Source organism: Bacillus sp. IBL03825, assembly GCF_024712505.1.
Classification (GTDB): domain Bacteria; phylum Bacillota; class Bacilli; order Bacillales; family Bacillaceae_G; genus Bacillus_A; species Bacillus_A wiedmannii.
Genome location: NZ_JAMXKE010000001.1, coordinates 2,627,990 through 2,858,675, shown reverse-complemented (window position 1 = coordinate 2,858,675; position 230,686 = coordinate 2,627,990). Strand labels below are relative to the sequence as shown.

Sequence of the window (230,686 nt, the reverse complement as noted above, 5' to 3'; positions counted from 1 at the left end):
AACATAAAAAACCGCTATAGTTCGTAATGAATATATAGCGGTTTTTATTTATTATCTTAAGCAAGATTTTTACGTTTTTTTGTCCATTTTTTAATGATGAAGTATAAAAGAACGAGTATGACACCGCCAATTGCGAATGATTTCACATATGGCCCAGCAATATCATTAATATTCTCCCAATTTTGACCTAGTTTTTCACCTAAATAAATGAAAATGATAGACCAAGGGATGATTGCAAGTGCTGTTAATGTAGTGAAACGTAATAATGGCATTTTTGTAATACCAGCAGGAATTGAAATCGCATGACGTACTACTGGAATAAAGCGTGCAGTGAAAATTACACCAGTCCCGTAACGGTTAAACCAATCTTCAGCTGCATCTATATGTTTTTTATGAATGAAAATATATTTTCCGTATCGTTCTAATATAGGTCGTCCACCGTATCGTCCAAGCCAATAAATAAAGATTTGAGCAATAACGCCGCCAATTGTACCGAATACAACGGCGCCTACAAATGAGATACTACCATTGAATACTAAGAATCCCGCATAAGCAAGGACGATTTCACTTGGAATAATCTCAATCATTAGACCAAGCATAATGCCCCAATAACCTAATCCTTCAAAAAATGTTAATACTGAATGAATAAAACTACTTACCATTGTTGCACCTTCTAGTTTATGTATTTTTGAATAAATGTCCCTTTATTTAACAATGTAAAAGGTTCACTATATGTAGATTATACCTTATTTATATAGGGGATTGCTATTTCAATTCTTTTATGTCTCTCATAAGTATTATAGTGAAGGATATAAGCCCAGTTTTCATGAAGAGATAATGAAAAAATTATTAAAAATTTCTCATAAAAAATAGAAGCATTGCTGCTCCTATTTTTTTACGGTTTCACTTCTAAATTTTGTAAAAATAAAGTTGCTGTTACGTAACGTTTCGCTAACATTTGTACATAAGCGGTATGTACAGAAAGTGTCGCAATAATAATAGCGTTACGAATTGCTTCACGTTGTTCGTTGTTAACCTGATCGAACTTGCTTGCGATTTTATCAGCTTTTTCTTTTACGATGTTTTCAATTGTATGAACTGTATCTGTTGCATTTAGTTGTAAGCAATTCCCTTGATTGAGTTCTTCAAATAGGGAAGAGTATGCTCCATATAAATGAACAGGATTGATTAAGTCATCACTTCGATCGGCTGGGTCATTTACGATAAGGCGTAATAGCTTACGAATGGATTCAAAATCAAGTGCTGTTTTTAAATCTTCGACAATGAATAGTAAGGCTGCTTGTTCAATTGAATATTTTTTCCCTTTTTGAGGGGAGCCAATCATTTCTTTAATATCTCGTTTTACCCAGTTTTGCATGGCCGTTACTGAGAAACTTGTATTTTCAATCTGATTTCCAAGCGCAACTATTTCATTTAATGAAAAACCGACGTCTGTATCATCAATTTTAATCAGTTTTTCAAAAATAGGTGAAAGTGCGGTAGTAATAAAAGCAGTTACGCTTTGTCCGCTTTCAATATCTTTTTTATGTGACTTTGCCCACGCTTCTTGTAAAATACCGAGAGGCTTTTTCGTATTCCATCCTCTTAAAGATAGAAGAAGGGTAGCCATTTCGTTTCGTGTGAGATGAAATGTTTCCATCTTTTCACCTCCAAAAATATTAAAAAGTTCTTATGAACCTATAATATGTTTTGTTTCATTTAAAGTCAATTCTGTTTTGCTTAATTTTTCCTTTGTCACCAAACTGTTGTAAGTAAATAAAGCTTGCATATTTCGACAAAAGTTCATATAATAAGTTCATAAGAACCTTTAAAATGTTTTTAAAAACAAATCTATCATTCTGAATTTACTAGAAAGGTAGATTTCACATATATCTATATAAAAGGAGAATGGATATAATATGTTGAAAAAACTTGTAGCAGTCATGACAGCATTCATGGTTATCTTTGGAGCTAGTAGCTTCATGTTTGTAGATCACGCAGCAGCGAAGAGTTACAAATCTGGTAAAAAATCATACACACCAAGTTCTGGTCAAAAGTCAAAAGTTGATTTGAACAAAAAAGATACTAACGTGAATTCACAAAAAACAACAACAGATTCAAAAAACAAAGCAACAAACACAGCACCAAAAAGTAATAAAGGAAGCTTTATGAAAGGTTTATTACTAGGTGGTCTTGGTGGTTTACTAATGGGTAGCTTATTTGCAAATATGGGAGCTCTTGGTTCTGTATTAGCGTTTATGGTAAATATGTTAGTAATGGCTGGTATCGTAATGTTAGCAGTTCGTGCATTTAAATACTTCAAAGATCAACGTAAGAAAAAGGCAGATGAAGTAGCATGGAAACAATAAAAATTTCTGAACAAGAATTAATAAATGCACTTTGCGTATATATCGCTGAAAAAAGACAAGTCGGTCCAGAAGAAGTTTTAGTTGAATTAATGTATGACGATGACTATGGTTTCTCTGCTGAAGTAGAGGTAAATGGTCGCAAACAAATTTTAATTCAAGCGAACTTAATCGAAGCACTACGCTTATTGCTTGATAGAGAATATAATGTCAATTCATTTGCAGCAAGGTTACAACTTGAATTAGACGATGAAGAAGGCATTTACGCATTAGCAAAGTTTTAATAACTCAAATGAGTAGAAAAAAGAGCTGTTGAGAGTAATCTCAGCAGCTCTTTTTAGTATGTGCATATGCTAGGGAATAATCACGCCAAATTTCATTCATTTTCCGTCTACCGACATCAATCATCGGGTTAAATTGAATGGCAGCTTGTTGTCGTACGGTATGTACATGTTGGATCGCCTGTTGCAAGTGTAGTTCAACCGAATGGGATTTTGTATTTGCTTGTTTTACGATTGAATATCCAGCAACAGTTCCTTGTGCCATAGCGATTTTTCCGCTTTCAATGCCAGCTATATTGCCGGCTACAAATAAACCGGTAAGAGGGGTTTCCATCGTTTCGGAATGGAGAGGAACGTGCCCGCCTAATTCCGGAATGTAACGGAAAGGACAACCAGCTACAGCGGCTAGCTCAGCAAGAGGGTATAAGCCACCGGCAATACAAACGAAGTCTGCCTCATATATTTGTTCCGATCCAGTTATGATGTTTCCTTTCGTATCAATAGTAGCAACGCGTACACCTTTAACTTGATCTGTACCGATAATTTCAAGAGCTGCTTTTCGAAGGTGAAGCGGTGTGCCATTTATTTTCATACCGTTATTTGGATAGAAGTTTAATCCAGCTTGTTTCGCCCAATTATATTTCATCAATCGACTACCTATACGTAATAAAGGCGAAGGGGCAAGGTGTGCAGCATGTAATAGAGAGTTTAAAACTTCTTCTGGTTCACCAGCCTTTTGACTTAATTCACTTTTTTCAGGAAGTACGATATGTTCCACTTTAATACCTGCTAATTGTAATTCATTTAAAATAGCGAAGGACAAAATGTTAGCACCAATGATTACTCCTTTTCGCCCAACTTGAACGCGATGTACATTTGTCATTACTTGGGCTGCCCCGATTGACATGACTCCTGGAAGTGTCCAACCAGGAAGGGGAATGGCGTATTCAGCAGCGCCAGTAGCAAGTAAAACGAACGGTGCTTCTAACGTACCGATATTCGTATGTACGAACCAAGAACTTTCATCATTATCTAAATTATAGACGGAAATGCCGCATCGAATATCAACTGAAAGTGATTTTGCTTCTTCGTGAAGGCGTTTTGATTCTTCTATTCCGTTCCACCATTCTCCAGTAGGTTCTTGATGTAATTGTCCGAGCAACCTTCCGCCAGGCTTCATAAATTCATCAATAACAAGTACATTTAGTCCAAAATGAGCACAAGAGATGGAGGCTGACAAACCTGCTGGTCCAGCTCCGATAATAATGACATCGTTCATCGCTTTTTCACCATCTCTCTCACGATATTTGGATGCTGTTTGCCGCTATCAACTACCATATCTTTTTCAACAACAGTTAAGCATGCTCGTACGTTCGTTTGATTGTTTACTGTCACGCGGCATTCAGAACAATGCCCGATATTACAGTAAATACCTCGCGGTGTTCCGCTATCTTCATGCACTCTTAAAGTTCTTATTCCGTTTGCAAGTAAAGCCGCCCCAATCGTTTCATGTTCATAGGCTTCATACTGTTGCCCGTTAAATTGGAAAGTGATGCGCTTCCTACTATTTAAACTTCCTAAAATAGGGTGATGTGTAATTCTATTCATTGATTTTCACCTACCGCTCCAAAGGTAACTGCGCGAACTGGTGGTTGATATTTTAATGGAATTTCATTAGTGTTTACGTCGGGATTTGCACTTTCAATCATTCGATCTATCATCATTCTACATGTGCGGCCACCGCAAAATCCCATGCCAGCACGTGTTCTTAGTTTTAATTCTCTTGCCGAGCATTTATATGCAGCAATTGTCGATTGAAGTTGTCCGTATGTAACTTCTTCACATCGACAAACAATTAAGTGATCTTTATTCGTCATATGTATTCCTCCTTTAGTTCGGTTTTCACAAATTATCATGCAAAAACTATGCCAAAATAGAGAAGGAAGGTTTATTGTAACCCGAGTTTTTTTAGGCGGTTATATAAAGTGGCCCTCGTAACACCGAGCTGTTTCGCGCATTCTAATTTATTCCCATTTAAAATGCGTAAAGCCCTCTCGATGACTTTTTTCTCATGTTCATCCATCTCTTCTTGTAAGGAGAGGATTGTATGATTGTTGCTGAGTAATACGGAATGAGCCGTATGATTGTCTAACGTTTCAGTTGTATGAAATGGTAAATATTCTTGTTTTATAATCCCGTCAGTCGCAAATACGACAAGTCTTTCAACGACGTTACGAAGCTCGCGAATATTACCTGGCCAATTGTAATGAAGCAGTTCATGCATAATGCTAGAAGGTAAGTCACGAATTGGTCTGTTGTAGTTGATTGAAAAATCGTTTAAGAAAGAATAAGTTAATTCAATAATATCCTCGCGTCTTTCTCGCAGCGGTGGAATATGCAAGCTAACTACATTTAGGCGATAGTATAAATCTTCTCGGAACGTACCTTTTCTCATTTCTTCTTGTAAATCACGATTTGTAGCCGCGATAATGCGGAAATTAATATGAATCTCTTTTTCTCCACCAACTCGGTAATATTTTCGTTCTTGTAGTACACGCAATAGTTTTACTTGCATATCGAGCGGCATTTCTCCTATTTCATCTAGAAATAAAGTACCGCCTTGCGCGAGCTCTATTTTACCCTTTTTGCCTTTACTACTTGCACCAGAAAACGCCCCGCGTTCATACCCAAATAATTCACTTTCAAATAACGCTTCTGGAATGGCGCCACAGTTAATTGAAATGAAAGGTGCCTTAGCTGATTCACTTGCTTCATGAATCGCTTTTGCAAATACTTCTTTTCCAACACCACTTTCGCCGAGTATTAAAACAGTTGATTTCACCGAACAAACTTTTCTAGCTAATTGTATCGTTCTTTGTATAACAGGGCTTTTTCCATTCATCGCAAGGAAAGGGTCGGATTCATCTTTGTACTTTGCAACCTCTTGTTCTAAACGGTGCATTTCATGTGACATATTAAATAGTTTTTCATTTAAAGCGACTTGATTTGTTACATCAGTTTCTGAAACGACAGCTCCGATAATTTCATCGTTACAATACACTGGATTTGAATTAATTAATACGAACAAATCTGGACGAGGCTGATGGAACTGAGCAATTATGCTTTTTCCGTCATGTAATGATTGCAAGATTTCCAAATCTTTATAGTCAAAAAAACGAGTGATAGGTTGTCCAATAATTTCAGTATAGTTGACTGAAAAAATCTTTTCGGCGCCATCTGTCCAAGTGCGAACACATTCTTTATCATCGATAACTGTAACAGAAGAATCCGTTGTTTGTATTACGGTGTTATAAAAAGATTGTAGTTCATTGTATGACTTAATAAGAAACGGAATGATTTGCTGAGACGTTATACAGCATATAGGCTCTTTATTTTTGTTCATTACGATAACGGCCATTTCATTAGAAAACGCGTCAATTAAAGCAGTGAATGAGTCATCTTCATATATAACTGCGCAGTTATATTCTTCTGTAGTAGAAGGGCGGTAATAAAATTTTTCGTTAACTTGCTGGGTAGGTTGCATGCTGTATGTATGATCGATGGATAAAATTTTTAGAAATTCTTTTATTGTGGGAAATGAGAATGCCATATTGTCCTCCTGTTATGTATAAAAATTTTGACAGTGATAAAAAAATAATACACCTATTTACGATAAATTTAAAATATTTTTACAAATAAAAATATTTTTTATAAAAAGTTTATATATGTATAGTTGGCACGTCAATTGCATGAAAGAAAGTGAGGGATTAAAAAGAAGGGAGGGGTGCTACGTGAGGCACTGTGACGTTTTAATAATAGGTGGTGGAATTATAGGCTGTTCTATCGCTTATTACACATCAAAATATGGAAGAGACGTAACAATCATTGAAAAAGGAGAATTTGTCAGTGGGACGTCTTCACGGTGTGACGGGAATATTTTGGCTATTGATAAAGACCCAGGATTTGATAGTCAAATGTCGTTAGTAAGTCAAAAATTAGTAAATGATTTAAGTGAAGAGTTAGAGCACTCATTTGAATATAGGGCGCCAGGAAGTATTCTCGTATGTGAATCAGATGAAGAAATGGCAGCAGCACAGCAATGGGTGAATCGTCAAAAAGAAGTTGGGTTACCGTTCCGAATGCTTGATAGGCAAGATATAAGAGCGGAATCGCCATTTTTTGCGGACGATTTATTGGGTGGTTTAGAATGCGCAACGGATTCTACTGTAAATCCATATCTCCTTGCATTTTCACTTTTAGCAGAGTCGAAAAAAATGGGTGCGAAAGCTTTTAATCATACGGAAGTAAAAGAAATGAAAAGAGATATAGACGGTTCCTTTATTGTAGAAACGACTAACGGGACGTTTACCGCGAAGCAAGTGGTGAACGCAGCTGGTGTGTGGGCTCCAAAAATCGGAGAAATGTTGGATGTAAATATCCCAATTGAACCGAGAAAAGGACATATTATTGTAGCTTCAAGGCAACAACACGTTGGTTGCCGTAAAGTAATGGAATTTGGTTATTTAATTTCTAAATTTGGCGGAAAACGAAAAGTGGATGCTTTAACTGAGAAATATGGGATAGCTCTTGTGTTTGAGCCGACAGAAAGCCAAAATTTTTTAATTGGTAGTAGTAGAGAGTTTGTAGGCTTTCATACGAAGATAAACAACGAGGTTATTAAATGTATTGCAAACAGAGCAATTCGTTTTTATCCGAAAATGGCGGATATGATGGTGATTCGTTCATATGCTGGATTACGCCCGTGGACAGAAGATCATTTGCCAATCATTTCACGCGTGGAACATATCCCGAACTACTTTATCGCCGCGGGGCATGAAGGGGATGGCATTAGCCTGGCAGCAGTTACAGGGAAAGTGATTGAAGAGTTGTTAAATGAAAAAGAAACAATCATTCCTATTGAACCACTTCGTTTGAGTCGTTTTACAGAAAGGGTGTTAAACGGATGAGGTCACAAAGAGTCTTTACGACGATTGATACACATACGGGCGGGAATCCGACGAGGACATTGATAAGCGGACTTCCAAAGTTAATTGGAGAGACGATGGCAGAGAAGATGTTACATATGAAAAAGGAGTATGACTGGATTCGCAAATTGTTAATGAATGAACCGCGTGGTCATGATGTAATGTCAGGAGCATTATTAACAGGTCCATGTCATCCTGAAGCAGATATTGGTGTTATATACATAGAGACAGGTGGATATTTACCAATGTGTGGTCACGATACAATTGGTGTATGTACAGCTTTAATTGAATCAGGTTTAATTCCGGTAGTTGAACCGATTACTTCGTTAAAGTTAGACACGCCAGCGGGCTTAGTTGAAGTTGATATCTTTGTTCAAGATGGAAAAGCGAAAGAAGTCTCTTTCTGTAACATACCAGCTTTTTTACTGAAACATATTACTGTACAAGTTGAAGGAATCGGAACTGTAGAAGCAGATATTGCGTATGGAGGGAATTTTTATGCCATTATCGATGCGAAGTCAGTAGGTTTAGAGTTAGTACCGGAAAATGCATCTACAATTATCGATAAGGCAATTCATATTAGAAATATCATTAATGAGGAATTTGAAATCATTCATCCGCAGTACTCGTTTATTAGAGGGTTAACCCATATTGAATTTTATACAGATCCTACTCATGAAAGTGCTCATGTGAAAAATACAGTTGTCGTTCCGCCAGGAGGAATTGATCGTTCTCCATGTGGTACAGGAACATCAGCGAAGTTAGCTGTATTATACGCAAATCAAAAAATTGAAGTGGATGAAGAGTTTATTCATGAGAGTATCGTTGGCTCTTTATTTAAAGGGTGCGTCATAAATACAACATCTGTAGAAAATATTGAAGCTGTCGTAACGAAAATTACAGGTTCAGCTTGGCTTATGGGGATGCATAGATTTTTTTATAATGAAAAGGACCCACTGAAAGAAGGCTTTTTGCTAATTCCGCCGATGGAACATGAAACGGAGGATGTAAAATGAACATTCAAAAAATGTATACAACAGTAGACGTACATGTAAATGGTGAAGCATTTCGTGTAATGAAAGATGTACCATGCAAATACTACTACAGTTTAGAGCAATTAAACGAACAATTTTCAGGTGAATTAGCAGAAGGAATGAAGCTTTTATTAAATGAGCCACGTGGTTTTATCGGATTAAATGGATGTATTGTCGTTCCTTCTATTCATATGGAAGTCGATGCCGCTGTATTATTTTTTAATCATGAAGGATCCATTCCGCTTCATTATGGAGGCATTGTCGCAGTAATAACGATGTTACTAGAAAGCGGGTATTTAAAAAAGAGAGAGACGAACCAATACAAAATCGAAACGCTATCTGGTATATTTTCAATCCATGCGTATGTAGAGAATGATGAAGTTGTATCAGTTTCGTTTGAAAGTAAACTATGTTATAGGATTGAGAAAAATTTACAAGTGGGTAATATAAGTTACTCTCTCATTCAAGCAGATAAAGTATATGCAGTTGTAGAAAAAGATACGTATTCACCAGACATTCGTATTGAAAACATTTCTGAATTGAAAAAATGGGGAGAAGCTACACTACAAGCTATACAAAAACAGTCGTTAATAAAAAGGCTTATTTTAGTAGATTCTTCGCAGAAAGATAAGAACTATATAAAATCGATTACATTTCATGAAGATAACTTTATCGTACGTTCGCCAGGTTTTGTTTCTACTATTGTATCTTATGTTGATGCGTTATTTAAAAATGATTATTTGGCGGATAAACCTTTTATAAATGAAAGTATATTTAATAGCTTTATAACAGTTGAAAAAGTGAAGAAGGAAGAAACGGGTTACATTTTCAGTTTTGAAAGTAGAGGATTTATTACAGGGATGCAGACGTTTCTATTAGACCCTACAGATCCATTTCCGACAGGATTTTTATTAAAATAAAATAGTAAAGGGAGAGATAAATATGAAAAAAATTAAAGGGGCATTTCCAGTATTGATCACACCGATGGATGAGTTTCAAGAAATTAATTGGAACGGTGTAAAACAAAACGTAAACTATTTTATCGATCAAAAGGTAGCTGGCATTATTATTAATGGAAGCACAGGTGAGTTTGTTAGTTTATCAAAAGAAGAACGATTTAAAATGGTAGAAACAGTATTAAAAGAAGTTGATGGCCGTATTCCAGTTATTGTAGGAACTGCAGCAGAAACGACGAAAGAAACGATTGAATATACGAAACATGCAGAAGCACACGGAGCGGATTGCGCATTAATTATTAACTCGTACTATTGTAAGCCGAAAGAAGAGGAAATTTATTTTCATTTTAAAGAAATCTCAAACGCTGTAAATATACCAATTATGTTATACAATAATCCGTTTACATCTGGTATCAATATGAGTACAGAGCTCATGCTACGTATTGGAAAAGAATGTGAAAATGTTACACATATTAAAGAATCTAGCGGAGATATTCGTAAAGCAAGAGATTTAGTAAGACAAGGCGAAGGTGCTTTTCAAGTATTCTGTGGATCTGAAGATTTAGTTATGGAATCTTATTTAGTAGGTGCAACGGGATGGGTTTCAGTAGCAGGAAATATTGTACCGGGACTTGTTACGAAAATGCATGAGCATTTCCAAAATGGTGAATTAGAAAAAGCCTGGGAAATAAACGATGCTATTTTACCTCTTTGCGAGTTTCTTGAAGGATCAGGAAAATATGTACAAATCGTTAAACGCTCAATGGAATTACACGGACAAGCGGGGGGGCCTTCTCGTTATCCGAGACTCGGATTAACTGAAGAAGAAGATCAAAAACTTCAAACGATTATTTCAAAAATTGCAGCTCATGCAGCTGTTTAAATAAGGAGGAGATCATATATGTTAGCGACAAACATTGAGCTGAGACCAAAAGTGAAAGCGTTTTTAAATGAAGAAATTAAAATGTTTATTAATGGTGAATTTGTTCCTTCCATTAGTCGGAAGACATTTGAGACATACAATCCAGCAACAGAAGATGTTCTGGCTGTCGTATGTGAAGCGCAAGAAGATGATATTGATGTCGCTGTAAAAGCGGCAAGATCTGCATTTGAATCAGGACCTTGGGCAGAAATGACTACCGCTGAAAGAGCACACCTTATTTATAAATTAGCAGACTTAATTGAAGAGCATGGAGAAGAATTAGCGCAGTTAGAAGCTTTAGATAATGGGAAACCATATCAAGTAGCACTGGATGATGATATTGCAGCGACTGTAGAAAATTATCGCTATTATGCAGGATGGGCTACAAAAATTATCGGGCAAACGATTCCGATTTCAAAAGATTACTTAAATTACACACGCCATGAACCTGTTGGCGTTGTAGGTCAAATTATTCCTTGGAATTTTCCACTCGTTATGTCTTCTTGGAAAATGGGAGCTGCACTAGCAACAGGTTGTACAATCGTATTAAAACCAGCAGAGCAAACGCCTTTATCGTTATTATATACAGCGAAGCTCTTTAAAGAAGCAGGTTTTCCAAACGGTGTTGTAAACTTTGTTCCAGGTTTTGGCCCAGAAGCAGGAGCTGCAATCGTAAACCATCATGATATTGATAAAGTAGCCTTCACAGGTTCAACAGTTACAGGAAAATATATTATGCGTCAATCTGCAGAAACAATTAAACATGTAACGTTAGAACTTGGTGGTAAATCACCAAATATCATTTTAGAAGATGCTGATTTAGAAGAAGCGATTAACGGTGCATTCCACGGCATTATGTATAATCACGGCCAAAATTGTAGTGCCGGATCTCGCGTATTCGTTCACCGAAAACATTACGAAACAGTCGTAAATGAACTAGTGAAAATGGCGAATAACGTGAAGCTTGGAGCAGGTATGGAGAAGGAAACGGAAATGGGTCCACTTGTATCTAAAAAGCAACAAGAGCGTGTGCTACATTACATTGAACAAGGAAAGGCAGAAGGTGCTACTGTTGCTGCTGGTGGTGAACGGGCATTTGAAAAAGGATATTTTGTACAGCCGACAGTATTCACAAATGTTACTGATGATATGACAATTGTGAAAGAAGAAATTTTTGGACCAGTTGTCGTTGTACTTCCATTTGATTCAACAGAAGAGGTAATCGAAAGAGCAAATCGCTCTTCATACGGACTCGCTGCGGGCGTATGGACACAAAATATTAAAACAGGACATCAAGTTGCTAATAAATTAAAAGCAGGAACAGTATGGATTAATGATTATAATTTAGAAAATGCAGCTGCACCATTTGGTGGCTTTAAACAATCTGGTATCGGTCGTGAGTTAGGTTCATATGCGCTTGATAACTATACAGAAGTGAAAAGCGTTTGGGTAAATATAAAGTAATAGAGAATCTAACTGTTAATAAATAGAGGGGTGCAATAATAAGAGCTGCGGACAACTGGAAGGTTTAATAATAGTTGTCCGTTTTCTTATATATAAAATAGTTTTCAAAAGAATGTTAAGGGGGATTTGGATGGAGCAATTAGTAGAGTGGTTAGTAGGGCAAGTATGGAGTATTGGGTTAGTTGTTTTTGCATTAGGGGCAGGTGTGTATTTTACAATTGCCACTCGTTTTCTGCAAATTCGTTATTTTAAAGAGATGATTAAACTATTATTTGAAGGGAAGAGCTCGGAGACGGGAATTTCATCCTTTCAAGCATTTTGTTTAGCCTTATCAGGTAGGGTTGGAATAGGTAATATCGCAGGGGTCGCGACAGCTATCGCTTTTGGCGGACCGGGAGCCGTGTTTTGGATGTGGGTAATGGCTCTTTTAGGAGCAGCGAGTGCATTTGTTGAATCAACATTATCTCAAGTATATAAAAGTAAAGTCGGAAATGAATACCGCGGTGGTACACCATATTTCATTGAAAAAGGCCTGAAAATGAAATGGTTTGCAGTCATTGTAGCGGTTGTTGTAACACTTTCATATGGCGTTTTATTACCAGGTATTCAGTCTAGTAGTATCGCAGTTGGATTTGAAAACTCTAATGGCATTAGCAAATATATAACTGGAATATTATTAGTTATTTTATTAGCATCAATCATTTTTGGTGGCGTAAGGAGAATTGCGGGCGTTTCGCAAATGCTTGTTCCATTTATGGCAATTGGTTATGTAATTGTTACATGTATCGTATTAATTGCGAATGTAACAGAAATTCCAAGTATGTTCGCTTTAATTTTCTCTAGTGCTTTTGGTGTAAATGAAATGTTTGGCGGAATCGTCGGTGCAGCAATTGCATGGGGCGTAAAGCGCGCTGTATTTTCAAATGTTGCAGGTGTTGGAGAAGCAACGTATAGCTCCGCTGCTGCTGAAGTATCCCATCCTGCAAAACAAGGATTAGTTCAAGCATTTTCTGTATATATCGATACTATTGTTGTATGTACAGCGACAGCTCTTATGATTTTAATAACAGGTATGTATAATGTTATACCGGAAGGGAAAAGCGCTATTGTAAAGAACATAGGGAATGTTGATGCAGGTCCGATCTATACACAACAAGCAGTTGAAACTGTTATGACAGGGTTTGGTCCATTATTTATTTCAATCGCAATTTTCTTCTTCGCATTTACAACATTACTCGCATACTACTATATTGCTGAAACGACGCTTACTTATTTAGATCGTGATCTTAAACATAGCTGGTTAAAACCAGTTTTAAAAATTGGATTTTTAATTATGGTTTACATCGGTAGCGTTGAATCAGCGTCGCTTTTATGGAATCTTGGAGATTTAGGAATCGGTAGTATGGCATGGTTAAACTTAATTGCGATTCTACTATTAAGTAAAATCGCATTAAAAGTGTTAAAAGATTATGAAGCACAGAAAAAAGAAGGGAAAGATCCAGTATTTAATCCTAAAAATGTTGGGATTGAAGGATTAGTTTTTTGGGAAGAGAGAAGTAAAGAGATTGAAAGGAAAAACTATAAGGAACAATCTGTAGTGGATGATAGTCTGAAATTGTAACCTTAATAAACTGAATATTCATTCTTTTAAATGAGGTATATTGCCTTCTTTTCATCACATACTACAATAGGTACACATAATTTGAATGGGGGTAATAATAAGATGGAACACGAACAACATAGTTCAGTAAATGATGTTCTACATCATTATAAAGAAGGTATCGGTAGTTTTACTAACCAAATCCCTGAAATTGCTGAAACATATAATGCATTCACGCAAGCTTGTTTTCAAGAGGGTTCTTTAACAAAAAGAGAAAAACAACTTATTGCATTAGGAATTAGTCTAGCAACGCAAGATGAGTACTGTACCATTTATCATACAAAAGGTTGTCTTGATCAAGGGTGTTCAGATAAAGAAATTCTGGAAGCATGCGGTGTTTCAGCAGCATTTGCTGGCGGAGCTGCAATGAGTCAAGCAGTAACATTAGTACAAGAGTGTTTAAGTGAACTGAAAAATCAAAAGCATTGAATATAAAAGAACGTTTTAAACTTTATGTTTAAAACGTTCTTTTACGTGAGATTAAATTTGAGTATAAAAATTATCTGGTATGTGATGTAATAAAGTAAGGTTTTTAAATTTGTGGGAATGTGAAAGCACAATTATTTATTTAGTTTTAAGATTTTCTAAAAAGTTTTAATTGTTTCATATAATCAATAGCTTTTGTTTTGTTCTTTTGTTTACATACAAATTCTATCGTTATTAAGTTGTATGTAATTTAATATTCCATATTTTTATAAATCGATTTCTCTACGTCAGGAAGAACTCTGTATATACTCTTACTGATTAAAGATTCTAATTCGTTTTTAATTGTGTAGAAACCTTTCCAATGTAAAGAGGAATGAGGGGTTGTTCCATGTCGTAAACCAACTGAAATCAATCTTTTTTCAAGAGTAGTAAAGCCTTCCGCATCAGCAAGTGCGTCACAAAGGGTAATGACCTTACTGTATAAGTCGTAGTCACTATTTTCATTTAATATTTCAATTAATTGGCTTTTCATATAATCAGGAACAAGGCTCCACTCCGCTGCGATATTTAAATGCTCATTTTTGCACGGGAAAGAGTGTGTCACGCAAATAATTGCGTTTCCTGTATACCCTAAATCATTCATATACATATAACCATCATAGGAATGAATAACAGATTTAGTAAAACCTTTATACCTTCCTATATCATGTAGCAGAGCAGCATTATATGCTATGTCAGCATTTAGGTCATACCCATTATTAATAAGTTCTACAACTATCTTTTCAGTTGCAAGGGCAACATTACATGAATGTTCGAACCACGGACCTGGGCTTTGTTTATATGCCCACTCGAGTAATTCTCTTGCATATGTCCTATCTAATATATACTTCATATAGGTATCCTTTCTCTAAAAAATTGTACTTTAAATAATTTCATCTTAGTAATTCATTTTTCCTTCCTTAAAACTTGGTACAATGACATAAAAGGGGGATTAGTAATGCAAAATGTAGTAATTGAAGAAATTAAGCAAATAAAAGATGATGTGGAAGAGCTTTCTAAACTTTTGAAAACGGTTGTAAATGATGGGGCGTCAATTGGTTTTTTACCTCCACTGGAACGGAAAGAATCAGCGAAGTATTGGGAAACTGTATTAGCACCAGAAGTAATCTTATATGTCGCTAAAATAAATAATGAAGTGGCCGGGAGTATTCAATTACATTTAGTTACAAAACTTAATGGGATTCATAGAGCTGAAATTTGTAAGTTAATGACTCATCCAAACTTTAGACGTAATGGCATTGGGCGTTTACTTATGCAAAAAGCAGAGGAGCGAGCAAAGCAAGAAAAAAGGTCTCTTATTGTACTAGATACGAGAGAAGGAGACCCTTCTAATAGATTGTATAAATCATTAGACTATAAAGAAGTTGGAAAAATACCAGAATACGCAATTTCTCCGAGTGGTGATTTAGATGCTACAGTTATTTATTATAAAGTTTTATAAGTTATGATTAAAAAGCTATTATGCTAAAAATAATAAACTCCGATTTTTAACACCGCCTATATTTCTCTAGCGGTGTTATTTGAATGTATCAATAAAATTAATTTAATGTACTAATTGAATTTGAGAAAGTTTTTAGAGGGTTATGTTTGTATAGTCTCTCATCTTATAATGAATGTAGAGGAGATGACTAGGCAACTATAGTTGTTTTCGCTTTATTATGCGAAAGGGGATGTCGGGATGAAAACGAAAGGTTTACAGAAGGTGAAGAAAGTTATGTTAAGTGGTAGCATATTACTTACGGGATTGTTAACTTTCGGTTTTTCAGAGAAAGCTTCAGCTCATGGATATGTTGAATCACCAGCAAGCCGTTCTTATTTATGTAAGCAAGGGGTAAATGTGAATTGCGGACCGATTCAATATGAGCCACAAAGTGTAGAAGGAATAGGTGGATTCCCGCAATTAGGACCTTCTGATGGACAAATTGCCGGAGCTGGCCATTTTCCTGCTTTAGACGTTCAAACAGTTGATAGGTGGAAGAAAGTTACGTTAAACGGCGGGACGAATACATTCAAGTGGAAACTAACGGCACCTCATAGTACGAAAGAATGGAAATACTATATTACGAAAAAAGATTGGAATCCAAATAAGCCGTTAACAAGGTCTGATTTAGATTTAGTGCCATTCTATGTGAAAAATGATGGAGGAACTAGACCAGGAACTTCAGTAACACATGAAGCAAATGTACCTACTGATAGAAATGGATATCACCTTATTTTAGCTGTTTGGGAAATTGCAGATACTGGGAATGCATTTTATCAAGTTATAGATGTTAACCTTGTAAATAACGGTTTAGCATCAAATTTCGCGCTAAATCATGTAGTGCAGGCTCCTACCTTATTTTAAATAAAATATACATTTCGATCATCTAATTCATTTTAGATGATCTTTTTTCCGAAAAACGATGAAAAATATAGAAGAAAGTGCAATTATTTATAAAAAAATGGGCTTTAAATATTGTCATATTTGCTTCTTTAAGATATCCTTTTCATGAAGAGGTGGAAAACATGGAAAAAGTACTAGTTTTCGGGCATAAAAACCCAGATACAGATGCAATTTGTTCTGCAATTGCTTATGCAGAATTGAAAAAAGAATTAGGAATGAATGCTGAGCCTGTACGTTTAGGTGAAATCAGCGGTGAAACTCAATTTGCGTTAGATCATTTTAAAGTAGAAGGACCGCGTTTTGTTGAGACAGTTGCAAGCGAAGTGGACAACGTTATTTTAGTTGATCATAACGAGCGTCAACAAAGTGCTAACGATATCGAATCTGTTCGTGTGTTAGAAGTTATTGACCATCACCGTATTGCTAACTTTGAAACAAGCGATCCTATTTACTACCGTTGTGAGCCAGTTGGTTGTACAGCTACAATCTTAAACAAAATGTACAAAGAAAATGGCGTTACAATTCGTAAAGAAGTTGCAGGCTTAATGTTATCTGCAATCATTTCAGATTCTTTACTATTCAAATCTCCAACTTGCACAGAGCAAGACGTAGCAGCAGCTCGTGAATTAGCGGAAATCGCTGGTGTAGATGCTGATAGCTACGGCTTAGAAATGTTAAAAGCTGGTGCTGACTTAAGCGGAAAAACAATGGAGCAATTAATCTCTCTTGACGCTAAAGAATTCCAAATGGGTAATGCGAAAGTTGAAATCGCACAAGTAAACGCTGTTGATACAAACGACGTTCTTGTACACCAAGCGGAACTTGAAAAAGTTATCTCTGCAGTAGTAGAAGAAAAAGGTTTAGACCTATTCTTATTCGTTGTAACTGATATCTTAACTAACGATTCTGTCGGTCTTGCGATCGGTAAAGCAGCAAACGTTGTTGAGAAAGCATACAACGTATCTCTAGAAAACAACACTGCTACATTAAAAGGTGTTGTATCTCGTAAAAAACAAATCGTACCAGTATTAACAGAAGCATTCCAAGCTTAATTTTATTAAGTACAGATAAACAGCAAGGACAAGTAGTCGGATTGGCTATTTGTCCTTTTCTATCTCTAAAAAACAGAAAATTAAAATTTTAAAACAGGAGGAGTGTGTATGCTTAATGATTTGGAGAGTAAATTACAGTCACTTTTAGAGCGAAATATTACTTCTGTTTCAGAATTAGAGAATTGGCTTTTGGATGAACAGAGTGTAACCGCTGAAATAGAAGAGGAGATAACAAGTAGTTTAATCGCCACGTATAGAGATACAAATGACAGAAATAAACGTAATTTACATATGTATAATCAAAATACAATTCAACCACTTTTAAAAAGATACAATGCAAAATTTGACCAGAAATTTATAGAGTCTCCGTTTTCCGACTTATTAGATGAGCAGAAATACGGTTTTATGACAAAAGCAAGATTGATAAAAAGTAAAATGTTTAATGACAAGAACATTGCTCTTACCATTAAAGAGCAAGAGCTTATTACGAAATATAGAGAAATAATGTCTAACATATCTATTAATTGGGAAGGCGAGCAAAAGACGTATGCATATGTAAAAGCAAAGCTAGATAACCCTAATAGAGCTATTCGTGAAAAAGCTTGGTACGCTTTATGTGAAGCAAGAAGTGTAGTGAAAATAGAAATAGATTGTATTATGAATGAACTCGTACAATTGCGGAATGAGACAGCTTTACATGCAGGATTTAATAATTATAGTGAATATGCTTTTAAACAAAAAAATAGAGATTATAGTATTGAAGAGTGTTATAAACTTCATGAATCTATAGAAAAGTATGTTGTACCAATTTGGAAACAGTTGGGAAGTCTTTCTAAAAAGAATCTCGGTGTAAAAACGTATCGCCCGTGGGATCTAACGCCTTGTAATTTACTAAAAGTCCCATTTCAAAATACCGTTGATTTATTGTATGGGGTGGAAGAAGTGTTTCGGAAGACTGATTTATATTTTTATGAGAAATTTATTCATATAAGGAAAGCTGGATTCATTGACGTAGAAGAACGTGAAAATAAAGCGCCAGGAGCCGCTTGTTTTACCTTGCCTCATAGTAAAGAGGTTTTTGTGTATTCTAATTTTAGTCCATCATTTTATGCAATTAATGCACTTATACATGAAGTAGGGCATGCCTTTCATTTTTATAAACAATTTAACAATGATAGTAGTATGCAAGAAAAATATCTTCGCGAAGAAGTGGCTGAGCTTTATTCTCTCAGTCTTGAGTTGCTAGTAATGGATAAGCTGGATATCTTTTATAAGCAAGAGGATGAATATAAAGAAGTACAGCGCGTACAATTATATCGTGCTTTCTCACTGTTAATGTCGTCAATTGCAGGAGATGTATTTCAGCACTGGCTGTATTCAAATCCAAACCATACTCCAGGAGAACGTGATAAGAAATATATGGAACTATGCGAAAGGTATCAATATTCATCAGTCGATATTGCTGGATTAGAAGATGAAATTAGTTCAAGTTGGTTAGAATCATTTCATTTTATTCAGTTTCCTTTTTATAAAATTGAATATGCAATTGCACAAATAGGAGCAATGCAATTGTTTCAAATTTATCGAGAAGACCCAGAAAAAGCGATTGCTTTCTTTAAAGAAGGTGCGAGTGCAGATTGGAATTTATCCATGCAAGAAATATATGAAAAAACAGGTATCACGTTTGACTTTTCGGAAGAAAGGATAGAAAGTACTGCAAGTGTAATTTTTGATCTAATTAATGAATTAAAATAAGGATAGCATTTGCTATCCTTATAACTGTTTGTTCGTAGATTTTTTCTTGTTTATATAAAATGTAATAATAGCCGCAATGATGAAAATAGGTATGGCATACGCTTGCCCAACAAACAACTTCCAGCCAATATGATTATAACCTTCAGATGCTGGAGCAATCATAGCGATTATGCAAACAATAATATAGAGTACTAGTGCAGGGATTATATTTTTCATTTGTTCACCTCCTTTTCATAAAATTATCACATGTATATTTGTATAATACATTATAGTTTGAGAAAAGATATATGTTTTTCTAACATTTATGTAAATAAAAGGGTTGTTATTAAGTGGAATAGAATAGGTGTATGTAGAATGATATAGGGGTGTTACATATAATGAACAATATATTAAATCGAATAAAGAAAGATGTAAGTATAGAATTATTGAATACACTATGGCCTGGTTTTAATAGGGCTGCATTTGCACTATATAATGATGAGCATGTGTATGTATTTCATCATCCATTATTTTTGAAAGATGATGGTGAGTATGCCATTTTAAAGCGGGATGAACAATTTAAGGCTGATACATTTATCCTATTAAAAGATTATCCGACTGCCATCGTGAATATGAATAGGCATAGAGATTATGAAAGTTTACTTGCAGTTGTGGTGCACGAACTTTTTCATTGCTATCAATATTTGAATAAAGAAAGTAGATTTCCAAATGAAACTTTAGGATTTCAATATCCTATAATAGAGGGAAATATAGAATTGCGAAATAAAGAACGAATGTGTTTATATGATGCTGTGCATTGTAAGTCACAAGCTGAGAAATATAATTATATTAAGCAATTTATTGAACTAAGAGAGCAAAGAACTAGTTTTATGAAAGAAGAGTTTATCACTTATGAGTGTATGGTTGAAAGTATAGAGGGGCCTGCTTGGTATGTTGAAATGAACGCCCACATTGCAGTATGTAAAAATGATGAAAGTGAAACATTACGAAAATATAGCGGACTTATTTTAGATATATATGATGCTAATTGTAACATTAGGAAGAGTTGCTATAGCTCAGGAATGCTTTTATGTTTATTATTAGATGAGATGCATTCTGAATGGAGAACGAGCTTCTTTAATAGTGATAAATCATTATATGCTTTTTTAAAACAAAACATTAATGTTGTTTTAAGTTTAAATAATGAATTTGCAATAAGTAAAGAAACGAAGCAAATCCTTCATTTTGTACAAAACGAAAGGGATAAGGATTTTATGCAATTTTATAAAGAAGAAGGGTATCATCTGTATATTGTAGGGAATATAAAATTAAATTCGTTTAATCCAATGAATGTAAAATTAAACAAAAATAAAGCGTTACATAAAACCTTTTTAAGTGTATGTATACATAATAAAACATATATGATAAATCAACCTGTTTTAGCATCTTTTGAAGAAAATTTTAAAAATATGACACAAGTTCATATTATAATGAATGAAAAGCCGATAGTAACAAATAATGGTTGGAACGTAGTGGGTGTTGGTGATATAGAAGCTGAGTATGAAGAAGAAGAGAATTCTATATTTTTATATTTAAAAAGTTAGAAGTGAGGTAAGAAATAAAGATGAAAAGGTTATGCATAATTCCATGCGGAAAAAAGAAGATTTGGGATAAGTATCCAGATTTCGGACCGATGGAGGCAAAAGATGTATATATTAGCCCGTTCGGAAAAGCATGTCAGGCGTATGCAACTCTGTTTTTCGAGAATTGGGTTATCTTATCGGCGAAGCATGGATTTTTAAGACCAAATGATATTGTTCTAGAAAACTATGACCTTGCATTTGATTCAAAAAGCGATGAGATTATTAGCGTGGAACAATTAAAACAACAGATGATTGAAAAAGACTTGCTTCAGTTTGATGAAATTGTTTTACTTGCAGGCAAGAAGCATAAGAAAGTAGTGACACAATTATATCCAGAAGAAAACATTACGTATCCGTTAGCAGGATGTAAAGGAATTGGATATATGTTACAGAGGTTGAAAGGGGCTGTGGGGGAAGGAAAGGAACTATAGCCAACTTGTTGTAAGAGCTTTTTAGTTATATATATTGTGAGCAAAAAAATAGAAAATACATATTAATTTAAAGCCCAAATATTGGGCTTTTTTCTTTGTAGTAATCTCTTTAAATATATTAGGTACAACTAATAGAAAAGTATAACATTTATAACTATACTTATAAATCTAGAATGTAGACTAGTAAACAAACCTCTTTCTACTTTTCATCATAGAATATGATGAATTCTATTTAGGAGGAGGAATATTTATGGGGAATCATTGTAATTGCAGGCGTTCATTTTGGGATGATTTAATGTTCGGAAGATGTGGATGTAAATGCAGGGATTGTCACGAATGTCGTTGCAAAGAGAAACCGAAATGTGATTGTGACGAGTGTCGCTGCAAGGAGAAATCGAAGTGTGATTGTGAAAAATGCAATTGTAAAGAGAAACCGAAATGTCATTGTAAACATGAAGGGTATTAATAATAAAAAAGAGTACGCTAAGTACTCTTTAATTTTTTAAGGTTATATTCCATCTTGAACAGATTTTTTTACAATTTCCCACGTGTCTTGTTTTTTAATCTTGATAGCTACATTAGTTCCGGTAGATTCCTTATAAAAGATATATCCATTGTTTTCGTCCACATATGTCAATGGTTCACTTATGCAATCTCGCGAACAAGATGTATTAATTAGCTCGATTAATGATAGTTCGCTCGGATCGGTTTTACTTGCATCTATAATAGTATCAACGTCTATTTTACGGTAACCTTGTAAATTCACATGGAAACTTTGTTCGATTTCACCTGTAATACTAGTATTCATTACTTCAACTGAAAGTTTCTTTTCTTGAAGAAATCCGTTTTCAAAAATTAATTTTGTATATCCAAGCCATGCGATTAAAACTAGCATGATAAACATAGTAAATATTTTAAGTGTTCGAAGCCGTTTACTAACAATTGTTTCTGAGTATTTCATCCAGTTTAATCCTCCAATGTTTTTAATTTAAAGTATGCCTAGATACATATTTTTAGAAGAAAGATAGAAGTTAACGAGTGCTTGATTCAAAAAAGAAAGCATCCGAAGTTAGATGCTTTCTTTTTTGCGTATATTTCGCTATCTGTTCGTTACTTGTTTCATAAGTGGTCTAATTTCTTTAACGGGTGGTTTTTTATCATAGGCATCAACGTAAGAGAAATAGTAATTTAAGTTTCTAAGAAGACCTTTTCCTATTTTAGCGCTCAAGAACGGAAATACTTGTCCAGTATAATCATCGAGAGATTTACAGTAATATTTTTCATCTAGATAAATACTGTATTTACATGTTAGTTCTACTAGTGAGTTCCCTTCTTCATCAATTACTTCTTTAGAATCAATAATGTCTATTAATGCGAATTTTTCATTTAGATAAACTTTCTTCTTTTTCTCGTGTTTATTTGTGAGGATAAATACGAGACCAATGGCGTTAATCAAACTATTTCCTCCTATAAAAAACGGATATTAATAAAATATATCGATATACGTTAAATGTAAAGAGGAGAGGTGAAATTTCATTGATAGAAAGTTTAATAAGCCGATTTGTGTTTTCAAATCGGCTTATTATTATTGAAACACTTGCGGGAATTGTTTTACGATTGCGTTTGTTATCATATCAGCCATTTCTAATGCTTCTTTTTCAATTTTATCATATAGTTTTACGCTTGCTTCAAAATCTTTATTTAGGAAGGCAAGCGCTTCTGCTTTCGTAAGTGCTAAATGTTCATAAAACATTTTTCTGAATTCTTCTTTTTCTATATAAGGGTTGATGCTAGCAAGAAACGCCACAATTTCATCACCATTAGCGTACCATTTTTTCTCTATAGCGGCAGCTGCATTTTGATCACCAGCTTTTGCGGCTTTAACTAGATCCGCAGCAATGACTAAGTGGTCTTTAATTAATGCACTATATTTTTTTACAGCATCCTCACCATAGAATGGTTCAAGTGATAATCCCATATGTGTTGCATTTTGAAGAAGACGTCCAACTGTAACGTTAACGTCTGGTAAATTAAAGACAATACTTATAATAGCTAATCTCGTCCAAGCGACATGTTGTTCCCATAAAGAACGCATATAACCTTTTAAAAAGTTTTCATTTTTACTAATTCGGTAATTACGTACAGATGTATCAAAGTGTACATAAGGGTTATGATAGGGGGAGTAATACGATTGCCAATAAGAATACATAAACGGTAACACTCCTTTGAACATGTATAACTCAAAGTATGATGGGAATTTATTTTTAGTTACGTGTCCTAGATTAATTTCAGAAATTGATGTGGAAAAAGATGAAGGATTTTATTGTGGTATATATAAATAAAATGAATATAAAAATAAACAAGGCTCTGCAAGGGAAGTTGCAGAGCCTCAAAAGGGTATTGCCGAGATGTCGGACTCGACTAAGTAATGTTATCATAAAATTCTATTAAAAAAACCTGGTAAATGTGTCCAAATAAAAGTGAATCTTTAATAAAGTCAAAGGGATCCGCTTCCCGCAGCAGATCCCTTTAACTAGATAATGTAGATGAGCAAAAACTCATCTAGAGTACTTTTATAGTAACAAGTAAAAATCGTTTTGTGTATTGAGAAAAAAAGAATTACTTCATTAAATGTTAAGAACTTATATTTTACTTCTGGTTAATATAATCATTTGTTGTAAGTGAAGTATGGTTATAAAATGGAGAAAAGACTTGCAAGCATCTAAAAGCGTAATGAAATATATAATAGTCAAAAAAGACCTGCTTATATAAGCAGGTCAAATTAAGGAGTTTTATCCAACAGAATATGTCATATGATATCAACTGTATTGTATTAAGTCTATAAGGTTTATATTGAGAAAAGTTTTGTGAATGGATATATTTCGCACACGTATTAACGTTTAAAAAGTTGAGAAAGAAAATGAAAAAGCTTTTTATAAGAAAATAATGGCTGGTATTTATAATATGATTCATATTTCCACGCATCATGATTCGAGAATTGGAGTTGATTCGGTACTGTTTTCTGCTTGGTGGAACTAATATTCTGCTGTTTCATATAGTAACCTCCTGAATTCATATGTATAAGATTAGTAGTATTCAAGGAAGATTAATAAAATGTATATTTATTTTGTAATTCATTTTATATGTGCTTTATTTATGTTTTAAAATTTATAAATAGCCATTAAAACACCGTTGCTAAACAACCTCTAAAACGTAGAGAAGCATAAAATAATGAAAAAGCAAGCTGTTAGTCTTGTATTCATCACTTTCATGACACATAAGTGATGATATAATAGTAATAGATGAAAGATAAAGAAAAGCAGGTGACTCTTTTTTGTTTACAAAAGCACAAGAACTTTTAGCGTCTTATTTCGGTTATTCGTCATTCCGAAGAGGGCAAGATGAAACAATTAAAAATGTATTAGATGGGAAAGATACAGTCTGTATCATGCCTACGGGCGGTGGTAAGTCAATTTGTTATCAAATTCCCGCATTAGTATTCGAAGGAACGACATTAGTTATTTCACCTTTGATTTCACTTATGAAAGACCAAGTAGATACATTAGTACAAAACGGTATTTCAGCTACTTATATTAATAGTTCTATTTCGATTGCGGAAGCGAATCAACGAATTCAATTAGCAAAACAAGGACATTATAAGTTACTTTATGTGGCGCCGGAGCGTCTTGATTCAATGGAATTTGTTGACCAACTTATCGATATGAAAATCCCGATGATTGCAATTGATGAGGCGCACTGTATTTCGCAGTGGGGACATGATTTCCGTCCGAGTTATTTACATATACATCGCATATTAGATTATCTTCCAGAAAAACCGCTTGTCCTAGCATTAACTGCGACGGCAACACCACAAGTTCGTGAAGATATTTGCAACACGCTTGGAATTAATCAAGAAAATACGATTATGACAACGTTTGAGCGCGAGAACTTATCATTTTCTGTTATTAAAGGACAAGATCGTAATGCATATTTAGCGGATTATATTCGTCAAAATCAAAAAGAATCTGGGATTATATATGCAGCTACTAGAAAAGTAGTTGATCAGTTGTATGAAGATTTAATGAAAGCAGGAGTTTCTGTATCAAAATACCATGCTGGTATGAGTGATACAGATCGAAATGAGCAGCAAGAACTCTTTTTACGTGATGAAGTGAGTGTAATGGTAGCGACATCTGCATTTGGGATGGGAATTGATAAATCGAATATTCGTTACGTTATCCATTATCAACTGCCAAAAAACATGGAAAGTTATTATCAAGAAGCAGGACGTGCTGGCCGTGATGGATTAGATAGTGCATGTATATTGTTATATTCTTCTCAAGATGTGCAAGTACAGCGCTTTTTAATTGACCAATCGACAGGAGAATCTCGTTTTTCAAATGAACTTGAAAAACTGCAAAATATGACTGATTACTGTCATACAGAACAATGTTTACAATCATTTATTTTGCAATACTTTGGAGAAGAACCGAAAGAAGATTGCGGCCGCTGCGGTAATTGTACGGACGACCGCGAAAGTATCGATGTGACGAGAGAATCACAAATGGTTCTATCTTGCATGATTAGGACGAACCAGCGATTTGGAAAACAAATGATTGCACAAGTACTAACTGGATCTAAAAATAAGAAAGTTATTGAATTTAATTTTCATACTTTACCAACATACGGATTACTATCAAATCGAAGCGTCAAAGAAGTCAGTGAATTTATTGAGTTTCTAATTTCAGATGAGTTAATTGCAGTTGAACATGGTACGTATCCAACATTAAAAGTAACAGAAAAAGGGAAAGAAGTATTATTAGGTAAAGAGAATGTTTTACGTAAAGAACGAGTAGAGACAAGACAAATTGTTCAAGATCATCCTTTATTTGAAGTGCTTCGCGAAGTACGTAAAGAAATTGCGCAAGGAGAAGGTGTACCTCCATTCGTTATTTTCTCTGATCAAACGTTGAAAGATATGTGTGCAAAAATGCCGCATAGTGACTCTGAACTTTTAACTGTGAAAGGGATCGGCGAACATAAACTTGTGAAGTATGGTTCTCATTTCTTACAAGCAGTTCAGCACTTTATTAAGGACAATCCAAACTATGCTGAAACAGTTAAAACAGAAGTGGTGACAGAGCGGAAAAAGTCAGGGAAAGCTTCAGCAAATTCTCATTTAGAAACGTATGAAATGTATAAACAAGGCATTGATCTAGATGAAATTGCGAAAGAACGTGGCTTATCAAGACAAACAATTGAAAATCATTTAATTCGCTCTTTTGAGGATGGAATGGAAATAGACTGGAACAGTTTTGTTCCTGCAGAATATGAATCACTGATTGAAACTGCCGTGCAAAATGCAGAGGGTGGTCTGAAATCAATTAAGGAACAACTTCCAAATGAAGTGAGTTACTTTATGATTCGTGCATATTTACAATTTAGAAAGTAGATATATAAAAAGGGGATAGGGATATATGCATCACGTTTTCGTGTATGGCACATTAAGAAAAGAGCAAACGAATGCTCATTTTATGCAAGGGGCAATATGCATCGCAGACGGAGCATGGACGTATGGTAAATTATTTGATACAAACGAAGGGTATCCGGCAATGATTTGTTCAAATGAGGACAAAGTATACGGAGAAGTTTATGAAGTAAATGAGGTTGTTCTGCAAAAATTAGATGAACTTGAAGAATATACAGGTAATGCAGAAAGTGATTTATATGACCGAATCACCGAAACGGTTTATTTAGGTGATAGAGAAATACGTGCATTTGTGTATGTTGCTCAAGATATAGGGATGTTAAAGAAAGTTATCATTTCTGGTGATTGGGTAGAGTATCAACAAGAAAAATAATAGCAGTCATAGAGCGGATAGTGGTATCATCCATTATCTGCTTTTTATATTGGTACTTTCAAAATTCTTATTATTTTGATAAATTGTAAATATAGGGAAATTTGAATGGTTTTTTTCATGGGTGTTAGAGATTTAGTTTTTCACCTGTAGAAGAAAAATCTATTGCAGGAGGAGAATAATAATGAACGAATTAAATGTGAGAGAATTTTACGAAAAACAATTTAAACTATCCAATTACGATATCAATACAGAAAGCTGGTTAGAGCAAGTTGCGAAAGAAGTTAAAGAACAAGTTGGATATCCATTCCATTCGATGTTGGAACTAGGAGCAGGAAATGGTGGATTCGCAAGGGCGATGTCTAAGTTACAAGTGAAAATGACTACAGTTGAGCTTATACCAGAGTTAGTTATGTTTGCAAAAGAGCATTCTACTAATGATATAGATATTCATTGCGCTGATTTTTATAAAATTAATTTTGAAGAAAAGTTTGATGTTGTTAGTTATTTAGATGGATTTGGTGTAGGAACAGATGATGAACAATTGATTCTATTAAAACGCATTAAAAACTGGATGAAGGATGATGGATGTGCACTTATTGATATGTATCAACCATTGTATTGGAAAAAAGCAAGTGGACAAGAAATGACCTTAAGTGCAGCTATGCGAAAATACGAATATGATCTTATAAATGAGAGAATGTTAGATCATTGGTGGCATCCTAATAATCCAAATGATATAGTTACACAGTCTTTACGTTGTTATACGGTAGATGAGATTAGCAATCTATGTGCTGAAGCTGGTTTAAGTATTGTAGGATTCTTCCCAGGAGGAGCATATGATTTTGAAAAACGAAAATATAAAGAATTAGCAACTTTAAATGAATGCTTGGCGTACCGGATTAAAATAAAGAAGAGTAGAGATTAATCTCTACTCTTTTTTGATTTAGAAAATTCTTACTAAAACTATTGACTTTATAAATGGATTTTTAATACAATTGTATTTCGACTAAAAAATTGAACGGACAGGAGGGAATCATCAAATGAACAACATTTTTGAAGAAGAGTTACAAAGGATGAAAGCTACATTAAGTACGATGGATGATCAATTAGAACAGCTCGAAAGCATTCCGGTTTATTATGGAGATGATTTTAAAGAACAAATTCTAGAAAGTATGAGAGAATCTAATAGACAAAACTTACGTATTGGAGTGCAAGAACCATACTTTGGAAGATTAGATTTTCAAGAGGACGGCAAGGAAGAAGTTATGCCGATCTACATCGGTAAAGTAGGTGTTTCACATAAAGACACAATGAAACCGATTGTAATTGATTGGCGGGCACCTGTCGCAAGTATGTTTTATTCATTTACCGGCGGTGATGAATTAGCGTTTTATCAATCGCCAGATGGATTAGTAGAAGGTGATGTTTATTTAAAGCGAAACATCTCAATCCGAAAAAGAGAACTAGAACGTGTTGTTGATACATATGTAAAAGGAAATGAAGATGTATCTCATGCCGATGATTTTCTTCTATATCGATTAGGTGAGAATAAAGATAATAAACTAAAGGATATTGTTTCAACGATACAATCGGAGCAAAACGATATTATTCGTGCGGAAAGAAACTTACCATTATTAATTCAAGGGGTTGCAGGAAGCGGAAAAACAACGATCGCTTTACATCGCCTTGCTTTTTTAATTTATGAATATCGTGAACAATTAGAAGCTGAGAGAATGATTGTATTCGCTCCGAATAGTCTGTTTTTAGACTATATTTCGAGTGTGCTTCCTGAATTAGGTGTAGGGAATATTAGTCAAACAACATTTCCAGATTGGGCATTACGTACGTTAGATGATTCGGTGAAACTGAAGCAGACAGAAGGAAAATTGAAAGAAGCATTTTCTATTAATCGTGATGAAGAAAAGGTTATGCTCGGTAAATTGAAAGGTACACTAGAATTTAAGTCCTTTATTGAAGAGAGAATGATTCAATTTGAAAATGAATTAGTACCAACAAGTGATTTTGAGGCATGGGACAAAGCTATTATTCCGGTAGAAGACATAAAAAAATGGATGCAAGTTGAATATAAACATTATCCATTAAAGAAAAGAAGAGAAAGATTAGTCGGCAGAATGAAGCGCTGGATTGAAATTGAACTGAAAAAGTATGGAGAAACAAACGAGAAGAAATTACTAAAAAAAGAAGCGACAAAGAGATTGAACACATATATGAAGTTTTGGCCGAAAATGAGTGCACTTTCACTATATAGTTCAATATTGAAAAGTAAAGAAATACTCGAAGTATTGCCTGAAGAACTTGTGAAAGAAACTGAAAAGAGTTGTCGTAAAAAAGAAGTGTATGTAGAAGATTTACCAGCTTTAATTTACATACATCACCGCATAACAGGTATTGAAATCGGACAGAAATTCCATCACGTCGTTATTGATGAAGCGCAAGATTTCTCGCCATTCCAAGTTTATGTAGTAAAAGAAATTACACTAGGTAATTCTTTTACTATATTAGGTGATTTATCTCAAGCAATTTATGATTATCAAGGGATTGAAGATTGGAGTGCTTTTAAAGAAGTATTCCAAGAAACAGGTTATTATGAACTGACGAGAAGTTATCGTTCTACAAAAGAAATTATAGAATTTGCGAACGAAATAATTAAAAATGCAGAGATTCCAGTTGGGCTCGCAACACCAGTTTTTCGCAGTGGTGAAGATGTTAAGGTAATCCATGCAGAAGATCAATTTAATGAAATTATGAAGACGTTAAAACATCTACAAAACGAAGATGTGAAAACCATTGCGGTAATAGGAAGAACAGACGATGAATGCCGCGATATATATGGAAAATTAACAAAAGCAGGATTGGCCGTAAACGTCATTGAAGCAGATCAAAGTAAATATGAAGGTGGTATTTCAGTAGTACCTGTATACTTGGCAAAAGGGCTAGAATTTGATGCTGTTCTATTAATCGATGTTGATGAAGAACATTATAAAAATACGAAACATGATGCAAAGTTACTATATGTCGGATGTACAAGGTCACTTCATGATTTATGGATTTTCCATAGCGGAGAAATATCGCCTTTAATTAATGGATTAAAATAAATATTACATACAAGAGGATTTTCTAGTAACAAAAAGAAGAACCTCTTGTTTTTCTATATAAAGACATGGAGAGAGGATAACTATGATAACAAAAGTAATAACAAAAAGAAATTGGGAAATCGCAAAGGTAGATGGAGAAGTTAATGAAGCTTCACTTAAAGAAGAGGGATTTATTCATTGTTCATTTTTACAGCAAGCTTTAAAAGTTGTTGAAAAATATTTTAGTCATGAAGAAAATGTTTTATTACTGACAATCGATCCATCCTTAATAAAAGCAGAAATAAAATATGAACTTGCTTCTAACGGTCAAGAATATCCGCATGTATATGGAGTAATTAATATTGAGGCAATTGTAGGTGTTACCCCATTTACTAAAGAAAAAGGAGAGTTTATATTACAAGAGGTACAAAATTAAGGTTGTAATAGCTGTTTAAATTAACAAGAAAAGCACAAATTATATAGTTTGTGCTTTTTTATTATCTATTTTTTGTAAATACGCATTGTTTTTATCACACTAATACTGTACGATACATAGTATAAAACATATACTGTATGACATATAGTAATGGAAATGAGGTGAGTGAATGGATGCTTTATTAAATTCGTTAATTACTGAACTAAGAAGAGGGACATTAACATTAGCGGTTTTAAGCCAGTTAAGAACACCGCAGTATGGGTATTCACTTGTCCAATTATTGGAGCAATCAGGGATCACAATCGATCAAAGTACTTTATATCCACTACTTCGCCGATTAGAAAAGCAAGAGCTAGTGACGAGTAGTTGGGATAAAACGGAGAGTAGGCCTCGTAAGTATTACGTTTTAAGTGAATACGGATTAGAGATATTTTTGCAGTTAAAAAAGGAATGGATAAAGGATTCGAAAGAACTTTATAACTTATTAAAGGAGGAGGACAAGAATGAATTTGATTGATATTTATGTCGAAGAAGTAGCGAAGAGATTACCTGAAAAAAATCGTGAAGATATTATTCTTGAACTACGGTCAACTATCGAGGATATGTTACCTGATGAGTATAATGAGGAAGATGTAAAGAGTGTCCTTGAAAAATTGGGAAGCCCAGTTTCATTGGCTAATGGCTATCTGGATAGACCGATGTATTTAATTGGACCACGTTATTTTGATGTATATACGACATTGTTAAAAATGATCATACCAATAGCAGCTGTAATCGCACTTATTGCAATGGTTGCAGAAAATTTTGTAGGATATAATGGTGAGCAAGCGGTATTAAATGTTATTTTAAATTTGATAGGTAAAGGAATTGGGGAAATTGTCGAAGTAGGCCTCCATGTATTTTTCTGGTTGACACTTGTATTTGCAATTTTAGAAAGAACAGATAAAGACAAAGGTACTCAACCGTTGACGACAAGTTTAAAAAAATGGACGCCTGATGATTTGAAAAATACTTCGTATGTTCCAAAGAAAAAGTCGATCTCAAAGTTCGAAGTGTTTGGAGGTCTAATGTGGACGGCAATATGGGCGACACTTTACTTTTATGCGAATCATCTCGTTGGCGTATACCACGGTACGGAAAATGGATTGAAGTTTATTGCGCCGACGTTTAATCAAGATGTATTAATTCAGTATTGGCCAATCGTTGCTATTATGATTGTATTTGAAATAGGTATATCTCTTTATAAGTTAGTACAGGGACAATGGACGCGAAGATTAGCAATCGGGAATGCTATACTTCAAATAGCTGGAACAATAGTATTCATTGTAATTGTAGTAAATCCGTATTTATTTAACGAAGGATTTATTACGTATGTGGCAAATGTGTTTACTACTTCTCCAGAGGAATTTAAAAAGTGGTTAATTGGTGGAGGTATTATCATTTATATTTTATCTGCGGTATTAAATATATTTGATGGTTTCCGAAAAGCTCGTATTCGTATGTAGTAGTGAAAGGAAAGAAGATATACTTTATGAAAGGAAGAAAGCAATGATAAGGGAAGCAAGGAAACAAGATGTAACATACATGTTAGATATTTATAATGATGCTATATTGAATACAACAGCCGTCTATACGTATAAACCTGTAACCCTTGAAAATAGAATAGATTGGTATGAACAAAAAAAGGCTAACGGCTATCCGATTTTAGTATGTGAATTAGATAATAAAATAGTAGGATTTGCGACATTTGGCCCGTTTAGAGCTTGGCCTGCCTATAAATATTCAATTGAGCATTCTGTGTACGTTCATAAGGAATATAGAAAAAATGGGATAGGAACTTCTTTAATGAAAGCATTGATTACAGTTGCAAAAGAAAGGGAATATATGACCTTAATTGCTGGAATTGATGCAGAAAATGAGAAAAGCATTGCCTTACATGAAAACTATGGATTTGTTCATGCGGGGACAATTAAGAAGGCTGGTTATAAGTTTAACAGGTGGTTAGATTTAGCTTTTTATCAATTGGAGCTTAATGGTCCTAAAAAGCCTACGGAAGAGTAAATGTTTGCGTTATGCGAATTATGTATTTTAGAAAGATAGTATGGGGAAATTTCATGCTATCTTTTTTATTGTATGGATAAATAACATGTAATAAAAAAAGTTTTTTATATTCTATATCGAATTGTGAGAAGATGATAAAACAATATAAAAAGAGGTATGGATATGCATTTACAAAAAGTATAGCAAAGGCATACTAGGGGTGAGTGATTGAAAAGAAACTTAAAAACTTCAACAATCATCATATTAATTTTAACGATTATCGCTATGGAAGTTGGAATCGCGATTTACGATCATAATCTGTCATTAGATACAATTTACTTTGCAGCAATCCTCATTTGTATTGTATTGCTTTTTGGCACACGTGTTTCTGAAGAGAAAGAAAGTACATCGAAACAGAGACGAAGAAAAACAGCTTGGCCATCTATTTTATTATCTATCGCTTGTTTTGCCGTTATAAGTTATATAAGAATAGGCTATGTCTCTGTGCCAGGGATAATTGGTTTTTCATGTTTTGTTACTTATGGTGGATTCGTGTTTATTAGTATTTTAAAAAGGAAAAGGAAAAATTAAAGGTAGCTAACTAAATTGAAAGGAAGAAATATATGAAACACTTAGAGAATGGGACTCGCGCTGAAGGAGAATACATAAAAAATAAAGTAATTCAATATAACATATCTATTTTAACAGATGAAGCAAAACAGCCGATGGAACAAGTAAGTTTCGTAGTGAAAGATGAGGGTGGAAAAATCTTTGGCGGGGTAACAGGAACGATGTATTTTTATCACCTTCATATAGATTTTTTGTGGGTTGATGAATCAGTTCGTCATGATGGTTATGGTAGTCAACTGTTACATAAAATTGAAGACATTGCGAAGGAAAAACGTTGTAGATTAATATTATTAGATTCATTTAGTTTTCAAGCACCAGAATTTTATAAAAAGCACGGATACCGAGAATATGGTGTAGTTGAAGATCATCCTAAAGGACATAGTCAACACTTTTTAGAGAAGCGGTTATAGTAATAGTATTCGTGTTCTAGAAGGAAAGTGGATTTTAAAAGCATCACCAAACAAGGTGATGCTATTTTTAATTTATAGCAACTACTCAAGCTGATGTAATTATGGGGACAAATAGTACGATTCGTATAGCTATGATTTTCTTTTTTACTGTAAATGAGTTACTGTCTTTGTAAAAGACACTTGTCGTATTTACTATATGTACTAATAAATACTATTGAATTTTTAGGAGAGGAAGAGCAATAAGACGAGCTCTGAATATAATAATGATAAAGGAGGTGTTAAGCAATGGGTTATATTGTAGATATTTCGAAATGGAACGGTAACATTAACTGGGATGTAGCAGCTCCACAACTAGATTTCGTAATCGCTAGGGTACAAGATGGTTCGAATTACGTAGACCCTTTATATAAAAATTACGCTCAAGCAATGAAAATAAGAAATATTCCTTTCGGTAATTATGCATTTTGCCGATTTATTTCAATTTCTGATGCGAAGAAGGAAGCGCAAGATTTTTGGAATCGCGGTGATAAGAGCGCTACTGTTTGGGCGGCTGATGTAGAAGTAAAAACAATGGATGATATGAGAGCCGGTACACAAGCTTTTATCGATGAATTACGCCGACTAGGAGCTAAGAAAGTTGGCTTATATGTTGGTCATCATGTATATGAACCATTCGGTATGGCGAACGTAAAAAGTGATTTTGTATGGATTCCTAGATATGGAGGTAATAAACCAGCATATCCTTGTGATATTTGGCAATACACCGAGACAGGTGATGTACCAGGTATTGGCAAATGTGATTTAAATCAATTAATAGGAAATAAGCCACTTTTCTGGTTTACTGAATCAGTACCAAAACAAGAAAATATACAGGCACAAGTTTCTAAACAAAATATTATCCAATCTGGAGCCTTTTCACCTTATGAAACTCCAGATGTTATGGGAGCATTAACTTCTTTAAAAATGACTGCTACCTTCATTTTACAATCGGATGGTTTAACGTATTTTGTTACTGAACCTACCAGTGATACGCAATTAAATGCTATGAAAGGCTGGCTTGATCAAAAAGGTTGGTGGTATGAAGTTAAATAGCTCCTATATGTGAAAAAAGAAGAGCCATCCAACAGGACGGCTCTTCTCAAATTATTATTGAATCTTGCTATTCAAATAATTTATCCATTAAATTCTGGATTTCACGTCTTCTTTTATCTGTTTCGTTCTTATCAATTGTATACGTATCATCCTCGATTATAAGAATATCACCTTCTTTTGCAGTAGAAGGGAGTTTTGATTTAGGTACATCAATTGTTACGTTATTTACTTCAATAACTGCTAGTTCGCCTTCAAAACGGTCAATAATACCTCTTTTCATAATTATCTCTCCGTTCTTACAGAAATTTTTGAACCATCACTATTAATAACTACAGTTCCATTTAAATCTGTTCTATATACATTAACAGACATTGCATTTAACTTTGCCAAAGTTTCCTGTGTAGGATGGCCATAGCGGTTACCTGCACCGGCACTGATCACAGCGATACTTGGTTTCACTGCATCTAAAAATGGCTGAGAAGAAGATGTCTTACTTCCATGATGACCAGGTTTTAATACATCAGATTTTAGGTTAGAACCATGTGCTAGAACCATATCTTTTTCGCTTTTAGATTCAGCATCACCAGTAAATAAGAAAGATTTGCTACCGTGTGTTACTTTTAATACCGCACTCCACTCATTTAGATCGTTACCGTATTCTTTCACGGGAGCTAAAAATTGTGAGTTTAAACCGTTGATTGGTAAAGTTACTCCAGATTTCGCTTCTTTAATTGTTAATCCTTTGTTAGCTACTGCAGTTAGGAAGTCTTTGAACGTTTGTGTCGTATGACTTACTTTAGGGGCATAAACGTTTTTTACATTCATAGCATAAAGCACTTCATCTAATCCGCCTACATGATCAGCATCAGGATGAGTGGCAATCATATAATCAATAGTTTGGAATCCTAATCCTTTTAAATAATTTGCTACTACTTTACCTTTGCCGTTGTTACCAGCGTCAATAAGGATCGTTTCTCCACTTGGAGATTTAATAAAAGTAGCATCACCTTGTCCGACATCAATATAATGTACCTCTAAGTTACCTTTTGGCTTAGGAAGAGCTGGACGGAAATTTGGTTCTAATACACGAGCCAAAAATGCAGCGAATTGCTCACGAGTTACTTTTACACCTGGACCAAATGTACCATCAGGCAATCCAGTAGTAATATTATTTTGTGCTAAAATTTTGACATAATTGTAACCCCAGTGATTAGATGGAACATCAGGGAAATTGACGTCTGCACCTGTAGGCTTCAAATTAAAAGTTTTAACTAAAACTACTGCCATTTCTGCACGAGTTAATGAGCGGTCAGGGAAATAGTTTGTTTCACGTTGTACAATGTTATTATGTGCTAACTTATGTACAGAATCATAGTAATAGATACCTTTGGCTACATCGGAAAAAATATGATTATAGCTAGATGGTTTTTCTAATTTTAATGATAAATCTAGCATTAAGGCCATTTGTCCACGAGTTACATCATCACTCGGTTTAAAAGTTCCTTCTGGCGTACCTTTAATGATACCTTTATCCGATAAATAGTTAATTTCTTTAATTGCCCAATGATTAGATTGGACATCAGGGAAAGATTTAGCACTTGTAAAATTAGGGATGAATAATGATAAGATTATGACAAATGCTGTTAATAATAAACTAAACTTTTTCAAAAGATCGCCTCACTTTATGTATTTTTTACCTAATTAACTTTACCATTTTTTTCAATAAATTCAAGTTTTAATAGGTAAATATTATAATAGAAATACTTTTGGTGTTATATTCATTGATTTTCTCTTATTTTGTATATTTGGTATAATTAATATGAAAGGATGAGAGTAACGATTGCAATTGTAAAATCGATATAATAAATTTATTTTATGAAGGTTTTTTGTAACAGGTTGGATTCTATAGTTTTATATGGAAAGAAGTAAAGTAAGACAAATTATATATAATGAGCAATTTGATGGGAGAAGGAAAATGTACACATATAAATTGCAAAATGAACAACCAATTTGCGTAGAAAAAATAAAAAAACTTTATGACTCTGTCGGTTGGTGGCCAGAAAGAAAAGAAATCGATATTCAAAAAATGTTAAAGCATAGTATAGCAATTGGGGTATGGGAAGAAAATGAATTAATTGGATTTGCTAGAGTTGTTTCTGATGGCGTTTTTCGAGCGTACATAGAAGATGTTGTCGTACATGAGAATGTAAGAAATAAAGGTATTGGAGAGAAGATGCTTACAATATTACTTCAAGAAATATCTCATGTTCATATTGTTAGTCTATTTTGTGGAGAGAAATTAATAAAGTTTTATGGTGAACAGAAATTTCAAGCGACAAAGCAAATTGTGATGCATCGTAATCAAATAGTGAAAGAATAAGAGGTGCCAATGAGAATGAATACAACAAGAACATATTGTTTATCAAAAAGAAAAGCAACAGAAGATTCTCCTGATGGTTGGAATGCAACATGTATGAGGCTTAATAATAAAATATTTGCGATAGTAAACCATGAAGAAGGAGAAAAAGCTGCGATTACTTTAAAATGTGATCCAGAACTTGCATTAAGATTAAGAGAAGAGTATCCAGAAGCAATCATTCCGGGGTATCATATGAATAAAAAGCATTGGAATACAGTGTATATACATAAAGATGTAGAGCAAGAGCAAATTAATAAGATGATTGATTGGTCATATGATTTAGTTCTACAATCATTTTCAAAGAAAAAGCAGCAAGAGTTATTAAATTAATATGTATAAGGGGTGGCAGTATTGAAAGACACGATTAAAGGTACATATGATAAATTAGCGAGTACATATAAAGAAAACCTAGATGTGGCAAATCCATATAATAGCTATTACGAAAGACCAGCGATGATGGAGATGATTCCAAAGAATTTAGAAGGGAAGAGTATACTAGATGCTGGATGTGCAGCTGGATGGTATACTTCTCAATTTTTAGAAAGAGGAGCAAATGTTACTGCAATTGACGTAAGTTCTGAAATGGTAAAAGCTGCAAAGGAAAGTACGGGTAATAAAGCAACGTTTCTTTGTCATGATTTGCAAGAAGTATTACCATTTGAAGATAATACTTTTGATGTTATTGTAAGTTCGTTAACGCTTCATTACTTAGAAAATTGGAATAAAGTATTTCAGGAGTTTCATCGCGTATTGAAGCCAGATGGCGAATTTATATACTCCATTCATCATCCTTTTATGGACTTTACAAAGTTTCCTTGTGAAAATTATTTCGAAAAACAATTATTAGTAGATACTTGGGTTAAACCAAATATTACAATAGAAGTTAGCTTTTTTAGAAGATCACTCCAAGATATAATTAATGAAACAACAAATTATTTTGTGTTAGATAAAATAGAGGAACCGAGGCCAGTTGAAAAAATGAGAGAAGTAAACGAAAAATCATATCATTATCTAAATACAAATCCACATTTTCTTATTATGAAAGCGATTAAAAAATAGCTAGTAAAATAATTATATTTTACTAGCTATTTACAGTTTTAAATTACATATTAGGAGATTTTGAGATGAATAAGAAACGAAGTAGATTATTATATGCGCTATTTACTATCGTTATAATTATTTTAGGTCTTAGCTCAAGAAAGTTAGCTTTTGCGTTACCTCATCTATTAAACGAGTACTTAGGTGATGCTTTATGGGCATGTATGATTTTTACTGGATGCGGATTTTTATTTCCTAAAATAAACACGATGAAATTGGCTTTTATAAGTTTGCTGTTTTGTTATGGGATTGAAGTGAGCCAATTGTATCATGCCGGATGGATAGATAGCATTCGTGCAATGACTTTAGGTGGACTCGTATTAGGTTACGGATTTTTGTGGAGTGATTTAGTTGCTTATACAATTGGTGTTGGGATTGGAATGTTTTGTGAGTTTATGTTACGGAAGAAATAAAAGATGTAAGAAGGGGTATTTATGAAAAAAATAATATTAATAGGTTCTGGTGGTTCAGGAAAATCTACATTAGCAAGACAATTAGGAAACAAACTAAATATTAAGGTGCATCATCTTGATGCACTATTTTGGAAACCAAATTGGGAGGGGGTTTCCAAAGAGGAGCAAAGAACGGTTCAAAATGAATTAGTTAAAGAAGATGAGTGGATTATTGATGGGAATTATGGCGGGACAATGGACATAAGAATTAACGCAGCTGATACAATCATCTTTCTTGATATTCATAGAACAATATGTGCTTATCGTGCTTTTAAAAGGGTTGTACAATATCGGAATAAAACAAGACCGGATATGGGCGCTGGATGTGAAGAAAGGTTTGATTTGCAATTTTTTAAATGGATATGGGAATATCCTAAAACGAAACGACCTTCAATTTTAAAGAGGTTAAATCAATTGAGTAAAGATAAAGATGTTATTATTTTAAAATCTTCAAATGAAGTAAGACTATTTTTAGAGAAGTACGATCACTTAAATTGTTAGATTATAAAAAGAAGTCAAATGGGGGAATAGCATTGAATAGATTCATTGGCTCCGTTGATTCTAATATGGTGAAAATTCCAGCAGGAAAAGTAGAATTAAGAGATGATCGAATAAAAAAACAATGGCAAGTACAAATAAAACCATTTCTTCTTGCAAAATATGTTGTAACGATGGAATTATATGATGCGATTGCGAATAACAAACCAAGTTTATTGAAAGATAAAAATAAACCAGTTGTAAATATTTCATGGAATGATGCCGTTATATTTTGTAATTTACTTTCCAAAAAAGCGGGATTAAAAGAATATTATTCTATTAGTGAAGATGGTCTAATTGTTAGTTGTAATTTAGATTCAAATGGCTACCGATTACCTTTTGAAGCAGAGTGGCAATATGCGTGTAAGGCAGGAACTACGGGATACATATATGGAGAACTGAAAGAGATTGCTTGGTACAATGAAAATTCAAGTGGATATATTCATGAGGTCGGAAAAAAAGAACCGAATGCATGGGGACTTTACGATATGTTAGGAAACGTTTGGGAATGGTGCTATGATTTATATGATGAACAAGTGTACGGATCATACCGAATTTTCCGCGGCGGTAGCTGGGCTGAAGCAGCTAGAGGTTGCGGTGCGACTTGTCGTCGCCGTAGTCATCCTACATTTCATATAGATGACCTTGGGTTTAGGCTTGCTAGGTCCATTTAGAAGAATAAGACAAAATACCTATAATACTAATGGCAACATAGACAAGATTTAAATTAAGGAGTGTTTAAAGTGGCACGTGTTTTATTCATTAATACTGGATCAGAAGGACATATAAATCCAACGTTGCAAGTTGTAGAAGAATTGGTTTCACGCGGGGAAGAGGTAGTTTATTTTTCAATTGAATCTTTTAGAGATCGTATTGAGAGAACGGGTGCTACTGTACGAACAATTGACGAGCAAAAGTTTTTAAAAGCTTTTCTTTCTGGTGGTCGAAATTATTTATCAGAGAGAATAAATGGTCTTTTACATACGGCAGATGTTATTATACCAAATGTTCTTGAACAAATTGAAGGGGAACATTTTGATTACATCATTCATGATTCAATGTTTGGTTGTGGACATATAATTGCTCAAATTTTAAAGCTTCCAGCAATAAATTCCTGCACATCGTTTGCACAGGATGAAAAATCATTTGAACAAATGTTAGACCACTTGTCTAAAAATATCCCAGTGGAAGTTCATAATAGGATACATAATGATTTTGAAAGATTAACAAAGGGAATCACGGAAAAATATGGTGTTGAAATAAACTCACCGTATGAAGTTTTTTGTAATCCAGCGCCACTTACTATTGTGTATACAATAAAGGAGTTCCAACCTTTTGGAGACATGTTTGATGAAACATTTACATTTGTAGGTCCATCTATCTCTACACAAGTAAAAAATGAAGAGTTTGATTTTACTACAATTGAAGGGAAAAGCCCGATTTACATTTCACTAGGTACTGTTTTTAATGAAGCACTTGATTTTTATAAACTTTGTTTTAAAGCGTTCGAGAATAGTAATCATACAATTGTGATGTCTATTGGTAATAAAACGAGAATAAGTGATTTAGGTGAAATTCCTAAAAACTTCATTGTAAAAAACTATGTACCACAAACGAAACTACTTACATATACAAAGTTATTTATTACACATGGCGGAATGAACAGTACACATGAAGGATTATATAACGGGATTCCGCTTATTGTAATTCCGCAAAGTGCAGATCAGCCAGTTATCGCGAAGCAAGTGGAGAATCTCCGAGCTGGGGTTAAGTTGCACATGAAAGAATTGACTGAGGAACAACTACGTGAAAGTGTAGAACTTGTATTAAATAATCCTTCATATAAAGAATCTGCTTTGAATTTGAAGGAGTCTTTCCGGAAGTCTGGTGGATATAAGCAAGCTGTTGATGAAATTACTACATTTGCTGGTCAGTAATAAATAGAAAATTAAACATGAGAAGAGTGTCTATATGAAAGGATATAGGCACTCTTCTGTTATATGGAGCGAAGAATCGATTGTTTTGAAAGGTTGAATATCCTGCATTATAAATTTAGGTGATAGTTTTACGTGTTACTAATGATTTCACAGTTTCTGCACAACTTTTGCACATGTTTTGGTAATTTCTATGTCATGATATATTCATTAAGTGAAATATTTCACAAGAAACGAAATATATTCTCGCTATGGTGTATGAATTACTAACACATACATCGATACAAGATTGTCTCTTGTTATTCTTTTACATCAAAGCCCACATTACACTACGAAGTATAACAAGAAGGGGACAGAAACATGAATAATCGATTTTTAAAACAACTACAAAACATGAAAATGAACAAAAAAAGTCTAGGAGCTGTTGCATTAACAGCCGGAATTATTGGCACGACACTTATTCCTCAAAACGCATACGCGCACGGTTTTGTTGAAAAGCCTGGCAGTCGATCTGCTTTATGTAGTCCAACTTATGGTGCACTAAATGTAAACTGCGGAAGTGTTATGTATGAACCGCAAAGCTTAGAAGCACCAAAAGGATTCCCGCAAGGTGGCCCACTTGATGGACAAATCGCTTCTGCAGGTGGTAAATTTGGTGGTATTTTAGATCAACAAACAGCAAATCGTTGGTTTAAAAATACAATCACTGGTGGAGAAAATACATTTACTTGGAAGTATACAGCGCCTCACTTAACGAGCAAATGGCATTACTATATTACAAAAAAAGGATGGAATCCAAATAAAGCGCTCACAAGAGCAGATTTTGAACCAATTGGAACTGTACAACATGATGGTTCTGCAGCCTCAAATCATTTAACTCACAAAATCAATGTACCTACTGATCGTAGTGGATATCATGTGATTTTAGCAGTATGGGATGTAGCTGATACAGCAAATGCATTCTATAATGTAATCGATGTTAATCTTATCAATGACGTAAAACTAGATACAGAAGCTCCAAGTATTCCAAATGGAATTCAGGCACAAAAAGTAACAGCGAATAGTATAGAACTAGCATGGAACGCTTCTACGGATAATGTAGGGGTAAAAGGGTATCAAATCTTCCGTAACGGAGAGATGATTGATACAGTACCAGGAACTCATTTTATTGATAAAAAATTACAACCAAGTACAGAATACTCTTATACTGTAAAAGCAATTGACGTAGCTGGAAATGTCTCGAAAGAAGGTGCAGCGCTTACAGTAAAAACAACAGTTGAGGCTCCTGATACAGAAGCACCAACACAGCCAAAAGGATTACATAGTATGGGAACGACAGCATCAAGTGTTGATTTAATGTGGAGTCCATCTGACGATAATATTAGTGTAGACCATTACGATATTTATAGAGAAACAGAAGGATCAATGAAAAAGATTGCAACATCTAATACGACTTCTTATATGGATAAAAATTTACTCTCTAATACTACTTATAAATATGTAGTGAAAGCTGTTGATGTAGCTGGAAATGAATCTGTACAGAGTGATATATTCACAATTACTACAAAAACTGAAAGCGCTTCATATGAAGGTTGGGATGCAAAGAAAGCATATGAAAAGGGAGATAGAGTTCTACACGAAGGAAAAGTATATGAAGCAGTCCAGAGCTATCAAGGAAATGGGGATCCAAACTGGATTTATGCCTTATCATTATGGAAAACAGTGTAAGCTTTACCTAGGTATGAACTAAGAGATGATGGGCTTTGACGTAAAAGGAAATCTTGAGAATTCACTTTTCTGTTTATAAAAAAGACGACGTTGAATACGTCGTCTTTTTTTCTAAATTTTACTTTCCTTCATTAAATGATGATAAGTCCCGTAATTAAACTAAAGTGTTATTTTTATAAAATAACGGGGAAGGAGAGATTTAAAGAAAAATCATAGTGTATGATTCTAAAATGTTTTTGAAAATGTATGGAGCGAAATAAAAAGAACCCTGTATAAAACGGTTTCTTTTGCTGCGTTAATCTATTAATTACAATCTTGATAATATTCATCACACGAATCCTTATTATCGTTACAGCAAATACAAAATGTTTTTTGCACAAATAAACTAACTATACTAGTAGGACCCTCCTGTTTGGTAAAAGTAAGACTTTGAAAATCTTCAACTTGAAATATTTTTGTTTGAACAGGTTGTAATGTTGCAGTAATTGGGCGGCTAGATTTTCTTGTTAGAATAGTTACTTGAACGGGTGCACTCATCCCGACAACGAATAACTGAATTAATGTTTTATTATGATTGTTTGTGAAATCCTCAAATACAGTTTGTGGCGCGGTGGTTTCAAGGAAAACAGATAAAGGTATATTTCCATTTGCATTTTCTGCAGAACCAGTTATCGTATGAGTTTCAATAAAACAGTTATTTTTTTGATCGTTCGAATGCGATTGATTTTTATAATATTTTTTACCATCTTTATAAAAATAATTAGCCATAAATATTTTGCTCTCCTTTCTTTGTAATATCAATATATATTATTAATTAAAAGGAAAGAGTGCTTGTACAAAAGAATAATATCCGCTTTTGTAAAAAAAGAAATATATTTGAGGATGTTGTAGTTTCTAACTAAAAATAAGCACACATTAAAGTGTGCTCTAGATAAGAAAGGTAAGAATCTTATGAATGGAGAATCTCCATTCAATAACATATGCTTGTCTAATTTTAAGGTGAAAACTTTTTAACAAAAAAGTTATTCGGAAAATTTTCCTGTGATGATACAATTATATTTTTTGATTTTAGATGTTTGGAATTATGAATATCGAGATGGATTTTTAAAAAAATCAGAAATTTAATTTCATTGCAAATAATGAAGCGGTTAGCCAACTTTAACTAATCAATACAGGGGTAGTAATCTAGATACATAGATATTATATTGAGTTATGTATTGTATTCGAGGGGGAATACAGAATGTGTACGTATTGGGAAACGTATTTAAAGAATTCTTCGAGAAGCAAGAACGAAATAAAAGAGCGATTAGCAAAAGCTAACTGCTCCAAACAGGGATGTCACACTTGATGTATTTATAGTATTAACGAAATATCGAGTTTTATTCAAATGGAGAGAAGTAGGCTATTAACATGGAGATGCATAAATTCATATCCTGTAAGTAGTAAATTAATGACGGGATAGATTGAAAATGGATGATCCGATTAAGGAGATAGTTGGTGCTTGGTTTGTTGCAGTAGGGACAATTATTGCTGCGGTTGGTAGTACACCTTTTAAAAAATTGAACGACGAATTAAGAAGAGATTTAAACATATGGGGGAATGTATTACAGGCAACAGGGAACGGTCTGGAAGCTGATGGACAAGGGGAAATATCTCTTGAAAAAATCGGTAATGAAATCCAATCAATTGGTAATGTAACGGTTTTAACAGGACTCATTATAGAATTTGAAGATAATACACAAAAAAAAGTAGTGATTGCAGGGAATTGGATACAAGCATTAGGTGGTATTACAGCAATAGGTGGAGAATTAGAGGATAGTTCCGATATAGATGAATCGTATAACATTGCCGGGAATGTGTTACAAGCGACCGGAAATTCATTACAGGCAATAGGTGGAATTGATGAATTGAAAGCTAGTCGGGATAAAGTGGAGGGGATTTCGGAAGGCAATGAGGAGGATGGACAGATTATAGTAATTACGGGGAGCTGGATTCAAGCAGTTGGTTCTGTAGTTTCATTAATCGGTCAAATAAGAGAAGAAAGACAAGAGATAGTAGATAACAATTCATAGTGAGTTTAATAAAATAATCTTTTTAAAGTGAAAGCAAACAGAATATAGTGCGAATAGAAAACTAGAGAACGCCAATTCATTAAGGTTCTTTTAAGACTATGTATGCTAGGTTCTTTGCTTTCAAGTGAATAAGATACAGAAAGGTGACTATATGAATAAACAATATAGCCATCTTTCTATTATGATAACACTTTCATCATAAGTATATGTGGAATACCATCTTCCATAAATATATCAGAAGAAGTTTCGTAGCCTAATTTCCTATAAAATCCTTCAGCTTGTGTTTGCCCGTGTAATTTCACTTTTGTAGCTTGTTCATTACGAGCAATTTCTTCTAACATTTGAATGATGACTTTACCTAATCCGTATTTACGATAGTCTTTTAAAATACAAATACGTTCTAATTTTCCTGCGCCCTCAACAAATCGTATACGACCTGTACCTACAGGAAGCTCGTTATAATAAACTAAAATATGTTTACATTCCTCACCGATTTCATCGAATGTATCGAATTCATCTTCAAGAGGTACATTTTGTTCCTTTACAAATACTTCTTTTCGAATATGAAAGGCAGTTTCTAAATCTGTAAGTTCTGTTATGAGTTTGGAGTGCAAATTGTTCAGCCCTTTCTAGTGTGATGTGCTTTTGTTTTCATAGTATATCATAATGATACACAATAAAGAGAAAATATAAAAAGCTGACTGTAAGAGTCAGCTTTCATTATAATTCCTTTATCCCATTTTTTGTTCCAATAATCGCCTTACTAGTCATATTAACAAACAACCCTGTTTCAACTACACCTGTAATCATTTTTAATTGAGTGTGTAAATTGGCAGGATTAGTTATGTTATGAGGGAATATACAATCAATAATCATGTTATTGTTATCGGTAAAAAACGTTTCATTATTTTTTAAACGTAACGTTGTTTGACAACCTAAAGATTGAATTTTCCTTTCGGTTTGTTTCCATGAAAAAGGTATAATTTCAACAGGTAATGGGAAAGTACCTAAATGTGTTACAAGTTTCGATTCATCAGCAATAATAATTAGTTCTTTGGAGGAAGTGGCAACAATTTTCTCGCGAAGTAATGCGCCACCACCACCTTTTATAAGCTGTAAATTAGCATCAATTTCATCCGCTCCATCAATTGTAAGATCAAGACTTTGTACGTCGTTTAACGAAATTAGAGAGATATTTAGTTGTTTAGCTAATAATTCCGTTTCTTTTGACGTTGGTACAGCTTGAAATGATAATCCTTCTTTTACACGCTCACCTAATTTTTGTATCGTCCAATATACAGTAGAACCTGTACCAAGTCCAACTTTCATCCCATCTTTTACAAAGTTAGCAGCATATTCACCAGCGAGCTGTTTGAAATTTAGCATATCATTCTGCTGGACGTGGGCCTGCATCAAGACCTGAATTTTCTACTGTAAGTATAGGACGAACGACTATATCTTTATGTACGTGCATTTGGCATGATAAACGTAAGTGATCTTCAATTCCTTTTTCTGTAATCGCATTTTTTTCATTAGAACTGGCTTCACAAAACTCACCTGCTATAATTTCTACTCTACAAGTTGTACAGCGGGCTTTCCCGCCGCAGCGATGGAGAATGTGTACACCGTTATCTTCGATCGCTAATACTAACTTTGTGCCTTCTTTCACATCGAAAGTTCCCGCACCTTCAATTGTTAATTTTGGCAAATTTATTCCTCCTCAAGTAAAATTGTACATAACATATTTATGACCGCGAATTATTGAACATAAACATAATTTTTTTATATGCCCCGTAACTTTTTTATTTGTTGAATCGTTAATTAAGTAAGCGCTGAAAAGGAGTGGTTATTTTGTGCACAAAAGTAACTCATATTTTAAAGAATCATATCGATATAAATCATTCAGATATAAACTTTTTAATTGAGCAATACGGAGAGTTGAAAAGGTATTGTACATTTTTAACGAAAAATAAATGGGACGGCGAAGATCTTGCCCAAGAAACGGTTTGTAAAGTTCTTCAAAAATATAGTAAGAAAGATATTTGTATGACGCTTGTATATAAAATAGCTAGAAATCGCTGGATAGACCAGATGAAATCAAAATCAGTTCATGAAAAAATAAAGAAACAAATTATTTTTGATGCCCCACAAGAGAACATTGCAGATTTGCATGAAATGGTAGGGAAAGTATTATCGTCATTAAATGTACAGCAATCCGCAATTTTACTATTAAAAGATGTGTTTCAATATAGTATAGCTGATATTGCTAAAGTATGTTCCGTATCAGAAGGTGCAGTGAAAGCTTCTTTATTTCGGAGTAGAAATAGGCTGAAAACTGTAAGTGAAGAAGGGATTGAGATAGTCGAATTCACAGATGATATTGAAGTTGTAGTAACGTCTATTCGGGAAGAAAGGCCGGAATTGTTAACTAAGCTTCTTCCGACAATAGATTTTACTAAGTTACCATCTAAACAGCCAGTCTTATTATTTAATGCGAAAAAACCTTCTTCTTACAGTTGTATGCTTTTAGCGGCATAACAATTATTGGAGGGATTTAAAATGAATGCAATTCCATATGTGGTAGAACAAACGAAATTAGGAGAACGTTCCTATGATATATATTCAAGGTTATTAAAAGACCGCATTATTATTATCGGTTCAGAAATTAATGATCAAGTAGCGAGTAGTGTCGTAGCTCAATTATTATTTTTAGAAGCGGAAGATGCAGAGAAAGATATTTATTTATACATCAACAGCCCAGGTGGTTCAACGACAGCAGGTTTTGCCATATTAGATACGATGAATCTAATCAAACCAGATGTGCAAACACTTTGTATGGGATTTGCAGCATCATTTGGTGCATTGTTATTATTATCAGGTGCAAAAGGAAAACGATTTGCACTCCCTAACAGTGAAATTATGATTCATCAGCCACTTGGTGGTGCGCAAGGACAGGCAACAGAAATTGAAATAACAGCGAAAAGAATACTAAAGTTAAAGCGTGATATTAATAAAATGATTGCAGAAAAAACGGGGCAATCGATTGAAAGAGTAGCACATGATACAGAAAGAGATTATTTTATGACTGCTGAAGAGGCAAAGGAGTATGGGATTGTAGATGATGTTGTTACAAAAAAATAAGATAAAAACAGGCTAGAGGATATGCTAATCCTCTAGCCTGTTTTATTAATCTTTTACCCATTCATCAACTAGTGCTTGATTTTTTTCAATCCATTTTCGTGCAGCTTCTTCGGGATCTTTCGTTTTATTTAACGTGACCATTAATGTGCCAAGCTGCTCATCATTCATTTTCCATTTGTCAAAGTATTTCACGATATCCGGATGATCTTTTTCGAAACCTTTACGAACAGAGTAATAAATGTCATCTTTTTCACCATATACTTTTTTAGGGTCTTTTAAATATTTTAAGTCAAATTCTGAAAAGCCCCAATGCGGATTCCAAAGCGTAACAGCGATTGGTTTCTTTTTCTTATATGCTTTCTTTAGTTCACTCATCATCGCAGCTTCAGAAGATTGGACAAGCTTTAGTTTTATATCATATTCCTTCATTGCTTTATTTGTTAAATTCATAAGACTACTACCGGGTTCGATACCGACAATTTTGTTATCTAGCTCATCTTTATGAGCATTTAAATCTTCGATACTGTTTATGTTTTTCACATAAGAAGGGACGACTAAGCCTAGCCCAGTACCCTCATACCATTTGGATTTTAAGACAATATCATCTTTATAACGAGCATTTAGCGGTTTATCCGTAACGGGTAGCCATACTTCTAAATTCGCATCCACATCACCACGAGCAACGCCAGTCCAAATCGCAGCTTTTTCTAAATACATGAGTTCAACTTTATAGCCTTTTTGTTCTAATAGAACTTTCCACATGTTTGCAGTTGCAATGTTTTCTTTCCAACTTGTTACACCAAGTTTAATTTTTCCTTTCGAATTTGCATTTGTTGCATTACATGAAGAGAAAATCATAGTAATAAATAATGCAAGGCATATAAGCCATATTTTCTTTTTCATCGAAACCCTCCTAAGAAACGTTTGCCTTTTTAAATAAATGTATAAGTAAGCATTCTTATTATGAACGGAAACGCGAATTTTAAAGAAATCTTATGAATGTCATTTTTATGTAATATTTCTTTGTAAAATCGCAACACTATATGAATAGATGGGTAGAAAAGGAGTAGTGACATGGATAATACAAAGGTGCGTGTTGAAAACGTAACAAAAGTATTTGGGAAACACCCGCAAAGAGCGCTGTCTTTATTAAAAGAAGGAAAAAGCAAATCGGAAATTTTAAAAGAGACAGGAATGAACGTTGGTGTGAAAAAGGCAACGTTTGAAGTATACACGGGAGAAATTTTTGTAATTATGGGTTTGTCTGGTAGCGGAAAATCTACGTTGGTCCGTATGTTAAACCAATTAATTAGACCAACGGCGGGGCATATATACATAGATGGTGAAGATATCGCAACGATGGGAAAAGAAGAGTTGCGAAGAGTGAGAAGAACGAAGATGAGCATGGTGTTTCAAAAATTCGCTTTATTCCCTCACCGTACAGTGATACAAAATGTTGCGTACGGGTTAGAAATTCAAGGAGTTCCAGTAGAGGAACGAGAAAATAAAGCATTAGAATCGCTACAGTTAGTAGGACTCGATCATCATAAAGATAATTATCCGAGTCAACTTAGTGGCGGTATGCAGCAGCGTGTTGGAATCGCAAGGGCATTAACAAATAATCCAGATGTATTGTTAATGGATGAGTCATTTAGTGCATTAGATCCACTGATTCGCAAAGAAATGCAAGATGAATTGTTAGAGCTACAAGATAAAATGGAGAAAACAATTATATTTATTACGCATGATTTAGATGAAGCGCTTCGAATTGGCGATCGGATTGCGTTAATGAAAGATGGAGAGATTGTTCAAATTGGAACGCCGGAAGAAATTATGATGAGTCCAGCGAATGAATTTGTTGAGAAGTTTGTTGCGGACGTAAATTTAGGAAAAGTAATTACGGCGGAATCTATATTAAAACGACCAGAGACTTTATTAATTGATCGTGGACCACGTGTAGCACTACAGATTATGAGAAATGCAGGTGTTTCAACTGTATATGTTGTTAACAAAAAGTATGAGTTTTTAGGTATATTAACTGCGGATGATGCGAGTAAAGCCGTTCAAAAACAATGGCCAATTGCTGATTTATTACTAAACGATATTCCGCACGTGTATTTAGATACTTTACTGGAAGAAACATATGCAAAAATGGCGGAGATGAAATATCCGTTACCCGTAATTGATGAGAAGAAAAGGCTAAGAGGAATTATTAAACGCGAAAGTGTCATTCAAGCTCTTGCAGGTAATATTGAGGAAGAGGTGAAAGACGATGAGTAGTATACCACGTATTCCATTAGGGGAATGGGTCGATTCATTTGTTGCAAGTTTATATGAGAATCTTGAAGGCTTATTCCGAGGATTCTCTTATATTATCGGTGGATTCGTTGATTTACTCACTAATTTTTTAACAATAATACCGGCCATATTGATGATTATTATCCTTTGTTTCCTCATTTGGTACACAACGAGAAAGGTATCTTTAATTATTTTTACACTCATCGGTTTATTATTTATTTTAAATATTAACTACTGGGCACAGACGATGCAAACATTAGCACTTGTACTTACGTCTGTTATTATTTCAATTATTTTAGGAATCCCAATCGGAATTTTAGCTTCTCAAAATGAACGCTTCTCAAAATTTTTAAAACCGACATTAGACTTTATGCAAACAATGCCGGCTTTCGTATATCTTATTCCTGCAATTACATTTTTCGGAGTAGGTGTAGTGCCTGGGATTATCGCATCCGTAATCTTTGCAATGCCACCGACAATTCGTTTTACTGACTTAGGAATTAGACAAGTTCCAGAAGATTTAATTGAAGCAGCGAATGCGTTTGGCTCTACGGCATCACAAAAATTATTTAAAGTACAATTACCACTCGCAACTGGAACAATCATGGCTGGTGTGAACCAAAGTATTATGCTTTCTTTATCGATGGTAGTAACAGCATCTCTTGTAGGAGCGCCAGGTCTTGGAGTTGATGTATACCGCTCTGTAACACAAGTTAATATCGGAATGGGATTTGAAGCCGGACTAGCTATTGTTGTCATTGCAATTATACTAGACCGTATTACACAAGGGTTTCATCAAAAAAGAAGATAAAAGGAAAACACACTTTATTATAACAAAGTGTGTTTTTTGTTCGGAAAAATTACATACGAACGATAACAGAACTACCAGCTGGTGCACAAACATGGTTTTGTTGTTGTTCCATTGATTTAATTAAATGATTATTCTCTTCGATTAATGAGATTAATTTCGCTAATTGACTTTCAAGACTTGCGATATGCTGCATCATATATTGTGAATCATGATGCAGTGTATTTCTTACGGGATGTGGGGAATACACATATTGTTGATTTATATTTGGATTCCAGTGAGGATGCATTTAAACCTTTCCTCCTTCAATAAATTACGAAGCTTTTTTATAGTAAATGCCTATGTATAATTAATGGTTACTTGAAATTTTATTATGATAAAAGGAGTATGTACAGAAAATGGAAAATATTATTATGTGAAGTTAAGGTGCATTTTTTGGAAATATTCAAGTGAGGTAGTGAATATATTAATACATTCAAGTAAATGTATGTTATTTAGGGAGAAATGATGGGAGGAGATGCAATTTTGGCTAAAAATAATAAAAGAAATGAAGCCTTGGCAATAGGTATCGGTATAGGGGTTGTAATCGGTGTGTTTCAAGGGTTTTTTACTAATAATTTGGTAATCGGAATTGTGATAGGAATCGTAATTGGAGTTGCATTTTTGAAGAAAAAGTGAGTATTAAAGTCATTTCAAAAATTACCCCGTTAAATGGATTTTTGGAATATAAATCCTGTTTTTCCTTTTTTATGATATTATAAATAAAAAGGATGGTGATGGATATGTCAACAAACAATCAAGTAGAACAAAACTGCTTTATTTGCGAAAAACATAGAGGAAACATAATAGTTCTAGGTGGAGCTATTTACGAAGATGAACTCGTTTACGTAGGACATGTCCACTGGGATAGTGAAGAAACATACCTTGGTTATGTAATGATAGATATAAAAAGACATGTACCTGGTCTTGCTGAACTAACAGATGAAGAAGCGAAAGTGTTCGGACTTATAACAAGTAGAGTAAGTAAAGCGCTAAAAGAAAGTGAAGGTGCAGAACATATTTACACTTTTGTTTCAGGGAATGGTGTACCACATACGCATATGCACATTATACCGCGTTATCTAAATACACCCAAAGAGTTTTGGTCACCGACTGAAGTAGCGAAATGGACTGGTGCACCATATGGTGACGCAGAAAAAATCAAAAAACTATGCGAAAGAATACGAAAGTATATGGTGAGTGAATATGCATACAACAAATAATAGACAATGTTCATGGGTTGGAAATAAGAAGATGTGTTTAGACGAAGTTTCAGTAAAACAATATGGTGATATCGTACTCGGTGCATATGGCGGGAATATAAGTGCTGGAGCAAAAAAGAATGAAGATGGTGCGTTAGTTTGGTCGAATGGTGATTGGGAATTTGCAGCTATTTTAGATGGACATAATAGTGCGGAAAGTGTTGATTTAGTAGTAAATACAATCCAAAAAGAATATGAACATATAAAAGCAATGTTGAATGAATCGATTGATACAGTATTTCGATCGGTTGAAAATCATCTACTTACAATCTTTAAATCCCCCTCATTTAAAGAAAAGTGCAAAAAATTAAAAGGTGAAACAGCGTGCTTAATATGTGTAAGAAAAGAAAACTACATATGGTGGTTATCTATTGGTGATTGTTTAGTTTATGTATTTCATGAAGAGTTACATAAGTTAGGACAATATGCATTAAATCAACGCCATTTTTACGAATGGATTGGAAATGTAAATACATTTCATTTACCAGTCCCTTGCTATTCAACAGGAATTCGTGAATTACGTGCTGGAAAGAATCGAATTGTAATGGTTACAGATGGGGTATTAGAATGTGGGGAACGTCATTATGAAACACCATTGAATCTGTATAATGATATGAATAGAAATAATATAGAACTTGAAGAAAGTGTTCATCATGTATTAGAGCAAGTTCATCATCAATTCGGACGAGATAGTGCGACAATTATTAGTTGGGACGTTGAAAACAAAGAGAATGCTACTTATCCGAGTGATCAACCGGATAAAAGGTAAAGGAGGAGACATCACTGCTTTTAGTTAAAGGGATTTTATTAGTATTATGGATCATATTATTAGTTATTTTGGAAAAAGTAGTGAGAAAAAAATTAAATATACCGAAACAAACTGACTGGAATAGTAAATATGTAAACAACGCTCATAAATGGGGCATTAGGGCTCTTATCATTTCTTATATAATAGTAACGATGATATGTGCCACTTTAAATCCTATTTATATTAGTAATTTACCCATATTATTTTTAATAACTTTATACTGCTTTCAATCATATATGGAGTGGAAATATGATAAAGAGTCGAGGGAATATGTCATTTCTTTAGGAACAGTTCCATTATTAATAATAACAGGAATTATGATTAATCTATTCTTTTATAACTATTGGATTTAATCATATGTGGAATGAATGGGGAGACAAATGAAAAATCCTAAATTATGTGCTGAAGTAATGATTTTAAATGAAGACCATTCTAAAGTGCTTGTTCAATGTGATTTAAGGGGAACATTTTATCGTTTTCCAGGCGGTTCTATTGAATTTGGTGAAACATCAAAAGAAGCAATAATACGAGAATTAATAGAAGAATACGATTTGAAGATTGATGTTCAAGAGTTAGCCGTTGTAAATGAGGATATTTTCAAGTGGAATAACGAAAAAGGACATCATTGCACATTGATGCATTGGGGATCTGTTAAAGAGAGAATAACAAATGAAATAAGACATAAAGAATATGAGGATATTATATTAACTTGGAAAAGTATAAATGAATTAAAGGAGAAGCCCACATATCCTGAAGGGATTGTAAGTTATTTAGAAGAGAATAACCGAAATATAGTCCACTTTATTTCTAAAAATAAATAAAGTAATAGGAGGGGAACAACAATGAGTACCTCTACAATCTTGATTATTATTATTATTATTATTGGACTGCCTATAGGTGGTTACTTTTTAGAACAGTTTTTAAGAAGAAAGTTGAATGCGGAAAAAAGAGGATTATTTGGATATAAGCATGTGAATAGTTTACATGTAAAATTGGAAATAGGGCTTATGATTATTTATATAATAGGTAGTTGTTATTATATGTTTAAATTTGAAAACTCTAAAATGGCTTATGTTATGTTCACTTATTTAGGGATATCATTGGCTTTAAGAGCATGGATGGAATGGAAGTATGATAGAGAATCAAAAGAATATATACTTTCGATAACGGGAATGGTTGCATTTATATTGATGCTCTCAATACTAGTTTATTTCGTTCCACCTGCTGCATAATAAGGTGATTATTAATGGTACAAATCAAGAGTTAACTAATAAATAAGAAACCATTTAGTAGTAAATGGTTTCTTGTTTAAATTTACCATTTATTTTAGCTAAAATGGATGTAACGAAATTTGTTTTATCCTCTGCATATTGATGTTTTTCATTAGGATTAGCTTGTGAAAGTTGAACCTTTAACTGTTCATACTGTATACGAGAAGTTTTATTGTCAATTAAGTAAGCTCTGAATTGTAATTGTTCTATTAAATATGTATTGCCTTGTTCATACATATGAATTTGATGAGTTCGTGGTTCTCCTTTATTAAAATAATATCGTTCAGGCAGTACATCTTTTCTGTATTTATAGTTTAGTAGTTCTAACTTTTTTATACATGTTAAACCGTCCGTATAATTTTCTAGTTCGATTGCAATATCAATAATTGGCTTTGCACTTAAATGTGGAATAGAGGTACTACCAATATGGTGTATCGCTAAAATATGTTTGCCAATTTGTTCTTCAATGAGTTGTTTTTCTTTCATAAACTCAATTTGCCATTCTTCAGTCCATGGAACTAAAAACATTTTTCCAAACGGTAAACCTAACATTTGATTAGCACCTCTTTCAAAATGTTATCAAAAAAGTAAACTACATTTTCTTAAAGCTTCTCAAAACAAGGTATTCCCACAATCTCCAAGGAAGAATCTTCTTCGCAAAGATCATAAATTTTACACCTTTTCCAATCGGATATCGTAATTTCGTACGCTTAGATTCAGCAATCTCTACAATTTTATTAGCAACATCTATCGGATTACCAAATGTATCACTGCCGCTATTAATATGTTTTTGTATTTTAACCATATATTCTTTGTAAGGAGAAGGTCTATCAGATTGGTTTGTAGCTAGTTGTTTACCAACTTCCCAAATATTTGTGTTATAAGAACCAGGTTCAATTAAAGCAACATCTATTCCGAACGGTTTTACTTCTAAACGAAGTGATTCACTCCAGCCTTCTAACGCATATTTTGAAGAAACGTAAGGGGATAGACCAGGGAATCCAACTTGACCACTAATGCTGCTTATATTAATGATTTTCCCACTTTTTTGTACTCTCATATAAGGTAATACAAGTTGAGTAATTGATACAGCTCCAAAAAGGTTCGTTTCAAATTGTTTACGGTATTCCTCTACTGGAATTTCTTCTACAAAGCCCCCATTTGCATATCCTGCATTATTAATCAGTAGGTCTACTCTGTTTATTTCTTTTAAATATAATTGAAAGTTATGTATAGAATTTTGATTGGTTACATCTAATTGTTGAACTGTTATGTTTTGTTGTAAGTTGAGTTGAGTAGCTTGAGATATTAAAACTTCTCGTTTATTAAGGTTTCGCATTGTAGCTATGACTAAATAGTCTTTTTTCGCAAGCTCAAGTGTTGTTAAAAGACCGAAACCACTTGAAGCCCCAGTTATAACTGCGATTTTTTTATCCATTTTCCGCCAGCTTTCTTTTTCTTTTATCATAACGAGTTATGGGGATAAAATCTATTTATTGTATAAAGATATTTGTTATAATTGAAAATGGTTATCAATTAAATTTAGTTTTCACATAAAAGGAGTGTGGATTTCATGGAGACTAACGGTTTTCATGATATTTTTCATAAATACTTTCATGGTTTACAAGTTGTAGAGGAAAGGCATATGAATATGCCCAAAACAATAGGTAAGGGTGAAATACGAAGATGGACTTCATTTTCAGGAATGGAAATTGTGTTATCAAATTATCAATTTCATAAAAATTATCGCATCCAGTTTGCATCTGATGCAGCAATGGTTGAGCTTAATTTTTGTTTACAAGGGTTCGGAGAAGTGCAAGTTGGTCATTCCGCGTATGAATTAATGACTGGAAATAGTTATTTATATTTTATGAATGATTTTGATGTGTTATTTGAATATGAAAAAGAAAGGCCTCTATATTCATTAGCAATTGGGATTCCTGTACAATTATTTAATCATTTCATGATGAATAATGCTATTGAAAAAAGTCTTGATTTTCATTCTATATTAGGAAATCAATCTTTTAAAAAGTTTCAAAATCCAATTGATTCTATAACATCTAATCTTATTAAGAAAATGATAGAGCCTCCCCAAAAGGATCGTATTAGTCAACTAGAATTAGAAAGTAAAGCGCTCGAATTGCTTTCTATACATTTTGGGAGAGTGTTGCTTAATGATTGTGACGCAAATAAAAGGAGTCAATTATCAAAAAAGGATTTGAATAAAATAAAACAGGCTGAAGAAATTTTACTTCAACGAATGGAATCACCCCCATCATTATTAGAATTGGCTAAAATAGTAGGATTAAATGATTATAAATTAAAAATTGGATTTAAAGAATTATTTGGGATGTCCACATTTGCATATTTACGAGAAAAACGTATGGAACATGCGATAGATTTACTACGTTCGGGAAATAGTAATGTGACCGAAACGGCATTTGCAGTTGGGTACAATAATGTCAGTCATTTTTCAGAGTTATTTCGTAAAAAGTATGGAATGAATCCATCAAAACTTTTACGTATTTATTAACGTAAAACAGGAATAATCCGCTATACCGTAAATTCTTCCGTTATTTGGTAGTTGCTTTTTGTAATGGTCATTATAATTACAAACAACATCCAATTGGAAATAATTTTTTATGGAGGAATTTAAATGAAAGAGCGGAATGAAAGTCATTTTTGGCTATTTGTATTAACTGGGATGTTTCTTATTATAACAACAACCGGTTTTGCACGTATGGCATATGGAATTATATTGCCATTTATGCAAGAGGGACTTCATTTATCTACAGCTCAATCAGGTATGTTAGGAACAATACTTTTTTTAGGATATTTATTAACTGTAGGAACATCTGGAATATTTACTATCCGTTTCGGCGCAAAATCCGTTTTATTAATAGGGAGTTGGCTTGTTGTTGTAAGCTTATTGGGATTAGCCTTTGTTTATTCATTTTGGCTAGTCGCTATTTGTATGCTATGTGCTGGAGCTGGTAGTGCTTTAGTATATACACCACTCATGTCAATAACGGTAGGATGGTTTCCGGACAAAAGAGGAACTGTAATGGGGCTGTTATTAAGCGGTGCTGGCATAGGTATGTTATTTAGTGGAATAATTGTTCCTTATGTAGTACGTACATTTCCTGCGTACAGTTGGCGTGGTGTATGGTTTTTGTTTGGGGTTATTACATGTATCGTAGTATGTATCGCTTCAATTATTTTGAAAAATCCTGATGTAACCGAAGATGAGGAAAAAGGGAATTATAAATCGTTTTTATGGAAAACAAAAGAACTATATGTTATTGCATGGATGTATTTTATTGTGGGCATTGTTTACTTAATTCCGAATTTATATCAAACTAGTTTTATGATTGATAGTGGTATTTCGGCAGCGATGTCAGGAACTATTTATGCAATTGCCGGTATGTTTTCAATAGTAGGAGCTCCTATCTGGGGATTGATTTCAGATCGGATTGGCATAAAGAAAACGTTATGTATTGCACTTATATTAGCTGTAATAGGTGATGTGGTGCCAATCCTTTTTGAAAACATAATGGGTTTTATCGTATCGGCAATAATTTGGGGTTCTAGCCTCGGTGGTATCCTTTTATTAATACAAGTTGCAGCATCAAAGCAAGTATCCCAAAAGTATGTATCGATGGCAATTAGTTTTATATCTGTTTTTTATGCAGTTGGTCAAATGATTGGACCAGGACTTGCAGGCTGGATTATTGAAACAAGTGGTTATACAGCTGCTTATGGATTAGGTGCGTTCGGTTTCTTTATATGTATATGTATGGGATTGCGTTTAAAAAGAGGAAATCTTACAAACTCAGCGTATTTAGAGAAGTGAGTATTGTCATGAAATGAATCTTTTTAAAGGGAGGACGTAAAGTGGTACATGTGAAAGATGTATTAGCAGATCAATTATTAGCGAATGCAAACGATCCTAGTTGGTATATTCCATTTTCAGATGCAGTGAAAGATCTACCTGAGAGAGAAGCTTTCTGGAAACCGAATGAAGAGAGTAATAGTATAGCTGAAATTGTACAACATTTACTGTATTGGAATTCAACGTGGCAAACTAGGTACAAAGAATCGAATGTGGATGCCGTGCCCGCTATTGGTGATAATAACAAAAGTTTTATGCTTTCAAATAATCAAACCTTCGATGAGTTGAGAGAAAAACTACTAGAGAAACTGTTACAATGGCAAAAGCTTATAAATGAAGAGAAGGTGGAAAGTGATGTAGTTGGATTTTCTGTTTCCGCAAAGTGGTGGGAAATATTGGCGAATGTAACAACTCATAATGCTTATCATATTGGTCAAATTATTTACATCCGGAAGTTACAGAAGAGTTTTGAGAATGAATAAGATAATAATTCTCAAATTAGGTGAACAAAAGTGGACAAAACGAGACATATGTCTCATTTTGTCCACTTTTTTATTATGAAAGAAATGAGAAAACCCATGAAATCAAGGATTAGAATTTGGCACAGTACTTGCAATATAAAAGATGAACAAGAAAATAGGAGGGCTGGACATGTTAAAAACAACTGAAAGTAAAGGGAATGAAATTACGAAAGAACAAGCTCGTTGGATGTATGAAAAAATGTTAGAGATTCGTAAGTTTGAAGACAAGGTGCATGAATTGTTCGCGCAAGGCGTTCTGCCAGGTTTCGTTCATTTATACGCTGGTGAAGAAGCAGTAGCAGTTGGTGTATGTGCCCACTTAACAGATAGTGACAGTATTACAAGTACGCATAGAGGACATGGACATTGTATCGCAAAAGGCTGTGATTTAAACGGGATGATGGCTGAACTTTTCGGGAAAGTGACAGGGTTATGTAAAGGTAAAGGCGGTTCCATGCATATTGCCGATTTAAATAAAGGAATGCTTGGTGCAAATGGGATTGTAGGCGGAGGTTTTCCACTTGCTTGCGGCTCAGCATTAACAGCTAAATATAAAGGAACGAAAGATGTAAGTGTTTGCTTCTTCGGTGACGGAGCAAATAATGAAGGAACATTCCATGAAGGGGTTAATTTAGCAGCGATTTGGAAGTTACCAGTTATTTTTATCGCAGAAAATAACGGTTACGGTGAAGCAACGACATTTGAATATGCTTCTAGTTGTAACTCTATTGCTGATCGTGCAAAAGCATATAACATTCCGGGTGTTCAAGTAGATGGAAAAGATCTATTAGCAGTATATAAAGCGGCGGAAGAGGCTGTTGAGCGTGCACGTAATGGCGGTGGCCCAACTTTAATTGAATGCATGACATATCGTAATTACGGTCATTTTGAAGGAGAAGCACAAACGTATAAAACAGCGGAAGAAAAAGAAGAACATTTAAATGAAAAAGATGCGATTGTGCATTTCCGCAAGCATTTAATTCATGAAGCTTTATTAACGGAATCCGAACTTGTGGATATGGAAAAGGCAGTAGATGAAGCAGTGCAAAGATCGATTGAATTTAGTGAAAATAGTCCATATCCAGAGGATGAAGAATTATTAAAAGATGTATACGTTTCTTACAAATAAGAGGAGGGTGAAAAATAATGACTAGAACAGTAAGTATGTCAACTGCAATTAATGAAGCGATGAAAATTTCAATGCGTCGTGATGAAAATGTAATTTTGATAGGAGAAGACGTTGCAGGAGGTGCACAAGTTGATCACTTGCAAGATGATGAAGCATGGGGCGGTGTTCTTGGTGTTACGAAAGGACTTGTACAAGAATTTGGCCGAAATCGTATTTTAGATACTCCAATTTCTGAAGCTGGTTATATGGGAGCAGCGATGGCAGCTGCGGCAACAGGATTACGTCCGATTGCTGAATTAATGTTTAATGACTTTATCGGTAGTTGTCTTGATCAAATATTAAACCAAGGTGCAAAATTCCGTTATATGTTCGGTGGTAAAGCGAAAGTACCAGTTACAGTACGTACGATGCATGGTGCTGGTTTTAGTGCAGCAGCGCAGCATTCACAAAGTTTATATGCTTTATTTACGAGCATTCCAGGTATAAAAGTCGTCGTTCCTTCTACTCCGTATGACGCAAAAGGCTTATTATTGGCGGCAATTGAAGATGATGATCCAGTAATCTTCTTTGAAGATAAAACACTTTACAATATGAAAGGTGAAGTGCCAGAAGGGTACTATACAATTCCTTTAGGAAAAGCAGATATTAAACGTGAAGGTTCTGATGTAACAATCGTCGCAATTGGAAAACAAGTTCATACAGCACTTGCAGCTGCAAAGCAATTATCGAAAAAGGGACTCGAAGTAGAAGTAATCGATCCACGTTCTTTATCACCGCTGGATGAAGATACGATTTTAGCATCTGTTGAAAAAACGAATCGCCTGATTGTTATTGACGAAGCAAATCCAAGATGTAGTATCGCAACAGATATTGCAGCAATTGTAGCGGATAAAGGATTCGATTTGTTAGATGCACCAATTAAACGAATTACAGCACCACATACACCAGTTCCGTTCTCACCACCACTTGAAAAGTTATATTTACCAACGCCGGAGAAAGTAATTGAAACTGTATCAGAAATGATCGGAGACCAATCTTTATTACATGTGTAATGAAACGATTAGAAGGGAGAGAGAACTATGGCTGTAGAAGTTGTAATGCCAAAGTTAGGTATGGCGATGAAAGAAGGTATTATTACGAGCTGGAATATTAAAGCAGGTGATAATGTAGAAAAAGGTGAACTAATTGCTAGTATTAACTCAGAAAAAATCGAAACGGAAATAGAAGCACCAGCTGATGGAACTGTTCTTGACATAGCTGTAAGTGAAGATGAGGGAGTTCCACCTGGCACTGTAATTTGCTATATCGGTAAACCGAGCGAAAAAGTAGATGTCTATGAAAGTACAAATGTTGAAGAAGAGAAAACACCGAATCCAGAACCTAAAATTTTACAACATGCAGAACAATATGCGATAGATGTGACGAAGCAAAGAGTCAAAATATCTCCTGTTGCGAAGAAAATTGCAAAAACTGAAAATCTTGATATTAGATCATTAATTGGTACAGGTCCTGGCGGAAGAATTACAAAGGTAGATGTTTTAAAGGCACTTGAGGAAAGAGTTACAATTCCAGAAATACTTGAACAAGAGGGAAGTAAAGTCATTCCTGTTACTGGTATGCGGAAAGCAATCGCAAACCGTATGCATACAAGCTTACAAAATAGTGCGCAATTAACATTAACGATGAAAGTAGATGTGACAGATTTAGTTGCTTTACATAAAGACATAGCGGAAGTTGTACAAAAACGATACGATAACAAACTAACCATTACGGATTTCGTTTCTCGCGCTGTTGTATTAGCACTTGCGGAGCATAAAGAAATGAACAGCGCTTATATAGATGATGCAATTCATCAATTTGAACATGTTCATTTAGGCATGGCAGTCGCGTTAGAAAAAGGATTAGTCGTTCCGGCTATTCGCTTTGCTAATCATTTATCTTTAGTAGAGTTATCTAAAGAAATTAAAAATGTGGCACAAAAGGCACGAGCAGGCAGTTTAAATAGTGATGATATGCAAGGAACAACCTTTACAATTAGTAATTTAGGTAGCTTCGGTATTGAATATTTTACGCCGGTATTAAATACACCTGAGACTGGTATTTTAGGTGTTGGTGCAATTGAACATGTCCCTGTATATAAAGGGAAAAAATTAAGAAAAGGAAGTATGTTACCTTTAAGTTTAACATTCGATCATCGTGTACTAGACGGTGCACCAGCAGCTGCATTTTTACGCACAATTAAACGTTATTTAGAAGAATCTGTAACAATTCTTTTATAAAGAGAAGGTGAGAGAATGAGTAAATTAGTCGTTATTGGAGGCGGACCTGCTGGCTATGTAGCAGCAATTACCGCGGCTCAAAATGGGAAAGATGTCACTCTTATTGATGAAGCGGATCTTGGCGGGACTTGTTTAAATGTTGGTTGTATGCCTACGAAATCATTGTTAGAAAGTGCAGAAGTGCATGACATTGTGAGAAAAGCGAATCATTATGGAATTGCACTTAACAATGGAAGTATATCAATTGATTGGAAGCAAATACAGGCGAGGAAATCACAAATCGTAACGCAGCTCGTCCAAGGAATTCAATATTTAATGAAGAAAAATAAAATAAAAGTTATACAAGGTAAAGCGAATTTTGAAACGGATCACCGAGTACGAGTTACAAACGATAATAAAGAGGATGTAGTAGATGGAGAACAGTTCATTATAGCGGCAGGATCAGAACCGACTGAATTACCTTTTGCTCCATTTGATGGGAAGTGGATTTTAAATAGTAGCCATGCAATGTCCCTAGAAAGTATACCAAAATCATTACTAATCGTTGGCGGTGGTGTAATAGGTTGCGAGTTTGCAAGTATTTATAGTCGTCTTGGAACAAAAGTTACGATTGTTGAAAGGGCATCGCAATTATTACCTGGTGAAGATGAAGATATCGCACATATTTTAAGAGATAAACTAGAAAATGATGGCGCAGAAATATTTACAGGAGCTGCTTTAAAAGGATTAAATAATTATAAGAAGCAAGCTTCATTTGAATATGAAGGAAGTATCCAAGAAGCCAATCCGGAATATGTTATCGTTTCTGTCGGCCGAAAACCACGTGTACAAGAATTAGGTTTAGAAAAAGCAGGTATTCAATTTTTAAATAAAGGAATTTCTGTGAATGAACATATGCAAACAAACAGATCACATATTTACGCAGCAGGTGATGTGATTGGTGGAATACAACTTGCTCACGTTGCCTTCCATGAAGGGATGACAGCAGCATTACATGCGAGCGGAGAAGATGTAAAAGTTAACTATCATGCAGTACCTCGATGTATATACACATCCCCAGAAATCGCAAGTGTTGGTTTAAGCGAAAAAGATGCAAGAGAACAATATGGTGATATTCTTATCGGAGAATTTCCTTTTACAGCGAACGGAAAAGCGCTTATTATTGGAGAACAAACGGGTAAAGTAAAAGTTATTGTGGAACCTAAATATCAAGAAATTGTTGGGATTTCTATTATCGGTCCTCGTGCAACGGAACTAATCGGACAAGGAACTGTAATGATTCATACAGAAGTTACCGCTGATATTATGAGAGATTATATTGCAGCACATCCAACTTTATCTGAAGCGATTCATGAAGCGTTATTACAAGCTATAGGACATGCTGTACATGCTTAAATGAAAATATAATAAACCACTATTCTCTAAATGAATGAGAGAATAGTGGTTTGGATTTTTATAGAAGAAATTAAATAACTTTTTACTTTTTAACGTCAATCGCTGAAGTAATATCGTTCCAATCAGCAGCTAAATTAGCAGTTTTACCGTACCAATCAGCATGTTTGAATACAACACCTTTTCCATATCCTTGTGTTGAAGTATGCTCCCAAAGTGTCGTTGAATAACTTGCTGAAGGCGATGCTGTACTTACAGAAGAAATTCTGTCATTCCAGCTAGAAGGCAAGTTTTTAAAACCGCTGCTCCAGTAAATATATTGGCCACCTTTATCTTTATGTTCATAAAAATCAGTACTACCAGCACCGCTACCTAAAGGATTAATTTTATTTTTAAGCGCTTTTTTATCCTTTTCAACATAAGCATCCAATGTTTCTCTACTAGTAAACCCGTAAGCTAACCAATCTCCATTTTCATTTTGCTCAGGTAGGACCATAGTAATTTGGATGTCTTTTTTCTCCTGCTCGCTTAATTTTGCAAAAGAAGTAACATTTTGTTCATCAACTTTTAAATAATCAAATGATTTAATTACATTACTTTTTTCTTCAGCACTTGCTACTCCTAGTCCTCCAGTGAATGCAAATCCCGCTACTAGTGTACCTGCTACTAATTTCTTCAACATATAACCATCCCTTTTTGTTTAGATTTTGTACAGGTGAAACTTTGTACTAGTAAAATGTATTCTAATTATTAACTATTGTAAATATTCTGAAGTTTTAGAAATAAAAGGCGGAATATTTACAGTTTTGCATTTTTTCTTTAGAAAAAATAGTTATTGGAATGATATAATAAATAGATGTATTGCTTTTGTTGGATGTTAAAATGTTTTAGGAGGGAAGCGATTGAAGTATTTCAATAAAGATTGGTATAAAGAAATGCAAGTATCTGGATTTTTAATTTTCCCAGAAACAGTAGAAGAATGGGAAGAGTTGTTGCGAGAGAGCAAAAAGATAGGAATGGATTACAAGCAAGGTTTAAGAGAAGACGTGGAAGAAAAGAAAGAAGATCTATTAAAGTGTCTACCTAAGTCATTACATCCATACATTCATGAAAATACAATTAATTCAGAATACCCATCGGAAAAATTAAAGAAACTTACGCTTGAGTGGACAGTAGATTATGAGAAAAGAATGAGTGATTTAGAACAAGCGTATTTAGATAATTATAATACTATAAAAGAAAAGCTTGCGCAGAATGTCGTTCAACTACATGAATACTCACTACATGACAGTGTAGTCAAATCAGTAGAAAGAAGGTCAGAAGATAAGCTAATAATAACTTTAGATTGCAGTGGTACTTTCAGTGAATTTGATAAACTGCAAGTAACTTTTATAGGGGTAACGAAATGTTCTATTCCGGAAGATTTTGAAGGTGCTTGGTGGTTATGTCATGAAATAGATCTTACTAATGAAGGGTTCGAATTGGGTGTTTTATTTGATTGCCCATTTGAAGAAGTGACAATTTGTGCAAAAGACGTATTGCTTGAGATAGGTAACTAGTAAACTTTATAACTTTACAAACAAAAAAACAGTCTTATAAGACTGTTTTTTATTTAGATGCTAAATTATCAAGTTTCCAATAAGTATCTGTTAACGGCGCAGCTTTGCTATCTATGTATAAATACATATTATTTAAATCTTTTGGAGAAGCTTTCATATTAAATACAATGTCGGTAGTTAAAGAAAACTCAGAAGGAACCTTTTTAGCATTTTCATTTTGTATAACTTCACCTTCGTGTTTTTCACCTGTTTTTTCATCTTTTATGAAATATTTTATTTCTGAAAGATCTATCGTTTGTCCGTCAGCACGAGCATTATTCATAGTAACACGAGCTGTGAGACGCCACTCTTTGTCTATTTTTTCGAATTTAGCATTTTCAACAGTTGCTCTATAGTATTCATTTTTATATATTTCCCCATAATGCATTGCATCCTTTTCAAGAGCGCTCTTTTCTTGTTTTGGTGTAGTACTACCATTACATCCTACCATTATTCCTGTAAATAATAATGCTGTACAAGTTACTTTAATTATAGATTTCATAATAATTCCTTTCTGTGTTAAAAAGTAAAACATAGGAATAATTTTACATCAATAGGAAGTTAAATGGAAGTATGTTTGTGAAATATACAAATATACATTTATTTCGTTATAAAGTTAATGGTATAGAAAGAGGGAAAAAGCTGAATAAAACGGAGTGAATAAGAATTGAAAATATTGTAAAACGGAAGAGACATGCATATAATTAAAATAAGGATGAGATTTCAGAATCTTCAATAACGGCGGTGGGTATATGTTTACTGAAGAGCGTAGAGAGAAAATTTTGGAGTTACTTAAGAAAGGTGGAAGGGTAATTGCTAAAGATCTTGCGGAAAGTTTCGATATGTCTATTGATTCTATAAGAAGAGATTTGTCTATTATGGAGAAGGATGGCTTGTTAAAAAGAACACATGGAGGTGCAATCGAACTTACGCGAGTGAGAAACTTAGCTGCCGAACCAACGAAACGTTATCGTGATAGTTCAATAGAGGAAGATGCGATTGCGAAAGTTGCTGTATCCTACATACAAGAAGGCGATTCCGTTTTTATTGGCGGGGCTTCTACTCATTATGCTATGTTAAAATACTTACCTGAAATGTCATTTACAGTGATTACGAATTCTTTAGAAATTGCTAGTACCTTACGGGAATATAAGAACATTGATACATACTTAATTGGTGGAAAGGTGAAACCATCAGGGAATATGACAGATACAATTGCCTCTGAAATGATAAGTAGATTATCTATTGATCTTTATTTCTCTACAGGTGGGGGCATTTCATTGAATGGTATAAGTACTGCAACGCCGGAAGTTGCTTATTTTGGAAAAACAGTAAGTAAAATTGCTAGAAGAAACATTTGTTTAGCTCCTCATAATAAACTCGGAATAGACTGCTTTATTAAAGGAGAGTCACTAATAGAAATTGACCTTATAATAACAGATGAAGAGGCTAGTAAAGAAACGATTCAACAATTTGAGAAACAAGGTAAAGAAATTATAATAGCGTCAATAACCCCCATTTAAAAGGAGTTTGAAATGATTATAAAAGGACAAGAGTTTCATATAAATGGATTAACTTTTACAATTCGTTCTACAGCTGAAACGGATGCTGAGCAGTTATCGGAAATTAGAGCTCAGATCGATGGCGAAACTGAAAATATGGATAGAGAAGCTGGAGAGGGATTTATAGATAAGATAGGTTTTCAAAAAATAATAAAAACAGATAGTGAAGAGACGAAAAATCTCTTTTTAGTTGCAGAAGTGGACAAGCGAATCGTGGGATTTTCAAGATGTGAAGGATCAAATTTGAAGAGATTAACTCATAAAGTAGAATTTGGTGTTTGTATTTTAAGAGAGTTTTGGGGATATAGAATTGGTAAGAGTCTCTTGCAACAATCTATTCAGTGGGCTGATGAAAATAAAGTGAAAAAGATATCATTACAAGTGCTAGAGACAAATGAAAAAGCTATTCAACTTTATAAAAAATTAGGTTTTGAAGTAGAAGGTATTTTGAAAAATGACAAAAAGCTGTCGGATGGGAAGTATTATAATACGGTTGTAATGGGAAGATTCATAAAAGAGGTGTAGTGGGATGTTTTACAGAAGAAAGTACTATATAGTAAAAAATGAATTTGTAGAAATATTTAATGAGCATTTTACTAACACAAACTTACCTAACCAGTTAAAGCATGGTTCCAGGCTAATAGGACGCTGGATGAAAGATAATAATGATGGTACAACTGAAATATTCGCCATATGGGAATATGATAGTTATAAACAGTATAAAGAAATTGAATCGAAAATTAGAAGCGACGAGATGCATATTAAAAGAATACATGATTGGTATGAAAAACATGGCGGAAGAGAATATGTTTTTCAGAAGTACATATTAGAGTTAAAAAATGAAGAGTTAGTATGTACTGTAAAGTGATAGAGGAGTGAGAGATTATGAGAATTAAAACAAAATTATATTTTAGTTTAGCTTCTACCATTTTATTTGCAATAACGGTCATAGTTTTCTTTATAAATGATACTCCACAAAAGTGGTTTTGGTTATGTATTTTCTTTGCGTCTATTATACAAAATATAGTTTTACTAAAAAAGAATAAAGAAGTGCATTAAGATATTCAAATTATTAACATATTTGTGTCGTCTTTCTAGTTTTATTGAAAACGCTTTTATTCAGTTTTATAATAAAAGTATGTTTTTACAAATCTCCAAAATAATGAATAGGGAGATGATACAATGTTAGCTTCACCGTTTTACTTACATACATGGAAAAAGTTTGTTGATGAAGGAATCCTTGATTCGAACCGTATGAACGAAAGAATTTCAGAGTCATGGCATCGATGTAAACAAGCAAATGTGAATCCTCATATGAATAAAGATCAGAAAATTTTGTCTTCTAATGTTTTTCAAGATCAAAAGAAAAAGAGTGAAATCTTCCTTGATATAGCAATACCTCAATTACAAAATATGAGGAAAACCATTGATGAGCTGCAAATGATGGCATTATTAATTGATCCAAACGGTTACGTTCTATCGTTAAGTGGAAATCAACAAACGTTAAAACGAGCGAAACATATTAATTTCATTGAAGGTGTGAAATGGACGGAAGCAGCTGTTGGTACAAATGCGATAGGAACCGCGTTACAGATTGAAGAGGCTATTATGATAAGTGGTACAGAGCATTATTCTATCGCATCTCATAGCTGGAGCTGTGCGGCCGCTCCCATTCATAATGATGATGGGAAATTAATTGGAGTTCTAGATTTCTCCTGTCCAATTGAATTTTCACATCCATATATGCTAGGGATGGTAACTTCGATTGCACATGCGATTGAACGTGAATGTAGTATTCGAGTGCATCAAAACGAACTACACTTAATCCATCGTTTTTTAGATGTAATTGACAGTGATGAACAGGTTGTTATATGTAATCATCGTGATGTTATCGTTTCTGCTAGTAAGAGGATTCGGGAACGTGTTTCTAATTGGTCACGAATGAAACTTGAAGTTTTAATGCAATATGGATTGAAATCTAAATTAGAAGTACCAGTATATAGTAATGAAAGAATGATCGGGAAATGTATTTATGTAAAGGAAAATAAACAAGGAAATGTATTTTCAACTTCTCCATTTATAAACGGAATTACTTTCCCTGGAGTTATTGGGACAAGCAATGCATTTCAACATACTTTAGAAGAAATTAAGCTTGTATCTCCAACTGACGCTAGTGTATATGTTTGTGGTGAAACAGGTGTAGGGAAAGAATATGTAGCGAGAGCGATTCATGAAAATAGTCCAAGAAAAAATGGTCCTTTTATAGCTGTTAACTGTGGTTCATTGCCGAAAGAATTAATGGAAAGTGAATTGTTCGGTTATGTTGAAGGAGCGTTTACAGGTGCACGGCGCCAAGGATATAAAGGGAAATTCGAACAAGCAGACGGAGGGACAATATTTTTAGACGAAATTGGTGAAGTACCGCCAGAGATGCAAGTCGCATTATTGCGTGTTTTACAAGAACGAACAGTAACCCCAATTGGTAGTTCAAAAGAGGTACCAGTAAATATTCGTATTATTACTGCGACACATAAAGATTTACTGAGATTAGTAGAAGAAGGGAAATTCCGTCAAGATTTATATTATCGTTTACATGTATATCCGCTATATGTTCCATCGTTAATGGAAAGAAAAGAGGATATTCCATACTTCATACAACATTTTTGTGAACAAAAAGATTGGAAGGTTGTATTTCCAAAAAGTATTTGTAATCAATTTTCTCAGCATACATGGCCCGGAAATATTCGAGAGTTATTAAATGTATTAGAACGTATTTACATTTTGTCGCAAGGTCAGGAAATATGCGAAAAACAAATTTCTTTTTTATTACAAACCATGATGGGAAATCAACATCAACTTGCATTGCAAGTAGAAAATAAAACGGAGCATACATTAAATTTCCGTGAAAAAATACAGCGTGATAGCATGATTGAAGCGCTAGAAAAGACGAACGGAAATGTTTCATTAGCTGCAAAATTGTTAGATGTACCTCGAAGTACATTTTATAAGCGAATGCAAAAATATAAGCTATAAAGTAGATTTTTGTAATCTACTTTTTCTTTGTGGGCTCATGTTCTGTCGGAATGTGCGCTTGCCGGGGAAATAATAGAATAGTTAGAAAATAATTTTCGGAAGGTGGAATATGTGAAGTATATTGAAATTGGCATCGGAAATAGGTGGTTCGTTCGAACGGAAACTGAAAATAAAGATGGAACTGAATTTGAGGAACAAGGAATTATAAAACCTATTTATTTTGAGTCTTTATATGTACGAATTTGGTTTCGGAAAACGTGTTTTATCTTTGATACGAAAGAAGGGTTTAAGAACGCAAGAAAAAGTAGAGCTGAATATAAGTTTATTGTTGGAATCGTAAGTAGGTTAAAACAATAGAATTAAATAGGGGTGTTTTTATGATTAGAATTACCACATTCATACTCGCTTTTATTGTAATGGGCTATTCTATTTACAGTTGGAATGATGATTCGAAGCAAAGCATGCTTATTTTGCAATTATTATTAGGTTTTATGCTTGCTAGTATGGGGATACAAAATGTTAAGAAGGATGAAAAAAAGAATAAGAATATGGGACTGTTGCTTTTACTTACATCGTTATTTTGTATCATTGTATCTTTAATAAAATATTTAAAATAAACTGTTACTCAACATATCGAGTAACAGTTTATTTTTTTAAGTTTTCTCATTAAAATTCTAGTAGCTGTTTTGCACATTTTTTTAACAATACAAAATCTTTCTGTTATCCAATAAGTAAGTTCAAAAGAGGTGAGAATACATTCTTTTTTCTTACCTTGGAAATATTGCTAAAACATTCCTGTTATTTAAAACAACACTTTTAGCATAACCATACCCACATATAGACCATATAATAGCACACTTATATAAATGAGTGTGCTATTTATATAGCCCAGTCGTATACATTTCCGTCAATGTATGTACTATCACTTCTAATTCTAATTTTTTATCATTTTTCACAATCGTCCAAAGAAACATCTCATTCATCGCGAACCAAGCACTAGCTACAATTTCTTTATTTAATTCAGGCTGTGCTAAGCCACCTTCTTGAGAGTATGTAATATCCTGCGCAATACTGTTTATAAAGCGTTCCCGTATCTCGTCCCATTTTTGACGTATCTCTTTTGATAATCCTATAGCTTCTTGAACAACTTGCAATATAGCTCGTTCTTTTTCTGCTAGTTGTAGGAATGCTCTAACTTGATTTTGAATCATTTTATGTGCTTCTTCTTTCGTTTGAGGCGAAAAGGAGCGCTCAGCAATATCATAAAATTGATTCATAACATCTTCCATTAAAACGATGAGGAGATCATCTTTGTTTTTAAAGTATACATATGCCGTTCCATAACCGGTTTCTGCATGTTTAATAATTTGTGTAATTGTCGTTTTTTGAAATCCGTTCTGTATAAAAATAGTGTAACCAGCATGTAATAGTTTCTTCTTTGTCTCTATGGAGCGTTGTTTTCTTGATGAAAGAGTATTGTTTTTCAAAGAATCACCTCTTTATACTGAAATATCTGAAAATATAACTGTATTGTAAAAGAAATTCATATATAAAGTCAACTGACATAATATCATTGACGTTATATCAACTATGGTGATATATTTCAATTAGTTAGAATAAAAAGAAAATTAAAAGAAGGTGACACCATGTATAAAGAACCATTTCAATCAACTTATGAATATGCGCTTGAATGTGATAAACATGATGAACTGAAAGATTTTCAAACTGAATTCTATAAAAAAGAAGGAACAATATATTTAGATGGAAACTCATTAGGACTACTTTCAAAAAGAGCAGAGAAATCGTTACTTACGTTGCTCGATTCATGGAAGGAGTATGGAATTGACGGCTGGACTGAAGGAGAGCATCCGTGGTTTTTCCTTTCGGAGAAATTAGGTGAATTGACAGCGCCTCTTATTGGAGCTTTACCGGAAGAAGTTATTGTAACCGGTTCTACAACGACTAATATACACCAAGTGATTGCGACATTTTATGAGCCGAAAGGAATACGTACAAAAATTCTTGCGGATGAATTAACATTCCCGTCAGATATATATGCACTTCAAAGTCAAATTCGTTTAAAAGGATTAGATCCAGATGAGCATTTAGTACGAGTGAAGAGCCGAGATGGTAGAACACTTTTTGAAGATGATATTATTCGGGAAATGACAGATGATATCGCGTTAATTTTATTACCTTCTGTACTATATAGAAGTGGCCAAATTCTTGATATGAAACGTTTAACAGCCGAAGCACATAAGCGTGGTATTCATATCGGATTCGATTCATGTCATTCAATCGGTTCTATTCCGCATCATTTCAAAGAATGGGATGTTGATTTCGCTATTTGGTGTAATTATAAATATTTAAATGCAGGACCAGGTGGAGTTGGGGGTCTTTATATAAATAAAAAGCATTTTAATAGAATTCCAGGATTATCAGGTTGGTTTAGTTCTAGAAAAGATAAGCAGTTCGATATGGAACATATATTAACAGCTGCTGATCATGCAGGTGCTTATCAAATTGGTACACCGCACGTATTAAGTACTGCACCTTTAATTGGTTCTCTTGAAATATTTAAAGATGCTGGTATAGAACGTTTACGTGAAAAATCGCTACATATTACAAGATACATGCTGGATTTAATTGATCATGAATTAAAAGATTTCGGATTTATAATTGGAAATCCATTAGAGGATGAAAAACGAGGCGGGCACATTTATTTAGAACATGCAGAAGCAGCACGCATATGTAAAGCGCTAAAAGCAAATGGAGTTATCCCTGATTTCCGTGCACCTAATGGAGTTAGACTTGCGCCTGTTGCTTTATACAATACGTATGAGGAAGTATGGAACTCTGTACAAATTTTAAAGAAAATTATGAAAAATGAAGAATATAAAAACTTTGAAAATAAGCGAGAGGTTGTGGCGTAAGCATGAAAACATCGCAGTGGATTGATATTTCACAACCGCTAAATAATGATATCGCGACATGGCCAGGGGATACACCGTTCTCGTATGAAGTTTCATGGTCAAAAGAAAACAGTGGTTCAGTAAATGTCGGAAAGTTAACGATGAGTATCCATACAGGTACTCATATTGATGCACCTTTTCATTTTGATAATGACGGTAAGAAGGTGTTGGATTTAGATATTCAAGTTTATGTTGGCCCAGCGCGAATCATTGACGTTTCTAATCTTGAAAGCATCGGGAAAAAGGAATTAGAAAACTTTCATTTAGAAGGTGTAGAACGATTGTTATTACGTACATCTTCACATGGTAAAGCAAATGAATTCCCAGATGTAATCCCGCATTTACGCGCAGATATTGCAGCCTTTCTTTCTGAAAAGGGAATTCGTTTAATTGGCGTGGATGTACCATCAGTTGATCCATTAGATGATAAAGAATTAGCGGCGCACCATCAATTGTTTAAACATGGCATACACATTTTAGAAAATGTCGTACTAGATCATGTAGCAGACGGTGATTATGAATTAATAGCATTACCACTTGCCTTAACAGATGCAGATGGAAGTCCAGTTCGAGCTGTTATTAGACTAATATAAGTAGAAATGAACACAAAGGGGCGTTTGGCTAATATGAAAGAAAATGAAAAGGTAATTATGGAAAAAGGGATTCATACGGATTTTAAGGAGAATATGACGTATGGAGAGTATTTACAGCTAGATAGCTTATTATCTAGTCAACAAAGATTATCAGATCATCATGATGAAATGTTATTTATCGTTATCCACCAAGCGAGTGAGCTTTGGATGAAACTAATTTTACATGAATTGAATGCTGCAATTGAATCTATTAAACAAGATAAATTACCACCAGCTTTTAAAATGTTAGCACGTGTATCAAAAATTCAGTCGCAAATTATTCAATCTTGGGATATTCTTGCGACATTAACACCATCAGAATATATTGAGTTTCGTGATTCACTTGGTCAGGCTTCAGGTTTTCAATCGTATCAATATCGAATGATTGAATATGCACTTGGTTATAAAACACCACATGCATTAAAGATTTATGAAAAGGACCCAGAATTACATGCTCGTCTTCATAAAGCACTTCATACACCAAGTTTATATGATGTGGCGATACAAGCGCTTGTTAAAGAAGGATTCCCAATTCATAAAGATGTGTTAAATCGTGATATTACGCAGCCTTACGAAGAGGATGCAACTGTAGAAGCGGCTTGGATAGAAGTATATGCGGACGTGCAGAAATATTGGGATTTATATCAGCTTGCAGAGAAATTAATCGATATTGAAGACTGGCTACAACAATGGCGTTTCCGTCATATGAAAACGGTAGAACGAATTATTGGTCATAAAATGGGAACAGGTGGATCTTCTGGCGTATCTTATTTGAAAAGGGTACTTGATCAATGTTTCTTCCCAGAGCTTTGGAATGTTCGCACGAAATTATAAAAAACAAACCTGTCAGTTCATTACTGGCAGGTTTGTTTTTTATTTGAACGCAATTATGTTTTAATGAAAGTTACAAGATATAATAAATTAGGTAATGAATTAATTGGAGGTAAAGTTTTGGATTTCAAGCCACTAGAAAATAAATTTGAAAAGAAAAAAGTAAATACATTTCTCGTTTATCAAAAAGGTGAGTTAACAAGTGAGTATTATAAAACGTTAGAGTGTGAAAATAATCTATTTAAAATAAATTCGATTACAAAAAGCATTGTATCTATATTAATTGGTATTGCAATCGATAAAGGCTATATAAATGATATACATACACCGATTACAAAATGGATTCCAAATATACCAGAAGAAAAAAACGAATTAACAATTTATCATCTATTAACGATGACTACAGGTGAAGATTGGAAAGAGTTCGGAAATGGAGTAGTGTTCCCAAATGATTTTGTAGAATCAGAAAACTGGGTGCAATACATATTAGAAAAACCAATAATTGAAGAACCCGTTACAAAAATGAATTATAACTCAGGGTCTTCGCATTTGCTTAGTTATATTATTCAAGAAGCTACTGGAATGTCGACAGAACAATTTGCAAAAAGATATTTATTTGATCCGTTAGAAATTACCGAATATGAGTGGCGGCAAGATCCTCAAAGCATATATGTTGGTGGATTTGGTATGAAAATGAAATCTAAAGATTTATTAAAACTCGGAATATTATGTTTGCAGAATGGATATTGGCAGGGTAATGAAATTGTATCCTCGAAATGGTTAGAAGAATCAAGTACACCTCTATTTGAAACGTATGAACATGTCGGGGCATATGGATATCACTGGTGGGTATTGAATAACGAAAGATTTCACATACCGTATTGTATGTATTTTGCTATGGGATACGGCGGACAATACATCGTTATCATTCCACAGTTAGAACTGGTAGCAGTTATTAGTAGCCATATGCCAAAACGCGGACTCGTTCCATTGAAATTATTTATTGAGCATGTACAAGAGAATGATAAGTTGATATAAGAAGAGGAGAGAATGTATGAGAGGTGTAAAAACATTAGCTTTATTTAGACTATGTTTAAGTCTTCTAGCATGTAGCGCCATTATTACGCAATTTATAATAAGGGCACAAGTGAAACCGTTCAATCCAGTTAACTTTTTTAGTTTCTTTACGATTGAAAGTAACATCTTAGTTGCATGTATTTTCCTTTTAAGTAGCATTGGAACAGCTACATTCGGTCGATCAGAGCAGTTTAGTATACTTCGTGGTGCCGCAACTGTATATATACTTACGACAGGACTCATTTATTTTTTGCTATTAAGAGGATTAGAAGAATCACTTCAAACCGCAATACCATGGGTGAATACGGTGCTACATTATATCATGCCAATTGCCATGCTTTTAGATTGGATTTTAAATCCACCTAGTAAGAAAATCACTTGGAAACAAGCTGCAAGTTGGCTCTTATTCCCGTTTTTTTACGTTGTGTACAGCTTAATTCGTGGTCCAATCGTAAATTGGTATCCATATCCGTTTTTAGATCCGAGAATAGGTGGATATGGTAGAGTACTTATATACAGTATAGGGATAGCAGTTGTAATTGGTGCTATTTGTATATTGGTAAGATTTTTAGGGAACCGAGATTTTAGGAAAGAATTTTAGAAATGAAAACCCCACTGTTAACATTTTAACAGTGGGGTTTTCATTTTATCTACTCGTCTTCTGAAACGACATTTTTATAAATTTATCTGTCTTCGTTTCAAATTCTACATCAACAAAAACACCATATTCTTTTCCATTTTCACGTAGCCACAATTTAAATTTTTCAACTGTTATTTGAACGGTTTTCGGTTTTCTACCTATATGAAGGTAATCAATAATTTCCGCTTTTGGGTATTGTTCTTTCGTCTTTTCTACAGCAAGTTTCCCCCATTTGGCATACGGTGGCTGCGCATGAACAATTGATGGGCCAGTATATACATTTGAACATGTTGTTATGAACAGAATGACGAGTGCGATACGCTTTAACAATTTCTTCATGATGAACTCCTTTTATCTTTTTTCATATTGTTTACATATTTTTTCAACGATATGAGTTTGGATTTTTTTGTCTTCTTTACATAAAAGCGAGGCTTTTACAAAACATAACCAAGAAATCATTTCCGTAATTAAGGAGGGAAAATTATGCGTCAAAAAGCTATTTTTAAAATAGCAGTTTTACTTGTGTTCATAGGACTATCTTTGATGGTCAGTAGTATACAACTAAAGAATGTAGAAGCTTTTTCTAATCAAGTCATTCAAAGAGGAGCATCTGGTGAAGATGTCATTGAACTACAATCTCGTTTGAAATATAACGGATTTTATACGGGAAAAGTGGATGGTGTTTTCGGATGGGGTACATACTGGGCACTTCGAAATTTTCAAGAGAAATTCGGACTACCTGTTGATGGTTTAGCGGGAGCTAAAACGAAGCAAATGCTCGTAAAGGCAACGAAGTATGACAAGTCAACTGCTAATAAAGGAAATAGTGGTGGTACTGCACAAGGAAATAAACCATCTCAAAATAAAGGGACAAATGTTCCAAACGGTTATTCTCAAAATGACATTCAGCTTATGGCAAACGCAGTATATGGAGAATCTCGTGGTGAACCGTACTTAGGGCAAGTTGCAGTAGCTGCAGTTATTTTAAATCGGGTTACAAGTGCATCGTTCCCAAATACCGTTTCGGGTGTCATCTTTGAGCCAAGAGCATTTACAGCGGTAGCAGACGGACAAATATATTTAACGCCAAATGAAACAGCGAAAAAAGCTGTATTAGATGCAATTAATGGATGGGATCCAACAGGAAATGCATTGTATTATTTCAATCCAGATACTGCAACGAGTAAATGGATTTGGACTCGTCCACAAATTAAAAAGATTGGGAAACATATTTTCTGTAAATAGAGCGGAGGTGGAACTATGTTACGAGGTATTATAATCGTATTATTAACAGTCGGTGTAGTTGGAACTGGATACTGGGGCTATAAAGAGCACCAAGAGAAGAATGCTGTATTAATTCGAGCGGAAAATAGTTATCAACGTGCGTTTCATGATTTAGCATACGAAGTTGATTTATTGCACGATAAAATTGGAACAACGCTGGCGATGAATTCACGTGCATCTTTATCACCAGCATTAGCAGATGTATGGCGATTAACATCAGAAGCGCGATCGGATGTAGGGCAATTACCATTAACGTTGATGCCATTTAATAAAACGGAAGAATTCTTAGCAAATATCGGTGATTTTAGTTACCGTGCGGCCATTCGTGATTTAGAAAAAGAGCCGCTAAATGATCAAGAATATAAAACATTGCAAACGTTATATTCAAACGCAGGTAACATTCAAGATGAACTACGAAAAGTACAACATCTTGTTTTGAAAAATAATTTACGCTGGATGGATGTTGAGATGGCACTTGCATCAAATCGTGATCCTGCAGACAATACAATTATTGACGGATTAAAAACAGTGGAGAAAAACGTAACATCGTATTCGTCTACAAACTTCGGACCGACCTTTACAAGTGCGCAAAAAAATAAAAAAGGCGGATTTGAAGCAGAAGGAAAAGCAATTTCTAAAGATGAAGCGGCAAAAATTGCAAAATCATTTTTAAATTTAAAAGGAAATGAAAAAGTAGATGTTGAGAAAAGCGGAAAAGGTGCAAAAGAATCTTTCTATAGTGTGAAAATTAAAGATTCCGCAACGAATAATGAGTTTTATATGGATATTACCGGAAAAGGCGGATATCCAATTTGGGTTATGAATAATCGAGAAATCAAGGAACAGAAAATTAGTTTAAACGATGCAGGAAATAAAGGTTTGACATTCTTAAAGGACCATAAGTTTAATAATATGGAGCTTTATGATAGCTCACAATATGATAACGTTGGAATATTTACGTATGTAGTAAATGAGAACGGCGTACGAATTTACCCAGAGGCAATCCAAATGAAAATCGCTTTAGATGACGGTTCCATCGTTGGATTTTCCGCAAAAGAATATTTAGCATCACACCAAAAACGAACAGTTCCATCAGCAAAGCTAACTGCAGCAGAAGCAAGAAAGAAAATCAATCCAGATGTTAAAGTTATGGAAGAGCGCAAAGCTGTCGTAGTAAATGATTTGCATAATGAAGTACTTTGCTATGAATTTGTAGGTACTTTAGGGAAAGATACGTACCAAATTTTCATTAATGCAAATAGTGGAGCAGAGGAAAAAGTGAAGAAAATGCAAGCTGTTGAAAAAATTTATGATTAAACTTTAATAGTAAAGTGGTGAGAATAATGAAAATCCTAATATATATGTTAATGCTTTGCTTGTTTATAACTGGATGCAGTATTGGAAAAAAGGACAATCCAAACGAAAAACCAGAGCAAAAAAATGTTTCGACGAAAAATGTTAATTATACGAACAAATCAAATAAGCCAAATGAAAAAGCGGCGGACCATTTAGCATCTTTAGCCGCAAGTGTGCCAGGTGTGAATGATGCAACAGCCGTAGTAGTCGGCAAATATGCTATTGTAGGTATTGATGTAAAAGCGAAACTCGATCGAACTCGCGTGGAGTCCATTAAATACTCTGTAGCAGAAAGTTTAAAAAACGATCCGGATGGTGCAAATGCAGTCGTTGTAGCGGATGTTGATACGTATGAACGACTCAAACAAATTGGAAAGCAAATTAAAAAAGGAAAAACAGGTGAAGGTATACTTGATGAGTTAGCAGCAATTGTTGGCCGAGTAATGCCACAAGTTCCAAATGACATGATTGAAAATCGAGAAAAGAATCCAATTAAAGATAATGATAAACAATTACCAAACGATGAAGAACAAGAACTAAGAAAAGAACAGAATGACCAATCAAATAATCATTTGAATAAATAAAACGAACCCCGTACTAAAATGTACGGGGATTTTCAATATAATATTTAATATTCAGTTTATTTTTAAGGGAATATATGGTTTAATTATGATGGGAGGGACAACTGTTATGATGAAAAAAAGCGCATTAATAGTATGTAGTTTATGCTTAGGTTTCAGTATGACAGCGTGTGAACAGAAGAAGGAAATGAAAAAACAAACAGCGACTTCTTCTACTGTGTTGGAAAGTGAGAAGAAAGATTCTATCAATTTAAATCATTTCTCGAACATAAATGAAGGAATGACTTATACAGAAGTGAAAGATGTAATTGGTTTTGATGGTAATTTACTTATAGAAGAAGGTGTAGAAGATTCTACACAAATTAAACAAATTTTTTCTTGGAAGGGAAGCGATCCAACTTCATTAGTTGAAATTACCTTTTTAGATGGAAAAGTGCATTCAAAAGCGCAGCAAGGTTTAAGTTAATATGTTGAAAAATGGGAGAGTTTCGCATGAACATACATACAGGGGAAATTCAATTAGTTCCGTATAAAGAGAAATATAAAGAAATTATACAAACATTTACTTTACCAAGTGAACAAGTTCAATTCACATCAGACCCAGGTGAATTACTGGAGAAAGCAAAAAGTGATCGAACAAAAAATGTCATTGTTATTTTAGATTACAATGGGGTACCTGTTGGTCTTTTCGCATTGCAAACGGGAGATAGAGTACAGGAATTCACAAATAATGAAAACGCTTTACTTTTAACTTCGTTTTCTATAAATCAAGATAGACAAAAAAAAGGATATGCTAAAAAGTCATTGGCTTTATTACAAGAGTTTGTAAAACGTTATTTTCCGATAAAAAATGAAGTTGTACTTGCAGTGAATGAAAAAAATATTCCGGCACAAAATTTATATGAAAAAGTCGGCTTCCAAAATAAAGGCTTTAGAAAAATGGGACCAATTGGTCAACAAATTATTATGCATTTACCTATCATGAAATAACGAGAAAAAAACTTACTCTTGCATAACAAAGTAGTAAGTTTTTTTATGTAGACAATCAAAGAATACATATTAATAGGCTAAATTTAAGAGTAAAAAAATTATAGATAGTTACATAAAAAATATAGATACTTGAAGTACATTTATTCTTTATAGTTATACAATCATTAATTCATACTTTTGGGAGGCGTAGCTTTATGGAAATCATTCAATTGCTAAAGAAGGATGACTTATTTAATAAGGCCATAGATGTTTTTTGGAAAGAATGGGGTGAGGAAGGTGGGCGCGCATTCTATGAAGATTGTATGATTAATGCTTTAACTGATCCAAATGGCATACCGAGTTTTTACATTGCAAAAGTAGATGATGAGATCATCGGAACGTATGCATTAATTCGCAATGATTTAAATAGTCGTCAAGATTTGAGCCCTTGGCTAGCATGTTTGTTTGTAAACGAAAAATTTAGGGGTAATTCTGTAGGAGCAAAATTGTTGAATCATGGATTGCTAGAAGCTGCAAAGAGAGGGTACCAATTTCTTTATCTTACTTCAGATCTTAAAGACTATTATGAAAAATATGGATGGGAAAAAATTGGAGTTGCTTATGGGCCTAGTGGAGGGTACATACCTTTGTTTAAAAAGTCAACGGCTCTATAACAAAAGCACTTTTTATTTAAATATCTTTACATCAACTTTGAAACACATTTAAACGAGGAGAAATGATATGACAATTTATATTGCATTACTAAGAGGAATCAATGTAGGCGGGCATAAGGTAATGAAAATGGCAGATTTAAAAGAAATGTTTGAATCCATAGGGTTAAAACAAGTAAAAACATATATTCAAAGCGGTAATATTGTGTTCCAATCTGAGGAAGATATAATATTTCTAAAGGAACGAATACAATTTGAAATTAAAAACGTTTTTGATTTTGATGTTTCTGTCATGTTAAGTACACATGATGAATTTATAAATATGATAAAAAGATGCCCCTATAAAGCTGATTCATTGCTAGAAGGTGAGAGTATACATGTTGCTTTCTTAGCAAATGAACTTTCTGAAAAAGAAAAAGATCAGCTGCTTATGCAAAAAAATGAGACTGAAGATTGCTATATTCATGAAAAATTTGTGTATTTATTTTTCAAAAATAGCATTCGAAATTCTAAATTAATGAACCAGTTTCAAAAGTTACAGACACCAGCTACAGTAAGAAATTGGCGGACTGTGAATAAATTAAAAGCGATAGTTGAGGGGATGTAAAGAAATACGGTAAAGTATATTGGAATACGATTGACAATAGATTAACATCTACAGAAAAGAAAACTCTTAGAGACGTATTACTTAGGGTAGATAAATGTTTAAGAGACAATGGTTATAGTATAAAATAAAACGAATTAAGAGGTATGTAAGATGGGGAAATTTGTGAAAGACCAAAAGGTAGTTGCATTTACATTAGAGGGGGTAGCACCATGTACAGTTATAAGAGTTGGTTGGATTTTTATCATGGTACAAGTAGAAGAAACGAAGCACCTATACTCAGTTACAAAAGGTAAGATAACGTCTATAGAAGAGGATAAACACTATTTTTTAGAAGAGAGTTTTGATGAAGAAGGGGTTTTTGATATTGGTAGAGTTTTTGGTGCGATTGAAACAACAGACATGGAACTTGCAAAGAAATCATTTGAAGAAAATGAAGACTTCAAGAAATACGAAGATTTTCACAATCCATCAGAAGGGAAACTGTATGGTGGAGAGTACTATACTACAATCAAAACAGGTAAAGAATTACTAGAACAATACTTTAATCGAGAAGGAATAGAGTGTAATGGTACAAATTAAATTAGATGTGAAAACAGTTAAAAGTCAAATCTTATTTATGTTAGGTATATAGATTAATAAAAAATTTTTATATTTTATTATTGGGAGGACGAAGTAATGGATTTGGTAAACAAATTTTTAAACGGCTTGAGAGCAGCATTATCAACAGATGATCTCGAAACACTAAATAAAGCGTGCGGTGCTACAAAAGAGGATATTGATACATTAAGGCTAGAATATCCAAATTGTCCAGAATCACTAATCTCTTTTCTTGAAAATATTGATGGTACATATTGGCGGAAATATGGAGAAAACAAAGTTGCGGTATGTATTTTAGGCTCAGATGTTGAAGAGTATCCATATTATTTGCTTTCTACACAGCAGATGCTCGAAAGTTCAAAAGAAGAAGAAGACGTATCCTATCTTTTAGAATACCAAGATGACGAGGATGCTGTTGATTCTAAGATAAATCCAAAAGGACTTCTCCCTGGCACTTATATTCATTTTTCAGACTGTATGAACAATGGTGGAACATCAAGACTCTATATTGATTTTAACCCTTCTGATGAAGGTGTATGTGGTCAAATCATTCGTTTTTTGCACGACCCTGATGAATATGAAGTGATTGCAAACAGCTTTGATGAGTATTTACAGAATCTTATTAATGGTGATTTTAATTTTCTAGAAGAAGAATCCCAATAATTTGTCTACAAACTCATTTAAAAGGTTAGAAATTAAACAACTTTAAAGAGCCTTACTACAATATGATTTGTAGCGAGGCTCTTATATTTTTTAATCAAAATTAAATAACATTATTATCACTTTACAAAATCTCATCTTTTTATTTATATTGTTTTGCGACTATAAGTTCGACGATAGGATAAATAAAGAACGAAGAACAAAGTGCGATAAAAAGAGGAAGATTCTTTATTTCATCGAGTAATAGGAATGAAAATCCTTCTGATAATATTACAATAAAAAACATAAGGCATATAAGTGCAAAATAAGCAATTTTAAAGCTTTTATATTTAATTTTTTGTCCCATTTCATCTTTGCTTTCTTCCGATACTCCGTTTGGATCTCCCCAAGTAATTTGATTAATTAAATTACCAAGTATTAACGAAAAAGCGAATATTGTCCCTCCAAAAATCGAACCTTCCGTTACATATTTATATGCGCCATGTATGAGGACTCCAATTAATGATAAAACGATAATTATGAAAATAAATTTTTTATGATTCAATTTAGAAATGACACCTCCAGTGATGTAAAAAACTCTTTACATACATAGTATAAAATTGGAAAAGTTTAATGTCAAATACTTTTTACATAAATGGTGCAATAATATGGTATTTTGTTTTTACGATTTATAAAAAATTACATTACATTTGAATGTAAAAGAATGGGCTCGCATATATTTGGAAGGGATGTCAGATTAATTTAGGGGGTAGTTATGTCTATTCTATTAAAAGCTGGTGCTGATGCAGGAAATAACGGTTTGAAGTTAATGGTGAAAGGGCAAGACCCTATTTTTATTCCGAGTATATATTCTTTATATATAGGAGAGCCTACAGGATTGTTAGATGAGAGTGATGTTTCATTATCTGAATTAGAAAATCACATTGATGTGACCATTAGTTCTCCATCGCTAATGTTAAATAACGTGCGGTATATCGTTGGGGAAAAAGTCATTCAAGATCAATTAAAAGGTACTGAGGTTGAGAAGAAATCAAATAAGTCAACTGATGAGTTAATGGTTATTACAATTCTATCTGGTTTAGCGGTAAGTGCTATGCGTCAAAGCCCAACTTCTAGTCATATTAATATTCGTTATGATTTATCTGTGGCTCTTCCTATGCAACTTATTACACAAGAAATAGCTGCGGAAAATGCGAAACGTTATATGGGCAATCATAAAGTTGTGTTCCATTATCCAAACGGACGTGATGTGACAATTAATATTTCAATCGAATATTGTAAATGCCTACCTGAGGGCGCTTCTGGGACGTGGGGCATTGTATATGATGAAGAAGGAAATGTTGTGAAACATAAAATAGAATGTGAACAAAATCAAGTTTCAGAAATTGATTTTGTTGATAAAACTTTATTGTCTTTTGATATTGGTGCAGGGACGACAGAAGAAGTAGTTTCACTAGGTGTGAACTTTAGACCACAACTAAGTAAGGGCTTATCATACGGTGTGAAAGAAACGTTACTACAAATTATTACAAGATGGAACCGGAAGTATCCAACAAAGACGATTGATAGTATTACAGAATTTAACCAAATTTATTTAAATGAAAAGCACCCAAGAAATGCGTTACTAGTTGAAGAATCACAGCCAGCATTATTAGGTTTAGCAGCGCGTGTCGCAACGGATATCATAAACAAAATTGATGATATGAAAGACGATCCATACGTATTTATTTATGGTGGGGGCGCAGTAATTATTAAAAACAGTTTAAAAATGATTTTAAAACAAAAAGGACGACTAACAAATGTAATCTTTGTAGATAATCCGTTATTTACAAATGCACGTGGATTATTAGTCTACACTTGTTCGCCAAAATATAGAGAGCATAAGCAAAAAGAGTTAGGATTTACAAACTTAACGATAAGTTAGTTGGTGGAAGTATGCGATCTAGGCGATATAAACATGGTGATCGAGTAAAAATCAATATTCATAAATCAGTATCACCTGAAATGATTGCATGGCTGAATAAACAATCAAACCCAACCAATTTCTTTTTCTTTGCAGCGCAGCAACTCTTTAAACAAGTAGGAGATATTGATGTGTCAAAAGCTATACCTAGTAGCCATGTTTTCTCATTATACGTGGAGCCATCATCTTTATTAAAGGTCGAAGTAAATCCCTTTAAAAACGTGCCACTAGAAGCTAATAAATCCACCGATAATATAAAAAAAAAATCATGGGAATCTGTTGATCAATTAGATTGTCCGTTTTTTTAAACATAGAAAAAATAAGTATTGCCCATCACTATACATACTGATACAGTGATGGGCTTTTTTACATGTAACGAATAGAAGGGGCACAAATTGTGGTGTGCCCCTTCTATTCGTTATTTATCTATATTTTAGATGTATGTTCAGTAACTGCATGAATGATGTCTGCCCAGTCATCAGGATGATTTTCATGTCCTGCGCCATCAAGGGTTAGTAGGACTGAGTTAGGAATTTCATCAATAAGTGCGAGACCATGTTCAAAAGGGAGCGCTGTATCGTCTGTTCCGTGAATAACTAATGTAGGTGCTTGTATGGAGTGAAGCACACCTTCATAAGCATCATCACCTTGAAGTAAAGCGTGATTAAACATACTTAATAGATTGTTTGCGCGTTCTATTTCTTGTTTTACTTGAGTATAGACTCTTTTTTTATCAAATGTTCGTTTGGATCCACATAATAGGCGAGATCCGAAAACTAAATATTCTGCTACAACTTTATCATTTGTCCAATCTAAATGCGTGCCATTTGCGTGATGTGTTAAAATCCTTTCATCCATCGGGGGTAAATCGCGCGCGTTATCGTCAGAGCCTATTACACTTGTAGCTAGTAATGTTAACGACGATATTCTTTCAGGATATTTTACAGCAGCAATTTGAGCTATCATACCACCTAAAGACATACCAAATAGATGTGCTTTATCAATTTGATAAGCATCTAGTACCCCAATTGCATCTTCAGCCATATTTGTAACTGTATAATTGGAAGTTCCAGGTTCATATGTAACAGAGCGTCCCACATCCCGGTTATCAAAACGAATAACAAATTTCCCTGTGTTAGCCAACTGTTCACAAAACTCTTCATCCCAATACACCATTGAACACGTAGCACCCATAATTAATAAAATAGCTGGGTTTTTAGGGTTCCCAAAGCTTTCTGTACATATATCAATCCCGTTTATTTTAAATATCTTTTCAGTCATAGAGTTCTCCCCATTTCTTTTGAATTTCATTAAAAATACAATGTTGAGTGATTCTAAGGTGTATGTAAGTTTCGTTTTGGAATTAATAGTGCAATAACCCCTAAAAATAAGTATATAGCCATTCAAGGCAAAAAATTTTGAGAAATATTTGTATGTTATTAAAATAAATAGCAAGGAGGAATGGAAATGAAAGCAATTGTTATAGATCAATATGGTAATGTTGAAGAATTAAAAGAAAGACAAGTTTTAAAACCGGTTGTTAAAGATAACGAGGTATTAATACGCATTCTCGCAACATCTATTAATCCTGTTGATTGGAAAATAAGAAAAGGAGACTTACAAGAACAGTTACGATTTTCATTTCCAATTATTTTAGGGTTAAATGTAGCTGGTGTTATTGAAGAAGTTGGGGAAGAGGTAGAGTGCTTCAAAGTAGGAGATAAAGTATTTACGAAACCTGAAAATATAGGGAAGGGCTCTTATGCTGAATTCATTACAGTAAAATCGGATTTAGTATCCTATATGCCTACTAATCTAAGTTATGAAGAGGCAGCTTCTATTCCTCTGGCAGGACTTACAGCGTGGCAAAGTCTTGTAGATTACGCAAAAATAAAAGAACATGACCGAGTACTCATTCATGCTGGAGCTGGTGGAGTTGGAAGTTTGGCAATCCAAATCGCAAAATCATTTGGAGCTTTTGTTGCGACAACTGCAAGTAGTAAGAATGAAGAGTTTTTAAAGTCTTTAGGAGCAGATCTCGTTATTGATTATAAAAAAGATAAATTTGAAGAATTACTATCAGATTTCGATATTGTATTAGATACAATAGGTGGCGAAGTACAAGAAAAAAGCTTTCAAATTATAAAATCTGGTGGTGTTTTAGTTTCGATTGTTCATGAGCCAATTCAAAAAGTAAAAGGGATAAAATCAGGATTTCTATGGCTAAAACCAAACGGAAAACAACTAGAACAATTATCAGGTTTAATTGTACACGGAAAAATAAAACCAATTATAAGTAAAGTTGTGCCATTTAATGAAGAGGGGGCTAGAGAAGCTCATATTTTGAGTGAAGGTCAACATGTTAGAGGTAAGATTGTAATGAAAGTCGGATGATAATGAAGATAGTGGCTTGTAGAGAAAGTGAATTTGAACCAGAAAAAAACTTAGAAATAAATACTATCCCAAAATTCACATTTTCATTTTGGGATAGTATTTATTATTGGACATGTAATGTTATCTCTATAATATACAGTTTCGTATTGTATCATGTAATTTCTCTAAACCAATCAACATATCTTTTTCATTTAACATTGAATAGCTAATCCGTAATTTGTTATTATTTATATCGGTATTTAATAGACAAGCTGTTCCTGGTAAAAAAGAGACATCTACTTCATTTGCTTTTTGTAATAAGGTAAAGGGATCTATCGAATCCGGAAGTGTAATCCATAAATTAAAGCCACCATTTGGTATTTCAAATCGTAATTCTTTAAGTGGTGATAACAAGTCAATCGTTATATCACGTCTAATTTGTAAAGCAGTACGTAATTTTTCTAAATGGTTTTTCATACGTTCTGCACGTAAAAAAGGAAGGAGTGCTTTTTGCGTTAATAAAGGACTACCGATATCCATTGAACCTTTTACAGCATATAACCATTCAAAAATAGGCCCATCGGCAATAAGAGATGCGATACGCAATCCTGGTGCTAACGTTTTACTAAATCCTTTTATATATATTACGTGGCCGTTTATATCAAAATTTTTGATAGGAGGGGGAACAGTCGCACCCTCAAAATATATTTCTCCGAAAGAATCATCTTCAATTATAAAAAACTCATATAACTCTGCTAGTTCTATAAGTTCCATTCTCCGTTCTTTACTCATTACTGTACCTGTTGGATTCTGGAAAGTTGGATTCGTATACAATAAAACAGGATTTTTACTTTGACAAATATCATCGATTAAGTCGGAGCGAACTCCATGATTATCAAGAGAAATAGGTATAATTTGAGCACCTTTATTGATGAAAATATCAAGCGCAGCACTATAACAAGGACTTTCCACTAATACAATATCACCAGGCTTTAATAATGTTTGAGCAATTAAATCAATTCCTTGTTGTGCGCCGCTTGTAATTAATAATTGAGATGGATCGGTCACTAAATTCTGGTGTTCACTTAAGTAATTTGCTATTTCAACTCGCAGTTCATAATCACCCTGTACTGGCCCATAAGTTGCTAGGATCATCTGGTCTTTATTGAGTATTTTATGCATTTCGTCTGCTAAGAATGGATTTGGCAATAAACGTGGATACAAAATCGCTTGTGAAAAATCGTAATATTTTCGGTGCTGATTCATTGCATATTGAGATCGCATAACATTAATCGTTTTCGTTTGTTGCCATTTGTACGGAATTGGTTTGAAATCTTTCTTTACATGTTTATGTATATAAGCACCTTTTCCTTGCTCAATGCGTATATATTCTTTCTTTTCTAATTGCTTATATGCCTTACGAACAGTTAATAGGCTAATCTGCAAATCTTCGGCCATAGAGCGTAAAGATGGAAGTGAGTCACCATGTGAAAGCATGCCACTTTGTACTCTTTCAACGATTTGCATATATATTTGCTGGTAATACGGTATGTTGGATTCTTTACGAAGGACAATTTTCATGGTTTCACCTTTTTCGTTTTTATTTTATTAAAGCGAAAAATATAAAGGGAATCAACTACAATTTTAAGTAACTGTTATATACATAGATACACTGTTATACACCATACCTTCTATACTCATGTTAAGAGTAAAAAGGAGGAAGAAAAATGGTCATTTTCAATTATATTTTAGTATGTATTATTTTCGGAACAACATTTTTAACGATAAAAATCGGAATTGAAGCAGGAGCGCCCCCATTATTTTCAGCAGGAATTCGTTTCTTGTTAGCAGGCGTAATTCTGATGATTATATTTAAGTTAAAGCGAAAAGAAATTATGCCACATGTATTTTCAAAACGTATTATATATGCTGGTTTTTGCTTAACGTTTATGACATTCGCAACTTTGTACTGGGCGGAACAATATATTTCTTCAGGGTTAGCTGCTGTACTTTCTGCTACGGGGCCGATGATGATTTTATTATTACAGGCAAAGAGAAATAAGGCAAAATTACAAAAAGAGCAACTCGTAGCATTAATTATTGCACTAATAGGTGTTGTTTTTGTTTCTTTACCAGGAATGCAACAAGAAGTAAGTTTCATATGGAGTATCGCTTGTTTTGTTTTAATAATAGGAGAGTTATTTTACGGAATAGGCTCTATCCGCTCAAAAGAAATACTTTCGGATTTACAAAGTGTATCACCATTTCTCATTAATGGTATTCAAATGTTTTACGGAGGAGTTTTATTACTAATCGTATCCGTCATAGTAGAACAACCGAATGTAACTGTATTAGCTTCATGGAGTGTACAGTGGCCTATTTTATATCTCATCTTTATCGGATCAATTGGTGGGCACGGATTATATTACTGGCTCTTATCAAAAACGAATCCTGTATTCCCGTCAACGTGGTTATATGTATCACCGTTAATTGCTATTATTGTAGGATATATCATATTAGGAGAACCTTTAAACCCTACAATGGGAATAGGTGCTTGTTTTATTTTGGTTGGTGTATTTTTAGCTAATCGATCCACACTCCGGAGCTATTTCAAACAAGGGAAATTATTTGAGAAGGAAATGTAGTTGTATAAAGAAGCAGCCCTGTATATAACAGGGATGCTTGAATTTTATTCATGATACGGATTGACTTTATTTATTGGAAAGTCGTAATATTATTAAGCTATATGAAAGAGAACCACAAAAAGAGGGGGAGTTATTATGAAAATAAACTGGACTGAAGTAAAGGAAAAAATTCGACCGCAAATTTCAAAACCATCCTAGTAATGGCGAACCATCTAAGTGGAAAGATGTTCAAAAAGAAAAACGTAATAGCTGGGATGAAGTAAAGAAAGCGTTAAGGCCAAAATTAGCAGAGAACACATTTATGACATGGATTAGAAATACAAATGCTACTATAGAAGATAATAAATTAATAATTTTTTGTGAAAATGCGTTTCATCGTGATTTACTTGAAGGGGAGTATAAAAATATAATTTCAAGTACCGTACAGAAAATTACTAATGAAGAATATCAAATTTGGTTCGAAATAGGATCAAACGCCGCTTCAATAGCACAAATTCATCATATGCAAAATAAGCAACTCACTTACGGACAAGAGGAAACAAAAATAATTTGGAATCAAATAAAAGATAAAGTACAAGTAACAATTTCAAGACCTTCATATGAAACATGGATCAAAGAAACTACAGCCAGTTTAAATGAAAATTCATTGACTATTTATTTTAAAAACGAATTCCAACAAGAGTGGTTTGAAAAGTCTTATAAAGATTTAATTTTGCATATAGCAAAAGAGTTAACTGGAAATACATATGAGCTTCAATTTGAATTAAAATCAAATACAATTGCAAGCAATAATGGTGAAAAATCAAAATCAACTATTGATAATATTATTTCCAAATTAGAGAAGCACCTCAAAGTCACTACTGATAATTTAAAAAGTAATGATATAGAAGATAGCGATAAACGTATTCAAGCTTTAGAAGGAAAAATAGTGAAGTTGGAAAATGTAATAGATACATTAGTGGGAAAATTAGAGGTAGTAGAATTAAAAACACAGTTGGAAAAATAACCAACTGTGTTTTTTACTTAATTCGCTTTATTGATAAACCCTTTATAATGACGTTTTACAAGCTGACTTTCTAAAGTCTTCATTGTTTCAAGCGCTACACCGACGATGATAAGTAAGCTTGTACCACCGATTTGTGCAGAAGGTGGTAATGTAGCAATTTTCGTGAATAAGAGCGGTAAAATTGAAATCGCCCCTAAGAAAATTGCTCCGATAAATGTTAAACGGTATAAAATTTTAGTTACATATTGTTCTGTTGATTTACCAGGACGAATACCAGGCACATAGCCATTTTGCTTTTTCAAATTCTCAGCCATTTGTTCAGGGTTTACTTGAATAAATGCGTAGAAGTATGTGAAAGCAACGATCAGACCGACATAAAGCGTCATTCCAATTGGATGTGCGAAATCAAGATTTGCAACTAACCATTGCGATACGCTTGAATCAGGGAAGAGCTGCGCGATTGTACGCGGCGTCATTAAAAATGCGGAAGCAAAGATAACTGGAATTACACCAGCACTATTTACTTTAAGAGGTAAATGAGTGTTTTTTGCTCCTTGGTATTGATTGTTTCCTGAAACAGCTTTTGCATATTGAATCGGTATTTTACGTACAGCTTGTTGAATGTAAATAACGCCAACAACTATCGCTAAAATTACGAGACCAATTAAGATCATCTTTATGATGTGCATGAATAATTGATCGCCTGCATTTTGAAATTGTTGCAAATAAATTTGGTTCGCAACATTTGGAATTGCCGCAACAAGTCCTGCGAAGATAATCATCGAAATACCATTACCAACGCCATTAGCGGTAATTTGTTCACCTAACCAAAGTAAAAATGCAGTACCTGCAGTTAAAACTGTCGCAATAAATAAGTATGTAGTCCAGCTTTGATCTGTAATTAATTGTCCACCTGCTATATTATTAAAACCATAAGACATCCCAATGGCTTGTATGAATGCGAGAATGATTGTAAAGTATCGAGTGAATTGAGCTGATTTCTTACGGCCCATTTCTCCTTGCTTTGCCCATTCCGAAAATTTAGGTATAACGTCCATTTGTAGTAATTGTACTATGATGGAAGCTGTAATATATGGTGTAATACCTACAGCAAAGATTGAGAAGTGTTGCAATGCTCCTCCGCCAAATACGTTTAGCATACCTAAAACGTTAGCTTGATCTTGTACTTTTAATACCTCTGCGTTAGTATGAGGAACTGGAATAAACGTGCCAATTCGAAAAACAATTAGCATCGCTAGTGTAAAAAGAATTTTGTTTCTTATCTCAGCTACTCTCATGAAATTTGAAATCGTACGAAACATTATGTCGCCTCCTATATTTTTATCAGTTCAAAACTGATTATTATATCCCGATGAAGTAACCACAAACCTCCTTCCGCATTAAATTCATTTGACAAATGGAATTTTATACATTTTGTAGTTTTCTCGGATATAAAAATATAAGGTGTTTTTTAGCGACCAATAAGCTTTTCGTAATCATTCAATACACATAATATATCGAATAAATTAACAAATGTACATACATACGCATGAAAAATGAATGAATAGGGGCATTTTTTACATTTATGTAATGCTAGATTGATAATTAGGAACGTTTTATGTAGTTGTATTGAAAGGATTCCGTGGAAAGTATTATGGTGTAGCTGTAGCACATGATAACCTCAAGGAAATCTTCGAGGATATTGACAAAACTCATATATTTAGTCGTGAATTAGAGAAACTATTAAAGCAAGAAAAGATTTGAATGAAATAGTAGTGAAGGAAAATCTTTCTTCTATAGAGAATATTTCTAACGCAGGAATCTAAGTATATAGGTTCTAATGAAAGGAGAATTCACATGAATACATTTGTAAAGGACAAGTTTTATGAAACGAGAAATCAATTATTTGAGGAAATTACTTTGTTAAGTGATGCTCAATTTAATAGAAAATCAGATAAGGATAAATGGAGTATAGCACAAATTTGTCATCACTTAGTTTTATTAGATGAGAGAGTTATAACGGTTATTTCGTCAGGATTAAAAAAGATGGATAGTTTCCAAAATGAGCGTAAAGAAATTCATACTATTGTATTAGATAGATCGATAAAATTTATAGCACCAGAAATGATTGAACCAAGTATAGAACCATTTGAAGTGCTGCAAATGGTTGATTTGTTAAACGACTCTAGAAAAGAATTGATGCGTTTTCTGAGTACAATAGAAGATGAATCTAAATTGGTAAAAAAATCAGTGATGCATCCAGCTCTTGGAGAATTATTTCTTGATCAGTGGATAGAATTAATCTATTTGCATGAACAGCGTCATATAGAACAAATCAAAGAGGTAAAATTGCTTTGTGAAGTTGAAAAGTAAAAATTATTATCTATTTATTGAGCGATTTAGGATAGCATCAAGGGTTTGAGTGATAAAATACAAGTCTTGATTAAAATTATGATGAATTTAGTTGAAAGCAACCAATAAGCAGAAGAAAATACGAAACTAGCAGATCTTTCTCTTGAATAGGAAACGAACATTCAAAAAAACTGAATCCGAATTGCTGTATAAGTGTAACCCCGTCTTAAATGAAGAACGGGGTTATTATTTTTGGAAGTGATCTCAGCATTTTTATTTAGAAGGAAATAAATTAGCAATGAAATCCGAAAATGTAACCAGCATTACACACTATATCTTTAAGTTATAATGATTTCCGGAAATGAGTTATATGTCCATAATTTTGACAGTACATATACATCTACCGTTGGTTTAGCGCTCTTCACACGTTAGAGGAAGAAGAAAATACGATTCTGCTAGGGGGGATATGTATTTTATTCTCTATATTTTCACAGCAGAACCACCTCCAAAATTATCTTTTGCAGTTGAATTTTTCCGAATAATAAGTTACATTTTTAAAGTTCAAGCAACTTTATAGCAGTACAAAAAGGGGAGAAATATTGTTATTATGCAAAAAATGAAATGGAAGACCTATTTATGTTATTTTGTTATTTTTATACTTCTTGGAACAGCAGTAATAGTCAAGCCATCTATCTCAAAAGCTGAGGAATCTGATGTTAATATTACATTGTTAGGTACTGCAGATATTCATGGTAGATTTATGCCTTGGGATTATGCACTTGATGGAGCAAATACGAGCGGAAGTTTAACACAGCTTTATACGGTTATAAAGAAGGTACGTCAAGAAAATCTAAATACCATATTAGTAGATGCTGGGGATACAATTCAAGGAAACTCAGTAGAATTATTCAATGATAAGCCACAATCGCCAATGATGGTAGCGATGAATACAATGGGATATGACGCCTGGGCATTTGGAAATCATGAATTCAACTTTGGATTAGATACATTGAAAAAAGTTAGTGAGCAATATAAGGGAAAGACGTTAGCAGGAAATATTTATAAGGAAAATGGAGAGCGTTTTCTTCCTGCATATACGATTGTTGAAAAAGGTGGAATTAAAGTCGGGATAATTGGTATGAATACACCAATGATTAGTGATTTCGAAAAAGGGACAGATCATTTGGATGGATTGGTAGTGAAAAATCCAGTAGAAGAGACAAAAAAGGCAATTAAAGAATTAGAAGGTAAAGTAGATGTAATGGTAGGGGTTATGCATATGGGACTAGAAAATGAGAATGGAATCCCAGGTACTGGTGTTCAAGATATTGCGAATGCTTGTCCGGAACTAAGTGCTATTTTTGCAGCTCATATGCATAAACTTGTTAAAAAAGAAGTTGTAAATGGCGTTATTATTACTGAACCAGATAAATATGGAACACATATTTCACGTATTGATCTTACTTTTACAAAGCAAGATGGAAAGATGGTTCTAAAAAATAAAAATGCTACCGCTATACCTGTAAAAAATACTGATGGAACAACAATAGTATCTGATCCCACACTTGAAGACACACTGACACCTTTTCACGAGTATGCGAGAGGAGATGCAAATGTTGTTGTCGCTCAATTAAAGGGTAGAAACCTTGTTCCTGAAAATGAAATAAAGGGTATTCCAAGTGTGCAGATTCAAGAGACACCTTTATCAGATTTCTTTCATGAAGTCATGCTCTACTACAGCAAAGCAGATGTAGTAGCCCATCAAATTGATAACGATAATGCTCGTTTGGATGTAGGTCCTATTAAGAAAAAAGATATTGCGTATAATTATCAATATGCTTTGGGAGAAATTACGGTCTATAAGGTAACTGGGAAAGACTTAAAAGACTATATGGAATGGGCGGCAGGGTACTTTAACTCATCTCGTGCCGGAGATGTAACAGTTAGTTTTGATAAAACCCGTCGTGCTTCTAAATACAGTACGAATGATTTCTTTGGAGGCGTAAAATATGAAATTGACTTAACAAAACCATATGGAAGTAGAATTACAAATTTACGTTCTATTCGTACAAATAAACCAATCAAAATGAGTGATGTTATGACGCTAGGAATGAATGCGTATAGAATGGAGGCTCTTCAGGCAAAAGGGGGAGCTTTAGAGGGACGGAAATTTGAACAAACTTGGTCATCTAAACAAGAGAATGCATTCGGAGAAACTGGTGGAACCATTCGTAACCTTGCTATTACATATTTAAAAGAGGTAAAGAATGGTGTATACACACCAAAAGTTATGCATAATTGGAAAATTACTGGCGTGAATACACATTCTTCAGAGCATAGGGCTGTAGTGGATCTTGTAAATAAAGGGATTTTAGAAATTCCAAAAACTGAAGATGGAAAATATACAAATATAGCATCTATAAATACTAAAGATTCAATTACAAAAGAAGAGATTGTAGCACTCTCACAAAAAGCTAATATTAATCCAAATCAGTTTAATCATGTAAAAAGAAAAGGAGAATTTTACAAAAAACTTAGTAGGATAATTAAATAAATATAAAATAGATAGCTTTCGTGCAAAAAACTATTAAACTTGGACATACCATTATCCTAAAAAAAGTTTGTGATTGGTATGGAAATATAAAGAATCAACGATAAAAAATCCCCTGGATTATTAAACAAATCCGGGGGATTTTTTATTTGAATAATTTTGGTTTTATTTCTTACTATGCATATTTATAATATGCTTTAAAAGAACATACCTTGAGCTAATAACATGCAATAGATGTGTCTTTTACTATATTTTAATGGGAGACAAATTAAAGATATTTTTGACAAAATAAAAAAGCCTGAAACTCATATGAGACTTCAGCTATCTCATAATGTTACAATCCATGCAGCTATAGACATACATAACAACATTATATTAAAAAATCTAAATTGTAGATGCGCTGCCTCACTAAAGTATTTATATACTATATATATCATAAAACAAAACACGCACTTTCTTCTTCTTGTTTATCAAGGTCATTAGTATTCATTTGATCCATCTTTATCCTAAATCAACTTCATGTCCGAAATATAAGTTTAAATAAGTAATATAAATTATAAGATGTCCTATAATAATTGTTATTTTAATAGCATTAAACCTACTCTTAAAATAGTAAAGAGTGGGTTTTTATGTTGTTATTTAGATGTAAGGGTACTTTGATTAGAATGAATATAGATAATTGACAACTAACCAATTGGATGAGCGCCTAAAAGAGCTCTTTTTTATTGAAATTAATATACATATATGTGTCGTTCTTTATTTATATCATCGACCACATATATGTAATTTTGCATAATGTTACATGAATTTTGTATTTTCTCTTTTTTCCGACAGAAATAGACAGTATACTTTGTACAAGCTTTCTATTTCAAAAATTATACGAGGTGAAAAAAATGAAAAACAAAAAGACATTAACTAAGGTAGCATTAACAACAGGCTTAGCTTTAACAGCTGTAGCACCATACGGAGTAGGTTATGCAGAGGAAACAGAACAACTACAAGTTCAAATTCAGGAAGAATCGTTCCGTTCGGGTGAACTTACACAACCGTCACAAAAGGCACCCGAAAATGTAGTAAAAGATGCTCTTAAGGAGAAAACAGAACAAGCTCTTTCTCCAAAGCAAGTAAATGGAGAAACTGGAGTAGATTATAAAGTTCTTCAAAAACGTGGTTCATATGATGGGACTACACTTGTACGTATTCAGCAAACATACGAAGGAAAAGAAGTATATGGCCATCAATTAACTGCACACGTAGATAATAACGGTGTTATTAAAAGTATTTCAGGCGATAGTGCGCAAAATTTAAAACAAGAAGAATTGAAAAAACCTATTAATCTATCAAAAGATGAAGCAAAACAATATATTTATACGAAGTACGGGAACGATATCAATTTTATTTCTGAGCCAGAAGTTAAAGAAGTTATTTTTGTTGATGAAAATAATGGACAAGCTAGCAATGCATACCAGGTTACATTTGAAGCTGCAACACCAAAATATGTTTCTGGAACTTATTTAGTAAATGCACAAAATGGTGATATGTTAAAAAATATGGTACAAGAATCTAACTTAAAAGCAAGTGAAAAACTAGTTGGAGCATTAAAGAAGAGTAAAAAAAGCAATCTTACATCATTAACTGGAACAGGAAAAGATGATTTAGGTATATCACGTACATTTGGAATCTCTCAACAAGGTAATGGAAAATATGCTCTTGCTGATTATACAAGAGGGCAAGGAATTGAAACATATGATGTGAATTATAGAGACATTACTAAAGAAGAAAGCTATTATCCTGGTACATTAGCAACTAGTACTTCAACAACATTTAACGATCCAAAAGCAGTAAGTGCTCATTACTTAGCAACAAAAGTATTTGATTTTTATAAAGATAAATACAAGCGTAATAGCTTTGATAATAAGGGACAAAAGGTAGTTTCAGTTGTACATGCTTGGGATTCTGGAGATACGAATGATCCGAAAAATTGGCAGAATGCATTAAGTGCGAATAATGGAAGTATGCTTGTATACGGAGATCCTATCGTCAAGGCATACGACGTAGCTGGCCATGAATTTACACATGCAGTTACTTCTAGCGAATCTAATCTTGAATATTACGGTGAATCTGGTGCGATTAATGAGGCGCTTTCTGATATTATGGGAACATCTATTGAGAAATACGTAAATAATGGAAGCTTTAACTGGACGATGGGAGAACAAACTGGATCTGTTTTCCGTGATATGGAAAACCCGGCTTCTGTTCCATCTTCACTTGGAGTACCTTATCCAGATGATTACAGTGAATTTAACGATTTTAATGGATGGGATCAAGGTGGCGTTCATTTTAATTCAAGTATTATTAATAAAGTGGCGTATCTCATTGCAAAAGGTGGAACTCATAACGGTGTAACTGTTAAAGGAATTGGTGAAGATAAAATGTTTGATATCTTCTATTATGCAAATACAGATGAGTTAAACATGACTTCTAATTTCAAAGAATTGAGATCAGCATGTATTCGAGTGGCAACTAATAAATATGGAGCAAATACTGCTGAAGTTCAAGCAGTTCAAAAGGCATTTGATGCAGCGAAAATTAAGTAAGTTAGAAATATAGTTTTCATTCATATATTATTACATTATGAAAAAACAGCTACTGTCATTTTAAAGATAGTAGCTGTTTTTTATACAGCAATGTATGATTGAAAATACACTTAATAAGCAATAATTAGGTTGTCTATCTTTCTGAATTTACGACACATATATAAGGTTTAAAGTATATAAAAACAGAAAATTAATAATATATTGACCTCTTAATAGAAAGTGCTATAGAATGAAAGCGATAACAAACGATTGCTTTAAAATGATTTCCCTGATCTTTTAGTATTTACAAATATATGTAGACATAAATAAATCTATTTTTTTAAACATTAATGCAAACGTTTTCGTATTAAAAAGATCATGGAAATCCATATGTGAAAATTGCCAATATGGGGGGTGAAATAAAAGAGATTTCTAGATTAATTTAAGTAGTGTAATTTAGTACGAACATATTAAATTGTGCGTACTATTTAAAGAAAGGGTGTATGTGGTGCAAATGTTAAAAAAATTAATTAACAAATCAGTTTTATTACTTACTATAATCGTTATGTTATCTTCTGTTTTCTCTTTTCAAAGTGTAAAGGCAGTTTCAAATTCGAAAACAACTGAAGTTATCATTCATTACAAAGAACAGTCTGGAAATACAAAGGATTGGAACCTTTGGTTATGGGGAGAAAATGCGAATGGTAAATCATATGAATTTACTGGTGAAGATGAATTTGGAAAGTACGCTAAGATTAATATAGATGATGACTATGAACGTGTAGGATTTATCATTCGTACGAATGAGTGGGAAAAAGATGGTGGCGATCGTTGGATTGAAAATATAAAGGACGGTCGTGCTGAAGTATGGATTCTTTCTGGTGATGAAAAAGTATATAACTCTAAGCCTTCTTCGGATCTATCAATTCAAAAAGCAACTATTGATAGTTTCAATGAAATTACTGTAACGACTAATGTGCCGTTTCATATTAAGGAACGGAATATTGAAATTGAAGGCATTAAAATTAAGGATATTAGTCCTTATGATATAAACAGTGGAAATGTTACTAATAAGGTTAAAATAATTACGGAGCAGAAAATTGATTTAAAACAGACATACAAAGTTAAAATCGAAAACGTAGCTGATACGAATACTGAAATCGGTAAAGTCATTCGTAGTGAGGAATTTGATCATTCATTTTATTATGCTGGTAACGATTTAGGTAATATATATACGCCGCAACACACTAAGTTCCGTGTATGGGCTCCTACTGCGAGTGAAGCGAAGTTAGTTACATATAAAAAATGGAACGATAAAATAGGTACTGAAATAAACATGAAACAAGGTGAAAAAGGAACTTGGAAAGCAGAACTTAAAGGGAACCAAAAAGGGCTCTATTATACGTATAAGGTGAAAATTGGTGATAAGTGGACTGAAGCAGTTGATCCGTATGCACGTGCTGCTGCAGTAAATGGAGATAAAGGTGCAGTTGTTGATTTAGAAGAAACAAATCCGAAAAAATGGAAAGCAAACAAAAAACCAAAATTTAAAAATCCGGAAGATGCTATTATTTATGAATTGCATGTACGTGATCTTTCTATTCAGCCCGAAAGTGGTATTAAACAGAAAGGAAAATATTTAGGGGTAACAGAAAAAGGAACAAGAGGTCCTGAAGGTGTGAAAACAGGCCTTGATCATATGAAAGATCTTGGTGTTACGCACGTGCAGCTTTTACCGATATTTGATTATGCATCAGTAAATGAAGAGAGTTTAAATGAACCACAATATAACTGGGGATATGATCCGAAAAATTTCAATGTTCCAGAAGGATCCTATTCTACAAATCCATATGAGCCAACTGTTCGAATAACTGAATTAAAGCAAATGATTCAAACACTGCATGATAATAATCTTCGTGTTGTAATGGATGTAGTATATAACCACATGTATAATGCTGCTGAATCTAATTTTCATAAGTTAGTTCCAGGTTATTATTACCGTTACAATGAAGATGGAACATTTGCAAATGGAACCGGAGTAGGAAATGATACAGCTTCAGAACGAAAAATGATGAGAAAATTTATGGTGGATTCGGTGACATACTGGGCAAAAGAATACAATTTAGACGGATTCCGTTTTGATTTAATGGGTATTCATGATTATGAAACGATGAATGAAATACGTAAAGCTGTTAATCAAATTGATCCTTCTATTATACTGCATGGAGAAGGGTGGGATTTAAATACACCTCTTGCAGCTGAGTTGAAAGCAAATCAAAAAAATGCGGAGAAAATGAAAGGGATTGCTCATTTTAACGATAATATACGAGATGGATTGAAAGGTAGTGTATTTGAGGAGGAGGAAAATGGATTTGTAAATGGAAAGGACAACATGGAAGACCGCATTAAAAAAGGGATTACGGCAGGCATTGACTACGATATAAATTCGTCTACTTATCAAGATCCTGAGCAAGTGCTAACTTATGTGGAAGCACATGATAATCATACATTATGGGACAAACTTGAGTTGACTAATCCAGGTGACAGTGAAGAAGTGCGAAAACAAATGCACAAATTGTCTTCTTCGATTTTATTAACATCACAAGGTATTCCATTCTTACATGCAGGACAAGAGTTTATGCGCACGAAGTATGGTGATCATAACAGTTACAAATCTCCTGATCCAATTAACCAAATGGATTGGTTGCGCCGTGCAGCATTTAATAATGAGGTAGAATATATGAAGGGCTTAATAGATTTACGCCAAAAGTATTCAGCTTTTCGAATGACATCTCCTGAGCAAATTAAAAAGCATATATCATTTATAGATGCTCCCAAAAATGTTATAGCTTATTCAATAGATGGAAAGGGGAATGGGAATAAAAATGAAAACTTTATGGTGGCTCACAATGCAAATAGAGAATCCGTTGACATAACTTTGCCATCGAAAGGTCCTTGGAAAGTACTAGTAGATGGTAAGCAGGCAGATAGTAAAACACTTTATGTTGTCCATAATAATAAAATTAAAGTTCCTGCATTAAGTTCATTCGTTTTAAAAACAGCGAAACCGATTAAATAAAAGCAAGTCATGTGGAAGTATATACTGAATTGAGTACATGTAATAAGGATTGTACATGCAAAAAGCGAAGTGACGGTTATTTTCACTTCGCTTTTAAAATTAAATTAATATAATTTCACATACTGTAATTATATTACAATTTAATAAAGGAAATAGACAAGAAATTATTTCTATTGTAACAGTAGGAGGAGAAGATATCTTTGTATTAATTCCTACAAATCGTTTAAAAAATAGCAAAGATGAAAAAGTATATGGAATTAAAATAGAGAAAAGACACCATTTAAGGTGTCTTTTCTCTATTTTAAATACGATATGTTAGTAATTAACTTGTATGTAAAAGTAAGTTGCATTTTCACACTAACTTCAAAAGAAAAATATTAAATTCTTTTCTTAATCTATATGTAATAAATCTCATTAGAAAATTTTATCGCTATAACAAATAAAACTTTCTCAATATTATTGTGTTTAATAACTATATCCATCTGCTTTCCAATCCATTACAATAATTTCACATTGGAAATACACGAATATTCCCAATGTTCTAAATGGTTTATACCTTATAGGATTACTATGGGAAAGGATGTGAAATGTCTAATAAAAAAATATTTTTTATGATGAAATAAAAAATTTTAATGAAGAAAAAGTTATTTTATTATTCTCAAGCTTTATTGAAGTACATGTATTTATAATCACTTCGAGACAAGAGGAAGAATCTAAAAATTATTTTTGTAGATTAGAAAAGTGTATTTAAAAATTAAGTTAAAAGTTTATGGAGGGTTATATGAGCGAGAAAATTTATTATTGGTCTCCTATTAAACATTGGGAGAAGTTGCATAATGAAGTTTTGATAGGGGAAATGAGATTTACAGGCGTTCTGTCTGAGTGGTTTCCTGAGTTTTATTTTTTGACTCAAAAAGGTGTGAAAATTAGTGAACTAGTAGAACGCTTTTCTTTAGGAAATGTAGAAGAGACACAAAAAACAATAGAGCTTATGATAAAAAATCGTGTGTTAGTAAGTAACATATTACCGCCAAGAGAAGTATTTTCCACACAAGAAAAGATTTTTCCAAATCCATATAGCAACCAGATTCGCTTTTCTAAAGGAGATTTAGATAAGTATATGAGTGAACAATTGAATCGAACGCACCATGCTGTGCGGTCAACCGAAATTCAACTTGAAACAACAAATGATCTACCCACTATAATCAAGGAACGTAGGTCTTGTCGCCAATTTGATATGAAAAAACATATTAGTTTTTTAGAATTTTCCCAATTCATATCAACTCTAAAACAGGTTAGGAAAGAAAATATATACTATCATTACGCAAGTGCAGGCGGACTCTACCCTATTGATATCTTTGTTTATATAAAACCCAAACGTATAGAAGGTATGAAAGCTGGGTTTTATTATTATAACCCATCAAAAAACTGTCTTGTGATTGTAAATAATATTGATCAAGTAATCAAAAGTGATCATGAGTTAATTAACCAAGATTTATTTACTCAGTCTGCCTTTTCAGTTTATTTGGTCTATAATGCGAACGCTTCCATCCCGAAATACGGTTCAGATGGATATTTATTTGCTTGTATTGAGTCTGGTATTATCACTGCTACCTTAAATATGGTGGCTGAGACATTGAATTTAGGCGTTTGTTCAGTTGGTCATATGAAATTTGAAGAGATTCAGCAGTTTTTATGTTTGGATAATCATCAAGTATTTCTCCATGGGCTTGAAATTGGTCTGAAGATTAACGAATAGATGAAATGAATATTAGGGGGATAAAGATAAAAATGCACATTAAAGATCGAAGTTCGATTCATGAAAATAAAGGGGTAGAGGCGTTTTGGAAGGAGCAGTTATCTTCCGAGGTTCTCGATTTTTCTGTATTTAATAGCGGTTACCAACTAAATAAAGAAAATCCTTGCGAGCACGTTCAAGTCATAATGAATGTAGAGTTTAGTAAAAGTATACAAAAAATAATTAAGTCTCAAGATTTATTATTATTTAGCTGGTTACAGGCCGCGTTAAGGATTTGTTTGGCACACTATACAGATCAAGAAAGGATTACTATTGGTATTCCTGTAATTGAAAAGAATATTGAACAAAGCGAGAATCTTAATAAATTGATTCCTTTAGGAAATGAAATCCATCCGCATCACAGCTTTAAACAAGTAGTAAATCAGATTGAACAAAAGACTTTATTCGGGTATGAAAATCAGGAGTATCCGCTCTCTGAATTATTAATTAAACACAATTTAACTCCTTTTCAAATTGTTATTGGGATGGAAGGATTACATAACGAAAATTTGCTAGAAGAATATGCAGAGAATAATTTAGCCATCTGGATACAAAGAAAATGGAATGAAATACATAATGAATTTGAAATTCAAATTTCTTTCAAGTCTCATTCATTTTCTTCTTTGCAACAGTTTGCAAATTCATATCTTTATGTTTTAAAGCAAGTGTCAACAAATTCGAATTTGGCTGTGAAAGATATTTGTATCATTTCAGAAGAAGAGAAAGAATTGCTAGAAGAATTGAATCAAGGTCAGGCGGACATAGAATTGTCTCAATCATTTCAAGATTTGTTTGAGGAGCAAGTGTTAAAAACCCCAGATCAAATTGCTGTTGTTTGTAATAATCAATCTTTGACATATAGAGAATTGAATAAGAAAGCAAATCAATTGGCTTCTATTCTTCAAAGTAAAGGTGTTTCGAAAGAAAGTATTATTGGGGTTATGGTAGATCGTTCATTGGAAATGATCATTGGCATGGTGGGGATTTTAAAAGCAGGAGCAGCTTACTTACCTATCGATCCTAACTATCCAACTGAACGAATTGAATATATGTTACAAGATAGTCAAGCAAAATGTTTACTGAGCAAGCGAACAGAAGTAGAATTGCCACAATTTGCGGGTGAAGTGCTGTATCTTGATGAGGGGCATTTCTTCCAAGGTGAAGAAAGTAATTTAGTTCGAGAAAGTCATCCTAATGATTTGGCTTATGTTATTTACACATCAGGATCGACAGGAAATCCAAAAGGAGTAATGGTGGAACAGAAATCGCTTGTCCATTTTTTAAGTGTAATGAGAGAAAAAGTAAAAGATAATCAGTCATTCTTGTTTCTTGCTAGTGTATCTTTTGATATCTCCTTGTTAGAAATATGTCTGCCTTTAACACAAGGTTCGAAAGTAGTTATTGCTACAGAGGATCAGTTCGCAACAAAAGAATTAGCTTATTTGGTCAAAGAACATAAGGTGGATTTATGGGAATCAACGCCATCGCGAATGGAAGTGATTTTGAGTGATCCAGAAGGGGCAAGTTTTCTAAAAGATTTAAAATCTATTTTGTTAGCAGGAGAAGCATTTTCCATTGATTTGGTTGAAAAAATCCGATGCATCAGTGAAGCGACAATTTTAAATATTTATGGTCCTACAGAAACAACCATTTGTGCAACAGTAAAGGATTTGAGCTCTGCCAAAGAAGTTACGATTGGAAGTCCCAACCCGAATTATCATTCCTATATATTGAATAAGTATGGTCAATTAAAACCATTTGGAATTCCGGGTGAACTCTGCATTGGTGGCGTGGCGGTAGCACGAGGGTATCTTGGGAAATCTAAACTGACAGATGAAAAGTTTGTACCGAGTCCTTTTACAGCAGGAGAAATGATGTATCATACGGGTGATCTCGTTCGTTGGTTGCCTAATGGAGAACTTGAATATCTAGGTCGAATGGATCATCAAGTAAAAATTCGGGGATATCGGATTGAATTAAGAGAAATCGAAAGCCAGTTAAGGGAATATCCAGAAATAAACCAAGCTATCGTTGTTGATCAAGTATATGGAAATAGGAAATTATTAGCTGCGTACTATGTATCGGATAATAAGGTCTCTTTTGATGAAATCAGAAAATATTTAAGTGATAAATTACCTGAGTTTATGATTCCTGAAAAAATGATTCAGGTGGAAGAGATTCCGTTGAATCCAAATGGGAAAGTAGATAGGAAAAGGTTATTAGAGATAACACAAACAGATTATGTATCAATTCCATACGTTGCCCCGCGCAATGAAATTGAACAAAAATTGGTGCATGCATGGGAAAAAGTTATGGAGATTGAGGGAATTGGTATTCATGATAATTTTTTCGCACTAAAAGGAGAATCGATTAAAGCATTACAGGTAATAAATTTATTAAGAAAAGACTGTTTGAAAATAAGTACAACAGATTTTTTTAAGCACCCTACGATTGCTCAACTTAGTTCTTGTATAGAGGTAGAGCATAAAGAGGAAAGGTTTGAAAATAGACCAACTCATGTTAAAAATTTGTCTAAGCCATTTCCCTTAACAGAAGTTCAGACAGCGTATATGTTAGGAAGGAATTCACAGTTTGAATTAAGTGGTATTTCACCTCAAACATATTTTGAATATGAAACAGAATTGGATATCAATCGTCTTTCAAAAAGTCTTCAAAAGGTAATTTATCGTCATCCAATGTTGCGAGCTGTAATTTTACCAGAGGGAAAACAGCAAATATTAGAAAATATTCCTGATTACGAGATTGAAATAGTGAGCCTCATAGATTTAGATGATGGGAAACAAAATGCTCGCTTGCGAGAAGAACGTTCTCGAATGACTAACCATGTATTCCCTTTGGGGCAATGGCCTTTGTTTGAATTAAAAGCCTTTCTTGTAAAAGAAGACACGTATTTATTATGTTTTCGATACGATGCTTTATTAATGGATGGAGCTAGTATGAACATTGTTGGACAGGATTTGTTTCATTATTATTATAAACCAGAGCAAAGGTTAGAACCTCTATCTTTTGATTTTCAAGATTACATGTTTATCTATGATGAACTGGAACAAAGTACAGAATATAAAACAGCAAAAGATTATTGGACAAGTAAGCTTCCTGCCTTTCCGTTTGCGCCTTCTTTGCTGTTAAAAAAGGATCCGGCAGAGATTGCTACTCCTAAGTTCCAATCACTTACTAAGATCCTGGACAATGAAATATGGAAAAAGCTACGAAAGTTAGCACAAGAGAAAGAAGTAACTCCTTCGGCTCTGCTTTGTACAATATATGGTGATGTATTGGCATATTGGAGTAATCAACGTCGATTGGCAATTAATTTGACTGTATTTAACCGTTATCCTGTTCATGAAGAAGTAGAGCAAATTGTGGGAGATTTCACTTCACTCATCTTGTTGGATGTTGATGTGAATCCAGATCAATCTTTCTTTACTAGAGTAAAAGAAACGCAATCTACTTTATTAAATGGTCTCGAACATCGCCATTACGATGGAGTTAATTTCATTCGAGATTTTACTCGATATCATCAAATGACGCCAAAAGCAGTTATGCCAATTGTTTTCACCTCGATGTTAGCAGGTGCGGGGGCTTTTGCTTGGGAACAGCTTGGTTCACTTCGCCATATTCATGCTCGGACTCCACAAGTGTATTTGGATAATGTGGTAATTGAAAAAAATGGAGAGTTATTAATTAGCTGGAACTATGTTGAAGAATTGTTTGATGTTGATGTGATAGAAGCGATGTTTCACCAATTTGTTGACTTATTGGAACAATTAGTGAAACAAAGTGACGTAACATCTTTGCAGATGAAAGAGTCAGACCATGCTTTAATTGAGCAATACAATGAGACAACAGAAAAAATACCGTCGACTACTTTATATCAATTATTTACAGACCAAGTAAAACGTACACCGGATGAAGTAGCAGTAGTTTTTGAACAGGACTACTTAACATACTCCGAGCTTCATAAGCGCTCCAATCAAGTTGCGCACTTTTTAAAAGAACAAGGAATTGGTCTAGGTGACAAAGTTGGTCTTTTAGCACTAAGACGAGTTGACACAATTGCTAATATGATAGGTATTTTAAAAGCAGGTGCCGCTTATGTTCCAATTGATCCCGACCATCCTTCAGATCGCCAAACATATATTTTAGAAAATAGCTCATGCAAACTTTTATTAGAATCTAGTCTTTATGCAGAAAACCGCTTGTCATTATATACAACAGAAGATATGCCTGCTATTGCTGGTCCGGAAGATCTTGCCTATATTATCTACACTTCAGGAAGTACAGGAAAACCGAAAGGAGTAATTATTACTCACCAAGCGGTTACAAATACCATTCAAGATATTAATCAAAAATATCAGGTAAATGAAGATGATCGTATTATTGGTATTTCTTCTATGTGTTTTGACTTATCTGTATACGATATTTTCGGAACGTTAAGCACAGGTGCAATGTTGGTAATGATTCGTGACCCAAGAGACATGCAAGAATTAATCCGTACTGTCGAACGTAGAGGAATTACAATTTGGAATACAGTACCTGCAATTATGGATTTGGCATTAGATCAAGTAGGTTCTCATTTTGAACATTCTTCCTTGCGTTTAGTTTTACATAGTGGAGATTGGATTCCACTTTCTTTACCAGAAAAAATAAAACGACATTTTCCGATTGCGGAAGTAGTTTCACTCGGAGGAGCAACAGAAGCATCGATTTGGTCAATTTATTATCCGGTCAAACAGGTGGAATCGAATTGGAAGAGTATTCCATACGGGATACCTTTGGCAAACCAAACGTATTATGTGTTGAACTATGAAAAGAAAATGTGCCCTGTTGGTGTAATTGGAGATTTATATATTGGGGGAGTGGGCCTTGCTAAAGGATATTTAAATGATGAACAGAAAACAAATGAAGCATTTGTATCACATTCTGATTTTGGTCTTATTTATAAGACAGGAGACTGTGGAAAAATGCATCCTGAGGGATATATTGAATTTTTAGGCCGCCAAGATTATCAAGTTAAAATTCAAGGATATCGAGTAGAGTTAGAAGAAATCGCACATTGTCTTCTCACTTACAAACAAGTCGAACATGCAGCAGTGATTGATCAGACAGATGAGTATGGTATAAAATTTTTAGTCGCATATGTGGTAACTGAGCAAAATATTAGCACAACAGAACTACGAAAGCATTTGCGAGATCACTTGCCAGATTACATGATTCCTTCTTATTTTGTTTATTTGGAACAATTGCCCTTGACTCCAAACGGGAAATTAGATAGAAAAGCGCTCCCTACTCCGGAGAAACAAACAAATGAAGTATTTATCGCTCCAAAAACTGAAATGGAAAAAATATTAACTAGTGTTTGGCAAGAAGTACTCAAAGTAGATCGGATTGGAGTAAATGATCATTTCTTTTCCTTAGGTGGAGATTCGATAAAAGCGATTCAAGTTTCCGTCAGACTGTATAGACAAGGATTTGAGCTAGAGCCAAAAAATTTATTTTCATTTCCTATATTAGGAGACATGGTTCAATTTGTTAAAAAGCTTGATCATCTTCCAAATTCGCAAACAAGTGATGTAAACAAAATGAATGATAATAAAATTACATCACTAAATGTTAAAAACAAACAACTTAATCAACATACACTTATCAAAATACAAGAAAAAATGCCAGAAATAAAAATAGAACGTATTTACCCATTGGCACCTTTCCAGGAAGTTATTTATGAACATGCTGCGACTGAACCTGATACAAATGCATATTTCGAACAAACAATTTGGGCGCTTGAGGGGGAGCTGGATATTAATCTCTTTATTCAGTGTTTCCAACAATTAGTTGATCGTCATGATTCTTTAAGGACGATAATTGTGCAAGATGAACAAGCACAACCTTGGCAAGCTGTTTTACACGATGTTCAAATGATTTCAGAGATAAAAAACTTGATTGAGATGACGAAACAAGAACAGCAAGAATTCCTAGACCAGTGGATGAATGAAAATTCAAGTCAAGGATTCAAAAAAGATGAACTCATGACCCGTCTCTGTATATTCCAGCTAGGAAATAACGAGCATAAGGTGGTTTGGAGTTCCCATCATTTATTATGTGATGGTTGGAGCGTCAGCATTTTGATAGACGAATTATTCCAGCTCTATGAATTAATAAATGCGGGAACTACGGCAGAGTTACCTATGGTGAAACCTTTTGAGACATTCATAGATTGGACTGTAGCACGAGATCATGAGAAAGCACGTCATTTTTGGCGGGATTATTTATCAGGATACAATCGAAAAATTAGTATTCCTAAAAAGAAAGTATCAACTCAAAGTGAAGGGTTAAATTTCACATTTATGGATTTAATATTAGATAAGGATTTGACTAATCAGTTACAGACATTTGTAACTAAAAACAATATAACTATGAATTCGGCATTACTAGCTGTATGGGGAATATTGCTTGGCAAATACAACGGAATGAGAGAAGTAGTATTACCTAATCTAGTATCAGTCAGACCTCCCGAAGTAGAAGGGATTGAAAATATGTTCGGTCTGTTCACAAATGTTTTGCCTATCCGACTAGCATGGACAGAAACGCAATCTTTTGTGGACTTCCTGCAAAAAGTACAACTAGAAACATTGAAATGTAATGAGTATGCATACTATTCATATGTTGATATACAAAAACAAAGTGAATTAAAAACTGAGTTGACTGACCATCTTTGGGTTTTTGAAAACTATCCGACTAACTCAGCTATCTTTTCTTCAAATGAAAACAGAAATTTTGCCATCACAGATTACGAAGTTGTTGATGAGCCTCATGTAAAGTATGGAATTATGTGCTTCCCTGAAGAGAAACTTACAATAAAGTTTGGATATGATCAATCCGTATATGAAGCGGAGAAAATACAGGAAATATTGAATCACATCCATCAGTTAATCAATAGGATTCTTCAAAATCCAATACAGGCAATCGGTGATTACAAATTATAAAAAATGAAAAGGCGAGCAAGAACTCGCCTTTTTAAATAGAATAGGAGTAAACCAAATGACAAAAAACTTGCAGTTATCAGCCGAAGAGATGCGTCAGTTAGGATATCAAGCGGTGGACTTGATTGTTGATCATATGAATCATTTAAAAAGTAAACCAGTTTCGGAAACGATTGATAGTAATATTTTTAGAGACAAGCTAATTGAAACGATTCCAGAAAACGGATCCAATCCAAAAGAGTTACTTCATTTTCTTAATAACAATGTGTTTAATCAAATTACTCATGTGGATCATCCTCATTTTATGGCTTTTGTGCCAGGTCCTAATAATTATGTTGGTGTAGTAGCAGATTTTTTAGCAAGTGGGTTTAATGTATTTCCTACAGCTTGGATAGTAGGTGCAGGTGCTGAACAAATTGAATTAACGACAATCAACTGGTTAAAATCAATGCTAGGATTCCCTGATTCAGCTGAAGGGCTATTTGTCAGTGGCGGTTCCATGGCTAATTTGACTGCACTTACTGTAGCGAGACAGGTCAAGCTGAATAATGACATAGAAAATGCCATTGTGTATTTTTCTAACCAAACTCATTTTTCTGTAGATCGAGCACTTAAAGTATTAGGTTTTAAACATCATCAAATTTGCCGAATTGAAACAGATGAAGATTTAAGAATTTCAGTTAGTACTTTAAGAAAGCAAATAAAAGAAGATCGATTAAAAGGGAAAAAACCATTTTGTGTTATTGCTAATGCAGGGACAACGAATTGCGGAGCGGTGGACTCCCTCGATGAATTGGCTGATCTATGTGGTGATGAAGATGTATGGCTACACGCGGATGGTGCTTATGGGGCTGCAGCAATTCTCAGTGAAAAAGGAAGGGAGTTATTAAGAGGAATTCATCGTGCTGATTCTTTGACATTAGACCCGCATAAATGGCTTTTTCAGCCTTATGATGTTGGTTGTGTACTTATTCGAAATAGCCAATATTTAAGTGAAACGTTCCGTATGATCCCAGAGTATATTAAGGATACGGAAACTAATATAGAAGAAAAAGTGAATTTTGGGGAGCGTGGAATTGAACTTTCTCGTAGATTTAGGGCATTAAAGGTATGGCTTTCTTTTAAAGCATTTGGAGTCACAGCTTTTCGTGAGGCAATTGATCATGGTATTATGTTGGCTGAACAAGTTGAAGAGTTTTTAAGGAAAGAAAAAGATTGGGAAGTAGTAACACCTGCCCAATTAGGAATTGTTACTTTTCGTTATATTCCTTGTAAGCGAACGTCTACAGAAACAATTCATGAAATAAACAAAAAACTGGTGGAAGAAATTAATCAAAGAGGATTTGCTATGCTAAGTACGACTAAATTAAAAGAAAAAGTAGTAATTCGACTTTGCTCTATCAACCCGAGGACAACATTAGAAGAAATACTTCAAATCATGATGAGCATTAAGGCGTTGGCAGAGGAAATAAACACATCGCCTAAACATCTTATATCTGTTTCTCAACCTTGATATATTAGGTGAATTTTACATATTAATAGCCGATTCTAAATGAGAATCGGCTATTATATTTACGGAGTGTTTTTCTTGTAAAGGGATTAGGCCTCAACCTTAGATACTCTTTTGAAACCAGTCCTTACTGCTTGTACCATTTCGTTCACAGCGTAAATAGATACATCGGCATTTGGATTTAATCCTTCAAACCAGTGATAAGAATTTGGATATAAATGAAATTCGACATCAACACCAGCTTGCGCTAGTTTGCTTACATAGGTCAATGTTTCACTACGGAATGGATCTAATTGACCAACAAATGTATAAGTATATGGCAAATCACTATAATCCTCTGCTCGAGAAGGTGCTGCATAGGCAGGGATATGATCCGCTCCATACATTTCTCCTAAATACATTTTCCAACCAGCTTCATTTGCCTTCTGATTCCAAACAAATCCCTCTTTAATTTCATTGGCTGAAGGTGTATTATTTCGATCATCAATCATTGGATAGAGTGGCATTTGTAAACAAATCGAAGGATATTTTCGATCTCGGGCTAATAATGATAATGCTGCTGTTAGTCCACCTCCAGCGCTTACTCCTGCAACCCCAATTCGATTCGAATCAATGTTTAATGACTCTGCATTATCAGCAATCCATTTTAAAGCTGAATAACAATCTTCAATTGGTGCTGGGTAAGGATGTTCAGGAGCTAAGCGGTAGTCTACAGATACGACCACACAGCCAGCTTCTTTTGCAAACCTCATACAAGTATCATCGTTATCATCTATAGACCCTAAGATATAACCACCACCATGTATCCATAATAAGACAGGTAAAGATTCATGATTTGATTTTGGGCGATAAATTCTTAATGGTAACGAATTAGCATCTGGTCCAACAATGACTTCATCTGTTAACGAAAGGGAGTCATCAACAACGGTAGGTGGTCTCATTTGAGCTATTCCTTCTCTGATTGCTTGCAAGTTTTCCGGGCGTAAATCGAGATCCGGAAACATCTCTAACCCTTGTAATAACTCTGGATTTACTCTTGTTTTCATATTAACACCTCTATTTGTAATTGTTTTCAAATAAATGAAGTGTGTTCTAAGTAGTTTAATTGTGAAAGAACATCACAATTAAATTGTAAATTGGATATGCGATAACAGTCAACAGAATATTAGGAAATTAAAACCTTTCTCAAGAAGGAGTTTCAAGTAACCAATAATACAAGTAGTGGATCTAGGAGCAAAGTGTTTTCATGTCGTTGTATTTATGTACACTTAGTTTTCTAATTAAACCAAGTGATAATCCTTTTATTTTAATGACATATTGCAAGTGATACCTATTTGAATTCATACTCGGAATGAATTAATACATTTTCATTCCTTAATATATAATTCAGGGAAATACTCATGGGCAGGCATTAATATAGGAGAACAGTACAAATTAAAATAACTGTTTAAAAAAAATCCTTTTATTTGGCTAAAAAAGGAGTAGATTCAAGCATGGATTTGTATGCTTTCATTCAATGCTAGCTAAGGCCAAAACCTCCTTGCCAATATTCAAAAACGATTACGTTTTTGGATTCGTGTTCCGGTTTTTCTTGACCAGGTCATTGAATAACTACACATAAACTCCTTATATCTCTAGATAAACTACCGATTAGCTCCATATAGACTCTAGATAACCTATATAGAATACAAGTTATCAAGGAGGTAAGAAAAAATGAATTTTATGAAACGTGCAATTCTCAGTATGAAAAAAAGGATAGGAACATCATTAATTTTGATGGCAGTTTTTCTGATTGTTACAAATTTGGTTCTTTCAGGGTTCACAATCCAAAATGCATCAAAAAAAGCTGCGGATGCAGCAAGAAAAAAACTAGGTGCAGATGTTACTTTAAGTCTTGATTTTGACAAATTAGGTCAACAAGCTCGAGAAACTGGAGAGATGCCTAATCCACCGAAGCTTAAAACAAAAGAAACAGATCAATTAGCGAAATCCAAGTATGTAAAAGACTATAATTACATAGCTAACACTTTCGGTATTTCTGATGGACTTAAACTAGTAGGAGCTTCAGAAGGAGAAGAAGAAGGAAAAGGTAAAGTGGGAATGGCGGCTGTGCGAGGCGGTTCAAGCTCTGGTACAGAAATAGATATGAATGCTTCTTTTATGATTGAGGGGGTCCGCAAGACTGCATTACAAGAAAGCTTTAAAAACGGAAAAAGTAAAATCATTGATGGAAAACCAATTACAGAGCAAATGAAGGATCAGAATGTAGCTTTAATGGAAAAACGATTAGCGGAATTAAACAATTTGAAAGTAGGAGACAAAGTTAAAGTGCAATCAGGGGATAAGAAGGAAACCCTCGAGATTGAAATTATCGGTATTTACGAAACGAATGAGCAAGCAATGGGTCAACAGGCTCCTCCTATTATGGATCCAGCTAATAAACTATATATGCCGCATTCAACTATGAAAAAATTAGAAGTAGACCAAGGTATAAGTAGTGTTCAAGTCGTGTATTTCTTGAATGATCCAAAATATATTGATGCATTTAAAAAAGAAGCAAAAAAATCTAATATTGATTTTAATTATTATAAATTAGATGCACATGATTCATTGTACAAACAAATGATTGGTCCTATCGAAAATATTTCTTCTACTTCTCAAATGATTATTTATATTGTATCAATTGCAGGTGCGATTATATTAGGGTTAATCATTATGCTATCAATTAAAGGACGTCGTAAGGAAATGGGAATACTGTTATCTATTGGAGAGAAAAAATGGAAACTGATGGCGCAGTTCGTAGTAGAAGTAGTATGTGTCGCTATTTTAGCATTTGGATTATCCATAACAACAGGAGCTAAGGTTTCTCAATATATCGGGGATAATTTACTTTCGAGTGAAATCGCTACAACAAGCGAAGAAACGGACACCATGCGAAATAATAGTACTGTAATGATGTCTGGACCTGGTGGTACGCTACAAAATCAAAAAGAAGATCCAATTGATAAAATTGATGTAAGTGTAACAGGAGAAGATGTAGGGAAAATGGGGGGGGTTGGACTAGCTATTGCTATAATAGCAACGCTTCTTCCAGCATTATCAATTCTACGTTTAAATCCAAAACAAATTCTTTTAAAAGATGAATAAGGAGGCATAATATGGAAACGATTTTACAATTTAAAAATTTGGATTATTATTATGAAAGTAATGGAAAAAATGTAGCGATACTAGAGAATGTTAACTTTTCTTTTCAAAAAGGGCATTTCTACACGATTTTAGGACCATCTGGATCTGGTAAAACCACAACGCTAAGTTTAGGTTGTGGACTAGATGTCCCTAAAAATGGTTATGTACTGTATAATGGCAAAGATATTAGAAAAATTGGTTTGGATCGATACCGTAATCAAAATGTATCTGTAATTTTCCAATCTTATAACTTAATTACCTATATGACAGCTCTTCAAAACGTCTTAACAGCAATGGAAATTACAGGTGTTAAAGTGAAAAATAAGACGGTAAGGGCATTAGAGTTATTAGAGAAAGTAGGACTCACAGAAGCTGAAGCGAAACGAAATGTCCTGCAACTAAGTGGTGGGCAACAACAGCGTGTAGCAATTGCTCGAGCACTATCTTGTAATGTTGATTTACTGATTGCAGATGAGCCGACAGGAAACCTCGACGAGGAAACCACAATGGATATAATAGAACTGTTTCAAGAACTTGCACATAAAGAGAATAAATGCATTATTGTTGTGACGCACTCACAGGAAGTTGCTAAAAAATCAGATCGTGCAGTGTATTTAAGTAAGAAGAAGTTGGTCGTAAATGAAATCTAATATAAACATCGTAGCTGTTCAATTCACATAATTTTCAAAATTTAGTCCGTTCAAAAGCTTATATTTGATTTATAATAAAATCAAGCCATAATCAAAATGGTCTCCCTGTACTGAATGTTAAAATAGTTTGTTGTTCCCTTTTTAATAATATTTGAAAAAGAACTTGTAGGATATTCTACAAGTTCTTTTTCTTATAATTGGTTACCTATATCATGGGATAATCACACATAAAAAACGGGACATTACCTAGATATATAATCTAAATGCTGTCCCGTTTAACTGTGTATCTGTATAGTTATTGCAGAATTAAACCTACAATCATAATTAAACTAAATACTATTATCCAACCAAACGCACAATAGCCAAAAATTCTAATCCATTTAGGTAATTGATTCATGTTAATTTTATTTGAGGGAACTCCCTGCATAGAAAACATCATTTTTTGATCTCTATCTCTATTATTTTGTTGTTCATACATAACATCATAACCTTTCCAGAACTATTGTGTTTATAGTATATCAGCCTGAAGAAAATTATGTACAGAATACAAGGGGATAACTTAATATTATGTGGTGAATTTTATAAATACTGAAAAAGAGCCCTACATAAATAAGATTATGTTTCTTCAAGTATTAACTTGCTGGATATGCATTAGAACCAAGATAGCGTTCTTTTATAATTTGAAGATGATGAAGCTCATGACCAGCAATGATGTATGCTAATGCACGAACTGTAACTTCAGAATTATTCGCATTTCCTCTTTGTGACCAAGCTTCTTTATCTAAGCTTCTAAGTAAATACACGGTAGATTGGCGAACAACTATTAAATTCTCAAGAAGATCTTGCATAGATTGCTTATCAAAAGCAGCTCTAAGAACATACATATCATCGTTATAGCCTGGAAGTTCTGCTGTCTCGCCTCGAGCAATAGATAGCAATCGATACGCCATAATACGTTCTGTGTCCGCTATATGACCGATTACTTCTTTTATACTCCATTTAGTAGGAGCATACCGGAAAAGTCCCTCACTATTAGAAATTCTCTTTAATAAAAGATTCGTTTCCTTCATTTGTTGTTCTAGAATATGTATGATATTTCCGTCTGATACCAAGTTGGTATACGTTGCATAATAGGAGTTATATTCACTTACCTTTGGTCTTATTTGCATACGAATCATCCTTTATGTTTTATATTTAATCTTTACATATAGCTTATCATAAAAGAATTCCAAATTAATCTGAAAAATGGAGGCAAATATGCATTTTTCATCTTCCTTTTCAGTTGCATAGATGAAATGCATCTCAAATAAGAGAATCTAATTTGCTGCTAAGCGGAATTTTGTTTTTTTTGCTGTTATAGTAGAAGGTGAATATTTAAGTTGGATACAGTTTGTCACTACTTATGACAATCGCAATTTAAGAAGTAGCATATATCATTAAATGAAAAGCCTGTTAATAAGTTTATACTTACTACAAAAACAAACAAACTCTCCTTTAAATAGGACGAGTTTGTTTGTTTTTGTGTTTAGATAATGGAATACGCATGCTAAATTGCACACTATGTTCCATATTTTTTATAGAATACTTTATATCTAGTCTTTCAAGAATTTGTTTAACAATATATAGACCTAAACCACTTCCTCCGGTATTTCGATTCCGAGATTTTTCAATTCGATAAAATGGTTTGAAAATTTGTTGTATATCTTCATCTTTAATATTGATACCTGTATTTATAATTTGCATTTTAATTTGACCTTGTTTAGAATCCTTACTTAACTTTATATAGACTTTTTCATTATGTGGTGAATACATAACTGCATTATGGATAATATTTTTACATGCTTTTTCAAAAAGAACACGATCTGTATAAACAGAAAGGTCAGAGTCAATTTCTTTTATTATTTGGATGCTTTTTTGAGAAGCGAAAAATTCGAGATCTTTTGTGATTGTACCTATTAACTTTGAAAGATTAATTTCTTCTATTTTTAGTTTAAAAGTGTGTTGTTCTAACTTTGACATACTTAAAATTTCACGAACTAGTTGTTCCATACTTTCAATAATTTGATGATTTTTCTTTAAATATTGATCACGATTTTGATAAGGGCCAATATTGTATATCATCCCTTCTAAGTATCCTTTCATTACAGTAAGAGGGGACTTTAATTCATGTGCTACAATTGCAAAAAACTCTCTGCGTTTTGTTTCTATTTCTCTTTCTTTTTCAATATCATTTTTTAATTGTTCATTTGCTTTTTTTAAATCAAACATAGCTTGTTGTAAGTTAATAGACATGTCATTCAAACTATTAGATAATTCTCCTAACTCATCTGTAGAACGAACCTCAATTTTTTCGGAGAAATCTAAATTTGCCATCTTTTGTGCACCCTCATTAATATAAATAAGTGGCTTTGTAATAAACCTGGAATAGAAATAAGCACTCCCTATACCAATTACGATCACAATGATACTAATATAGGGGAGAAAACGCACTAATACTTGCGAAGCTTCATCAATCGGTTGAAATGTTGCGAACACTACAAGCGTTAAACTACCATCTTGGAATTGAATTGGTTCCGTAACATTATATGAATTGCTAATGGTACCTGCATTCTCAAATCGTGCTGCTTTAGTAACTACTGTTGTTTGTGTACCACTTTGAATAAAAGAAAATGAAGGCGAGTAAATAATTATTCCTTCTTTATTTTGAAGCGAAAGCATCGCGTTATTTTTTTTTGCGTATTCATCAAAAAGTGGTATCGCATCTTGAAACGTAAGATCTTTGGACTTATCAATTATTTCTTTTATCCCTGTTTGAAGTTGATCTGTTTTGTATTGCTCATAAAACGTAGGGAGAAAGAAATATAAAGTTAAATAAATCAACACTGCAAAGGATAACAAAATGAGAGATGTAGTCATAAAGAGTTTATAAGTAATTTGCTTCATCTTCATGATTTTTACAATGCTATTCATCAATTTTATACCCAATACCCTTTATTGTTTTAATATAGGGGATGGCTAGTTTTTTACGTAGATTTTTAATATGCGTATCTATTATTCGTGTTTCTCCAAAATAATCGTATCCCCAAACTTTTTCTACGATATTTTCTCTTGTAAGTACTTTTCTTTCATTTTGAAATAGTAGTTGTAGAATTTCGAACTCTTTTGTCGTTAACAAAATTTCAACATCAGTTACATATACTCTATATGCATCAACATCAATGCGCACTTCTTTAAATACCAAATGATTATTTACATTTTTATCATAACTTCTTCTAAGTACAGCTTCGACTCGTCTAATCAAAACATGAAACGAAAAGGGTTTTGTTATATAATCATCAATCCCAAGATCGAACCCTTTCATTTGATCTTCCTCTTCTTCTAACGCAGTTAGCATAATAATTGGTATGTTTGACTGACTTCGAATCATTTTAGCAACTTCAAATCCATTAAGATTGGGCATCATTACATCTAGAAGAACTAAATCAAAGGATTGCTTATTAAATTGTGTCATACCCTCTAGTCCATCTGAAGCAACTACCACTGTATACTGTTGTGTCATTAAAAATTGTTTAATTAATTCCTGAATTTCTTGATCGTCCTCAACCACGAGGATATGATAGTTTTTCATAATATCACCTCTGGTAGTCATTATAGCCGTACTATCTGTAGTTTATGTGGAGATACAGTAGGAAACTTCATAGGACGTTTAACGTATTAACTCCATTTTCAAGATTCTGTATTCTCCATAAAAAAGTATTATTACCCATATTCCTTTTTTATGGAGAAATATTTGCGTGCTTGAAAAAACTTATCATATAAAAAGCTGCACGATAATATTTACAAAAAACTAATGTATAATAATGTAAATTGTATGTAGTTTTTTAACTGTTTGAAAATATACTTTCGATACTTTACTAGAAGGAGAAAGGGAGATGAATTTAAATATAAAAGAAGCCAGCGAAATTCTAGAGCGTACGCCACAAACTTTGTAGTTTTTTTGCTAATTTAGTAAAGACCCAAGGTGCGAACAAGGGATTATTTAAATCATGTGAGAAAGGTTGTGAAATTATTTGAGGAGTTATAAAGCGATGCTGTTTGATTTAGATGATACGTTACTTGATAGGGATAAGGCAGTAGATAACTTGTTTTTATTAGTTTTAGAAAAGTGTTATGAGAATGTTAGCGATACAGTCAAAAACAATATGTTACAGAAATTCAAAGAATACGATAAAAGGGAATACGGCATTAGTAATAAAACGATAGTTTTAGAATCATTATTTGATGAATTCGCGCCGATATATAGATTGCCACACAATTATATCCAAGATTTTTGGAATGAAAATTTCCCTACATGTTTTTCAATAGACCAAAATACTATTCATTTCTTAAATCATATAAAGAGTCACTTTAAAATTGGAATTATAACAAACGGCTCAACGCATAGACAAAAAGCTAAAATAATTAACACGAATTTAAACAATTACTTTGATACGATTATTATTTCTGAAGAAGTAGGATTGAGTAAACCTGATAAACGTATATTTGAACTAGCATTAAATAAGCTAAATGTACAGCCGAAAAATACTTTATTTGTTGGGGATGACTTAGAAAAGGATATTGCTGGTTGTCAAAATGCAAATATAAAAGGAATATGGTTTAACCCTCATAGAATTACAAATAAGACTGAAATAAAACCGTATTCTGAGATTGATACTTTTGATAGTTTATTAAGTTATATTACTCCACAATATTTTTATAATAAGTGAAAATGCTATGGAGTGATCATTAAAAGGATTTCATTCACCGTAATATAAAAAATAAAAATAAACAGACATTAAAATCTCTTTCTGCTACCAATATTAGTATTTTCAAATGAACTAACAAAGTATGATATGAAAATTATGGAGGAGTGATACTATGGAAATAAAGAAAGTAGTAATTGACGGAATAAATATTGCGGTCATAAGAAATGAAAAAGTACTAATATCCGATGTTCAAACGGCATTGGATTTTATGGCAACAGTTCAATATGAGGTCGATGCGAAACATATTATTATCGACAAATCATTAATAAGCGAAAGCTTCTTTGACTTAAAAACACGGCTTGCGGGTGATATTCTTCAAAAGTTTATAAACTACAAGGTAAAGATTGCTATCATTGGAGATTTCTCTATGTATACTAGTAAAAGCTTAAAGGATTTTATTTATGAATGTAATAAAGGTAAAGATATTTTTTACTTAGCAACTGAACAACAAGCAATTGAAAAACTAAGTACATTAAAGCAATAATACCTCAGTAAAATATCCCTCTTTTTCACGTCACATATTATCTACAGCATATAAGAATTGATGTTTGTGATAAACTAAGAGGTGAATAAAGGGGGGATTTTCTTGAACAATTTTAATGACACAATCCGAAATTTAAACAATTTAGTTTACAAACCTAACAATTTAATGATTACGAATCTAATAGAAGAAAAGCAAAACGCAGAATATGTAGGATGTTTATTTCACTTAAATAAGAAAACTATCCGTTTTAGAGTATCAAAAATTACGCCTAATAAAATTGGTCAATTTGTTTCTTTTTGGGAAAAAGATGCAAATATGCAAAATCAAGCGTTCTCTTATGACGCTGCTCCTGACTTATTAGTTATCACTTGTATTAATGATAATAAACTAGGGCAATTTATTTTCCCTAAAGAAATTTTACTTAAAGAAAAAATATTGAAAACGCAAAGTCAAAAAGGAAAGATGGCTATGAGGATTTATCCGCTTTGGGATACTCCTGTTAGCAACCAAGCGAAAAAGAGCCAAATGTGGCAACTTCAATATTTTGTTGATTTAAGCGATCCTAATAATTTACCTATAGACAAACTATTAACTTTGTATTCGTAGCTTTTAGTTTTGTATGTGAATTAGTTGCCGTATCCCAAAGTATGATGTCTTTTATTTGAATTCTCATATTCAGTTATCTTATGATTTTTTTGTACCGGTACAGTTAAACGAAATGTACATTGTTTCAGTACTCCATCAAAATTACAATCAGCATATACTATTTTAACTTATAACTTATTTAGGGGTGCTGAATATGACAAGATTACAAGATCAGCTTTTTACAAGATTGAACCTTGAAAAACGTGCGGAAGTAAAGTTTGAAGAATTAAATACAATTCTCTTTGCATTTGCACACACTATACCATTTGAGAATTTAGATGTTATAGCACGTAATGCGAATACAATTACTATGGAAAATTTACAGAATAAAATTTTAACTACATCCTGCGGCGGGCTTTGTTATGAATTAAATACTCTGTTTTACTACTTTTTAAAAGATTGTGGTTATGATGTACAACTTGCACTTGGAACCGTATATAAAAATGAAATCAACGCATGGGCACTTGAGGATGGACATATAACGATTATTCTAAAGTATGCTAACGAACGATACTTAATTGATGTAGGTATTGCTTCTTTAGTACCTCTGGTCCCTGTACCTTTTACCGGTGAGTCTATTTCCTCTAAAAATGGTACGTATCGAGTGAGACAAAAAGATACGAGTAAAGGAAATTACATTCTAGAAAGAAAAGATACGAACAGAGAGTGGAAAGTTTGTCATGCTTTTTATAATTGTATCATTGATGAGGCAGTAGTAAATGAGGTTCAAAGAAGAGTAATAGAAGATGAGAAATCTATTTTCAATAAAGGACCAATTGCAGTTAAATTGACGGACTTTGGCCATGTTTCTTTAACGAATACTAGTTTAACTGAAATGATTCATGGGGAAAAAACGAAACGTGAAATTACAGAAGAACAATATAGAGAGCTATTAAATACTTTATTTGCTATTCAGTTGTCATGAAACGAATAGCTAGCCGGTTCTTACATAGAATCGGCTATTTTATTAACTTTATTTTAAAACTACTATTAAAGTTTGATTTTCTAATTAGATATAATACACTAGAACAGTATGGAAAATTATAAATAATGATTTTGAATGCAAAGGAAGATTTTTATGTCAATTATTGATAAATTGAAACTTAATAAGTATACAAACATGGTCGTGATTAATGAACCAAGTGATTATGACATTTTTGCAGGGAAAGAAACCGTATTTTCCAAAGATCATGATGCCATTTTTATTTTTGTAGAAACACTTGATGAAATGGTGAAACAAACGAATTTTATTATTAGTAATGAAGAATTATTAATTGAAAAAGGCTATATATTCTTCGCGTATCCGAAAAAAGGTAATTGTCGATATAGTACGTTTATTCACCGTGATGAAATGTTTCCAGCATTAAACGTTGGCGAAGATGGGTATGTAGAGCAAAGCGCTATTAAATTTGCTCGTATGGTAAGTATGGACGATGTCTTTACTGTTGTAGGTTTAAAGCGTGAAAAGAAAAAAGAGAAGAAAACGCCTGCTATGAGTCAATGTGTTGCCGATTATGCAGATCGTATTCAAGATGTTGAAGCATTATTGGCTAATCATCCGAATGAACTTAAGTTTTATCAAAGTTTAACACCTGGATATCAAAAAGACTGGGCACGTAATTTATTTTCTGTAAAACAAGAAAAAACACGCGATAAACGTCTTGAGAAAATGATTGAAATCCTATCACAAGGCTATAAAACAATTGAATTATTCCGTAAGAAGAAAAAATAATGGTTAGGAAAGTCACAATGATGCAACAATTAATTATGCTTAGCACATTGAAAAAAGGATTACTTTCAGTATACTAAAGTATGTTCTTATATTTAAATAATTAGCAAAAGAGAAAAGGTGTTTGAAATGAAATCGTATATTGTAGTTGGAGCTGGTATTTTAGGAGCGTCTACTGCTTATCATCTCGCTAAAGCAGGTGCGAATGTTACTATCGTGGATCGTCAACAACTAGGTCAAGCAACTGATGCAGCGGCTGGTATTGTATGTCCATGGCTTTCACAGCGTCGTAATAAAGCATGGTATAAAATTGCTAAAGGCGGTGCACGTTACTATTCTTCTTTAATTCAGCAATTAGAAGCAGACGGTGAAACGGATACAGGATACAAACGTGTAGGTGCAATTAGTTTACATACTGATGAGAAAAAGTTAGATAAAATGGAAGAGCGCGCTTATAAACGACGTGAAGATGCACCAGAGATTGGTGAAATCACTCGCTTATCAGCTGAAGAAACAAAAAAATTATTCCCAGCATTATCAGAAGAATATAGTTCTGTTCATATTAGTGGCGCTGCACGAGTAAATGGAAGATCATTACGTAACGCATTAATAAGTGCTGCAAAAAAACATGGTGCAACTTTTATAAAAGGAGATGCAGTATTAGTCCGTGAAGGTAATCATATTACTGGAGTTAAAGTACATGATGAAACAATGGTAGCAGAAAAGGTGATTGTAACCGCAGGCGCATGGGCGAATGAAATATTGAATCCATTAGGTATCAATTTCTTAGTTACATTCCAAAAAGGACAAATTGTTCACCTGCAAACGGAAAATACAGCAACAGAAAATATGCCAGTTGTTATGCCGCCAAACGATCAATACATTTTAACGTTTGACAATGGTCATGTCGTAATTGGTGCTACCCATGAAAACGAAACGGGCTTCGATCATCGTGTAACGGCAGGTGGTTTACATGAAGTATTCCATAAAGCATTAGCAGTTGCACCTAGTTTAGAAGATAGTACTATGCTTGAAACGAGAGTTGGGTTTAGACCATTTACACCAGGATTCTTACCTGTTATTGGGCCACTACCTAACTTCGAAGGTATTCTCGTTGCGAACGGATTAGGCGCTTCAGGTTTAACTGCCGGCCCATATTTAGGATCAGAATTAGCTAAACTAGCACTTGGCCAAACAATAGAATTAGATTTAAACGATTATGACGTTGCGGGCGCAATTGAATAATAAAAAAGATTAGGATTCGCTCCTAATCTTTTTTATTTGGGGTAGCACGACATACCCATCAAGCTAATATTTTTAATTACTCCCATAAAAATATGCATCGTTGACTACAGATAAGATGGTTATGTTAATTGAAAACAATTGATTTAAATGGCGAAATTTATATAAAAAAGATAAAAAGGAAGAGTGTTTGAAATATTCAGTTGACAAAGTGGGCGAGATATGATGAGTATAATTGGGGTACAGCCGAGATACGTGTGTTAACTATACTAAATAAAACCATAGTCCTTATAGTTCTTTAAGTAAGGTTTATGGTTTTTATTTATCTTTAAATAAAGAATAACTATATTGATTTTTCAAAGTATTTAAAGTATTTTAAGGTAAGGACGTGGTATTAATGAATTTCACTGGATACAGCTAATGATTATAAGAACATTATTAATTGTTGTAGTGTCGGGAGGAGGCCTACTATGAGAGTAGAAGAAGTCATTTTGTCGAACGGAAAGATACGCTATATGCTAGTAGATAAAAATGGAGAGCCTATTCAGCCTGTTCTTCAGTATTTACGATTCAAAGATAATAGTAATGCTGCACGAAATACCTTACGGTCTTATTGCTTTCACCTGAAATTATTTTTTGAATTTCTAGAGCAAGAAAAATCGGATTACCGTGAGATTGGTATTGATCAGATGGCATCTTTTATGGGGTGGCTACAAAACCCATATGGAAACAATAAAATAATATCTATTTCCATTTCTACCCCATCAAGAAAGCCAAGAACAATTAATGTTGTTTTAGCTACTGTAATAGGATTTTACGACTATTTAATGCGTCATGAGGATTATTCTATTCAACTATCAGAACGATTAAAAAAACAAATGACCGGTTCGCGTAGGAATTTTAAAGACTTCTTATATCATATTAACAAAGATAAAAAATTTACAGCTAACATTCTCAAAGCTAAAGTACCAAAAGAAAAACCGAAGGTTATTTCTAAAGAACAAGTTGCAAAACTAATTTACTCCTGTTCAAATATACGTGATCACTTTCTTATCCAATTATTATGGGAAAGTTCTATGCGAATCGGTGAAGCTCTTTCCCTATGGCTTGAGGATTTTCAAGTTGATGCAAGAAAGATTCATATTTGTGATCGTGGAGAACTTGAAAATTTTGCGGAAATTAAAACCGTATATAGTCCAAGAATAATTGATGTATCTGAAGAATTAATGGATCTTTATTTTGAATATATAGCTGAAATACATACAGATGAAGTAGATACCAACCACGTTTTTATTAAGTTATCAGGAGAAAATAAGCACCGTCCTTTAGAATATACAGACGTTGTGTCTTTATTTAATCGATTAAAACAGAAAACAGGTATTCATGTAACACCTCATATGCTTCGTCATACTTCACTGACTGAATTACGAAAATCTGGATGGAAAGATGAACATTTGATGAAACGCGCGGGACATGCTCATATTCAAACCACACTCCAAATGTATGTTCATCCAAGTGATGATGATCTACGAAAGGATTGGGAACGTACAAAAGAACGAATGAAGATAAATTCTCAGAAAGGAGATAGTTAGAAATGAGTACGATAAAATTAACAATCGTAAAGGAAAAGCAACAAGAAATCAACGATTTCTTAAAAGGCTATTGGGAAAATGATATATGGAGTGCCTACCATCCAGTCTTTGATGAATTTCGAAAAACAGTCTGGGATCGGACATATAAAAAAATTGATTTTTCTTGTTTTGAATCCAAGATTAAAGATGAAATAAAGTTTTTTATTTTAAATCGTTTAAAAGTTGATGATGTACGTTTATATCAGACAGTGATTAGACGATATGCAGCATCATTCAAACATGTTGCAGATTTATTAAATCAATATTATCCCTACATAAATAGTATCATTGATGTAGATTTAAACAAAGCAATGATTCAACTTCGTTCTATGTTAGTTAAAAAAGGATTGAAAATTCGAAGAGATGGCTCACTTACCAAGTATGAAACCTTCCTAAAAGTGATTTATCTATTTTATAAAGATTTCTATGATGAACGTGATAATTTTGAAAAAGACATTTGGGATATCAGGAAAATAGCAAAATCAAAAGTGGTTGAACATGAAGCACATTATCTATTAAATTTTAAAGGTGTTCCAAGTCCGTTTCGTAACATGGTTAAACGCTATATCAAGTTTCGAATTCAGTATGTATCTCACGGACAGTGTTGCCTTGATATTCGTTCTATCAGTCTTTTTTTAAATTATATATATGAAAAATATCCAAGCTGGAATAATCTATCATTACTATCTCGCAAAGATATGGAAAATTACCTAGAATGGCAGAAGATAGACCAAGAACAACACCCAAAAGCACAACGGAATTATCTAATAACTCTACGAGTTTTTTTGGAAACTACAGAAAAATTCCAATATGCAGAATCTACCGAAATACCAATATCATTACTATTATTTAAGGAAGATCTCCCCCGCCTTTCAAATCGCACTGAAAACAATATTAAATATATCCCGGAGGGAATCCTTCAACAATTAGAAACCCATTTAGAACATCTTACTCCTAAAGAATATATTCCCGTAGTGATATTACTTCGAGCGACTGGTTGGCGTATTTCTGATATTCTCAACCTTCATTATGATACTTGTTTAGAACAAACGGCACAGGGATGGTATTTGTGTGGTGATATTATGAAAACACAAGTGTTAAACCATCGTGTACCTATTACGGATGATGTAGCAGCTATTGTACAAACAGTAGTAGAGTGTATAAAGAAAAAAAGCGACATGAACAATAATTCAAAAAAATTCTTATTTGTTCAACTTTCTGGTAGACGAAAAGGTCGCCCGCCAGAATCACGTAGAATTCAAGATAGTTTAAATCGTCTTGCCAAAACAAAAAATATTCTCGATGATAAAGGGAACGTATTCCATTTTAAAAGCCACGCTTTTAGGCATACCAAAGGAGTTGAACTAATTAATAATGGGATGAATATATTACATGTTCAAAAGTGGCTAGCTCATGCTTCACCGGAAATGACTCTTACTTATGCGAAAATATTAGATACGACACTGAGAAAATCATGGGAAGACGCAACAGCAAAAGGACTATTCCGAATAAATGATTCTGGTAAACCGGTAAAAATACATCCTTCGGATATTGAAAATGAAGATATGATTGAATGGGAATATATTCGTTCGAATTTAGATGCAGTTCGCATGCCACTTGGTTATTGTACAAAACCAATTAAACAACCCTGCCCTACGCAATCCGATCCATGTTTATCTTGTCGTAATTTATGTACAACCCCGGAATTCACGGAAGAGTATGAACGTCAAATAAGAGATACAGAGGCTGTTATAGAACGTGGAAAAGCTATAAATCGTCCTGTATGGATAGAAAAGAATCAGGAGAAATTAGACCGTTTAAAACCAATTTATGAAATTTTAAAACAAGGTAAAATTCATCATAAAGCAGGAAAAAAGGGACGGGAATATAGCCGGGAGGACTTCAGTGAACATGAACACAAATAACTATAAAAATACCGAAGGTATTAAAAATTACGCTAAACTCAAAAGTGAGTTAACCTTAAGTAAAGTCGATCAAGCAATTCAAATATTAATAAAAAATAAAGAGAAAATTAACTTTAACAGTGTTTCAATAACAGCTGGAGTGTCAAAATCGTATCTATATAATCATCTAGATATTCGTGAGCGTATAGATAAACTTCGTGAGCAGCAAAAGAGATTACCTTCTCCTAAACAAGTTAAATATGAAATAACAGATACGAATAAAGACATATTGCTTGCCGCTAGAAACAAACGTATCAAACAATTGGAAGATGAAAATAAAAGGTTAAAAAAAGAACTGATGCACCTGCGAGGTAAGATTTATGAAGGATAATCTGTTGAGTAACAATAAAATCGTTACATTTACAATAAAAATGTTTAAAAACGCCAGTCATGTTATTCCGTTAAAGGGCCAAATAATGGAATAACTCCTTGTGGAAATAACAGATGCTTGCAATAAATAGTATTAGGCTAAATAGTAGGTTTATTGCGGAAATATTCTTTGTATTTAGCTATTACGTAAAAAATAACATTGAATTGGTGGTAATGATGATGGATATTACAATTAAGAAATTACATGACGTAGATTTTGAAAAATTATTTGAATTTGAGCTTGAGAACAGAACTTATTTTGAGGAAATGGTACCGAGTCGCGGGGATGATTACTATAACTTCGAGACATTCAAAAAAAGGAATAAAGCCCTGTTGGATGAACAATCTCAAGGGTTATCATATTATTATTTAATTAAGAGTAAAGATGGTTTAATTCTTGGAAGAATGAACTTAGTAGATATTGAAAAATCCCAAGGTTTAGGTCATATTGGTTATAGAGTGGGAAAAGCATATATCGGAAAAGGGATTGCTAAAATAGCATTGAAACTCTTATTAGAAGCCACAAGTAAGCTAGGAATAAAACAGATTTCGGCGAAGACTACTGTGAATAACATAGCTTCCCAAAAAGTCTTGGAAAAAAACGACTTTAAGTATATAGCAACAAGTGATGAAGAATTTAGTATGAATGGACAAATCTTATCTTTTGTTTATTATAATTGGGTGAAATAACAGATGTCTTTTCAATTAAAGGGCGCGATTGTGCAATAACACTTAGATTTAAACGACTTTATTGTTGTATTTTTAAGTGCAGTGAAGTATTTCACATCAAAAATTAAATAACTTTATTGTCATTTTACATAATCCGCCCTTACGTTGAGTACATGTATTCAACGTAAGGGCCCTTTTAAATTCGTTTTTTAATTTTCTTAGTTAAGATAACGTGTAAAAATAGGTCATAGACTTTTATTTATTTCCATGTATAAAATCAGCTTTTTCTTAATTATTAGGGGTCACCATACATCGCAATCAAGTTAAGGAGACGAATTTCCATCAAAATGAAAAAACGTTTGCAATAAGACTTATGATGAAATTAAGTTCTTGATATATCCCGTCAAGGATATATTATGAAACAGTGCTTAAATAAAGGAGTTGTATAAAATGAATAAAAAAAAAGATACAGAAATAAAACGCTCTTCAAAAGCAGAAAACATTCTATCTCAGATCAATAGTAAAACTAAGCTAGGCGACTTACGAAAAATCGCGAAGGACATTAAAAAAGATCACGTAATAGCTATGGAACTTTGGTCAACCGAAGAGTTTTTGCCCAGGCTATTAGCAATCTTAATTATGGACAAAAAACTTCTTTCACAAGATGTGCTAAATAAGCTTGATAAGGATATGCAGACTCACACTTTTGATGAGCGAAATAACTTAATGGATTGGTTAATGGCTAATCAGCTCACCAAAGACAAGAAGAAAATTGCATTAATGGAGTCATGGGAAAGTAGTCCTTCTGCTCTTCAAAGGCGAGCTTTTTGGTATTATCAAGGGCGATTGAGATGGACTGGACAAACACCGCCTGATAACACCGCAGACTTGCTATCTGCATTAGAAGCTAATATTACGCAGGAAGAACCGGAAGTTCAATGGGCTATGAACTTCACCGCAGGCTGGATAGGCGTTTATGATGAAAAGAATCGTGCACGTTGTATTAAACTTGGTGAGAAAACAGGTCTTTACAAAGATGTAATAGTAGCAAAAGGATGTACTCCCAGCTATTTGCCGGAGTTCATTACGATTGAAGTTAACAAACGACGAAATGATTATAATCATTAAGAAAGGGACGATCACAATGACGAAAGTATCTTATAGTGGTTTAAAATATGGAAAAAGTGATGTGGAAATAAAATTATTGGTGGATATACAAAATGATTGGTTTGAGGTAACACATACCAAGGAAGTGTCTCAAGTAATGAATAAATCAACAGGTAAATATATTATAGTAAATCGAAATACCTTGAAATGTGAGTTTGTTTCATAATACAAAGAAACTGTGAAACAACTAAATTTTATACAACTGACTATATCAGTCTCTATATATCTGATCAGATAACAATAATCTATATGAAAATAGATAAATCAAAAGAATATAAATGAAACCCTTGATTTATCTACGTTGAGTAGAAAATCAAGGGTTTTTGGTTTGAAAAATGTCTTAGAATATAGTTTTCACAAAATAGTGGTAAGGTGATTTTTATGCATAAACAATGTCCGCTAATGCTTATTGCGTGATTTGGTTCCATTGCTACACAAACCCCTACATTTTTATTGCTTTTATCTTTCGTTGCGATAAATTAACTACTTTCAGAAATTCTAATTGGGGTTCCGCCACATGCCTATTAACCTAAGAATTCGGAAATACCCCCAATGCAGCAAGGTTTTTGAAGTTGTTTAATTCTTGTTGCACTAACGGCTTTGTTAGCTAATACTTTAATTCTTTTAATAACCTTTTGTTTAATTCCCATAATGCTGTTTTGTTACTATCCCATTTCAACAGCATTACTGCTTCCTCAAAGAATAACCATTTATAATTGAAGTGTTCTTTGGATAATGCAATGTTTTTTGTAGGAACTTTAACTCCAAAAGTAAATTCTTTTATTACATAAACATCTTCTCCCCAAATAAATCCTCCAACTACATCCTCTACTGGTAGTGAAGAAACAGAATCTAATTTTATATAGGGATATTCTCTTAAAATACCAGCCTCTTCAAAAGATTCTCGTTTTGCTGATTCAATAGGAGTCTCACCATCTTCTCCACCACCAGCTATTCCTTGCCAATAACCGTAATCACTTCGGTTAAAAATAGTATATTGAATAGAATCATCAGTTATTATATAAGGAAATATTAATACTTGATATGGCACTCTCATTGCATAACCTCTTCCCGAAAATAAGCTTTAAATAAACATGAATAATTTTTAATTATTATATGGAGTGGGTGTTCTTTTGAATAAAAATACAACTGATAAAATAAAGATTACGGCCTTCAAACTCCCCCAATATGGATAAACAGCATGATCTGTTAAACTAGCATATTGAAAAATATTTTCTATACCGAAAATGCCTATTATGACTGCTAAGAGAAAAGTGGCTTTTCCAATAGTACTATTACGATAGAGGGTAAATAAGTATATTGCACATATAAGTGGTACGATGATTTGTAGTAAGATTGCCACGGATTGTCCCCCTAATTTATATTTTCTACTTATATTATACCGAGAAATGTAATAAAGAGGAATATAAGTTAATTGATGCTAAGTAGAAAACAGACTTGTATGAACAGAGATATTACGACTTCACGTCTATAGTTTTGATACTAATTGAACTACTCTAATCATATTCTTCTATTAAAAAGAATAAAAAGGGGTGTACAGTTAATTGACAAAAGTTAAGGTTCGTTTACGGCCCATCGTTCATAAAGTAAATTTACCAACTGTAATAAAAACAGCAATACTTCCAGGTCAATCGACTGAAAGGCTATTTATCGCAACTCAATTAGGAGAGGTTTTTTACATAGGAGACGGAGCTATAAAGACATTTTTAAATATTCGTCACCGAATTATTAAATTAGGCACATTTGAAGAAGGTGTTTCTAGTAGCGGTTATGATGAACGCGGATTGCTGGGATTAGCGTTTCATCCGCAATTTAATCATAACGGCTTATTTTATCTTCATTATTCTATGGCCGGGACTCAAGGACCTGGTGCGCTTTCAGAACAATTTAAACCCAATCCGTGTGATCCGAAAACTTTAAATTTAAAGTGGACAAATAGAGATACTCAATATGATCATATTGATACAGTTGAAGAATGGATTTTACAATCAAACGGTCAACCTCAAAAGCGACGAACTTTACTTAATATAAAAAGGCCATTTTTTAATCATAACGGCGTAAATAGCTTAAACTTTTCACCTGAGACTGGAAAACTTGTTTTTACTAATGGAGATGGTGGTTCTGGCTATGATCCGTTTAGATTAAGCCAGGATGATTTAGAAATAGCAGGTAAAATAATTGAAATCGATGTAAGTAAATATACGTCCATAAATAATCCTCCAGTAGTTACACGTTTTAATGAACTTCCTCTATCTATTCGAGAAACTCTTACATTAATTGCAAAAGGCGTACGTAATATAACAGGTATTTCATTTCAAAGGTTTTATAATCAATATATCAAATATGCCGGAAACGTCGGGCAAGATATAGTAGAGTCTATTTTTTCATTTGTTCAATACAAACCAATACCAGTTACCGAACTTGTTCAAACCAATTTAATGAGAGATACTCCTGATCAATATGGATTTATTAATTTCGGTTGGAGAGGATGGGAAGGAGAATTACCTACTTCTTTTATAAGGCACTGTTCTGAGAATCCTACTTTAGAAGAGAGAACAATGGCTTATTATAATGAAACAATAGAAACAACCGCGAAGCGTATCCAGCCTCTAATCAGTTATTTTCATAAAGATTCCAGACCAGATAAATTTGGAGGAACTTCACTTACAGGAGTCCAGCCATATATGGGAACTGCAATACCTAGTTTAACGGGTAGTATCGTGTTTACTGATCTTGCTAAGAAAGAAGAATCTCAGTCTCCAGTAAAGGGTGCGTTAGCTTATTCTAGAGCTGGTACGCATGGTAAAAATACTGACTTTCATGTTATTGAAACCCATTATGATTTCGGTGATCAGGCAGCTTATTATATGAGTTTAGGAACAAATTTAGATCAGACTAGATTATATTTAGGAGTTTACGGTTCTATGAAAGTAACAGACTTTAACAAAGGTACTATTTTTGAAATCGTTCCTTAATATGATACATACTCTCAGAATCATTCATTATATAATCGTCCATTGCATAATTAGATATCTTTAGGGGATTTTGATGAATCACTTTAGCAACTATTGGTATCAACTGATGATCGCGCATGATGCGAATTTTGTTCATAAAAGAAAGGTGACGCCAGCAAAGAGGTTAGTCATTACAGCGTTACTTGGTTCACTTGCTGCTATTTTTCAATCTGCCGGGAACTTAATCCCTGGTATCGGCTTATTTATTAGTCCTTTTGCGACGTTGCCTATATTTTTCGCTATTTGTTATTCTACTCGCACGGGAATACTTTCTTACATTCTTACTATTCTCCTATTATTTATTATTGAGCCAAGCGAACTAATTGTCTTTCCTTTTACTACAGGTTTATTAGGTATAGCGTTAGGAGTATCCTTTATACAATTCAAGAGAAGGATTTGGATTGTTTCCTTTTCCGCGTTATGTCTTGTTATTGGAATTATGATTGTTCTTAATGTGTTTCGATTTCCTGTATTAGGTCCTACTGTTCATACAACTTTTGATATGAAAATTATTCTATCAATATGTATTCTGAGCTTTCTATACTGTTGGATCTATGCAGGCATTTGTAGAATAATGTTGAATAGAGTATATAAAGTATGGTCTTAACAATTTCTTATATATTTTTAAAGATTGGAGATTCACGTCGTGTATAACGTTAAAATTAGAAGACCAAATTCGGATGATGTAGATGAACTGAATATGTTTTTTCGTCTTGTTATTACTGATACATTTAAATATGAAGGGTTATCACAGTTATTAGATGACATAGAAAATGAAATTAACACGAAAAAACAGTATTTGAAAAATGATTTGGAGAGTAATGGAGAAAGTCGTTACTTTTTATTAGCAATTGATACAAGTAACGATAAAATCATTGGAACAATTGAAATCGGTCCAGCAAGTACATTGATTCATAGTTGTACAGGTGGTGTGTTTAAAGATTTATATGAAATAGGAACTGTATTTGTACGACATGAATATCAACGAAAGGGCATAGGTAATTTATTACTAAATGCTATGTATATTACGTTACTTAGCAGAGGAATAACTGAATACTATTTAGATAGTGGATACAAAAAAGCACAAAGTATATGGACGAAGAAGTTTGGAGAACCTTGTTATGTACTGAAGGATTATTGGGGAGAATCAAGTGATCATATGATTTGGAAGAAGAGTTTACATGATACACCTTTAATATTTGAATTATAAAATGAAATATGCCTCTGAACGTAGCTTTTCTTACATATGTATGCTATTATTTATCTTTATAATAAAAGAGGACGTGAATGAACTTGATTAAAATTAATATTCCTGAAGCTGATGTTTCAATTACTGAACGTAAACAAGTTATTAAAGGAGACGAGCCAATAATCACTCCAATTAATGGTTTTATCGATTTCCACTTGTTCCCTAGAGATAAAGGCGGCATTTTTATGTTTTACAATATTAATGACGAACTTCTTTTCGTAGGTAAAGCTCGTAAAATTAGACAACGTATTAAGAAGCATTTTGAAGACAATGTTTCACCAATTAAAAATCACCGTGATGAAGTATACCGCATCGATGCATGTATCGTAGAAGATCCAACAGAAAGAGAAATTTACGAAACATATATCATTAATGAATACAAAGCAAAATATAACGTTGATAAAGTGTTCTATAAATAAGTAACAAAAAAACAATCCTAGCGCATATACTGGGATTGTTTTTTTATTTAAATTTATTCCTCATATTTTTCTCCTTTTTTTAAATGATTAGCAACAATAAAACAGCATACACCTATACATATAAGTACAATTCCAATTGATTTATGTTTTCCCTCAAAGAATGGAATATCAGAAATAACATTTGTCATACATAACCCTATAAACACAAGGATAGGTCCTGCCCACAGTAATACATTACCGAATTTCGTATGTTGCCACATAGTAACCCTCCTCACTCTTTTTTACATATATATCCATAAAATGAAAGTAAATTCATAGAGAAATATAGTTTTTTTCATATCGAAAATTTAACCTTCATATATTGGTACAAGCAAACGAGAAAGGGGACCATCATGAATTGGTTAGAAGCTTTTATATTAGGGATCATACAAGGTTTAACAGAGTTTTTACCGATAAGTAGTACAGGTCATCTTTATTTAGGAAGGCATTTGTTTCAATTAGATGAAGCAGGATTGTTTTTAGATACGATGCTGCATATTGGGACTTTACTTGCAGTGTTTATTTATTACAAAAAAGAATTTATATATTTAATTAAAAATCCATTTTCAAAACTAATGTTACTACTTATTGTTGGGACGATACCCGCAGTTGTAATCGGATTGTTATTTAAAGACTTCTTTGAGGATATTTCAAAAACAGGTATTACGATTGGTTGGGAGTTTTTAGTGACAGGGTTCTTTCTCTACATGGCAGATAGACAAAAAAATGGTCGTAAAAAAATGGATGACATTACATATAAAGATGCACTAATTATCGGTTCCTTTCAAGCTGCTGCTATTTTCCCAGCGATTTCTCGTTCTGGTATGACAATCGTCGCTGCATTATGGAGGCAGTTAGACCGCGAAACAGCTGCTTACTTTTCTTTTTTATTATCAACGCCAGCCATTGTCGGAGCCATTATTTTGCAATTAGCAGATGTTTATCAAGGGAAAGCAGAATCTATTTCTAGTACATCTTTAATTGTCGGAACGTTATCAGCGGCGTTTTTCGGTTACATAGCCGTTTCATGGATGATTCAATATTTAAAACGTCACTCATTAAAAGTATTCGCGTATTACGTATGGGGGTTAGGCATTATAATTTTAACGTTGCAATATACTCATGTGTTTTAATTTAGTAACAGATCCTGTTTCATTCATACAAGGCAGGGTCTTTTTTCATTAAGGGGGCAAATATGTTTAATAAGGCTATCGTTATCGGAGGAAGTATAGCAGGAAAACTCGCAGCAAAAGCATTATCATCTACTTTTAAAGAAGTAATCATTATAGAAGCTGGTGAAAGCTGGGATGGAAAGTCTTCAAGAAAAAGAGTTCCACAAAGTAATCATCCTCATGTGTTATTGAAAGGTGGAGAAAAAGCGATTGAGGAATTCTTTCCTACTATCACTAATGAATTAATTGAAGCGGGTAGTATCATAAATAACTTTACTCGTGACTTAAAATGGCATCAATTTGGTTTATGGAAACAACCATTCACAGGAGAAGTACATATGATTCAACAAAGTAGGCATTTGCTTGAATGGCATATTCAAAAACGAATACATCAAATTTCAAATATTACTATTAAATTTGGAACATTAGTTGAAGGGTTATTAGTAGATAGGAAGCTTAACAAAGTATGTGCAGTAAAAACTAAATGTTTAGAGACTGGCACACAAGAAAACATTCAAGCAGATATTGTTGTTGATGCGAGTGGATTCGGTTCAAAAAGTATAGCTTGGTTACGTGAATACAATATTGAAGTGCAAGAAGAGAAAGTGCGTATTGATTTATTTTACGCAACTAGAATGTTTAAACTTAAAGAAAATGAGAAATTAGACTGCTGTAATATGCTAATGTCTCCAAGCTTCCCTGACAATCCGTATGGCGTACTTATTCAAACGATTGAGGATAATCGTTATTTTGTTACTTTCAGCGGATATGCAAATGAGAAAGCACCACAAACAGATGATGGATTTTATGATTTTGCTGAAAACTTATCAATTTCTAATGTGACAGATTTTCTAAATAAAGCTGAGGCAATTTCAAATATCAAAACGTACAAAATTCCATATCAAGTACGTAGGCGATTTGATTTAGTGAATCATCTACCCGAAAGATTGTTAGTAGTTGGGGATGCACATTGTCGTTTCGATCCTGTTTTTGGGCAAGGTGTTTCAGTTGCAGCTATAGAAGCTCACCAATTGCAGTTACTTTTACAAAGGAAACAAAAGCTTGATAAAGCAGTTTTATAAAGAGACTGCTCATATCATACAAACCCCTTGGGAAATGACTACAACGGAAATATCACGTCATCCTCAGCTAAAAAGAGAATTAACGATAAAGCAAAAATTTCAGCTATGGTATACGAAACAAATATATCAACTATCTGCAACTGACTCTGACGTTTATATTCGATTAATAAGAGTGATGAATTTAATTCGTAGTCCATTGCATCTATTTCATCCGAAAGTACTACTTGCTGTGTTACTGAAGCGTAAAAATAGCAGGAAAATAATCGATTAAAAAAGAATATATAACAGTTAGTATATATAGAAGGAGTAAGCGAGATGAAAATATACATAGAACAATTAAAGAAACACGATGCGAAGGATTTATTTACGTTTGAACTTACGAATAAATCTTTTTTTGAAACAATGGTACCAAATCGTGGCTCGCAATATTTTGATTTTGAATATTTTCAAAAGCTATTAGACGATTTATTAATAGAACAAGCGGATGGAGATTCTTATTTTTATTTAATTCGTAATGAAGAAAAAGAAATTGTAGGACGAATAAATTTAGTAGATATAGATATGGAATTCCGGAGCAGTTCGTTAGGTTATCGAGTCGGAGAAAAGTTTACTAAAAAAGGAGTTGCAACAGCAGCTGTAAAATTAGTTTTAGACGTAGCGAAAAATAATGAAATTTATGAGATTCATGCTAAAACAACTATTAATAATCTCGCATCACAAATTGTACTAGAAAAAAGCGGATTTTCTTCTTATCATAACGAAGCAGATACAACATCTGTAGAATTAAACGGGGAACATGTGAAGTTTGTACATTATATATGGAGAAATACTTCACGCTTATAATAAGGGGGGACTTATACATGAATGATTTACGTTATCCAATTGGGCAATTTACATACAAACGTCCTATAACTGAAGAAATGATTGATACATGGATTCAAGAAATTGAAGATTTACCTAATGAACTAGCAAAAGCAATTAAAGATTTAGATCAGAAGCAGTTAGACACACCGTATCGAGTTGGTGGATGGACAGTTCGTCAAGTAGTCCATCACGTTGTTGATAGCCATATGAATAGCTACATACGCTTTAAATTAGCACTAACAGAAAAGAATCCAACTATTAAACCATATAAAGAAGAGAAGTGGGCCGAACTACCTGATTCTAAATTACCAGTAGACGTTTCACTAGTAATGTTAGATTCGTTACATAAAAGATGGGTTAACCTATTATATTCTCTAGAACTACAACATCTAGAAAAGACATTTAATCATCCGGAAACTGGTGAAACAAAACTTGCTGCTGCAATTGGACTCTATGCATGGCACGGACGTCATCATACAGCGCATATAACTTCATTAAGAAAGCGACTAAATTGGTAACATGGAGATTACATTAGAGAAAGCGACAGAAAATGATGCAGCAGTTTTATTTCAAATGCAAATAGACTCATTTAGTCCTTTATTAAATAAATATAAAGACTATGAAACAAATCCAGCAAATGAATCTATTGAAAAAACTATTTTAAGAATAAATAATCCCAGCAGTAATTTTTATAAGATGATAATACATTCGAAACTTGTTGGAGCGATTTGTATATCCCAAAAAGAAATACCTTATAAATTTTGGATCAGTCCAATGTTTATTCATCCAAACTATCAAGGGAAAGGAATCGCTCAGAAGGTACTTATTTTAATTGAAGAGATGTTTCCAGAAACACGGAGCTTTGAACTTGCTACGATTTTAGAAGAAGAAAGAAATTGTTTTCTATACGAAAAGATGGGGTATAAAAGAACGGAAGAAATAAAGAAATTAAATGATAAAACTACACTTATTTATTACAAAAAAGAAAGGTAAAGCATTTAAAATAAGCTTTACCTTTTTATGCAATTTGAGAATAAATATACAAAACTAATGCATATTCTTCCAAAATACTCGGGTTAGTAATTTAAAAAATGAATAAACATACTAAAAGGCGTTATTTCGTCGTATATGTTACTAACGCTTTTTGAATGCTTAAAACACTATCGTCACCTTTAAATTCTTTCGTAATTGGCGTACTTAAACTAGATACCCAAATTTTAAGCTCAGCATCTAAATCAAAATGCCCGGCTGTTTCAATGCTGAATTGTGTAATGCTTTTATAAGGAATAGAATGATACTCTGTTTTTTTACCTGATATTCCTTGTTTATCTACTAAAATAAGACGACGATTTGTAAATACGATTAAATCACGAATTAATTTATAAGCATGCTCAACTTTCTCATCGTCTAGCATAATCTTTTCTAAATCACGTTCAACGCTTTCTGTACTCGCACTTGATGCATTTCCTAAAATACCACTAAATAAACCCATATAAAATTCCTCCTTTATAATATGTGGAATGAGTTTCTTATATTGTACCATGCGAATGGCTAATAGATTATGACATTGCTTCAATAGTTTTTTGTTATTATTGCAACCATTTTATATAACCTCATCCTAAAATCTTGTGCTAACATATAATTAAGAAAACAGAAGTAGAGGGATATAGCATGAAAAATATCGGTTTAGTATTAGAAGGCGGCGGAATGAAAGGATTATATACTGCAGGAGTACTCGAATATTTTATGGAAAGGGACTTATTCTTTCCGTATGTAGTCGGTGTATCCGCCGGAGCGTGTATGGGAGCAACATATTTGTCACGTCAAAAAGGAAGAAATAAAAAAGTGAATACAGAGCTAGTAGCAGATCACAGGTATATATCTTATCGAAACTTAATTCAAAAACGTGAATTATTTGGAATGGATTTTTTATTTGATGAAGTACCAAACAAAATTGTACCGTTTGATTTTCAAACATTCCTAAATTCAAATGAACAGTTTGTAATCGGAACGACTGATTGTGAATCAGGACAGGCAGTTTATTATAATAAAACAGAACATGGAAATGATATTTTAAAAATTATTCGTGCATCAAGCTCTGTGCCGTTTATAGCACCTGTTGTGGAATATGATAATCGAAAATTGTTAGATGGAGGGATTATAGATCCTATTCCAGTTTTTAAAGCGCAAAATGATGGTTATTTAAAAAACGTTGTTATAATGACAAAGCCAGAAGGATACGAGAAGCAGCGTAATAAATTTTCTGGACTAGCTAAAATTTTATATAGAAGATATCCAAAAATCGCAGAGCATTTAGTAGAACATTATCGTTTTTATAATGAAACTGTATCTTATATGAATCACAACGAACACAAAGATAATTTTTATGTAATTCAGCCAAGCGCACAGCTTCCTATAAGCGGAATAGAAAGAAATAAAGAGAAACTTGTTAACCTATATAATCTCGGCTATACAGATGCTCAATATCATTATGAAAAATTATTAAATTGGATTGAGAAATAAAGGGGTGGAAAGTTGCTATTAGGTAAAAAGGTTATTTTTAATGAATTGCAGAAAATGCATAGTCCGCTGCTTAAACCGTTTCCGAATTGTGACCTTCGAAAAATACGAAAAGATTTTAATAATATGTTTACAGAAGATGATTGCATAAGCGCTGATTTAAATTATTATTGGATGCATACAGCAGGTACTTTAAGTTACATACTTAATAACAACGAAAAGGAGATTGTGTTTGATCAAATAAAGTGGCTAAAGAAATCGTTTTTTGAATGGTTTCCGCAATATCGTTTTATAGAAACAGAAATTGTGAAGTATCCCATTTTGTATAGAGATTTCATGAATTATGAGAAGGCCCGGAAACTAATACTGTATTATCTTACTGAATAAAAATAAAAACGTACAAGTTATGCTGCTTGTGCGTTTTTTTGTTCATAAAAAATACAATATTTATCCATTATTTATATAGGGATTCTAATACGAAGAAAGAAGTACATATAGAAAGATATAAGGGAGGGAGAGGCGTTTAACGACTGTTTTCCTTTAATGCATTGTCCAACTCGAATAAAGTTTGTTATTTATGTTAAAATATTTCGAGTGAAATTAAAACGGGAGGAACAACAGTAAAATGGAAAACGTATCAAATATAGATAAATTGGAATCAATAAAATCTTTACAATCGACTATTCGTAAACTTGAAAATGCGCTATCACAAATGAATCAAAAAGGTGCAAATACTACATTAGTAAAAAAACGACTTAAAGCAGTTTGCGTAGGGTTAGCAGTACTAGAAAACGTTTGGCACCAGTATAGTCAAGAAGAGTTAGCAGAAGCTCGTAATGTCCTTGCTGGTTTGCTTCCATCCATTGAGAGGGCCTATGATAAGTTTAAAGCTGGAAGTCCTCAAAAAACGCTTTTAACAAGACGGATAAAAGCATTGGAACTTTCTATTCAGGCAATTGATAAACTTTCTAATAAATAACTCATCTAAATACATAACATCCTAATCCTAATTTTTATAAAAACAATCTAGTGAAAAGAAATACAAAGGAGGAAGATGGGTGACTTCAATAATTAGTCCTAAGTTAGAGGAGCTTAATAATCAATTAAAGAATGGAAATGAGACAGCTTTTTATACTTTATTACATGAAATAAAGTCGAATAATACACCACTAATAGAACAATGTCCTGTAGATAATAAGTATAAGCTTATAACGTATATATGGAGACCAAAAAACTGAAAATGTTTATGTATTCGGTAGTTTTCCTGGTTGGGATCTGTCTGTAAATCAATTAAAACGATTGTTACAGACAGATATATGGTATAAAACGTTTAGGACAGATAAGAGTTTTATTTCAACTTATTATTTTTCAGTAAACGATTTTTTTGAAAATGATTGGATAAAGCGTAGTGAACAGTACGAACTAGACAAATTTAATGGAAATACATTTGAAGACGGTGCCAATAAAGCGTCTGTGTTAAACATAGGGATGGAAATACAGTATAGCAGTCGTTTTCCTTCAAACCATTATCCATCCGGAAAAATTGAAACATATTCTTTTCATAGTACGATTTTAAATAACACACGTAAAATTCATATTTATACGCCTCATGACTATTCTCACACTTCACATCTTCAAGAACTTCTCATTGTGTTTGATGGGAATTCATTCATTCATAACCTTTCAATCGCAAGAACACTCAATTATTTAATATACGAAAAAGAAATCCCATCTTGTATTGCTGTTGCAATTGATTCTGTTGATCGACTAGAAGAGCTAACTTATAACGATAAAATGAATACATTTTTAACGGAGGAACTACTTCTGTGGATTAAAGCTAGGTATCACGTATATCAAGAAAAGAATCATACAACAATTGCTGGTTTCAGTCTTGGTGGCATAGCAGCGTTTTATGCAGCGCTTCAAAATCCACATGTTTTCGGAAACGTGTTGTCAATGTCTGGATCCGTGCATTGGAAAAAGGATGGTTATGAAAATCAAATTCCTTGGATTGAAAATCAAATTTCATCTATAGATTTAAATGCGATTCAACCTCATTTTTATATTGCAGCAGGAGAACTTGAAAACAAACCTCTTTTAACAGCTAATAGACGCCTGTATAAAGCTTTAAAAGGAAAAGGATACCAAATTACTTATGAAGAGTTTCAAGGCGGACATGACGGTGTTTGGTGGCGAGAAAAGTTGTTTGATGGATTGAAAGCATTAAAACTTACAAAAACGACACTCTAAATTAAAAAGGAGAGAGAGTCTATGAATCAAGAAGAACTAGATAAAAAACTAAAAAAGCAAGAGATATTAGTAAAAGATGAGAAGGTTTGGTCCTTTACGTATGAGGATCATATTAGTTCTATCGTTAAAGAAGCAGAAAAGAAAGGGTCTTTTGATAATTTACCCGGTAAAGGGAAGCCTCTTAATCTTGATAATGATCTTTCTTACAATCCTGAAAAGCAACTGTATAGAACGCTAAAGAATAATCATGTTTTACCTAGGTGGATTGAGCTTTCAAAAGAAATTGATGATTTAAAAGAGAGACTACAAGAAAATACAAATACTGCAGAAGCAGCTAATTTAATTCGAACTATTAATAAAAAAGTTTTAGAACATAATTTACTTTGTCCACCAAGTGCGCAAAAAACGAGGATGAAAACTGATATTTAACGATTTTCAATGCAGCTATCTCTTGCTATATAATTAAGTAAGGCATTTTCAATTCATTATTAAAGGGAGGCAAATGTAATGAAGAATACGTATCAACTTCAAATTCCGAAAGAACTAGAGCAGTATCGTAGTATTTTAGAAGAAAGTGTGAAGCCGTATATTAAAGTGTCTGGAGCGAAAGCAGAGACAACGCTTTTTGAGAGTAAGTTTGGTGGTTATCCGTATTTACCTATAGATCAAGAGCATCCTAAAGATTCAAATGGACAACCTATGATGTTACTTGCGCAGTTAAACTTTGAAGAAATGCCGCATGTTTTATATATGCCTCAAAAGGGAATGTTACAGTTTTTCGTAAGTGCTGAAGATGAACTTTACGGAGCAGATTTTGACCATCCAACAACCCAAAAAGACTTTCGAATTATTTATCATTCTACAATTATAGAAGATTTGAATAAGGTTATTACTGATTTTAGTTATTTAAATACTTTTGAATTAGAGGACTTTATCATACCTGAAGCAGCAAAATTAAAGTTTGAATTAGGTTATCAACCCGTAACACCAAGGGATTATCGATTTGAAAAGATGTTTAGCGAGGAAATTGATTGGGAAGAAATTGTTGATGAAGAAAATAATACAGAATTAGGCGAACTGTATGATGATTTATGTGAAGATCAAGGGCATAAAGTTGGTGGTTATCCATTTTTCACACAGACAGATCCAAGGGAATGGGAAGAAAAATACCAGCAACATAATATATTATTATTGCAAATCGATACAGACGATTCATTAAATATTATGTGGGGAGATTCTGGTGTTGCTAATTTCTTTATTAAGAAAGATGATTTATTAAATCTAGATTTTTCCAATATTATTTACAATTGGGATTGTTATTAAAAATATATAAATGAAATACTAGCAAGCTAAAAAATCTTCCTAAAGGTGAGGGAGATTTTTTTATGTTAAAAATAAACGTTATGTTAACTAGAATAATGAACAATGAGTGTAAGGAAAGTCAAGCGTAAATAACAGAAATAACAACAAATAAAGTAAAGTTATAAAACGTGTGTAAATAGCAATATAAATTCATTAAGTAAAACATAAAATAAAATTACTAATTTATATTTTGTATAGAAATAATTTTTTACATGAGAATTTCTTGCCGATCAAAAATGATTTTAATTCGTTAAATCTTAATGGATTATTGATTTGAATTTGATGTGATGGATTTATAACAAAAAGATTGATAAAAACTGTAGAAATTCGTTTAGATACGATTTTATTTAAATTTCACTAAAAATCTCCGTTTCGTCTCATTAAGTATAGTTTACTTGGTTTTTGATACCTGAGATTGCTTTATTTCTATAACTGCCTATAATATATATTATGTTAACTAGTAAAAAGTAATAAACTTATTATAAGTTAGTTTTAGTGGTTAGCCTCCCCTTTTTCTTTTAAATCATTCTGTGTGATGGATTGTTTAGTTATTTGTTTTATAAGTTCTTGATGATAATGTCTTCAGGTATAAATTAGATTTAAGACAATAAAAAATGCAATTCGTTTTAAATGAACGCATTAAACGAATTGCATGGATAAATTATTAATAATAAGTTTTTAAAATTAGTTTGCTACAGCAATTGCTTCAATTTCAATTAATAAGTTATCGGTAATTAACTTTCTAACTTCTACAGCTGAACTTGCTGGTGGATTTTTAGTATCTATGTATTGATCTCGTATATCTCTAACAATGGCCATTTGAGAAATATCTGTTAAGAAAAATGTTAATTTTACTACATCATTAAATTGTAATTCCGAAGTTTCTAATGCACTTTTAATATTTTCGAATACTTGTTGCGTTTGTGTAGCTAAATCACCAACACCAACTATTTGACCATCAGTATTTATTGCTACTTGCCCAGATATGTAAATTGTTCGTTTTGCGTTACTAATTTCGACTACATGCGAGTATCCAAAAGTTGGTGGCATCGTTTCTGGATTGATAAATTTCTTTTGCATGGTGTCTCTCTCCTTTTTTAGTAAATTAATTGTAAAATCCATGTATTTATTATGTTCCATAAATAAAACTAAGAATCCTTTAATGATTTCAAATTAAAAACCTTAGTATAGCTATCTTCATACCTATACTAAGGTTTTCTAGAGTTTTATATTTAGTTATCGCTAGTGGAACTTGTCAAATTAATCTCTTCATACTCTCTTTTAAATTGATTATCATTTTTTAACCAACGTTTAAAAGTCGATTCGCTTATTTCTAAATTTGAACAAGTTGTAGCATTGCATTTATTTTTCACATATTCTTTAAGGAAATTTTGTTTTCTTTGTTTAACGGCAGTTTGAGTTTGTTTTAGTTTTCGATCTTGTACTTGGTCTAAACTTAGACTTTCTTTCTGAAACACTTCATATTTTCTATGCAAATAAATATCTTTGTCTTTATAAATCCAATTTGAAAATAGTTGTATTGATTTTCTTTCTGTATGATACCATCTGCTGCTATAAACCCTAAAATATAAGCTGTGTTATTTGACCACGTTTTAAAATAATCTTCTGTTATGTCATACTTTCTCTTCCAACTCCCTATAGTGCGACTTGGAACGTTATTCTCTGTTAACACCATACGAATATACCTAGCAGAAACATTAGCAAGTGTAGCGATTTCTGAGGTGCTCTTCCCTTCTGCATATAGCTGCGTTATTTCAGATTTTGATAGTTTACATTTTGAGTACTTTTTTCTATTTACTTGCATTTATTAATTCTCCTTCCTTTTATTATTTAAAGGCGTATTTACTTCTATAACATACAATGAAACGTATGTTCTTCGTTGCGTATAAGAAGGTATTTACTAAATTAAAACAATTTACATTTACTTTATATTGGTTTTATCTGCTGCTATATGATTTGTATTTTATATATAAGAATAATGAATTTTACAAATTTATGAAATGTACTGCATTAAAGATGAAAGGTAAAATGATTTCGTTTAAACTACAATTAGCTACAATAACAACATACGTATATTGTTAAACGTAAAAAGGAGAACGAATGAAAAAGAAATATATAAATCAAATTCATACTGATGTAAGTTTTAAACCGAAAGATATTATAGGTTTAATGACGGATTACTTTAAAATGAAAACAAAGCTGCGTCCTGTAAAGAATTTACCTACTGTTTTATCGAATAAAAATAATGAATCTTTAGAGAGTCTGACATGGTTTGGGCACTCTGCTTCTCTTTTAAAAATAGAAGGTAAAACATTGTTATTAGACCCGATGTTTGGAGATGCCTCTTCCCCATTTCCTCTGTTTAATAGTAAACGTTATAGTGGTGTTTTTTCTTTAGAACGTGAAGAGCTTCAAGAAATTGATGCGATTATCATTTCACATAATCACTATGACCATTTGAATTACAAGAGTATTATGCAGTTAAAAGATCGTGCAAAACATTTTTATGTTCCAACTGGAGTTGCGCAATATTTAATGAAATGGGGCGTTTCACCTAGTAAAATTAGTGAGCATAATTGGTGGGACGAAATTGCGTTTGATAATATAAAATTAGTTTGTGCACCTGCAAGGCATTTCTCAGGACGAAGTATGACAGATAGAGATTGTTCGTTATGGTGTTCATGGCTTATTCTTGGTCAAGAGACTAAGGTTTTCTTTAGTGGTGATAGCGGCTATGCTCCTCACTTTAAGGAAATTGGTGATAAATACGGTCCATTTGATCTTACATTGATGGAATGCGGGCAATATGATCCGAGATGGCCTGCGATTCATATGTTGCCTGAAGAAACGGTACAAGCTCATATTGATGTAAAAGGAGAATTACTTCTTCCGATTCATTGGGGTGCTTTTACATTAGCATTACATGAATGGAGTGATCCGATTGAACGAGTTACGAATGAAGCACAACGTTTAGGAGTTAAAATCGCAACGCCGCAAATTGGTGAATCGACTACGTTAAAATCTACAGACTATCCGTCATCAGCCTGGTGGAGAGAAATTTAATTATAAATAAAAAAGAGTGAACCCTTTTATAAGGAATTCGCTCTTTTTCTGTATGTAAACTTATTTCACTATGTTTGCTTTCCCGCTATCTAAAACTCTATTTGTTTGTACAGAGGTAATATTAATAACCGTATTCATACTTTTATCAGTTAGTTCAATGAGTTCGTTTTCGTGATTGATTTTCTGTAAATCCCACACCATTCCATTGAACTCGTTATGCTGTCCACTTACTCTTACTATATTTTTCGTTTTACTTGATGGTTGTATTTGTAGATTTGTAAATTGGTTCCCACTAATTTCATTTGGTGTAGTTACATTACTATCCATATAAATCATATTTACACAATCTTCAAGTGAGAAGTTCATAAAACGGTTGGCATTTATCCAAGCATAACCAGATTGCGGTTTCTTTGCTACTAATTTCAGCCCAGTTTCCATTCCTACAACTTTTATATTTTCAAAGTTAATAAATGAAATTTCATTTTCTTTCCCACCAGCATACAATGAAATTCCGGTACCTTTATTCGTTTCTGTCCAATTAATAATATTTATATCTTTTATTTGTGTTTTGTGCCAAGTGTTATAATACTTATTTTTTCCGTCTAAATATATAACTTCAGAATTAAATGTAGGATCGTCTATCGCTATATAAGCTCCTTCGATAGAAGCGTTTTTTTCTAATTCTAGAACTCTAAAATTACCTTCAACAACAAACTGTGTTCCATAACCGAATAATAATTTTACACCTTTTTTCACTACGATTGGTGACGTAATTTTATATTTCTTATCCTCAAGCAATACTGTTTTAATTGTACTAGCCTCTGCTTTATTAATAGCAGATTGTATTTTGTTTGAATCATTTTTACCTTTAAAGTCTTCTACATACACCTTATCATTTTTAGCTAAACTATCTTTTTTATTGAATTGATAAAAAGCAAAAGTAATTAGAACTACAGCTATGAGTAAAATAATTATTTTCTTCATTACACTCATCCTCATATAAGTTTTCTCCTTGGCTACTCTTCGAATAATCTATGGCTTTTATATTTAGGTTATAATGATTGTGCTGTGTATTATAGATTACAATTCCTGCTTTTTATAATTGAACTATATTATCTATAGAACTGTCCTACTTAGCCAATTCTTCATTCCTATAATCTATTAATTTATGATTAGATAAAACAAAGTTGTGTTCTAATATTAATTCATTGTGGAGTATTTTAGATAAAAATTTAGGTATCATCTCTCCTACGCCGTAATTATAGTCACTTAAAATCCAAGAAATCTCTTTCCAATTTAAAATTCCTTCTGATGCTTTTTTGGGAGTTTGATATGTAAATTCACTAAGTAGCTCTACTAGATAAATATACATACCGCCAGAATATGAAGAATCCTCCCATTTAATAATGCCTTTAAATTGAATTTGATCATGCTTAACTTCTATATTAGTCTCTTCTTTTATTTCACGAATCGCATTTTCTAAAGGTGTTTCTCCCTTTTCTATCTTTCCACCTACCCCGTTCCATAATCCTTTTACAGGGTCATATTCTCTATTTAACATAAGTATCTCTTCATTTCTCTTTATAAAACATAAAGTGTGCTTGTACATAATGTGATTCCTTCCTTTGTTATTAATAAGCTCTTACTGGAGATATAAGATGTACTGCTGCAGATTGTGTCCCTGCTTCAATTAATATCGGTCTCATAGAACCACTGAAACTTAAAGTAACCGTTTCTTCTTTTATTGCCTTTAAGGCATCCATCATAAATCGTCCATCAAAAGATATATTTAATTGTTTTTCACCTTGAATCGTATCTATCTGTTGTGTCTCGGATATTTTTCCAATCTGAGAAGCATTAGAAGAAATTTTAATTGTTGATTCGTTTATGATTTCTAAGTTGACATTGTTATTTGCCCATTCGCTTGCTAATAAGTTTGATCGATCTACACCTTGTAAAATCCTTTTTCTATCTACGTTAATGACTGTTTGAAATTCATTTGGAATTAAACTAGATATATTAGGATATTTTCCTTCAATTAATCTTGAATATAATGTAGTTGTACCGAATGTAAAAATAATGTGACTTTCTGAAAGATAGATGTATACGAATTCTGAATTACTATTCATTAATTTTAGCAGTTCACTAATAGTTGCACTTGGTACGATACAACTTGCTTTCACATCTGTAGATATTTTCGTTTCGCGTATAGCAAGTCTATGTGAATCAGTTGCTACGCAAATTAACTTAGTATAATCTAACTCTAAATGAACACCAGTAAGAACAGGTCTAGATTCATTTTTAGCTACTGCAAAGGCTGTTTGTTTAAACACTTCAATCAATTGTTCCGTTTCTACTTGTACTTTTGCATGATCGTCTATAAGTGGTACATTCGGAAACTCATATGTTGGAAGTCCATTTAAGTTTAATGTAATTTCTTCTGACTGTATCGCAATGATTTGCTCATCCTTACTTTTTATTGTTACATTGCTTGGCATTTTCTTTATAATTTCAATGAAATATTTTGCAGGTACTACAATAGTCCCTACTTTTAATATAGTTGTAATTTGGTCGTCTTCGTTAGAACTAGGGATGAATCTTTCGATGAAAATATTTGAATTACTTGCGATTAAAGTAATTCCAGATTGATCTGCAATTATTTTTATACCGGATAGTATAGGGATTATAGCTTTGGTAGATATAGCTTTACTTACTTCTGAAAGTGCTTGAGTGAAATGTTTATGATTAACGATAAACTCCATTTTTTCCCCGCCTTACATGAAATGATAATTTTATGAAGATTGATGAATGATTGTTCCGTTAAAGAAGTAAGGTACTGTTTCTTTCCTTTGTAATGTATTTAATAAGTGTTCTGGTATACGTAAATGCGGTGCTGCTCTATGTAATTCCATCCAAGTAATCTCTTCAATTTCTTTTGGCCTTGATATATATGTCTCTCCGCCAATTATTTCGCCTAAAAAATTAAAGAAAATTGCATGGTGACCTCTCTCTTCGAAAAAAGCTTCGCTGATAGAACAAATACCGTTTACAGTTATATGTAAACCCTGTTTCTTCTTTCACTTCCCGAGTTACTGCCTCTTCTAACGTTTCTCCCAATTTAACTGCGCCACCTGGTAGCGTGTAATAAGAACCGTTCTTTCCTTTGTTTTTTACCATTAAGATCTTTTCGTTTGTATTATCGTATAAAAGTGCATATGTAACATTTACTTTTTTCATCTAAGTCCACCTTTAATAACGAGAATTTTCTGCCTTTGTTACATTCTACCATTTAATCGTTTTAAAATATAAAAAAGTTAATAGAGTAGTTCATTTATCTGCTCTTAGTAAAAGTAATAATCGATAAACCTTCATTACTAAATAAAAAAGAACGTATTTTGAAAGTAAATATTCAACGTACGCTCTTTATGCTTTATTTTGGGATTCTATATATTTTCTAATCTTTTTTCTAAATAATATCGATTGTGCCCTTTAGGGTGGTCTTCACTTACTCCAATCACCTTATATCCATGCTTTTTATAAAAATCAGGAGCTTGAAAGCTAAAAGTATCTAAATTGATTAGCCTACATTCATTTTCAATTGCAGATTCTTCAATAAGTTTTAATAACTTGCTTCCGTAGCCTTCGTGTCTATACTCATCAGAAACCCAAAGGAAATCGACATGTACGTGGTGCCAAAATGTAATTGCAGTTATTCCGCCTACAATTTCTTCCTTTTCATTTCTCACTATAAAACTAATTTTTTCTGAAGGCTTTTTCTCTTCATCCGAAATATGTTTTTGGTTATATTCAATTACTTTTTCTCTTATGTAATCACTATCTTCTTGGACCCATTGTTTTACTATTTTCATTTTAAGTAGCACACTCCTTTTAAAGTATATATTCAATTTAATAATCGTAATATCCTGTCTAACTTAATAGTCGTAGAGCACTGTTTCATTTCACTAAAATAAAGAAAAGCCGTACTACATTTTATCTGTAGTACGGCTTTATACGGCGTTTGATTCTTTTTAATTAAAACTTCCGTTAGTTTTAACATATTAGTACAATAATTCAATTGTATTACTGCGAAAAAGAATGAACATTCCTAAGCCAATTAGAACAATTGGAACGATAATATGACAATTTCTCTCAAGTACTTTAGCTAAAATAGGAGCTCTTAACAATGTGTAGCTAATAAAACACCATATTGCTATCATACAAAAAAAGATAACTAATGTAACAATATTAGTTTTAAGATTTTGACTAGCGAACATGGGTATATAAATTGAAATATTATCAGCTCCATTAGCTAATGTAATCGAGGCTACTTTAAATAATGAGCTAGAAGCGTTATCAATGACTTCATTCCTTTTATAAGAACGAAGTGACAATAGTACTTTTACCCCCATATACATTGGCACGAATCCTAATAACCCAATCCACGATATAGGAATGAAAAAAGAGCTTAAAGAACCAATGATACTTAGGAAAATAATTACACTAAACCCTAAATATTGTCCAACAACAATATAAAGTTCTTTCATCTTAGTTTTTTCCCGGACAGCTCTACCTTCTTTCTTAATTACTCCTGTCTTTACTTGTGAAAATAAAACAAGGAGTATAAAAATGTCATCAATATTTGTTGAAGTGAATGCCATAAAAGAAGAAATTATGGTTGTAACCAATATAAGCCAACTACCTTTATAATAAAATACTGGTATATAAATGAATTTCATGTCTAATAAAAAAATTGGTTAATGTAGGTTTAAAATAACATTTCAGTTCCTTTTATAAAACCATATGAATATTTTACTAATCTGCTACTTAGTTCGTTGAGAAATAAATCATTTTATTACTTTTCAAATCATTTTACTTAGAATTAAGTAATTCTTTTCTTCCTACACGAGTAGTAAAAACGGAAAATCAAATATTTTGCAATATAAAAAGAGCCCTATATAAGGACTCTTTTTATAATTAAGCTATCTTCCGATACAAATGTTGTGTTTCTTTATTCTTTTCTGCTTTTGGTGGACGAATTAAAATCGAAATAATGAAGGAAATAACACTTAAAACACCGATTATAATAAAGGTCGGTTGAAATCCACCAAGTAATGCTCCAATGAACGCTCCTGCAAGTGCACCAAACCCGAAACCTTGATATACAATCCCGTAATTTGTACTATGGTTTTTTAATCCGAAGAAATCTCCAACAATTGCTGGGAAGATTGTGATATTACCACCAAAGCAAAAGGCAACACTTGCTACACAAGCGAAATAAATACCGTAATTTAGTGGAATGAAACTTAAAGTAAAGACTGACAATCCAATAATAATAAACGTTGCAGAGACAATTTTCATTCGGCCAATTTTATCTGATAACGTTCCAAGAACGATTCTACCTACCGTATTAAAAATTGCAATCATTGCAACGGCGTTAGCGGCGGTTGCTGCACTAAGTCCAACGAGCTGTACCCCAATATCTTTCACCATACCGATTAAATATAGACCGCCCATACACGATGTGAATAGCATAAAAAACAAAAGATATACTTGTTTCGTTCGCATCATTTCACGAGGCGTATAATCATTGTGTAATGTCTCAGTTACAGTATTACTCACTATTGCTTCACGTAAGAAGAACGATCCGGTTAATACTAAAAGTAAAACGATGATACCCCAATATAAAAATGCTTGTGATACACCAAGACTATCGATAAGACTTCCGTTTATATATCTAAAGATTAAGCTGCCCATTCCATATGCCGAAACAGATATACCAGAAATAAGTCCTTTTCGATTTGGAAACCATTTAATTAAATTAGATAGTGATGTAATATAAGCAGTTCCATCTGCATAACCAACAACGACACCAGCTAATAAATATAGTAATGGTAAGGAAGAAACTTGTGAACTAAGTATTAAACCGAGCCCCAAAACAATCCCTGCAGTAGCGATGAGTTTACGAAGTCCTAATTTTTGCTGCAACTTTCCTGCAAATAAGGTTGAGAATGATAATGAAAAACTTGTTATGGAGAAAGTTATCGCTACGGAATTGAGGTTCCATCCAAACTTACTAACAAGGGGTTGATTAAATAAACTCCATGTATAAATTGTTCCAAGGCCAATTTGAACAATAATTGTACCTAGAACAATTAGTAACGGATTTATAGAAGTTTGTTTCATACTAACTGTCCCCTTCTTTTATTTTGACATGATTTTTCACAGTTAGTATAACCATCATAAAATGCAAGATACTGTGTGGAAAATGGAAATTAAGTTCATATACACAAAAAGACACTTCATAATGAAGTGTCTTTTTGCAGGTTATATTAGATTTACTTAAAGAAAGCTTTGTTAAGATAAGACATTTTCGAATGCTTATGTATATAGGGTACCAAAAGATTTTTGTTATGTGATGGGACTTAAGATGTATTTTTCATTCATCATATAGTCCGATGAACGAAAAATTAGTATTCAATTTCATCAAAATCCTTCGGCTGCGGTACCGTTTGCATATTAGCAGCATCTTTAGGATCGCTATAAATTGCATTTTGTTCTGTATTCACATCTTTAATATTTTGTTTTTTGTTTTTATTCATTTTATCTTTCATTTTCTTTCACTCCTTTTCATTATAGGTGTAATTATGCCCTATTACCGTTACGAAATGTATCAGCGACTAAATTGCTAAATTCACGTAAATAATATAAATAATTATCACCGCCGTAGTTATATCTTTTATTGTACATTTTCGCAACAACTACATTACATTCAGGTATTACTAAAAGAGTCGGTCCTGTAATTCCTAATATTTGATACGATCCTTTCGGCACTCGTTCACCAAGTTCACTTGAAAGCGCAGGTTCATTTTGAACATACCAAAACAACCCGTTTTGTGGTAGTTCATTGTTTGTAAATGTTGGACTCTGCAAACCTGTTGCAATTTCTATCACTTCTTTTGGAATAATTTTCTTACCATTTATCACACCTTGATTTAAATGAAGATTGCCCCAATAAGCAAATTCTCTAGCTGAGACAAACAGATTTTTTTCAGTACCATCATCTACCGTACCAATTTCACTAATTGCGTCTTCATTTGGATTATCAACAACTTTAACTAAGTTTTCATCTTGCTGAATTCTCCAACCTGTTTCTTTGAAGTTAGCTAGATCAAAAACACGCTCCTTTAACAATTCAGGAAAACTTTTGTTATATAGCTGATAAATAAGACGTGTTACCATTCTTACATTAATATCTCTATACGCCCATGCTTGTCCAGGTTCAAATTCACGAAAAATTGTCCCGTCATTCGTTTCTCCTAAACCGTGCGAATGGGTTACTAAATGTCTTATCGTTGTTTTACCAAGTAATACAGGGTCGAAATCATTAAAGTACTTTATCGCCTCGTCATCAATAGAATTTATTTTCCCCTCGTAAAGCGCATATGCTACCATTAATCCTAAATAACTTTTTCTCGCAGAAGCAACATTAAATTGTGAAGATGCTGTTATTTTTTTACTTGTAGATATATTTGAATGATGACCACTATAATGCTCTAGTACAATTTTATTATCTTTTATAATGCACAGTGCTGTTGCAGAACTATGATTTTCTTCTTTTATATTCTCAACCCAAGAAATCAATTTATCGTACGTATACAAATAAATCCCCCTTACCATGAATAAAAAATTACAACATGAAAGAAAAGTATAAAATAGTATTTACACCTTTCTTTCATGTGAAATATTATTGATGTTCTATACTTAAATGATCCACCAGTTCCAGCAATTAAAGCAGCTGAAACATCCAGCGCAACCTACGCATCCGCCACAACGTCCTGCACAACCTCCGCATCTTCCGCCGCCACATCCACCACAGCGTCCACCACAACCTCCACATCCGCCACAACGACGCGCTTCGTCTTGAATGTAATAGTATGGATATTGATTTTGTTGTAGTTGATCCCAATACACAACATTACCAGATTGATAATCATTAAGGTTTAATGATTGTAATTCTTGTTGAAACTGATTCATTACGAAACCCTCCATTTATACAAATAAATTCCGTCCAAATGTTACAGTTTATCTATTTTTGCAAACAAAGTAGAAATAAGACTATAGACTAAATGCGTACATCAACAAAATATGAACTTACACTAGGTGATGTACCTTGTTTTATAGCCTATTTTCTTAATCTCCTTTCAGTGGACGTATTTACTATTAATAGAGGTGCTTAAAAATTACTAATCCAACAGTTGAGTAGTTCATCACTTAATTTTCTTTCTAGTAACTCTTTAACTGAAGGCACTGGCATGATTTTATGCGTATGTAAAGCTTCTTGATTATAATCTATCCAGTGAAACGCTAAATGAGTTTCTTTAGATTGTGGTATGAAATCAATATGTAACTCTTGCGAATCTACTTCAAAAATGTGATTGATTTCATGATGAATAACTTCTCGGTCTTCCCATTGGTTTTCTATGACTCCTAAAAAGTTTTTTATACTACAGTTTACTCCGAGTTCTTCTCGTAGTTCTCTTATTAATGCATTCTCAGCTGATTCGCCAACTTCAACATGACCACCTGGTAAAAAATAATGATGGCCAATATATTCAGACATTAACAATTTTTTATCCTTTATCATAACAGCGCGTACAATATGGTGAAATTTATTTTTCAATTGCTATTCCTCCCAGTTATTTAATTTCATCTTTCATTTCACATCTTTACTTCGTATTACTTAAACGAACAAACGATATACTTGCTCACCATCATATTCATGTCCCAATGGTTGAAAACCGTAAAGTTCATACAGTTTCTTTGCAAAGACATTATCTTTATGTACTGTTAATCTAATTTCTTTACACGCCTTACATGTATTTTTTATTAAGTAAATACTTTCTTGTAATGCCGCTTTACCATACCCATTACCTTGCTGCATTTGATCAATAATAAATCCATTTATCCAATACATATCAGTTGTTTCTCTTACAACAGCATGCATAATAAAACCAACCATTAGATTGCCGTCATATATCGCAAATGGTATATACTCTACATTGTCTCCATCTGGTTTTATATACACTTTAGCAAGTGAAACTGCTACAGATGGAACAAATTTTATTTGCTCTTCTTTAACTTGTAACTTTAATGCATCTTCCCAATTCTCTCTCGTAACAACTTTTAACTGGACATTCAATATTGTAAGCTCCTTTATAAAAAGAATGTATTTATATATTCAACGTAGTGAAATATATCCCTTTTTCGACAACAACTTATAACATGATTTTTATAAAATCTTGAATGAATTGTTGTTCATCAATTTCTAACGCTATACGGGAACCTTTAGATATAGAGCTAGGGCGAAAATCAGCGAATGTTTGTCCTTTCGTATCTCCGTATGTATCTACATTCACTGTACGAAGCGCAAATTTTAAAAAACTTGGGTTAACTAATCCACTTATAGCAACCACATCATGTAGCAAAGGCCCTTCGATAGATGGATTAAGTTTTTGGTATGCAGATAAATAGTAATCATACATCGGTTTCATTATCGTATGAAATGGATTTTTTGCATTAGCTTGGATATAGTTAAATACATTTGGAGTTAACACAGCTTTATTTGTTACATTTAAAGGGAATATAAATAAATTCTTTGCTTGCTGAAAAATAATTTTACTTGCTATAGGATCTCCATACACGTTTGCCTCTGCTAATGGCGTAACGTTTCCTACTTCTAAAAAAACACCACCCATGAAATAGATTCCTTTTACATTCAGCATTAAATCATTCCATAAATTAAAAGCAATCGCTAACGAGGTAGATCTTCCTACATCGACAATTGTTAAATCTTTCCCGTACTTTACAAGAATCGCAGCAATACTGCCAAAATTGTATATCGGAATAGATAATACGCTTTCTGGAACATGGATGGGCCCTAATCCTTCTGCTCCGTGAATTTCAGGGTAGTACATAGTAATTTCTTCTGTAAGTGGTTTTGTTGCACCACTAATGACAGGAATGTCTTGTCTATTTGCTAACTGTAAAATATACGCTGCATTATGTGCAGCATGTATATGCTCAACATTTCCGTATCCGGTTACAATACCGACAATTTCAATTTCGGGATGCAATAAACCATACATAATAGCAAATGAGTCATCAATACCTGGGTCTCCGAAAAATAATACTTTTTCCAAGAAATACCCTCCCCTCATAAAAAATTGAGTCATTAATAACTATGTATATGAAAAAAGTAAGTATATCTATGCAAATTTTAGAACGGATAATGTTTTACAAAATATTAAAAAGGAACTAGCGTATGCTAATTCCTTTCTTAAGTAACCATTCTCAAATTTAATTAATTATCGTATCCTTCATAAATTGCAGCATTTATTTGATTTTGTGTCTTTTTATCTTCAGGTACAGGTTTCCACCAATTTCCTGTAATAAATAACATAGTTAATAAATTATAACTATCACTAAAATAGCTTTCTCTCTTATTCTTCATCCAATCCCAACCCCTATTTACCCACTTTTGATTATTGCTATCCGTTATACTTGCAGCAATAAACGGTGAAACAAATACAGCAGTTGGATAACTACCAATATTGGATCCGTTTAATTGATAACCATCCACAATGATAGTAGATTATATGAAAGAAAAAATCGAAAACGGAGAATGGCCTATCGGAAGTAAGATTCCTAGTCAACGGCAGTTAGCCAAATTATTTCATATAAATCGAAGTACTGTAATAACTGCGCTAGATGAACTTATGGCAGATGGATTGATTCAAGGGAAAATTGGAGCAGGAACAATTGTAACGAATAATACATGGTCATTATTAGCGACGAATCCCCCGCCTGATTGGAGTGAATATGTAAAAGCTGGTATTCACAAGCCTAGCAAGTTAATGGTACGAGAAATAAATGAAGCAGAAGCAAATAAAAAACTTATCCATCTTAGTAAAGGTGAACTTGCGCCTCAACTTTTCCCGTTAGAAACTATGCAGTCCATTATGAAAAGCGTAAGTGACGAAATAGATTATTTTGGATACGAAGAACAAAAAGGTTTTTTGCCGTTACGTGAAGCAATTAGTAAATACGTAAAATCATTCGGAATATATGCATCAGCCAGTTCTATATTAATCGTCTCTGGTGCATTACAAGCACTCCAATTAATATCAATTGGTCTTTTGCATAGAGAATCAACCGTTTTACTTGAACAACCTTCTTACTTATATTCACTTCATGTATTTCAATCAGCAAATATAAATCTATCTGGTATATGTATGGATCATCACGGTATTTTACCTAACGAATTATTACAACGCATTAAATACAGTCAAAAGAAAAACATTTTATATTCTATCCCTAGTTTTCAAAACCCAACAGGGGCATTAATGTCTCAAGAACGAAGAAAAGAAATAATAAAAATATGTGAAAAGGAACAGTTACCTATAATTGAAGATGATATTTACCGAGAATTATGGATTGATGAACCACCTCCAGCTCCTTTAAAGTCGATAGATAAACATGGACATGTAATATATGTTGGTAGTCTTTCTAAAACACTTAGCCCAGGACTTAGAATTGGATGGATCATTGGAACCGAACCAGTGATTGATAGATTGTCACATATAAAAATGCAAACAGACTATGGATCGAGTTCATTATCTCAAAGAGTTGCTGCTGAATGGATAAATAAAGGTTTTTATGAAGAACATGTTGCAAACGTAAGAATTAAACTAAAAGAACGAAGACAAATCATGATACGAGCTTTAAATAAGTACTGCGCAGATATTGCATCGTGGGATATTCCTAGTGGCGGATTATTTATATGGCTAAAGATTGTACCTAGCATTCCGATGAAGAAATTATTTTCAGAGGCACTATCAAATGGAATTCTTTTAAACCCAGGACGTATTTATGAAGAAGAATCAGATCGGTACATTCGCTTATCATATGGATATGCTTCACCAGAGCAAATGACTAACGGGATTAAATTGTTGAGTGAATTAATCCGTAAGCTAATGTCATAACAAAAACTCCTCTTTACTATAGAGGAGTTTTTATGTATCTTATTTACCACAATCTCATTTCCTGTCCCAATAAAATAAGTTCGTCATAAGGGTCTCCGTCAATATTTAATACTTGAGCAAAAGCAGGTTCTGTTTTTAAACCGCTCTCTTTTAAGTGAAGTATTTCTTCCCTTATATGGGGATGCTGCATTAATAACATGTGCTCTACTATCATATGTCTATATGCATTTTGGTTACGTACTGGCTTAGGCTGAGCAAATAATTCAAATTCAAAACCTTCAAACTCAAAATTTACCTTTATCGATTCTGTAGTTTTAATTTTTTTCTTTTTTATTTTGAATCCTTTATAAGAACCGTATAAAGATCTCATTTCCTGTTCAAAAACATCAAAGTTATGTACTTCCATTACTATATCTAAGTCAGATTGAAGAGTATCAATTCTAATAGGAATTGTCCCGCAAAGAACCGGACTATACAAAGTTAAATCCTCCATAATGTTAAGTTTATTCAAAACATCATACACTTTTTGTTGCTTTTCATTCCCTGATTGTAAATATGTAATAGATGTAAACATGGAAGTCTCTCCTTCATTTCACGTAGTACGTGTCTCACTATATCCAAGAAAAATTTGTCCGTTTAAATTTGTTCTAGGAGTACCTTTATTTCAATATATTAAGGTCGATAAAAAATATGTTTCAACTTTTCTCCTATACTGCAATACTATAAAAATAAAAAAGGAGGAATTATTATGAGCATTTTCAACATTCTTTTAACCATCCATATATTATTTGGAACAATATGCTTAATCACTGGTATTGTAGCGATGGTTGCCCAAAAGAAGAAAGGAAAACATACGGAATGGGGTGAAATATATCATGCATCCTACGTTGTCATCACCCTTACTGCAATTATATTATCCATTATAAACTGGGATCAAATCGCATATTTATTTTATGTAGCAATTTTCTCTTATTCATTTGCGATTTATGGCTACCTGGCACGAAAAAAACGTTGGAAAAATTGGCTGCATCACCATATTAGAGGTATGTTAGGTTCTTATATAGGTGCGGTAACTGCACTTTTAGTAAACGTCGGTATTCATATTCCCTTAATAAATTTACTGCCACCTATATGGTTTTGGTTTTTACCTACATTAATCGGTATTCCTCTCGTAGCCAGTGTATCAAAAAAATATAAAAAGCGTAGTTAAAATTCATTACAATTCCGTTACTTTCTGATGGTAATTACAAAAAATCATACCCAATGTAATATTTTATTAACAAATTCATATTGCTTTAAGTTCGTCACTTAGAGCTAAATAAAAAGAATCCAATAAAAATATTGGATTCTTTTTCGGATTTCATTTCAATATCGGCGCTATGTATTCAATGATGTTACCATTTGAACCATAAACTATCTTTGTATACTTGTGGGTACTTGTTTTATTGGTTCAGTGATAATTACACTATTATAGTTTAACTAACGAATGTAAACGATCCGGGTAATTCGTAAACATCCCGTCAACTCCCCATAAAAGTAACTTTTTCATATCTGTTTCATTATCTACAGTAAATGGATGAACTTCTAATCCGTTTTTCTTTATACTCTTTACATAAGCTGAATCAATATATTTATAGTTCATCCCAAGACCGATACAGTATGTTTTATACTTTTTTATCTCTAATTCAGTTAAATGAGCTGCCTTTTTGTAAGATAGTAATTGTACTAGCGGTATATTAACATCTAAACTATGAATCTTTTGCAGACTTTCTTCACTAAATGATTGAATAATAATTTTATCACTTATTTCGTAGTGCTTTATAATTTCTAATAGCTTTTCTTCCATACCAGGATATTCATCTGGCGATTTTGTTTCAATGTAATAATTAGCATTATGCCCAAACGTTTCAATAATTTCTTCTAGTGTTGGAACTTTAACATCTTCAAATTCTTTCTTCGCTAAACTTGGATGCTTTTCATTAAAAAAAGAACCTGCATTAAGTTGCTTTATTTCTTCTAATGTATGTTCCTTAACTAGCCCCGTACCGTTTGTAGTGCGGTTTACTGTTTCATCATGCATAGCTACTAAATGTCCGTCTTTTGTCATTTGGAGATCAATTTCTATATAATCTCCTCTCAATTGTTGCCCTAATTTATACGCTGCTATTGTATGTTCCGGCGCATACGCAGAAGCGCCTCTATGTGCAATGTTTTTTATATGATTTAATTGATTAATAGCTTTCGTGTACTTAAGTTCATTTGCTTTATGAAAAACAAAAGTACCTATTACCATAAAGGTGCAAATGATTGTAACGATATATATCTTCTTCATAATGATGTTTTAACTCCTACATGAAAGCAATTTGACTTGGATGATTTATTCCATTAAATGTCGATTTTCAAAAACAGTCATTTGTCCTACAGATTGAAAACCAGTCTTTTTATAAATATTAATGCCATCAGGTGAAGCTTGTAATACGCATTGAGCAACTTTCAATTCCTTTGCTTCTTGCAGCAAGTAATTAAACATAGCAGAGCCGAACCCTTTCCCTCTCAATTCTTCTTTAGTTGCTATATCATAAATACCAATACTATCTTTTGTACATACTAATGAACCAACCGATACGACTTCTTCTTTATAAAATCCTAAGTACAGTTTCATTTGTTCACTATTCCATAAATCGAAAGAAGCAGTTTGATTGTAGAACGCTTGAACATGTGTACCTTCCTCTGATGTACCAAATAGATTAGCTAATGTTTCCCCAAACTTTTTAATTTGTCCTGACGAAGATGATTTTTGTATCGTAAAACCTTCTGGCATGTTTATTGTTGGATGAATTGTTTTTAAGTCTGCTACCATCGCGATATTTTGTTCTGCTTCTTTTAAGCCAAGTTTTATTAATACGCTTTTTATAGTCTGCTCATGCCTATCATCCCAAAACCAAACACTCATTGGAAGTTTCTTTTGATTATAGTTGTTTACCACTTTATATAGTTTCTCAATACCTTCCGTTAAATTATTGTTTAGTATAGTAATGATATTAAATGTATCTGCCGGTAAACCACATTCGACAGCAATGTAGTCCTTCGTTTCTTTTACATTCATTCCATGTAACTGCCGCGCAATATATGAGGTTTTATATGTGAAGTTATCTATTAGTAACTGTTTATAATTCATTCATTTTTCTCCTTTCATAAAAATTCGTTTTCGAATTCTTCAGTATTAAATATAACACATAAGAAATGTATCTATTTCTATAAAAATATCTCTATACATTACTCTTTTTTCCTCTAAAAGAATTAAAAATGATATAACGTTGTCGGAATGAAAAAAGTGGTATATAATAAACAGTAACATTACTAGTAATTATTTTAGGTATTCCTAGAATAAAGGAGCGATACATATGAAAATTACTATTTATTTCGGAAGTCATGAAGATCAAGATGTTCGTACTATGGACTGTCATTTAGATGTAGAAGATACAGAAGAGATCGTTTCTGTATCATAATATAAATAGTTGGGATGAACCCTCTTCCCTACAGCGTTTAAGGCACCTTTTACAGGTGTCTTTTTTGTTATTTTTTCATCAAAAACCCTTTACTTTAGAGTGTTTTAATAGTAAAATATAAATATACGAACAAACGTTCTTTTTTATTTTAATTGTACATGAAGGGATGATTTTTACAATGGCTCAAGCAAAGCGCAGAGGAAGAAAAAAGCAAACACCTATTATTTCAAATACAGGCTTTATCGGCTCTGTCTTTATTGATACATTGGAGTTACAAAAGAAATCCTATTATTTCGCTCGTAAAAAACTTCAAATTGTTCATCACGTACTTGATGGCCTCTCTGGAGCAACAAGTTCTCTATTTAAAGAACATAACATTTCAGCATACATGTCATGTGTGTATTTACATAAACAAAAGAAAATCGGCTTTGTTCTTTCAACGAAACCATTTGAACAAAGTGACGGTGTTTCTTACTTTATAAATTATTTAATCGAAAAGAATTTTTACGGTAACGAAGAAGTAGAATATCAAGAAGTATTTAATACAGGTTTTATCGGTGTAGTATTCGCTGATTTATGTAGCATAGATCGCTTTAATTTCGAGTTTGAAATGGGTATGTTAACGAAATTAATGAAAGATATGATTATTCCGGTTAAAGAACTCTTTTTACGCCACAATGTACCGGCCTACATCTCCACTTCTCATTTAGAGGAACAAAACAAATTAGGTTTCGTTCTATCTGTAAAACCATATGATGAACGTGCAGAAGCGGATTTATATTTTGAGGCGTATTTAAAAGAACGCGGGTTATTTAATGGTGATGAAGAAGATGATATTGATAAGATTGTTATTAGAAAAACAGCTGAACTACGATAGATAAGCGCAGGATGATTATCCTGCGCTTTTTATAATTTGAGTTTTACTTTAAATCAATATTGTGTACTGTCTTATTTTTTGTAGGGAATCATTATATTAGCTTGGAATATCCCGGAAATCTTGATCACTATGCAAAAGAATCCCTTGTAGATATAGTTAGAATTTTGTATCTCATAGAAATCTATATCCTAATTACTACTATTTATCGTTTAGTTCTTTTATTGTCTGTATTGTTTTCTTTATCTTCTTTAAAGCATCATCCATATGTTTAGAAGACTGTGTGACTGTTTCGGGGTTACCTTTATCTAAACCTTCTACCATTTCTGTTAAAGAGTCTTCGTACATTAACATTGCATCAGACAACTCTTTTTGTAAATCATCATATTTCTTAGGTGGTTTTATCTCTTTCATTTTCTGTGTTACAACCTTAAAATTACCTATTTCTGTTTTAAACTCATTTTCTGTAGTAGCAAATGAAGGGTCTTTTGCTATTACATCTGATATAACTTGATACTGGTTTACCCACTCTTTTGCTACATCATTAACCTTTTCTTTGTAATCATGTGCGTTTTTTAATCTACCATCATCTTGCTTTTCTTCTGCTACTTTTATACTATCAGTTTTCTTTGTTTCGGAGACATCCTTACTGCAACCTACTCCTAATGCTAATGTAATTGGTAAAACTACTGTTAATATTTTACGTTTCATTAATATTTACCCCTTTGTTTAAACTATATCTACGTTTCTTCCAACTCTTTCTTTAGTCTTCCTAATTTATTCACTCTATGAATATTGTTTATTGCACCTTAAGACGTTATATAAATTAGAGTTGCATCTTTTCTTATTTATAACTTATTTAAAGGTGTTGTATTTGACTAGCATAAAGTAAATAATAGTTCCTTTCCTGTTCTCTAATGGAAAATTTAGGTTTTTAATAATATGAACATATAATAACATGTATTATAGTTGTAGATAATCCCCCCCACCGTATGCTTTTTCAATACTCTCCCTAATGTATTTTTCAACGTTTAAGATCCTTTTTGTCTAAGTATTCAGTGAAGAAACATGCTACAACTAACAATATTTCTACAATCTCGATTTAAAAGTATGAGGATTATTTATTGGTATTGAAGAAGATAATATTGATAAGTGTATAAGTGGAATAACAACGGAATTACGATAGAAAAGCGCAAGATGATGATCCAGCGCTTTTTCGATATTATTTAATTACGTTCAACACTATACTCTTTTGAATGAATTTCTAAATTCAACTTATTTGAATAAACTTTATTCAAAATAAGAAATACGATGCCCCCTCCAATTGGAATCGTGTAGGCTGGAATATGATTTAATAATAGACCTGATAATACCAGCGCTATCGGCTGCATCATTTTACCTATACTTAATCCAATACTAAGCACTCTACCCCTATATTCATCTGGAATCTCTTTTTGCATAAAATAAATTAAAGGGATATCGATTAATGCTATCGTTAGCCCTACAAAGAACATAATAGCGCAATACATAGTAACAAATACAATATTACTTACTTCAATACTTTTGAATAAAACAGGGATACCTGAAACTATCATAAAAATCGCCAACATAAAACTTATTTTTTTCAATAGATAGGAATAAGAAAAACGATCAGTTATCTTTTTTACTAATATTGCACCCACTATCATACCTATTGGAAAAGTCCCTTGAATTATACCAAATTGTTTAGGACTCAGATTGAGAACTGTATTAATAATGTATGGTAATGGAACAGTTACAGCAAAACCTAAGAAAAAATTAAGGGAAATTAATATATTAAACGTATTCTTTAAGCTTTTCCTCTCAATTAAGTAAGAGTATCCCTCTTTTATATCTTTAATAAAATTAATTTCTCCCATAGAACATTCCTCGTTTATGTTTTGCTCGAACAATTTAAAGTTAATAAATAATATGGATATACCCGAAAGAATAAATGAAATACCGTTTATAATGATAAATGTTTTAATATCAAAGACTGCAAAAACAATCCCCCCTAGCATAGGGCCTAGTATTAAAGATACAGAATCGATAATTTTACTTATTGAATTAATACTCATAAGCCTCTTTTTAGAGACGATATTTGGTTTTGCAGCCTCTAATCCTATTCCAAAAAAGGTTGTAAAGACCGTCATTAGAAAGGTAGTAGTATAAATGATGAATAAGTTTAATCCATAATAGCTGCTTAATATATAAACAGTTACTAATAAGCACCCACTTAGTAAATCCATACAAACAACTAGTTTCTTTTTATCAACCTTATCAGCGATTACACCAGCAAATGGATTCATAACAATCATTGGAATCGTTCCTAATATGAGCGTAATTGCGAAATTTAACGCAGATCCAGTTATGTGTAAAACATATAATCCTAGTGCGAAACTATACATAGAGCTACCGAATATTGATACTGTTTTTGCAATTGAATATAAACAAATATTTCTTAGTTCTTGATTTCTTTTTTTATTTTCTATATGTAATCGTAAACTTCCCATCACTTTTCCCCCTGCCTAACTTTGTGTTACGTACATTGTAAGTTCTTGGGTCAACCCAATAGCAATATGTACTATTTGAAAAGTTTTCAGGGAAAATAAATAAAAGATGGGGTTAACCCCATCTTTTTCCGAAAAATGAATATGTATAAATTTCTTCTCCTTGAACAAAGAAATCCTCGTATTTTCCACCTCGTTTCAAATAGTTTGAAGTACTTTCATCTATGGATTGAAACTGTAAATCTTGGATTTCTTTCGTTACTTTTGAAAGTGTAAAATTTGCTCGAAAGTTATTTGTAATTTGACTATTTGAGCTGAAATTTTTAAATAAAATAAATAAACTTAATAAATAACAATCCGTTTTAAAAAGTGGATTTAATTCGTGAAGTAAAAAATCCTCATGCTCAAAACTATAATTGCTCGTACCAGAATGATCAATTACAATATCAACAGACCGATTCTGAATAGGGATATTCAAAAAATCAGCACAGATAAAGAGAATGTTTCTTTTCGGATTTTTTCTCGCTAATACATCTTTTATAAATAAAAGTTTATTTAAATCTCGATCCACTGCAATGTATAGGCAATCTTCTGGTAGTTCTTCATAAATGTTTCTCAAAAAGAACCCAAGTCCCGATCCTATATCCAGTATTAATTTATTATTTAAATCTAAATGTATTAGTTTCTTTTTCGCCCATTGTCCTTCTCTATGCATATTTTCCAAATACGCATTATCAGTTTCATGAATATAATCCGAAATAGTATCTTCAAGTGACGTTCGCTCATTTGCTTTAAATGATTTACCCGCAGTTATAATTCCTGAAGTAATAATATATTCTTCACCACAATTACAAATTAGCTTCCCCTCAGTAATTTGATTGTTAGTAATAATTCCATCTTGAAGAATTAGTTTTTTGCTACACTTAGAACATGTAAGCAAATGAAGTACGCTTAAATCTATCCCTATAATTGAATTCGAAGTTTCATTTGTTAATAATAAATCATGTAACACTTCCTTTAATTTATCCCGTCTCTTCTCCAAAAGTTCTATTTCCTGTTCCATCTGGTCATATTTCAATTTAAATATAGATTGGTAAAAAGTATCTTTTTTGTAATTCATAGATTTCGCTAAATTTTTATAAAAAAATAGTTCTTTAATTTCATTCAAGCTAAAACCTAGCTCTTTGTAATGTAATATAAGCTCTAAATCTGTTTGACAATACTCGTCAAAAAAATTGTGACCGCCCTTTTTTTCAGAAATAATGAGGCCGAGATCCATGTAATGTCTAATTGTATCAATACTTATGTTATTTACTTCTCCAAACTTACCAATTTTCATAACATCCCTACCATTTGTATATATTTTTATATAGATTTCTATTTTTATCTTTAAAAATCCTTTTATCTCTCTATACAACAAAATTTAAGGTATGTATAGGATATTTCAATGCCACATATTTTGTAAGTATATAATTTTTTATTTAATAAAATATACATGTAAACGGATATCATCACTTCTCCTTTATTTAACCCGTGGAGCAGGACTACTATTCTGATGACACTATTATTTCTATTTCTGTATGTGATGAATTACACCAACTTGCTCGAGAAAGTTAAAGATTCTCATTTCCAAATACCTTACAAAGTTATTGCTAAAAATGTTGGTTTTGTAGAACGAATCGGTAGAAACTAAGCAGAAGATTTAATTGATTTATATGTTTGGGTGAGTTAAAAAATTGCTAACACCTTTTTCAAATGCATGGAATATATAGGGATTTATAACTTAATATAGAACATAAACAGGAGAAGTTCATCTTGTAAATAAGGGGATATACTTATGGAATTAGAATCAAATGTTAAAGGAATTGTTTTATTAGAAAAGTTAATTGGCACTGGTAACAACAGTAAGGGGTGGATTAGAAAATGAAAATTGCAATAGTCTGTTTTGATAACTTTACTGATATAGATGTTTTTCTACCATGGGATTTATTAAATCGTGTACGTTTAGTTGGCGGTATTTCTGATTGGGACGTTCAACTATTAGGAACGGGAAAAACTCATATATCCATGTCTGGCTTACGTATTCCCATGACAGGAAGCATATCTGATATTCCGTCTGCTGACGCTGTAATATTTGCAAGTGGTAAGGGTGTACAAAATTTATATACAAATCAAGAGTATCTTAATAGTATTCATGTAAATCCTCAAAGACAATTAATAGGATCTATGTGTTCTGGTTCATTACTACTAGGAGCTAAAAAATTGCTAACAGGTAAAAAAGCCACTACATATCCATCCGCAGTAGAACAGCTTAAAGAATTTGATGTGGACGTTATTGAACAAAGTTTCGTGAACGAAGGAAATATTTCGACTGCTGCAGGCTGTTTTGCAGCTCAAGATCTCTCAGCTTGGATTATAAGGAACCTAATCAATGAAGAAATGGTCAATACTGTGCTAGAAACTGTTCAGCCAGTAGGCAAAGGTTTATATTTTTAATTTCAAATCAAATTGAGGGATTGGTTGCTCCCAAAAATGATAAAATGATCTTTTTTGCTTGATAGCGATGTAATATGCCTCCAATTTCAATTTAATTAAATAAAAAACCCGCGAATCATTCACGGGTTTTCATCTTAATAACTAATTGCTATTGTACCTTCACCTGCATGAACCGCAAATGAAATTGGTAATGGATATAATTTAAAGTCCATTTCAGGGAATGCTTGTCTAATATCTGAAATCCATTCTTCAGCTCCATCTTTATCGTTAGCATGGAACATATGAAGTACTTTTGGTAATTCTTTTTCAAGCTCATTTTTAATGTATTCTCGACATTTTTGGATTTTGCGAACTTTCTTTTCAAGTAAAAGTTCTCCACCTTTTACTTCTAATATTAAGTTAACACTTAATAAACTTCCAAGTAAAAATTGAACTCCCTTTACACGTCCACTTGCGTAAAGGCCTTTTAAACTTTTCGGGAATACGTGGAAAGGTCTTCTTTTTTCATTTACTAATGTTTTGTGTATATCTTGTAACGTCATACCATCATTGTATAACGATTTCGCTTTTCTAATTAGTTCATCCATTGGATAACTTGTTGTTTCACTATCCAATACCGTTAATGGGAAACCTGCCATGTCTGCAGCTAACTTCATGTTTTGATAAGTTCCACTTACTTTTCCGCTAATAGCAACTGCAAATCCCTCTTCATATTCTTCTTTGCATTTCGAAAATAAATCTACCATTTCCCCTATGTTAGGCTGTGATGTAGTGACAGTTTTACCTTCGTTCAAAGCATTATAAACGCGCTCACGCACACCTTCTTCACAATCTTTGTACGACACACCATCAATAATAACTTCAATTGGGATAACAAAGTTATCTCCTTCTGTTTTAAAACTCGCAGTTGTACTATCAGTAATCCAAGCAACACGCTTCATGTTGTTCCTCCCTTAATTCAATTCCTCTTTTCTGACTTTTCTATATATTTACGTTACGAAAAGAGAATATCCCTGTAATAGTAACAGGACTTTATTGTTTTGGCTATAGTAGATGGATATTAAATGTGAATATTTTTTGTCATTTTCACCAAAAAAAGAAGAAAATCGAAGCATTTGCCCGATTTTCTTCTTATCATACATTATTTAAAAGTTTCATTATCTAAAATTACAACATAATCGTTCGTCAATTGGCCAGCTTCTTTCGTATAACTAACAAGTCTTTGTATGTTATCACAGCAAAGTTTTGCTCCCCATACAAGTAACGGTACACCGATAAAGTCAATGTGGAACCTTCTAGAAAACAGACCACCGAAAGTCATTGGTATAGGTACTGTTGGTGATGTATTAGAAAAAATAATCTTTTCATGACTTTGATAATGTTTTTGCAGAATCTCTCCTAAATGCTTCATCGCAGGTACAACAACTTTTGATGCGCCGCATCCAATTGTATAAACCGGATTACCATTCTCGTCTATTCCATGAAAAATAATTTTCCCCATATCCTCTGTTTTCAATTTATTAAAGTAATCTACATTCAAAATTTCTTCTTTCGTTAACTTACGATCCGTTGGTAATTTATTTAAATGATAAGCTGCAGCAAGTGAAGTTGAATGTGTTCCGCCGAAATCTGTGTAAATAAATATCATATTATCATTCCTTGTTGTAAAAGTTCAATGTTATTTAGTATTACCGTTCACAGCATTGATAAACAAAGGATGAATGTATTTACAATTTTTTTGTTAATTCATTATATATTTTTCGATTATACTATCATCTATTTATTACGGTACACAATGTAATAGTCGTAAGCATTATTAATAAAAATAAACAGACGTACGTTTGACTCGTACATCTGTTAGCATCTTTATTCAAAACAAACATATCTATTAACCTGTATGAACTGTTAGTTAAAATACTTTTCGAAACAAAAACAATCATGAACTCGTTTAAATTGTTTTCTTATGTCTTCTTTATTTTCACCTGTATAATGAGCAAATGTTTGAACTGGATATAGCTGATCTATATTACTTTTCATGACACCTTTTATCTCGTCTTTATGATCCGAGTATACGTGTAAATATGAATCTACGTTTACAAATCCGTTCTTTTCATACTAATTGGATTGAATATGTTTTTTCTATATATTCCGTAAATTCAAGTCCTGTCTGTCTGTTCTTCGATTATTAATCCCAGTATGATAAAACCTGCATTGTTGTAGTGAAACTTACTTCCAGGTGCAAATTTGATCTTTTGTTTTCATTACAAAAACCACCCTTGTTTATCAATATTGTTCACCTTTCTTATATTTTCATATATAGGAGGGTGAACCCTCCTATTGAATACCATAAATCAAAACCAAGAGAACTATTTCGAATTGATTGACTCAGAGGAATACATCTTAGACTGTGATGGCAATAAAGTAAACACACACAATATGATAGTTATAAGTAACATTACTAATGAGCCTACAATAACCACAAGTTGTATAGAAATAAATTGAGTGGCAACTCCGAACAATATCGTAATTAAAATGGTGATGCCCGCAATCACAAGTCCATATATACTCCCAATCCGTCCCATGATATGGACAGGTATATTATTTTGATAAAAAGTATAAAATCCCGTATTTGCATATGCCATAGAGAAAGATAAAATAAAGAATCCGATAGTCGCTATTAAAAATTCATTTGAAAAAGCATAAATTAAATAACCGATTGCAATGAATAATGATCCTATTCCAATTAAAAATGATGGTGTTAATTTTTTTGATAAAATTGTATTTGTTATGGCTCCTAAAATAAACCCAGCTCCAGCGATACTAACTAAAAAGCCATATTCACTATCTGTTAACAATAAAACTTCTTTCGCAAATGATAATTCAAGTGAATCATTTGCGGCAACTAAAACCATCATTCCTTGAAATAAGAAGTAGACAAAAACGATATATAAAGATTTTTTACTAAAATTTAAAACGATGTTCCAATCTTTTTTTAGTACAGCTAGAGATAGCTTGTCATTTGACGTATGAATATCGGATTTTTTATCAAGATTAGGTAACAGCAATGTAATTACTCCTGATATGAGAAATGCTATAGCATTTATATATATAGCAAACTCCGGTGTACTTGCTATTAACAATACTCCCGCTATCGCTGGACCAATTAAAAATGCACCAGACCCTATTAAACTACGTAATGAGTTAAAACGTTGTCTTTGCTCCACGGGAATTAATTTTGTCATATACGTCATAGCAGTTGGCTCATAAATCGCACTGGCCATACTTATAAAGAATACGAATACATAAACAAACCAAAGTGATGGAAGTAGAGGTAAAATAGCGATAAATACCGCACGATATATATCGAGATGAATCATTAACTTCCGTTTATTTAAACGATCAATCATACTTCCTGACCAAGCGTTTGTAAATAAAGCGGCTAATGGTTTAATTACATATAAAGTAGCAACAGCTAAGGCTGATTCCCCCATATTATAGACAAGTACATTTAGTGCTATTAAGTAAATCCATGCCCCTAAATTCGCAATACCAACTCCAGACAGTAGTAATAAAGGATATTTCCAATCTTTAAGTGTGTTTTTCATTTTAGGCCCCCGCTTTCCAAATTGTTTTAAAACAATAAAAAAATCCCACCCCCAAGACTTTTAGTCTTAGGGACGAGATTTATCATCGCGGTGCCACCCTAGTTTGTTAATATGTCGCCATATTAACCTTATCAGGTACTGCATTCTATTACATGCTTATACCATAGCCCTATAACGGGAGCTCCCGTCACACTATCCCCTAATAAAAGGTTCCGATGTGCTGCTCAGAGGCTTGGTTCAATAAAGAATTTTTGCTCCTTTTCAGCTAAATAGAGCTCTCTGTGAAAAATTCATTTTATTTACTCTTCTCTTCACTACATTTAATTTTTCCATAATATCACAAGTTACGTTAACTGTAAATATAAAATAATCAGATATTTACGAAGTGTCACTGTTGATTCTCTCATTTATTATTTTTTAAAAAAATTACGGTGCGTGAAATTACTTAAATCTATAAAAAAAAGAGCCTATTGTATATAGACCCTTCACTTTGTCCGAATCAGTTTGTATTCGCCTCTGCTAACGGTTGTAACGGTGGTTCCAATTCTAGGATTAATGCATCGCCTTCTTGTATATCTTCTCCCTTTTCAATGCTCTGACTCGTTACATAGCCCGTACCTGTAGTTTTTAAATCTAATTTTAATAATTTAGAGAAATACATAACATCACGCATTGACCAACCTTGTAAATTTGGCATTATTGCGTTCTTCCCTAATAAAAATATACGATCCCCTTCACTCATTACTTCACCAGATTGCGGATATTGTTTTATTATTTTTCCTTCGCCTAAAATTATCGGTTGAAGCTTCTCTTTTTTTACACTATTCTCTACTGTATCCATTGATTGATTGACATAGTTTTGTACTTTTAATTGGGATCGTTTCGTTGCATCTACCATTTGTTTTTCTGTATATGGTTTCACCTTTAAATATTCAAGGCTATTTTTCACAACTGGTTTAAATATTTCAGCAAGCGGCTGAGCTCCATACTCGTCTCCCTTTAACTTTGGTTGTTTAATAGCTAAGTATACAATTAACTCTGGGTCATCAATCGGAGCCATACCTAAAAATGAAAAAATATAATTTTCTTTCCCTTCCATATATCGTCCATTTTCAGGATTCGGAATTTGCGCTGTTCCGGTCTTACCTCCTATTGGATAATCATCCACTTTATACATTGTACCAGTACCTTTTGAAGACGTAATAACACGCTCCATTAAGTCTCTTACTTTGTCCGCTGTCTCTTTTTTTATCGGATTCCCAATTTCTTTCGGTTGATTTTCCATAATAACTTGTTTGTTTGTTGGATTTACAACTTTGTCAACGATATATGGTTGCATCATTTTTCCGTCATTTGCTATAGCAGTAGCTGCTTGGATTAATTGGATGGGAGTTACTGTAGAACCTTGTCCGAAAGAAGTTGTGACTTGTTGAATTTGTGTATTTAATAATAATGTGTTTTTACTTTCGCCAGGTAAATCTATTCCGGTTTTTTGGTTGAATCCAAATTTATTCATATATTGCTTAAATTTATCCGGTTTCAATAACTGATCTTCTAAAATAGAAAAAGCTACGTTGGATGATCTTTCGAAGCCTTCATCAAATGTAATAGATCCCCATCCAAACCCACCGTTATGATCTTTTATATCAGATGAACCAACTGAATATTTTCCAGATTGGAAATATTCTTTCCCGTTATATACCCCTTCATTTATTGCAGCAGCTAACGTAAATATTTTCATTGTTGAACCGGGTTCGTATGCATTTGCGATTGGATCATTTAAAAAGTACTCGATATCACCTTTATTGGGGTTAAAACTAGGTTTACTAGACATCGCTAAAACTTTGCCTGTCTTTGGATCCGCTATGATTCCTACTAACATAGAAGGATCATAGTGTTCTTGTGCCTTGTTCATTGCTTCTTCTAAAAAACCATTAATTTGTTTATCAAGCGTAAGGTATACGTTATTTCCATTTTTAGCGGCTTCTACTTTTCCTATATCATTCGTAAGCGGAATCCCCCCTTGCGTGCCCACATATTCTATTTTCCCATTTGTAGAGCGCAAATATTTATCTAGACTTTTTTCAAGTCCAAATTTCCCTTCTGTATTTCCTTTATCATCTGGTCTAGCAAAACCAAGTATATAGGATGCAAGATCTTCATTTGGATATACTCTGGCTTTCTCTGACATAAAGGATACACCAGGGATTTTTAATTGTTTTATTTTTTCCTTCACTTCTCTAGATAAATTCCGACCAACTTTTCCAATTTCAACTTGCGTACGTCCCTCGTGAAAATTTTTTAGTACGTCCTCTTTATCAATTTCAAGCGCGGCAGCTAATTGTTCTGCGGTTTCATCTTTATTTTTCACGTTTTCTTTTCCTTTTAAATTCACAACAACACGATACGTTGTGGAATCTTGGACTAGCACTTTTCCAGTTTGATCATAAATCGTGCCACGATTTGCTTCCAATACACCATTTTTATTATGTTGTTCATTTGCTAGATCCTTTACATCCACATTATGCAGGACTCCTACTGCCTGAATATAGAAAAAACGCAAAAGCATAATAAGAAACAAAACAATAAAAGCAACCATAAAATACCGCGCGCCTTTATTCGTTTGAAGTTTATGCATGTTTATCTCCTTTCTCTATTAATTGATACATACAAAGATGCGCTTTAAAATATGTGATTTTTGTTTTCGATACTATATGTTTCGAAGTTTTCTTTTTAATTCCTTTAAAACAATGCAAAACTAGTTGTTGTTATTGTAATTTTATTTACATACTTAAAATACAGTACGTGAAATTTAAGAATATTCATTCTTTTAATTTTGTTGGAAGTAATCTATTCACTTGTATACAACAAAAAAGCCTCCTCTGGATTTCCAAAGGAGGCTTTTTTGCCTAATCTATAAGATTAATTATGAAATTTAAGCTACATGGTTATATTTCTTTAGAAAAGGAATTCGTTTCGCTACGAGTGCATACATTTTGAAAACAAGTTTTGCGATTGGTTCAAATATACGTTTTTTCTGCAATAATAAACTGCTTGTTATAATCGTTATTACAGCTGCACCCATTACATCTAAAGGAAAATGAACACCTACATACAAACGAGATATACAAACTAAAACCGCCCATAAAAATGCAATATATCTTAACTTTTCTCCTCTAAGCATAAAAGTGAATGCAATCGATAATACAAGTACAGAATGATCACTAACAAATGATGAGTTTTCTGCATGAGGTACTAATTGATTCACTTCATATGATACAAAAGGACGTGGATGATAATATACTACATGAATAAAAACATTTACTAGTAATGCAATTATTACTGAAAGTGTCGTATACAACACTGTATATTGTTTTCTTATCGCATTCTCTTTCTTTCCGTTATGAAACCATAAGATAAACATGAATAGAATAGCCACATATGCAGCGCTATTTGTAATAGCAATCATTGCCTTATCTAAGAGCGCAGATGTACCTGCTAAATTGTTTATCCATTGAAATACTGTGTAATTCACATTACTCTCTCCTTACAATTTCTTGTTTTACTTGAAATTAAGTTACAAGTTTACTTGATTTACACAGTATACAATATTTACACACATTTAGATTTTCAATTTATTCATTTTACTATTTTTCATTTGACAATTATGTAACTATTTACATGTATTAAAAATATATAGGGTGGAAAAACCTTTTAAATCAAATGATTCACAAACTATAAGTGTATATATTACATAACATATTCATATAAAAACATAGGTTATTAAATCATATTTTTATTCCATACGTAGAGCGATATTACCGAACTGTTCGCCCTGTTCCATACGGCTTAACGCTTGAATGGCTTCTTCTAACGAATAAACTTTATCAATAATTGGTTTAATTTTACATTTTTCTATAAACTTAATCATTTCATTAAATTCCTCACGGCTACCCATAGATGTCCCCATAATATCGATTTGATTATAAAATAATGCTCGTAAAGGTAATTCAATTTTATCTCCTGAGCTAGCACCAAAATTAACAATTCTCCCATTTGGTTTTAATACATCAAAATATTGTAAAAATGTTGCTGGACCTATACTATCAATTATTAAATCTACTTTCTCTCCGCGTAAACTCTCTTCCCAATTTCCAGAACTATTAAAAGAAATGTCTGCGCCATATTTTTCAGCAAGCTGTCTTTTAGTCGCTACCCTTGAAGTAACAATCACTTTTGCACCAATTGCTTTCGCAAATAACATGGAAAATGTCGCTACACCGCCGCCTATTCCCGGAATTAAAACATGTTCTCCACACTTCAATCTACCTTTTGTAAAAAGCGCTCTATATGCTGTTAATGCCGATAAAGATAAAACTCCAGCCTCATCCCAAGTAAGATATGACGGTTTTGCCACTACATTTTCAGCTGGTACAATCACATATTCAGCAAACGTACCATCTTTCGGTCCACCTAACACCTCTGGTAACTCAGGTATTTCAGCAATATTATCCCATCCAATGCTAGGATTTATAATAACCTCGCTATTTATTGAACTACCCCCACTTTCACTTCGTTTAGAAGTGGGGGATTCCTAAGTAAAGAGTTCTATCGAACTCTAATTTATTAGGCTATCTCCGCAGTCCTTGCGGTTAGAAGCCTTATCGCTTCATTCTTTAGATTGATACTTGCGTTAATATCCCTATCATGATGTGTACTACAAGAAGGGCATTCCCATTTACGTAGGTTTAGATTTTTAACGTCTTTGTTTTGATATCCACAACAAGAACATAATTGGCTTGAAGCAAATGTTTTCGATACGACAATGACTTGTTTGCCGTACCATTTTGCTTTATATTCCAACATGGTTCGAAACTGTGACCATGATACCTCACTAATTGCTTTTGCTAACTTATGATTTTTTAACATATTCGATACTTGCAAATCTTCTATACCGATAACATCGTGGTTTTTGATGATTTCAGTTGAGATTTTGTCCAAGTAATCTTTTCTAGAATTCATTATATATTCATGAATTCTAGCTACCTTAATTCTTTGTTTATTCCAGCGAGAAGATCCTTTCATTCTTCTAGAAAGAACACGCTGTACTTTTGCCAACTTCTCTTCTAACGATCGAAAAAACTTCGGGTTTTTATAGGTTGTTCCATCTGACAAAATCGCGAAGTCTTTTAGCCCTACATCCATTCCAATGTAAGAAAGTGTTTTCGGGAGTTTTTGCACTTCTGTTTCCACTAACAATGACACAAAGTATCTACCAGAAGGGTTCCTTCTAACCGTAGCATTTAAAATACGTCCCTTTACTTCACGACTTTTGGCAAATCGAACAAGACCTAGTTTTGGCAATTTCATTTTGTTGCCTACAACGGCAATGTTTTCATTTGTTTGTTTTGTGGTATAAGATTGTACGTTGTTCTTCTTAGATTTGAAACACGGGGCGCTGTTTTGTTTTTTGAAAAAGCGTGTATAAGCATCCGCAAGGTTGCGAACAGACGACTGAATAGCAATACTATCCACTTCTTTTAGCCAAACAAACTCTTTCTTCATGGCAGGGAGTTTGGCAGAGCATGTACCATATGTCAAACCTTTTCCTGTTTCCTTGTATGCATTATCCCATAGAGATAGGAAATGATTGAATACAAAACGAGAACAACCAATCGTTTTATTGATTAGAGTTGCTTGTGCTTTATTTGGATATATACGAAATTTATATGCTTTATTGATAATCATAAGTTTCACCTCCATTTCAATATATATCTATTATACACCGAACGTACATTCGGAATATAGTGAAATGATCATGACAATTTGTCAAGTAACACTTTACTACCTGTCGAACAATTAAGATGGCTCTTGCCATCCCTTGTCCGAAGCCAATTCATCTCCCACCTACTCACTAGGCTGTGGCCCTTCACGTTCCTTGAGGAAGGAGTCTTCTTGGCTAAAATGATAAATTATTTGAAACACCTTCTCCGATTTCTATAACAATTCCTGAACCATCTGACCCTATTACTAACGGCAGCTCCATTTCTTTTCTATTGTTTATAATAAATAAATCCCTATGATTTAATCCTGCAGCTTTTAACTTTACTTTTACTTCACCAGCATTAGGATTTGTTTCAGATGAAAATTTATATTCTAATCCTTCTATCCCTTTTTTATATTGATGTACAATAGCTTTCATTGTTTAATTCCCCCTTAATATTTTCAATGTACTAGAAATATCGAAATAAATAAAATAATCCGTCTCCAATAATTAGAAATAATGTATATCGTTATGACAAAAGAAAAAATTCCTCCCTATAAATAACGTAGGAAGGGGTTTTTAAAATTTTTTAGATAAGAATCTGTAATTTTAGTTTTTTTGAGTTTTGGCCAATTCTAAAATTCTTTGAATAAACGGTGCCTTTTCCTTTGTATATGAAACACGATCAAAAGGATATGTAGCTGCAAGTTTCTCTTTTAATTCTCTATATTCTTTACGTGCCCATTCATGTTTTATTAGAAAGTCTCGAAATAAAAGATTGTTTTTCCATTCGTCACTATTATAAATATAAACATGCAAATGATGGGTACCAGCTCTCCATTTTCCTTTTCTAAAAAAACGTCGATTACGTGTTTCTTTTGGAACATACTCATATCCAATTTTTAATAAATCTTCAATCCTCTTTTCAGTAATTTGTAAATCCGTTACGCCAATCATCATATCAATTAGAGGTTTCGCTCCTAATCCTTGTACAGATGTGCTCCCTATGTGTTCAATAGCAATACATTCTCCTCCAAATAATGAAATAAATTTCTCCTTTTCTATTAAATACTCTTCATACCAATCTTTTTGATATGGTTTAATAACGATTTGTTGTTCCATATTGTTCACCCTTTTATAAGTATTTATTATTATATTTATAAAATTTAATGTAATTAACATAGGATTTTTACAAAATATGTCGAATACTGAAATATACAACTTAATTATAATAAATGTGAGGTATATTATGAAAGATATTCCAGTTGAAATTCAATTAAATCAAGTAACATTCCAATTAAAAAAATATCATAATTTTGATTGGCTTATGAAATTAGGAACCGTATTTGCGGTTTTTGACCAGCAAGATTCAGGAAATCTATCTTTTGGTGTAGTAAAAGATGGGCATAAGAAATTTATTAAATATGCAGGGGCACATACAATTGCATATAACGGAAAGACCGGCGATGCAATTGATAGATTAAAAAATTCAGTTTCCTTATATGAAGAATTAAAGCATGAATCACTTATACAATTAATTGAACATTTTCCCGTTCAATCTGGATATGTCTTAATTTTTGATTGGTTTGATGGCGAATGTCTTCATTCACATTGGAGTTTCCCGCCTCCTGAGAAATATAAAAATCCAAACTCTCCTTATTATAAATATAAGCATTTATCTGTTTTGGAGCGAATTCAATCCTTAAATTCTATGTTTTCTTTCCATACATATGTCGAAAAGGAAAACTATGTAGCAATAGATTTTTATGACGGTAGTATTTTATATAATTTTCATACAAATAAGACGAAGATTTGTGATAGTGATTTATATTCTAAAAAACCATACGTGAATAAAATGGGAAGATTATGGGGTTCCTCGCGTTTTATGTCTCCTGAAGAATTTGAGCTAAACGCTATGATTGATGCAAGAACAAATGTATTTAATATGGGGGCGATGGCTTTCGAAATTTTAGGAGGTGGAAAAGATCGTTCCTTTACAAAATGGGAAGCAAGTAGGGATTTATATGAAATAGCGTATCGTGCTGTAAATGAAAGCCGAGCTGAACGATATGAATCAGTTAAAGTATTTTATGAAGAGTGGATAAACGTGGCAAATGCTGAAAATATATAACCAATATTATTAAAAACATAAAGTTTCTACTATAATCATGTATAACATAGATGCTTTCATGAATATTGCATATTAGTACTGTCTACTTGGTTAAGTCTATTTTGTATAGGTGTTAGCAAGTTCGTTTGCAAACTTGTTAGCACTTTTTTATTTCTTCTATTACTAAACCTTTTAAATACAACATCCTTTGCAATTATATCCTCCAGCCTCTTTTCTCTGTAGATCCTAATGCTAAATAATTTCAACAAAAATACCTATGTACATATTGAATATAATAATTGTATTTGTTGGAAGGACATACTATTGTATAGAGTTCTGTAATCTTCTATATAATAAGGAGAATGTTTATGAAAAAATCTAGTATCATGATATTCTTACTCACATATGGTTTATTTTATCTTTCCAGTATTTTATTCCCTATCGATCGTGTTTGGTATGATGCCCTGCAAAAACCACCTTGGACTCCTTCTGGTATGATAATCGGAATTGTTTGGTTTTTTTTATATGGGCTTATTGCATTATCAATTACAATTATTTATAACAGGTATGGGCTTCATCAAAAACTATATTGGTTCCTATTTCTTTTAAATTATATCTGCAATCAAGCGTTCAGTTATTTTCAATTTAGCCAAAAGAATTTATTTTTAGCAACAATAGATTGTTTTTTAATCACAATTACCACATTGTTACTAATTGTCTTTTCTTTGAAATTATCTAAGATATCAACTTACTTATTCATCCCATATTTTTTATGGTCTGCATTTGCTACATACTTATCCTGGACGATTTTTAGTATGAATTAATATCTTATAAAAACTTGAGCATAACCAAAAATGCTCAAGTTTTTTCATGTTTGCCAATTAATAAAAAAACATTTTAGAAATAAAAAAGCTAAACTTTCATGCAATCAATTCTATTCTAATTAATTCATATTCTTTAGTTCTTCTATACATTTTTGAACAAGTGTGACTGCTTGACTCATAGTAGGGCCACAGCCAAATGCTGCCGTTACACCAATGCTTTCTAGTATTTCTTGTTCAGAAGCTCCTTGATCAAAACATCCCTTTGTATGATAAATAATACAATACTCATCCTGTGAATAAAGACTAATACCTAATGCAATCAATTGTTTTTGCTTTTTTGATAGCGCACCATCTTTAAAGCACTCTTCCGTAAATGAATTAAATTGTTCAGTAGGTTTCGGCATCTTCTCAGCAAATACTCCCAAACCATATTTGTACTGAAGTAATGCATCTTCTATTGAATTTTTACCTTTATGTTCCATTTTATATTCAACTTCATATCTATCATGTATTAAACACAGATTAGTATGGGCCTAAACAGTTTTGATTACTCATAATTGGTAATAGAAAACAGGTTATATTTTCTTCACTCTCTATTGCTGTAATGAATCCGAAATACTTATTCATAAAAACTCCACATAATTTTACTAAAAAGAAAAATACTAATACTTGTTTCAACGCTTTACTTCAAAGGATTGAAACAAATTTATTACTAACTACGATACAAGGAGGCATCACTGTGGACATTCGTGAAGGATTAATTCCAACAGCTCTAGGTACAGCAGTGACAGCAGCAGGTTATGCTCTTAAACAAACTCGTGGAACTAATAAAATGATTGCAAATACAGTATTTGGTTTTGGTTTAGCTCACGTGGTTTTAGGTGTAATTGATCTTGTTGAACATCGTCGTTAGAACGAAAGGCAAGCATTGATATATGCTTGCCTTTTTGGTAGTGCAATTATTAATTGTGTTTGTATGACGTAATCTTATTAATGAAATTAAATGGTTACACTACAGGAAAATTAGAAAGTAAAAATTTGTACATTGAATTATACAAAATGAAAAGGTGATAGAATGGAATTTTCTTCTGAAAGTAAAACATATCATGCTGGTGACATTGTCTATATTTTTTACCGAAATCCCCATACTCAAGACGTAGCTAATATACAAGCTGCGGCAGTTGTAAATAACCCTGAAAGACCTAATGAATTAGCATTATTTCTTTATGAAACGTATTATCCACTAACAAATGAAATGGCTGTATATGCTACCGAAGATGAGGCAAACCAAGCGTACACTTACTATTATGGTGATATTTCAGAGGGGATGTTGGAATGAATAAACCATTTATGCCTAAGCTTGTATATTTTGAACCTAAAGCTTTAGATTATCCTTTGGGGAAAGAGCTGTTTGAGAAGTTTTCAAAGATGGATGTTGAAATTCGACATACTACTTCCCATAATCAAGTAAGAGATTTACCAGGCGATAACGATTTTCAAAAGTATCGAGTAGCAAAATCTACACTTGTTGTTGGTGTTAGAAAAACGCTGAAATTTGATACTTCCAAACCTTCAGCGGAGTATGCAATTCCTTTTGCAACAGGATGTATGGGACATTGTCATTATTGTTATTTACAAACAACGATGGGAAGTAAGCCATATATACGAACGTATGTAAATGTTGAAGAAATTTTAGATGCTGCTGACAAATATATGGAGGAGCGTGCACCTGAATTAACAAGATTTGAAGCGTCGTGTACTTCAGATATTGTAGGAATCGATTATTTAACGCATACTCTTAAACGGGCCATCGAGCATTTTGGAGAATCGGAATATGGTAAATTGAGGTTTGTTACGAAATTCCACCATGTAGATCATTTACTTGATGCTAAACATAATGGAAAGACAAGATTTCGCTTTAGTGTAAACGCTGATTATGTGATTAAAAACTTTGAACCAGGAACTTCTCCCTTAGCCAAACGAATTGAAGCAGCAGGAAAAGTAGCTAGAGCAGGCTATCCTCTTGGTTTCATTGTAGCCCCTATTTACCTTCATGAAGGCTGGCAGGGTGGATACTATCATATGTTTGAACGCCTAAATGCTGAATTACCTCTTGATGCTCGGGATGATATTACATTTGAATTTATTCAACATCGTTTTACAAAGCCAGCTAAGAGGGTGATTGAAAAAAACTACCCGATGACAAAATTAGAATTAGATGAAGAGAAAAGAAGATATAAATGGGGGAAATATGGCATCGGAAAATACATTTATCAAAAAGAAGAAGAAGAGGATATAAAAAATTATCTGTATTCCTATATGAAACAGTTCTTTCCTAATGCCAAGTTAGAATATTTTACATAAAAAGAAAGAACAACGTTCTTTTCTTCACTAATCTAAGAAATTACTCACCCCAAAAACAAAAGAATATGGTGCTAATGCACCGCACCCTTTAGAAACATTGAAAATTCAAATCCTAAATTTTTTTAATAGGTTTATTAGTTAAAAAGCCGTCTCATCAAGGGCGGTTTTTGTTTTTTCTTCACATACACATAGGCTTAATTTGCTTTTACAAATGCAATAGAACTCTTACCTCAAGTGTTAACCAGTTCGTTTTAAAACATGTTATTACTTTATATATATCTTCTATTACATAAACCTTCACAAAAACATCATATTTAGCTGCCAACTCTTCGAGTTTCTTTTCTCTGTATTTGGTTACTGTAAAGAAATGAATAACTGACATTTTCCCGTTATGCTTCTCCTACGATTGTCATTTAAATCCCTCTTTTTGAATGAGTTGTAATCCCTTCGCTGTCATAACCGGCTGATACTCATTAATGACATCTCCCCACTCAAGCACTTCATCCTCATCTTCATATAAATCATCTATAATATCGTTTGATAAACGGTAATAGCCTTGTACTCACGATTATCAAAAACCTCCTGTCTTGCCATGTGGTCCACAATTGCATTTGTTTCTTTTTTGCCATTTGAATCCCTATACATACCTCTTAATTCTTTTGATGGATACAGGTAAGGCGTTTCGTTCAAATGTGAATATTGCCAACGCATACGCGCCCTCTCCCCTCTTGATGTCCTTGATTTCACTCGGTATTCCTCGTGGTTTTGATATAGGTATATGACCTAGAAAGAAGGATTTTGCCTGTCCATTCTCAAAATATTTAAATGGACAAGCAAAAATTTAAAATGGATGTGGAAATTATGCGAAGTCAATTAAAACAAATTCTTGATGAAAAAGGCATCAAATATGGATATATCGCAAAGAAAGCGAATATAAGTAATTCGGCAATGACGAATTTAATAAAAGGGGGACTTCCAACCTTGCCTGTTGCATATCGTATTGCTCGTGCACTGGAAATGAAATTAGAAGAAATTTGGATCGAAGAAGATATAAAATAAAAAAAGACGGTATACACCGTCTTTTTCACTGTTTCACTTCATTTTTTTCCATTCTTTCTAAAACTTTTAATAAAATTGCTAAAATAATAGTTGCAACAATAGCAATAACTAAGATACCTTTCGACGTTAATTCAACTGATGATAAACCACTTTTGGTCATCCAAAAATACCCTACGTATATTGCTAAAAATGAAGTAACCATTGATATTGTAAACCCTAAAAAGCCTAACTCATCTAACTTCTTTTCAGACAAGCCAACCAAACTTAAAATCTTCGTAAAAAGAGCCGCTATTATAAACATTTCAATAGATAAAATGAATAATGACATTATTCCTGAATATTGAATTTCATTCGGCATCCATTTCCCTAGCCCCAACATTAATAAAGCCGGAAGAAAGATTGGTAAGAATAATCCCAAAATTATTACTGGGACTGCTTTAACACTGCTTGTCTTGTTGTCGTTCTGATTGCTCATAAATCCTCCAAAATAATTATTAATAATAAATACCCAATGGATTTTAGCATAAAACAAAATTAGTGACTACAAGAATTTTAATTAATCTCATTTAGGACATACTCATACTGAGGTGAATTCTATGATTTGGGCTATCCTTTCATTAGTCATCGTTTTTGCATTAGGAATAATCCTTAAAGCACCACAAGTCTCAGAAGAGGAGATTCGTATGAACCAATTGAGAGAGCAGGCTAATCGTGAATATCTAGAGCAAATGGATCCACGAAAATTTGAATACTTAATCGCTGACTTATTTAATTCTCTTGGGTATCGAGCACAAGTTACACCTGGCTCAAATGATGGCGGAAAAGACATTATCCTTTGGAAAGACGATGAAGTGAAATTTGTTGAAGTGAAAAGATATACAAAGGAATCTATTGGAAGACCGTACATTCAAAAGTTACATAGCGCTATTATTGATGGTGATGCAGTTGGAGGATACTTTGTTACACTTAGTAAATTTAATAAGAACGCAAGGCAATACGCTGCGAATAAAAATATTGAGTTAATAGATGGTGACGCTCTTATTAACATGATGAAACCGTAATTATTAATTTACGGTCAAGGTATCTTTTCATCGCATTAAGTTGTGTATCTGACGTTGGCTCAGAAACAAAATACGTTAAGCCATCAGATTGTAATTTGAAGTTCGCTGTCATTTTAACAGTTGTTAAAGCTTGCATAGCATCTTGAACCTCATATGATTACTCCAATGTTTAAAACAACGTGTCTCGTTCGCTAATTCAGCGATTTCAACCTGTAGCGCCAAAATTAAATTACTAACTAAGTTTTGACCTTCTAAACCGTGTTGTTTAATAATTCGATTATCAAGTACCCTTTGTAATCCACGTAATTTTACGATATTCATTATTCTCTTCTCCCTTTCGCTTCACTGATCAATAATGTAATTTCATAAACACCATTTATTAAATATTCCATGTTTCTTCACCCCTTGAATATTTTTCAAAAATCAATACATACTATTTTCAAGCCGCTTAATCCACGGCTGGTACTTCCTTCTCTTTACAGTAAGAGGCAGATTGGTTCATAACTTTTCTAATTCTTACTGTATATTTTTAAAAATATCGAAAATAATACCAACAAGCTGTTTGAACTAGCAGCTTCACTCTTCTCGTAATGGGAATGCAATATATCACAATTAGCTAACTCATTCGGCTAACTGGCAGACAACCGAAAATGTTGTCTGCTTTTTGTATGAAATTTTTCATTTTACATATACTACTTTTGAGCCTGTTACCAATGCAAGCCATTTGGTGTTTTGAATTCCGACTAAGCTTTTTTGTTGCATAGATTATTACATCTTTGACAACACTGTTTTAAAGCGCGTTTTCTGGTTATTCGTAGTTCTAATCCAGAATAATTTTTCTCCTATAAAGGACGGCAGGTACGACTGCTCGTCCTTTTTTACTTATACCGCATACTCTCCCTTCTGGTAGTTTCGAACCACATTGCCCTCATCATCATAGTAAGCAATTTCCCAATGAGGATGGCAGTTATGCCTCTCAATTTCCCCATCGAACAAAACAAACAAATTAGTTTTCCAGTTTCCAACGATCGTACCCCACATGCCAGCTACGTTTACTCGCATACCCATATAAGCAAAATGGAGGTTGCGGAAATTCTGCATTTTCTTAAAAGCTTTCTCCGCGCTGTACATGCGCTTGATATCAAATACACCCTCGTTCTCACACTTTACAAACTTCATAAATTCAACCATCGGCATTGTTAGAAACTTTGTTCTGAACTTTTGCCAATATAGGAATCTTGCTTTTCCTTCGGTTTCTGCTACTACAAATTCTTCATTTGGCCAGTGTTCGAAAATGGTTGTGAGTTTGAATTTGTAAAGGACCGCCATCCTTCCACCTTCCCCTTAATTTACAATTAACTTATGGAACAATTCTTCGTTTCTTGTGTCTAATGCATGGTCGATGAGGTTATATTTAATTAACTGATCAATTTCATCATGATCTTCCCCGTCGATATGTGTTTCAAGTGAACAGTCACCATCTTCAAGTACTTCCATGTATAAAGGCTCCTTGTATTTACCTTTGAAATTGATTTGAATATAAATTGGAACATCGTTCGCATTGAAATGGTTATATGCAGCTATTCCTTCCGTACCAGTTAGATTCGGTTTATAAAATGCGAACGTGTTGCCTCCTGAAAATCCTGCTGAAATCTCAATATATACAAATAAAAAAGCACTCATAATGAGCGCTTTTTTACAAATTATAACCTATCCATTTTTGTCCTAAAGATGTATTAATTAAATACCAAGCTTGTTTTACTGTAACGTTTTGATTAGCAACATAACCTACTGGTTGAGAGCCCGGATCATTACGTATTGCCACTTTTCCGTCTACATATAAACGTCCCACACCTGCATCAAAATCACGCCATAGTGAAACTTCCCATTGATTGAATCCCATCCATTTTTCCCCTAAAGATGTATTAACAATAAACCATGGTTGCTTTATTGTTACATATTGATTAGCTACATACCCTACTACTGTTGGATCACTTGGACTATTGAATAGTGGCTTTTTACCATAAATATAGTTCTGTAGTACTCCGACATAAGTTACAATTCTTGCATCAGAATTCCCCGCTGCCATAGCTGGTGTAGAACCAATAGCCGTAAATGCTAATGCTAGTGCGAAAAATACTGCTAATAACTTTTTCATCTTTCTTCCTCCCCCTTGAATCGCTTTATAATTCCATCGATTATATTACCGAATTTTCTGTATATTGCAAAGATGAAATTAGTATTATCTGACAATCATACCCTATAACTGAATTTGTTCATATATGGTAAAATGTATCTATCGCTGATATGTCCAAACATGTAATTTTCATAGCAGCAAAATTACAACTAGACTTATACAACATGATTCAAAACAAAATGAAGGAGTGTATTAAGTGAAAGGACATATTCGAAAAAGAGGAAATAATTACTGTATCATTATTGATATCGATCCTGATCCAGAGGCAGGAAAAAGAAGACAGAAGTGGTTTTCTGGTTATAAGACAAAAAAAGAAGCCGAAAAAGATGTGGCGAAAAAGATTACGGAGTTAAATGAAGGGATTTTTGTGGAGCCGTCTAAGCTTACTTTAAAAGACTATCTGGTTCAGTGGTTAGAAATTAAAAGGATGAGTTTAGAAAGAAATAGCTACGTTTCTTATTATAACAATGTAACCCATCATGTTATACCGAGTATAGGAATGATTGCACTTCATAAATTAAATGTTATGCACATTCAAAAATGCTATAAATCAGCATTAGATACTGGTATTTCAAATAATTCCTTAATCCAATTGCATCGAGTACTAAAAACAGCTTTAAATCTAGCAGTAAAACAAAATATTATTTCTAGAAATCCCGCTCAATTTGTTGAGTTACCCAAAAAAAGAAAAAAGCCCCATCCAGACTTGGACGGAGGAAGAAGTAAAAAGATTTCTATTACATTCACAAGACTCACGATATCACATTGCTTACTTATTAGTAATTACTACAGGGATGCGTCTTGGAGAAGTTTTAGGTTTACGTTGGCAGGATGTTGATTTTGAAAATCATACAGTTACCATCAATCAAACTGTTGGTGGTGATGATAAAATTAAAAACACCGCGAAAACAAGTGCATCAAACCGTACAATCCCTGTTCCTGTAGAAACAATAGAAGCAGCAAAAAAACATCGAATTCAAATTAATAAAGAGAAATTACGAATGGGTTCTGCTTATCAAGATTTTAATTTAATTAATTGTAATAAATCTGGTGAGGTTTTATACAGAAATACTTTCAGGTTAAAATTTTATAAAGAAATAAAAAATGCAGCAGTGAAAAAATTTAAAATTCATGATTTAAGACATACACACGCAACTTTATTATTGAAACAAGGAGTTAATCCTAAAATTATCAGTGAGAGATTAGGTCATACAGATATTTCATTAACGCTTAGAATTTATTCTCATGTTTTACCGAATATGCAAGAAGAAGCAGTAAAAAATTTTGGTAAAAGTATCTTTGGTTAGCTAATGTTTGCAATTTGCAATAAAAATCCAAACAAAACCTTTATTATCAAGGTTCGTTCAGCTTAATACATGTTATCATGTATAATACATATAAAATGGAAATTCAAAATAACGAGGAAAATATTATGAACTTTGTTTATATTAATCAAAACGTATTAAATAATCTTCTTTACATTTTAAGTAGTATATTTATTTTTTATTTTATATATGATAGCGGACGCTATTTAAAGAAATATAAAAAGCTACTTATTATCCTTTGTACGAGTATCCCTCTTATTTTATGTATGCGCTATCCAATCTATATGGATGAAAATTGTATTCATGATTTAAGACAAATACCAGTTATAATAGGCACACTTTATGGTGGCTTCCCTGTTGGTATCATTTTGTTTGCTATTTTATTAATTACAAGATTTTCATTTTATGGATTTAGTATGTTAACAATAATAGTTTATGGCACAATGTTTATCGTTACAGCATTCGCATCCGCAAAATTTAATAAGTATAATAGAAAAATTAAAGTAGCTTATGGAATGTTTTTAACATTTTTTCTAGCAATATTTACAACTGTAATTGTATTAACTTTATCAGATTTTGAAGTGAATAATTTGTACATTATTTATTTCATAATATTACCAACCATTTTGATGTTGTTTGTCATTTATTTTAATGAAGTTTTAAAAGATGCAGTATGTATGCGATCGAAGATCATTAAAATGGAAAAAATGGAGATTGTCAGCCAACTTGCTGCTAGTATATCGCACGAAGTAAGAAATCCCTTAACTGTCGTAAAAGGATTTACTCAACTTTTAAAAACACCTAATTTAACTCCAGAATCAAGAGACGAGTATATTGAACATATACTTGAAGAATTACATCGTGCACAAGGAATTATTGATGATTATTTAACGTTTGCCAAACCTGCTTCAGAAAAATCAGATCATATTTCAGTAGAACAAGAATTGAACCGAGTTATTAATATGATCTTACCATTATGTAATATGAATACAATACATATTACAAAAGATTTTTCCACGGCAACAATTGTAGGCAATAAACAGCACTTTCAACAATGTTTTTTAAACTTAATAAAAAATGGGATTGAAGCAATGCCTAATGGTGGTACTTTACATATCTCCTCATCTATTAGTAATAATAAAGTTATTATTCTAATTGAGGATAGCGGAATTGGTATGTCACAAGAGCAAGTAAATCGATTTGGTGAACCATATTTTAGTACAAAAACAAAAGGTACAGGTTTAGGTACAATGGTTGCTGTTAAGATCATTGAAACGATGCAAGGTAGTTTGAAAATCCGAAGCGTTATTAATAAAGGTACAACTTTGACAATTACATTGCCGAAATGTAATATGAACTCATCTGAAAACAAATAAAAAAGGAGCATAATTGCTCCTTTTTTATTTGTTTCGATACATAAGTATCTTCTATGTTTTTTAAGTTTACATTTGTGGAGACTAATTAGAAATTAGTACCCTCCGCCCCAGCAGCTGCATCCAACGATAATTAATAAAATAAATAACACAACTAATAACGCGAAACCTCCACCAAAACCACAAGAACCACCGTAACTCATATTTTCTCCTCCTTTTGGTTTGAAAACTAATAGGTAGTTGATCATTTTAACTGGTTCGTATTATACATTATGTAAATATCCCTTTTTTGAGCATGTCCACATAAAAATAAGTAAAAGCACTCATTTAAGAGCGCTTTAAAATGGATACCAAAAGTTTTGAAATACATGTAACTTTAAATACACTGCAACAATTAAAATAAAAACACCTACAAATAAAGCAATGAAATCCCCGCTTTTCGCTTTATTTGTATAAAACCAAGTTCGTGTATTCTTCTTTCCAAATCCTCTTAAATCCATTGCATTTGAAACTGTATCGATTCTATCTAGTGAATGAATAATTAAAGGCCAAAAAATTAAGACACGGTTTTTCATACGAATCCATAAACTTGCTTCTCCTTTTTCAAAAGCTACTCCTCTCGCCTCTTGCGCATGTTTAATAACTTTATATTCGGACTGAATATCAGGTATGTAACGTAATGCAATATTTATTGCATATGTAATCTTATAATGAATTCGAAATTTACTTAAGCTACTCACAAATTTGCTTGGATCAGTCGTATATATAAAAATAAGTGTAAATGGTAATAACGTAAAATATTTTAATGAAAGTGTAGCTGCATAAAATAATGTTTCATATGTAATTGTTGCATATCCGATATGTAAAAACGAAGTATATGATTCGGTTAATTCAGATCCATGAGTTGGTGTAATAAATAAAATCATGACAGAATTTAATAAACTAAATGTAAATATAACAGTAAAAACAATGCAAATTTTACGAAATGGAATTTTAGCAATAAATAGTCCGATACATCCAATTATAAATATAAATAGCAATATACGAAAATCGAAAAACAAAAAAGTAAGTGTCATACAAAAAATAAATAACAACAATTTCACTGCTCCATCCATGCGATGAAAATATGTACTATACACCTTCCTCCCTCCTAATATCCTCAAAATAATGTTCCATAAACCTTTCAGAATATGAAATTCCACTAAATTTAACTAGTTTGAATAAAGAACTTTCCCTTAGGTTCGCCCTTTGTAGCGTTTCTGTATCCCCTAATACAATGGGCGCGGAATTATTCGCAATAATTTCCCCTTCATCTAGAACAATTGCTCTGTCTGCATATTCTAAAGCGAGATTCATATCATGTGTAATAAAAATAAAAGATATTCCCTTTACAGCTAGTTTTCTAATAAACGACATAAACTGTTTATAATGATAATAATCTTGTCCCGCTGTCGGTTCATCTAATATGATAAGTTTCGGATTTGCTATTAGTACAGATGCAATCGTTACTCTCTTCTTTTGTCCATAACTTAATGCCTGAATTGGCCAATTTCGAAGTGGATACAAACCACAAAGTTTTAATGTTTCTTCTGCTCTAAGCTTAATTTCTTCCTTTGAAACCTTTTTTAATTTTAATGAAAATGAAACCTCTTCTATAACAGTAGGTTGTGTAATCATATGATTTGGATTTTGCATCACATAAGATATAATCTCTCCACGTTTACGAATAGACCAAGAATTGATATTTACTTCATCAAATACAATCCTATCATTTTTTGTTTTGTTTATGCCTATAAGACTATGAGCTAATGTTGATTTACCGGCTCCATTATGGCCCAAAAGTGCTACAATTTCGCCTTCATATATGGAGAAATTTACATTGTCCAATACTTTTTGTTTATTAGGATAGGAGAATGACAAATTCTCTACTTTCAATAATTCTTTTTTTGTAGGAGTACCTTTACAAGAAACTTGCTTCTCCATCCACTCATTTATTATGCTACGAACACTTTCCCTTTGAAGATTTTGAAGTGGGTAGTATATTACGTCCTGATTGCTATCAAACTGTAATTTCTTTAATACTTCTATGTACATAGGCTCTCTTAAGCCGATAGATGGTAAAATATTTGACGCTAAAATTTCTTCTGGTGTCCCTATTGCAACAATTTCTCCTTCATCCATTAAAATGATTTTATCTAAATCCAGGTTTAACATTTCTTCTATTCGATGTTCAATAATTACAATTGTTTTATTATATTGTTTATGTATACCTTTAATAAGTTCTATCGTATGTAAACTACTTGTTGAATCTAAATTTGCTAACGGTTCATCGAACAATAATATATCAGCATTTGTTGTTAACAAACCTGCTAAAGAAACAGTTTGTTTTTGCCCTCCCGATAATTCATGTGGACTTTGTTTATGAAAATCATGCATCTTTACTTTTTTTAATGAGTCCGAAACAATCTTTTTCATATCATCTTGAACCACACATTCATTTTCTAAATAAAAAGCTACATCCTCTTCTACTGTAAGACCAATAAATTGAGCATCTTGATCTTGCAAAATTGTTCCTACCTGTTTACTCTGTTCAAAAACACTCTCTTTCCTCGGGTCTTTTCCGGCAATTAAAATATTACCAGTACTAATCCCTTCATAAGAAAACGGGATTAGCCCATTTATACAATGAGCTAACGTTGACTTCCCTGAACCACTTCGTCCAGCAATTAGTACTTTTTCTCCAGGGTATATATGAAATGTAATGTTTTTTACAGTAGGCTGCGCAGCATGTTCATATTGAAAGCTGAATTGTTCAAAAGAAATGATTGGTTTCATGTTAACATCCCTACTTTTCAATTTTTAAATGTGTATGTTTCTTATTAGATTTAGCTAGACCTATTGTAATTGGCAATCCAAGAACTAGAAATACAATAACATCAGCAATTGTTGCTCCTAATACTTGTATAACAATTTTGTCAAATGGTTCTCCCATCACAATAACATCAAATGCCCCAGCAAATATAATAGCGATGACAATACCAATTAACCCAGTAATGGCTAAATAAGAAATATCCCGCTTATTATACGTCCCGTTTTTCACACTAAAGCTAACTCTTTTTTGAATGAGTCCCATTGCAAAGCCGATAATGCCTGAACTAATAACCCACCCCCACCAAATACCCCATCCAGCGATTGTATCTGTTACGGTATGACCGATAAGTCCTATTAAAAGTCCTGCCACTGGACCAAATAACGCTCCAAAAACGGTTAAAATAGCTAATGCAGGTTTAATAAATGTATTTGGTGCAATAGAAAATCCCCAAAGTCCTAATATCCCGTATAATGCTGCTCCAATTCCGATTGCTACTACTAACTTTGTTGATAATTTGTTCATTACAATTCCCCTCCTATATTAGTCAACTTTTATTACTCTATATTTATTTTGAAAATGAATTATGCATCAACACTCCCTTTCTATACAACAAAAAATGACCTCTTACATAAGAGGTCATTTTCTTTTACGTTCAAGAATCCTCTTATCTTCCAAAAAACACATTGTGTCCTCTGCGGAATTAGCACCTTCCTATAAAGTTATATAGGGGTTGCTGAGGTTTCATAGGGCCGTTCCCTCCACCTCTCTGGATAAGTATTAATTTGTAATTCGTATTATGGCACTAACAAGTATAAATTTCAACACTTTTCTAATTATTTTTATTTTTTGTTTAACGGTACATTTAAATCATTGTATTCTTATCGGAATTGTGAAATAATAAATTCAAAATAGTTACGGGAGGAATGTACGATGAAAGTAATCGGTTTAATTGGTGGACTAAGTTGGGAATCTACATCGTTATACTATAAACATATTAATACACTTACACTCTCTCAACATGATCAAAATGCAAAGCTTGTTTTATATAGCATGGACTTTGGTGAAGTAACTACTTTATTACAAAATCATCAATACGAAGAAGTGAAAAACGAATTAGTCACAGTTGCAAAAAAGGTTGAAAAATCCGGAGCTGATTGTTTATTAATGTGTTCCAATACGGTCCATTTATTTGCTGAAGAAGTAGAAAATGCAATATCTATTCCACTTCTTCACATTGGTGATGTAAGTGCTAAAGAAATGGTAGAACAGAATATAAAGCGTATCGGACTATTGGGTACGAAACAAACGATGGAACAAGACTTCTATAAATCACGTCTAGCAAATTTTAATATTGAGACAATCATCCCAAATGAAGAGGAAAGAAATTTTATTCATCATGTTATTTTAAATGAATTAAGTAAAGGAATTATTTCAGAAACATCAAAAGAAAAACTTTTACAAATTACAAACTCATTAATTCAAAACGGCGCAGAAGGTATATTGCTAGGATGCACTGAAATACCATTGCTCATTTCCCAAAACGACCTTACTGTACCTGTTTTTGATACCGCGCTTTTACATGCAAATACTGCTGTGCAGTTTGCAGTATAATAATATAAAAGCGTAAAGGTTAATCCTCTATGCTTTTATATTGTCCACACTATTTATTTAAAAGAGATTTTATAACTGCAATTGCTTCTTTAGTACCACCACATTCTAAAAAACTATCATTCAGTTTTCGTATACCATGTTTATACTTTTCATTTGAAAGAACGTCTGTTACCGCTTCATTTAAAGTTTGCACATTAACATGTTCTTTCAATAATCGATGTGCTGCTTCAAGTTCAGTTAATCTTTGTGCTATCATTGGCTGGTCTTTATCGTGTGGAATTATAACAAATGGGACATTAAAATAAATAGCATCGTGTACGCTGTTCATGCCACCATGTGTAATAAAAACATCTGCTTCACTTAATATTTCTGATTGGGGTACGTATGAAGCAATTATAAAATTGTCTGGCGCTTTCTTAATTTTAGAACGATCATTTCTATCACCAATTGCCATTACAACTATTCCATCAAAATCAGAGAAAGTATCAATGCACGTATTAAAGAATGGTTCGAGCCCCTCAAGCAGTGTTCCCATTGAAATATATATAACTTTCTTACCTTTAAGCAATTCAAATGGAAACTCTACATTTGTTTTACGCTTTGAAATACTAGGACCAATAAAAATGTTATTTCTTCCAAATAAATCGCTATTAGGTTGAAAATAGCGACTTGTGTACACAAGAGTAATATCTCCCTTGTTATGCATAAATTGAAGATTATTTTTAAGCTTTACTCCAAATTCATGTTCCATTTGACGTAGTAAATTTCCAGAAAACTCATCGGGTCGGAATTGTATTTCTGCATTTGGATGAAAAGGTAAAGTCTCCAAAAATTCTGGAGGAATTAAAAATATAGGAGAAGAAAGTACGCCTGGAATTTGTAAATACTCCTTTACTAACTCTCCAGCACCAAATATATCGTAAATTACGAAATCAAAATTGATGCTCTCACATAATTGTTTCGTAATTTCTAATATATATAAAGAAGTTTGAACATGTACATGAAAGAAAGAATTCCGCCCATGTGAGGTTTCAGTATCAATAGAAATCTCCTTTAATAAATCTGGATGAGTATATACAGTTGCTCCCAAATCTTCAATTCTGCTTTTAAAGTGTTCTGTTGTAATATAATGTACGTGATCACCCCGTTCAGTAAAAGCTTTGACTAAACGTAATGTAGGATTTACATGTCCCTCTGCTGGAAAATTAACCACTAAAATATTTAGCACTTATTTCTCACTCCTTACATTTCAATACTCTTATTAATCATACTGTAATTATTACCGTCCATCTTCCCCTAATAGTCCTAATATACTTACTACTTTAGATTGATAAATAATTGTCAGTTAATAAATTAAAAAAGGCATCTACATAAGTAGATGCCTAACCGTGATAAGGAGTGTTCTGTGAGGTTAGAATAAGCTTTTCAGCTTGTCCTATGCTATCAATATATGTTTTATTATATAAAGTGTGCATAGTTGATAGAATGATTTTATCCTTCTCTATCATCCATTTTGAATCTATTCATAAATAAGACGACTCTAGTTTCTATAACATTTCATATGTTTTAACCTTCTTGAGAGCTATCTATTTTTGTAGTTTCTCCAGTCAATCGCTTATTTTTTAATTCAAAATAAGCATCTAAAACTTCTTTTCCAATATCAGAGTTAATACCAGATTTATCATTAATAACCCACGGCACAACTACAGAGAATGCTACTTCAGGATTATCATACGGCGCATATCCTGCTAACGTTAAATTATAACATTCTCTTCGCTCACCTTTTTCATTTCTTCCAATATCACTTTCTCCACCGTATACTGTCTGTGCTGTCCCTGTTTTACCTGCTGGCTTATAAGATGCTTTTTGGAACGCCCTTACTCCTGTTCCATCACCTTCCTGGAATACCCTTCTAAATCCTTCTTTTACTTGATTTATATATTCCTCTTTCATATCTATCTTATTTAAAACGATTGGTTCTACTGCATGCACCACTTTACCAATCTCATCTTTTTGCGACGTTTGCTCTCTTACCTCTTGAACAATTTGTGGCTTCATTCGATATCCACCGTTTGCGATTGTTGAAATATACTGTACAAGCTGAAGTGGCGTATAGGTGTCATACTGACCAATTGAGTAGTCTAGTAAGAAACCAGGTTGATTATCTTTTTTACCAATTTGTCCAGCTGTTTCATTCGGTAAATCAATACCCGTTGGAACACCTAATCCAAATTGCCTGAAATAATACCTCATTTTATCAAAGTACTCCTGTTTAATATTCAATGAACTATTTTTTACATAATCTACACCTGCAATTTTTAATGCTGTATTAAACATATAAACGTTTGAAGAGACTTGTAACGCTCTTAAATCATCAATATTTCCAAACTCTTTCCAAGACTTTTTTTCCTTAGTTCCTTTAAACTTCATAGGTGCATCATAAAAATAAGTACCTGGTGTTATAGCGTTCGTTTCAAATCCAGTTAAAACTGTCGCACCTTTAACTGTTGATCCAAGCTCATAAGAACTAGTCATTGTGCCTAATGCATAGTCTTCAACTTCTGTTTTTCCGTCTTTTTCTACAAGTCTTTTCCCGGCCATGGATAATACTTGTCCGTTTTTCGGATTCATCATCACAACGAAAGCACGGTCCAACATGGATTCTGACCCTTTATATGCCTTTAATATTTTTTCAATACTTTCTTCTACTTTCTTCTGTAATTCCATATCTATTGTTAAAGTTAAATTCTTACCGCTTTTTCCCTCAGAAACGGTTTCCGTTCTAATTGTATTACCTTGTTTATCTGCAACGCTTCTTACTTCTTTTTTTGTACCATGAAGTACATCTTCATATTGCTGCTCGATATAACTTTTTCCAACCCTATCATTTCGGCTATAATCACGTACCAAGTAGTAATCTAATCGTTCGCTTGGTAATCCTTCATCGGAATTAGAAACATTTCCAAGAACAGATCGGAATAATCCATCATTTACGTACACTCTCTCCCAATCCACCGATACGTCTACACCTGGGAGATTCGCTAAACCTTCACTAATTATAGTAAATTCCTTTTCACTAACATCTTTTTTAATAATTTGAGGGGCCATTTGATAACCAGAAGTCATCTTACTTTTAATAGCTAACACTTTTATATCTTTCTCTGTTAATTCCTGAAGATTTTTATCTGTAACCCGTTTTCTTTTTAACTCTTCTATTTTTTTATCTAGCTTCTTGCCGCTAATATCCTTTTCTCTAAATGTATCTATTTCTTTTTTCGATACTAGATTTTCAGCCAGTTTCGGATTTAATTGCATCCAAAAATCTTTCTTATCTGTCTCATTTAACTTATCTATATCTTCTTGCGGCATTTCAATTATGTCTACAAGTTGTCTTGCGGTTTTTAATATATCTTCTGATTTTACACCTTTCATCTTTGTGTACGTGATCGTGCGTAAAGATGTATTATCAACAACTGGATTCCCTTCTCGATCAAATATTTTTCCACGTGGGACAGATAGACTCACAGTTGCATTTTCTCTCTTTTCTACTTCATTTTTATAAGTCTCTCCATCGAAAATTTGCACTTTACCTAACTGTATAATCATTGCAGAAAATAATAAAAATACACAAAGAAATAAAATATTTAACCGCGTCGGTATTGCTCTACCACTTTTTTTCTCATGCTTTGTCACCTTGTCATAATCTCCTCCTTACAGAATTCCTAATAATAATTGAATCTATATATTAAAAGTAATGCACATTTTCTATACAGTACTTTGCACAAATATTAATATACTGATAAAAACTTAATAAAAATTAAAACAAAGGTTAAGAAAAGGTAAAGTTTACTAAATTAAATATAAAAATCCCCAATAACCGAAAGCTTAACTTTTGGTTATTGGGGATTTAGTAATTTAAGAGTTAATAATTGGACGTATTGATTCGAATCTATCATCATAATTTGATAGAGATTTTTCACTCTGAGCTTTCGGCAAGTAAATCGTTACTGTTGTCCCGACTCCAACTTCACTCATAATACTTATATTCCCTTGATGACTTTCAATGATTTTATAACTTAACATTAATCCGATACCGGTACCTTTTTCTTTTGTACTATAAAAAGGCTCACCTAATCTCTTAATTCTATCTTCAGGTATCCCTATTCCTTCATCAATTACATGAATAATGACACCTTCATCGTTTATCTCTTTAATATGAATTGTAATTTTCCCGCCATTTGGCATAGCTTCGATTGAATTTTGCAAAATATTAATAAACACTTGTTTCAATTGATTTTCTGAGCATTCAATGCTTATGTCTTTGGTGTCTGCATATAGTTCCACTTGAATATTCGTCATAATTGCTTTTGTATTCATTAACGATACGACATTATTATAAATTTGATAAATATTTTTTTGTTCTGTATTTATCTCATCTGTTTTAGCAATTGATAAAAACTCTTGAAGAATCGCTTCTATTCTTTCAATTTCAGAAAGCATTAAATCAAAATATTTTTCTTGATCTTCTTTATTAATTTGGAATAACTGTATAAACCCTTTAATGACAGTTAATGGGTTCCTCACTTCATGAGCCACACCAGCTGCTAATTGACCAATTGCTGCAAGTGTATCTGATTTATTTAGCAATTCTTCTGTCTTTTTCCGTTCTGTAATATCGCGTACAATGATCATAATTTTATCTTGTAATAATGGTAAGCATCTAGCTTCAAAGAAATCGATACTCCTATTAATTGTAAGTGGATATTCAACAATTACATTCGTTCCTTTTTCCTTCACTTGATGAATTGCTTCCTGAAACTGCTGTGCTACTGGAGATGGTAATACTTCGAAAAACTTTTTTCCCATAAAAGCTTGTGCCGGTACATAAAATTTCGAAGGGGATCCTGCTTTATAATCTATAATTGTGCCATCATCTTCTGTTAAGAAACATAAATCTGGTAAAGCCTTAAAAATTAATTCCAATTCAGACGTTTGTTGTTTTAACTGCTCTTCTATCGCTTTTAAATGTGTAATATCTACTCCGACAGCCCAGTAGCTATATCCTGTTACAGGAAACTGTTCTGATATATTGGACCACATGATTGTTTTGATTTCACCATTTTTACATGTTAAGTGCATTTCCCAATCCCTGAAATTTTTTCCGCAAGTTAAAAATTTCGTTTGTATTTGGTGACGATAATTATGATCTGGGTACAATAATTGAAGGGCATTTGGATTTCCTATTATTTCTTCAGCGGTATAACCTGTTACAATTTCACACTCCCGATTCCACAAAACAAAATCTCCATTATAATCAAGCGCATCAACCATAACAGGCATGTTTTGTAAAATTGTATGCAGTTCCTCCTCTTTTCGAGAAAGTAACGTTGTATTTTTACTTTGAAATACTTTTGTCGCCCCATCTATAATTAGATTTGAAAGCATTTCAAAGTATTTTTGACAATTGAAAATGTCAATTTTGTTTGACCATACTACAAAAGATCCTAAATGTTGATTGTATAAAAAAATGGGGATTTCAATTTTGGGAAGTTTACATATTTTCATCTCATTTATTCCAAAAGAAAATATACATTCTTTTTCAGCATCAAGAAGTTGATGTGATATGTTGGTTAATTTATAAAACTGTTCTGCCATGGTTTCTATTGTACTCACATCAATAAGTTCCATTAGCCGCGCATTCATTCCTTTTTCACCTCAATATGTAAAATTAATACAAATTCAAAATTTATACTTCTCCATTATACGAAGAATGTGCCTTTAGGTATATAGCTGCAGAATAATTATTCGAACAAATTTTATTTTTCAATTAAAAAAGAGAAGAATTTACGTATAAAATGAAACTTTAATCATTATGTATTCCATCAAACATCAATTTTAATTTGACAAGCAACCAATAACGCGCCCTCATGCATAGATTTAACTATGACAATAGCATTATTCATATCGCTTGTAGTAGTATAAAAATACAAAAAATATAAAGTTCATAAAATTTTCACAATTAATATGAAAAATATAAACATTTATTCCAATATATTCTATATAATAAAATGTAATAAGGCTTCTATGAATCTCATAGAATACCTTATCCCTAATAAAAAGAAAAAAAGAATCTATTTGGATTCTTTTTTTCTTTTTATATTACATTACATATTTATATAAAGCATGTGCAACACCGTGTTCTTCATTTGATAAGGTTTCGTATTGACACATCGCTTTTATTTCTTCCACAGCATTCCCCATTGCAATTGATATGTTCGCTTTTTCCATCATGGAAACATCGTTTAGCCCATCACCAATCGCTACAGTATTTTCGACTGGAATATTCAGGTGTTCTGCTAAAGTATATAATCCATTTCCTTTTTGAGCATCTCGATGATTAATCTCTAAATTATGCCAATATGAAGATGTAATTGCTAAATCAGTATTATGCAGAAACGTTTCTTTTAATTTTTTTAATTTTTCTATGTCATAAGAAAATGGTAAAAGTTTATGCACATGTATATCTGTTTCTACAATCGGTTTACAACTTTCTGCACTATGAAACGCTGTATGCTCCAGGTATAAAGCTGCGATAGTTTCTAATTCTTTCAAGTCGAAATTTTCTTTTGAATTTTTCACATACTCGATTTCATTACGTACACTCTCTACTCCATAATCCGGTACGTACACACCTTTATTAGTATAAAGCTGATAATATAAGCCATTCTCTTCAAGATAATTCACAATCTCAAGTGCTTGCATATTTTGAATTGGATATCTCTTCATCATTTTATTATCTTTATATATAAGCGCACCATTTTCCGCAATAATTGGACACTCTAAATTAACTTCTAACAACAATCTTTCAATGTCAACGATAGAACGTCCTGTACAAATTGCTACAACATGACCCGCTTCCTGACATTTTCGAATTGCTTCTGCATTCTCTTTACTAATCATTTTATTCCCCGAAAGAAGAGTTCCATCTAAATCAATTGCGATTAATTTCATTATTTCTTCACCACTTTCTATATATACACGAATTTATATTGAACGAAAGGTATCGTTTTCATACTGATTTCGTGAAGTACCCTTTATTTATAATTTATGAAAAGCGTTTCAGGTCAAGAAATAATTAAAAATAAAATCAAAAGCTTTTCTTTTTAAAGAAAAGCTTTTGATTTTAAACTATGAACTATAACTAATATATTTTGTCTCACACATATACACATTTTTTTCTTCAGTTGGAACATATACTTTAAACTTTTCTAAACGTTTTCCGTAAATATGTATAGTGATGGCGCTTTCATTTTCTTCTATTTCAAGAATATGACAATCAGTTGGTGGAATGACTTTATCTGTTTCACCTTCTCCCAAATAAAGATTTCCTGTATGCCTTAAATAAACAAGTGAATTTTCAAGCTGCTTAGTTTGTATAAAGTTCTGCACCATTATTCTTCCTGTAAAAACGCCTTCTACTCCCCATGTGCCATCGTGATCATGTAAAGGTGTAGATTGACCATCTTTCCATACAAGAGCTAATACTTCAAAACGCTTTAAAGGATCTTCATATAGCAAGTGTCGTGCATATTGAGTCGAATTCACCTTCTGTTTCTCTAACGGAAGCCATCTTTTCTTTTCTAATAGTTTTCCTAGTAATTTTTCAATTGCACAAACCATTTTCTCTTCGGATAAATTACTATCTATTAAATCGGTTACAGCTTTAATAAATACTTGAAACGTTTTGCTTCCATTACACGTTAACATAAGTATCCTCCTCTACTCTTCTTTCACACACTTCCATACTATAAAACACACCAGAATTTTACAATTGAGAAATAAAAAACAAGGTACAATACAATGCACCTTGCTCAACGTCTTACCTAGTTTTCAAAAGAATAGGTAAGTATTTTAATGTTTGTTCATTTTCCAATATACATTTTTCTAAATTGAACGATGGAGATAACTCTATTTTTTCAAAGACATTTATAAAGGTAGTTAATGCAATTTCAGCTTCTAAACGTGCAAGTGGTGCCCCTAAGCAAAAGTGAGGTCCTTTACCAAAGGTTAAATGCTTTTCATTTCCTATTCTGTGTAAATTAAATTCAGAAGCTTGTAAGAATTTTTTCTCATCTACATTTGCTGCACTTACCCATGCAACAATCATTTGATCCTTTTTCATAAAAGGTCCAAATATATTTGTGTCCTCTGTAATCCTCCTAGCTAATGTAACGGGAAAGCGATAGCGTAATACTTCCTCAATCGCTTTTGAAATTAATTTAGGTGATTCCCTTAATTCTTTATATGTTCCAGGCGAGTCCACTAAAAAACAATAGAAGCTATTAATAATTAAATTTGTAGTTGTTTCATTACCAGCCGCTAATAAACCTAAAGAAAAAGTAACAATTTCTTCATCGGTTAATCTTTCACCTTCATATTCAGCTCGTATTAAATCTGAGATAATATCGTCGGTTAAATGATATCTTTTATTTTGAACAATTGGAAGAAGATATGCTTTAAATTCATTTAACGCAACTCCTTTTTCTACATCCAAATCGTTAAATTTTTCTTTACTATATGGCATAAATAAAATATCAGACCATTCTTTAATTTTTTTACGGTCAGTTATTGGTACTCCTAATAAATCGGATATGACAGTAACAGGTAAAGGTGCAGCAAACTCTTCAACGATATTAACCTCACTATATTTTCCAATATGTTGTACAAGTTCATTTGCGATAGCCTGTATTCGAGGTTTCCATTGTTCTAAACTTCTTGGAGTAAATGCTTTAGAAACGATAGAACGTACATTGCGATGTTCTGGTGGATCAGTAGAGTTTATATTTATCCTAGTTTCTAAAGGAGGGATTGAGAATTGCCTTCGCTCCCTTCTACTTGAAAATAAGCGATAATCCGATAAAACTCGATTTACATCATCGTATAAAAAAACATTCCATACATCCTGCTCCTCATCATAATGAACCGGATGATTATCCCTCATAAATTGATACCATTCATACGGATTCCACAATTCTTCTTTTGTTTTCAGCTTTGAAATTTCATGAACTAAAATCACATTTTCCGGCGAAGCCATAGTTCTTTCCTCCCTTTTCTTTTACAATAAAAGTGATAGGTCGGCAGTTCAAAGTTGTATAATCTAACATATGTTATTTTAACATATACAAAAGGAGATTTTTCATTGGGGAACTTGAGAAATATATAAGGGGGATTTTTATGTACGTTGACATTTTACTATTAGCAGAATTAACAACTGGACCAAAACATGGATATGAAATAAAGAAAAATGTTCAAAACCGGTTAGGTGAGAATTTCGAATTAAATCATAACACACTTTATCCCGCTCTTCGGCGCTTCGAAAATATGGGTGCTATAACGAAAAAAATACATAAACAAGTCGGAAAGCCAAACCGAAATATGTACGATATAACTGAAACAGGTGAAGAAATTTTTTCAGAAATGTTAAGAGAGTTTCCTGAAAAAATTGCGACAAATAACGCTGAGTTCCTTGTACGTATCGCTCTATTTGAAAAACTTGATTACGAAGGTAGAAAAGAAATTTTAACAATACGCCAAGACGTACTACATAAACAGCTTACTGCTATTCAATCTTTAGATGTTAGCTCATCTTTTATTACAGAAGTCATTGCATTTAGTAAATCACGTATTGAACATGAATTGCTCTGGATTACATCACTTATGAACAAAATATGAAAAAATAACAAGAAAAGTTAAAAACAATGAATGAAAATGATATTTATTATCAATACTATAATTAATAAAAGGGCAACCACGATTTGGCTACCCTTTAAAAGTTTATATTTCTGGATCGAAAGTTTTGCAATCTGTTTCTTCCGTAGTTGATGCTTGTTTCCCTTTATTACTTACTACATAAATTGCATCTGCACTACATTTATTGCCGTTAGCCCAAAATTTACAGTTGTTTACTTCACATAAAACGTCTTGTGCCATAGTATCACACCTCCTTGTTCTATTATCATTAACAAAATTCGGAGGTATGATACTCTTTGTCATGCATTTTTTATTACCTTTTTAGCTTTCTTAATGGTTCAATATCTCCTCGTACAATAGCATCTATATTTTCTGTTATTTTTTCAATGTCAAAATGCCACCATTGAATTTGCAATAATTCTTCTATTATTGTATTTGTAAATCGTTCCTTTATTTTATTTGCAGGGTTTCCGCCAACAATTGTATATGGTGCTACGTCTCTAGTCACAACAGATTTAGCTGCAATAATTGCACCATCCCCTACTTTTATTCCTGGCATAATAGTTGTATCCATACCAATCCAAACGTCATTTCCTATAACTGTATCACCTTTGTAAGGTAAATCAGACAAATTAGGTGTATACTTCTCCCACCCATTTCCAAATATATTAAATGGATATGCCGAAAATCCATCCATCCGATGATTCGCTCCGTTCATAATAAAGGTAACTCCATTTGCAATACAACAAAACTTTCCAATAGTAAGATGATCTCCAAGAAATTCATAATGATGTAATACTCGATCTTCAAATGTTTCTCCATCTTTCGCATCATAATAAGAATAGTCACCAACAAGTATATTAGCTTTCGTTATTGTATTTTTTATAAAATGGACATTTTGATTTCCTTCAATAGGATATTTAACATTTGGATTAGGATTCATGTTGTACAGCACTTCCTTTACCATTTATTTCACTTTCTACAGCTATTACTGGTTTTAAATTGTATATAGGTAAAATAAATAATAATCCAATTATAAATAGTAAAGCTGTGCCCTCATACATCGTACTTAATGAGAACACCTCTTTTAATGAACCAGCAATACTCATTGTTACTACCATTGAACCGGTGAATAGTGGACTTAAAATGCCATTTACACGACCAATAAAATCTGTATCGCTGTTTTGAATAATGAGCGTATTAATACCTATTTGGATACATGGAAGAGCTAACCCACTAAAAAGTTGTGCTGTAAGTGTCACCCATAAATTCGTCGAATAACCTATAATACCAATGCCGATCGCCTGACCGAACATCCCTACAATTAACATCTTTTGCGGAGCAACATTTTTCGCAAATACCATCGCTAAAGCGCCGCCAACAATCATTCCTGCACCATTTACTGTTAGTAACCATTGTAAACTCTCTTTTGATAGTCCTAACTGCTCAGTTACAATAAATATACCAAGTGGCTGAATTAAACCAATACCGAGTCCTGCTGCCATAAAACAAAGCCCTAGCAAAGTTAATGCTTTTTTCTTTTTTACGTATTTAATACCGTCTAGCATTTCCTGTAACAACGTGATTTCTTTTTTCTCATTTTTATTCTCAAGATCTTTCGGGAGAAATAACAACACAGCTGCTGCCAGTAAAAAAGCGATACCTGTTATGATAATTGAAATATAAATTCCAAAACTATGAAAGATAAATGTTCCAAGAATCGGTCCTAACACCATAAAAATCGCAAATATTGTTTGATATATAGACATCGCTAATTGGATTTGTTCCGTTGATAAATGCTGTTTAAACAATTTCATACCTGATGGTTGAGAAAACTGCGAAAGGATTGCAGAAATAAGTGTAACAAAAAACACGATTTTCCATGTTCCAAACATAAGTGTAATTAATACAGCGAATACTGAAATGGAACTTAACGTTTCACACCATATCATTGTCTTCTTTGGTTTCCACCTATCAGCAAAGGTTCCACCTATAAAGGAAAAGATGAAGATTGGAGCAAACTCAGCAACCGAAATCATCGAAATAGCAAAAGCATCACCTTTCGTCATTTCCATTACATATAGTAATACCGCAAAGTTCCGAACCCATATTCCAATTTGTAAAAATAATGCTGATGCAAGAATTCCTTGCACAAACCGATTTTTTAATACTTGTGATACCCCATTGTTTTGTTTCGTTACTACATTTGTCGACATAAAAAAGCCCCCTATTTCATGTTCTGAACAGGAGGCAGCACAAATCATATAAAAAGACTATATTTTCGCAGAGCGAAATACATCCCTTTTCTATAAATGCACAGACTAATCCTATTCAGAAGAATATTTCGTTTTTTAACGAAGATCTCTTACAAATAGAATTAGTTGATCATTGGGATGTTTTCACCCTTCCGTTTCGAATTTAAATAACACATACATACTCTATGTAAATCATTTTCTATGTATGCATGTCTACAATAAATATTCTAGAATGTTAATGGTAATTCCTCTAAAGAACGCATTAAATAATTACCCTGCCATTTAATGTCTTCACGTTTCCCTTTTATTTGTAGTTCAGGCATTCGATTAAATAAAGTAGTAATGGCAATCCTTGCTTCTAACCTAGCAAGCGGAGCACCTAAGCAGAAATGGCTACCATGGCCAAAAGCAATATGACGATTATTCTCCCGAGTAATATCGAATACTTCCGGATTTTCAAATACCGTTTCATCACGGTTTGCAGAAGCTAATGCAATGACAACCATATCTCCTCTTTCGATTGTTCGGTCGTGAATTTGAAAAGGTTCATCTGCCCATCTTGAAGTTGTAACCTCAACTGGAGAATAATATCGTAATACTTCCTCAATAGCTGCATCAATTAATTTTGGATTTTCTTTTAATAACTGTAATTGATCCGGATTTTCGAGAAGTGCTAATACCGTATTTGTTATTAAATTTACCGTTGTCTCATGTCCCGCCACAATTAGTAACATGATCATTGAATATAGTTCTCGGGCGCTAAGTTTATGCCCTTCATTTTCCGCAATTATTAATGCACTCACCAAGTCTTCTTTTGGCTCTTTTCGTTTATTATCAACTAAATATTGAAGATATGTAATAAACTCAGATAGTTGCTTTTCAGTTTCTCTTATTTCTTCTGGTGTTTCTGGGGAAGCAATGACAGCATGAGACCAAATTCTAAATTTCGCTTGATCTTCTTTTGGAATGCCTAGCATTTCACTTATTACAATAATCGGTAAAGGAAACGAGTAATCATCAACAAGATTTAATGAACTTTTTCGCTCGACTTCATTTAACAAATCATCTGCAATATCCTGTATTCTTCCTTCCAATTGCGTGATCATCTTCGGTGTAAAAGCTTTTTGTACGAGTGATCGTAAACGATTGTGGTTAGGTGGATCTGAATTTAGCATGTGCGTCGTTAAATAATCACTATTATCAACAGTAAGAAAGACATTCAATGTATCTTGAGAAAATACATTGGCCGGATCTTTTTTTAAGCGATTATCTTTTAATAGTGGCAAAGCATCTTCATATCTTGTAATAAGCCACTCTGCACCTAATTCAGTTTTATTCACAAATAAGATAGGTTGCACTTTTCTAGATTCTTTATAAATTTCATACGCATCTTCTTTAAACTGAGCTGAAGCTAAATTAATACCATCTTCTATTCTTAGCCCAACTTTGTTTTTCATTGACATTGTATTCCCTCACTCTCATTTGTTTTTGAAAACCAACCAACATATGCATTATACTCTAATAAAAACGAGAAAATTGTAAATTTTCATTCGAAATCTTACTTCTTATATTGAAAAATAAAAAGTGAGAGAGTAAAATGCTTTTACTCTCTCACTTTTCTTTACGCAAAGCACATGAAATTACTAATTTGTTGATAGCGATAACTTACTTTACGACGGCGACCACCTTGCCAAGTGTAACCTGAAACCCCATTTCTCCTCACTTCAGTCGGGAAGAACCATAAGTCTCTTCCGAAAGGTCCAGGACGATGCAAACGTAAATAGCCCCATCTTCCTAGACAGTTACACATCCATGATTTCATATTCCCTGCTTGAGCTGGAGAAGCAAATGTAGACGGTAACGACGGCGCTTGTGACGGTGGTGGTGACGTTGGAGCATCTTCCGCATCATCTGGTCTATAATCTTCTTGTTCCAATTCTCTCATTTCATTTACAGATTCATACCCGTAGTTTTGCGGATTATAATACATCCCTTGATCATATGGATAATTTTGCTGGTTATACATATTAACAAATCACCTACTTTTCATTTAGTACCTTTAACATTCATATGTGATATGCCCCCTATAGGAAGCTTATGTATAGCCTAAATTCATAAAAAATGTTGCAAACTACAAATAGAAGAGATCAAAAATAAATCTCTCCTATTTGCCACTATGCAAAGCACATATAATTACTAATTTGTTTATATTGGTAAGTTTCCTTAAAACGATGACCATCTTGCCAAGTATATCCTGATACATCAAACCGGCTAACTTCTGTTGGGAAAAACCATAAATCTCTTCCAAAAGTAGCAGGTATATTTAACCTTAAATAGCCCCATCTTCCTAAACAATTGCACATCCATGATCTCATTTGAGATGTTGGTACAGGAGTAGCAAATGCAGAAGGTAAACTGGGGAGGTTCGATGGAGGTAGTAACTTTGGTGCATCATCTAATTGACATGAACAAAACTGATTGTTCAATGAGCTACTCCTCCTAATTATTAATAAATTCTATATGATATATGAATTTTCTTTTTATATAAAACTTCCATAAAGGAAAAACTTCTCTTTTATTCCCCAAAAAATCCCCTTCTAATTCTTTATTAGAAGAGGATTTTTGTTTAATTGCTATTTCAACTTCACACTATAAAAACGCATTTCATTTAACGAACCTTCAAATTCAAAAACTTCTTTTTTAATTAATTGCTTTAAACGATATTCTAAAAATGTATCGCCAACCAACTGATCAGCAAGACCAAGTGCCTCACCAATTACTCTAGGAGCTTTTAGGAACTCACAATCAGCACCTACACTTTTCGCGCATTCAATAATAAATTGATCAAAATAATCTTCTTGTACCGAATACACTTCATTTTCATTCCAAACTCTTAAAAACTCCGTACTATTCGATAATTTATCCCATTCATATTCATACTCCATTCGCTTTTCTTTCGTTACATACGGAAATGCTGCAAAACTTTTTTGCAATAGAGCTAAACTGTCAGGCGATAATTCTCCTGTTCCACGAATAGCATACTCTTTTTTTAATATTTCTTTACTTGCTTCAGACGTATTAATAACGCGAATGTTTTTCTTATCTTTTAATTGCGCCATTACAAAACATAGGCCTACATGTTCATGTGCGTTATTAGCTTTCCAAATTGTAATAGGTGTTTCAATAGGAATAGTGTGTAGTTCTTCCATAGTTTCTAAAAACCTTGGTAAATACTCTACTTCAAAATAATTATCATAAGCAGTTAAATTGTTTACTAACCATTTCTGTCTTGCAAGTTGTCCCTCATGCATATGTAACTTGTTTATCGGCCCAATTGAAAAAAATTCAGAAAAAGCGACAACCCTCTCTTCCAATTGTTCTTCTTGACTAAGCATATATTTTAAACATCCAGCTGTTGAATCATCAAACGCAATATGTACGTGTGTGCTTTCTTTTACATTTCTTATATATGATGTATTACTCGTTAGTTGCTTAGGAATATCCATCAAATTTTTAATTGCATCTTCACTATAGTTTTCTTCTAACAAATTTAACTGAATTAGAATATTTTGAAGTAAATGTTTTGCTTCATCTTCATACATATCCTCTACAACATTTTTGATTTTGTCTATCATACAAATCCCTCTATTCATTTCATAAATAACGTATATTATAGTGTATCATTTTAGTATCATTCTTTTAAAGTTTTTTTAAGTAAAAGCATTTATTATTCAGATTGCTACAGCTATCCACATTTTCAACAAAATCTCTCCTACAATTCTTAATTACTAAATATTCTTTTGTAAATCCTTTTATTTAAATGTATAATTATATAGAAAATAAAAAATATAGGAGCTATATGCATGGAGAAAGCGATTACTACTTATAAACATTATTTAAAAAATTGGAGATTTATATTTATTTGTATATTACCTACTATCGCCATATTATATGTTTTCGATGTCATCTTTGAACTACTATTTCATCAAGATTTCTATTTATCAAACTTAATTTTTGCTATTATATTATTTTTAATATTTATTAACATCAAAGATATGTTTAAAATTGAAAGTTAAAGAACGGGATAAAAAAAGAGCACCCTGCAATTGGATGCTCTCATGTGATAGAGGTTTTTTCTGAGTATTAAGTAGGACACGAAGGTCTTGTCCTACAATATAATATATGCTTGTACTTATTTTATTGTGCATCTATTAAACATCAAATGTATACGTATTGCTAAAAATTCTGCTCATTTATTAATTGTGTAATTATTATATTTACACATAAAAAAACATCCTTATGGATGTTTTTTTATGTATCGATTTTTAAGCTTCCATAAACTTAGCCGGTACACCAATTTTTTCAACTACAGAAGATATATTAGTAGGATTAATCATTACATTTTCAATACTAACTAATTTATTTTCTAATAGTCCATTCTCTGTAGTAATAAGTTCTTCAAACCGATCTAAAGTCATCGAGAATTTGTGTTCACTTCCGCCATTCATACAGACTTTTACATACTTCATAGTGTCACCGCCTTTCATAATAATCTATATTTCGATAAGAAGACGCTTACATCCTTTTTATTTACTACTAGATTTCTCACTTTTACTCCTTGCTAATTCACGTTTATTTATTTTAGAAAAAGCAGCTACTATTTTATGTTCACGTTATAATTGCTAGTAAGAACGATAAAGATAAAAATGCACAAAGTGGTATATATAAAACAGTATCCATTTTAGCAAAACGCGTATCTTTTTTTCGCTTAAAGATGCCAAAATAATGAAACTCACCAATTACTCTTATAAAAAAAACAATCATACAAATCCAGGAGCCCAATTGAACAATACTATTAGGAACTTCGAAATGAACAACATTTGTTTGTTGTAATAAAATCATTGCTGCCATACTTAATAATAACGCAATGAACAATGTCATCCCTACACCTGGTATAAATGCCTTTTCTCCAGATTTTGTTGGAATGACACTATTTGTCGCCCACTTACCTCCGAAAGCCCAGTAAACATGTAAAAAGCTAACTAAAAATAATATACAGACAGAAATATATGTAATAATCAACATTTTGTCCTCCCATTATTTTATTTAATTGCTCATCTTTAGAGTATGCTATGAATTCCGTATTGGCAATCTATATTTAATTACATAAAAAAACCCTTTAATGATACATCATTAAAGGGTTTACTGAAATTTCTTATACATTATACCTATTTCTACGACGTTCCATCCTCGTTTGTCCTTGAGCAGTACCTTGTTGTATTTGCTCTGCCATTTCATATGTTGCAGCTGAAGCTGGTTCTTCGTAATTATGCTCACGTATTTTTTCTGGCGTTTTTCGTTTTGATGCTTTTCCACCAAACTTAAATAATTTGATCTTTAATTTCGGTAATCTAGGAAGTGGAATCTTAAATGATAATTTTTTGCGCTTCTTTTTTTGTTGAAATAGATTTATATTTTCTTTATTATCATCCTGCTCTTTACGATGTAATAACATCGCAAGTAATCCACCTAATATAAGTCCTCCAACTAACAGTAGAAGATATAAGTAATGACTTGTCATTAAACTCGACATACGTTCAAGTATGACTAAAGACTGTACTTCTTTAATATCCCAAAGTAAAGCGGCCCATAATGAGAATAAACCGAAAGTAAGTCCATATGTACGAAAACGGAATAAACATGGAATTAAAGCGATACAAGCGGCGATTTTCGCATTCCCTATTATTGAACTTGTTGAAATATCTTGATGCCAAATGACTAACAGTAGTGTTATAAATGGCGCATACGCTATCCAACTACATATACGTGAATATATTTTTTTCGCAAAATAGCTACCAAAACTAGTAAAAAATAAAAGGCCCCCGATATATAAAGATTGTTCTAGTGGGATTTTCTTTATAATTCCTGCAACCGGAAAGAGGCCGCTCAATAGCATTAATAACACATCTAATTTCTTCACAATTCCTCATTCCTTTCAAATTTCTTTTGAATCAATTCATATTGCTTTCCCAAATGATGTAGTTTTTTATTTCTAAAAAACATCTTAATCCTGTATGTAAATAAAGTAAATACGTAAAAGAGAAGATACATGACAAAAGATATCCTTATTTACATGGAAAAATGACAAATCCTGACCGATATAATGAGCAGGATTTGTCTACTATTATTTAGAGCAGAATATTGAATCTTTCTTTTCTATTTTCATAATATCTACATCCAGTTCATCATCAAACTCTTTAAACTCTCTTGCATCTATATCCGTCATATAGCCCTTTACTACTTTCGCCATATGCATGGAATACGGCATGTGTACATCCTTTTCTAACAGCATACTTGAATTACAGCACATGTAATGTATCATTTTGGCGATATAATTCCTTTCTACAGATTTTACACCTAAAGGTAAAATTTCAAGTATGTATCGCTGCAATGTTTCACTATCATTCAAAGAATATTCACCAGCGCTATAATACATCCCCTTTTGATCTGTATATAAACTTGTGCCATCCGGAACATCATCACGTTCTATCACACCGTATTTTGGTGTATCAAAAGCTTTATTTATTCTTATAATATTTAAGTTTGGAACCTTTAGCACATCAGGAACAATCTCAGGGAAAGTATCTATATCAATTTTTTTATTTTGTAACTCTTTTATCCAATGTTTTCTTAAATTCGCATCTATAATGAAATACACTTGTTCATTTTGCTCTTTTACATGTTGTAAAATTCCTGATAATGTTTCAGAAACAAATTGTTTAAATAGAATCTCCATATCATTTCTTTTTGAAGGCTGCGGTAAAAAGGCATTATGTTTATTTATATTTAATAATAAACGATCAATCGTTTGCCACTCTGTATTCCCATATAGTTTATATGAAATTTCTTTTCCTTTTATTTGTGAAAAAATAGGTAAGAAATCAAATTTCGAGATTCGCTCAATTGATAAATTAACATATGTACAAGGTAAATTTATTTTATTCCAACTACGTTTCAAAAATCCTTTTTGTTCTAATAAACTAAGGATACAATTAATAATTGTTTTACGAGATACACTTTGGCCAATAAATAAATTAATAAATGCTGAAATACGGTTAGTTCGTGCAAACCCTTCTCTAACGATTTGCTTTGGATCAATTTTTTCACGCCCATCACAATTTTTCATTGCGATTAACGCCAACGTCGCATCATTGCGCTCACCTGCAGTAGCATAAACGGCTTTCATAACATCCTCTACTAAATTTGTTTTGTATTTCTGACAATATTGCATTTTATATGGATTTTGCAATACTTTTTCAATATTATATCTTACTATTTTTAATAATACTGGAGAATCTGCATTTAATACATATGATGACTCGCCAATTTGAGCTAACACAATTTCATTTTCAAATAACGCTTGTTCAACTTCCAACGATATTTTTTCAGACCATAGTTCTAACGTTATAGTCTCTAATCCTTTTGGTGCAATTAAAGGGAATAATTCATTTTCATTATTTGTTGCTAGCTTATTACATTCTGGTAGTAATGTGAAATGAGAGAATTTTTGCTGAAACCATTTAAAAAGATACTCACTTTCCTTTACTTTTATACCAGGTTTTATTTTTGTACCTTGAACTTTATATATTCTCTCATTGTATGGAAGCAACACCCTAATGTTTGCTCCTAGCATATAATCTTTCGGATATTGAAGAATATGCTCTAATTCAACTTCTCCACCTATATGAAAATCATCTTTTAAACTTCTAAATATTTTAATCCATTTTATGCCGTTTGTAGCTTGTTGTACTTTTAGTTTTACAAATCGTAATTTTGTATTATTTGATGAAAATTCTGGAGTAGAAACCAATATCATGCCCCGTTTTCGTCTTAATAGCAAAGGAATATCTGGATGATTATATTCTTGATAAAACCTCCGAATTCCTATTGAAACATTTAATAACGGAATATTCTCGCCACCGCGCGTGATACATTCGAACCGATATACGTAGGCGAAATAATCTTGTGTTTTTTCATCTTTAATAGGCTCTGACATTGCCTCACAAATATTTTGTGATCTAAGCGGAGAAAAATATATATCTTCTTCGTTAATATTCTCTAATCGTACAGATTGTTCACAAAAAATATGTGAAATTAAAGCGGGCAACCACTTAGAATATACTTCATTATCATGTAGTACTGTTAAATTAGAAATTAAATCGTAATGCCATTCATATTTTGGCGATTCTATTAATTTATTAGGTTTCCAATCATGTATAACCTCATACCAACTTTGGAAAATATAATCGAGTTGTTCTTTTCTAATAGGTTCTTTGCATACAATCCATGGTGTATTTTCATTTAATACATATGGATTGTGCTGAATAAATAATATATCAGAAAACATATCATATAATCTTTCATTCAATCTTTTTAACTTACTTGTTAATAAAAATGTCTTATAATGTATTTCTACAATATCAAGCCATTCGATAGGAAAGTATATAAATGATACACTTTCATTTAAAAGCGGCTCTACAATATTCTCAAATGTTAATAACCGTAGTTTTTCCATGTAATGGATACTTCCTTTCTTCATTTGCCTTGATCATCTAAAAACTAGAAGAAACCGTTACGTTACATAATCTAATCAATTAAAACCCGGTTCTTTAAAATTTAATTATTATTAATTTATTCAAATAATACATTATAATTAAAAAATAATAATTGTTTATCTTCTATACTTTATAAAACACAACATATACATCACCACCTACTAATATTAAATATAGTACATTCGAATTATACAATATAAATAGTGTATTGTATTTGCAATTTACAATAACTTTACAAAAATAACGATAAAAAAGGTATTGTTCATTCCTATGTTTAACAATACCTTTTTTATCCAATTACTTCTTTTACATCTGTATTCACTGGCCACTTTTCTAAAGTATAAGCCATTTCCCAAAATGAATATTCATATTGGCTGCTAATAATAAAATGCTGTTTCATTCGATTTCGGTCTGCCTCTTTTACTTTTTCAGCTATTGCATCTAATCGTGTAATTTGCTCTTCAACTAAAGTACGGAACCAACCCGATGTAGAAATCCATTCTTTATAAATTGGCTCTTCTGGCTGACGCTCTTTTAAACATTCATCAATTGAGTAGAAATCAATATCATGCCCCGGTTTCGACTCAATAGTAAAAAAATATCTGATTGGTTAAACTCTTGATATTAAGAATGTTTTTATGATTATTTGGTATTAGTGTGTTCTAAATGATAATGGCTATTATTGAAGATGACATATAAGCGATTATTAAACGATAGTCCTTCTACATCATAGATAGAAAGAATACCGTTTTTTCGTTTAAAGTATTTGTATATACTTCAAAATATTAAGACGCTAGGCATAGATCATGCCCCAAGGTTTGAGAATCTAAAGTATTTGAATAAGAAACTTTACTCCGTTCGTTATAGTTATTCACATCATAATATATTATTATTATTTCTACCTTAAGAACTGAAAATAGCTATTTAAAAATATGGCTGCTAATTTCAGTTCGATCTTCCTTGCACCCAAGTAGCAATATCATTTATAACATACTCAGGGATATTAGCGGGACTATAATATTCATCCGGTTTACTTAATTCTCCATCTCCTGCTGTAAAGAAGTGATTTAACTTTGGATATAGTCGATAATCAATGTTATCTCTCTCTTTTAATTGTTCTTTCCAATAAGGAATTTCAATTTTTGATAGAACTTGATAGTCTCTTTCTCCTTGAAGAATAAGAAGCGGTGTTTTTTGTTTTTTTGACATTTCTGCTGCTTTAATTTTACGGATAGAATCCCAATATACTGGTGGTCCTAAAGAAAAACCCTTTGGCGGATTCTGACTAGAGAAATTAGGATCCTTTAATAATTCAAACTGCGATTTGTAAAATTTATATTCTTCTGGTTTCATTTCTCCAATAGAAAGACGATACTCCAGTTGATCTAAAACATTGTCTGTGAATGCCTTGCCCGCTCCTCCCATCACAATTGCCCCAGCAATATTTTGATTTTGATTTTTTTCAATTATCCTCGGAATCATCATTCCACCTTGACTATGACCAAGAATATAAATTTGATTCTTATCTATCATAGGTTCATTTTGAAGAAAATGAGTCACAAGAAGTGCATCATCTGTTGTCTCTTTATCAACTGTATAAAAAGGACTAAGTTCTGTTTTCAATCTATGTTCATAGGTTCGTTTATTATAGCGAAGAACAGCAATTCCTTTCGAGGCAAGACCTTCAGCTAAATCACGAAATGGTTTTAAAGCATACGTTGCTGAATCCTGATCGGCTGCTCCAGCTCCATGAACAAGAATAACCGCTGGAAAAGGACCCTTTCCCTTTGGAACAGATAATGTTCCTGGTAATGGAAATGCACCACTTCCAACTACTACTTCTTTATCAACAAATGATTTAGGATTACTATATGATGGCCGATCTGCAACAGGACTAAACGGCATACTGAGTTGAAAATCATCTATTTTTCCAGATGGATCTAGTTTTATTAGTAAAGGTACAGTAATTTGTTCAAAAACTAAGTTAATCTCTACATTTGTATGAACAGAATTTGTCTCTTTTTGTGTAACCTCTCCAATTTCTATAAAAGAACCTTTTTGTAATTGCGTAGGAAGTTCTTCCCAATAGTTCTTCAACCATTTTTCAGATATTATTTTCTGTAATGATCGAGAAGTTAAATCAAATGCAGATTTATAATCTTCAGTATGCATAGAACAGACAAATGAAAAAGCAGTAGATATAACGGGATTTCCCTCTTCAATATTGTCTATTTTTTTTATATTTGTGTTTGTTTCCCTTAATGTCGATTTAATTTGGTGACTAAACGGATTATTGTATGTATTTGGATATAAACTTCTTTTCAATACGTCCTTATTCCGTCCCTCAAACAAGTTTGAATAATCCTCAAAATTTTTAGGTGACATTACTTCCTCCGCATATGAAACCGAAGGAATAGTTATCGCACAAATTGCACTGACAAGTAATAACTTACTACCCATTCTTTTTTTCGTACTCATATATATTAATTCTCCCTTCAAAATTAAAATTTTTAATACAGCATGCCTAGTACTATAAGGTCATAGATATTTTCAAGGCGATTAATAATCTACTTTACGATCCCCCTAACAGGTTAAAAAACTATTATAAACAAACTTCAATTTAAAATGCCTTCGCTCTCTTTTCCACATGTATGTTAACTCTAGAAATTACTTATTTTCTTTAAAACACTCTTGTTACTGGTTTGTTTTTCATATATAAGTCGTACCCTTTTCCCCCTTCGCGCCACTTTATATTTTTATCATATACAATGAAAATCTCTTTTTCCTTACCTATTACTTACAAATTCCTTACATCCGAAATTGCTTTTATAATAGTACTGCAGGAACCACTGTGCCCGAAAGCGCAAAAAAAGAAACACCAATGTAATTTGCTTTGGTGCTTCTTTTTCAGGCTTTAAATTTTGATTATTTTTCTTGCTATGTAACACAAATTACATTGTGCTATATGATACAATCCTAATGTTGTTAGAATCACTTTTTTAAATGGTAAATTTATACTAGAAGGTACTCATATCCAACAGTTTAAGAAAAAGAAAAGTCTCAAAATAACTAAATGTAGAAACAGAAAATTTTCATTTAAGGATGACTTCAAAACCATTAACTTAAGAAACGGATATTCTTCAGAGCGAAAAATAAAAAGGTTTCTTTCAAAATGTATGGAATTTTTGTTCTGGAGGTATTCATATTTGTTAACTGAATGAGCATGGGCTATTTATCTATATTTTCGTTTTTCATACCATAAATAAAAATACCAGTCGTTATAGACTGGTATTATAAAGCTAATGTTTTTTAATTTATAAATGTAGTATTTTTTACTTTCCAGTCTTCAAGTTTAATGAAAACCCAGAATGAGTAGATTCCTAGAGTGATAATTGATAAGAGCAACCATTTTATCCAATTACCAAACAAGCCTACAGCAGAACCATTGAATTTCATACGGTGCCCGTTAACTACTGTATGATTTATTTTCCAACCATAAACCATACATAAAGCCCAAGGGTAACAAATACCAAGGGTAAAAACTGTAATAAGTACACCAAGGATACTCCAACCAATAAAGCTGAATAATCCACCATCAAAAAATGAGTGGCGACCATTTTTTAATTCAGAACCGATTTCCATAAAAAAACTCCTAACATATATACATTCATAATGACAAAAACAAATTATATCACAATAAAATGGTTTCAGGTCTATAAATCGTAATATAAAGTAAAATAAAATTTAAAATTCTTTTTGGATCGAGATGTTTAATTCAGAAACGTAAATATTTTCATTGGATTGGTTTTGTTCTTAGTGGAAATGGATTCTTAGCCTTGGTTGTAACAATTTATAAGGTGGTAAGATTTTTTTATGATTAAGTTTAATTATATGAGAAATATGAAAAAAGAAAGAAGGGCTGATAGCAGCCCTTCTTTTTGGTTCTGGTGCAATAAATTTACTTACGAAAGTCCAAGATCGCGTAAAGGGTATAGAACATAAAAAAGACATTTGATTGTTGATTTGAAATAAAGTCACAATGTTTATAAAAAGGTGGGATAACTTGTTTCTTTAAATGAAAGGATGCTACATGTGTTTTGATTGATTTTTTACAAAAATTGTATAATACTTCACTAATGGATTCCTTTTTTCTCTTATCAATATTCATATGTTACAATAGTACCAGTTGTATCAGTAGTACCATTAAAACCACTAAAACAATTAGAACAACTACCACAGCCGCCACAACCAAAACAACCGAAGCAACCAATACAACGGAATCCACCACAACGAAATCCACCACAGCGACCGCCACAACCACCACAACGACCACAACCGCCACAGCGACGAGCATCATCTTCAATATAGTAATATGGATATTGGTTTTGCTGGTCCCAATACACAATATTTCCAGATTGGTAATCATTAAGGCTTAACGCTTGTAGTTCTTGTTGAAACTTATTCATTTTCATGACCTCCGTTTATAAACTTCAACCTTTTCAATGCTTCCCTATATTTCTGTTCGTTCAATCTAAGTAGAAATAGCGCTATAAAGTGAAACTTTAATCAGTGGGGGTTTTGTTCATCCCCCACTGATTATTAGTTGAACCAATCGGACGTTTACGGACAGTTGATCTCCCACTTAACTTCTTTGCTCCAACTGAATTTTGAGGTGGGAGTTTTACTGTCCGTTAACGTGGGATAAATTAAGTTCAATACGTACACCTACAAAATATGACCTATCACTAGATAATGCACCTTGTTCATATACCTATTTTTAGGTTATTTTTCCATAGGCTCATTTTTATAAATTGAAAAAAGACGCACTTAGATTGATGCGTCTTTTTGCGATACTTCTTTTATGAAATCATATACATAGGTATTATCCATACCTATGTATAGCAATACCCCTACTCATTATCCAATGACATCTTCTACTTCTGTATTCACTGGCCACTTTTCTAAAGTATAAGCCATTTCCCAAAATGAATATTCATATTGACTGCTAATAATGAAATGCTGTTTCATTCGCTTACGGTCAGACTCTGTTACGTTTTCAGCGATAGTATCTAATCTTGTAATTTGCTCTTCAACTAGCGTACGGAACCAATCAGATCCATAAGCAGAAATCCATTCGTTATAAATTGGCTCTTCTGGCTGACACTCTTTTAAACGCTCACCAATTTCATAATATAACCAATAGCAAGGTAAAATTGCTGCAATGATATCACCTAAATGTCCTTCATACGCAGCACGATACATATGTGAGGTGTACGCATATGCAGTTGGAGCAGGGATAAAATTATCTTTTTCTTCTTGTGTAATCCCTAGTTTCTTCGCAAAATTCTCATGTAAAGATAATTCTGCTTCATATGTATTTTGAGCATGGTGTGCCATACGAGCTGTCGTTTCTAATTCTAGAGCCTTTGCAGCTCCTAAAGTTTGTACTCTAGCGAAATGACTCAAATAATATGAATCTTGAAGCACGTAATAGCGAAAACTAGCTAAATCTAACGTTCCCTCGCCAAGTTTTTTTACAAAAGGATGATGAAAACTAGCTTCCCAAATTGAATCTACTTCTTTACGTAATGATTGTGAAAAAGTCATTTAAATCCCTCCAAGTAATTTATTTATTATACGTATTTATCCACAGTTATTAACGCTTTAAAATAAAAAAACTTTCTTTACAGACGTAAAGAAAGTGAAATTGACAGTATTTATTCATAAAATAGTAATGTCTTTCCCACTTCCCTACGCTGGCATTAACCAGATCAGGTACTAAGAGTCTCAAATTCTCATTTGATCTCAGCCTATATTAGGCCCCCCTAGTGGATAAATATTAAGTTTTCGTATTGTATTCATCATAACATACTTCATGTTACTGTCAAAAGTATTCATGATACCGCTACTTAAAATCCTTCTTCTTTTCTTACTCTCAATGAAGTTTCAATAATCATATCTAATAGTTTACTATAATGAATACCAGCTGCATCTGCACTTTTCGGTAGTAAACTTGCTTGTGTCATCCCTGGTAATGTGTTAATCTCCATTACATATGGAATACCATCCTTCACCATCATATCCACTCTTGCATAAACGCTGCATTTTAATGCTTTATAGCAAGCCAGTGACGCTTCGTTTACACGTTCCTTCAATTCTCTTGGAAGTTCGATAACTTCTTCAATTGTACTAACATCATCATATTTTGCATTGTAATCAAAGAACTCAGCTGCATGTCGGATTGAAATAATAGGTAACTGTTTTCCATCAAAAATGGAACATGTAATCTCATCACCTTTTATATACTTCTCTATTACTACTTCAGAATCCCATTCAAACACAGTTTCCAGCATTGAAATTAATTCATCTTTATCATATACAATCTTTACCCCAACACTTGATCCGCCAGAGTTGGGCTTTACCACTAACGGAAATCCTAACTTATCTAATTCATCAAGATTTAGATCCGCCATTTTTGTAAGTTCAATCCAATCGGGTGTTTCTATACCTTCATAGCGTAAAATCTTTTTCGAAATATTTTTGTCCATACATATACCGCTAGATAACATATTGCTCCCGCTATAAGGAATCCCTAAACTTTCAAGCGTGCCTTGAACCGTCCCATCTTCCCCGTATTTTCCGTGTAATGCGAGGAGCGCAAAATCAATGTCTTTCGCTTTTTCGATTAAATCCATTTTTTCATTTAATGTAATTGGTACGATTTCATATTTATTTTTATCTAAATTTGCAATCATTTCATTTCCAGTCATAATTGATACTTGTTTTTCAGAGGATACTCCACCCATAATAACGCCAATTCTCATTTCCTCAACTCCAAATTTCATTTTTTATTGTATCACCGATTATTTTTATTCCACGAACTATTTCTTCTTCTTTCAGACGTGAAAACCCTAATCGAAAAGTAGTCGCTCCTCCTCCATCAGAATAAAAAACATCTCCAGGAGAAAATGTAACCCCTTGCTCATAACACTTTTGTAAAAGTGTGCGGGCATGAATTTTTTCTTCTAACTCTATAAATAAATGAAGTCCACCATCACCGGTCATTCTTTGAAACGGAATGTACTCGTTACACGCCCCAACAGCTAACTCATATTTTTTCTTATAAACTGATCTTGCCTTTTTTAAATATTTTTCAAAATATCCTTCATGTAAATATTGAAATAGAACAGCTTGATCTAACGTAGATGTGTGAATCGTTCTTGCTCTTTTTACACTTTCTAAATGATGAATCAGTTCTTTATCTGCGATAATCCAGCCTACACGTAAACCAGGGAAAAGTACCTTTGAAAAGCTACTAATATAAATTACATTATTACCAGCTCCAGCAAAAGTTAATAATGGTGCTAAATGCGAACCTGAATAACGTAGCTCCTCATTAAATCCATCTTCTATAATAGGAACCTTATATTTTGAGAATAATCTCATCAGTTCCGTTCTTTTCTCCGAACTCGTAACAATACCGGTTGGATTATGATAGGAAGGAATTAAATACGCGAAATCAAACTCTTTTTCACGCAAACTTTTTTCTACTTCGTTTGTATCGATGCCATCTTCATTCATATTAATTCCGTGAACTTCAAGTCCATGTAAACGGAAAAGCTTCAATGCCGCATGGTGAGTTGGATTCTCACAAATAACCCGCCCTGATTTCTTCGATAACGAGGATAGTACGATGTCTAATCCTTCTGTAAATCCATTTGTAATTAAAATATCTTTGTTCGAAATATCTACACCTTTCATTTCCATATAATGAAGTAGATAATTCATTAAAGGTCTATAACCTTTTGCGTATCCGTAGTTTAATACGACATCCCCTTCAATGGACATACGAGTAAGAAAAGCTCTTTTGAAATTTTCCACATCAAATAGCTTTTCGTCCGGAGCAATGCTATTAAAAACAATCATTCCTTTTTCCCAGCGAACACCATGTTTCATTAAATCTAATTCATCCGCTAATAAGGTAACTGTATTAAGTTTATTTTTCCAATCTATTTCAACAGACGAAGTGTTCGATATATCAACCTTCGCTACAAAATTCCCTTTACCTTTAACTGCATAAATGAGTCCTTCTTGCTCTAAATCTGCATAAGCAGCGAGCACAGTATTTCTGCTCACACTTAGTAATTCACTTAGTTCCCTAGTTGAAGGGATTTTTTGATCCCCGAGCAAATGACCTTTCATAATCATCTTTTTCAAATAATCTTTCAATTGAATATAAACAGGACGATCTTTCACAACTTTAAAATCTTTAAACAATTCCTTACCCCCTGCAATCATTTTTGCATATTTATTTCTTTCTCAAAAGGTCCACTACATATGTATTTTTTATAAAGGGCGGTACGGTCTTATAAAGTGGAACTTTAATCAATGGGCTGTTTATCGCCCACTGATTATTATCCCTCACGAACCAGGTGTTTTACTGCCTGTTACTAAGTGATAAATCTTTACGGTATAAGTTAATTATATCTTTTAAAGCTGCTGCTGCGGCTCCGCGTGGATTTGATGCACCACCAATTGTAGTAACTTGCCCCATCGTATCAGTAAAGAAGGTAATTCCTTTTTCTGTCCCATTTACATTTGCTAGCGGATGATCTTTATCTATTTCGTGTGGTTCCACATGAAGAGCCACTTTACCATCCTTATCCGTATATGCTGAAGCTATTAATTTAATATATTTATTATGGTCTTTAGCATTTCGAATTAGTTGTTGTGTAACATGTTCGATTCCTTTTATATGTATATCGGTAAGCGTATTTTCTGTTCCCATTAAACTGTTTGTCAAAAGTAACAATTTACACGCACTATCAGAACCACTTACATCTAATATTGGGTTCGTTTCAGCAATTCCTTTACTTTGCGCTTCTTTCAGTGCTTCTTCAAACGTAATATCTTCCTCATTCATTTTTGAAAGAATATAATTTGTAGTCCCGTTTAATATTCCTTCTATTTTTTCAATATGGCATCCAGCTAAACTAAATTGCCCAATATCTAGTGTCGGTAATGCCGCAGCAGTTGCACCACTATATCGAATTCGTACATTTGCGATTTTTGCTGCTTCATTTATTTCTCTCCAGTTTGTAACGAGTGCGCCTTTTGAAATTGCGACAATATCCATATGTTTCTCAATCGCTTGTTTTATATATTGTTTTCCTGGATTTCCATCTTTAAGGTTTGTAACTGTTGATTCTACTAATACAGTTCCACTTATGCTAGTTGTTGCTCGTTCCTTCGGATGATGTTCAATATATTCTTCAATTGCAGCGCTACCGCCACCATACATTAATAAGTGATGAATAGATAATCCGTCCTCATTATGTATTGCAACATTTCTACCTAATACACCACTTACCACTAAATCTATTCCATATATTTCATTTATATATAAATTTTTTTCATTTAATAATTTTATAAACTCTCTTCCTACTGTTCCATATCCTGATAATACAACTTTTATTTTCATAATATACCCCCCATATTTTTCTACCATATCCCTCTTTCAATATAATATAAAGCGCTCTCGAATTCCATCGAGAGCGCTTTATTATTACCTATTTTGGTAATCTTGATAACTTTTCTGCAATTGTTCTATAAAACTCTTGAATGCTAGAAAAACCTAACGTGTCTGAAACACTAAGTCCTACCATATCGAGATGGTCCCAATTTGCTTTCGTTTCAATATGATTCCATTTTCCAATCTGTAAAGTCTCATTATTATTTACCGAAGTGTTAGAAGAAGGCGCGATCATAGAATTTGTATTTACTACACCATCATTTTGCCACCAAGAAGTATCAATGAATGGACGGTTTTCTTCATATCTTGCATAGGAACCTAAGAAAAATGCATTACCCATTAACACTTTATTCATCGTTATATGAGGTAGATGTAAACCTGTAATAGGTGCTGCTTGTGATGCATGTCCACTATAGGATAAGTAATACACATCTGATTGCGTCTTTACCCAATTATTAAGCTCCTTTGCACCATCTGTACTTAAATCCCATTGACTTATATCTTTTGTATCTTTCCAAAGTGAACTATTTACAATACGATCAGTGTATTGGAAAAAAGACTCTCCAGTATTCTTTTTTATACCCCATTGATCCAATTTAAAATCATATAACGATAAATTATTATTCCCTCCAAAACTTGCAGCTGTAATAAGCAAATCTTTAACGAACGGTACTAGAAGACTACCATCCGCAAGTGTCGTGCCATTGTGAGGAGTTGCTAATGTTGTCACACTATGAACAAATGATTTCTTGCCCTCAAATAGTGGTGAAATATTCGTGTTCGGATGATTTTTCACATAATTTTTTTCTTCAAAACTACCTTCTTTTAATAGCTGTACTAATGTTCTAATCGTTTGTCCACCCATGCTATGCCCAACTAAATGAACTTTATTTGTTTCACTCCAATTCGATGCAAAACCACTATAAGTTCTGCCAAAACGATTATGTCCATGTTTCTCAGCATGTGCGGCACCGTAGTCTACTGTACCACCGTTAATTTGCGCATATAATTCACATGCGCGATCCCAGTTACTAGAAACAGGTCCAACAGCAGCAGTATGTACTGTATAGCCACTTCTTTTTAATTCTTCTTGTATATCATGAACACCACCCCAATATTTAACCCCTAACATTTCCTCTCTACCCCACCCTGCAAATCCATTCACTAGTATGATAGGGTAATTATTTTGTTGCTTCTCTTCAGCGTATGTTGTTTTTACTGTGAACGAAAAAACAGTCACTAATGCGAAAAAACATATTTTTAAAATTAACTTCCCCATTCTTTCTCCCCCTTAATAAAACGTTTACATATTTCTATTAAAAATAAGTTTTTAACTTAAACATAATGTAAAGTATTTTATATACATTGTATATACAGAAAACATACACAAATGTTGATAAATATTAATCCAAGTAAGCATTTACCTTTTACAATACAACTTGTAAATCTTATTATTTGAATTTATAATTAGGTTTAGTTTCCTCAAGTTAAATAGCTTTAAAAATTATAAGAAAGCTAATTTCATTACTTAAGGAGGAGGAAAAAGCATGCAAATCGGAATAAATACTCATACACTATCTCAACCTACTAAATTAACCCCTACTTCTCTTGAGCGTAATATTATCTCTTCTAGTAAACTTGAAGATAAAAAATCAAATGATCCAATCAAGTTTGATATTCGTTCATCTGAAAAAGAAATGAAACAACCTGAGCATAAATTTAACGAATTAGATTTATGGAAGATGTTAAAAGATAAAGGTGTTCCTTTATGGATCATACTTGAAATGCTACAAAGGTCTCGTAAGGAAAAAGAATCTCAAAATAATTCAGTTCAAAATTCAAATGCGATTGAAGAACCGAGCGAGACGCGATTAAATGAAGTAATGTAAATTATGTTATCTAAATGGTCTAAAATAAAAAAGGGTTCAAGACTGATAAAATCCCTATCAACCTTGAACCCTTTTTTATGATTTTTCTCCAATCGTGACAAATTGAACTGATACTTCTTCCTCAAAATCTTTAATTAACTTTCTTACTTTTACATATTCATTAGTCAATATATTATCTGTCGACATTTTAGGTTTTTCGTCACCTAAAGATTTTTTCAGATGAAGAAGTTGCATTTTTGTTTCATTTGCCTGTATTTCTTTATATACACTATTGCTCGCCACAATTACATACCATAGTGTTCCATAATTTCGATTATTACCAAGCCAAGCATCACTATCATATGTAACTGGTATCACTTTTCCTTCTATTTCAATACTTTTTATATTCTTTTCTTCTTCATTTATAAATAATAGTGAACTTTCTTTTGGAAAATTCGGTAACGTATCTAAAGGTTTAGAATGAGATGAATGATCTCTTTTACGAAAAATTTTTGCTTTAATCATCGCTTTTGCAGTAGATTTATTTAACATTAAAACCCTTTTTTGGTCAAATTTACCTGTTTTCACCGAAAAAACTTCAAGTTCTTTCGTATTTTCCTTATAACGATTCATAATTGTTGAAGTATGATTCTCATCTCCAATGATTAATACGCCGTTAGTTGGAAATCTGTTTTCATTTTTAGAGCATGCACTTAAACTTATTAAAATTAATATACTTAATATGAAAATAGAGAGTGTTTTTTTCATCACAGTTCCTTTCATAACTCAAAATGTTTTTTTACATGCTTTTCTGCAATCTTACTTGCTGATATTCTCTACTGTTCCATAGTTTTATAAAGCTTTTGTAAGTAACGCCAACGAGTTATAAAGAAATATAAAACTTGTATACATATAAATGAAATTAAAATTATGATAGAGCTATTCATAATAGAAAAATCGACTAATTGTTGTAATGCCAAATAAGCGACCACAGTATGAATCACTGCAATAACAATCGGTAAGAAGAACATTAATACTAATTGTCTTGTTACAACTTTTTTCAACTCTCGTTTACTTAATCCCATTTTCGAAATCATCTTATATTGCTGCTGATCGCGGTCCAAATCAGTATATAACCGGAAATAAATAAAACTAGCAGCGAAAGTAAAGAAGACGATTCCAACTAAAACACTTGCCATAAGTAATAACCCATTCGTTTGTTTTGCACTTAACAACTCTATAGTTAGTGCTCTAAATTCAAAATGTATGTCTCTAGGATCTTGATCGAATATGTCACTTAATTGGTTTGAAATCTCTTTTGTTTTTATCCAATCATCTACAACAAATCCATAAGTTCGATATTGAATAATATTTTCAAAATCTAGATTACTATTAAGCGGAATTTCATCATACACATGATCTTGAATCGCAATATTAATCCCTTCCGTATCGTGTGGCAAAACTAAATTATCTACAGTTTTTTTCACATGAAATGTCTTTGTCCAATCGCCTTGAATGACTTCAATATTCTTTTTATAATCACCATTTTTAAACTCTTGTTTTTGTGATACAACTCCAGGGATTAATAACATTTCATCTTCTTTTTCAATCGTTTCTTGTTGGTACCCGAGTGCTCTCGCAAGTTCGTTATATTCACTTAACTTCATTACATTTACATTACTTTCTGTATAAATATCTGAAGTGGAAGCCATTCGATATGGAATATTAGAATCAGCAAGATGTTTTTTTATAATCGAGAGATGTTTATCCGTTATTTTATTTTTATCAGGAGCTGTATACAGAAATGTATACGGGTTTGTCATCCTTACCAAATCTTTGTTTCCAAGAGCTGCTGTCGTGCCAATTGCTGTAAAAGCAACTGCTGAAATAATAGATACTATAAAAAACATTGTTGCATTATCTTTCATACGGTATATTAATTCTGAAAATGTTAATATATTGGTTCTCTTTAAAAAGAAAGATTCACTCCTTTTCACAAGATGCAATATATAAACGCTACACTGTGTATATAAAAAGTACGTTCCTATAATTACTAGGAGCACACCCATTCCGAGCGTAATAAAACTATAACTTGGGATAAAGCGAAATACTAAAATATAGCCATATCCTATACTAAATAAAGAAAAAATTGATAATAAAATTGACGATTTCGGTTCAGGCTTTGGCTTTTCCCCTGCTTGAATAAGTTCCACAAGTTCTGTTACTTTTATCATTTTAAAAGTAACTAGCGAAACAATTAAAAATAAGAATAGAAACGTGATGCCAGTTAATAATACCGCCTTCACTGGCATATAAAAAGGTAAGCCGTTACTAATCATTAATACACTGGCACTTATTAATAAAACTAGTTTAGAAAATACGAGACCGATAAGAATCCCAATACAAATCGAACCAAGTCCAATTAACATATTTTCAATTAACAATAACTTCTTAAGCTGTCTCATTGACATACCTTGCATCATTAAAATGCCAAATTCTTTCTTACGCGTTTTTAAAAACGAACTCACTGAATATAGAATAAAGAAGAATGAAAAGACAAAAATCAAACCTTGAGAAACTTCAAATCCTAATGTACCAAATGTACTTATTGTTTTACTTGTCGATTTCAACTCCCCTTGTAAATCAGGATGGAATAATAAAAGAGCATACGTAAAGAAAATCATAATAGAAAATGCACTACTTAAAAAATGGGCAGCATATGTACGCTTATTGCGAAAAATATTGTTAAATGCGAACTGACGAAAAGTCATGCCTTTTCCCTCCTAACAAAGAAAGGACATCCATAATCTTTTGATAAAATGTTTGCCTGCTTTCGCCACAATAAATTTCGTTATATAGTTGACCATCTTTAATAAAGATTACTCGGCTGCAAAAACTCGCTGCATACGGATCATGAGTCACTAACATCATCGTAGCTTTTTCTTCCTTATTTAGAGTATCTAACATCTCCATTACATCATTTGAAGATTTAGAATCTAAATTCCCTGTTGGTTCATCTGCAAGTAATAATTGCGGCTTATGAACAATTGCACGAGCAATTGCTGTTCTTTGAGCTTGGCCTCCTGATATTTCAAACGTTCTTTTATTCAATATATCTGTAATATTTAATTTCTCTGCGATTTCTTGTATGCGTTTGTTCATTTCTTGCACAGAAACGCCATCTAATGTCATCGGCAATACGATATTTTCCTTCACTGTAAGCGTGCTAAGTAAATTAAATGATTGAAAAACAAATCCTAATTGTTTCCTACGGAATAAAGCTAAACCTTCTGATGATAACTGGAAAGGATTTGTACCGTTTATTAATATTTCTCCTGAGGACGGAGAATCGATAGTAGATACCATATTTAATAATGTAGTTTTCCCGCTACCAGATGGCCCCATGATCCCTATAAATTCACCTTCTTGAATTGATAAATCAATATCTACTAATGCTTTAAAAGGTATTTT

231 protein-coding genes, 17 pseudogenes, 2 riboswitches and 1 other annotated feature (1 of these 251 only partly in view) are annotated in these 230,686 nt (G+C 32.9%); of the genes and pseudogenes, 134 read left to right on the top strand and 114 right to left on the bottom strand.

The annotated features are described in order from the left end of the window. Positions 1-56 precede the first annotated feature (56 nt). Positions 57-662, bottom strand: coding sequence for an undecaprenyl phosphate transporter UptA (gene uptA, locus NHG49_RS14640; RefSeq protein WP_064475528.1), 606 nt, complete (start codon positions 660-662; stop codon positions 57-59). Positions 663-895: 233 nt separating this feature from the next. Further along, positions 896-1,660 (bottom strand): DUF1836 domain-containing protein, encoded by a 765-nt coding sequence (locus NHG49_RS14635; RefSeq protein ID WP_000447228.1) that lies wholly within the window; start codon positions 1,658-1,660, stop codon positions 896-898. A gap of 259 nt (positions 1,661-1,919) precedes the next feature. Between NHG49_RS14635 and NHG49_RS14630 the strand changes: the two genes are divergently transcribed. Next, positions 1,920-2,369, top strand: a complete 450-nt coding sequence (locus NHG49_RS14630; protein WP_000914488.1) for a hypothetical protein — start codon at positions 1,920-1,922, stop codon at positions 2,367-2,369. Next, on the top strand, positions 2,357-2,650 hold the full coding sequence (locus NHG49_RS14625; RefSeq protein ID WP_103655049.1) for a YxcD family protein: 294 nt from the start codon (positions 2,357-2,359) through the stop codon (positions 2,648-2,650). Before NHG49_RS14630 ends, NHG49_RS14625 begins: the two co-directional genes overlap by 13 nt. A gap of 40 nt (positions 2,651-2,690) precedes the next feature. Here the strand turns inward: NHG49_RS14625 and NHG49_RS14620 are convergent, their stop codons facing one another. From NHG49_RS14620 to NHG49_RS14605, 4 genes are all read right to left on the bottom strand, one after another. Continuing rightward, a complete protein-coding gene (locus NHG49_RS14620) occupies positions 2,691-3,926 on the bottom strand; it encodes an NAD(P)/FAD-dependent oxidoreductase (protein WP_258126176.1) in 1,236 nt (411 codons plus the stop codon). Continuing rightward, a complete protein-coding gene (locus tag NHG49_RS14615; protein WP_064475526.1) occupies positions 3,923-4,255 on the bottom strand; it encodes a (2Fe-2S)-binding protein in 333 nt (110 codons plus the stop codon). Before NHG49_RS14615 ends, NHG49_RS14620 begins: the two co-directional genes overlap by 4 nt. Continuing rightward, positions 4,252-4,524, bottom strand: a complete 273-nt coding sequence (locus NHG49_RS14610) for a (2Fe-2S)-binding protein (RefSeq protein WP_000182228.1) — start codon at positions 4,522-4,524, stop codon at positions 4,252-4,254. Before NHG49_RS14610 ends, NHG49_RS14615 begins: the two co-directional genes overlap by 4 nt. Before the next feature lie 71 nt (positions 4,525-4,595). Beyond that, a complete protein-coding gene (locus NHG49_RS14605; protein WP_064475525.1) occupies positions 4,596-6,257 on the bottom strand; it encodes a sigma-54 interaction domain-containing protein in 1,662 nt (553 codons plus the stop codon). Between the two features lie 181 nt (positions 6,258-6,438). Here NHG49_RS14605 and NHG49_RS14600 point away from each other — a divergent pair, with 181 nt between their 5' ends. From NHG49_RS14600 to NHG49_RS14570, 7 genes are all read left to right on the top strand, one after another. Then, positions 6,439-7,614, top strand: coding sequence for an NAD(P)/FAD-dependent oxidoreductase (locus tag NHG49_RS14600; protein WP_064475524.1), 1,176 nt, complete (start codon positions 6,439-6,441; stop codon positions 7,612-7,614). Further along, positions 7,611-8,648 carry a proline racemase family protein gene (locus NHG49_RS14595; protein WP_149173546.1) on the top strand — a complete coding sequence of 346 codons (1,038 nt, stop codon included), beginning with the start codon at positions 7,611-7,613 and terminating at the stop codon, positions 8,646-8,648. The genes NHG49_RS14600 and NHG49_RS14595 overlap by 4 nt, the downstream gene beginning before the upstream one ends. Further along, on the top strand, positions 8,645-9,586 hold the full coding sequence (locus tag NHG49_RS14590; protein WP_149173547.1) for a proline racemase family protein: 942 nt from the start codon (positions 8,645-8,647) through the stop codon (positions 9,584-9,586). The genes NHG49_RS14595 and NHG49_RS14590 overlap by 4 nt, the downstream gene beginning before the upstream one ends. A 22-nt stretch (positions 9,587-9,608) precedes the next feature. Continuing rightward, positions 9,609-10,505 (top strand): 4-hydroxy-tetrahydrodipicolinate synthase, encoded by an 897-nt coding sequence (dapA, locus tag NHG49_RS14585; protein WP_064475521.1) that lies wholly within the window; start codon positions 9,609-9,611, stop codon positions 10,503-10,505. 18 nt (positions 10,506-10,523) lie between these two features. Further along, a complete protein-coding gene (locus NHG49_RS14580; RefSeq protein ID WP_149173548.1) occupies positions 10,524-12,008 on the top strand; it encodes an aldehyde dehydrogenase family protein in 1,485 nt (494 codons plus the stop codon). Positions 12,009-12,138: 130 nt separating this feature from the next. Further along, positions 12,139-13,629 (top strand): alanine/glycine:cation symporter family protein, encoded by a 1,491-nt coding sequence (locus tag NHG49_RS14575; RefSeq protein ID WP_064475519.1) that lies wholly within the window; start codon positions 12,139-12,141, stop codon positions 13,627-13,629. A 30-nt stretch (positions 13,630-13,659) separates the two neighbouring features. After that, complete coding sequence (locus NHG49_RS14570; protein WP_139326442.1) at positions 13,660-14,097, top strand: carboxymuconolactone decarboxylase; 438 nt, start codon at positions 13,660-13,662, stop codon at positions 14,095-14,097. Positions 14,098-14,344: 247 nt separating this feature from the next. Here the strand turns inward: NHG49_RS14570 and NHG49_RS14565 are convergent, their stop codons facing one another. After that, positions 14,345-14,986 carry an HD domain-containing protein gene (locus tag NHG49_RS14565; RefSeq protein WP_064475518.1) on the bottom strand — a complete coding sequence of 214 codons (642 nt, stop codon included), beginning with the start codon at positions 14,984-14,986 and terminating at the stop codon, positions 14,345-14,347. A gap of 105 nt (positions 14,987-15,091) precedes the next feature. Here NHG49_RS14565 and NHG49_RS14560 point away from each other — a divergent pair, with 105 nt between their 5' ends. The 4 genes from NHG49_RS14560 to NHG49_RS14545 all read left to right on the top strand — a co-directional run bounded on the left by NHG49_RS14560 (position 15,092) and on the right by NHG49_RS14545 (position 19,344). Beyond that, the gene (locus NHG49_RS14560; RefSeq protein WP_064475517.1) at positions 15,092-15,595 is read left to right on the top strand and encodes a GNAT family N-acetyltransferase; all 504 of its coding nucleotides are present in this window, start codon (positions 15,092-15,094) and stop codon (positions 15,593-15,595) included. A 237-nt stretch (positions 15,596-15,832) separates the two neighbouring features. Then, positions 15,833-16,498 (top strand): lytic polysaccharide monooxygenase, encoded by a 666-nt coding sequence (locus NHG49_RS14555; RefSeq protein WP_064475516.1) that lies wholly within the window; start codon positions 15,833-15,835, stop codon positions 16,496-16,498. Positions 16,499-16,659: 161 nt separating this feature from the next. Next, on the top strand, positions 16,660-17,589 hold the full coding sequence (ppaC, locus tag NHG49_RS14550; RefSeq protein WP_000416841.1) for a manganese-dependent inorganic pyrophosphatase: 930 nt from the start codon (positions 16,660-16,662) through the stop codon (positions 17,587-17,589). Between the two features lie 108 nt (positions 17,590-17,697). After that, a complete protein-coding gene (locus NHG49_RS14545; RefSeq protein WP_098103145.1) occupies positions 17,698-19,344 on the top strand; it encodes a M3 family oligoendopeptidase in 1,647 nt (548 codons plus the stop codon). Positions 19,345-19,362: 18 nt separating this feature from the next. On the opposite strand, the gene NHG49_RS14540 is transcribed toward NHG49_RS14545, so the two are convergent. Then, positions 19,363-19,560, bottom strand: a complete 198-nt coding sequence (locus NHG49_RS14540) for a DUF4017 family protein (RefSeq protein WP_046954126.1) — start codon at positions 19,558-19,560, stop codon at positions 19,363-19,365. Positions 19,561-19,721: 161 nt separating this feature from the next. Between NHG49_RS14540 and NHG49_RS14535 the strand changes: the two genes are divergently transcribed. From NHG49_RS14535 to NHG49_RS14525, 3 genes are all read left to right on the top strand, one after another. After that, positions 19,722-20,927: a hypothetical protein gene (locus tag NHG49_RS14535; protein WP_064475514.1), complete on the top strand. Its 1,206-nt coding sequence runs from the start codon at positions 19,722-19,724 to the stop codon at positions 20,925-20,927. 20 nt (positions 20,928-20,947) lie between these two features. Beyond that, positions 20,948-21,397, top strand: coding sequence for a DUF6884 domain-containing protein (locus NHG49_RS14530; protein WP_064475513.1), 450 nt, complete (start codon positions 20,948-20,950; stop codon positions 21,395-21,397). A 308-nt stretch (positions 21,398-21,705) separates the two neighbouring features. Further along, a complete protein-coding gene (locus NHG49_RS14525; protein WP_120340933.1) occupies positions 21,706-21,903 on the top strand; it encodes a hypothetical protein in 198 nt (65 codons plus the stop codon). Positions 21,904-21,905: 2 nt separating this feature from the next. Here the strand turns inward: NHG49_RS14525 and NHG49_RS14520 are convergent, their stop codons facing one another. The 4 genes from NHG49_RS14520 to NHG49_RS14505 form a co-directional block, all read right to left on the bottom strand. Then, a complete protein-coding gene (locus tag NHG49_RS14520) occupies positions 21,906-22,358 on the bottom strand; it encodes an SET domain-containing protein (protein WP_064475511.1) in 453 nt (150 codons plus the stop codon). Positions 22,359-22,496: 138 nt separating this feature from the next. Then, positions 22,497-22,853 carry a hypothetical protein gene (locus NHG49_RS14515; protein WP_064475510.1) on the bottom strand — a complete coding sequence of 119 codons (357 nt, stop codon included), beginning with the start codon at positions 22,851-22,853 and terminating at the stop codon, positions 22,497-22,499. 129 nt (positions 22,854-22,982) lie between these two features. Continuing rightward, positions 22,983-23,606 (bottom strand): hypothetical protein, encoded by a 624-nt coding sequence (locus NHG49_RS14510; protein WP_064475509.1) that lies wholly within the window; start codon positions 23,604-23,606, stop codon positions 22,983-22,985. 684 nt (positions 23,607-24,290) lie between these two features. After that, positions 24,291-24,452 (bottom strand): hypothetical protein, encoded by a 162-nt coding sequence (locus NHG49_RS14505; protein WP_170957602.1) that lies wholly within the window; start codon positions 24,450-24,452, stop codon positions 24,291-24,293. Positions 24,453-24,731: 279 nt separating this feature from the next. Here NHG49_RS14505 and recQ point away from each other — a divergent pair, with 279 nt between their 5' ends. The 11 genes from recQ to NHG49_RS14450 all read left to right on the top strand — a co-directional run bounded on the left by recQ (position 24,732) and on the right by NHG49_RS14450 (position 34,961). Next, the gene (gene recQ / locus NHG49_RS14500) at positions 24,732-26,849 is read left to right on the top strand and encodes a DNA helicase RecQ (protein WP_064475508.1); all 2,118 of its coding nucleotides are present in this window, start codon (positions 24,732-24,734) and stop codon (positions 26,847-26,849) included. 25 nt (positions 26,850-26,874) lie between these two features. After that, positions 26,875-27,258: a gamma-glutamylcyclotransferase family protein gene (locus NHG49_RS14495; protein ID WP_064475507.1), complete on the top strand. Its 384-nt coding sequence runs from the start codon at positions 26,875-26,877 to the stop codon at positions 27,256-27,258. A gap of 181 nt (positions 27,259-27,439) precedes the next feature. Beyond that, complete coding sequence (locus NHG49_RS14490; protein WP_064475506.1) at positions 27,440-28,183, top strand: class I SAM-dependent methyltransferase; 744 nt, start codon at positions 27,440-27,442, stop codon at positions 28,181-28,183. Between the two features lie 115 nt (positions 28,184-28,298). Then, the gene (locus tag NHG49_RS14485) at positions 28,299-30,374 is read left to right on the top strand and encodes a HelD family protein (protein WP_149173551.1); all 2,076 of its coding nucleotides are present in this window, start codon (positions 28,299-28,301) and stop codon (positions 30,372-30,374) included. 82 nt (positions 30,375-30,456) lie between these two features. Beyond that, entirely contained in the window at positions 30,457-30,789 is a 333-nt protein-coding gene (locus NHG49_RS14480; protein WP_098103149.1) for a DUF952 domain-containing protein, read from the top strand. 169 nt (positions 30,790-30,958) lie between these two features. Beyond that, a complete protein-coding gene (locus NHG49_RS14475) occupies positions 30,959-31,306 on the top strand; it encodes a PadR family transcriptional regulator (RefSeq protein ID WP_061679735.1) in 348 nt (115 codons plus the stop codon). Beyond that, on the top strand, positions 31,293-32,294 hold the full coding sequence (locus NHG49_RS14470) for an HAAS signaling domain-containing protein (protein WP_149173552.1): 1,002 nt from the start codon (positions 31,293-31,295) through the stop codon (positions 32,292-32,294). Before NHG49_RS14475 ends, NHG49_RS14470 begins: the two co-directional genes overlap by 14 nt. Positions 32,295-32,337: 43 nt before the next feature. After that, on the top strand, positions 32,338-32,850 hold the full coding sequence (locus NHG49_RS14465; RefSeq protein ID WP_033662712.1) for a GNAT family N-acetyltransferase: 513 nt from the start codon (positions 32,338-32,340) through the stop codon (positions 32,848-32,850). A gap of 207 nt (positions 32,851-33,057) precedes the next feature. Then, positions 33,058-33,420: a hypothetical protein gene (locus NHG49_RS14460; RefSeq protein ID WP_098103151.1), complete on the top strand. Its 363-nt coding sequence runs from the start codon at positions 33,058-33,060 to the stop codon at positions 33,418-33,420. 32 nt (positions 33,421-33,452) lie between these two features. Further along, positions 33,453-33,869 carry a GNAT family N-acetyltransferase gene (locus NHG49_RS14455; RefSeq protein WP_149173553.1) on the top strand — a complete coding sequence of 139 codons (417 nt, stop codon included), beginning with the start codon at positions 33,453-33,455 and terminating at the stop codon, positions 33,867-33,869. Positions 33,870-34,154: 285 nt separating this feature from the next. Continuing rightward, a complete protein-coding gene (locus tag NHG49_RS14450; RefSeq protein ID WP_098103153.1) occupies positions 34,155-34,961 on the top strand; it encodes a GH25 family lysozyme in 807 nt (268 codons plus the stop codon). A 67-nt stretch (positions 34,962-35,028) separates the two neighbouring features. Here NHG49_RS14450 and NHG49_RS14445 read toward each other — a convergent pair whose 3' ends face one another. Continuing rightward, positions 35,029-35,241 carry a DUF3006 domain-containing protein gene (locus NHG49_RS14445; protein WP_064475499.1) on the bottom strand — a complete coding sequence of 71 codons (213 nt, stop codon included), beginning with the start codon at positions 35,239-35,241 and terminating at the stop codon, positions 35,029-35,031. A 2-nt stretch (positions 35,242-35,243) separates the two neighbouring features. Beyond that, positions 35,244-36,629, bottom strand: coding sequence for an S-layer homology domain-containing protein (locus NHG49_RS14440; RefSeq protein ID WP_098103154.1), 1,386 nt, complete (start codon positions 36,627-36,629; stop codon positions 35,244-35,246). Positions 36,630-36,936: 307 nt separating this feature from the next. On the opposite strand from NHG49_RS14440, the gene NHG49_RS14435 reads away from it, so the two are divergent. The 8 genes from NHG49_RS14435 (at position 36,937) to NHG49_RS14400 (ending at position 43,129) form a co-directional block, all read left to right on the top strand. Further along, complete coding sequence (locus NHG49_RS14435) at positions 36,937-37,341, top strand: GNAT family N-acetyltransferase (RefSeq protein ID WP_098103155.1); 405 nt, start codon at positions 36,937-36,939, stop codon at positions 37,339-37,341. Positions 37,342-37,356: 15 nt separating this feature from the next. Beyond that, positions 37,357-37,710: an MmcQ/YjbR family DNA-binding protein gene (locus NHG49_RS14430; RefSeq protein ID WP_064475972.1), complete on the top strand. Its 354-nt coding sequence runs from the start codon at positions 37,357-37,359 to the stop codon at positions 37,708-37,710. Between the two features lie 21 nt (positions 37,711-37,731). After that, complete coding sequence (locus tag NHG49_RS14425; RefSeq protein WP_064475496.1) at positions 37,732-38,439, top strand: class I SAM-dependent methyltransferase; 708 nt, start codon at positions 37,732-37,734, stop codon at positions 38,437-38,439. Positions 38,440-38,504: 65 nt separating this feature from the next. Then, a complete protein-coding gene (locus NHG49_RS14420; RefSeq protein WP_064475495.1) occupies positions 38,505-38,891 on the top strand; it encodes a ribosomal maturation YjgA family protein in 387 nt (128 codons plus the stop codon). A gap of 21 nt (positions 38,892-38,912) precedes the next feature. After that, positions 38,913-39,431, top strand: coding sequence for a DNA topology modulation protein (locus NHG49_RS14415; RefSeq protein WP_064475494.1), 519 nt, complete (start codon positions 38,913-38,915; stop codon positions 39,429-39,431). 32 nt (positions 39,432-39,463) lie between these two features. Then, positions 39,464-40,141 (top strand): formylglycine-generating enzyme family protein, encoded by a 678-nt coding sequence (locus tag NHG49_RS14410; RefSeq protein WP_098103156.1) that lies wholly within the window; start codon positions 39,464-39,466, stop codon positions 40,139-40,141. 69 nt (positions 40,142-40,210) lie between these two features. Continuing rightward, positions 40,211-41,404, top strand: coding sequence for a macrolide family glycosyltransferase (locus NHG49_RS14405; protein WP_149173556.1), 1,194 nt, complete (start codon positions 40,211-40,213; stop codon positions 41,402-41,404). Between the two features lie 357 nt (positions 41,405-41,761). After that, positions 41,762-43,129, top strand: coding sequence for a lytic polysaccharide monooxygenase (locus NHG49_RS14400; RefSeq protein WP_064475492.1), 1,368 nt, complete (start codon positions 41,762-41,764; stop codon positions 43,127-43,129). 303 nt (positions 43,130-43,432) lie between these two features. Here the strand turns inward: NHG49_RS14400 and NHG49_RS14395 are convergent, their stop codons facing one another. Next, positions 43,433-43,897, bottom strand: a complete 465-nt coding sequence (locus NHG49_RS14395) for a hypothetical protein (RefSeq protein WP_064057134.1) — start codon at positions 43,895-43,897, stop codon at positions 43,433-43,435. 701 nt (positions 43,898-44,598) lie between these two features. Between NHG49_RS14395 and NHG49_RS14390 the strand changes: the two genes are divergently transcribed. Next, entirely contained in the window at positions 44,599-45,201 is a 603-nt protein-coding gene (locus tag NHG49_RS14390) for a DUF6944 family repetitive protein (protein WP_048560833.1), read from the top strand. A 179-nt stretch (positions 45,202-45,380) separates the two neighbouring features. Here NHG49_RS14390 and NHG49_RS14385 read toward each other — a convergent pair whose 3' ends face one another. From NHG49_RS14385 to NHG49_RS14375, 3 genes are all read right to left on the bottom strand, one after another. After that, a complete protein-coding gene (locus NHG49_RS14385; protein ID WP_048560834.1) occupies positions 45,381-45,815 on the bottom strand; it encodes a GNAT family N-acetyltransferase in 435 nt (144 codons plus the stop codon). A gap of 106 nt (positions 45,816-45,921) precedes the next feature. Beyond that, positions 45,922-46,587: a ribose 5-phosphate isomerase A gene (gene rpiA, locus NHG49_RS14380; RefSeq protein ID WP_064475490.1), complete on the bottom strand. Its 666-nt coding sequence runs from the start codon at positions 46,585-46,587 to the stop codon at positions 45,922-45,924. Between the two features lies 1 nt (position 46,588). Continuing rightward, the gene (locus NHG49_RS14375) at positions 46,589-46,909 is read right to left on the bottom strand and encodes a 2Fe-2S iron-sulfur cluster-binding protein (protein ID WP_001125375.1); all 321 of its coding nucleotides are present in this window, start codon (positions 46,907-46,909) and stop codon (positions 46,589-46,591) included. 143 nt (positions 46,910-47,052) lie between these two features. On the opposite strand from NHG49_RS14375, the gene NHG49_RS14370 reads away from it, so the two are divergent. Then, the gene (locus NHG49_RS14370) at positions 47,053-47,739 is read left to right on the top strand and encodes an RNA polymerase subunit sigma-70 (protein WP_149173557.1); all 687 of its coding nucleotides are present in this window, start codon (positions 47,053-47,055) and stop codon (positions 47,737-47,739) included. Between the two features lie 21 nt (positions 47,740-47,760). Further along, on the top strand, positions 47,761-48,342 hold the full coding sequence (clpP, locus tag NHG49_RS14365; RefSeq protein WP_000991621.1) for an ATP-dependent Clp endopeptidase proteolytic subunit ClpP: 582 nt from the start codon (positions 47,761-47,763) through the stop codon (positions 48,340-48,342). Positions 48,343-48,387: 45 nt separating this feature from the next. Here the strand turns inward: clpP and NHG49_RS14360 are convergent, their stop codons facing one another. Next, positions 48,388-49,245 carry a glycine betaine ABC transporter substrate-binding protein gene (locus NHG49_RS14360; protein ID WP_064475488.1) on the bottom strand — a complete coding sequence of 286 codons (858 nt, stop codon included), beginning with the start codon at positions 49,243-49,245 and terminating at the stop codon, positions 48,388-48,390. A gap of 171 nt (positions 49,246-49,416) precedes the next feature. Here NHG49_RS14360 and NHG49_RS14355 point away from each other — a divergent pair, with 171 nt between their 5' ends. Both NHG49_RS14355 and NHG49_RS14350 read left to right on the top strand, forming a co-directional pair. Next, positions 49,417-50,622 (top strand): quaternary amine ABC transporter ATP-binding protein, encoded by a 1,206-nt coding sequence (locus NHG49_RS14355; RefSeq protein WP_064475487.1) that lies wholly within the window; start codon positions 49,417-49,419, stop codon positions 50,620-50,622. After that, positions 50,615-51,451, top strand: coding sequence for an ABC transporter permease (locus NHG49_RS14350; RefSeq protein ID WP_064475486.1), 837 nt, complete (start codon positions 50,615-50,617; stop codon positions 51,449-51,451). Before NHG49_RS14355 ends, NHG49_RS14350 begins: the two co-directional genes overlap by 8 nt. Before the next feature lie 49 nt (positions 51,452-51,500). Here the strand turns inward: NHG49_RS14350 and NHG49_RS14345 are convergent, their stop codons facing one another. Beyond that, positions 51,501-51,737: a hypothetical protein gene (locus NHG49_RS14345; protein WP_149173558.1), complete on the bottom strand. Its 237-nt coding sequence runs from the start codon at positions 51,735-51,737 to the stop codon at positions 51,501-51,503. A 218-nt stretch (positions 51,738-51,955) separates the two neighbouring features. Here NHG49_RS14345 and NHG49_RS14340 point away from each other — a divergent pair, with 218 nt between their 5' ends. From NHG49_RS14340 to NHG49_RS14315, 6 genes are all read left to right on the top strand, one after another. Beyond that, on the top strand, positions 51,956-52,126 hold the full coding sequence (locus NHG49_RS14340; RefSeq protein WP_064475484.1) for a glycine zipper domain-containing protein: 171 nt from the start codon (positions 51,956-51,958) through the stop codon (positions 52,124-52,126). A 92-nt stretch (positions 52,127-52,218) separates the two neighbouring features. Next, positions 52,219-52,710 (top strand): HIT family protein, encoded by a 492-nt coding sequence (locus NHG49_RS14335; RefSeq protein ID WP_149173559.1) that lies wholly within the window; start codon positions 52,219-52,221, stop codon positions 52,708-52,710. After that, positions 52,694-53,518: a PP2C family serine/threonine-protein phosphatase gene (locus tag NHG49_RS14330; RefSeq protein ID WP_098102848.1), complete on the top strand. Its 825-nt coding sequence runs from the start codon at positions 52,694-52,696 to the stop codon at positions 53,516-53,518. The genes NHG49_RS14335 and NHG49_RS14330 overlap by 17 nt, the downstream gene beginning before the upstream one ends. 68 nt (positions 53,519-53,586) lie before the next feature. Further along, positions 53,587-53,910 carry a DUF4181 domain-containing protein gene (locus tag NHG49_RS14325; protein ID WP_081257260.1) on the top strand — a complete coding sequence of 108 codons (324 nt, stop codon included), beginning with the start codon at positions 53,587-53,589 and terminating at the stop codon, positions 53,908-53,910. Positions 53,911-53,937: 27 nt separating this feature from the next. Further along, on the top strand, positions 53,938-54,378 hold the full coding sequence (locus tag NHG49_RS14320; protein WP_149173560.1) for an NUDIX domain-containing protein: 441 nt from the start codon (positions 53,938-53,940) through the stop codon (positions 54,376-54,378). Between the two features lie 21 nt (positions 54,379-54,399). Then, a complete protein-coding gene (locus NHG49_RS14315) occupies positions 54,400-54,789 on the top strand; it encodes a DUF4181 domain-containing protein (protein ID WP_149173561.1) in 390 nt (129 codons plus the stop codon). 54 nt (positions 54,790-54,843) lie between these two features. On the opposite strand, the gene NHG49_RS14310 is transcribed toward NHG49_RS14315, so the two are convergent. Both NHG49_RS14310 and NHG49_RS14305 read right to left on the bottom strand, forming a co-directional pair. Beyond that, positions 54,844-55,380, bottom strand: coding sequence for a GrpB family protein (locus NHG49_RS14310; RefSeq protein WP_149173562.1), 537 nt, complete (start codon positions 55,378-55,380; stop codon positions 54,844-54,846). 40 nt (positions 55,381-55,420) lie between these two features. Continuing rightward, positions 55,421-56,266 (bottom strand): oxidoreductase, encoded by an 846-nt coding sequence (locus tag NHG49_RS14305; protein ID WP_064475480.1) that lies wholly within the window; start codon positions 56,264-56,266, stop codon positions 55,421-55,423. Positions 56,267-56,401: 135 nt separating this feature from the next. On the opposite strand from NHG49_RS14305, the gene NHG49_RS14300 reads away from it, so the two are divergent. From NHG49_RS14300 to lpdA, 7 genes are all read left to right on the top strand, one after another. After that, positions 56,402-57,361 (top strand): helix-turn-helix domain-containing protein, encoded by a 960-nt coding sequence (locus NHG49_RS14300; RefSeq protein ID WP_064475479.1) that lies wholly within the window; start codon positions 56,402-56,404, stop codon positions 57,359-57,361. A gap of 123 nt (positions 57,362-57,484) precedes the next feature. Then, positions 57,485-58,681 carry an MFS transporter gene (locus tag NHG49_RS14295; RefSeq protein ID WP_064475478.1) on the top strand — a complete coding sequence of 399 codons (1,197 nt, stop codon included), beginning with the start codon at positions 57,485-57,487 and terminating at the stop codon, positions 58,679-58,681. 41 nt (positions 58,682-58,722) lie between these two features. Further along, the gene (locus NHG49_RS14290; RefSeq protein ID WP_048560849.1) at positions 58,723-59,202 is read left to right on the top strand and encodes a DinB family protein; all 480 of its coding nucleotides are present in this window, start codon (positions 58,723-58,725) and stop codon (positions 59,200-59,202) included. A gap of 169 nt (positions 59,203-59,371) precedes the next feature. Then, positions 59,372-60,370, top strand: coding sequence for an acetoin:2,6-dichlorophenolindophenol oxidoreductase subunit alpha (gene acoA, locus NHG49_RS14285; RefSeq protein ID WP_064475477.1), 999 nt, complete (start codon positions 59,372-59,374; stop codon positions 60,368-60,370). Between the two features lie 17 nt (positions 60,371-60,387). Continuing rightward, positions 60,388-61,422 carry an acetoin:2,6-dichlorophenolindophenol oxidoreductase subunit beta gene (gene acoB / locus NHG49_RS14280; protein WP_064475476.1) on the top strand — a complete coding sequence of 345 codons (1,035 nt, stop codon included), beginning with the start codon at positions 60,388-60,390 and terminating at the stop codon, positions 61,420-61,422. 27 nt (positions 61,423-61,449) lie between these two features. After that, positions 61,450-62,649: a dihydrolipoamide acetyltransferase family protein gene (locus NHG49_RS14275; RefSeq protein ID WP_064475475.1), complete on the top strand. Its 1,200-nt coding sequence runs from the start codon at positions 61,450-61,452 to the stop codon at positions 62,647-62,649. 15 nt (positions 62,650-62,664) lie between these two features. Then, entirely contained in the window at positions 62,665-64,044 is a 1,380-nt protein-coding gene (gene lpdA / locus NHG49_RS14270) for a dihydrolipoyl dehydrogenase (protein WP_088046845.1), read from the top strand. Positions 64,045-64,126: 82 nt separating this feature from the next. On the opposite strand, the gene NHG49_RS14265 is transcribed toward lpdA, so the two are convergent. Further along, complete coding sequence (locus NHG49_RS14265; protein ID WP_064475473.1) at positions 64,127-64,723, bottom strand: hypothetical protein; 597 nt, start codon at positions 64,721-64,723, stop codon at positions 64,127-64,129. Between the two features lie 220 nt (positions 64,724-64,943). Between NHG49_RS14265 and NHG49_RS14260 the strand changes: the two genes are divergently transcribed. Continuing rightward, a complete protein-coding gene (locus NHG49_RS14260) occupies positions 64,944-65,600 on the top strand; it encodes a DUF4085 family protein (protein WP_064475472.1) in 657 nt (218 codons plus the stop codon). Positions 65,601-65,649: 49 nt separating this feature from the next. Here the strand turns inward: NHG49_RS14260 and NHG49_RS14255 are convergent, their stop codons facing one another. After that, positions 65,650-66,141 (bottom strand): hypothetical protein, encoded by a 492-nt coding sequence (locus NHG49_RS14255; protein WP_149173564.1) that lies wholly within the window; start codon positions 66,139-66,141, stop codon positions 65,650-65,652. Between the two features lie 250 nt (positions 66,142-66,391). Here NHG49_RS14255 and NHG49_RS14250 point away from each other — a divergent pair, with 250 nt between their 5' ends. The 6 genes from NHG49_RS14250 to NHG49_RS14225 all read left to right on the top strand — a co-directional run bounded on the left by NHG49_RS14250 (position 66,392) and on the right by NHG49_RS14225 (position 70,851). After that, positions 66,392-67,162 (top strand): DeoR/GlpR family DNA-binding transcription regulator, encoded by a 771-nt coding sequence (locus NHG49_RS14250; RefSeq protein WP_064475470.1) that lies wholly within the window; start codon positions 66,392-66,394, stop codon positions 67,160-67,162. A gap of 12 nt (positions 67,163-67,174) precedes the next feature. Beyond that, a complete protein-coding gene (locus NHG49_RS14245; protein WP_258126169.1) occupies positions 67,175-67,726 on the top strand; it encodes a GNAT family N-acetyltransferase in 552 nt (183 codons plus the stop codon). 4 nt (positions 67,727-67,730) lie between these two features. Then, positions 67,731-68,069 carry an NIPSNAP family protein gene (locus NHG49_RS14240; RefSeq protein WP_064475468.1) on the top strand — a complete coding sequence of 113 codons (339 nt, stop codon included), beginning with the start codon at positions 67,731-67,733 and terminating at the stop codon, positions 68,067-68,069. Between the two features lie 314 nt (positions 68,070-68,383). Continuing rightward, positions 68,384-70,234, top strand: a complete 1,851-nt coding sequence (locus NHG49_RS14235) for a sigma-54-dependent Fis family transcriptional regulator (RefSeq protein ID WP_154132114.1) — start codon at positions 68,384-68,386, stop codon at positions 70,232-70,234. A gap of 111 nt (positions 70,235-70,345) precedes the next feature. After that, complete coding sequence (locus tag NHG49_RS14230) at positions 70,346-70,591, top strand: DUF3977 family protein (protein WP_064475466.1); 246 nt, start codon at positions 70,346-70,348, stop codon at positions 70,589-70,591. A 20-nt stretch (positions 70,592-70,611) separates the two neighbouring features. Next, positions 70,612-70,851 carry a DUF3953 domain-containing protein gene (locus tag NHG49_RS14225; RefSeq protein ID WP_064475465.1) on the top strand — a complete coding sequence of 80 codons (240 nt, stop codon included), beginning with the start codon at positions 70,612-70,614 and terminating at the stop codon, positions 70,849-70,851. A 258-nt stretch (positions 70,852-71,109) separates the two neighbouring features. Here NHG49_RS14225 and NHG49_RS14220 read toward each other — a convergent pair whose 3' ends face one another. Then, positions 71,110-71,721 (bottom strand): TetR/AcrR family transcriptional regulator, encoded by a 612-nt coding sequence (locus NHG49_RS14220; RefSeq protein ID WP_258126168.1) that lies wholly within the window; start codon positions 71,719-71,721, stop codon positions 71,110-71,112. A 159-nt stretch (positions 71,722-71,880) separates the two neighbouring features. Here NHG49_RS14220 and kynU point away from each other — a divergent pair, with 159 nt between their 5' ends. The 5 genes from kynU to NHG49_RS14195 all read left to right on the top strand — a co-directional run bounded on the left by kynU (position 71,881) and on the right by NHG49_RS14195 (position 76,347). Next, positions 71,881-73,167 carry a kynureninase gene (kynU, locus tag NHG49_RS14215; protein WP_064475463.1) on the top strand — a complete coding sequence of 429 codons (1,287 nt, stop codon included), beginning with the start codon at positions 71,881-71,883 and terminating at the stop codon, positions 73,165-73,167. 2 nt (positions 73,168-73,169) lie between these two features. Continuing rightward, complete coding sequence (gene kynB / locus NHG49_RS14210) at positions 73,170-73,799, top strand: arylformamidase (RefSeq protein WP_258126166.1); 630 nt, start codon at positions 73,170-73,172, stop codon at positions 73,797-73,799. A 33-nt stretch (positions 73,800-73,832) separates the two neighbouring features. Beyond that, positions 73,833-74,672 (top strand): tryptophan 2,3-dioxygenase, encoded by an 840-nt coding sequence (gene kynA, locus NHG49_RS14205; RefSeq protein ID WP_002127699.1) that lies wholly within the window; start codon positions 73,833-73,835, stop codon positions 74,670-74,672. Between the two features lie 117 nt (positions 74,673-74,789). Beyond that, complete coding sequence (locus tag NHG49_RS14200) at positions 74,790-75,707, top strand: serine hydrolase domain-containing protein (protein WP_088046840.1); 918 nt, start codon at positions 74,790-74,792, stop codon at positions 75,705-75,707. 16 nt (positions 75,708-75,723) lie between these two features. After that, positions 75,724-76,347: a Pr6Pr family membrane protein gene (locus tag NHG49_RS14195; RefSeq protein ID WP_258126164.1), complete on the top strand. Its 624-nt coding sequence runs from the start codon at positions 75,724-75,726 to the stop codon at positions 76,345-76,347. A gap of 45 nt (positions 76,348-76,392) precedes the next feature. Here the strand turns inward: NHG49_RS14195 and NHG49_RS14190 are convergent, their stop codons facing one another. Continuing rightward, a complete protein-coding gene (locus tag NHG49_RS14190) occupies positions 76,393-76,725 on the bottom strand; it encodes a DUF3889 domain-containing protein (RefSeq protein WP_088046838.1) in 333 nt (110 codons plus the stop codon). A gap of 144 nt (positions 76,726-76,869) precedes the next feature. On the opposite strand from NHG49_RS14190, the gene sleB reads away from it, so the two are divergent. The 9 genes from sleB to NHG49_RS14145 all read left to right on the top strand — a co-directional run bounded on the left by sleB (position 76,870) and on the right by NHG49_RS14145 (position 83,114). Next, positions 76,870-77,631, top strand: a complete 762-nt coding sequence (sleB, locus tag NHG49_RS14185) for a spore cortex-lytic enzyme (protein ID WP_064475458.1) — start codon at positions 76,870-76,872, stop codon at positions 77,629-77,631. 15 nt (positions 77,632-77,646) lie between these two features. Next, positions 77,647-78,987, top strand: coding sequence for a germination protein YpeB (gene ypeB, locus NHG49_RS14180; RefSeq protein WP_064475457.1), 1,341 nt, complete (start codon positions 77,647-77,649; stop codon positions 78,985-78,987). A gap of 26 nt (positions 78,988-79,013) precedes the next feature. Next, positions 79,014-79,610, top strand: a complete 597-nt coding sequence (locus NHG49_RS14175) for a YhcN/YlaJ family sporulation lipoprotein (RefSeq protein WP_088046837.1) — start codon at positions 79,014-79,016, stop codon at positions 79,608-79,610. Between the two features lie 106 nt (positions 79,611-79,716). Then, on the top strand, positions 79,717-80,073 hold the full coding sequence (locus NHG49_RS14170; RefSeq protein WP_064475455.1) for a hypothetical protein: 357 nt from the start codon (positions 79,717-79,719) through the stop codon (positions 80,071-80,073). A 26-nt stretch (positions 80,074-80,099) separates the two neighbouring features. Continuing rightward, a complete protein-coding gene (locus tag NHG49_RS14165) occupies positions 80,100-80,597 on the top strand; it encodes a GNAT family N-acetyltransferase (RefSeq protein ID WP_064475454.1) in 498 nt (165 codons plus the stop codon). A 194-nt stretch (positions 80,598-80,791) separates the two neighbouring features. Continuing rightward, positions 80,792-81,250 (top strand): GNAT family N-acetyltransferase, encoded by a 459-nt coding sequence (locus NHG49_RS14160; protein WP_064475453.1) that lies wholly within the window; start codon positions 80,792-80,794, stop codon positions 81,248-81,250. A gap of 67 nt (positions 81,251-81,317) precedes the next feature. Continuing rightward, positions 81,318-81,854: a DUF1697 domain-containing protein gene (locus NHG49_RS14155; RefSeq protein WP_064475452.1), complete on the top strand. Its 537-nt coding sequence runs from the start codon at positions 81,318-81,320 to the stop codon at positions 81,852-81,854. A 150-nt stretch (positions 81,855-82,004) separates the two neighbouring features. Further along, positions 82,005-82,433, top strand: a complete 429-nt coding sequence (locus tag NHG49_RS14150; protein ID WP_064475451.1) for a hypothetical protein — start codon at positions 82,005-82,007, stop codon at positions 82,431-82,433. Positions 82,434-82,529: 96 nt separating this feature from the next. After that, on the top strand, positions 82,530-83,114 hold the full coding sequence (locus tag NHG49_RS14145; protein ID WP_064475450.1) for an SMI1/KNR4 family protein: 585 nt from the start codon (positions 82,530-82,532) through the stop codon (positions 83,112-83,114). Positions 83,115-83,253: 139 nt separating this feature from the next. Here NHG49_RS14145 and NHG49_RS14140 read toward each other — a convergent pair whose 3' ends face one another. Continuing rightward, a complete protein-coding gene (locus NHG49_RS14140) occupies positions 83,254-83,655 on the bottom strand; it encodes a hypothetical protein (RefSeq protein WP_258126163.1) in 402 nt (133 codons plus the stop codon). A 210-nt stretch (positions 83,656-83,865) separates the two neighbouring features. On the opposite strand from NHG49_RS14140, the gene NHG49_RS14135 reads away from it, so the two are divergent. Next, entirely contained in the window at positions 83,866-85,035 is a 1,170-nt protein-coding gene (locus NHG49_RS14135; RefSeq protein ID WP_000025617.1) for a ParM/StbA family protein, read from the top strand. 11 nt (positions 85,036-85,046) lie between these two features. Further along, on the top strand, positions 85,047-85,382 hold the full coding sequence (locus tag NHG49_RS14130; protein ID WP_064475448.1) for a hypothetical protein: 336 nt from the start codon (positions 85,047-85,049) through the stop codon (positions 85,380-85,382). Positions 85,383-85,500: 118 nt separating this feature from the next. On the opposite strand, the gene mleBCA is transcribed toward NHG49_RS14130, so the two are convergent. Beyond that, positions 85,501-86,355, bottom strand: a complete 855-nt coding sequence (gene mleBCA, locus NHG49_RS14125) for a BCA family alpha/beta fold macrolide esterase (RefSeq protein WP_258126162.1) — start codon at positions 86,353-86,355, stop codon at positions 85,501-85,503. 186 nt (positions 86,356-86,541) lie between these two features. Between mleBCA and NHG49_RS14120 the strand changes: the two genes are divergently transcribed. Then, positions 86,542-87,468, top strand: coding sequence for an NADP-dependent oxidoreductase (locus NHG49_RS14120; RefSeq protein WP_258126161.1), 927 nt, complete (start codon positions 86,542-86,544; stop codon positions 87,466-87,468). 126 nt (positions 87,469-87,594) lie between these two features. Here NHG49_RS14120 and pdxR (NHG49_RS14115) read toward each other — a convergent pair whose 3' ends face one another. Next, positions 87,595-89,028, bottom strand: coding sequence for a MocR-like pyridoxine biosynthesis transcription factor PdxR (gene pdxR, locus NHG49_RS14115; RefSeq protein ID WP_064475445.1), 1,434 nt, complete (start codon positions 89,026-89,028; stop codon positions 87,595-87,597). 146 nt (positions 89,029-89,174) lie between these two features. On the opposite strand from pdxR (NHG49_RS14115), the gene NHG49_RS14110 reads away from it, so the two are divergent. Next, positions 89,175-90,092, top strand: a complete 918-nt coding sequence (locus tag NHG49_RS14110) for a DMT family transporter (protein WP_064475444.1) — start codon at positions 89,175-89,177, stop codon at positions 90,090-90,092. Positions 90,093-90,227: 135 nt separating this feature from the next. Next, a pseudogene (locus NHG49_RS14105) lies at positions 90,228-91,098 on the top strand (DnaA N-terminal domain-containing protein). 17 nt (positions 91,099-91,115) lie between these two features. Here NHG49_RS14105 and secY read toward each other — a convergent pair. After that, the gene (gene secY, locus NHG49_RS14100; protein ID WP_088046673.1) at positions 91,116-92,420 is read right to left on the bottom strand and encodes a preprotein translocase subunit SecY; all 1,305 of its coding nucleotides are present in this window, start codon (positions 92,418-92,420) and stop codon (positions 91,116-91,118) included. A 535-nt stretch (positions 92,421-92,955) separates the two neighbouring features. Here secY and NHG49_RS14095 point away from each other — a divergent pair. The 7 genes from NHG49_RS14095 to NHG49_RS14065 all read left to right on the top strand — a co-directional run bounded on the left by NHG49_RS14095 (position 92,956) and on the right by NHG49_RS14065 (position 111,968). After that, positions 92,956-93,471, top strand: coding sequence for a DinB family protein (locus NHG49_RS14095; RefSeq protein WP_064475442.1), 516 nt, complete (start codon positions 92,956-92,958; stop codon positions 93,469-93,471). Between the two features lie 586 nt (positions 93,472-94,057). Next, positions 94,058-96,004 (top strand): bifunctional metallophosphatase/5'-nucleotidase, encoded by a 1,947-nt coding sequence (locus NHG49_RS14090; RefSeq protein WP_258126160.1) that lies wholly within the window; start codon positions 94,058-94,060, stop codon positions 96,002-96,004. An 890-nt stretch (positions 96,005-96,894) separates the two neighbouring features. Then, positions 96,895-98,598, top strand: coding sequence for a M4 family metallopeptidase (locus NHG49_RS14085; protein WP_088046675.1), 1,704 nt, complete (start codon positions 96,895-96,897; stop codon positions 98,596-98,598). 487 nt (positions 98,599-99,085) lie between these two features. Next, the gene (gene pulA / locus NHG49_RS14080; RefSeq protein WP_258126159.1) at positions 99,086-101,656 is read left to right on the top strand and encodes a type I pullulanase; all 2,571 of its coding nucleotides are present in this window, start codon (positions 99,086-99,088) and stop codon (positions 101,654-101,656) included. Positions 101,657-102,437: 781 nt separating this feature from the next. Continuing rightward, positions 102,438-103,415 (top strand): SagB/ThcOx family dehydrogenase, encoded by a 978-nt coding sequence (locus NHG49_RS14075; protein ID WP_258126155.1) that lies wholly within the window; start codon positions 102,438-102,440, stop codon positions 103,413-103,415. Between the two features lie 32 nt (positions 103,416-103,447). Continuing rightward, the gene (locus NHG49_RS14070) at positions 103,448-110,458 is read left to right on the top strand and encodes a non-ribosomal peptide synthetase (protein WP_064475437.1); all 7,011 of its coding nucleotides are present in this window, start codon (positions 103,448-103,450) and stop codon (positions 110,456-110,458) included. Positions 110,459-110,513: 55 nt separating this feature from the next. Continuing rightward, positions 110,514-111,968 (top strand): pyridoxal phosphate-dependent decarboxylase family protein, encoded by a 1,455-nt coding sequence (locus NHG49_RS14065; RefSeq protein WP_064475436.1) that lies wholly within the window; start codon positions 110,514-110,516, stop codon positions 111,966-111,968. An 86-nt stretch (positions 111,969-112,054) separates the two neighbouring features. On the opposite strand, the gene NHG49_RS14060 is transcribed toward NHG49_RS14065, so the two are convergent. Next, positions 112,055-113,011, bottom strand: coding sequence for an alpha/beta hydrolase (locus tag NHG49_RS14060; protein ID WP_064475435.1), 957 nt, complete (start codon positions 113,009-113,011; stop codon positions 112,055-112,057). Positions 113,012-113,678: 667 nt separating this feature from the next. On the opposite strand from NHG49_RS14060, the gene NHG49_RS14055 reads away from it, so the two are divergent. After that, positions 113,679-115,112, top strand: coding sequence for an ABC transporter permease (locus NHG49_RS14055; RefSeq protein ID WP_064475434.1), 1,434 nt, complete (start codon positions 113,679-113,681; stop codon positions 115,110-115,112). An 11-nt stretch (positions 115,113-115,123) separates the two neighbouring features. Continuing rightward, positions 115,124-115,801 carry an ABC transporter ATP-binding protein gene (locus NHG49_RS14050; RefSeq protein WP_064475433.1) on the top strand — a complete coding sequence of 226 codons (678 nt, stop codon included), beginning with the start codon at positions 115,124-115,126 and terminating at the stop codon, positions 115,799-115,801. A gap of 295 nt (positions 115,802-116,096) precedes the next feature. Here NHG49_RS14050 and NHG49_RS14045 read toward each other — a convergent pair whose 3' ends face one another. The 4 genes from NHG49_RS14045 to NHG49_RS14030 form a co-directional block, all read right to left on the bottom strand. Further along, positions 116,097-116,279 carry a hypothetical protein gene (locus tag NHG49_RS14045; RefSeq protein ID WP_000273229.1) on the bottom strand — a complete coding sequence of 61 codons (183 nt, stop codon included), beginning with the start codon at positions 116,277-116,279 and terminating at the stop codon, positions 116,097-116,099. Positions 116,280-116,433: 154 nt separating this feature from the next. Continuing rightward, complete coding sequence (locus NHG49_RS14040) at positions 116,434-116,970, bottom strand: DinB family protein (protein WP_064475432.1); 537 nt, start codon at positions 116,968-116,970, stop codon at positions 116,434-116,436. Positions 116,971-117,295: 325 nt separating this feature from the next. Next, positions 117,296-118,771 carry a sensor histidine kinase gene (locus NHG49_RS14035; protein ID WP_064475431.1) on the bottom strand — a complete coding sequence of 492 codons (1,476 nt, stop codon included), beginning with the start codon at positions 118,769-118,771 and terminating at the stop codon, positions 117,296-117,298. Next, the gene (locus tag NHG49_RS14030) at positions 118,764-119,429 is read right to left on the bottom strand and encodes a response regulator transcription factor (protein WP_046959592.1); all 666 of its coding nucleotides are present in this window, start codon (positions 119,427-119,429) and stop codon (positions 118,764-118,766) included. The genes NHG49_RS14035 and NHG49_RS14030 overlap by 8 nt, the downstream gene beginning before the upstream one ends. A gap of 460 nt (positions 119,430-119,889) precedes the next feature. On the opposite strand from NHG49_RS14030, the gene NHG49_RS14025 reads away from it, so the two are divergent. From NHG49_RS14025 to NHG49_RS13970, 12 genes are all read left to right on the top strand, one after another. Then, positions 119,890-120,567, top strand: coding sequence for an HAD family hydrolase (locus NHG49_RS14025; protein WP_142289294.1), 678 nt, complete (start codon positions 119,890-119,892; stop codon positions 120,565-120,567). A gap of 151 nt (positions 120,568-120,718) precedes the next feature. After that, complete coding sequence (locus NHG49_RS14020; RefSeq protein WP_064475428.1) at positions 120,719-121,090, top strand: DUF4180 domain-containing protein; 372 nt, start codon at positions 120,719-120,721, stop codon at positions 121,088-121,090. Positions 121,091-121,192: 102 nt separating this feature from the next. Then, on the top strand, positions 121,193-121,696 hold the full coding sequence (locus tag NHG49_RS14015) for a MepB family protein (RefSeq protein ID WP_142289295.1): 504 nt from the start codon (positions 121,193-121,195) through the stop codon (positions 121,694-121,696). Between the two features lie 193 nt (positions 121,697-121,889). Continuing rightward, positions 121,890-122,660, top strand: a complete 771-nt coding sequence (locus NHG49_RS14010; protein ID WP_088046679.1) for an arylamine N-acetyltransferase family protein — start codon at positions 121,890-121,892, stop codon at positions 122,658-122,660. A 153-nt stretch (positions 122,661-122,813) separates the two neighbouring features. After that, entirely contained in the window at positions 122,814-123,467 is a 654-nt protein-coding gene (locus NHG49_RS14005; RefSeq protein ID WP_064475425.1) for a YdeI/OmpD-associated family protein, read from the top strand. Positions 123,468-123,593: 126 nt separating this feature from the next. Further along, a complete protein-coding gene (locus NHG49_RS14000) occupies positions 123,594-124,709 on the top strand; it encodes an NAD(P)/FAD-dependent oxidoreductase (protein WP_064475424.1) in 1,116 nt (371 codons plus the stop codon). Positions 124,710-125,176: 467 nt separating this feature from the next. Next, positions 125,177-126,298, top strand: a complete 1,122-nt coding sequence (locus NHG49_RS13995; protein WP_002189778.1) for a tyrosine-type recombinase/integrase — start codon at positions 125,177-125,179, stop codon at positions 126,296-126,298. Positions 126,299-126,300: 2 nt separating this feature from the next. Then, positions 126,301-128,262: a tyrosine-type recombinase/integrase gene (locus NHG49_RS13990; RefSeq protein ID WP_258126153.1), complete on the top strand. Its 1,962-nt coding sequence runs from the start codon at positions 126,301-126,303 to the stop codon at positions 128,260-128,262. Continuing rightward, complete coding sequence (locus NHG49_RS13985) at positions 128,249-128,632, top strand: DUF6262 family protein (protein WP_258126850.1); 384 nt, start codon at positions 128,249-128,251, stop codon at positions 128,630-128,632. The genes NHG49_RS13990 and NHG49_RS13985 overlap by 14 nt, the downstream gene beginning before the upstream one ends. Positions 128,633-128,847: 215 nt before the next feature. Further along, positions 128,848-129,360, top strand: coding sequence for a GNAT family N-acetyltransferase (locus NHG49_RS13980; RefSeq protein WP_002189781.1), 513 nt, complete (start codon positions 128,848-128,850; stop codon positions 129,358-129,360). A 429-nt stretch (positions 129,361-129,789) separates the two neighbouring features. Further along, positions 129,790-130,467 carry a DNA alkylation repair protein gene (locus NHG49_RS13975; protein ID WP_258126152.1) on the top strand — a complete coding sequence of 226 codons (678 nt, stop codon included), beginning with the start codon at positions 129,790-129,792 and terminating at the stop codon, positions 130,465-130,467. 16 nt (positions 130,468-130,483) lie between these two features. Next, entirely contained in the window at positions 130,484-130,672 is a 189-nt protein-coding gene (locus NHG49_RS13970; protein WP_048560902.1) for a hypothetical protein, read from the top strand. Positions 130,673-131,113: 441 nt separating this feature from the next. On the opposite strand, the gene NHG49_RS13965 is transcribed toward NHG49_RS13970, so the two are convergent. Both NHG49_RS13965 and NHG49_RS13960 read right to left on the bottom strand, forming a co-directional pair. Beyond that, positions 131,114-131,563, bottom strand: coding sequence for an NUDIX hydrolase (locus NHG49_RS13965; protein WP_258126151.1), 450 nt, complete (start codon positions 131,561-131,563; stop codon positions 131,114-131,116). A gap of 48 nt (positions 131,564-131,611) precedes the next feature. After that, complete coding sequence (locus tag NHG49_RS13960) at positions 131,612-131,869, bottom strand: hypothetical protein (RefSeq protein ID WP_088046682.1); 258 nt, start codon at positions 131,867-131,869, stop codon at positions 131,612-131,614. A gap of 202 nt (positions 131,870-132,071) precedes the next feature. On the opposite strand from NHG49_RS13960, the gene NHG49_RS13955 reads away from it, so the two are divergent. The 4 genes from NHG49_RS13955 to NHG49_RS13940 all read left to right on the top strand — a co-directional run bounded on the left by NHG49_RS13955 (position 132,072) and on the right by NHG49_RS13940 (position 135,209). Continuing rightward, positions 132,072-133,502, top strand: a complete 1,431-nt coding sequence (locus NHG49_RS13955; RefSeq protein WP_258126149.1) for a PQQ-dependent sugar dehydrogenase — start codon at positions 132,072-132,074, stop codon at positions 133,500-133,502. 73 nt (positions 133,503-133,575) lie between these two features. Then, positions 133,576-134,148, top strand: coding sequence for a hypothetical protein (locus NHG49_RS13950; RefSeq protein ID WP_064475419.1), 573 nt, complete (start codon positions 133,576-133,578; stop codon positions 134,146-134,148). A gap of 39 nt (positions 134,149-134,187) precedes the next feature. Then, positions 134,188-134,751: a GNAT family N-acetyltransferase gene (locus NHG49_RS13945; RefSeq protein WP_258126148.1), complete on the top strand. Its 564-nt coding sequence runs from the start codon at positions 134,188-134,190 to the stop codon at positions 134,749-134,751. Positions 134,752-134,828: 77 nt separating this feature from the next. Beyond that, complete coding sequence (locus tag NHG49_RS13940; protein ID WP_001048941.1) at positions 134,829-135,209, top strand: nucleotide excision repair endonuclease; 381 nt, start codon at positions 134,829-134,831, stop codon at positions 135,207-135,209. A 53-nt stretch (positions 135,210-135,262) separates the two neighbouring features. On the opposite strand, the gene NHG49_RS13935 is transcribed toward NHG49_RS13940, so the two are convergent. Further along, a complete protein-coding gene (locus NHG49_RS13935) occupies positions 135,263-135,469 on the bottom strand; it encodes a hypothetical protein (protein ID WP_098103131.1) in 207 nt (68 codons plus the stop codon). A gap of 132 nt (positions 135,470-135,601) precedes the next feature. Between NHG49_RS13935 and NHG49_RS13930 the strand changes: the two genes are divergently transcribed. The 5 genes and pseudogenes from NHG49_RS13930 to NHG49_RS13910 form a co-directional block, all read left to right on the top strand. Beyond that, positions 135,602-136,381, top strand: a complete 780-nt coding sequence (locus NHG49_RS13930) for an undecaprenyl-diphosphate phosphatase (RefSeq protein WP_088046686.1) — start codon at positions 135,602-135,604, stop codon at positions 136,379-136,381. A 62-nt stretch (positions 136,382-136,443) separates the two neighbouring features. Further along, positions 136,444-137,773 (top strand): annotated as a pseudogene (locus tag NHG49_RS13925) (FAD-dependent oxidoreductase). Positions 137,774-137,817: 44 nt separating this feature from the next. Continuing rightward, positions 137,818-138,345 carry a GNAT family N-acetyltransferase gene (locus NHG49_RS13920; RefSeq protein ID WP_098103128.1) on the top strand — a complete coding sequence of 176 codons (528 nt, stop codon included), beginning with the start codon at positions 137,818-137,820 and terminating at the stop codon, positions 138,343-138,345. A gap of 17 nt (positions 138,346-138,362) precedes the next feature. Then, on the top strand, positions 138,363-138,884 hold the full coding sequence (locus tag NHG49_RS13915; RefSeq protein ID WP_064475413.1) for a YfiT family bacillithiol transferase: 522 nt from the start codon (positions 138,363-138,365) through the stop codon (positions 138,882-138,884). A 1-nt stretch (position 138,885) separates the two neighbouring features. Continuing rightward, positions 138,886-139,359: pseudogene (locus tag NHG49_RS13910) on the top strand (GNAT family N-acetyltransferase); the annotation flags it as partial. Between the two features lie 121 nt (positions 139,360-139,480). Here the strand turns inward: NHG49_RS13910 and NHG49_RS13905 are convergent. Beyond that, positions 139,481-139,858 carry a PH domain-containing protein gene (locus NHG49_RS13905; RefSeq protein ID WP_002032364.1) on the bottom strand — a complete coding sequence of 126 codons (378 nt, stop codon included), beginning with the start codon at positions 139,856-139,858 and terminating at the stop codon, positions 139,481-139,483. A gap of 179 nt (positions 139,859-140,037) precedes the next feature. Here NHG49_RS13905 and NHG49_RS13900 point away from each other — a divergent pair, with 179 nt between their 5' ends. From NHG49_RS13900 to NHG49_RS13875, 6 genes and pseudogenes are all read left to right on the top strand, one after another. Beyond that, positions 140,038-140,889 carry a patatin-like phospholipase family protein gene (locus tag NHG49_RS13900; RefSeq protein ID WP_098103126.1) on the top strand — a complete coding sequence of 284 codons (852 nt, stop codon included), beginning with the start codon at positions 140,038-140,040 and terminating at the stop codon, positions 140,887-140,889. Between the two features lie 12 nt (positions 140,890-140,901). After that, positions 140,902-141,273: a YxiJ-like family protein gene (locus tag NHG49_RS13895; protein WP_098103125.1), complete on the top strand. Its 372-nt coding sequence runs from the start codon at positions 140,902-140,904 to the stop codon at positions 141,271-141,273. Positions 141,274-141,511: 238 nt separating this feature from the next. Beyond that, a complete protein-coding gene (locus tag NHG49_RS13890; protein WP_098103124.1) occupies positions 141,512-141,865 on the top strand; it encodes a hypothetical protein in 354 nt (117 codons plus the stop codon). Positions 141,866-141,944: 79 nt separating this feature from the next. After that, positions 141,945-143,136, top strand: a pseudogene (locus NHG49_RS13885) (alpha/beta hydrolase). 21 nt (positions 143,137-143,157) lie between these two features. After that, on the top strand, positions 143,158-143,565 hold the full coding sequence (locus NHG49_RS13880; protein ID WP_098625473.1) for a DnaJ family domain-containing protein: 408 nt from the start codon (positions 143,158-143,160) through the stop codon (positions 143,563-143,565). Between the two features lie 78 nt (positions 143,566-143,643). Continuing rightward, positions 143,644-144,459: a YwqG family protein gene (locus tag NHG49_RS13875; RefSeq protein ID WP_098103123.1), complete on the top strand. Its 816-nt coding sequence runs from the start codon at positions 143,644-143,646 to the stop codon at positions 144,457-144,459. 723 nt (positions 144,460-145,182) lie between these two features. Here the strand turns inward: NHG49_RS13875 and NHG49_RS13870 are convergent. Together NHG49_RS13870 and NHG49_RS13865 are read right to left on the bottom strand one after the other, a co-directional pair. Continuing rightward, positions 145,183-145,578: a RidA family protein gene (locus NHG49_RS13870; protein WP_064475408.1), complete on the bottom strand. Its 396-nt coding sequence runs from the start codon at positions 145,576-145,578 to the stop codon at positions 145,183-145,185. Between the two features lie 152 nt (positions 145,579-145,730). Further along, a pseudogene (locus tag NHG49_RS13865) lies at positions 145,731-146,323 on the bottom strand (hypothetical protein). 296 nt (positions 146,324-146,619) lie between these two features. Between NHG49_RS13865 and NHG49_RS13860 the strand changes: the two are divergent. Then, a complete protein-coding gene (locus tag NHG49_RS13860; protein ID WP_098101559.1) occupies positions 146,620-147,582 on the top strand; it encodes an MBL fold metallo-hydrolase in 963 nt (320 codons plus the stop codon). 60 nt (positions 147,583-147,642) lie between these two features. Here NHG49_RS13860 and NHG49_RS13855 read toward each other — a convergent pair whose 3' ends face one another. The 14 genes and pseudogenes from NHG49_RS13855 to NHG49_RS13790 form a co-directional block, all read right to left on the bottom strand. Beyond that, complete coding sequence (locus NHG49_RS13855) at positions 147,643-148,581, bottom strand: hypothetical protein (RefSeq protein WP_098101558.1); 939 nt, start codon at positions 148,579-148,581, stop codon at positions 147,643-147,645. A 130-nt stretch (positions 148,582-148,711) separates the two neighbouring features. Next, complete coding sequence (locus tag NHG49_RS13850; RefSeq protein WP_258126145.1) at positions 148,712-149,191, bottom strand: NUDIX hydrolase; 480 nt, start codon at positions 149,189-149,191, stop codon at positions 148,712-148,714. A 22-nt stretch (positions 149,192-149,213) separates the two neighbouring features. Beyond that, a complete protein-coding gene (gene dnaN / locus NHG49_RS13845; RefSeq protein ID WP_098101556.1) occupies positions 149,214-150,344 on the bottom strand; it encodes a DNA polymerase III subunit beta in 1,131 nt (376 codons plus the stop codon). 30 nt (positions 150,345-150,374) lie between these two features. Beyond that, a pseudogene (locus NHG49_RS13840) lies at positions 150,375-150,819 on the bottom strand (NUDIX hydrolase). A 206-nt stretch (positions 150,820-151,025) separates the two neighbouring features. Beyond that, positions 151,026-151,451, bottom strand: coding sequence for a GNAT family N-acetyltransferase (locus tag NHG49_RS13835; protein ID WP_258126142.1), 426 nt, complete (start codon positions 151,449-151,451; stop codon positions 151,026-151,028). A gap of 189 nt (positions 151,452-151,640) precedes the next feature. Further along, positions 151,641-152,267 (bottom strand): cadmium resistance transporter, encoded by a 627-nt coding sequence (locus NHG49_RS13830; RefSeq protein ID WP_064475402.1) that lies wholly within the window; start codon positions 152,265-152,267, stop codon positions 151,641-151,643. Between the two features lie 289 nt (positions 152,268-152,556). Next, positions 152,557-153,765, bottom strand: a complete 1,209-nt coding sequence (locus NHG49_RS13825) for an L-lactate MFS transporter (protein WP_064475401.1) — start codon at positions 153,763-153,765, stop codon at positions 152,557-152,559. 284 nt (positions 153,766-154,049) lie between these two features. Beyond that, positions 154,050-154,193 carry a hypothetical protein gene (locus NHG49_RS13820; RefSeq protein ID WP_000653369.1) on the bottom strand — a complete coding sequence of 48 codons (144 nt, stop codon included), beginning with the start codon at positions 154,191-154,193 and terminating at the stop codon, positions 154,050-154,052. A gap of 31 nt (positions 154,194-154,224) precedes the next feature. Beyond that, a complete protein-coding gene (locus tag NHG49_RS13815) occupies positions 154,225-155,241 on the bottom strand; it encodes a serine hydrolase domain-containing protein (protein WP_098101555.1) in 1,017 nt (338 codons plus the stop codon). Positions 155,242-155,343: 102 nt separating this feature from the next. Beyond that, positions 155,344-155,616, bottom strand: coding sequence for a heterocycloanthracin/sonorensin family bacteriocin (locus tag NHG49_RS13810; protein WP_064475399.1), 273 nt, complete (start codon positions 155,614-155,616; stop codon positions 155,344-155,346). A gap of 199 nt (positions 155,617-155,815) precedes the next feature. Next, a complete protein-coding gene (locus NHG49_RS13805; RefSeq protein WP_098101553.1) occupies positions 155,816-156,262 on the bottom strand; it encodes an NUDIX domain-containing protein in 447 nt (148 codons plus the stop codon). A gap of 60 nt (positions 156,263-156,322) precedes the next feature. Next, positions 156,323-156,781 (bottom strand): GNAT family N-acetyltransferase, encoded by a 459-nt coding sequence (locus tag NHG49_RS13800; protein ID WP_098101551.1) that lies wholly within the window; start codon positions 156,779-156,781, stop codon positions 156,323-156,325. A 76-nt stretch (positions 156,782-156,857) separates the two neighbouring features. Continuing rightward, positions 156,858-157,781 (bottom strand): nucleoside hydrolase, encoded by a 924-nt coding sequence (locus tag NHG49_RS13795; protein WP_064475397.1) that lies wholly within the window; start codon positions 157,779-157,781, stop codon positions 156,858-156,860. A gap of 161 nt (positions 157,782-157,942) precedes the next feature. Further along, positions 157,943-158,224, bottom strand: a pseudogene (locus NHG49_RS13790) (glycosyl hydrolase family 8); the annotation flags it as partial. On the opposite strand from NHG49_RS13790, the gene norG reads away from it, so the two are divergent. Beyond that, positions 158,223-159,623, top strand: a complete 1,401-nt coding sequence (gene norG / locus NHG49_RS13785) for an efflux pump transcription regulator NorG (RefSeq protein WP_098101550.1) — start codon at positions 158,223-158,225, stop codon at positions 159,621-159,623. The pseudogene NHG49_RS13790 and the gene norG sit on opposite strands and share 2 nt — an antisense overlap. A gap of 43 nt (positions 159,624-159,666) precedes the next feature. Here the strand turns inward: norG and NHG49_RS13780 are convergent, their stop codons facing one another. Continuing rightward, positions 159,667-160,197, bottom strand: a complete 531-nt coding sequence (locus NHG49_RS13780) for a DUF4269 domain-containing protein (protein ID WP_098101548.1) — start codon at positions 160,195-160,197, stop codon at positions 159,667-159,669. Between the two features lie 174 nt (positions 160,198-160,371). Here NHG49_RS13780 and NHG49_RS13775 point away from each other — a divergent pair, with 174 nt between their 5' ends. Then, on the top strand, positions 160,372-160,833 hold the full coding sequence (locus NHG49_RS13775) for a DUF2306 domain-containing protein (protein WP_222659722.1): 462 nt from the start codon (positions 160,372-160,374) through the stop codon (positions 160,831-160,833). A 258-nt stretch (positions 160,834-161,091) separates the two neighbouring features. Here NHG49_RS13775 and NHG49_RS13770 read toward each other — a convergent pair whose 3' ends face one another. Further along, positions 161,092-161,955: a glycerophosphodiester phosphodiesterase gene (locus NHG49_RS13770; protein ID WP_064475392.1), complete on the bottom strand. Its 864-nt coding sequence runs from the start codon at positions 161,953-161,955 to the stop codon at positions 161,092-161,094. 45 nt (positions 161,956-162,000) lie between these two features. Beyond that, positions 162,001-162,801 (bottom strand): GNAT family N-acetyltransferase, encoded by an 801-nt coding sequence (locus NHG49_RS13765; protein ID WP_064475391.1) that lies wholly within the window; start codon positions 162,799-162,801, stop codon positions 162,001-162,003. Between the two features lie 509 nt (positions 162,802-163,310). Between NHG49_RS13765 and NHG49_RS13760 the strand changes: the two genes are divergently transcribed. Continuing rightward, positions 163,311-164,009: a hypothetical protein gene (locus NHG49_RS13760; RefSeq protein WP_098101545.1), complete on the top strand. Its 699-nt coding sequence runs from the start codon at positions 163,311-163,313 to the stop codon at positions 164,007-164,009. A 198-nt stretch (positions 164,010-164,207) separates the two neighbouring features. On the opposite strand, the gene NHG49_RS13755 is transcribed toward NHG49_RS13760, so the two are convergent. The 3 genes from NHG49_RS13755 to NHG49_RS13745 form a co-directional block, all read right to left on the bottom strand. Continuing rightward, on the bottom strand, positions 164,208-164,717 hold the full coding sequence (locus NHG49_RS13755) for a DUF7018 domain-containing (lipo)protein (RefSeq protein ID WP_064475389.1): 510 nt from the start codon (positions 164,715-164,717) through the stop codon (positions 164,208-164,210). A gap of 515 nt (positions 164,718-165,232) precedes the next feature. Next, positions 165,233-166,537, bottom strand: a complete 1,305-nt coding sequence (locus NHG49_RS13750; RefSeq protein WP_064475388.1) for an MFS transporter — start codon at positions 166,535-166,537, stop codon at positions 165,233-165,235. A gap of 112 nt (positions 166,538-166,649) precedes the next feature. Further along, the gene (locus tag NHG49_RS13745; RefSeq protein WP_258126140.1) at positions 166,650-167,873 is read right to left on the bottom strand and encodes a methyltransferase domain-containing protein; all 1,224 of its coding nucleotides are present in this window, start codon (positions 167,871-167,873) and stop codon (positions 166,650-166,652) included. A 584-nt stretch (positions 167,874-168,457) separates the two neighbouring features. On the opposite strand from NHG49_RS13745, the gene NHG49_RS13740 reads away from it, so the two are divergent. Further along, positions 168,458-169,030 carry a DJ-1/PfpI family protein gene (locus tag NHG49_RS13740; protein ID WP_064475386.1) on the top strand — a complete coding sequence of 191 codons (573 nt, stop codon included), beginning with the start codon at positions 168,458-168,460 and terminating at the stop codon, positions 169,028-169,030. A gap of 134 nt (positions 169,031-169,164) precedes the next feature. Here the strand turns inward: NHG49_RS13740 and NHG49_RS13735 are convergent, their stop codons facing one another. The 11 genes and pseudogenes from NHG49_RS13735 to NHG49_RS13685 all read right to left on the bottom strand — a co-directional run bounded on the left by NHG49_RS13735 (position 169,165) and on the right by NHG49_RS13685 (position 179,521). Continuing rightward, on the bottom strand, positions 169,165-169,971 hold the full coding sequence (locus NHG49_RS13735; protein WP_064475385.1) for a DegV family protein: 807 nt from the start codon (positions 169,969-169,971) through the stop codon (positions 169,165-169,167). A 200-nt stretch (positions 169,972-170,171) separates the two neighbouring features. Next, positions 170,172-170,678 carry a DUF3189 family protein gene (locus NHG49_RS13730; RefSeq protein WP_064475384.1) on the bottom strand — a complete coding sequence of 169 codons (507 nt, stop codon included), beginning with the start codon at positions 170,676-170,678 and terminating at the stop codon, positions 170,172-170,174. 257 nt (positions 170,679-170,935) lie between these two features. Beyond that, positions 170,936-171,145: pseudogene (locus tag NHG49_RS13725) on the bottom strand (GNAT family N-acetyltransferase); the annotation flags it as partial. Between the two features lie 22 nt (positions 171,146-171,167). After that, positions 171,168-171,273, bottom strand: a pseudogene (locus NHG49_RS31695) (penicillin-binding protein); the annotation flags it as partial. A 123-nt stretch (positions 171,274-171,396) separates the two neighbouring features. Continuing rightward, positions 171,397-172,635, bottom strand: a complete 1,239-nt coding sequence (locus tag NHG49_RS13715) for an MFS transporter (RefSeq protein ID WP_258126139.1) — start codon at positions 172,633-172,635, stop codon at positions 171,397-171,399. A gap of 65 nt (positions 172,636-172,700) precedes the next feature. Beyond that, positions 172,701-172,959 (bottom strand) — a binding site (T-box leader). Positions 172,960-173,134: 175 nt separating this feature from the next. After that, positions 173,135-175,273: a penicillin-binding protein gene (locus NHG49_RS13710; protein WP_258126137.1), complete on the bottom strand. Its 2,139-nt coding sequence runs from the start codon at positions 175,271-175,273 to the stop codon at positions 173,135-173,137. A 297-nt stretch (positions 175,274-175,570) separates the two neighbouring features. Continuing rightward, on the bottom strand, positions 175,571-176,170 hold the full coding sequence (locus NHG49_RS13705; RefSeq protein WP_064475381.1) for an undecaprenyl-diphosphatase: 600 nt from the start codon (positions 176,168-176,170) through the stop codon (positions 175,571-175,573). Between the two features lie 261 nt (positions 176,171-176,431). Further along, positions 176,432-177,187 (bottom strand): annotated as a pseudogene (locus NHG49_RS13700) (zinc-binding dehydrogenase); the annotation flags it as partial. 74 nt (positions 177,188-177,261) lie between these two features. Beyond that, positions 177,262-178,383: an IS200/IS605 family element RNA-guided endonuclease TnpB gene (gene tnpB, locus NHG49_RS13695; RefSeq protein ID WP_258126134.1), complete on the bottom strand. Its 1,122-nt coding sequence runs from the start codon at positions 178,381-178,383 to the stop codon at positions 177,262-177,264. A gap of 220 nt (positions 178,384-178,603) precedes the next feature. Continuing rightward, positions 178,604-178,837, bottom strand: a pseudogene (locus NHG49_RS13690) (alcohol dehydrogenase catalytic domain-containing protein); the annotation flags it as partial. A 171-nt stretch (positions 178,838-179,008) separates the two neighbouring features. After that, positions 179,009-179,521: a GrpB family protein gene (locus NHG49_RS13685; protein WP_258126133.1), complete on the bottom strand. Its 513-nt coding sequence runs from the start codon at positions 179,519-179,521 to the stop codon at positions 179,009-179,011. A gap of 127 nt (positions 179,522-179,648) precedes the next feature. On the opposite strand from NHG49_RS13685, the gene NHG49_RS13680 reads away from it, so the two are divergent. Next, complete coding sequence (locus NHG49_RS13680; RefSeq protein WP_258126132.1) at positions 179,649-180,530, top strand: protein kinase; 882 nt, start codon at positions 179,649-179,651, stop codon at positions 180,528-180,530. A 347-nt stretch (positions 180,531-180,877) separates the two neighbouring features. Continuing rightward, positions 180,878-181,333, top strand: coding sequence for a TspO/MBR family protein (locus NHG49_RS13675; protein ID WP_088046698.1), 456 nt, complete (start codon positions 180,878-180,880; stop codon positions 181,331-181,333). A 119-nt stretch (positions 181,334-181,452) separates the two neighbouring features. Here the strand turns inward: NHG49_RS13675 and NHG49_RS13670 are convergent, their stop codons facing one another. Then, on the bottom strand, positions 181,453-181,815 hold the full coding sequence (locus NHG49_RS13670) for a carboxymuconolactone decarboxylase family protein (protein WP_064475376.1): 363 nt from the start codon (positions 181,813-181,815) through the stop codon (positions 181,453-181,455). A 257-nt stretch (positions 181,816-182,072) separates the two neighbouring features. On the opposite strand from NHG49_RS13670, the gene NHG49_RS13665 reads away from it, so the two are divergent. The 3 genes from NHG49_RS13665 (at position 182,073) to splB (ending at position 183,697) form a co-directional block, all read left to right on the top strand. Further along, positions 182,073-182,246, top strand: a complete 174-nt coding sequence (locus NHG49_RS13665; protein ID WP_000354585.1) for a hypothetical protein — start codon at positions 182,073-182,075, stop codon at positions 182,244-182,246. 162 nt (positions 182,247-182,408) lie between these two features. Further along, positions 182,409-182,672 carry a transcriptional regulator SplA domain-containing protein gene (locus NHG49_RS13660; RefSeq protein WP_064475375.1) on the top strand — a complete coding sequence of 88 codons (264 nt, stop codon included), beginning with the start codon at positions 182,409-182,411 and terminating at the stop codon, positions 182,670-182,672. After that, entirely contained in the window at positions 182,669-183,697 is a 1,029-nt protein-coding gene (splB, locus tag NHG49_RS13655; RefSeq protein ID WP_088046699.1) for a spore photoproduct lyase, read from the top strand. Before NHG49_RS13660 ends, splB begins: the two co-directional genes overlap by 4 nt. 274 nt (positions 183,698-183,971) lie before the next feature. Here splB and NHG49_RS31920 read toward each other — a convergent pair. Together NHG49_RS31920 and NHG49_RS13650 are read right to left on the bottom strand one after the other, a co-directional pair. After that, positions 183,972-184,097: pseudogene (locus NHG49_RS31920) on the bottom strand (replication-relaxation family protein); the annotation flags it as partial. A 9-nt stretch (positions 184,098-184,106) separates the two neighbouring features. Continuing rightward, positions 184,107-184,408, bottom strand: a pseudogene (locus NHG49_RS13650) (hypothetical protein). A gap of 150 nt (positions 184,409-184,558) precedes the next feature. Between NHG49_RS13650 and NHG49_RS13645 the strand changes: the two are divergent. Next, a complete protein-coding gene (locus tag NHG49_RS13645; protein ID WP_064475970.1) occupies positions 184,559-184,756 on the top strand; it encodes a helix-turn-helix transcriptional regulator in 198 nt (65 codons plus the stop codon). 25 nt (positions 184,757-184,781) lie between these two features. Here NHG49_RS13645 and NHG49_RS13640 read toward each other — a convergent pair whose 3' ends face one another. Then, on the bottom strand, positions 184,782-185,231 hold the full coding sequence (locus NHG49_RS13640; protein WP_064475373.1) for a hypothetical protein: 450 nt from the start codon (positions 185,229-185,231) through the stop codon (positions 184,782-184,784). A gap of 121 nt (positions 185,232-185,352) precedes the next feature. Between NHG49_RS13640 and NHG49_RS13635 the strand changes: the two genes are divergently transcribed. Then, positions 185,353-185,817, top strand: coding sequence for a restriction endonuclease (locus tag NHG49_RS13635; RefSeq protein ID WP_088046700.1), 465 nt, complete (start codon positions 185,353-185,355; stop codon positions 185,815-185,817). Here NHG49_RS13635 and NHG49_RS13630 read toward each other — a convergent pair. The 5 genes and pseudogenes from NHG49_RS13630 to NHG49_RS13610 all read right to left on the bottom strand — a co-directional run. Next, positions 185,798-185,971, bottom strand: a pseudogene (locus NHG49_RS13630) (N-acetylmuramoyl-L-alanine amidase C-terminal domain-containing protein); the annotation flags it as partial. The gene NHG49_RS13635 and the pseudogene NHG49_RS13630 sit on opposite strands and share 20 nt — an antisense overlap. Positions 185,972-185,973: 2 nt before the next feature. Continuing rightward, positions 185,974-186,138: pseudogene (locus NHG49_RS13625) on the bottom strand (dUTP diphosphatase); the annotation flags it as partial. A gap of 561 nt (positions 186,139-186,699) precedes the next feature. Continuing rightward, on the bottom strand, positions 186,700-187,146 hold the full coding sequence (locus NHG49_RS13620; protein WP_064475370.1) for a hypothetical protein: 447 nt from the start codon (positions 187,144-187,146) through the stop codon (positions 186,700-186,702). 15 nt (positions 187,147-187,161) lie between these two features. Continuing rightward, on the bottom strand, positions 187,162-187,500 hold the full coding sequence (locus tag NHG49_RS13615) for an IDEAL domain-containing protein (RefSeq protein WP_081257252.1): 339 nt from the start codon (positions 187,498-187,500) through the stop codon (positions 187,162-187,164). Between the two features lie 13 nt (positions 187,501-187,513). Further along, the gene (locus NHG49_RS13610) at positions 187,514-187,975 is read right to left on the bottom strand and encodes a hypothetical protein (protein ID WP_064475369.1); all 462 of its coding nucleotides are present in this window, start codon (positions 187,973-187,975) and stop codon (positions 187,514-187,516) included. A 235-nt stretch (positions 187,976-188,210) separates the two neighbouring features. Between NHG49_RS13610 and NHG49_RS31690 the strand changes: the two genes are divergently transcribed. The 3 genes from NHG49_RS31690 to NHG49_RS13600 all read left to right on the top strand — a co-directional run bounded on the left by NHG49_RS31690 (position 188,211) and on the right by NHG49_RS13600 (position 190,715). After that, positions 188,211-188,852, top strand: coding sequence for an Arm DNA-binding domain-containing protein (locus NHG49_RS31690; RefSeq protein ID WP_373696158.1), 642 nt, complete (start codon positions 188,211-188,213; stop codon positions 188,850-188,852). After that, on the top strand, positions 188,779-189,321 hold the full coding sequence (locus NHG49_RS31685) for a site-specific integrase (protein ID WP_374453487.1): 543 nt from the start codon (positions 188,779-188,781) through the stop codon (positions 189,319-189,321). Before NHG49_RS31690 ends, NHG49_RS31685 begins: the two co-directional genes overlap by 74 nt. Positions 189,322-189,446: 125 nt before the next feature. Next, positions 189,447-190,715: a sensor histidine kinase gene (locus NHG49_RS13600; protein ID WP_064475368.1), complete on the top strand. Its 1,269-nt coding sequence runs from the start codon at positions 189,447-189,449 to the stop codon at positions 190,713-190,715. A 92-nt stretch (positions 190,716-190,807) separates the two neighbouring features. Here the strand turns inward: NHG49_RS13600 and NHG49_RS13595 are convergent, their stop codons facing one another. The 4 genes from NHG49_RS13595 to NHG49_RS13580 all read right to left on the bottom strand — a co-directional run bounded on the left by NHG49_RS13595 (position 190,808) and on the right by NHG49_RS13580 (position 194,106). Further along, the gene (locus tag NHG49_RS13595; RefSeq protein ID WP_000120182.1) at positions 190,808-190,915 is read right to left on the bottom strand and encodes a YjcZ family sporulation protein; all 108 of its coding nucleotides are present in this window, start codon (positions 190,913-190,915) and stop codon (positions 190,808-190,810) included. Between the two features lie 135 nt (positions 190,916-191,050). After that, a complete protein-coding gene (locus tag NHG49_RS13590; protein WP_064475367.1) occupies positions 191,051-191,851 on the bottom strand; it encodes an energy-coupling factor transporter transmembrane component T family protein in 801 nt (266 codons plus the stop codon). Then, the gene (locus NHG49_RS13585) at positions 191,844-193,547 is read right to left on the bottom strand and encodes an ABC transporter ATP-binding protein (protein WP_258126130.1); all 1,704 of its coding nucleotides are present in this window, start codon (positions 193,545-193,547) and stop codon (positions 191,844-191,846) included. Before NHG49_RS13585 ends, NHG49_RS13590 begins: the two co-directional genes overlap by 8 nt. 10 nt (positions 193,548-193,557) lie before the next feature. Next, positions 193,558-194,106: an ECF-type riboflavin transporter substrate-binding protein gene (locus tag NHG49_RS13580; RefSeq protein ID WP_001038206.1), complete on the bottom strand. Its 549-nt coding sequence runs from the start codon at positions 194,104-194,106 to the stop codon at positions 193,558-193,560. Between the two features lie 139 nt (positions 194,107-194,245). Then, positions 194,246-194,361: riboswitch (SAM riboswitch) on the bottom strand. 153 nt (positions 194,362-194,514) lie between these two features. Between NHG49_RS13580 and NHG49_RS13575 the strand changes: the two genes are divergently transcribed. Next, the gene (locus tag NHG49_RS13575; protein WP_064475365.1) at positions 194,515-195,195 is read left to right on the top strand and encodes an aspartate/glutamate racemase family protein; all 681 of its coding nucleotides are present in this window, start codon (positions 194,515-194,517) and stop codon (positions 195,193-195,195) included. Between the two features lie 49 nt (positions 195,196-195,244). Here NHG49_RS13575 and NHG49_RS13570 read toward each other — a convergent pair whose 3' ends face one another. The 6 genes from NHG49_RS13570 to NHG49_RS13545 form a co-directional block, all read right to left on the bottom strand. Next, a complete protein-coding gene (locus NHG49_RS13570) occupies positions 195,245-196,423 on the bottom strand; it encodes a macrolide family glycosyltransferase (protein WP_064475364.1) in 1,179 nt (392 codons plus the stop codon). 338 nt (positions 196,424-196,761) lie between these two features. Next, on the bottom strand, positions 196,762-198,888 hold the full coding sequence (locus tag NHG49_RS13565; RefSeq protein WP_064475363.1) for a peptidoglycan D,D-transpeptidase FtsI family protein: 2,127 nt from the start codon (positions 198,886-198,888) through the stop codon (positions 196,762-196,764). 222 nt (positions 198,889-199,110) lie between these two features. Then, the gene (locus NHG49_RS13560; protein WP_064475362.1) at positions 199,111-200,898 is read right to left on the bottom strand and encodes a PAS domain-containing sensor histidine kinase; all 1,788 of its coding nucleotides are present in this window, start codon (positions 200,896-200,898) and stop codon (positions 199,111-199,113) included. A 456-nt stretch (positions 200,899-201,354) separates the two neighbouring features. Next, on the bottom strand, positions 201,355-202,206 hold the full coding sequence (locus tag NHG49_RS13555) for a Cof-type HAD-IIB family hydrolase (protein WP_064475361.1): 852 nt from the start codon (positions 202,204-202,206) through the stop codon (positions 201,355-201,357). Between the two features lie 177 nt (positions 202,207-202,383). Continuing rightward, on the bottom strand, positions 202,384-202,962 hold the full coding sequence (locus tag NHG49_RS13550; RefSeq protein WP_258126128.1) for a cysteine dioxygenase family protein: 579 nt from the start codon (positions 202,960-202,962) through the stop codon (positions 202,384-202,386). Between the two features lie 112 nt (positions 202,963-203,074). Beyond that, the gene (locus NHG49_RS13545) at positions 203,075-204,289 is read right to left on the bottom strand and encodes a cytochrome P450 (protein ID WP_064475359.1); all 1,215 of its coding nucleotides are present in this window, start codon (positions 204,287-204,289) and stop codon (positions 203,075-203,077) included. 140 nt (positions 204,290-204,429) lie between these two features. Here NHG49_RS13545 and NHG49_RS13540 point away from each other — a divergent pair, with 140 nt between their 5' ends. Further along, complete coding sequence (locus NHG49_RS13540; protein WP_064475358.1) at positions 204,430-204,927, top strand: PadR family transcriptional regulator; 498 nt, start codon at positions 204,430-204,432, stop codon at positions 204,925-204,927. Between the two features lie 102 nt (positions 204,928-205,029). Here NHG49_RS13540 and NHG49_RS13535 read toward each other — a convergent pair whose 3' ends face one another. The 7 genes and pseudogenes from NHG49_RS13535 to NHG49_RS13505 form a co-directional block, all read right to left on the bottom strand. After that, on the bottom strand, positions 205,030-205,185 hold the full coding sequence (locus NHG49_RS13535; RefSeq protein ID WP_000046093.1) for a DUF1540 domain-containing protein: 156 nt from the start codon (positions 205,183-205,185) through the stop codon (positions 205,030-205,032). A 73-nt stretch (positions 205,186-205,258) separates the two neighbouring features. Then, complete coding sequence (locus NHG49_RS13530; protein ID WP_064475357.1) at positions 205,259-205,888, bottom strand: Vat family streptogramin A O-acetyltransferase; 630 nt, start codon at positions 205,886-205,888, stop codon at positions 205,259-205,261. After that, positions 205,878-207,161, bottom strand: a complete 1,284-nt coding sequence (locus tag NHG49_RS13525; protein ID WP_064475356.1) for an MFS transporter — start codon at positions 207,159-207,161, stop codon at positions 205,878-205,880. The genes NHG49_RS13530 and NHG49_RS13525 overlap by 11 nt, the downstream gene beginning before the upstream one ends. A gap of 266 nt (positions 207,162-207,427) precedes the next feature. Continuing rightward, on the bottom strand, positions 207,428-208,663 hold the full coding sequence (cypA, locus tag NHG49_RS13520; protein ID WP_258126126.1) for a cytochrome P450: 1,236 nt from the start codon (positions 208,661-208,663) through the stop codon (positions 207,428-207,430). A 158-nt stretch (positions 208,664-208,821) separates the two neighbouring features. After that, positions 208,822-209,226, bottom strand: coding sequence for a hypothetical protein (locus NHG49_RS13515; protein WP_064475354.1), 405 nt, complete (start codon positions 209,224-209,226; stop codon positions 208,822-208,824). Between the two features lie 148 nt (positions 209,227-209,374). Then, a pseudogene (locus tag NHG49_RS13510) lies at positions 209,375-209,656 on the bottom strand (hypothetical protein); the annotation flags it as partial. Positions 209,657-209,833: 177 nt separating this feature from the next. Beyond that, complete coding sequence (locus NHG49_RS13505; protein ID WP_098101525.1) at positions 209,834-210,835, bottom strand: DUF1835 domain-containing protein; 1,002 nt, start codon at positions 210,833-210,835, stop codon at positions 209,834-209,836. Between the two features lie 228 nt (positions 210,836-211,063). Between NHG49_RS13505 and NHG49_RS13500 the strand changes: the two genes are divergently transcribed. Continuing rightward, positions 211,064-211,276 (top strand): hypothetical protein, encoded by a 213-nt coding sequence (locus NHG49_RS13500; protein ID WP_000409414.1) that lies wholly within the window; start codon positions 211,064-211,066, stop codon positions 211,274-211,276. Between the two features lie 249 nt (positions 211,277-211,525). On the opposite strand, the gene NHG49_RS13495 is transcribed toward NHG49_RS13500, so the two are convergent. From NHG49_RS13495 to NHG49_RS13435, 13 genes and pseudogenes are all read right to left on the bottom strand, one after another. Beyond that, complete coding sequence (locus NHG49_RS13495; protein ID WP_000878362.1) at positions 211,526-211,729, bottom strand: hypothetical protein; 204 nt, start codon at positions 211,727-211,729, stop codon at positions 211,526-211,528. Between the two features lie 139 nt (positions 211,730-211,868). Further along, a complete protein-coding gene (locus NHG49_RS13490; protein ID WP_098102616.1) occupies positions 211,869-212,285 on the bottom strand; it encodes a DUF3995 domain-containing protein in 417 nt (138 codons plus the stop codon). A gap of 130 nt (positions 212,286-212,415) precedes the next feature. Next, positions 212,416-213,180 carry a DUF3959 family protein gene (locus NHG49_RS13485; RefSeq protein WP_064475350.1) on the bottom strand — a complete coding sequence of 255 codons (765 nt, stop codon included), beginning with the start codon at positions 213,178-213,180 and terminating at the stop codon, positions 212,416-212,418. A 204-nt stretch (positions 213,181-213,384) separates the two neighbouring features. After that, the gene (locus NHG49_RS13480) at positions 213,385-215,775 is read right to left on the bottom strand and encodes an RNaseH domain-containing protein (protein ID WP_222655593.1); all 2,391 of its coding nucleotides are present in this window, start codon (positions 215,773-215,775) and stop codon (positions 213,385-213,387) included. Between the two features lie 329 nt (positions 215,776-216,104). Then, positions 216,105-216,374: pseudogene (locus NHG49_RS13475) on the bottom strand (thiaminase II/PqqC family protein); the annotation flags it as partial. Between the two features lie 386 nt (positions 216,375-216,760). Then, complete coding sequence (locus NHG49_RS13470; RefSeq protein ID WP_258126122.1) at positions 216,761-218,293, bottom strand: alpha/beta hydrolase; 1,533 nt, start codon at positions 218,291-218,293, stop codon at positions 216,761-216,763. Positions 218,294-219,124: 831 nt separating this feature from the next. After that, entirely contained in the window at positions 219,125-219,457 is a 333-nt protein-coding gene (locus tag NHG49_RS13465; RefSeq protein ID WP_000402399.1) for a DUF898 family protein, read from the bottom strand. Positions 219,458-219,972: 515 nt separating this feature from the next. Next, positions 219,973-220,287: a heterocycloanthracin/sonorensin family bacteriocin gene (locus NHG49_RS13460; RefSeq protein ID WP_154131494.1), complete on the bottom strand. Its 315-nt coding sequence runs from the start codon at positions 220,285-220,287 to the stop codon at positions 219,973-219,975. A 445-nt stretch (positions 220,288-220,732) separates the two neighbouring features. Continuing rightward, positions 220,733-221,422: a thiaminase II gene (gene tenA, locus NHG49_RS13455; protein WP_098112046.1), complete on the bottom strand. Its 690-nt coding sequence runs from the start codon at positions 221,420-221,422 to the stop codon at positions 220,733-220,735. 124 nt (positions 221,423-221,546) lie between these two features. Continuing rightward, a riboswitch (TPP riboswitch) is annotated at positions 221,547-221,652 on the bottom strand. A 72-nt stretch (positions 221,653-221,724) separates the two neighbouring features. Next, complete coding sequence (ddlB, locus tag NHG49_RS13450) at positions 221,725-222,639, bottom strand: D-alanine--D-alanine ligase (protein ID WP_064475969.1); 915 nt, start codon at positions 222,637-222,639, stop codon at positions 221,725-221,727. Positions 222,640-222,643: 4 nt separating this feature from the next. Beyond that, positions 222,644-224,092, bottom strand: coding sequence for a MocR-like pyridoxine biosynthesis transcription factor PdxR (gene pdxR / locus NHG49_RS13445; protein WP_000471626.1), 1,449 nt, complete (start codon positions 224,090-224,092; stop codon positions 222,644-222,646). Between the two features lie 160 nt (positions 224,093-224,252). Continuing rightward, entirely contained in the window at positions 224,253-225,296 is a 1,044-nt protein-coding gene (locus NHG49_RS13440; RefSeq protein WP_064475345.1) for a homoserine dehydrogenase, read from the bottom strand. Between the two features lie 88 nt (positions 225,297-225,384). Further along, a complete protein-coding gene (locus NHG49_RS13435; RefSeq protein ID WP_098112107.1) occupies positions 225,385-226,626 on the bottom strand; it encodes an esterase/lipase family protein in 1,242 nt (413 codons plus the stop codon). A gap of 268 nt (positions 226,627-226,894) precedes the next feature. On the opposite strand from NHG49_RS13435, the gene NHG49_RS13430 reads away from it, so the two are divergent. After that, the gene (locus NHG49_RS13430) at positions 226,895-227,236 is read left to right on the top strand and encodes a DUF3914 domain-containing protein (protein WP_064475343.1); all 342 of its coding nucleotides are present in this window, start codon (positions 226,895-226,897) and stop codon (positions 227,234-227,236) included. A 75-nt stretch (positions 227,237-227,311) separates the two neighbouring features. On the opposite strand, the gene NHG49_RS13425 is transcribed toward NHG49_RS13430, so the two are convergent. From NHG49_RS13425 to NHG49_RS13415, 3 genes are all read right to left on the bottom strand, one after another. Continuing rightward, positions 227,312-227,983 (bottom strand): lipoprotein BA_5634 family protein, encoded by a 672-nt coding sequence (locus NHG49_RS13425; protein WP_258126117.1) that lies wholly within the window; start codon positions 227,981-227,983, stop codon positions 227,312-227,314. 68 nt (positions 227,984-228,051) lie between these two features. Beyond that, positions 228,052-229,986 carry an ABC transporter permease gene (locus NHG49_RS13420; RefSeq protein ID WP_064475341.1) on the bottom strand — a complete coding sequence of 645 codons (1,935 nt, stop codon included), beginning with the start codon at positions 229,984-229,986 and terminating at the stop codon, positions 228,052-228,054. After that, positions 229,961-230,686, bottom strand: partial view of an ABC transporter ATP-binding protein gene (locus NHG49_RS13415; RefSeq protein WP_064475968.1) — the 3' portion only. 45 nt of this gene lie beyond the right edge of the window; 726 of the gene's 771 nt are visible here — the last part of the coding sequence; the start codon falls outside the window, past its right edge — the gene reads right to left on this strand; the stop codon is at positions 229,961-229,963. Before NHG49_RS13415 ends, NHG49_RS13420 begins: the two co-directional genes overlap by 26 nt.

Bases quoted from the DNA above. Each gene is read 5' to 3' on its own strand.
- uptA (WP_064475528.1), bottom strand. From the start codon at position 662: ATGGTAAGTAGTTTTATTCATTCAGTATTAACATTTTTTGAAGGATTA.
- NHG49_RS14635 (WP_000447228.1), bottom strand. From the start codon at position 1,660: ATGGAAACATTTCATCTCACACGAAACGAAATGGCTACCCTTCTTCTA.
- NHG49_RS14630 (WP_000914488.1), top strand. From the start codon at position 1,920: ATGTTGAAAAAACTTGTAGCAGTCATGACAGCATTCATGGTTATCTTT.
- NHG49_RS14625 (WP_103655049.1), top strand. From the start codon at position 2,357: ATGGAAACAATAAAAATTTCTGAACAAGAATTAATAAATGCACTTTGC.
- NHG49_RS14620 (WP_258126176.1), bottom strand. From the start codon at position 3,926: ATGAACGATGTCATTATTATCGGAGCTGGACCAGCAGGTTTGTCAGCC.
- NHG49_RS14615 (WP_064475526.1), bottom strand. From the start codon at position 4,255: ATGAATAGAATTACACATCACCCTATTTTAGGAAGTTTAAATAGTAGG.
- NHG49_RS14610 (WP_000182228.1), bottom strand. From the start codon at position 4,524: ATGACGAATAAAGATCACTTAATTGTTTGTCGATGTGAAGAAGTTACA.
- NHG49_RS14605 (WP_064475525.1), bottom strand. From the start codon at position 6,257: ATGGCATTCTCATTTCCCACAATAAAAGAATTTCTAAAAATTTTATCC.
- NHG49_RS14595 (WP_149173546.1), top strand. From the start codon at position 7,611: ATGAGGTCACAAAGAGTCTTTACGACGATTGATACACATACGGGCGGG.
- NHG49_RS14590 (WP_149173547.1), top strand. From the start codon at position 8,645: ATGAACATTCAAAAAATGTATACAACAGTAGACGTACATGTAAATGGT.
- dapA (WP_064475521.1), top strand. From the start codon at position 9,609: ATGAAAAAAATTAAAGGGGCATTTCCAGTATTGATCACACCGATGGAT.
- NHG49_RS14580 (WP_149173548.1), top strand. From the start codon at position 10,524: ATGTTAGCGACAAACATTGAGCTGAGACCAAAAGTGAAAGCGTTTTTA.
- NHG49_RS14575 (WP_064475519.1), top strand. From the start codon at position 12,139: ATGGAGCAATTAGTAGAGTGGTTAGTAGGGCAAGTATGGAGTATTGGG.
- NHG49_RS14570 (WP_139326442.1), top strand. From the start codon at position 13,660: ATGAGGTATATTGCCTTCTTTTCATCACATACTACAATAGGTACACAT.
- NHG49_RS14565 (WP_064475518.1), bottom strand. From the start codon at position 14,986: ATGAAGTATATATTAGATAGGACATATGCAAGAGAATTACTCGAGTGG.
- NHG49_RS14560 (WP_064475517.1), top strand. From the start codon at position 15,092: ATGCAAAATGTAGTAATTGAAGAAATTAAGCAAATAAAAGATGATGTG.
- NHG49_RS14555 (WP_064475516.1), top strand. From the start codon at position 15,833: ATGAAAACGAAAGGTTTACAGAAGGTGAAGAAAGTTATGTTAAGTGGT.
- ppaC (WP_000416841.1), top strand. From the start codon at position 16,660: ATGGAAAAAGTACTAGTTTTCGGGCATAAAAACCCAGATACAGATGCA.
- NHG49_RS14545 (WP_098103145.1), top strand. From the start codon at position 17,698: ATGCTTAATGATTTGGAGAGTAAATTACAGTCACTTTTAGAGCGAAAT.
- NHG49_RS14540 (WP_046954126.1), bottom strand. From the start codon at position 19,560: ATGAAAAATATAATCCCTGCACTAGTACTCTATATTATTGTTTGCATA.
- NHG49_RS14535 (WP_064475514.1), top strand. From the start codon at position 19,722: ATGAACAATATATTAAATCGAATAAAGAAAGATGTAAGTATAGAATTA.
- NHG49_RS14530 (WP_064475513.1), top strand. From the start codon at position 20,948: ATGAAAAGGTTATGCATAATTCCATGCGGAAAAAAGAAGATTTGGGAT.
- NHG49_RS14520 (WP_064475511.1), bottom strand. From the start codon at position 22,358: ATGAAATACTCAGAAACAATTGTTAGTAAACGGCTTCGAACACTTAAA.
- NHG49_RS14510 (WP_064475509.1), bottom strand. From the start codon at position 23,606: ATGTATTCTTATTGGCAATCGTATTACTCCCCCTATCATAACCCTTAT.
- NHG49_RS14505 (WP_170957602.1), bottom strand. From the start codon at position 24,452: ATGAAACAGCAGAATATTAGTTCCACCAAGCAGAAAACAGTACCGAAT.
- NHG49_RS14495 (WP_064475507.1), top strand. From the start codon at position 26,875: ATGCATCACGTTTTCGTGTATGGCACATTAAGAAAAGAGCAAACGAAT.
- NHG49_RS14490 (WP_064475506.1), top strand. From the start codon at position 27,440: ATGAACGAATTAAATGTGAGAGAATTTTACGAAAAACAATTTAAACTA.
- NHG49_RS14485 (WP_149173551.1), top strand. From the start codon at position 28,299: ATGAACAACATTTTTGAAGAAGAGTTACAAAGGATGAAAGCTACATTA.
- NHG49_RS14480 (WP_098103149.1), top strand. From the start codon at position 30,457: ATGATAACAAAAGTAATAACAAAAAGAAATTGGGAAATCGCAAAGGTA.
- NHG49_RS14475 (WP_061679735.1), top strand. From the start codon at position 30,959: ATGGATGCTTTATTAAATTCGTTAATTACTGAACTAAGAAGAGGGACA.
- NHG49_RS14470 (WP_149173552.1), top strand. From the start codon at position 31,293: ATGAATTTGATTGATATTTATGTCGAAGAAGTAGCGAAGAGATTACCT.
- NHG49_RS14465 (WP_033662712.1), top strand. From the start codon at position 32,338: ATGATAAGGGAAGCAAGGAAACAAGATGTAACATACATGTTAGATATT.
- NHG49_RS14455 (WP_149173553.1), top strand. From the start codon at position 33,453: ATGAAACACTTAGAGAATGGGACTCGCGCTGAAGGAGAATACATAAAA.
- NHG49_RS14450 (WP_098103153.1), top strand. From the start codon at position 34,155: ATGGGTTATATTGTAGATATTTCGAAATGGAACGGTAACATTAACTGG.
- NHG49_RS14445 (WP_064475499.1), bottom strand. From the start codon at position 35,241: ATGAAAAGAGGTATTATTGACCGTTTTGAAGGCGAACTAGCAGTTATT.
- NHG49_RS14435 (WP_098103155.1), top strand. From the start codon at position 36,937: ATGTACACATATAAATTGCAAAATGAACAACCAATTTGCGTAGAAAAA.
- NHG49_RS14430 (WP_064475972.1), top strand. From the start codon at position 37,357: ATGAATACAACAAGAACATATTGTTTATCAAAAAGAAAAGCAACAGAA.
- NHG49_RS14420 (WP_064475495.1), top strand. From the start codon at position 38,505: ATGAATAAGAAACGAAGTAGATTATTATATGCGCTATTTACTATCGTT.
- NHG49_RS14415 (WP_064475494.1), top strand. From the start codon at position 38,913: ATGAAAAAAATAATATTAATAGGTTCTGGTGGTTCAGGAAAATCTACA.
- NHG49_RS14400 (WP_064475492.1), top strand. From the start codon at position 41,762: ATGAATAATCGATTTTTAAAACAACTACAAAACATGAAAATGAACAAA.
- NHG49_RS14395 (WP_064057134.1), bottom strand. From the start codon at position 43,897: ATGGCTAATTATTTTTATAAAGATGGTAAAAAATATTATAAAAATCAA.
- NHG49_RS14390 (WP_048560833.1), top strand. From the start codon at position 44,599: ATGGATGATCCGATTAAGGAGATAGTTGGTGCTTGGTTTGTTGCAGTA.
- rpiA (WP_064475490.1), bottom strand. From the start codon at position 46,587: ATGCTAAATTTCAAACAGCTCGCTGGTGAATATGCTGCTAACTTTGTA.
- clpP (WP_000991621.1), top strand. From the start codon at position 47,761: ATGAATGCAATTCCATATGTGGTAGAACAAACGAAATTAGGAGAACGT.
- NHG49_RS14360 (WP_064475488.1), bottom strand. From the start codon at position 49,245: ATGAAAAAGAAAATATGGCTTATATGCCTTGCATTATTTATTACTATG.
- NHG49_RS14355 (WP_064475487.1), top strand. From the start codon at position 49,417: ATGGATAATACAAAGGTGCGTGTTGAAAACGTAACAAAAGTATTTGGG.
- NHG49_RS14350 (WP_064475486.1), top strand. From the start codon at position 50,615: ATGAGTAGTATACCACGTATTCCATTAGGGGAATGGGTCGATTCATTT.
- NHG49_RS14345 (WP_149173558.1), bottom strand. From the start codon at position 51,737: ATGCATCCTCACTGGAATCCAAATATAAATCAACAATATGTGTATTCC.
- NHG49_RS14340 (WP_064475484.1), top strand. From the start codon at position 51,956: ATGGGAGGAGATGCAATTTTGGCTAAAAATAATAAAAGAAATGAAGCC.
- NHG49_RS14335 (WP_149173559.1), top strand. From the start codon at position 52,219: ATGGTGATGGATATGTCAACAAACAATCAAGTAGAACAAAACTGCTTT.
- NHG49_RS14330 (WP_098102848.1), top strand. From the start codon at position 52,694: ATGCATACAACAAATAATAGACAATGTTCATGGGTTGGAAATAAGAAG.
- NHG49_RS14320 (WP_149173560.1), top strand. From the start codon at position 53,938: ATGAAAAATCCTAAATTATGTGCTGAAGTAATGATTTTAAATGAAGAC.
- NHG49_RS14315 (WP_149173561.1), top strand. From the start codon at position 54,400: ATGAGTACCTCTACAATCTTGATTATTATTATTATTATTATTGGACTG.
- NHG49_RS14310 (WP_149173562.1), bottom strand. From the start codon at position 55,380: ATGTTAGGTTTACCGTTTGGAAAAATGTTTTTAGTTCCATGGACTGAA.
- NHG49_RS14305 (WP_064475480.1), bottom strand. From the start codon at position 56,266: ATGGATAAAAAAATCGCAGTTATAACTGGGGCTTCAAGTGGTTTCGGT.
- NHG49_RS14300 (WP_064475479.1), top strand. From the start codon at position 56,402: ATGGAGACTAACGGTTTTCATGATATTTTTCATAAATACTTTCATGGT.
- NHG49_RS14295 (WP_064475478.1), top strand. From the start codon at position 57,485: ATGAAAGAGCGGAATGAAAGTCATTTTTGGCTATTTGTATTAACTGGG.
- acoA (WP_064475477.1), top strand. From the start codon at position 59,372: ATGTTAAAAACAACTGAAAGTAAAGGGAATGAAATTACGAAAGAACAA.
- acoB (WP_064475476.1), top strand. From the start codon at position 60,388: ATGACTAGAACAGTAAGTATGTCAACTGCAATTAATGAAGCGATGAAA.
- NHG49_RS14275 (WP_064475475.1), top strand. From the start codon at position 61,450: ATGGCTGTAGAAGTTGTAATGCCAAAGTTAGGTATGGCGATGAAAGAA.
- lpdA (WP_088046845.1), top strand. From the start codon at position 62,665: ATGAGTAAATTAGTCGTTATTGGAGGCGGACCTGCTGGCTATGTAGCA.
- NHG49_RS14265 (WP_064475473.1), bottom strand. From the start codon at position 64,723: ATGTTGAAGAAATTAGTAGCAGGTACACTAGTAGCGGGATTTGCATTC.
- NHG49_RS14255 (WP_149173564.1), bottom strand. From the start codon at position 66,141: ATGAAATCTATAATTAAAGTAACTTGTACAGCATTATTATTTACAGGA.
- NHG49_RS14250 (WP_064475470.1), top strand. From the start codon at position 66,392: ATGTTTACTGAAGAGCGTAGAGAGAAAATTTTGGAGTTACTTAAGAAA.
- NHG49_RS14245 (WP_258126169.1), top strand. From the start codon at position 67,175: ATGATTATAAAAGGACAAGAGTTTCATATAAATGGATTAACTTTTACA.
- NHG49_RS14240 (WP_064475468.1), top strand. From the start codon at position 67,731: ATGTTTTACAGAAGAAAGTACTATATAGTAAAAAATGAATTTGTAGAA.
- NHG49_RS14235 (WP_154132114.1), top strand. From the start codon at position 68,384: ATGTTAGCTTCACCGTTTTACTTACATACATGGAAAAAGTTTGTTGAT.
- NHG49_RS14225 (WP_064475465.1), top strand. From the start codon at position 70,612: ATGATTAGAATTACCACATTCATACTCGCTTTTATTGTAATGGGCTAT.
- kynU (WP_064475463.1), top strand. From the start codon at position 71,881: ATGTATAAAGAACCATTTCAATCAACTTATGAATATGCGCTTGAATGT.
- kynB (WP_258126166.1), top strand. From the start codon at position 73,170: ATGAAAACATCGCAGTGGATTGATATTTCACAACCGCTAAATAATGAT.
- kynA (WP_002127699.1), top strand. From the start codon at position 73,833: ATGAAAGAAAATGAAAAGGTAATTATGGAAAAAGGGATTCATACGGAT.
- NHG49_RS14195 (WP_258126164.1), top strand. From the start codon at position 75,724: ATGAGAGGTGTAAAAACATTAGCTTTATTTAGACTATGTTTAAGTCTT.
- NHG49_RS14190 (WP_088046838.1), bottom strand. From the start codon at position 76,725: ATGAAGAAATTGTTAAAGCGTATCGCACTCGTCATTCTGTTCATAACA.
- sleB (WP_064475458.1), top strand. From the start codon at position 76,870: ATGCGTCAAAAAGCTATTTTTAAAATAGCAGTTTTACTTGTGTTCATA.
- ypeB (WP_064475457.1), top strand. From the start codon at position 77,647: ATGTTACGAGGTATTATAATCGTATTATTAACAGTCGGTGTAGTTGGA.
- NHG49_RS14175 (WP_088046837.1), top strand. From the start codon at position 79,014: ATGAAAATCCTAATATATATGTTAATGCTTTGCTTGTTTATAACTGGA.
- NHG49_RS14170 (WP_064475455.1), top strand. From the start codon at position 79,717: ATGATGAAAAAAAGCGCATTAATAGTATGTAGTTTATGCTTAGGTTTC.
- NHG49_RS14165 (WP_064475454.1), top strand. From the start codon at position 80,100: ATGAACATACATACAGGGGAAATTCAATTAGTTCCGTATAAAGAGAAA.
- NHG49_RS14160 (WP_064475453.1), top strand. From the start codon at position 80,792: ATGGAAATCATTCAATTGCTAAAGAAGGATGACTTATTTAATAAGGCC.
- NHG49_RS14155 (WP_064475452.1), top strand. From the start codon at position 81,318: ATGACAATTTATATTGCATTACTAAGAGGAATCAATGTAGGCGGGCAT.
- NHG49_RS14150 (WP_064475451.1), top strand. From the start codon at position 82,005: ATGGGGAAATTTGTGAAAGACCAAAAGGTAGTTGCATTTACATTAGAG.
- NHG49_RS14145 (WP_064475450.1), top strand. From the start codon at position 82,530: ATGGATTTGGTAAACAAATTTTTAAACGGCTTGAGAGCAGCATTATCA.
- NHG49_RS14135 (WP_000025617.1), top strand. From the start codon at position 83,866: ATGTCTATTCTATTAAAAGCTGGTGCTGATGCAGGAAATAACGGTTTG.
- NHG49_RS14130 (WP_064475448.1), top strand. From the start codon at position 85,047: ATGCGATCTAGGCGATATAAACATGGTGATCGAGTAAAAATCAATATT.
- mleBCA (WP_258126162.1), bottom strand. From the start codon at position 86,355: ATGACTGAAAAGATATTTAAAATAAACGGGATTGATATATGTACAGAA.
- NHG49_RS14120 (WP_258126161.1), top strand. From the start codon at position 86,542: ATGAAAGCAATTGTTATAGATCAATATGGTAATGTTGAAGAATTAAAA.
- pdxR (WP_064475445.1), bottom strand. From the start codon at position 89,028: ATGAAAATTGTCCTTCGTAAAGAATCCAACATACCGTATTACCAGCAA.
- NHG49_RS14110 (WP_064475444.1), top strand. From the start codon at position 89,175: ATGGTCATTTTCAATTATATTTTAGTATGTATTATTTTCGGAACAACA.
- secY (WP_088046673.1), bottom strand. From the start codon at position 92,420: ATGTTTCGTACGATTTCAAATTTCATGAGAGTAGCTGAGATAAGAAAC.
- NHG49_RS14095 (WP_064475442.1), top strand. From the start codon at position 92,956: ATGAATACATTTGTAAAGGACAAGTTTTATGAAACGAGAAATCAATTA.
- NHG49_RS14090 (WP_258126160.1), top strand. From the start codon at position 94,058: ATGCAAAAAATGAAATGGAAGACCTATTTATGTTATTTTGTTATTTTT.
- NHG49_RS14085 (WP_088046675.1), top strand. From the start codon at position 96,895: ATGAAAAACAAAAAGACATTAACTAAGGTAGCATTAACAACAGGCTTA.
- NHG49_RS14075 (WP_258126155.1), top strand. From the start codon at position 102,438: ATGAGCGAGAAAATTTATTATTGGTCTCCTATTAAACATTGGGAGAAG.
- NHG49_RS14070 (WP_064475437.1), top strand. From the start codon at position 103,448: ATGCACATTAAAGATCGAAGTTCGATTCATGAAAATAAAGGGGTAGAG.
- NHG49_RS14065 (WP_064475436.1), top strand. From the start codon at position 110,514: ATGACAAAAAACTTGCAGTTATCAGCCGAAGAGATGCGTCAGTTAGGA.
- NHG49_RS14060 (WP_064475435.1), bottom strand. From the start codon at position 113,011: ATGAAAACAAGAGTAAATCCAGAGTTATTACAAGGGTTAGAGATGTTT.
- NHG49_RS14055 (WP_064475434.1), top strand. From the start codon at position 113,679: ATGAATTTTATGAAACGTGCAATTCTCAGTATGAAAAAAAGGATAGGA.
- NHG49_RS14050 (WP_064475433.1), top strand. From the start codon at position 115,124: ATGGAAACGATTTTACAATTTAAAAATTTGGATTATTATTATGAAAGT.
- NHG49_RS14045 (WP_000273229.1), bottom strand. From the start codon at position 116,279: ATGTATGAACAACAAAATAATAGAGATAGAGATCAAAAAATGATGTTT.
- NHG49_RS14040 (WP_064475432.1), bottom strand. From the start codon at position 116,970: ATGCAAATAAGACCAAAGGTAAGTGAATATAACTCCTATTATGCAACG.
- NHG49_RS14035 (WP_064475431.1), bottom strand. From the start codon at position 118,771: ATGAATAGCATTGTAAAAATCATGAAGATGAAGCAAATTACTTATAAA.
- NHG49_RS14030 (WP_046959592.1), bottom strand. From the start codon at position 119,429: ATGAAAAACTATCATATCCTCGTGGTTGAGGACGATCAAGAAATTCAG.
- NHG49_RS14025 (WP_142289294.1), top strand. From the start codon at position 119,890: ATGCTGTTTGATTTAGATGATACGTTACTTGATAGGGATAAGGCAGTA.
- NHG49_RS14020 (WP_064475428.1), top strand. From the start codon at position 120,719: ATGGAAATAAAGAAAGTAGTAATTGACGGAATAAATATTGCGGTCATA.
- NHG49_RS14010 (WP_088046679.1), top strand. From the start codon at position 121,890: ATGACAAGATTACAAGATCAGCTTTTTACAAGATTGAACCTTGAAAAA.
- NHG49_RS14005 (WP_064475425.1), top strand. From the start codon at position 122,814: ATGTCAATTATTGATAAATTGAAACTTAATAAGTATACAAACATGGTC.
- NHG49_RS14000 (WP_064475424.1), top strand. From the start codon at position 123,594: ATGAAATCGTATATTGTAGTTGGAGCTGGTATTTTAGGAGCGTCTACT.
- NHG49_RS13995 (WP_002189778.1), top strand. From the start codon at position 125,177: ATGAGAGTAGAAGAAGTCATTTTGTCGAACGGAAAGATACGCTATATG.
- NHG49_RS13990 (WP_258126153.1), top strand. From the start codon at position 126,301: ATGAGTACGATAAAATTAACAATCGTAAAGGAAAAGCAACAAGAAATC.
- NHG49_RS13985 (WP_258126850.1), top strand. From the start codon at position 128,249: ATGAACACAAATAACTATAAAAATACCGAAGGTATTAAAAATTACGCT.
- NHG49_RS13980 (WP_002189781.1), top strand. From the start codon at position 128,848: ATGATGGATATTACAATTAAGAAATTACATGACGTAGATTTTGAAAAA.
- NHG49_RS13975 (WP_258126152.1), top strand. From the start codon at position 129,790: ATGAATAAAAAAAAAGATACAGAAATAAAACGCTCTTCAAAAGCAGAA.
- NHG49_RS13970 (WP_048560902.1), top strand. From the start codon at position 130,484: ATGACGAAAGTATCTTATAGTGGTTTAAAATATGGAAAAAGTGATGTG.
- NHG49_RS13965 (WP_258126151.1), bottom strand. From the start codon at position 131,563: ATGAGAGTGCCATATCAAGTATTAATATTTCCTTATATAATAACTGAT.
- NHG49_RS13950 (WP_064475419.1), top strand. From the start codon at position 133,576: ATGAATCACTTTAGCAACTATTGGTATCAACTGATGATCGCGCATGAT.
- NHG49_RS13940 (WP_001048941.1), top strand. From the start codon at position 134,829: ATGAACTTGATTAAAATTAATATTCCTGAAGCTGATGTTTCAATTACT.
- NHG49_RS13935 (WP_098103131.1), bottom strand. From the start codon at position 135,469: ATGTGGCAACATACGAAATTCGGTAATGTATTACTGTGGGCAGGACCT.
- NHG49_RS13930 (WP_088046686.1), top strand. From the start codon at position 135,602: ATGAATTGGTTAGAAGCTTTTATATTAGGGATCATACAAGGTTTAACA.
- NHG49_RS13920 (WP_098103128.1), top strand. From the start codon at position 137,818: ATGAAAATATACATAGAACAATTAAAGAAACACGATGCGAAGGATTTA.
- NHG49_RS13915 (WP_064475413.1), top strand. From the start codon at position 138,363: ATGAATGATTTACGTTATCCAATTGGGCAATTTACATACAAACGTCCT.
- NHG49_RS13905 (WP_002032364.1), bottom strand. From the start codon at position 139,858: ATGGGTTTATTTAGTGGTATTTTAGGAAATGCATCAAGTGCGAGTACA.
- NHG49_RS13900 (WP_098103126.1), top strand. From the start codon at position 140,038: ATGAAAAATATCGGTTTAGTATTAGAAGGCGGCGGAATGAAAGGATTA.
- NHG49_RS13890 (WP_098103124.1), top strand. From the start codon at position 141,512: ATGGAAAACGTATCAAATATAGATAAATTGGAATCAATAAAATCTTTA.
- NHG49_RS13880 (WP_098625473.1), top strand. From the start codon at position 143,158: ATGAATCAAGAAGAACTAGATAAAAAACTAAAAAAGCAAGAGATATTA.
- NHG49_RS13875 (WP_098103123.1), top strand. From the start codon at position 143,644: ATGAAGAATACGTATCAACTTCAAATTCCGAAAGAACTAGAGCAGTAT.
- NHG49_RS13870 (WP_064475408.1), bottom strand. From the start codon at position 145,578: ATGCAAAAGAAATTTATCAATCCAGAAACGATGCCACCAACTTTTGGA.
- NHG49_RS13860 (WP_098101559.1), top strand. From the start codon at position 146,620: ATGAAAAAGAAATATATAAATCAAATTCATACTGATGTAAGTTTTAAA.
- NHG49_RS13855 (WP_098101558.1), bottom strand. From the start codon at position 148,581: ATGAGGATGAGTGTAATGAAGAAAATAATTATTTTACTCATAGCTGTA.
- NHG49_RS13850 (WP_258126145.1), bottom strand. From the start codon at position 149,191: ATGTACAAGCACACTTTATGTTTTATAAAGAGAAATGAAGAGATACTT.
- dnaN (WP_098101556.1), bottom strand. From the start codon at position 150,344: ATGGAGTTTATCGTTAATCATAAACATTTCACTCAAGCACTTTCAGAA.
- NHG49_RS13835 (WP_258126142.1), bottom strand. From the start codon at position 151,451: ATGAAAATAGTAAAACAATGGGTCCAAGAAGATAGTGATTACATAAGA.
- NHG49_RS13825 (WP_064475401.1), bottom strand. From the start codon at position 153,765: ATGAAACAAACTTCTATAAATCCGTTACTAATTGTTCTAGGTACAATT.
- NHG49_RS13820 (WP_000653369.1), bottom strand. From the start codon at position 154,193: ATGAAAGATAAAATGAATAAAAACAAAAAACAAAATATTAAAGATGTG.
- NHG49_RS13810 (WP_064475399.1), bottom strand. From the start codon at position 155,616: ATGAATCAGTTTCAACAAGAATTACAATCATTAAACCTTAATGATTAT.
- norG (WP_098101550.1), top strand. From the start codon at position 158,223: ATGATAGTAGATTATATGAAAGAAAAAATCGAAAACGGAGAATGGCCT.
- NHG49_RS13780 (WP_098101548.1), bottom strand. From the start codon at position 160,197: ATGTTTACATCTATTACATATTTACAATCAGGGAATGAAAAGCAACAA.
- NHG49_RS13775 (WP_222659722.1), top strand. From the start codon at position 160,372: ATGAGCATTTTCAACATTCTTTTAACCATCCATATATTATTTGGAACA.
- NHG49_RS13770 (WP_064475392.1), bottom strand. From the start codon at position 161,955: ATGAAGAAGATATATATCGTTACAATCATTTGCACCTTTATGGTAATA.
- NHG49_RS13765 (WP_064475391.1), bottom strand. From the start codon at position 162,801: ATGAATTATAAACAGTTACTAATAGATAACTTCACATATAAAACCTCA.
- NHG49_RS13760 (WP_098101545.1), top strand. From the start codon at position 163,311: ATGGCTCAAGCAAAGCGCAGAGGAAGAAAAAAGCAAACACCTATTATT.
- NHG49_RS13755 (WP_064475389.1), bottom strand. From the start codon at position 164,717: ATGAAACGTAAAATATTAACAGTAGTTTTACCAATTACATTAGCATTA.
- NHG49_RS13750 (WP_064475388.1), bottom strand. From the start codon at position 166,537: ATGGGAAGTTTACGATTACATATAGAAAATAAAAAAAGAAATCAAGAA.
- NHG49_RS13745 (WP_258126140.1), bottom strand. From the start codon at position 167,873: ATGAAAATTGGTAAGTTTGGAGAAGTAAATAACATAAGTATTGATACA.
- NHG49_RS13740 (WP_064475386.1), top strand. From the start codon at position 168,458: ATGAAAATTGCAATAGTCTGTTTTGATAACTTTACTGATATAGATGTT.
- NHG49_RS13735 (WP_064475385.1), bottom strand. From the start codon at position 169,971: ATGAAGCGTGTTGCTTGGATTACTGATAGTACAACTGCGAGTTTTAAA.
- NHG49_RS13730 (WP_064475384.1), bottom strand. From the start codon at position 170,678: ATGATATTTATTTACACAGATTTCGGCGGAACACATTCAACTTCACTT.
- NHG49_RS13715 (WP_258126139.1), bottom strand. From the start codon at position 172,635: ATGAAAAACACACTTAAAGATTGGAAATATCCTTTATTACTACTGTCT.
- NHG49_RS13710 (WP_258126137.1), bottom strand. From the start codon at position 175,273: ATGCATAAACTTCAAACGAATAAAGGCGCGCGGTATTTTATGGTTGCT.
- tnpB (WP_258126134.1), bottom strand. From the start codon at position 178,383: ATGATTATCAATAAAGCATATAAATTTCGTATATATCCAAATAAAGCA.
- NHG49_RS13685 (WP_258126133.1), bottom strand. From the start codon at position 179,521: ATGGAACAACAAATCGTTATTAAACCATATCAAAAAGATTGGTATGAA.
- NHG49_RS13680 (WP_258126132.1), top strand. From the start codon at position 179,649: ATGAAAGATATTCCAGTTGAAATTCAATTAAATCAAGTAACATTCCAA.
- NHG49_RS13675 (WP_088046698.1), top strand. From the start codon at position 180,878: ATGAAAAAATCTAGTATCATGATATTCTTACTCACATATGGTTTATTT.
- NHG49_RS13670 (WP_064475376.1), bottom strand. From the start codon at position 181,815: ATGGAACATAAAGGTAAAAATTCAATAGAAGATGCATTACTTCAGTAC.
- NHG49_RS13660 (WP_064475375.1), top strand. From the start codon at position 182,409: ATGGAATTTTCTTCTGAAAGTAAAACATATCATGCTGGTGACATTGTC.
- splB (WP_088046699.1), top strand. From the start codon at position 182,669: ATGAATAAACCATTTATGCCTAAGCTTGTATATTTTGAACCTAAAGCT.
- NHG49_RS13645 (WP_064475970.1), top strand. From the start codon at position 184,559: ATGCGAAGTCAATTAAAACAAATTCTTGATGAAAAAGGCATCAAATAT.
- NHG49_RS13640 (WP_064475373.1), bottom strand. From the start codon at position 185,231: ATGAGCAATCAGAACGACAACAAGACAAGCAGTGTTAAAGCAGTCCCA.
- NHG49_RS13635 (WP_088046700.1), top strand. From the start codon at position 185,353: ATGATTTGGGCTATCCTTTCATTAGTCATCGTTTTTGCATTAGGAATA.
- NHG49_RS13620 (WP_064475370.1), bottom strand. From the start codon at position 187,146: ATGGCGGTCCTTTACAAATTCAAACTCACAACCATTTTCGAACACTGG.
- NHG49_RS13615 (WP_081257252.1), bottom strand. From the start codon at position 187,500: ATGAGTGCTTTTTTATTTGTATATATTGAGATTTCAGCAGGATTTTCA.
- NHG49_RS13610 (WP_064475369.1), bottom strand. From the start codon at position 187,975: ATGAAAAAGTTATTAGCAGTATTTTTCGCACTAGCATTAGCATTTACG.
- NHG49_RS13600 (WP_064475368.1), top strand. From the start codon at position 189,447: ATGAACTTTGTTTATATTAATCAAAACGTATTAAATAATCTTCTTTAC.
- NHG49_RS13595 (WP_000120182.1), bottom strand. From the start codon at position 190,915: ATGAGTTACGGTGGTTCTTGTGGTTTTGGTGGAGGTTTCGCGTTATTA.
- NHG49_RS13585 (WP_258126130.1), bottom strand. From the start codon at position 193,547: ATGAAACCAATCATTTCTTTTGAACAATTCAGCTTTCAATATGAACAT.
- NHG49_RS13580 (WP_001038206.1), bottom strand. From the start codon at position 194,106: ATGAACAAATTATCAACAAAGTTAGTAGTAGCAATCGGAATTGGAGCA.
- NHG49_RS13575 (WP_064475365.1), top strand. From the start codon at position 194,515: ATGAAAGTAATCGGTTTAATTGGTGGACTAAGTTGGGAATCTACATCG.
- NHG49_RS13560 (WP_064475362.1), bottom strand. From the start codon at position 200,898: ATGAATGCGCGGCTAATGGAACTTATTGATGTGAGTACAATAGAAACC.
- NHG49_RS13555 (WP_064475361.1), bottom strand. From the start codon at position 202,206: ATGAAATTAATCGCAATTGATTTAGATGGAACTCTTCTTTCGGGGAAT.
- NHG49_RS13550 (WP_258126128.1), bottom strand. From the start codon at position 202,962: ATGTTAACGTGTAATGGAAGCAAAACGTTTCAAGTATTTATTAAAGCT.
- NHG49_RS13545 (WP_064475359.1), bottom strand. From the start codon at position 204,289: ATGGCTTCGCCGGAAAATGTGATTTTAGTTCATGAAATTTCAAAGCTG.
- NHG49_RS13540 (WP_064475358.1), top strand. From the start codon at position 204,430: ATGTACGTTGACATTTTACTATTAGCAGAATTAACAACTGGACCAAAA.
- NHG49_RS13535 (WP_000046093.1), bottom strand. From the start codon at position 205,185: ATGGCACAAGACGTTTTATGTGAAGTAAACAACTGTAAATTTTGGGCT.
- NHG49_RS13530 (WP_064475357.1), bottom strand. From the start codon at position 205,888: ATGAATCCTAATCCAAATGTTAAATATCCTATTGAAGGAAATCAAAAT.
- NHG49_RS13525 (WP_064475356.1), bottom strand. From the start codon at position 207,161: ATGTCGACAAATGTAGTAACGAAACAAAACAATGGGGTATCACAAGTA.
- cypA (WP_258126126.1), bottom strand. From the start codon at position 208,663: ATGTCAATGAAAAACAAAGTTGGGCTAAGAATAGAAGATGGTATTAAT.
- NHG49_RS13515 (WP_064475354.1), bottom strand. From the start codon at position 209,226: ATGTATAACCAGCAAAATTATCCATATGATCAAGGGATGTATTATAAT.
- NHG49_RS13505 (WP_098101525.1), bottom strand. From the start codon at position 210,835: ATGATAGACAAAATCAAAAATGTTGTAGAGGATATGTATGAAGATGAA.
- NHG49_RS13500 (WP_000409414.1), top strand. From the start codon at position 211,064: ATGGAGAAAGCGATTACTACTTATAAACATTATTTAAAAAATTGGAGA.
- NHG49_RS13495 (WP_000878362.1), bottom strand. From the start codon at position 211,729: ATGAAGTATGTAAAAGTCTGTATGAATGGCGGAAGTGAACACAAATTC.
- NHG49_RS13490 (WP_098102616.1), bottom strand. From the start codon at position 212,285: ATGTTGATTATTACATATATTTCTGTCTGTATATTATTTTTAGTTAGC.
- NHG49_RS13480 (WP_222655593.1), bottom strand. From the start codon at position 215,775: ATGGAAAAACTACGGTTATTAACATTTGAGAATATTGTAGAGCCGCTT.
- NHG49_RS13470 (WP_258126122.1), bottom strand. From the start codon at position 218,293: ATGAGTACGAAAAAAAGAATGGGTAGTAAGTTATTACTTGTCAGTGCA.
- NHG49_RS13465 (WP_000402399.1), bottom strand. From the start codon at position 219,457: ATGGAAATCGGTTCTGAATTAAAAAATGGTCGCCACTCATTTTTTGAT.
- NHG49_RS13460 (WP_154131494.1), bottom strand. From the start codon at position 220,287: ATGAAAATGAATAAGTTTCAACAAGAACTACAAGCGTTAAGCCTTAAT.
- tenA (WP_098112046.1), bottom strand. From the start codon at position 221,422: ATGACTTTTTCACAATCATTACGTAAAGAAGTAGATTCAATTTGGGAA.
- ddlB (WP_064475969.1), bottom strand. From the start codon at position 222,639: ATGAGAATTGGCGTTATTATGGGTGGAGTATCCTCTGAAAAACAAGTA.
- NHG49_RS13440 (WP_064475345.1), bottom strand. From the start codon at position 225,296: ATGAAAATAAAAGTTGTATTATCAGGATATGGAACAGTAGGAAGAGAG.
- NHG49_RS13435 (WP_098112107.1), bottom strand. From the start codon at position 226,626: ATGGGGAAGTTAATTTTAAAAATATGTTTTTTCGCATTAGTGACTGTT.
- NHG49_RS13430 (WP_064475343.1), top strand. From the start codon at position 226,895: ATGCAAATCGGAATAAATACTCATACACTATCTCAACCTACTAAATTA.
- NHG49_RS13425 (WP_258126117.1), bottom strand. From the start codon at position 227,983: ATGAAAAAAACACTCTCTATTTTCATATTAAGTATATTAATTTTAATA.
- NHG49_RS13420 (WP_064475341.1), bottom strand. From the start codon at position 229,986: ATGACTTTTCGTCAGTTCGCATTTAACAATATTTTTCGCAATAAGCGT.